The sequence below is a fragment of the Pseudomonas sp. MDT1-85 genome (genome assembly GCF_054898065.1).
In genome coordinates, this window is the sequence record NZ_CM142715.1 from 5,728,074 (window position 1) to 5,958,759 (window position 230,686).

189 protein-coding genes, 2 tRNA genes, 3 rRNA genes and 2 pseudogenes (2 of these 196 only partly in view) are annotated in these 230,686 nt (G+C 58.0%); 99 read left to right on the forward strand and 97 right to left on the reverse strand.

What is annotated here, in order from left to right:
• The 7 genes from birA to tyrS all read right to left on the reverse strand — a co-directional run.
• A protein-coding gene (gene birA / locus ACYZT2_RS25860; protein WP_461968441.1) for a bifunctional biotin--[acetyl-CoA-carboxylase] ligase/biotin operon repressor BirA crosses the window boundary here: on the reverse strand, positions 1–106 show its start. 854 nt of this gene lie to the left of the window's left edge; 106 of the gene's 960 nt are visible here — the first part of the coding sequence; its start codon is at positions 104–106; its stop codon lies beyond the left edge, outside the window.
• 136 nt (positions 107–242) lie between these two features.
• Positions 243–358, reverse strand: a 5S ribosomal RNA gene (rrf, locus tag ACYZT2_RS25865).
• Between the two features lie 173 nt (positions 359–531).
• A 23S ribosomal RNA gene (locus ACYZT2_RS25870) occupies positions 532–3,423 on the reverse strand.
• A gap of 236 nt (positions 3,424–3,659) precedes the next feature.
• Positions 3,660–3,735: transfer RNA gene (locus ACYZT2_RS25875), tRNA-Ala, on the reverse strand.
• A gap of 30 nt (positions 3,736–3,765) precedes the next feature.
• A tRNA-Ile gene (locus ACYZT2_RS25880) sits at positions 3,766–3,842 on the reverse strand.
• 82 nt (positions 3,843–3,924) lie between these two features.
• A 16S ribosomal RNA gene (locus ACYZT2_RS25885) occupies positions 3,925–5,463 on the reverse strand.
• The 16S, 23S and 5S rRNA genes sit together here with 2 tRNA genes alongside, the layout of an rRNA operon.
• 553 nt (positions 5,464–6,016) lie before the next feature.
• Positions 6,017–7,216: a tyrosine--tRNA ligase gene (tyrS, locus tag ACYZT2_RS25890; protein WP_461968443.1), complete on the reverse strand. Its 1,200-nt coding sequence runs from the start codon at positions 7,214–7,216 to the stop codon at positions 6,017–6,019.
• 209 nt (positions 7,217–7,425) lie between these two features.
• On the opposite strand from tyrS, the gene ACYZT2_RS25895 reads away from it, so the two are divergent.
• Together ACYZT2_RS25895 and ACYZT2_RS25900 are read left to right on the forward strand one after the other, a co-directional pair.
• Positions 7,426–8,856 (forward strand): peptidoglycan DD-metalloendopeptidase family protein, encoded by a 1,431-nt coding sequence (locus ACYZT2_RS25895; RefSeq protein WP_461968446.1) that lies wholly within the window; start codon positions 7,426–7,428, stop codon positions 8,854–8,856.
• A gap of 3 nt (positions 8,857–8,859) precedes the next feature.
• A complete protein-coding gene (locus tag ACYZT2_RS25900; protein WP_461968448.1) occupies positions 8,860–9,951 on the forward strand; it encodes an anhydro-N-acetylmuramic acid kinase in 1,092 nt (363 codons plus the stop codon).
• Between the two features lie 74 nt (positions 9,952–10,025).
• Here the strand turns inward: ACYZT2_RS25900 and erpA are convergent, their stop codons facing one another.
• Entirely contained in the window at positions 10,026–10,376 is a 351-nt protein-coding gene (gene erpA / locus ACYZT2_RS25905) for an iron-sulfur cluster insertion protein ErpA (RefSeq protein WP_007906865.1), read from the reverse strand.
• 167 nt (positions 10,377–10,543) lie between these two features.
• Positions 10,544–11,578, reverse strand: a complete 1,035-nt coding sequence (gene argC / locus ACYZT2_RS25910; protein ID WP_461968452.1) for an N-acetyl-gamma-glutamyl-phosphate reductase — start codon at positions 11,576–11,578, stop codon at positions 10,544–10,546.
• Between the two features lie 136 nt (positions 11,579–11,714).
• Between argC and hemJ the strand changes: the two genes are divergently transcribed.
• The 6 genes from hemJ (at position 11,715) to coq7 (ending at position 16,340) form a co-directional block, all read left to right on the forward strand.
• Complete coding sequence (gene hemJ, locus ACYZT2_RS25915) at positions 11,715–12,146, forward strand: protoporphyrinogen oxidase HemJ (protein WP_095630806.1); 432 nt, start codon at positions 11,715–11,717, stop codon at positions 12,144–12,146.
• A gap of 33 nt (positions 12,147–12,179) precedes the next feature.
• Positions 12,180–13,148: an NAD(P)H-dependent flavin oxidoreductase gene (locus tag ACYZT2_RS25920; RefSeq protein ID WP_461968455.1), complete on the forward strand. Its 969-nt coding sequence runs from the start codon at positions 12,180–12,182 to the stop codon at positions 13,146–13,148.
• 93 nt (positions 13,149–13,241) lie between these two features.
• A complete protein-coding gene (locus ACYZT2_RS25925) occupies positions 13,242–14,219 on the forward strand; it encodes a DUF805 domain-containing protein (protein ID WP_461973268.1) in 978 nt (325 codons plus the stop codon).
• 62 nt (positions 14,220–14,281) lie between these two features.
• Entirely contained in the window at positions 14,282–15,070 is a 789-nt protein-coding gene (locus ACYZT2_RS25930) for an SDR family NAD(P)-dependent oxidoreductase (RefSeq protein ID WP_461968457.1), read from the forward strand.
• Between the two features lie 82 nt (positions 15,071–15,152).
• Positions 15,153–15,491, forward strand: a complete 339-nt coding sequence (locus tag ACYZT2_RS25935) for a histidine triad nucleotide-binding protein (RefSeq protein WP_461968459.1) — start codon at positions 15,153–15,155, stop codon at positions 15,489–15,491.
• A 201-nt stretch (positions 15,492–15,692) separates the two neighbouring features.
• Positions 15,693–16,340, forward strand: a complete 648-nt coding sequence (coq7, locus tag ACYZT2_RS25940; protein ID WP_461968461.1) for a 2-polyprenyl-3-methyl-6-methoxy-1,4-benzoquinone monooxygenase — start codon at positions 15,693–15,695, stop codon at positions 16,338–16,340.
• Between the two features lie 177 nt (positions 16,341–16,517).
• Here coq7 and speD read toward each other — a convergent pair whose 3' ends face one another.
• Positions 16,518–17,312: an adenosylmethionine decarboxylase gene (speD, locus tag ACYZT2_RS25945; RefSeq protein WP_461968463.1), complete on the reverse strand. Its 795-nt coding sequence runs from the start codon at positions 17,310–17,312 to the stop codon at positions 16,518–16,520.
• 196 nt (positions 17,313–17,508) lie between these two features.
• The gene (locus ACYZT2_RS25950; RefSeq protein ID WP_030130026.1) at positions 17,509–17,931 is read right to left on the reverse strand and encodes an OsmC family protein; all 423 of its coding nucleotides are present in this window, start codon (positions 17,929–17,931) and stop codon (positions 17,509–17,511) included.
• Between the two features lie 250 nt (positions 17,932–18,181).
• On the opposite strand from ACYZT2_RS25950, the gene crp reads away from it, so the two are divergent.
• A complete protein-coding gene (crp, locus tag ACYZT2_RS25955) occupies positions 18,182–18,826 on the forward strand; it encodes a cAMP-activated global transcriptional regulator CRP (RefSeq protein WP_123497427.1) in 645 nt (214 codons plus the stop codon).
• 24 nt (positions 18,827–18,850) lie between these two features.
• On the opposite strand, the gene ACYZT2_RS25960 is transcribed toward crp, so the two are convergent.
• From ACYZT2_RS25960 to ACYZT2_RS25975, 4 genes are all read right to left on the reverse strand, one after another.
• The gene (locus tag ACYZT2_RS25960; protein ID WP_461968466.1) at positions 18,851–19,552 is read right to left on the reverse strand and encodes a lipoate--protein ligase family protein; all 702 of its coding nucleotides are present in this window, start codon (positions 19,550–19,552) and stop codon (positions 18,851–18,853) included.
• Between the two features lie 145 nt (positions 19,553–19,697).
• Complete coding sequence (gene trpC / locus ACYZT2_RS25965) at positions 19,698–20,534, reverse strand: indole-3-glycerol phosphate synthase TrpC (protein ID WP_461968468.1); 837 nt, start codon at positions 20,532–20,534, stop codon at positions 19,698–19,700.
• On the reverse strand, positions 20,531–21,580 hold the full coding sequence (gene trpD, locus ACYZT2_RS25970; RefSeq protein WP_007906883.1) for an anthranilate phosphoribosyltransferase: 1,050 nt from the start codon (positions 21,578–21,580) through the stop codon (positions 20,531–20,533). The genes trpC and trpD overlap by 4 nt, the downstream gene beginning before the upstream one ends.
• Positions 21,581–21,589: 9 nt before the next feature.
• Positions 21,590–22,183, reverse strand: coding sequence for an aminodeoxychorismate/anthranilate synthase component II (locus tag ACYZT2_RS25975; protein WP_461968470.1), 594 nt, complete (start codon positions 22,181–22,183; stop codon positions 21,590–21,592).
• 409 nt (positions 22,184–22,592) lie between these two features.
• Here ACYZT2_RS25975 and estP point away from each other — a divergent pair, with 409 nt between their 5' ends.
• Positions 22,593–24,500: an esterase EstP gene (gene estP, locus ACYZT2_RS25980; RefSeq protein WP_461968472.1), complete on the forward strand. Its 1,908-nt coding sequence runs from the start codon at positions 22,593–22,595 to the stop codon at positions 24,498–24,500.
• Positions 24,501–24,672: 172 nt separating this feature from the next.
• On the opposite strand, the gene trpE is transcribed toward estP, so the two are convergent.
• From trpE to ACYZT2_RS26030, 10 genes are all read right to left on the reverse strand, one after another.
• The gene (trpE, locus tag ACYZT2_RS25985) at positions 24,673–26,154 is read right to left on the reverse strand and encodes an anthranilate synthase component I (protein WP_461968474.1); all 1,482 of its coding nucleotides are present in this window, start codon (positions 26,152–26,154) and stop codon (positions 24,673–24,675) included.
• Between the two features lie 70 nt (positions 26,155–26,224).
• Positions 26,225–27,043: a phosphoglycolate phosphatase gene (locus ACYZT2_RS25990; protein WP_461968476.1), complete on the reverse strand. Its 819-nt coding sequence runs from the start codon at positions 27,041–27,043 to the stop codon at positions 26,225–26,227.
• Complete coding sequence (gene rpe, locus ACYZT2_RS25995) at positions 27,040–27,714, reverse strand: ribulose-phosphate 3-epimerase (RefSeq protein ID WP_052967174.1); 675 nt, start codon at positions 27,712–27,714, stop codon at positions 27,040–27,042. The genes ACYZT2_RS25990 and rpe overlap by 4 nt, the downstream gene beginning before the upstream one ends.
• A gap of 85 nt (positions 27,715–27,799) precedes the next feature.
• Complete coding sequence (locus tag ACYZT2_RS26000) at positions 27,800–28,948, reverse strand: iron-containing alcohol dehydrogenase (RefSeq protein WP_461968479.1); 1,149 nt, start codon at positions 28,946–28,948, stop codon at positions 27,800–27,802.
• Between the two features lie 223 nt (positions 28,949–29,171).
• Positions 29,172–29,996: an ABC transporter permease gene (locus tag ACYZT2_RS26005; protein ID WP_461968481.1), complete on the reverse strand. Its 825-nt coding sequence runs from the start codon at positions 29,994–29,996 to the stop codon at positions 29,172–29,174.
• A gap of 12 nt (positions 29,997–30,008) precedes the next feature.
• Positions 30,009–31,256 (reverse strand): ABC transporter permease, encoded by a 1,248-nt coding sequence (locus tag ACYZT2_RS26010; protein WP_461968483.1) that lies wholly within the window; start codon positions 31,254–31,256, stop codon positions 30,009–30,011.
• Between the two features lie 206 nt (positions 31,257–31,462).
• Positions 31,463–32,506 (reverse strand): ABC transporter substrate-binding protein, encoded by a 1,044-nt coding sequence (locus ACYZT2_RS26015; protein ID WP_461968485.1) that lies wholly within the window; start codon positions 32,504–32,506, stop codon positions 31,463–31,465.
• A 49-nt stretch (positions 32,507–32,555) separates the two neighbouring features.
• Entirely contained in the window at positions 32,556–33,680 is a 1,125-nt protein-coding gene (locus ACYZT2_RS26020; protein ID WP_461968487.1) for an ABC transporter ATP-binding protein, read from the reverse strand.
• 341 nt (positions 33,681–34,021) lie between these two features.
• On the reverse strand, positions 34,022–34,651 hold the full coding sequence (locus tag ACYZT2_RS26025) for a response regulator (protein ID WP_003210977.1): 630 nt from the start codon (positions 34,649–34,651) through the stop codon (positions 34,022–34,024).
• A gap of 155 nt (positions 34,652–34,806) precedes the next feature.
• Positions 34,807–37,203, reverse strand: coding sequence for a PAS domain-containing sensor histidine kinase (locus tag ACYZT2_RS26030; protein ID WP_461968489.1), 2,397 nt, complete (start codon positions 37,201–37,203; stop codon positions 34,807–34,809).
• Between the two features lie 73 nt (positions 37,204–37,276).
• Between ACYZT2_RS26030 and ACYZT2_RS26035 the strand changes: the two genes are divergently transcribed.
• Positions 37,277–38,269, forward strand: a complete 993-nt coding sequence (locus tag ACYZT2_RS26035; protein ID WP_461968491.1) for an alpha/beta hydrolase family protein — start codon at positions 37,277–37,279, stop codon at positions 38,267–38,269.
• Positions 38,270–38,407: 138 nt separating this feature from the next.
• On the opposite strand, the gene ACYZT2_RS26040 is transcribed toward ACYZT2_RS26035, so the two are convergent.
• Genes ACYZT2_RS26040 through ACYZT2_RS26050 form a run of 3 tightly spaced genes read right to left on the reverse strand, consistent with a single transcriptional unit; the run spans position 38,408 to position 40,864 of the window.
• Positions 38,408–39,175 carry a TerB family tellurite resistance protein gene (locus tag ACYZT2_RS26040; RefSeq protein ID WP_461968493.1) on the reverse strand — a complete coding sequence of 256 codons (768 nt, stop codon included), beginning with the start codon at positions 39,173–39,175 and terminating at the stop codon, positions 38,408–38,410.
• Position 39,176: 1 nt separating this feature from the next.
• Complete coding sequence (gene murU, locus ACYZT2_RS26045; protein WP_461968495.1) at positions 39,177–39,848, reverse strand: N-acetylmuramate alpha-1-phosphate uridylyltransferase MurU; 672 nt, start codon at positions 39,846–39,848, stop codon at positions 39,177–39,179.
• The gene (locus ACYZT2_RS26050; RefSeq protein ID WP_461968497.1) at positions 39,845–40,864 is read right to left on the reverse strand and encodes an aminoglycoside phosphotransferase family protein; all 1,020 of its coding nucleotides are present in this window, start codon (positions 40,862–40,864) and stop codon (positions 39,845–39,847) included. The genes murU and ACYZT2_RS26050 overlap by 4 nt, the downstream gene beginning before the upstream one ends.
• Before the next feature lie 130 nt (positions 40,865–40,994).
• Here ACYZT2_RS26050 and ACYZT2_RS26055 point away from each other — a divergent pair, with 130 nt between their 5' ends.
• From ACYZT2_RS26055 to ACYZT2_RS26105, 11 genes are all read left to right on the forward strand, one after another.
• Positions 40,995–43,793 (forward strand): LPS-assembly protein LptD, encoded by a 2,799-nt coding sequence (locus tag ACYZT2_RS26055; RefSeq protein WP_461968499.1) that lies wholly within the window; start codon positions 40,995–40,997, stop codon positions 43,791–43,793.
• Positions 43,774–45,090 carry a peptidylprolyl isomerase SurA gene (gene surA, locus ACYZT2_RS26060; protein WP_461968501.1) on the forward strand — a complete coding sequence of 439 codons (1,317 nt, stop codon included), beginning with the start codon at positions 43,774–43,776 and terminating at the stop codon, positions 45,088–45,090. Before ACYZT2_RS26055 ends, surA begins: the two co-directional genes overlap by 20 nt.
• Complete coding sequence (gene pdxA, locus ACYZT2_RS26065) at positions 45,087–46,076, forward strand: 4-hydroxythreonine-4-phosphate dehydrogenase PdxA (RefSeq protein WP_461968503.1); 990 nt, start codon at positions 45,087–45,089, stop codon at positions 46,074–46,076. The genes surA and pdxA overlap by 4 nt, the downstream gene beginning before the upstream one ends.
• Entirely contained in the window at positions 46,073–46,891 is an 819-nt protein-coding gene (rsmA, locus tag ACYZT2_RS26070; protein WP_038981253.1) for a 16S rRNA (adenine(1518)-N(6)/adenine(1519)-N(6))-dimethyltransferase RsmA, read from the forward strand. Before pdxA ends, rsmA begins: the two co-directional genes overlap by 4 nt.
• Before the next feature lie 115 nt (positions 46,892–47,006).
• The gene (gene apaG / locus ACYZT2_RS26075; RefSeq protein WP_461968506.1) at positions 47,007–47,387 is read left to right on the forward strand and encodes a Co2+/Mg2+ efflux protein ApaG; all 381 of its coding nucleotides are present in this window, start codon (positions 47,007–47,009) and stop codon (positions 47,385–47,387) included.
• On the forward strand, positions 47,387–48,268 hold the full coding sequence (locus ACYZT2_RS26080) for a symmetrical bis(5'-nucleosyl)-tetraphosphatase (protein ID WP_461968508.1): 882 nt from the start codon (positions 47,387–47,389) through the stop codon (positions 48,266–48,268). The genes apaG and ACYZT2_RS26080 overlap by 1 nt, the downstream gene beginning before the upstream one ends.
• Positions 48,269–48,301: 33 nt before the next feature.
• A complete protein-coding gene (gene glpE, locus ACYZT2_RS26085; RefSeq protein WP_030130002.1) occupies positions 48,302–48,631 on the forward strand; it encodes a thiosulfate sulfurtransferase GlpE in 330 nt (109 codons plus the stop codon).
• A 293-nt stretch (positions 48,632–48,924) separates the two neighbouring features.
• Entirely contained in the window at positions 48,925–50,847 is a 1,923-nt protein-coding gene (locus ACYZT2_RS26090) for a PrkA family serine protein kinase (RefSeq protein ID WP_007904259.1), read from the forward strand.
• Between the two features lie 200 nt (positions 50,848–51,047).
• Positions 51,048–52,319, forward strand: coding sequence for a YeaH/YhbH family protein (locus ACYZT2_RS26095; protein ID WP_192344792.1), 1,272 nt, complete (start codon positions 51,048–51,050; stop codon positions 52,317–52,319).
• The gene (locus tag ACYZT2_RS26100) at positions 52,316–53,878 is read left to right on the forward strand and encodes a SpoVR family protein (RefSeq protein ID WP_461968511.1); all 1,563 of its coding nucleotides are present in this window, start codon (positions 52,316–52,318) and stop codon (positions 53,876–53,878) included. Before ACYZT2_RS26095 ends, ACYZT2_RS26100 begins: the two co-directional genes overlap by 4 nt.
• Positions 53,879–53,943: 65 nt before the next feature.
• Complete coding sequence (locus ACYZT2_RS26105) at positions 53,944–55,167, forward strand: multifunctional CCA addition/repair protein (RefSeq protein ID WP_461968513.1); 1,224 nt, start codon at positions 53,944–53,946, stop codon at positions 55,165–55,167.
• Between the two features lie 115 nt (positions 55,168–55,282).
• Here the strand turns inward: ACYZT2_RS26105 and folK are convergent, their stop codons facing one another.
• Both folK and folB read right to left on the reverse strand, forming a co-directional pair.
• A complete protein-coding gene (folK, locus tag ACYZT2_RS26110) occupies positions 55,283–55,801 on the reverse strand; it encodes a 2-amino-4-hydroxy-6-hydroxymethyldihydropteridine diphosphokinase (protein WP_461968515.1) in 519 nt (172 codons plus the stop codon).
• Positions 55,792–56,145 (reverse strand): dihydroneopterin aldolase, encoded by a 354-nt coding sequence (folB, locus tag ACYZT2_RS26115; RefSeq protein ID WP_253552248.1) that lies wholly within the window; start codon positions 56,143–56,145, stop codon positions 55,792–55,794. The genes folK and folB overlap by 10 nt, the downstream gene beginning before the upstream one ends.
• A 74-nt stretch (positions 56,146–56,219) precedes the next feature.
• Between folB and plsY the strand changes: the two genes are divergently transcribed.
• Entirely contained in the window at positions 56,220–56,789 is a 570-nt protein-coding gene (gene plsY, locus ACYZT2_RS26120) for a glycerol-3-phosphate 1-O-acyltransferase PlsY (protein ID WP_461968517.1), read from the forward strand.
• A 23-nt stretch (positions 56,790–56,812) separates the two neighbouring features.
• On the opposite strand, the gene tsaD is transcribed toward plsY, so the two are convergent.
• Positions 56,813–57,838, reverse strand: a complete 1,026-nt coding sequence (gene tsaD, locus ACYZT2_RS26125) for a tRNA (adenosine(37)-N6)-threonylcarbamoyltransferase complex transferase subunit TsaD (RefSeq protein WP_461968519.1) — start codon at positions 57,836–57,838, stop codon at positions 56,813–56,815.
• 199 nt (positions 57,839–58,037) lie between these two features.
• Between tsaD and rpsU the strand changes: the two genes are divergently transcribed.
• From rpsU to ACYZT2_RS26150, 5 genes are all read left to right on the forward strand, one after another.
• A complete protein-coding gene (gene rpsU / locus ACYZT2_RS26130; RefSeq protein WP_002551877.1) occupies positions 58,038–58,253 on the forward strand; it encodes a 30S ribosomal protein S21 in 216 nt (71 codons plus the stop codon).
• A 482-nt stretch (positions 58,254–58,735) separates the two neighbouring features.
• The gene (gene dnaG / locus ACYZT2_RS26135; RefSeq protein WP_461968521.1) at positions 58,736–60,709 is read left to right on the forward strand and encodes a DNA primase; all 1,974 of its coding nucleotides are present in this window, start codon (positions 58,736–58,738) and stop codon (positions 60,707–60,709) included.
• A 67-nt stretch (positions 60,710–60,776) separates the two neighbouring features.
• Entirely contained in the window at positions 60,777–62,624 is a 1,848-nt protein-coding gene (gene rpoD, locus ACYZT2_RS26140; RefSeq protein WP_253552252.1) for an RNA polymerase sigma factor RpoD, read from the forward strand.
• 124 nt (positions 62,625–62,748) lie between these two features.
• Complete coding sequence (locus ACYZT2_RS26145; protein WP_461968524.1) at positions 62,749–66,495, forward strand: bifunctional diguanylate cyclase/phosphodiesterase; 3,747 nt, start codon at positions 62,749–62,751, stop codon at positions 66,493–66,495.
• Between the two features lie 639 nt (positions 66,496–67,134).
• Positions 67,135–68,687 (forward strand): IS3 family transposase gene (locus tag ACYZT2_RS26150; RefSeq protein WP_461966318.1). Its coding sequence is split into 2 segments (ribosomal slippage): positions 67,135–67,597 and positions 67,597–68,687, totalling 1,554 coding nucleotides; the frame shifts between segments, so codons are not numbered across the junction.
• Here ACYZT2_RS26150 and ACYZT2_RS26155 read toward each other — a convergent pair.
• Positions 68,601–69,770 (reverse strand): restriction endonuclease, SacI family, encoded by a 1,170-nt coding sequence (locus tag ACYZT2_RS26155; RefSeq protein ID WP_461968526.1) that lies wholly within the window; start codon positions 69,768–69,770, stop codon positions 68,601–68,603. The genes ACYZT2_RS26150 and ACYZT2_RS26155 overlap by 87 nt on opposite strands.
• 25 nt (positions 69,771–69,795) lie before the next feature.
• Complete coding sequence (locus ACYZT2_RS26160) at positions 69,796–70,023, reverse strand: helix-turn-helix domain-containing protein (RefSeq protein ID WP_461968528.1); 228 nt, start codon at positions 70,021–70,023, stop codon at positions 69,796–69,798.
• 95 nt (positions 70,024–70,118) lie between these two features.
• Between ACYZT2_RS26160 and ACYZT2_RS26165 the strand changes: the two genes are divergently transcribed.
• From ACYZT2_RS26165 to ACYZT2_RS26210, 10 genes are all read left to right on the forward strand, one after another.
• Positions 70,119–71,354: a DNA cytosine methyltransferase gene (locus ACYZT2_RS26165; RefSeq protein WP_461968530.1), complete on the forward strand. Its 1,236-nt coding sequence runs from the start codon at positions 70,119–70,121 to the stop codon at positions 71,352–71,354.
• A 237-nt stretch (positions 71,355–71,591) separates the two neighbouring features.
• Positions 71,592–72,539 (forward strand): hypothetical protein, encoded by a 948-nt coding sequence (locus tag ACYZT2_RS26170; protein ID WP_461968532.1) that lies wholly within the window; start codon positions 71,592–71,594, stop codon positions 72,537–72,539.
• A 403-nt stretch (positions 72,540–72,942) separates the two neighbouring features.
• Complete coding sequence (locus ACYZT2_RS26175; RefSeq protein ID WP_461968534.1) at positions 72,943–75,111, forward strand: hypothetical protein; 2,169 nt, start codon at positions 72,943–72,945, stop codon at positions 75,109–75,111.
• 149 nt (positions 75,112–75,260) lie between these two features.
• Positions 75,261–75,881 carry a HEPN domain-containing protein gene (locus tag ACYZT2_RS26180; protein WP_461968536.1) on the forward strand — a complete coding sequence of 207 codons (621 nt, stop codon included), beginning with the start codon at positions 75,261–75,263 and terminating at the stop codon, positions 75,879–75,881.
• Between the two features lies 1 nt (position 75,882).
• Positions 75,883–76,977 carry a hypothetical protein gene (locus tag ACYZT2_RS26185; protein ID WP_461968538.1) on the forward strand — a complete coding sequence of 365 codons (1,095 nt, stop codon included), beginning with the start codon at positions 75,883–75,885 and terminating at the stop codon, positions 76,975–76,977.
• 352 nt (positions 76,978–77,329) lie between these two features.
• Positions 77,330–78,742, forward strand: a complete 1,413-nt coding sequence (locus ACYZT2_RS26190) for a tyrosine-type recombinase/integrase (protein WP_461968540.1) — start codon at positions 77,330–77,332, stop codon at positions 78,740–78,742.
• On the forward strand, positions 78,739–81,978 hold the full coding sequence (locus tag ACYZT2_RS26195) for a hypothetical protein (protein ID WP_461968542.1): 3,240 nt from the start codon (positions 78,739–78,741) through the stop codon (positions 81,976–81,978). Before ACYZT2_RS26190 ends, ACYZT2_RS26195 begins: the two co-directional genes overlap by 4 nt.
• Positions 81,975–82,643, forward strand: a complete 669-nt coding sequence (locus tag ACYZT2_RS26200; protein WP_461968544.1) for a hypothetical protein — start codon at positions 81,975–81,977, stop codon at positions 82,641–82,643. The genes ACYZT2_RS26195 and ACYZT2_RS26200 overlap by 4 nt, the downstream gene beginning before the upstream one ends.
• Positions 82,630–83,103 (forward strand): hypothetical protein, encoded by a 474-nt coding sequence (locus tag ACYZT2_RS26205; RefSeq protein WP_150295716.1) that lies wholly within the window; start codon positions 82,630–82,632, stop codon positions 83,101–83,103. The genes ACYZT2_RS26200 and ACYZT2_RS26205 overlap by 14 nt, the downstream gene beginning before the upstream one ends.
• Positions 83,100–85,265 carry an AAA family ATPase gene (locus ACYZT2_RS26210; protein ID WP_461968547.1) on the forward strand — a complete coding sequence of 722 codons (2,166 nt, stop codon included), beginning with the start codon at positions 83,100–83,102 and terminating at the stop codon, positions 85,263–85,265. Before ACYZT2_RS26205 ends, ACYZT2_RS26210 begins: the two co-directional genes overlap by 4 nt.
• Positions 85,266–85,557: 292 nt before the next feature.
• Here the strand turns inward: ACYZT2_RS26210 and ACYZT2_RS26215 are convergent, their stop codons facing one another.
• Both ACYZT2_RS26215 and ACYZT2_RS26220 read right to left on the reverse strand, forming a co-directional pair.
• Positions 85,558–87,321: an SIR2 family protein gene (locus tag ACYZT2_RS26215; protein ID WP_461968549.1), complete on the reverse strand. Its 1,764-nt coding sequence runs from the start codon at positions 87,319–87,321 to the stop codon at positions 85,558–85,560.
• Between the two features lie 254 nt (positions 87,322–87,575).
• The gene (locus ACYZT2_RS26220) at positions 87,576–87,890 is read right to left on the reverse strand and encodes a helix-turn-helix domain-containing protein (protein WP_415758898.1); all 315 of its coding nucleotides are present in this window, start codon (positions 87,888–87,890) and stop codon (positions 87,576–87,578) included.
• A gap of 90 nt (positions 87,891–87,980) precedes the next feature.
• Between ACYZT2_RS26220 and ACYZT2_RS26225 the strand changes: the two genes are divergently transcribed.
• Genes ACYZT2_RS26225 through ACYZT2_RS26235 form a run of 3 tightly spaced genes read left to right on the forward strand, consistent with a single transcriptional unit; the run spans position 87,981 to position 89,485 of the window.
• Positions 87,981–88,394, forward strand: coding sequence for a hypothetical protein (locus ACYZT2_RS26225; protein ID WP_461968552.1), 414 nt, complete (start codon positions 87,981–87,983; stop codon positions 88,392–88,394).
• Positions 88,387–88,983 (forward strand): MbcA/ParS/Xre antitoxin family protein, encoded by a 597-nt coding sequence (locus ACYZT2_RS26230; RefSeq protein WP_461968554.1) that lies wholly within the window; start codon positions 88,387–88,389, stop codon positions 88,981–88,983. The genes ACYZT2_RS26225 and ACYZT2_RS26230 overlap by 8 nt, the downstream gene beginning before the upstream one ends.
• Before the next feature lie 4 nt (positions 88,984–88,987).
• Entirely contained in the window at positions 88,988–89,485 is a 498-nt protein-coding gene (locus ACYZT2_RS26235) for a hypothetical protein (protein WP_461968556.1), read from the forward strand.
• A gap of 109 nt (positions 89,486–89,594) precedes the next feature.
• Here ACYZT2_RS26235 and ACYZT2_RS26240 read toward each other — a convergent pair whose 3' ends face one another.
• The 7 genes and pseudogenes from ACYZT2_RS26240 to ACYZT2_RS26270 all read right to left on the reverse strand — a co-directional run bounded on the left by ACYZT2_RS26240 (position 89,595) and on the right by ACYZT2_RS26270 (position 95,717).
• Entirely contained in the window at positions 89,595–89,789 is a 195-nt protein-coding gene (locus ACYZT2_RS26240; protein ID WP_461968558.1) for a hypothetical protein, read from the reverse strand.
• Positions 89,790–89,955: 166 nt separating this feature from the next.
• Positions 89,956–90,095: pseudogene (locus ACYZT2_RS26245) on the reverse strand (IS66 family transposase); the annotation flags it as partial.
• A 58-nt stretch (positions 90,096–90,153) separates the two neighbouring features.
• Positions 90,154–90,696 carry a hypothetical protein gene (locus ACYZT2_RS26250; RefSeq protein ID WP_461968560.1) on the reverse strand — a complete coding sequence of 181 codons (543 nt, stop codon included), beginning with the start codon at positions 90,694–90,696 and terminating at the stop codon, positions 90,154–90,156.
• 53 nt (positions 90,697–90,749) lie between these two features.
• Positions 90,750–91,181, reverse strand: coding sequence for a hypothetical protein (locus ACYZT2_RS26255; RefSeq protein ID WP_461968562.1), 432 nt, complete (start codon positions 91,179–91,181; stop codon positions 90,750–90,752).
• A 187-nt stretch (positions 91,182–91,368) separates the two neighbouring features.
• On the reverse strand, positions 91,369–92,859 hold the full coding sequence (locus ACYZT2_RS26260; protein WP_461968564.1) for an ApeA N-terminal domain 1-containing protein: 1,491 nt from the start codon (positions 92,857–92,859) through the stop codon (positions 91,369–91,371).
• A gap of 1,108 nt (positions 92,860–93,967) precedes the next feature.
• The gene (locus ACYZT2_RS26265) at positions 93,968–94,276 is read right to left on the reverse strand and encodes a hypothetical protein (protein WP_461968566.1); all 309 of its coding nucleotides are present in this window, start codon (positions 94,274–94,276) and stop codon (positions 93,968–93,970) included.
• A 337-nt stretch (positions 94,277–94,613) separates the two neighbouring features.
• The gene (locus ACYZT2_RS26270; protein ID WP_461968568.1) at positions 94,614–95,717 is read right to left on the reverse strand and encodes a polyamine ABC transporter substrate-binding protein; all 1,104 of its coding nucleotides are present in this window, start codon (positions 95,715–95,717) and stop codon (positions 94,614–94,616) included.
• Between the two features lie 139 nt (positions 95,718–95,856).
• On the opposite strand from ACYZT2_RS26270, the gene ACYZT2_RS26275 reads away from it, so the two are divergent.
• On the forward strand, positions 95,857–96,648 hold the full coding sequence (locus ACYZT2_RS26275; protein ID WP_461968570.1) for a helix-turn-helix domain-containing protein: 792 nt from the start codon (positions 95,857–95,859) through the stop codon (positions 96,646–96,648).
• Between the two features lie 19 nt (positions 96,649–96,667).
• On the opposite strand, the gene ACYZT2_RS26280 is transcribed toward ACYZT2_RS26275, so the two are convergent.
• Complete coding sequence (locus ACYZT2_RS26280; protein ID WP_461968572.1) at positions 96,668–97,312, reverse strand: peptidase M41; 645 nt, start codon at positions 97,310–97,312, stop codon at positions 96,668–96,670.
• A gap of 139 nt (positions 97,313–97,451) precedes the next feature.
• On the opposite strand from ACYZT2_RS26280, the gene ACYZT2_RS26285 reads away from it, so the two are divergent.
• The 10 genes from ACYZT2_RS26285 (at position 97,452) to ACYZT2_RS26330 (ending at position 108,429) form a co-directional block, all read left to right on the forward strand.
• Positions 97,452–97,913, forward strand: a complete 462-nt coding sequence (locus ACYZT2_RS26285; protein WP_461968574.1) for an Lrp/AsnC family transcriptional regulator — start codon at positions 97,452–97,454, stop codon at positions 97,911–97,913.
• Positions 97,914–98,134: 221 nt separating this feature from the next.
• Positions 98,135–99,817, forward strand: a complete 1,683-nt coding sequence (locus ACYZT2_RS26290) for a flavin monoamine oxidase family protein (RefSeq protein WP_461968576.1) — start codon at positions 98,135–98,137, stop codon at positions 99,815–99,817.
• Positions 99,818–99,829: 12 nt separating this feature from the next.
• Entirely contained in the window at positions 99,830–100,624 is a 795-nt protein-coding gene (locus tag ACYZT2_RS26295) for a carbon-nitrogen hydrolase family protein (protein WP_461968578.1), read from the forward strand.
• 38 nt (positions 100,625–100,662) lie between these two features.
• Positions 100,663–103,101: a pyrroloquinoline quinone biosynthesis protein PqqF gene (gene pqqF, locus ACYZT2_RS26300; RefSeq protein WP_461968580.1), complete on the forward strand. Its 2,439-nt coding sequence runs from the start codon at positions 100,663–100,665 to the stop codon at positions 103,099–103,101.
• A 156-nt stretch (positions 103,102–103,257) separates the two neighbouring features.
• The gene (pqqA, locus tag ACYZT2_RS26305; protein WP_009045898.1) at positions 103,258–103,332 is read left to right on the forward strand and encodes a pyrroloquinoline quinone precursor peptide PqqA; all 75 of its coding nucleotides are present in this window, start codon (positions 103,258–103,260) and stop codon (positions 103,330–103,332) included.
• An 87-nt stretch (positions 103,333–103,419) separates the two neighbouring features.
• Positions 103,420–104,331, forward strand: coding sequence for a pyrroloquinoline quinone biosynthesis protein PqqB (gene pqqB / locus ACYZT2_RS26310; protein ID WP_461968582.1), 912 nt, complete (start codon positions 103,420–103,422; stop codon positions 104,329–104,331).
• Positions 104,332–104,459: 128 nt separating this feature from the next.
• On the forward strand, positions 104,460–105,212 hold the full coding sequence (pqqC, locus tag ACYZT2_RS26315; protein ID WP_461968584.1) for a pyrroloquinoline-quinone synthase PqqC: 753 nt from the start codon (positions 104,460–104,462) through the stop codon (positions 105,210–105,212).
• Entirely contained in the window at positions 105,209–105,484 is a 276-nt protein-coding gene (gene pqqD, locus ACYZT2_RS26320; protein ID WP_461968586.1) for a pyrroloquinoline quinone biosynthesis peptide chaperone PqqD, read from the forward strand. Before pqqC ends, pqqD begins: the two co-directional genes overlap by 4 nt.
• Positions 105,477–106,631: a pyrroloquinoline quinone biosynthesis protein PqqE gene (gene pqqE, locus ACYZT2_RS26325; RefSeq protein WP_461973270.1), complete on the forward strand. Its 1,155-nt coding sequence runs from the start codon at positions 105,477–105,479 to the stop codon at positions 106,629–106,631. Before pqqD ends, pqqE begins: the two co-directional genes overlap by 8 nt.
• Complete coding sequence (locus ACYZT2_RS26330) at positions 106,597–108,429, forward strand: S9 family peptidase (protein WP_461968588.1); 1,833 nt, start codon at positions 106,597–106,599, stop codon at positions 108,427–108,429. Before pqqE ends, ACYZT2_RS26330 begins: the two co-directional genes overlap by 35 nt.
• A gap of 143 nt (positions 108,430–108,572) precedes the next feature.
• Here the strand turns inward: ACYZT2_RS26330 and ACYZT2_RS26335 are convergent, their stop codons facing one another.
• The 12 genes from ACYZT2_RS26335 to bioB form a co-directional block, all read right to left on the reverse strand.
• Positions 108,573–108,731, reverse strand: a complete 159-nt coding sequence (locus tag ACYZT2_RS26335; RefSeq protein WP_007904205.1) for a YqaE/Pmp3 family membrane protein — start codon at positions 108,729–108,731, stop codon at positions 108,573–108,575.
• A gap of 226 nt (positions 108,732–108,957) precedes the next feature.
• Positions 108,958–110,379, reverse strand: coding sequence for a group II intron reverse transcriptase/maturase (gene ltrA, locus ACYZT2_RS26340; RefSeq protein ID WP_461968590.1), 1,422 nt, complete (start codon positions 110,377–110,379; stop codon positions 108,958–108,960).
• Positions 110,380–111,018: 639 nt separating this feature from the next.
• Positions 111,019–112,797, reverse strand: a complete 1,779-nt coding sequence (locus ACYZT2_RS26345) for an acyl-CoA dehydrogenase C-terminal domain-containing protein (RefSeq protein ID WP_461968592.1) — start codon at positions 112,795–112,797, stop codon at positions 111,019–111,021.
• A 269-nt stretch (positions 112,798–113,066) separates the two neighbouring features.
• Positions 113,067–114,863, reverse strand: coding sequence for an acyl-CoA dehydrogenase C-terminal domain-containing protein (locus tag ACYZT2_RS26350; RefSeq protein ID WP_461968594.1), 1,797 nt, complete (start codon positions 114,861–114,863; stop codon positions 113,067–113,069).
• Between the two features lie 90 nt (positions 114,864–114,953).
• On the reverse strand, positions 114,954–116,243 hold the full coding sequence (locus ACYZT2_RS26355; protein ID WP_201061837.1) for a GGDEF domain-containing protein: 1,290 nt from the start codon (positions 116,241–116,243) through the stop codon (positions 114,954–114,956).
• A gap of 228 nt (positions 116,244–116,471) precedes the next feature.
• Positions 116,472–118,277 (reverse strand): phenylacyl-CoA dehydrogenase, encoded by a 1,806-nt coding sequence (locus ACYZT2_RS26360; protein ID WP_461968597.1) that lies wholly within the window; start codon positions 118,275–118,277, stop codon positions 116,472–116,474.
• 277 nt (positions 118,278–118,554) lie between these two features.
• Positions 118,555–118,851, reverse strand: a complete 297-nt coding sequence (locus ACYZT2_RS26365; RefSeq protein ID WP_461968599.1) for a pyrroloquinoline quinone biosynthesis protein PqqE — start codon at positions 118,849–118,851, stop codon at positions 118,555–118,557.
• A 120-nt stretch (positions 118,852–118,971) separates the two neighbouring features.
• Positions 118,972–119,652 (reverse strand): dethiobiotin synthase, encoded by a 681-nt coding sequence (gene bioD / locus ACYZT2_RS26370; protein WP_218395209.1) that lies wholly within the window; start codon positions 119,650–119,652, stop codon positions 118,972–118,974.
• Entirely contained in the window at positions 119,649–120,461 is an 813-nt protein-coding gene (gene bioC, locus ACYZT2_RS26375; protein WP_461968602.1) for a malonyl-ACP O-methyltransferase BioC, read from the reverse strand. Before bioC ends, bioD begins: the two co-directional genes overlap by 4 nt.
• Positions 120,454–121,185, reverse strand: coding sequence for an alpha/beta fold hydrolase (locus tag ACYZT2_RS26380; RefSeq protein WP_461968604.1), 732 nt, complete (start codon positions 121,183–121,185; stop codon positions 120,454–120,456). The genes bioC and ACYZT2_RS26380 overlap by 8 nt, the downstream gene beginning before the upstream one ends.
• Positions 121,178–122,356, reverse strand: coding sequence for an 8-amino-7-oxononanoate synthase (gene bioF, locus ACYZT2_RS26385; protein ID WP_461968606.1), 1,179 nt, complete (start codon positions 122,354–122,356; stop codon positions 121,178–121,180). Before bioF ends, ACYZT2_RS26380 begins: the two co-directional genes overlap by 8 nt.
• Before the next feature lie 151 nt (positions 122,357–122,507).
• Complete coding sequence (bioB, locus tag ACYZT2_RS26390) at positions 122,508–123,563, reverse strand: biotin synthase BioB (protein ID WP_038981183.1); 1,056 nt, start codon at positions 123,561–123,563, stop codon at positions 122,508–122,510.
• 90 nt (positions 123,564–123,653) lie between these two features.
• Between bioB and ACYZT2_RS26395 the strand changes: the two genes are divergently transcribed.
• From ACYZT2_RS26395 to rarD, 5 genes are all read left to right on the forward strand, one after another.
• Positions 123,654–124,394, forward strand: a complete 741-nt coding sequence (locus ACYZT2_RS26395) for a ComF family protein (RefSeq protein ID WP_461968608.1) — start codon at positions 123,654–123,656, stop codon at positions 124,392–124,394.
• A gap of 63 nt (positions 124,395–124,457) precedes the next feature.
• Positions 124,458–125,222 carry a TOBE domain-containing protein gene (locus ACYZT2_RS26400; RefSeq protein WP_461968610.1) on the forward strand — a complete coding sequence of 255 codons (765 nt, stop codon included), beginning with the start codon at positions 124,458–124,460 and terminating at the stop codon, positions 125,220–125,222.
• Between the two features lie 98 nt (positions 125,223–125,320).
• Positions 125,321–127,222, forward strand: a complete 1,902-nt coding sequence (locus tag ACYZT2_RS26405; RefSeq protein ID WP_461968612.1) for a PhoX family protein — start codon at positions 125,321–125,323, stop codon at positions 127,220–127,222.
• 182 nt (positions 127,223–127,404) lie between these two features.
• Complete coding sequence (locus tag ACYZT2_RS26410) at positions 127,405–128,379, forward strand: serine/threonine protein kinase (protein WP_461968614.1); 975 nt, start codon at positions 127,405–127,407, stop codon at positions 128,377–128,379.
• A gap of 174 nt (positions 128,380–128,553) precedes the next feature.
• Positions 128,554–129,441: an EamA family transporter RarD gene (gene rarD / locus ACYZT2_RS26415; RefSeq protein ID WP_460144330.1), complete on the forward strand. Its 888-nt coding sequence runs from the start codon at positions 128,554–128,556 to the stop codon at positions 129,439–129,441.
• A gap of 215 nt (positions 129,442–129,656) precedes the next feature.
• Here rarD and ACYZT2_RS26420 read toward each other — a convergent pair whose 3' ends face one another.
• Positions 129,657–130,175 carry a glycine cleavage system transcriptional repressor gene (locus ACYZT2_RS26420; protein ID WP_038981174.1) on the reverse strand — a complete coding sequence of 173 codons (519 nt, stop codon included), beginning with the start codon at positions 130,173–130,175 and terminating at the stop codon, positions 129,657–129,659.
• Positions 130,176–130,498: 323 nt separating this feature from the next.
• Positions 130,499–130,765, reverse strand: a complete 267-nt coding sequence (locus ACYZT2_RS26425; RefSeq protein ID WP_131816009.1) for a hypothetical protein — start codon at positions 130,763–130,765, stop codon at positions 130,499–130,501.
• Between ACYZT2_RS26425 and ACYZT2_RS26430 the strand changes: the two genes are divergently transcribed.
• Positions 130,748–132,940: a malate synthase G gene (locus ACYZT2_RS26430; RefSeq protein WP_461968617.1), complete on the forward strand. Its 2,193-nt coding sequence runs from the start codon at positions 130,748–130,750 to the stop codon at positions 132,938–132,940. The genes ACYZT2_RS26425 and ACYZT2_RS26430 overlap by 18 nt on opposite strands.
• Before the next feature lie 154 nt (positions 132,941–133,094).
• On the opposite strand, the gene ACYZT2_RS26435 is transcribed toward ACYZT2_RS26430, so the two are convergent.
• On the reverse strand, positions 133,095–133,541 hold the full coding sequence (locus tag ACYZT2_RS26435; RefSeq protein WP_461968619.1) for a response regulator: 447 nt from the start codon (positions 133,539–133,541) through the stop codon (positions 133,095–133,097).
• 253 nt (positions 133,542–133,794) lie between these two features.
• Here ACYZT2_RS26435 and ACYZT2_RS26440 point away from each other — a divergent pair, with 253 nt between their 5' ends.
• The 8 genes from ACYZT2_RS26440 (at position 133,795) to ACYZT2_RS26475 (ending at position 143,021) form a co-directional block, all read left to right on the forward strand.
• Complete coding sequence (locus ACYZT2_RS26440) at positions 133,795–135,735, forward strand: putative nucleotidyltransferase substrate binding domain-containing protein (protein WP_461968621.1); 1,941 nt, start codon at positions 133,795–133,797, stop codon at positions 135,733–135,735.
• Positions 135,732–136,439 (forward strand): 3'-5' exonuclease, encoded by a 708-nt coding sequence (locus tag ACYZT2_RS26445; protein WP_461968623.1) that lies wholly within the window; start codon positions 135,732–135,734, stop codon positions 136,437–136,439. Before ACYZT2_RS26440 ends, ACYZT2_RS26445 begins: the two co-directional genes overlap by 4 nt.
• Before the next feature lie 251 nt (positions 136,440–136,690).
• Positions 136,691–137,209, forward strand: a complete 519-nt coding sequence (locus ACYZT2_RS26450; RefSeq protein WP_461968625.1) for an RNA polymerase sigma factor — start codon at positions 136,691–136,693, stop codon at positions 137,207–137,209.
• On the forward strand, positions 137,206–138,177 hold the full coding sequence (locus ACYZT2_RS26455) for a FecR domain-containing protein (RefSeq protein ID WP_461968627.1): 972 nt from the start codon (positions 137,206–137,208) through the stop codon (positions 138,175–138,177). The genes ACYZT2_RS26450 and ACYZT2_RS26455 overlap by 4 nt, the downstream gene beginning before the upstream one ends.
• Before the next feature lie 249 nt (positions 138,178–138,426).
• On the forward strand, positions 138,427–140,856 hold the full coding sequence (locus ACYZT2_RS26460; RefSeq protein WP_461968629.1) for a TonB-dependent siderophore receptor: 2,430 nt from the start codon (positions 138,427–138,429) through the stop codon (positions 140,854–140,856).
• A 72-nt stretch (positions 140,857–140,928) separates the two neighbouring features.
• Positions 140,929–142,059 carry a PepSY-associated TM helix domain-containing protein gene (locus ACYZT2_RS26465; protein ID WP_461968631.1) on the forward strand — a complete coding sequence of 377 codons (1,131 nt, stop codon included), beginning with the start codon at positions 140,929–140,931 and terminating at the stop codon, positions 142,057–142,059.
• Positions 142,056–142,235: a hypothetical protein gene (locus ACYZT2_RS26470; RefSeq protein ID WP_461968633.1), complete on the forward strand. Its 180-nt coding sequence runs from the start codon at positions 142,056–142,058 to the stop codon at positions 142,233–142,235. Before ACYZT2_RS26465 ends, ACYZT2_RS26470 begins: the two co-directional genes overlap by 4 nt.
• Positions 142,236–142,391: 156 nt before the next feature.
• A complete protein-coding gene (locus ACYZT2_RS26475; RefSeq protein ID WP_461968635.1) occupies positions 142,392–143,021 on the forward strand; it encodes a glutathione S-transferase in 630 nt (209 codons plus the stop codon).
• A 210-nt stretch (positions 143,022–143,231) separates the two neighbouring features.
• Here ACYZT2_RS26475 and creD read toward each other — a convergent pair whose 3' ends face one another.
• From creD to rloA2, 4 genes are all read right to left on the reverse strand, one after another.
• Positions 143,232–144,602, reverse strand: coding sequence for a cell envelope integrity protein CreD (gene creD, locus ACYZT2_RS26480; RefSeq protein WP_461968637.1), 1,371 nt, complete (start codon positions 144,600–144,602; stop codon positions 143,232–143,234).
• A 204-nt stretch (positions 144,603–144,806) separates the two neighbouring features.
• On the reverse strand, positions 144,807–146,225 hold the full coding sequence (gene creC, locus ACYZT2_RS26485) for a two-component system sensor histidine kinase CreC (protein ID WP_461968639.1): 1,419 nt from the start codon (positions 146,223–146,225) through the stop codon (positions 144,807–144,809).
• Positions 146,225–146,905, reverse strand: coding sequence for a two-component system response regulator CreB (creB, locus tag ACYZT2_RS26490; RefSeq protein WP_461968641.1), 681 nt, complete (start codon positions 146,903–146,905; stop codon positions 146,225–146,227). The genes creC and creB overlap by 1 nt, the downstream gene beginning before the upstream one ends.
• Before the next feature lie 59 nt (positions 146,906–146,964).
• Entirely contained in the window at positions 146,965–147,471 is a 507-nt protein-coding gene (rloA2, locus tag ACYZT2_RS26495; RefSeq protein WP_007904116.1) for a retropepsin-like aspartic peptidase RloA2, read from the reverse strand.
• A 281-nt stretch (positions 147,472–147,752) separates the two neighbouring features.
• Here rloA2 and ACYZT2_RS26500 point away from each other — a divergent pair, with 281 nt between their 5' ends.
• Entirely contained in the window at positions 147,753–148,637 is an 885-nt protein-coding gene (locus ACYZT2_RS26500; protein ID WP_461968644.1) for an acyltransferase, read from the forward strand.
• Between the two features lies 1 nt (position 148,638).
• On the opposite strand, the gene ACYZT2_RS26505 is transcribed toward ACYZT2_RS26500, so the two are convergent.
• The 9 genes from ACYZT2_RS26505 to ACYZT2_RS26545 all read right to left on the reverse strand — a co-directional run bounded on the left by ACYZT2_RS26505 (position 148,639) and on the right by ACYZT2_RS26545 (position 159,585).
• Complete coding sequence (locus ACYZT2_RS26505; RefSeq protein ID WP_461968646.1) at positions 148,639–149,235, reverse strand: DUF2780 domain-containing protein; 597 nt, start codon at positions 149,233–149,235, stop codon at positions 148,639–148,641.
• Between the two features lie 387 nt (positions 149,236–149,622).
• Positions 149,623–150,822 carry a formaldehyde dehydrogenase, glutathione-independent gene (gene fdhA / locus ACYZT2_RS26510; protein WP_038981147.1) on the reverse strand — a complete coding sequence of 400 codons (1,200 nt, stop codon included), beginning with the start codon at positions 150,820–150,822 and terminating at the stop codon, positions 149,623–149,625.
• A gap of 132 nt (positions 150,823–150,954) precedes the next feature.
• Entirely contained in the window at positions 150,955–151,812 is an 858-nt protein-coding gene (purU, locus tag ACYZT2_RS26515; RefSeq protein ID WP_461968648.1) for a formyltetrahydrofolate deformylase, read from the reverse strand.
• A gap of 85 nt (positions 151,813–151,897) precedes the next feature.
• The gene (locus ACYZT2_RS26520; RefSeq protein WP_461968650.1) at positions 151,898–152,530 is read right to left on the reverse strand and encodes a sarcosine oxidase subunit gamma; all 633 of its coding nucleotides are present in this window, start codon (positions 152,528–152,530) and stop codon (positions 151,898–151,900) included.
• A 165-nt stretch (positions 152,531–152,695) separates the two neighbouring features.
• A complete protein-coding gene (locus ACYZT2_RS26525; RefSeq protein WP_461968652.1) occupies positions 152,696–155,713 on the reverse strand; it encodes a sarcosine oxidase subunit alpha in 3,018 nt (1,005 codons plus the stop codon).
• Positions 155,710–156,039 carry a sarcosine oxidase subunit delta gene (locus tag ACYZT2_RS26530; RefSeq protein WP_461968654.1) on the reverse strand — a complete coding sequence of 110 codons (330 nt, stop codon included), beginning with the start codon at positions 156,037–156,039 and terminating at the stop codon, positions 155,710–155,712. Before ACYZT2_RS26530 ends, ACYZT2_RS26525 begins: the two co-directional genes overlap by 4 nt.
• Before the next feature lie 14 nt (positions 156,040–156,053).
• Complete coding sequence (locus tag ACYZT2_RS26535) at positions 156,054–157,304, reverse strand: sarcosine oxidase subunit beta (protein WP_038981138.1); 1,251 nt, start codon at positions 157,302–157,304, stop codon at positions 156,054–156,056.
• Between the two features lie 23 nt (positions 157,305–157,327).
• The gene (gene glyA / locus ACYZT2_RS26540; protein ID WP_461968657.1) at positions 157,328–158,581 is read right to left on the reverse strand and encodes a serine hydroxymethyltransferase; all 1,254 of its coding nucleotides are present in this window, start codon (positions 158,579–158,581) and stop codon (positions 157,328–157,330) included.
• Between the two features lie 284 nt (positions 158,582–158,865).
• Complete coding sequence (locus ACYZT2_RS26545) at positions 158,866–159,585, reverse strand: TraX family protein (RefSeq protein WP_461973272.1); 720 nt, start codon at positions 159,583–159,585, stop codon at positions 158,866–158,868.
• Between the two features lie 127 nt (positions 159,586–159,712).
• On the opposite strand from ACYZT2_RS26545, the gene ACYZT2_RS26550 reads away from it, so the two are divergent.
• Positions 159,713–160,753: a threonine aldolase family protein gene (locus ACYZT2_RS26550; protein ID WP_461968659.1), complete on the forward strand. Its 1,041-nt coding sequence runs from the start codon at positions 159,713–159,715 to the stop codon at positions 160,751–160,753.
• Positions 160,754–160,974: 221 nt separating this feature from the next.
• Positions 160,975–161,799, forward strand: a complete 825-nt coding sequence (locus tag ACYZT2_RS26555; protein WP_461968661.1) for an SDR family oxidoreductase — start codon at positions 160,975–160,977, stop codon at positions 161,797–161,799.
• Positions 161,800–161,919: 120 nt separating this feature from the next.
• On the opposite strand, the gene gbcB is transcribed toward ACYZT2_RS26555, so the two are convergent.
• Complete coding sequence (gbcB, locus tag ACYZT2_RS26560) at positions 161,920–163,020, reverse strand: glycine-betaine demethylase subunit GbcB (protein WP_461968663.1); 1,101 nt, start codon at positions 163,018–163,020, stop codon at positions 161,920–161,922.
• Positions 163,021–163,317: 297 nt separating this feature from the next.
• Here gbcB and gbcA point away from each other — a divergent pair, with 297 nt between their 5' ends.
• Complete coding sequence (gene gbcA / locus ACYZT2_RS26565) at positions 163,318–164,613, forward strand: glycine-betaine demethylase subunit GbcA (protein ID WP_461968665.1); 1,296 nt, start codon at positions 163,318–163,320, stop codon at positions 164,611–164,613.
• 108 nt (positions 164,614–164,721) lie between these two features.
• Here the strand turns inward: gbcA and ACYZT2_RS26570 are convergent, their stop codons facing one another.
• From ACYZT2_RS26570 to ACYZT2_RS26615, 10 genes are all read right to left on the reverse strand, one after another.
• Positions 164,722–165,972 carry a metallophosphoesterase family protein gene (locus ACYZT2_RS26570; RefSeq protein WP_461968667.1) on the reverse strand — a complete coding sequence of 417 codons (1,251 nt, stop codon included), beginning with the start codon at positions 165,970–165,972 and terminating at the stop codon, positions 164,722–164,724.
• Between the two features lie 26 nt (positions 165,973–165,998).
• Positions 165,999–166,241 carry a hypothetical protein gene (locus ACYZT2_RS26575; protein WP_461973273.1) on the reverse strand — a complete coding sequence of 81 codons (243 nt, stop codon included), beginning with the start codon at positions 166,239–166,241 and terminating at the stop codon, positions 165,999–166,001.
• 109 nt (positions 166,242–166,350) lie between these two features.
• Complete coding sequence (locus ACYZT2_RS26580) at positions 166,351–169,809, reverse strand: alpha/beta fold hydrolase (RefSeq protein ID WP_461968669.1); 3,459 nt, start codon at positions 169,807–169,809, stop codon at positions 166,351–166,353.
• A 1,206-nt stretch (positions 169,810–171,015) separates the two neighbouring features.
• Positions 171,016–171,582 (reverse strand): GNAT family N-acetyltransferase, encoded by a 567-nt coding sequence (locus tag ACYZT2_RS26585; RefSeq protein WP_461968671.1) that lies wholly within the window; start codon positions 171,580–171,582, stop codon positions 171,016–171,018.
• 194 nt (positions 171,583–171,776) lie between these two features.
• A complete protein-coding gene (etfB, locus tag ACYZT2_RS26590; RefSeq protein ID WP_030128552.1) occupies positions 171,777–172,547 on the reverse strand; it encodes an electron transfer flavoprotein subunit beta in 771 nt (256 codons plus the stop codon).
• A gap of 15 nt (positions 172,548–172,562) precedes the next feature.
• Positions 172,563–173,783 carry an electron transfer flavoprotein subunit alpha gene (gene etfA, locus ACYZT2_RS26595; RefSeq protein ID WP_461968674.1) on the reverse strand — a complete coding sequence of 407 codons (1,221 nt, stop codon included), beginning with the start codon at positions 173,781–173,783 and terminating at the stop codon, positions 172,563–172,565.
• On the reverse strand, positions 173,783–175,732 hold the full coding sequence (dgcB, locus tag ACYZT2_RS26600) for a dimethylglycine demethylation protein DgcB (RefSeq protein ID WP_461968676.1): 1,950 nt from the start codon (positions 175,730–175,732) through the stop codon (positions 173,783–173,785). Before dgcB ends, etfA begins: the two co-directional genes overlap by 1 nt.
• A 173-nt stretch (positions 175,733–175,905) precedes the next feature.
• Complete coding sequence (dgcA, locus tag ACYZT2_RS26605; protein ID WP_461966791.1) at positions 175,906–177,966, reverse strand: dimethylglycine demethylation protein DgcA; 2,061 nt, start codon at positions 177,964–177,966, stop codon at positions 175,906–175,908.
• 15 nt (positions 177,967–177,981) lie between these two features.
• The gene (locus ACYZT2_RS26610) at positions 177,982–178,512 is read right to left on the reverse strand and encodes a DUF5943 domain-containing protein (RefSeq protein WP_461968678.1); all 531 of its coding nucleotides are present in this window, start codon (positions 178,510–178,512) and stop codon (positions 177,982–177,984) included.
• A 78-nt stretch (positions 178,513–178,590) separates the two neighbouring features.
• On the reverse strand, positions 178,591–179,568 hold the full coding sequence (locus ACYZT2_RS26615) for a dipeptidase (protein ID WP_131060646.1): 978 nt from the start codon (positions 179,566–179,568) through the stop codon (positions 178,591–178,593).
• 248 nt (positions 179,569–179,816) lie between these two features.
• On the opposite strand from ACYZT2_RS26615, the gene ACYZT2_RS26620 reads away from it, so the two are divergent.
• The 3 genes and pseudogenes from ACYZT2_RS26620 (at position 179,817) to ACYZT2_RS26630 (ending at position 180,906) form a co-directional block, all read left to right on the forward strand.
• Positions 179,817–180,218, forward strand: a complete 402-nt coding sequence (locus ACYZT2_RS26620) for a lysozyme inhibitor LprI family protein (protein WP_461968681.1) — start codon at positions 179,817–179,819, stop codon at positions 180,216–180,218.
• A gap of 7 nt (positions 180,219–180,225) precedes the next feature.
• A pseudogene (locus tag ACYZT2_RS26625) lies at positions 180,226–180,457 on the forward strand (helix-turn-helix domain-containing protein); the annotation flags it as partial.
• A gap of 32 nt (positions 180,458–180,489) precedes the next feature.
• A complete protein-coding gene (locus ACYZT2_RS26630; protein WP_461968683.1) occupies positions 180,490–180,906 on the forward strand; it encodes a DUF3010 family protein in 417 nt (138 codons plus the stop codon).
• Between the two features lie 114 nt (positions 180,907–181,020).
• On the opposite strand, the gene ACYZT2_RS26635 is transcribed toward ACYZT2_RS26630, so the two are convergent.
• Complete coding sequence (locus ACYZT2_RS26635) at positions 181,021–181,968, reverse strand: GlxA family transcriptional regulator (RefSeq protein ID WP_461968685.1); 948 nt, start codon at positions 181,966–181,968, stop codon at positions 181,021–181,023.
• A 209-nt stretch (positions 181,969–182,177) separates the two neighbouring features.
• Between ACYZT2_RS26635 and choX the strand changes: the two genes are divergently transcribed.
• From choX to ACYZT2_RS26665, 6 genes are all read left to right on the forward strand, one after another.
• Complete coding sequence (gene choX / locus ACYZT2_RS26640) at positions 182,178–183,122, forward strand: choline ABC transporter substrate-binding protein (RefSeq protein WP_461968687.1); 945 nt, start codon at positions 182,178–182,180, stop codon at positions 183,120–183,122.
• Between the two features lie 99 nt (positions 183,123–183,221).
• Positions 183,222–184,109 carry a 3-dehydrocarnitine:acetyl-CoA trimethylamine transferase CdhC gene (locus ACYZT2_RS26645; protein WP_007907535.1) on the forward strand — a complete coding sequence of 296 codons (888 nt, stop codon included), beginning with the start codon at positions 183,222–183,224 and terminating at the stop codon, positions 184,107–184,109.
• 138 nt (positions 184,110–184,247) lie between these two features.
• Positions 184,248–185,213 carry an L-carnitine dehydrogenase gene (locus ACYZT2_RS26650; RefSeq protein ID WP_461968690.1) on the forward strand — a complete coding sequence of 322 codons (966 nt, stop codon included), beginning with the start codon at positions 184,248–184,250 and terminating at the stop codon, positions 185,211–185,213.
• 166 nt (positions 185,214–185,379) lie between these two features.
• Complete coding sequence (locus ACYZT2_RS26655) at positions 185,380–185,856, forward strand: thioesterase family protein (RefSeq protein ID WP_461968692.1); 477 nt, start codon at positions 185,380–185,382, stop codon at positions 185,854–185,856.
• 13 nt (positions 185,857–185,869) lie between these two features.
• Positions 185,870–187,033 carry a gamma-butyrobetaine dioxygenase gene (locus ACYZT2_RS26660; protein ID WP_461968694.1) on the forward strand — a complete coding sequence of 388 codons (1,164 nt, stop codon included), beginning with the start codon at positions 185,870–185,872 and terminating at the stop codon, positions 187,031–187,033.
• A 400-nt stretch (positions 187,034–187,433) separates the two neighbouring features.
• Positions 187,434–187,697 carry a hypothetical protein gene (locus ACYZT2_RS26665; protein WP_017341203.1) on the forward strand — a complete coding sequence of 88 codons (264 nt, stop codon included), beginning with the start codon at positions 187,434–187,436 and terminating at the stop codon, positions 187,695–187,697.
• A gap of 90 nt (positions 187,698–187,787) precedes the next feature.
• Here the strand turns inward: ACYZT2_RS26665 and gbdR are convergent, their stop codons facing one another.
• Entirely contained in the window at positions 187,788–188,891 is a 1,104-nt protein-coding gene (gene gbdR / locus ACYZT2_RS26670) for a choline metabolism transcriptional regulator GbdR (protein ID WP_461968696.1), read from the reverse strand.
• Positions 188,892–189,404: 513 nt separating this feature from the next.
• A complete protein-coding gene (locus ACYZT2_RS26675) occupies positions 189,405–190,781 on the reverse strand; it encodes an L-serine ammonia-lyase (RefSeq protein WP_461968698.1) in 1,377 nt (458 codons plus the stop codon).
• Positions 190,782–191,218: 437 nt separating this feature from the next.
• On the opposite strand from ACYZT2_RS26675, the gene ACYZT2_RS26680 reads away from it, so the two are divergent.
• From ACYZT2_RS26680 to choV, 3 genes are all read left to right on the forward strand, one after another.
• A complete protein-coding gene (locus ACYZT2_RS26680) occupies positions 191,219–192,169 on the forward strand; it encodes a choline ABC transporter substrate-binding protein (RefSeq protein WP_461968700.1) in 951 nt (316 codons plus the stop codon).
• Positions 192,170–192,246: 77 nt separating this feature from the next.
• Entirely contained in the window at positions 192,247–193,092 is an 846-nt protein-coding gene (gene choW / locus ACYZT2_RS26685) for a choline ABC transporter permease subunit (RefSeq protein WP_461968702.1), read from the forward strand.
• Positions 193,089–194,267, forward strand: a complete 1,179-nt coding sequence (choV, locus tag ACYZT2_RS26690; RefSeq protein ID WP_461968704.1) for a choline ABC transporter ATP-binding protein — start codon at positions 193,089–193,091, stop codon at positions 194,265–194,267. The genes choW and choV overlap by 4 nt, the downstream gene beginning before the upstream one ends.
• A 190-nt stretch (positions 194,268–194,457) precedes the next feature.
• Here the strand turns inward: choV and ACYZT2_RS26695 are convergent, their stop codons facing one another.
• Positions 194,458–196,407, reverse strand: coding sequence for a BCCT family transporter (locus ACYZT2_RS26695; protein WP_461973275.1), 1,950 nt, complete (start codon positions 196,405–196,407; stop codon positions 194,458–194,460).
• 380 nt (positions 196,408–196,787) lie between these two features.
• Here ACYZT2_RS26695 and betI point away from each other — a divergent pair, with 380 nt between their 5' ends.
• From betI to yccS, 9 genes are all read left to right on the forward strand, one after another.
• Positions 196,788–197,381: a transcriptional regulator BetI gene (gene betI / locus ACYZT2_RS26700; RefSeq protein WP_461968706.1), complete on the forward strand. Its 594-nt coding sequence runs from the start codon at positions 196,788–196,790 to the stop codon at positions 197,379–197,381.
• Positions 197,382–197,488: 107 nt separating this feature from the next.
• A complete protein-coding gene (gene betB / locus ACYZT2_RS26705) occupies positions 197,489–198,961 on the forward strand; it encodes a betaine-aldehyde dehydrogenase (RefSeq protein ID WP_461968708.1) in 1,473 nt (490 codons plus the stop codon).
• 155 nt (positions 198,962–199,116) lie between these two features.
• Positions 199,117–200,820 (forward strand): choline dehydrogenase, encoded by a 1,704-nt coding sequence (gene betA, locus ACYZT2_RS26710; RefSeq protein ID WP_461968710.1) that lies wholly within the window; start codon positions 199,117–199,119, stop codon positions 200,818–200,820.
• A 271-nt stretch (positions 200,821–201,091) separates the two neighbouring features.
• A complete protein-coding gene (locus ACYZT2_RS26715) occupies positions 201,092–202,534 on the forward strand; it encodes a TldD/PmbA family protein (RefSeq protein ID WP_461968712.1) in 1,443 nt (480 codons plus the stop codon).
• Positions 202,534–203,883: a TldD/PmbA family protein gene (locus ACYZT2_RS26720; protein WP_461968714.1), complete on the forward strand. Its 1,350-nt coding sequence runs from the start codon at positions 202,534–202,536 to the stop codon at positions 203,881–203,883. Before ACYZT2_RS26715 ends, ACYZT2_RS26720 begins: the two co-directional genes overlap by 1 nt.
• A gap of 112 nt (positions 203,884–203,995) precedes the next feature.
• Complete coding sequence (gene mdtD, locus ACYZT2_RS26725) at positions 203,996–205,423, forward strand: multidrug transporter subunit MdtD (RefSeq protein ID WP_461968716.1); 1,428 nt, start codon at positions 203,996–203,998, stop codon at positions 205,421–205,423.
• Positions 205,424–205,654: 231 nt separating this feature from the next.
• On the forward strand, positions 205,655–206,992 hold the full coding sequence (gene dbpA, locus ACYZT2_RS26730; RefSeq protein ID WP_229768771.1) for an ATP-dependent RNA helicase DbpA: 1,338 nt from the start codon (positions 205,655–205,657) through the stop codon (positions 206,990–206,992).
• 142 nt (positions 206,993–207,134) lie between these two features.
• Positions 207,135–208,313: a BaiN/RdsA family NAD(P)/FAD-dependent oxidoreductase gene (locus ACYZT2_RS26735; RefSeq protein WP_461968718.1), complete on the forward strand. Its 1,179-nt coding sequence runs from the start codon at positions 207,135–207,137 to the stop codon at positions 208,311–208,313.
• 223 nt (positions 208,314–208,536) lie between these two features.
• The gene (gene yccS, locus ACYZT2_RS26740; protein WP_461968720.1) at positions 208,537–210,720 is read left to right on the forward strand and encodes a YccS family putative transporter; all 2,184 of its coding nucleotides are present in this window, start codon (positions 208,537–208,539) and stop codon (positions 210,718–210,720) included.
• Between the two features lie 148 nt (positions 210,721–210,868).
• Here yccS and ACYZT2_RS26745 read toward each other — a convergent pair whose 3' ends face one another.
• Positions 210,869–211,606, reverse strand: coding sequence for a substrate-binding periplasmic protein (locus ACYZT2_RS26745; RefSeq protein WP_461968722.1), 738 nt, complete (start codon positions 211,604–211,606; stop codon positions 210,869–210,871).
• 259 nt (positions 211,607–211,865) lie between these two features.
• On the opposite strand from ACYZT2_RS26745, the gene ACYZT2_RS26750 reads away from it, so the two are divergent.
• Positions 211,866–212,318, forward strand: coding sequence for a GNAT family N-acetyltransferase (locus tag ACYZT2_RS26750; protein WP_461968724.1), 453 nt, complete (start codon positions 211,866–211,868; stop codon positions 212,316–212,318).
• Positions 212,319–212,443: 125 nt separating this feature from the next.
• On the opposite strand, the gene ACYZT2_RS26755 is transcribed toward ACYZT2_RS26750, so the two are convergent.
• From ACYZT2_RS26755 to ACYZT2_RS26765, 3 genes are all read right to left on the reverse strand, one after another.
• Positions 212,444–212,740, reverse strand: a complete 297-nt coding sequence (locus ACYZT2_RS26755; protein WP_253546559.1) for a winged helix-turn-helix domain-containing protein — start codon at positions 212,738–212,740, stop codon at positions 212,444–212,446.
• A gap of 109 nt (positions 212,741–212,849) precedes the next feature.
• Entirely contained in the window at positions 212,850–213,341 is a 492-nt protein-coding gene (locus ACYZT2_RS26760; RefSeq protein WP_461973277.1) for a M48 metallopeptidase family protein, read from the reverse strand.
• 45 nt (positions 213,342–213,386) lie between these two features.
• Complete coding sequence (locus ACYZT2_RS26765; RefSeq protein WP_461968726.1) at positions 213,387–215,510, reverse strand: putative bifunctional diguanylate cyclase/phosphodiesterase; 2,124 nt, start codon at positions 215,508–215,510, stop codon at positions 213,387–213,389.
• Positions 215,511–215,826: 316 nt separating this feature from the next.
• Here ACYZT2_RS26765 and ACYZT2_RS26770 point away from each other — a divergent pair, with 316 nt between their 5' ends.
• The 3 genes from ACYZT2_RS26770 (at position 215,827) to ACYZT2_RS26780 (ending at position 218,545) form a co-directional block, all read left to right on the forward strand.
• On the forward strand, positions 215,827–216,495 hold the full coding sequence (locus ACYZT2_RS26770) for a polysaccharide lyase family 7 protein (protein WP_461968728.1): 669 nt from the start codon (positions 215,827–215,829) through the stop codon (positions 216,493–216,495).
• A 551-nt stretch (positions 216,496–217,046) separates the two neighbouring features.
• Positions 217,047–217,409: a DUF6124 family protein gene (locus ACYZT2_RS26775; RefSeq protein ID WP_461968730.1), complete on the forward strand. Its 363-nt coding sequence runs from the start codon at positions 217,047–217,049 to the stop codon at positions 217,407–217,409.
• A gap of 785 nt (positions 217,410–218,194) precedes the next feature.
• Positions 218,195–218,545 (forward strand): hypothetical protein, encoded by a 351-nt coding sequence (locus tag ACYZT2_RS26780; protein WP_461968732.1) that lies wholly within the window; start codon positions 218,195–218,197, stop codon positions 218,543–218,545.
• Positions 218,546–218,860: 315 nt separating this feature from the next.
• On the opposite strand, the gene fba is transcribed toward ACYZT2_RS26780, so the two are convergent.
• The 6 genes from fba to tkt all read right to left on the reverse strand — a co-directional run bounded on the left by fba (position 218,861) and on the right by tkt (position 225,242).
• Entirely contained in the window at positions 218,861–219,925 is a 1,065-nt protein-coding gene (gene fba / locus ACYZT2_RS26785; protein WP_007981624.1) for a class II fructose-bisphosphate aldolase, read from the reverse strand.
• 246 nt (positions 219,926–220,171) lie between these two features.
• Positions 220,172–220,504 (reverse strand): MliC family protein, encoded by a 333-nt coding sequence (locus ACYZT2_RS26790; protein ID WP_461968735.1) that lies wholly within the window; start codon positions 220,502–220,504, stop codon positions 220,172–220,174.
• Positions 220,505–220,560: 56 nt separating this feature from the next.
• Positions 220,561–220,782, reverse strand: a complete 222-nt coding sequence (locus tag ACYZT2_RS26795; protein WP_461968737.1) for a hypothetical protein — start codon at positions 220,780–220,782, stop codon at positions 220,561–220,563.
• 34 nt (positions 220,783–220,816) lie between these two features.
• Positions 220,817–221,980 carry a phosphoglycerate kinase gene (locus ACYZT2_RS26800; protein WP_461968739.1) on the reverse strand — a complete coding sequence of 388 codons (1,164 nt, stop codon included), beginning with the start codon at positions 221,978–221,980 and terminating at the stop codon, positions 220,817–220,819.
• 25 nt (positions 221,981–222,005) lie between these two features.
• Positions 222,006–223,067, reverse strand: a complete 1,062-nt coding sequence (gene epd / locus ACYZT2_RS26805; protein WP_461973279.1) for an erythrose-4-phosphate dehydrogenase — start codon at positions 223,065–223,067, stop codon at positions 222,006–222,008.
• A gap of 177 nt (positions 223,068–223,244) precedes the next feature.
• The gene (gene tkt, locus ACYZT2_RS26810; RefSeq protein ID WP_461968741.1) at positions 223,245–225,242 is read right to left on the reverse strand and encodes a transketolase; all 1,998 of its coding nucleotides are present in this window, start codon (positions 225,240–225,242) and stop codon (positions 223,245–223,247) included.
• Positions 225,243–225,515: 273 nt separating this feature from the next.
• Between tkt and ACYZT2_RS26815 the strand changes: the two genes are divergently transcribed.
• From ACYZT2_RS26815 to ACYZT2_RS26830, 4 genes are all read left to right on the forward strand, one after another.
• A complete protein-coding gene (locus tag ACYZT2_RS26815; RefSeq protein WP_461968743.1) occupies positions 225,516–226,511 on the forward strand; it encodes an ArsR/SmtB family transcription factor in 996 nt (331 codons plus the stop codon).
• A 17-nt stretch (positions 226,512–226,528) separates the two neighbouring features.
• Entirely contained in the window at positions 226,529–227,719 is a 1,191-nt protein-coding gene (gene metK / locus ACYZT2_RS26820) for a methionine adenosyltransferase (protein WP_008010319.1), read from the forward strand.
• Positions 227,720–228,013: 294 nt separating this feature from the next.
• Positions 228,014–229,693 (forward strand): NAD-dependent DNA ligase LigB, encoded by a 1,680-nt coding sequence (ligB, locus tag ACYZT2_RS26825; RefSeq protein ID WP_461968746.1) that lies wholly within the window; start codon positions 228,014–228,016, stop codon positions 229,691–229,693.
• Between the two features lie 91 nt (positions 229,694–229,784).
• On the forward strand, positions 229,785–230,180 hold the full coding sequence (locus tag ACYZT2_RS26830; protein WP_253546534.1) for a DUF1090 domain-containing protein: 396 nt from the start codon (positions 229,785–229,787) through the stop codon (positions 230,178–230,180).
• Between the two features lie 99 nt (positions 230,181–230,279).
• Here ACYZT2_RS26830 and ACYZT2_RS26835 read toward each other — a convergent pair whose 3' ends face one another.
• Positions 230,280–230,686 carry the 3' portion of a c-type cytochrome gene (locus tag ACYZT2_RS26835; RefSeq protein WP_008074839.1) on the reverse strand. Its footprint extends 43 nt past the window's final position, so the window shows 407 of its 450 coding nt (coding positions 44–450); its start codon lies off the right edge, out of view — the gene reads right to left on this strand; it ends in the stop codon at positions 230,280–230,282.

The window sequence follows — 230,686 nt, forward strand, 5'->3', positions numbered from 1 at the left end:
GCTGAAGCTGCTTCCATACAGCGCTACGACTAACACCCAAGGCAGCGCCCAGGGCTTGGCCCGAATGGAATCGACCATCCTTAAGAAGCTTTAACAACGTCAGCATGCAAGTCTCGCCTCACAATGAGGCCCGCATGATAGCCATGCCCCGGGCTGTTGCATAGAAACCCTACGAGCGAGATTTTCCTGCAGACAAAACAAAACCCCTACCTGCATACGCAGATAGGGGTTTCGGAATTTGATCTTGACGATGACCTACTCTCACATGGGGAAACCCCACACTACCATCGGCGATGCATCGTTTCACTGCTGAGTTCGGGATGGGATCAGGTGGTTCCAATGCTCTATGGTCGTCAAGAAATTCGGTAGCCAGGTCGTTCTCTCTTGCGAGATCACGCTCCAGCGAATGGGTATGTGACAGCTTGGTGTTTCGTGAGTGTCACAAACTTTCGGTTCGTTTCGTCTTCACACACCGCAATCTGGTGCCTTTTCGCTTTTCAGCTCGAAGCCTGCAAATTGCTTGGGTGTTATATGGTCAAGCCTCACGGGCAATTAGTATTGGTTAGCTCAACGCCTCACAGCGCTTACACACCCAACCTATCAACGTCGTAGTCTTCGACGGCCCTTCAGGGGACTCAAGGTCCCAGTGAGATCTCATCTTGAGGCTAGTTTCCCGCTTAGATGCTTTCAGCGGTTATCTATTCCGAACATAGCTACCCGGCAATGCCACTGGCGTGACAACCGGAACACCAGAGGTTCGTCCACTCCGGTCCTCTCGTACTAGGAGCAGCCCCTCTCAAATCTCAAACGTCCACGGCAGATAGGGACCGAACTGTCTCACGACGTTCTAAACCCAGCTCGCGTACCACTTTAAATGGCGAACAGCCATACCCTTGGGACCGGCTTCAGCCCCAGGATGTGATGAGCCGACATCGAGGTGCCAAACACCGCCGTCGATATGAACTCTTGGGCGGTATCAGCCTGTTATCCCCGGAGTACCTTTTATCCGTTGAGCGATGGCCCTTCCATACAGAACCACCGGATCACTAAGACCTACTTTCGTACCTGCTCGACGTGTCTGTCTCGCAGTCAAGCGCGCTTTTGCCTTTATACTCTACGACCGATTTCCGACCGGTCTGAGCGCACCTTCGTACTCCTCCGTTACTCTTTAGGAGGAGACCGCCCCAGTCAAACTACCCACCATACACTGTCCTCGATCCGGATAACGGACCTGAGTTAGAACCTCAAAGTTGCCAGGGTGGTATTTCAAGGTTGGCTCCACGCGAACTGGCGTCCACGCTTCAAAGCCTCCCACCTATCCTACACAAGCAAATTCAAAGTCCAGTGCAAAGCTATAGTAAAGGTTCACGGGGTCTTTCCGTCTAGCCGCGGATACACTGCATCTTCACAGCGATTTCAATTTCACTGAGTCTCGGGTGGAGACAGCGCCGCCATCGTTACGCCATTCGTGCAGGTCGGAACTTACCCGACAAGGAATTTCGCTACCTTAGGACCGTTATAGTTACGGCCGCCGTTTACCGGGGCTTCGATCAAGAGCTTCGCGTTAGCTAACCCCATCAATTAACCTTCCGGCACCGGGCAGGCGTCACACCCTATACGTCCACTTTCGTGTTTGCAGAGTGCTGTGTTTTTAATAAACAGTCGCAGCGGCCTGGTATCTTCGACCGGCATGGGCTTACGCAGTAAATGCTTCACCCTCACCGGCGCACCTTCTCCCGAAGTTACGGTGCCATTTTGCCTAGTTCCTTCACCCGAGTTCTCTCAAGCGCCTTGGTATTCTCTACCCAACCACCTGTGTCGGTTTGGGGTACGGTTCCTGGTTACCTGAAGCTTAGAAGCTTTTCTTGGAAGCATGGCATCAACCACTTCGTCACCCAAAGGGTAACTCGTCATCAGCTCTCGGCCTTAAGATCCCGGATTTACCTAAGATCTCAGCCTACCACCTTAAACTTGGACAACCAACGCCAAGCTGGCCTAGCCTTCTCCGTCCCTCCATCGCAATAACCAGAAGTACAGGAATATTAACCTGTTTTCCATCGACTACGCTTTTCAGCCTCGCCTTAGGGACCGACTAACCCTGCGTCGATTAACGTTGCGCAGGAAACCTTGGTCTTTCGGCGTGGGTGTTTTTCACACCCATTGTCGTTACTCATGTCAGCATTCGCACTTCTGATACCTCCAGCAAGCTTCTCAACTCACCTTCACAGGCTTACAGAACGCTCCTCTACCGCATCACCTAAGTGATACCCGTAGCTTCGGTGTATGGTTTGAGCCCCGTTACATCTTCCGCGCAGGCCGACTCGACTAGTGAGCTATTACGCTTTCTTTAAAGGGTGGCTGCTTCTAAGCCAACCTCCTAGCTGTCTAAGCCTTCCCACATCGTTTCCCACTTAACCATAACTTTGGGACCTTAGCTGACGGTCTGGGTTGTTTCCCTTTTCACGACGGACGTTAGCACCCGCCGTGTGTCTCCCATGCTCGGCACTTGTAGGTATTCGGAGTTTGCATCGGTTTGGTAAGTCGGGATGACCCCCTAGCCGAAACAGTGCTCTACCCCCTACAGTGATACATGAGGCGCTACCTAAATAGCTTTCGAGGAGAACCAGCTATCTCCGAGCTTGATTAGCCTTTCACTCCGATCCACAGGTCATCCGCTAACTTTTCAACGGTAGTCGGTTCGGTCCTCCAGTTAGTGTTACCCAACCTTCAACCTGCCCATGGATAGATCGCCCGGTTTCGGGTCTATTCCCAGCGACTAGACGCCCTATTAAGACTCGCTTTCGCTACGCCTCCCCTATTCGGTTAAGCTCGCCACTGAAAATAAGTCGCTGACCCATTATACAAAAGGTACGCAGTCACCCAACAAAGTGGGCTCCCACTGCTTGTACGCATACGGTTTCAGGATCTATTTCACTCCCCTCTCCGGGGTTCTTTTCGCCTTTCCCTCACGGTACTAGTTCACTATCGGTCAGTCAGTAGTATTTAGCCTTGGAGGATGGTCCCCCCATATTCAGACAAAGTTTCTCGTGCTCCGTCCTACTCGATTTCATGACCAAGAGATTTTCGCGTACAGGGCTATCACCCACTATGGCCGCACTTTCCAGAGCGTTCCGCTAATCTCAAAGCCACTTAAGGGCTAGTCCCCGTTCGCTCGCCACTACTAAGGGAATCTCGGTTGATTTCTTTTCCTCAGGGTACTTAGATGTTTCAGTTCCCCTGGTTCGCTTCTTAAGCCTATGTATTCAGCTTAAGATACCTAACTTATGTTAGGTGGGTTCCCCCATTCAGACATCTCCGGATCAAAGTCTGTTTGCCGACTCCCCGAAGCTTTTCGCAGGCTACCACGTCTTTCATCGCCTCTGACTGCCAAGGCATCCACCGTATGCGCTTCTTCACTTGACCATATAACCCCAAGCAATCTGGTTATACTGTGAAGACGACATTCGCCGAAAATTCGCGATTAAACTCACAAATTTTACCTTAGCCTGATCCACTACCAGTGAAAGTAGTGTTCAGTCTATCTTTCTATCACATACCCAAATTTTTAAAGAACGATCTAATCAAAGACTAGAAATCAACATTCACCATCGTCACGATGGAATGCTCATTTCTAAGCTTTCAACAAACAGAAGCAGTAGTGGTGGAGCCAAACGGGATCGAACCGTTGACCTCCTGCGTGCAAGGCAGGCGCTCTCCCAGCTGAGCTATGGCCCCGTATTTCTACAGGCGTTTCCCACACAAAATTGGTGGGTCTGGGCAGATTCGAACTGCCGACCTCACCCTTATCAGGGGTGCGCTCTAACCAACTGAGCTACAGACCCAATTTCGGGCTGCTTCTTATCGTCTTCTTCAATGAATCAAGCAATTCGTGTGGGAACTTATGGAGCAGCTGATGTCGTCGATTAAGGAGGTGATCCAGCCGCAGGTTCCCCTACGGCTACCTTGTTACGACTTCACCCCAGTCATGAATCACACCGTGGTAACCGTCCTCCCGAAGGTTAGACTAGCTACTTCTGGTGCAACCCACTCCCATGGTGTGACGGGCGGTGTGTACAAGGCCCGGGAACGTATTCACCGCGACATTCTGATTCGCGATTACTAGCGATTCCGACTTCACGCAGTCGAGTTGCAGACTGCGATCCGGACTACGATCGGTTTTCTGGGATTAGCTCCACCTCGCGGCTTGGCAACCCTCTGTACCGACCATTGTAGCACGTGTGTAGCCCAGGCCGTAAGGGCCATGATGACTTGACGTCATCCCCACCTTCCTCCGGTTTGTCACCGGCAGTCTCCTTAGAGTGCCCACCTTAACGTGCTGGTAACTAAGGACAAGGGTTGCGCTCGTTACGGGACTTAACCCAACATCTCACGACACGAGCTGACGACAGCCATGCAGCACCTGTCTCAATGCTCCCGAAGGCACTCCGCTATCTCTAGCAGATTCATTGGATGTCAAGGCCTGGTAAGGTTCTTCGCGTTGCTTCGAATTAAACCACATGCTCCACCGCTTGTGCGGGCCCCCGTCAATTCATTTGAGTTTTAACCTTGCGGCCGTACTCCCCAGGCGGTCAACTTAATGCGTTAGCTGCGCCACTAAGAGCTCAAGGCTCCCAACGGCTAGTTGACATCGTTTACGGCGTGGACTACCAGGGTATCTAATCCTGTTTGCTCCCCACGCTTTCGCACCTCAGTGTCAGTATCAGTCCAGGTGGTCGCCTTCGCCACTGGTGTTCCTTCCTATATCTACGCATTTCACCGCTACACAGGAAATTCCACCACCCTCTACCATACTCTAGCTCGTCAGTTTTGAATGCAGTTCCCAGGTTGAGCCCGGGGATTTCACATCCAACTTAACGAACCACCTACGCGCGCTTTACGCCCAGTAATTCCGATTAACGCTTGCACCCTCTGTATTACCGCGGCTGCTGGCACAGAGTTAGCCGGTGCTTATTCTGTCGGTAACGTCAAAACAATTACGTATTAGGTAACTGCCCTTCCTCCCAACTTAAAGTGCTTTACAATCCGAAGACCTTCTTCACACACGCGGCATGGCTGGATCAGGCTTTCGCCCATTGTCCAATATTCCCCACTGCTGCCTCCCGTAGGAGTCTGGACCGTGTCTCAGTTCCAGTGTGACTGATCATCCTCTCAGACCAGTTACGGATCGTCGCCTTGGTGAGCCATTACCTCACCAACTAGCTAATCCGACCTAGGCTCATCTGATAGCGCAAGGCCCGAAGGTCCCCTGCTTTCTCCCGTAGGACGTATGCGGTATTAGCGTCCGTTTCCGAGCGTTATCCCCCACTACCAGGCAGATTCCTAGGCATTACTCACCCGTCCGCCGCTCGCCACCAGGTACAAGTACCCGTGCTGCCGCTCGACTTGCATGTGTTAGGCCTGCCGCCAGCGTTCAATCTGAGCCATGATCAAACTCTTCAGTTCAAACATCTTTGGGTTTTTAAGAAACCCTAAACTTGGCTCAGCAATCGTTGGTTACATCTTTGATTTCTCGCGGAGTAACTTGTGATGCTGATAATCTTGTTGACTATCAGTCTGACCCCACAAGCACCCACACGAATTGCTTGATTCTGTTGTTAAAGAGCGGTTGGTTAAGATCTTTCGTCTCAACCGAGGCGCGCATTCTACAGCAGCCTCTGTTGCTGTCAAGCGGTTATTTTCAGAAGTTTTCAAGGTTTTCCTCAACAACTTCAACCACTTGCGCTTCCGATCTCTCGTTAGCGGGAGGCGAATTCTACAGCGTTACTCGCTGCTGTCAACACCTCTTTTTCTCCGCTTTCGACCGAGAAGATCGAAGCGTCAAAAGAGCCAAACAACACCGCCCTTTCAACTCCTTCTGGCTTCGATGAACTGAAGCGTAACCGCTGTCGAAAACTGCGTAACTCTTTGTTTACCAAGGAGTTTTCCGTTTCGACTGCGCCTGAAGTGGGGCGAATTATAGGCTTTCAGAATCTGCCGTCAACCCCTGATTTCAGCTTTATTCGGATTTGAGCGTAATACGCGCAAATGCCTTCTTTCCGGCTTGGCAAACATGGGTCGCGCCCAGTACGTATATAAAGGTGCGATCGACAACCTCACCATCTATACGTACACCACCAGAACCCAGAAGGTCGCGCGCCACAGCGGAGTTCTTCACCAGGCCTGCCTTATTAAGGACGGCAGCAATCGGCATATCTTCGGCGGCGGTCAATTCGATCTCAGGCAGATCATCCGGCAGCTCACCATCTTTCATTCGGTTACCCGCCGCACGATGAGCGTTGGCCGCAGCCTCTTCACCATGGAAGCGCGCAACGATCTCTTCAGCCAGCTTGATCTTGATGTCACGCGGGTTCGCGCCCGCCTCGACGTCAGCCCGGAAAGCATTGATCTCTTCCATGGAGCGGAAACTGAGCAATTCGAAGTAACGCCACATCAGTGCATCCGGAATAGAGACCAGCTTGCCGTACATAACACCTGGCGCCTCCTGGATACCGACGTAGTTGCCCAACGACTTGGACATCTTCTTCACGCCATCCAGACCTTCGAGCAACGGCATGGTCAGAATGCACTGAGCCTCCTGACCATAGCCACGCTGCAGCTCGCGCCCCATCAGCAGATTGAACTTCTGATCGGTACCACCCAGCTCGACATCCGCGCGCAACGCGACCGAGTCATAACCCTGAACCAGCGGGTAGAGGAACTCGTGAATAGCGATGGGTTGATTGGTCGTGTAGCGCTTGTCGAAATCGTCGCGCTCAAGCATGCGAGCCACGGTGTATTGCGAAGTCAGGCGAATGAAGTCGGCCGGCCCCATCTGATCCATCCATGTGGAGTTGAACGCCACTTCGGTCTTGGCCGGATCAAGAATCTTGAAGACCTGAGTCTTGTAGGTCTCGGCATTCTCGAGAACCTGCTCACGGGTGAGCGGAGGACGCGTGGCGCTCTTGCCGCTCGGATCACCGATCATCCCGGTAAAGTCACCGATAAGGAAGATTACCTGGTGCCCCAGATCCTGGAACTGGCGCAGCTTATTAATAAGCACGGTGTGACCCAGGTGCAAATCCGGCGCGGTCGGATCGAAGCCAGCCTTAATACGCAGCGGCTGGCCACGCTTGAGTTTCTCGACCAGCTCGGACTCGACCAACAGTTCTTCTGCACCACGTTTGATCAGCGCTAGCTGCTCTTCAACCGACTTCATAACAGACCCGCAAGGCTCAGATTCAAAGGGGAACAACCATACAAGATCGCGCACCAAATACAAGTTTTGCCCGGCGCACGGACGCCAATCCACGGACAGAGTGTTCGCAGACTTGCTTCAGAGATGATTTGGTTATATTTTATACAGTTATTTCGTCTTCATCATGTCATTCATCTTTTCCAATTCATCTTTTCAAAGTCAAAATACCTATGACCACAAAACCGTCTAAAGCGCCGCCGCTTTACCCGAAGACCCACCTGCTCGCAGCAAGTGGCATCGCCGCCCTTCTCAGCCTGGCGCTTCTGGTATTCCCTTCCAGTGATGTTGAAGCCAAAAAGACGACCCTGAGTCTTGAACTGGAAAGCCCAGCAGAACAACTGACACAAGATCAAGACGCCGCCGACGTCGTCCAAGCCACAAATGAGCCGGCCGCCTCCCCCTTCGCGCAGATCGAAAACAGCGCCGAAGACACTCAGGAAACCGCCCAGGCCGCTCCTGCCCCTGCTCCCGCGCCAGTCGTCGAAGAGAAGAAGGCGCCAGGCCATAAGGAAGTGATTGTCAGCAAAGGCGACACTCTCTCGACTTTGTTCGAGAAAGTCGGCCTTCCGGCCACTTCGGTGCATGAAATACTGGCCAGCGACAAGCAGGCCAAGCAGTTCAGCCAGCTCAAACATGGCCAGAAGCTTGAGTTCGAACTGAGCCCGGATGGCCAGCTGACCAATTTGCACAGCAAAGTCAGCGACATGGAAAGCATCAGCCTGACCAGGAATGACAAGGGTTATACGTTCAACCGCATTACCGCCAAGCCCACCGTACGCTCTGCCTACGTTCATGGCGTGATCAACAGCTCGCTGTCGCAATCTGCCGCCCGAGCCGGTCTATCCCACAGCCTGACCATGGATATGGCCAGTGTGTTTGGCTATGACGTCGACTTTGCCCAGGATATTCGTCAAGGTGACGAGTTTGATGTGATTTACGAGCAGAAGGTCGTCAACGGCAAAGCTGTCGGCAACGGGCCGATCCTCTCCGCACGCTTCACCAACCGCGGCAAGACTTACACCGCGGTGCGCTACACCAACAAACAAGGCAACAGCAGCTACTACACGGCTGACGGCAACAGCATGCGCAAGGCGTTCATCCGTACTCCGGTAGACTTCGCCCGCATCAGCTCGAAATTCTCCATGGGTCGCAAGCACCCGATCCTGAACAAGATCCGCGCCCACAAGGGCGTCGATTACGCCGCCCCACGCGGTACGCCGATCAAGGCTGCCGGTGACGGCAAAGTATTGTTGGCAGGTCGTCGCGGTGGTTACGGCAACACAGTGATCATCCAGCACGGCAATACCTACCGCACGCTGTACGGCCATATGCAGGGCTTTGCCAAAGGCGTCAAGACTGGCGGCAGCGTCAAGCAAGGCCAGGTGATCGGCTACATCGGTACCACCGGTCTCTCTACCGGCCCGCACTTGCACTACGAGTTCCAGGTCAATGGCGTGCATGTCGATCCGCTGGGCCAGAAAGTAGCGATGGCCGATCCGATCTCCAAAGCTGAACGCTCACGCTTCCTCGCGCAAAGCCAACCGCTGATGGCGCGCATGGATCAAGAGAAAACCACCCAACTGGCTTCGAGTAAACGCTAAGCCATGGCGCTCTATATAGGTGTGATGTCCGGGACCAGTCTTGATGGCCTGGACATTGCGTTGATCGAGCAAACCCCGGCGATCAAGCTGATCGCCCCCCATTACATCCCTATGCCTGATTCCCTGCGCGCCGAGCTGCTTGGCTTGTGCGCCAGCGGCCCCGACGAGATTGCCCGCTCCGCCATCGCCCAGCAGAACTGGGTGAACCTGGCCGCACAGGGCATTCACACCCTCCTCGACCAGCAAAACCTGAAACCCGCCGACATTCGCGCGATTGGCAGCCACGGCCAGACCATTCGCCACGAGCCGGCGCGCGGGTTCACGGTGCAAATCGGCAACCCTGCCTTGCTCACCGAGCTGACCGGCATCACCGTGGTCAGCGATTTCCGCAGCCGCGATGTAGCCGCAGGTGGCCAAGGCGCGCCATTGGTTCCAGCCTTTCACGAAGCCCTGTTTGAAGAACGGCCTGGCAACCGCGCGGTATTGAACGTCGGCGGGTTCAGCAACCTCAGCCTGATCGAACCCGGCAAACCTGTTGCAGGGTTTGACTGCGGCCCGGGCAACGTCCTGCTGGATGCCTGGATTCACCAGCAACGCGGCGAAAACTTTGATCGTGACGGTCAATGGGCCGCCAGCGGCAAGGTTGAACCGGCTCTGTTGAACGAGCTGCTGAGTGATCCATTCTTTGTGACTCAAGGCCCGAAGAGCACCGGCCGCGAAGTGTTCAATCTGCCATGGCTGATGCAACATCTATCACAGCTACCGACCTTCGCCGCCGAAGACGTACAGGCCACACTGCTTGAGCTGACTGCGCTGACCATCGTCGAGTCATTGCAAAGCGCTCAATCAGAAACTAAGGAGCTGCTTGTCTGTGGTGGCGGCGCGCACAATGCCACGCTGATGAAGCGCTTGGCCAGTCTGTTGCCGAATGCGAAAGTCAGCAGTACCGCTGCGTATGGTGTAGACCCGGATTGGGTCGAAGCCATGGCCTTCGCCTGGCTCGCCCATTGCTGCCTGGAAGGTATCGCGGCCAATCGCCCGAGTGTCACCGGTGCCCGCGGCTTGCGCGTACTTGGCGCCATCTACCCCGCCTGAACCTGAACCCCAGACAGCAAAACGCCGCAAAGCCCTGAGACTCTGCGGCGCCTGGTAATGCGGTGAGGGTGCGATCAGATCGAGAACGAAGAGCCGCAGCCACATGTGGTGGTAGCGTTCGGGTTCTTGATCACGAAACGCGAACCTTCCAGACCTTCCTGGTAATCCACTTCGGCACCTGCCAGGTACTGGAAACTCATCGGATCGACCACCAGACTGACGCCTTCGCGCTCGACGATGGTGTCGTCATCGGCCACTTCTTCATCGAAGGTGAAACCGTACTGAAACCCTGAACAACCGCCGCCCGTAACGAATACGCGCAGCTTCAAGCGATCATTCCCCTCTTCATCGACCAGGCTCTTCACCTTGTGCGCGGCACCGTGGGTGAATTGCAAAGCCGTGGGGGTGAAGGATTCGACGCTCATGCTGACTATCTCCCGGCGTTACGCCGCCATAATGCGTGATGACGCGCATTATCCGCTTCTCCCAGAAAATCGGTCAACTATTGTTACGGTATATCAATCAACCCAATTGTCAGACCAAAATGCAAAAAGGCCCGTTCGACGGGCCTTTCTGCTGAGCGGGATAAAGCCTACGGAAGCATGCCGGCATGGGACAGGCCCAGACGCTCGTCCAGACCGAACAGAATATTCAGGTTCTGCACCGCCTGACCCGACGCGCCTTTGACCAGGTTGTCGATCACCGACAATACCACCACCAAGTCACCATCCTGCGGACGATGCACCGCGATACGGCAAACGTTGGCACCGCGCACGCTGCGGGTTTCCGGATGGCTGCCAGCGGGCATCACATCGACGAACGGTTCGTTGGCATAGCGCTTTTCGAACAACGCTTGCAGATCCACCGAGCGATCTACAACAGTCGCGTAGAGCGTCGAGTGAATACCGCGAATCATTGGCGTCAGGTGCGGAACGAAGGTCAGCCCCACGTCCTTGCCCGCTGCACGACGCAGGCCCTGGCGGATTTCCGGCAAGTGACGGTGCCCTTTGACGGCGTAAGCCTTCATGCTTTCCGACGTCTCGGAGTACAGCGAGCCTACAGAAGCGCCACGACCGGCGCCGCTGACGCCCGATTTGCAGTCTGCGATCAAACGCGTGGTATCTGCCAGACCGGCTTCAAGCAATGGCAAGAAACCCAATTGCGTGGCAGTCGGGTAGCAACCCGGCACAGCAATCAGGCGCGCTTGCTTGATTTGCTCACGATTGACTTCCGGCAAGCCGTAAACCGCTTCCTCCAACAGTTCCGGCGCGCCGTGCGGCTGACCGTACCATTTGGCCCACTCATCAGCGTCTTGCAGACGGAAGTCTGCCGACAGGTCGATGACCCTGGTCCCGGCCGCCAGCAGTTCACCCGCCAGAGCATGGGCGACGCCGTGTGGTGTGGCGAAGAACACCACATCGCAGGCCCCGAGAGTCTTGATGTCCGGAACGCTGAAAGCCAGGCCGTCGTAATGGCCTCGCAGGTTCGGGTACATGTCGGCGACGGCCAGGCCGGCCTCGGATCGGGAAGTGATCACTACCACTTCAGCTTGCGGATGCTGTGCCAACAGACGCAGCAGTTCGACACCGGTGTAACCCGTGCCGCCGACGATACCGACCTTGACCATAAACCTGCCCTCAACGAACCCACTGGAAAGCCGTCGATAATAGGGGCCGCGCGGCCCTGCGACAACCGTCAAGGTGACGTGTGGCGGCTCAAGCCTCTACTATTCCCGCTACCGTGAACCTTGGGAATAACTGAAAATGCTTTATCTGTGGCTCAAAGCGCTTCATATCGTCAGCATGGTCTGCTGGTTTGCCGGCCTGTTTTACCTGCCGCGCCTGTTCGTCTATCACGCCCAAAGCGAAGACACCGTCAGCAAGGAACGCTTCAGCATCATGGAGCGCAAGCTGTACCGGGGCATCATGGGCCCGGCGATGATCGCCACTCTGGCATTCGGCATCTGGCTGATCAGCCTCAACCCAAGCGCCTACTTCACCCAAGGTGCATGGATGCATGCCAAATTGACCCTGGTGGTGATCCTGATCGGCTACCACCATATGTGCGGCGCACAGGTAAAACGTTTTGCCCGTGGCGAAAACACCCGCAGCCATGTCTTTTATCGCTGGTTCAATGAAGTGCCGGTTCTGATATTGCTGGCTATCGTAATTCTGGTCGTCGTCCGGCCGTTCTAATTCCAATAAGCACAACTCACCGGGGTACTTCCGATGTCGCTGCCCGCTTTGCTCGAACAACGCTTGCGTCTGCCCGTGGTGGCAGCGCCGATGTTCCTGATTTCAAATCCTGAACTGGTGCTCGCCTGTTGCCGTAATGGCGTGGTGGGCAGCTTTCCCGCGCTGAACCAGCGTGAGAGCAGCGGTTTCAAGGCCTGGCTGGAAGAGATCGAAGCAGGACTGGCGATACTGGAAAATCCCGCGCCTTACGCGGTGAACCTGATCGTCCACAACAGCAACCCGCGATTGCAGGCGGACTTGGCGATCTGCATCGAGCACAAAGTACCGATCGTGATCACCAGCCTCGGCGCCGTGAAGGAACTGGTCGACGCCGTGCATGGCTATGGCGGCCTGGTATTTCATGACGTGACAACGCGTCGCCACGCGGAAAAAGCCGCCGAAGCGGGTGTGGACGGTTTGATCGCCGTGGCTGCGGGCTCCGGGGGTCACGCCGGGACCTGGAGCCCGTTTTCGCTAATCGCCGAGATTCGCCAGTTTTTCGACAAGACCCTGCTGCTGGCCGGCTGCCTGAACCATGGCCATGAGATTCTTGCCGCGCAGTTGCTCGGTGCGGATTTGGCCTACTTCGGTACGCGATTTATCGGCACCACTGAAAGTCACGCGCCTGACGCATATAAGGAGATGCTCCTGACTTCCAGAGCCGCCGACATCGTCCATACTCCAGCGGTGTCGGGAGTACCGGCAAGCTTCATGCGTCGGAGCCTGGAGGCCGCCGGTTTCGACATGGCAGCCCTGCAAGGCAAGGGCGAGGTGAACTTCGGCTCCAAGCTCAAGCCATTGAACGATGAAGCCAAAGCCTGGAAAACCGTGTGGTCCGCAGGCCAGGGCGTCGGAGAGATCAAGGACCTGCCGAGTGTCGATCAGCTGGTCGCACGTCTCGACGCCGAATACCGCAAGGCGCTGGAACTGGCGGCGGCGCTGCCCAAGCGCTGGCCGCGCTGACAGAAAAACTTGGCCAGCCCAATCCGGCTGGCCCTACACTCCATTTTTGCAACACCGTCGATTACAAACTCTCGCGACAAGGATGCCTCGGCCATGAGCGAAAACCGTTTCAAGATCGTCTTCGAAGGCGCTCTGTTGCCAGGTGTGGACGTCACCACCGCGAAGCTCAACCTCGCCGAGCTGTTCAAGAGCGACGTCGCGGCCATCGAACGCCTGTTCAGTGGCCGGCAGGTTGCGCTCAAACGCGACCTGTCACACGCCGATGCACAGACTTACCTTCAGGCGCTGACGAAAACCGGAATCGATGCCCGAATCGAAACAGAACCCTCGATTGAGCTGAACCTGTCCGACGTTCACGAGCACGCCCTTGCCAACAACCAGCCTGTCACGGCAGATCCCGATTCTCCCTATGCACCGCCCCGTGCCTCTGTCGGCGAAGCATTGCCGGAGTTTTCTGCACTCAAGGCATTCAGTTTCGTTGGCCGCATCGGTCGCTTGCGCTTTCTCGCCTGGACGATGGCGCTTACGCTGGTGACGCTTGGCGTCGGCTCCGTGTTGGCTATTTTCGGCTTCGCGCTCATCAGCACGGACTCGACTGCTGGCTTGATCCTCGCGGGTCTGCTGGCCGTTATCCTGGTCGTGGTGCTCGCCTTCATCAGCATCCAGTTCAGCGTACAGCGCCTGCACGATATCGGCTGGTCCGGCTGGCTCTGGCTGCTGAACCTTGTACCGTTCGTGGGCAGCGTTTTTCCGTTTGTAATCATGATCGTGCCGGGTAACAACACGGCCAACCGATATGGCGCACCACCACCGCCCAACAGCAACGCGGTCAGGGTACTGGCTTCGCTGTGGCTGGTGTTTATCGCGATCATGTTTGTCGGCGGGCTGACTGGAGGCCTCACCGCGATCCAGGATGAGTACGAAAGCGCCACCGAAAGCACTTATCAAAGCAGCGCGATGATCACCGACGAAATTGAAGTGGAGCCGGCCGATGAGGCCGAACAAGCGCCAAATTCATCCGATGATGCAGCCGAAGCAGCCGAGCGCCCTGTAGACTCTGCGAAAGAATGAACAGCGCTCCCCGCCCCTGACACCTGCGTCGTCGGCGCGGAGCTGTTGCGATGGAGAACTGCATGACCCGTTACGCTCTGATCACTGGCGCTTCCAGCGGCATCGGCCTGGCGATGGCCGAAGCGCTGGCCCGGCGCGGCCGCAGCCTGATTCTGGTGGCCCGACAGCGTGATCAGCTGGAAAGCATTGCGATTGAACTGACTCAACGTTTTGGTGTGGAGGTGCTGTTTCGTGCCTGTGATCTGGGCGAGCCGCTGAGGCTGTCCGGATTTTTGCTGGAGCTGGAGGAAGGCGACCGGCAGATAGATTTGCTGGTCAACTGTGCCGGCATCGGTACCTGCGGCCCGTTCCTGGCCCAGGACTGGATGACCGAGCAGGACTTGATCGAAGTGAACATCCTGGCCCTCACTCGCTTGTGCCATGCCATCGGCAACAGCATGGCCTTGCAGGGCGGCGGGCAGATTCTGAACGTTGCCTCGATGGCGGCGTTCCATCCCGGTCCATGGATGAGCACGTACTACGCCAGTAAAGCTTACGTACTGCATTTTTCCGAAGGTTTGCGCGTCGAACTGAAGAAATGCGCGGTCAAGGTGTCGGTACTTTGCCCCGGCCCGACCCGCACGGCGTTTTTGCGCACCGCGCAACTGGACACCGACAAACTGGTCGAGAGCAAACTGCTGATGAGTCCGGAAGAAGTCGCGCTCTATACCGTGCGCGCCATGGCGAAAAATCGCGCCATCATCATCCCCGGTCGTCTGAATCGCTGGTTCGCGTTCCTGCCGCGGCTCGGCTCACGTTGGCTGACCCGGACAATCGCGGGCATGGTCAACAAAGCCTATTGCCCGCGCTGATCAAATCCTCAAGGCAAAAGACTGGGCTCCAACCTAACCCATGGTTACACTCAGGCCAGCCCAAACAACGGAGAAAACAGCTGTGGATACTCTGTTCACCAAGATCATCAACCGGGAAATCCCGGCGAAGATCATTTACGAGGACGACCAGGTACTGGCCTTCCACGACATCGCGCCACAGGCCCCCGTGCACTTTCTGGTAGTCCCGAAGAAACCGGTGCGCACCCTTAACGACCTCACCGAGGAAGACAAGGCTTTGGCCGGGCATATTCTGTTCACGGCCCAGCGTCTGGCTCTGGAATTGGGCTGTGAAGAAGGTTTCCGGGTGGTCATGAACTGCAATGAATTGGGCGGGCAGACCGTCTATCACATTCATATGCACGTGCTGGGTCAGCGCCAGATGCACTGGCCACCGGGCTGATCCATCGTCCTCACCTTGTAGGAGCGAGGTTTGCCCGCGAAGGCGTCCTCAAGTGCGCCAACAGCTTCGCGGGCAAGCCTCGCTCCTACAGATCGTTTTTACCCGGGTCAGATGAGTCCATTACCAGCCATGACCCAACGCAAACCCTCCCCCCGGCCGATTGGGTTAAACTGGCCGCCGAGATTCTTTCCGGAGGTCAGCATGACTACCCAACGTCACTACTCGCCGATTGACCGTCTTCTGCTGCAAGCCGATGCCGCGATGCGTACTTTGCTGCCCTTCAGTGGCCAGCCCTACCGTCCGTCGCCGGCCATCGTGCAGCCGGATGTGCAAATGAGCGACGAGGACACCCGACACGTCGCCGGTTTGATGCGCATCAACCATACCGGCGAAGTCTGCGCCCAAGCGCTGTATCAAGGTCAGGCCCTGACCGCCAAGCTGCCGAAAGTGCGTGCCGCCATGGAGCACGCCGCCGAAGAAGAAATCGACCATCTGGTGTGGTGCGAACAGCGCATTCATCAGCTGGGCAGCCACACCAGCATTCTCAATCCGCTGTTCTACGGCATGTCGTTCGGGATTGGCGCGGTCGCCGGGTTGATCAGCGACAAAGTCAGCCTGGGTTTCGTTGCAGCCACCGAGCATCAGGTCTGCAAACACCTGAACGAACACCTTGAGCAACTGCCAGCCGAGGACGAGAAATCCCGGGCGATCCTGGAGCAGATGCGCATCGATGAAGAGCATCATGCTGAAAGTGCGCTGGATGCAGGTGGATTTCGTTTTCCGGCGCCGGTGAAGTTCGGGATGAGTTTGTTGGCCAAGGTGATGACGAAGAGTACTTATCGGATCTGACGGAAGCGTCTTCAGATCGGGCCTCTTCGCGAGCAAGCCCGCTCCCACAGTAGTTCCGTGAACACAGTTCCATGTGGGAGCGGGCTTGCTCGCGAAGGCCATAGCACGGTCTGTCTGACAGCAGCAATAAAAAAGGCGATTACCGCAAGGTAGTCGCCTTTTTTGTACTCTGAAATCTTAGTTTGGCATGTTGCGCGCGTAGAAGATTTCGAGCATTTCGTGTTTCACACGCTCAGCCACTTGGGCACGTTGCTCAGGGGACAAGTTGCTGGTGGCGTCGCCGAACAGGTAGTTATCCAGTTCGAAGTTCTTCAACAGCATTTTGGTGTGGAACAGATTTTCCTGGTACACGTTCACATCGGTCATCTGGTACGCGTCGCGGGTGTCTTCGGACAAGTAGTTCTGGATCGAATTGATCTCGTGGTCGATGAAGTGCTTCTTGCCTTCAACGTCACGGGTAAAGCCGCGCACGCGGTAATCCACAGTCACGATGTCCGAATCGAACTGGTGAATCAGGAAATTGAGCGCTTTGAGCGGTGAAATGACGCCACAGGTCGACACGTCGATGTCCACACGGAACGTCGCGATACCGTCCACCGGATGGATTTCCGGGTAGGTATGCACCGTGATGTGGCTCTTGTCGAGGTGGGCCAGAATGATCTCGGGCAACGGACCCGGAGACTCTTCGATCTGACTGTCGGTGGGGGTCACCGGCTCTTCAGAGATCAGAATCGTGACGCTGGCACCTTGGGGCTCATAGTCCTGACTGGCAATGTTCAGGATGTTGGCACCAATGATATCGACAACTTCTGTGAGGATCTGCGTCAGGCGCTTGGCGTTGTACTCTTTATTGATGTACTCGACGTAAGCCTGTTGGTCTTGCGGAGTTTCCGCGTAGCAGATGTCATAGATGTTGAAGCTCAAGGTCTTTGTCAGGTTATTGAACCCGTGGAGCTTGAGTTTGCTTTTCACCGTTAAAACTCTCTATGTATTGCGGGCTGGCCGCGTGATCAAGCATGCCCGTCAGATGCGACGACGCACCTGCGTAGGACGGTTGACACCTCTTCGCGATGGCGATTTTGGATTTCTGTTCAGGAAAGCGACCTGTGCAGACGTCAGCGATGGATCGCCAGAGTCTGCACTGCTTTTATGATAGTTGAATGTCGATTCAACCGAGTTCGATGATTTCGTAGTCGTGGGTAATCACCACGCCAGCCGCGCCGAGCATGATCGAGGCAGAGCAATACTTCTCGGCCGACAGCTCGATGGCGCGCTTGACCTGGGCTTCTTTCAGCCCACGGCCCTTGACCACGAAGTGCATGTGGATCTTGGTGAAAACCTTCGGATCTTCGGTCGCACGCTCGGCTTCGAGGAAGGCTTCGCAGCTTTCGACGGCCTGACGGGACTTCTTGAGGATGCTGACCACATCGAAATTGCTGCAGCCGCCAACACCCAGCAGGAGCATTTCCATCGGCCGGACACCCAGGTTACGACCGCCGGCATCGGGCGGACCGTCCATGACCACGACATGACCGCTGCCGGATTCACCGAGGAACATGGCTTCGCCAGCCCATTGGATGCGTGCCTTCATCGCCAAGACTCCACTGTCTAAAAAAGGGTCGCCAGCTTAGCACAGGGCCCTTGATTGGCAGCGCTTCGCCTTCCTGGGACATAACCATCTGCGTCGTAGGCAAATTCTCGAATCTTGAAGGAATGTGTCTGTTAAGCTGGCGCCAAACCAATGGCGCATAGCCAGCTTTTGCAGCGAATAAAAAGGATCGCAGGCCTCGCCAGCGCCTACAAAAAACAAACACACCGTGCAGTCTTTTCGGGATACAACCATGGTTGCTATTACCCCCACACCCAAAATCAAGAACCTCGACAAACTGCTGATGCACTGTCAGCGCCGTCGCTATGCCGCCAAGAGCAACATCATTTGTGCAGGTGACCGCTCGGACACGCTGTTTTTCATCATCAAAGGTTCGGTAACTATCCTGATTGAGGATGACGATGGCCGTGAAATGATCATTGCCTACCTCAATTCCGGCGACTTTTTCGGCGAGCTGGGTCTGTTTGAGCAAGCGGGCCTGGAACAGGAACGCAGTGCTTGGGTTCGCGCCAAGGTCGAATGCGACGTCGCGGAAATCAGCTACGCGAAATTCCGCGAGCTGTCCCAACAGGACCCAGACATTCTTTACGTGCTCAGCGGACAAATCGCACAGCGCCTGCGCAATACCACGCGCAAGGTCGGCGACCTGGCATTCTTCGACGTGACCGGTCGCGTTGCACGCTGCCTGCTGGAACTGTGCAAGCAGCCAGACGCCATGACCCACCCGGACGGTATGCAGATCAAGGTGACCCGTCAGGAAATCGGCCGGATTGTCGGTTGTTCCCGTGAGATGGTTGGCCGCGTGCTCAAGGATCTGGAAGAGCGCAATCTGGTCGACGTGAAAGGCAAGACCATGGTGGTCTTCGGCACGCGCTAAGCTCGAAAATCCAAGCTTCGAAACTTAAGCTTCGAGCATTTCCGCCAGCAACTGTCGGTATAGCGTATCGAGCCGTTCCAGCGCATCAGGAGCGGCAAACTTCTCATGCAGGGCGATGTGGCTTTCAGCGCGAACCCGCTGTTCCAGGCCACAGGCTTCATTGAAGCGATTGACCGCCGCGACCATCGACTCTCGCTCGTTGTCGATCAACATCGCCCCGTGCACCAGGCCGACCGGACGCAGACCGCCCTTGCTCTGGCGCCACCGCTGGGCGGTGCCGACCATCTTTCGACCATCGAGGTTGACGTTGAAACGGCCGTCGCAGAATGCGTCCTCAATTTCGCCCAACGACGAAGTGCCGCCCAGCTCATCGAGTAACTGACAGATCGGATCGCACAGACGCCGGTAGCCGGTTTCGATGCGGTTCAGATCGCCTTCGCTGCGCGGTGGCGCATAAACCAGTGCGATGTTGATCGTCGAGGCCGATTGCGGCACCGGCTCACCGCCGGTTTCACGCAGCAATACCGGCCAGCCGGCGGCAGCGGAGACTTCACACGCAGCCTCGAACTGTGGCAGACGATTCAAGCGACGGGGCATGACCAATGCGCGGTCAGTGGGTTGCCAGAACAGCAGGCCGAACTCCGACTCACCGGTGCATACATGGGCCAGCAGATCCTGTTCGGCGAGCAGGCCGGCTTCGATGGTCAGAGGGATTGGTGAGGTCATAAGGTATTCCGTTGGACATGAAGTCTGTGGCGCTACTTATGCCGCCATCGCGAGCAGGCTCGCTCCCACATTGGATCTCTGATGCTAGTAGATCTCTTGTGGGAGCGAGCCTGCTCGCGATGGGGTCGACTCGATCTGCGTGTAATCAGTCGAGCGTAGTACCGCTCACGGGAATGCCACGCTCGGGAAAGAACAGGCGCTGCAATTCGCTACCCGGGCTTTCGGCGCGCATGAATGCTTCGCCGACCAGGAACGCGTACACGTCGCTGATTTCCATCAGCTCGACATCGGCCCGATTGAGAATGCCACTTTCAGTAATCACCAGACGATCGCGCGGAATACGCGGCAACAGGTCGAGGGTGGTTTCCAGATTGACGTCGAAGGTGTGCAGGTTGCGGTTGTTCACGCCCACCAACGGTGTGTCGAGGGTCTTCAAGGCCCGCTCGAGTTCATCGCCGTCGTGGACTTCCACCAACACATCGAGACCGACGCTTTTGGCCACGGCTGCCAACTCGGCCATTTTCACGTCGTCCAAAGCGGAGACGATCAATAGCACGCAATCAGCACCCAGCGCGCGGGATTCAACGATCTGATACGGATCGATCATGAAGTCCTTGCGGATCACCGGCAACTTGCACGCCGCCCGGGCCTGCTGCAGATACGCATCGGCGCCCTGGAAGTAATCGATGTCGGTGAGCACCGACAGGCAAGTCGCCCCGCCCTTTTCGTAACTCCTGGCAATGTCCGCAGGCACGAAGTTCTCGCGAATCACGCCTTTGCTTGGCGAAGCCTTCTTGATTTCAGCAATGACCGCTGGCTGTTTCGTCTTGGCCTGATCGACCAATGCCTTGGCAAAACCACGGGGTGCATCGGCCGCCTTGGCCAGATTTTCCAGCTCTGCGAGACTCACACGAGCGCGACGCTCGGCGACTTCCTGAACTTTGCGGGCCAGAATATTTTCCAGAACCGTCGGTATACTCATCCCTCATTCTCCACTTTGAATACCGCGGTAAATGCACCCAACTCCTCAAGTTTTTCCCGAGCGAGGCCTGTGTGCAGCGCATCGTGCGCCAGGGCAACGCCCTCTTTCAAACTGCTGGCATGGTCGGCGGCGTACAGCGCGGCACCGGCATTAAGCACAATCATCTCGGCGGCTTTCTGACCGTTCTCGGTCTTGCGCTTGCCCAAGGCGTCGCGAATCAGCTCGAGGGAGGCCGCCGGGCTTTCCACCGCCAGACCGTGCAGGCTCTGGCTCTTCATCCCCAAGTCTTCGGGTTCGACCCAATACTCGGTGATCTGGTCATTCTTCAATTCCGCCACAAAGGTCGGAGCCGCCAGACTGAACTCGTCCAGGCCATCTTTAGAGTGCACCACGAGCACGTGCTTACTGCCCAGACGTTGCAAAACTTCGGCCAATGGCCGGCACAACGCCTGACTGAACACACCCACCACCTGATGTTTCACACCGGCCGGATTCGTAAGCGGGCCAAGCATGTTGAACAGCGTGCGCAAGCCCAGCTCGCGGCGCGGGCCGGCGGCGTGCTTCATGGCGCTGTGGTGGGTCTGGGCAAACATGAAACCGATGCCGACGTTGTCGATGCAGCGCGCCACCTGAACCGGCGTCAGGTTCAGGTAGATACCCGCCGCCTCAAGCAGATCAGCGCTGCCGCTTTTGCCCGACACTGCACGGTTACCGTGCTTGGCCACGGTGCAACCGGCTGCGGCGACCACGAACGAGGAAGCGGTGGAGACGTTGAAAATATTCGCACCGTCGCCGCCGGTGCCGACCACATCGACCACGCCGTCGAGAGTATTGAGCTCAACCTTGTCCGCCAACTCGCGCATCGCCGTCACGGCGCCGACGATCTCATCGATGCTTTCGCTCTTCATGCGCATGGCCATCATGAACGCGCCAATCTGCGCATCCGTGCATTGCCCGGTCATGATTTCGCGCATGACATCACGCATTTCATCGGTACTGAGGTCGAGGTGGCCGACGATACGGCTCAGGGCTGTCTTGATATCCATGGAAAGTCCTTAGCGCGTGCCGCCGGTTTGTTTGAGGAAGTTGGCGAACAGCTCGTGGCCCTGTTCGGTGAGGATAGACTCAGGGTGGAATTGCACACCTTCGATGTTCAGCGTCTTGTGGCGCAGGCCCATGATCTCGTCGACCGAGCCGTCTTCGAGCTGGGTCCAGGCGGTAAGCTCCAGGCAATCGGGCAGGGTTTCGCGCTTGACGATCAGCGAGTGGTAGCGGGTGACCGTCAGCGGGCGATTCAGACCTTCGAATACGCCCTTCTCCTCATGGAATACCGGGCTAGTCTTACCGTGCATGACTTGACGGGCACGGACCACATCGCCACCAAACGCCTGGCCGATGGACTGGTGACCCAGACAAACACCGAGAATCGGCAACTTGCCGGCGAAGTGCTTGATCGCTTCGATGGAAATACCGGCTTCGGTCGGGGTGCACGGACCCGGAGACACGACAATGCGCTCAGGGTTGAGAGCTTCGATTTCGGCAATGGTGAGTTCATCGTTGCGCACGACTTTAACCTCGCAACCCAGCTCGCCAAGGTACTGCACAACGTTGTAAGTAAAAGAGTCGTAGTTGTCGATCATCAGCAACATGGCGTTAAGAACCTCTTGAATTCACTGACTTTTAATACGGCCTTCGAATGATTTACCCGCAGTGCGCTGCGCTTTGTCAGGTGCTGGAGTGGCGCCAGCAAAGCGGCATTTCATACAGGTAAAGAAGGCAAAGCGGTACAGGTCCGGCCAGGCCGGCAGAAAAGATTCAGGCGCGCCAACGCCAACGGGCGTGTGCCTTGATGACTTGATCCAGGAGTTTGCTGACGATCAACACGGGAAAGGTCTCATTCATACGTCTCGGCACAGTAACTTAGCTGGGCAGAGCGTGCAATATGGTCGGGGCGACAGGTCGCGAAACAAGCGAAGGGTTCACGATAGATGGCAAAAGGCCGAAAGTTTTTGGTACTGTCGTTTCGTTCACTACAACAATAAATAAACGGACTTGCTCATGATCAAACAGACGTTGTTTGTACCGCTCGCCGGATGCTTGCTAGCTGCTGCCTGTGCCCAGGCGATCGCCGCGCCCAACCCTTATTCGAATTTCGTCGTCTTCGGCGACAGCCTCAACGATGCCGGGCAGTTTACCGACACGGGCGGCCCTGCAGGTGCGACCCAGCGTTTTACCAACCGGACCGGGCCGGTCTACCTGGATGGCAGCGGTGAATTACGCTCGCTGAACTCCACGCAACTGTTGGGTGGACGTCTCGGGTTCTCACCTGACCAGACCGCCGCCTCGACTTCGGCTGTGCGCGCGAATGAAGGACTGGTAGATGGCAACAACTGGGCCGTCGGCGGTTACCGCACCGACCAGATTCTGGATTCGATCACTACCGAATCCGCCACGGGCGAACGCACCCGGGCAGGTTATCTGCCGACGAACAACTTCCGCGCCGATCCGAATGCGCTGTATTACATCTCCGGGGGCGGCAACGACTTCCTTCAAGGCCTCGTGCTTAATACCCCCCAGGCCAACGCCGCAGCGGATCGCCTGGCCGACAGCGTGCAAACCCTGCAAACCGCCGGCGCCAAATATATTGTGGTTTGGCTACTGCCAGACCTGGGCCTGACGCCAGCCATTAACGGCAGTCCATTGCAAACAACGATTTCGCAACTGAGTACGGACTTCAACCAGCAGTTGGTCACCCGACTCGCAGGGATCAATGCCGAAATTATCCCGCTGAACATTCCACTGCTGTTGCAGGAAACCTTCGCCGACCCGGCGCGCTTCGGCCTCGCCACCGGCCAAAACCTGACGGCAACTTGTTTCAGCGGCAGCGGTTGCACGGAAAACGCCGTGTATGGCATCAACAGTGCCACCCCGGACCCGAGCAAGCTGATCTACAACGACTCGGTTCACCCCACTGAAGCCGGGCAAAAGCTGATTGCCGATTACGCCTATTCCTTGCTGGCGGCACCTTGGGAACTGACATTGCTGCCGGAAATGGCCCACGCCACCTTGCGCGCTCACCAGGATGAACTGCGCAGTCAATGGCAATCCGACTGGGAGAACTGGCAAGCCGTCGGCCAATGGCGCGCGATTGTCGCCGGCGGTGGTCAGCATCTGGATGTCGATAGCCAAAGCAGCGGCGCCAGTGCTGATGGCAGCGGCTACAACCTGAATATCGGCGGCAGCTATCGCCTCAATGAAGCCTGGCGCGTCGGTGTGGCAGCAGGCTTCTATCGTCAGAACCTGGACGCCGGTAGTAACGATTCGGACTACAAACTCAATAGCTATCTGGCGACCGCTTTCGCCCAGTTCCAGCAGAATCGCTGGTGGGCCGATGCCGCACTGACCGGTGGCAAACTGGATTACGACAATCTCGAACGCAAATTCGACCTGGGTGTCAGCGAAGGCGCGGAAAAAGGTGATACCGATGGCCATCTCTGGGCCTTCAGCACTCGCCTTGGCTATGACATTGCCCAACCGGGCAGCGAATGGCACCTGTCCCCGTTCATCAGCGCCGATTACGCCAAAGTGGAAGTCGACGGCTACTCGGAAAACAGCAACCGCGCCACGGCGCTGACCTTTGATGATCAGACCCGAGACTCGAAACGCCTGGGGGTCGGCTTGCAAGGCAAATACAACTTCACCCGTCAGACCCAGGTGTTTGGCGAATATGCCCACGAGCGTGAATACGAAGATGACGTTCAGAAGGTAAACATCGCCCTCAACAGCCTGCCAGCGAACGACTTTACGCTGGAAGGTTATACGCCGCAGAGTCACTTGAACCGCGTAAGCCTGGGGGTCAGCCATATGTTGACCGCCGACCTGGCGTTGCGTGGTGGTTACACGTTCCGCAAGGATGATGACTTTACTCAGCAGGGCATCAATGTAGGGGTGACGCTGGATTTCTGAAATGCAGGCAAATTAAAAACGCGGCGCCCTCACAGGCGCCGCGTTTTTTATGGTGTATGCAAAATCCATGTGGGAGCGAGCCTGCTCGCGATAGCGATGGGTCAGGCAACATCAATGTCGGCTGTGCTGGCCCCATCGCGAGCAGGCTCGCTCCCACAGGTATTGCGTGAACTCAGGTGTCCGGCGTCTGCTCGGCCAGGGCGACGGCACGGAACATGGCGCGGCGCTTGTTCAGGGTTTCTTCCCATTCCAGTGCCGGCACCGAGTCAGCCACGATGCCGCCACCCGCCTGAACGTGCAGTTCGCCGTTCTTGATCACCGCGGTACGGATCGCAATCGCGGTGTCCATGTTGCCGTTCCAGGCGAAGTAACCGACCGCACCACCGTAAACGCCACGCTTGACCGGTTCCAGTTCGTCGATGATTTCCATCGCGCGAATCTTCGGCGCGCCAGACAAGGTGCCCGCCGGCAGGATCGCCCGCAGTGCGTCCATCGCCGTCAGCCCGGTCTTCAGTTGACCGGTGACGTTGGACACGATGTGCATCACGTTGGAATAACGCTCGATCACCATCTTCTCGGTGAGTTTCACCGAGCCGATCTCCGAAACGCGACCGGTGTCGTTGCGGCCCAGATCGATCAGCATCAAGTGCTCGGCGATTTCCTTGTCGTCTGACAGCAGGTCTTTCTCCAGCGCCACGTCAGCCTCTTCGTTGGCACCTCGCGGACGGGTGCCGGCAATCGGGCGCACGGTGATCAGGTTGTCTTCGACCCGCACCAGCACTTCCGGCGAACTACCGACCACGTGGAAATCGCCAAAGTTGAAGAAGTACATATAAGGTGTCGGGTTGAAGCAGCGCAACGCCCGGTACAGGTCGATAGGCGCAGCCTTGAAGTCGATCGACATACGCTGGGACGGCACGACTTGCATGCAGTCACCGGCCAGGATGTATTCCTTGATGGTGTCGACGGCTTTTTCGTAATCGTTCTGGGTGAAACTCGAACGGAACACCGGATCAGCCGATTGCTGTTTGCTGAAGTCCAGGCCACGGCGCGGAGTGATCGGCTGACGGAGTTGTTCCAGCAGCGTTTGCAGACGCGCCTGTCCTTGCTCGAAGGCATCTTCCTGCGACGGATCGGCCAGGACAATCGCGTGCATTTTGCCGGCCAGGTTGTCGAACACCACCACCGCGTCGGAGACCATCAGCAAAATGTCTGGCACGCCCAATGGATCCGGGTTCGGGCATTTGCCCAGACGCTTCTCCACATAGCGCACGCAGTCATAACCGAAGTAGCCCACCAGACCGCCATTGAAGCGCGGCAGACCGGCGATGGTCGGCACGTTGTAGCGCGCCTTGAAAGCTTCGACGAAGGCCAATGGGTCTTCAACGTCGTGGCTTTCGATCTCGACGCCGTCGTGGGTCACGCTGACGTGGTGATCATGTACTCGCAGCACGGTTCGGCACGGCAGGCCGATGATCGAATAACGGCCCCATTTTTCGCCGCCCTGCACCGACTCCAGCAGGTAGGAATTGGGCTCGTCGGCCAGCTTCAAGTAGATCGACAGCGGCGTGTCGAAGTCGGCCAGGGTTTCGCAGGCAAGCGGGATGCGGTTGTAGCCGGCAGCGGCCAAACGCAGGAATTCTTCGCGGATCATGAGGTGCCTCGTGGCTTGAGGGTCTAACGGTCAGGGGTGCAAACGCGCCGGTACGCCGGCCAGGAACAAGTCAGGCGCGCCAACGCCAGCGGGCCAGGGCCTTGATGACTTTCATCCAGAGTTTGCGAGTGACCACCACGATGGCGTTTCCAGGAGGGGATTGAACAGCGTCGGGCAACGTTATCCCAGCGGCCGGATCCAGGCAACCGGGAATTAGTTTGCGCAGATCATCGATCACCAGCGCCGGCAACTCTTCGGCAATCGGTCGACCGTGGTTATAGCCATAGCTGAGGGCCACGCATTTGACCCCTGCCGCTTTCGCCGCGAGCACATCGCTGCGCGAGTCGCCGACGAACAACGATTGCGAAGCCGGAATGTTGGCCATTTTCATCACAAAAAACAGCGCGGCCGGGTCGGGTTTCTTATTCGGCAGGGTGTCGCCACCAATGATCCATTTGAAGTAACGGCCGATCTTCATCTGATCCAGCAGCGGCGCGACGAAGCGTTCCGGCTTGTTGGTGATCAGCGCCATTTCGACGCCTTGTTTGCTCAGCCACTTGAGGGTGTCACGCACGCCGGGGTAAACCACCGTCAGTTCGTGACCGTCCTCATAAAAGCCGTTAAACAATTCCAGGGCATGCTCGGCCTCGACCTCATCGACACCCTCGCCGTCGATGTGGTTGGCCAAAGCCCGGCGCACCAGCATGTGCACGCCGTTGCCAACCCATTCGCGCACCGGTTCGATACCGGCAGGTTGACGCCCGAGTTTGAGCAGCATGTTATCCACAGCCGCCGCCAGGTCGGGGACCGAATCGACCAGCGTGCCATCCAGATCGAACATCACCAGCCGCGGCAGACGCCCGGGGAACAGCTGCTCAAAACCACTCATGGACGAGCCAGCGCCAGTTCGGAGCGCATTTTCTCAATTACTTCCTGGTAGTTCGGCGCATTGAAAATCGCCGAACCGGCCACGAAGGTGTCGGCGCCAGCAGCAGCGATTTCGCGAATGTTGTTCACGTTCACCCCGCCGTCGATTTCCAGGCGAATGTCACGACCGGAGGCATCGATCAGCGCCCGCGCTTCACGCAGCTTGTCGAGGGTGCCGGGGATGAACTTCTGCCCGCCGAAGCCCGGGTTGACGCTCATCAGCAATACCATGTCGACCTTGTCCATCACGTACTTGAGCACGTCCAGCGGGGTCGCCGGGTTGAACACCAGGCCCGCTTTGCAGCCGCCTTCGCGGATCAGTTGCAGAGAACGGTCGACGTGCTGCGTGGCTTCCGGGTGGAAAGTAATGTAGGTCGCACCGGCCTCGATGAAGTCACCGACGATGCGGTCCACCGGGCTGACCATCAGGTGCGCATCGATCGGCGCGGTCACGCCGTACTTGCGCAGCGCGGCGCAGACCATCGGGCCGATGGTCAGGTTGGGCACGTAGTGATTGTCCATGACATCGAAGTGCACGAAGTCGGCGCCGGCGGCCAGGACGTTATCCACTTCCTCGCCCAGGCGGGCGAAGTCGGCGGAGAGAATCGACGGAGCAATGACGAAGGGCTGCATGACGCACCTTTTTGAGCAGAATCACGATGGCGCGCATTGTATACCTCATGCTTTGACGCGCGCACCGTGCTGCGATGATTGGGGACTAATAGGCCGCTCGGTAGATCTTCTCGATATCGACAGCGCTCAGCTTGCGCGGATTGTTGCGCATCAGGCGCTCAATGCCGGCGGCTTCCACGGCCATAGCCGGAATCGCGTCTTCGGGAACCCCGAAACTGTGCAGGCCCAACGGGATTTCCACCGCTGCACACAGCTCGGTCATCGCCTCCACGGCTTTGTCCGCCGCTTCGTTGGCGCTCAGATGAGCGGTCTTCACCCCCATGGCCTCGGCAATATCCTGCATGCGCTCCACGCAAGCCATCTTATTCCAGGTCATGACATACGGCAGCAGCAAGGCATTGCTGACGCCATGGGCAATATTGAAACGCCCACCCAACGGATACGCCAACGCATGCACCGCGCCGACCCCGGCATTGCCGAACGCCATGCCGGCCATCAGGCTGGCGGTGGCCATGTCTTCGCGGGCTTGCAGATGGGATGGATTGGCGTAGGCCTTGGGCAGTGCCTTGGTAATCAGCTTGATCGCGCCAATGGCCAGGGCATCGGTGATTGGCGAGGCATTGAGCGACAGGTAGGACTCAATAGCGTGCACCAGCGCATCGACGCCACTGGCAGCGGTGACACTGCGCGGGCAAGTCAGGGTCATTTGCGGGCTGACCAGCGCCACGTCCGGCAACAGGTAGTCGCTGACAATGCCTTTCTTCAACTGCGCGACCTTGTCGGAGAGGATGGCCACGTTGGTCACTTCCGAACCGGTGCCGGCAGTGGTCGGGATGGCAATCAGCGGCGGGCCTTTGCGCGGTACCTGATCGACACCGAACAAATCCTCCAGCGCGCCGTGGTAACCGGCATAGGCTGCAACACTCTTGGCGATGTCGATGGCACTGCCACCACCGAGGCCGATCAGTCCGTCATGCCCGCCTTCACGGTAAACCCGCATGCAGTCTTCGACGATGGCGATTTCCGGGTCCGGCAACACCCGGTCGAAAATCTCGTAACTTCGCTCGCCCAGCTGCGCCAGCGCCAGCTCCACCGTGCCCGACTTGACCAGAGCGGCGTCGGTGACGATCAGGGGGTTGTCGACATCCAGGCGTGTGAGTTCAGCCGCCAGTTGCTCGATGGCACCTGCGCCGGTGATCAGTTTGTGAGCGATTTTGAAAGAGGAAAGACTCATGTGCGCAGCCTCTTATAGATAGGGGAGCTGGGCACAATAGTAGCTGGGGATTGGGGTTTGTTCTGCTATTGAGTTCCTGAATGACCGCCGATCCCGAAAACCACACAAAACACCTGTGGGAGCGAGCCTGCTCGCGATAGCGGAGTGTCAGTCGACATCAATGTTGAATGTCGATCCGCTATCGCGAGCAGGCTCGCTCCCACAGGCTGATCGGGGTGCTGCTTTATACCTGCGCGGTACGCAGTTTTTCGCTGCGCCCACGCAGCCATTCCAGCGTCAGCAGCAGGATCACCGAGAACGCAATTAGCAGCGTCGCGGCAGCGGCAATCGTCGGGCTGAGGTTTTCGCGAATACCGCTGAACATCTGCCGAGGCAAGGTCGCTTGTTCGGGACCAGCAAGGAACAGCGTCACCACCACTTCATCGAATGAAGTGGCGAAAGCAAACAGCGCACCGGAAATCACGCCCGGCGCAATCAACGGCAAAGTCACCCGACGGAACGCCGTCAGCGGCGAAGCCCCAAGGCTTGCAGCGGCCCGCACCAAGTTCTGGTTAAACCCCTGCAACGTGGCCGACACAGTGATGATCACAAACGGCACGCCCAACACCGCATGCACCACGATCAGCGAAAAAAAGCTGTTGCCCAACCCCAGCGGTGCAAAGAACAGATAACTCGCCACACCAATGATCACCACCGGCACCACCATCGGCGAAATCACCAGCGCCATCACCAGCGGTTTGCCCGGGAAATCTCCCCGGGTCAGGCCGATCGCCGCCAGCGTGCCGAAAATCATCGCCAGCACGGTCGCTGCCGGGGCAACGATCATGCTGTTCTTCAACGAACGCATCCATTCCGCCGAAGCAAAGAAGTCCTGGTACCAGTGCAGCGAGAAGCCTTGCAGCGGATAAACCAGAAAACTCCCCGAGTTGAACGACAGCGGAATGATCACCAGCACCGGCAGGATCAGGAACAACAAAATCAAGCCGCAGAGAACCCGCAAGCTGTAGAACCACACCCGTTCGATGGGCGACATATAAGGACTCAGCATTTCATTCTCCCCTTAGCTCAGGCGCAGGCGACTGGCGCCCACCAGCCAGCTGTAAATCAGATAAAGCACCACGGTCGCCAGCAGCAACAGCCCACCGAGCGCGGTCGCCATGCCCCAGTTGATGCTGGTGTTGGTGTAGAAGGCGACGAAATAACTGACCATCTGATCGTTCGGGCTGCCCAGCAACGCCGGGGTGATGTAGTAGCCGATGGCGAGGATGAACACCAACAGGCAACCGGCGCCGACACCGGCATAGGTCTGCGGGAAATACACCCGCCAGAAACTGGCGAACGGGTGGCAGCCCAGGGAAATCGCCGCGCGCATGTACGTCGGTGAGATGCCTTTCATCACGCTGTAGATCGGCAGAATCATGAACGGCAGCAGGATGTGCACCATCGAGATGTAGACCCCGGTGCGGTTGAACACCAGCTCCAGCGGCTTATCGATAATGCCCATGGCCATCAGGCCGCTGTTGATCAAACCGCCCGATTGCAGCAACACGATCCACGCAGCGACCCGCACCAGAATCGAGGTCCAGAACGGCAACAGCACCAGAATCATCAACAGGTTGCTTTGCCGCGATGGCAGGTTCGCCAGCAGGTAGGCCAGCGGATAGGCCAGCACCAGGCAGATCACGGTGATGATCAGGCCCATCCAGAAAGTCCGGGCAAAGATATCGAGGTAGATCGCCTGATCGGGGGTGGCCGGAGCCACTTCGCCGAGGTCGTCGATGCGGTGATCGACGGAGGCCAGCAGGTAATAAGGCGTCACATTACTGGTGTTGCGGCGCACAACCTGCCAATAGGCCGGATCACCCCAGCGCTCGTCGAGACCTTCCAGCGCTTCCTTGTAAGAAGCCGGCTCCGTGGCGAACGGCAGGGCGCGTGCGGTTTTGGTCAGCAGGCTGCGGTAGCCGGCCAACTCCATGTTCAAGCGCTTGGACAAGTCGCCCAAGGTCTGATTCTTGCGGGCTTCGGCGAGGTCTTCACTGGCGGCCTTGTACACAGGCTCTGCCGGCAGGCCTCGGCCATCCCAACTGGCGATGGCTGCCACGGTGCGCGGCATGGTGCCGACCACTTCCGGGTTACCGACGCTTTTGTAGAGCAGCGCCACGATCGGCACCAGAAACACCAGCAACAGAAACAGCACCAACGGCGCGATCAAGGCTTGTGCTTTCCAGCGGTTGATCCGCTCGGCGTGCTTGAGCCGCTGCTTCAAGGTGGGGTCGGTGCCCGCGTTCAGGGGAATGGCGGTGGCCATGGCGTACTCCGGAAATCTTTGATCGTTACAGAGGTGGCATTCCGTGACCGCAAGGCCACCTCTGTTCTTGATAACTACGCATCACCCCTGTAGGAGCGAGGCTTGCCCGCGAAGGCGGTGTGTCAGTCAACATTGATGTTGAATGTGCTGACGTCTTCGCGGGCAAGCCTCGCTCCTACAAGAGTGGGTAAGCCCACGGGGTGGTCTTACTTGGCAGCCCAGGAATTGAAGCGCTGTTCCAGTTGCTCGCCGTTGTCAGCCCAGAAGCTGACGTCGATCTGCACCTGGTTGGCGATGTTTTCCGGGGTGGTCGGCATGTCTTTCAGGACATCCTTGGACAGCAATGGCACGGCTTGGGTGTTGGCCGGGCCGTAGGCGATGTTTTCCGAGTAGGTCTTCTGCTGCTGCGGAGCCACCGAGAACGCGATGAATTTCTTCGCCGCTTCAGCACGGGTTTTATCCAGGCCTTTTGGAATCGCCCATGCGTCGAAGTCGTAGATACCGCCGTTCCACACCACTTTCAGGTTGCTTTCTTTCTGTACCGCCGCGATCCGGCCGTTGTAGGCCGAACTCATGACCACGTCACCGGAGGCGAGGTATTGCGGCGGTTGTGCGCCGGCTTCCCACCACTGGATGCTTGGTTTGAGTTCATCGAGTTTCTTGAACGCACGGTCCTGACCGTCCTTGCCGGCCAGCACTTTGTAGACGTCTTTTGGTGCAACACCATCGGCCATCAAGGCGAATTCCAAGGTGTACTTGGCGCCTTTACGCAGCCCGCGCTTGCCTGGGAATTTCTTGGTGTCCCAGAAATCGACCCAACTGGTCGGAGCGGTTTTCAGCTTGTCGGCGTTGTAGGCCAACACGGTCGACCACACGAAGAAGCCCACGCCGCACGGCTGAATAGCGCCTTTGACGTAGTCTTCGGTCTTGCCGAACAGCGCAGGGTCGAGTTGCTCGAACATGTCTTCGTCGCAACCACGGGACAGTTCTGGCGATTCAACTTCCACCAGGTCCCAAGACACGCTCTTGGTGTCGACCATGGCTTTGACCTTGGCCATCTCGCCGTTGTACTCGCCAGCGACGATTTTGCCATTGCCCGCCGCTTCCCACGGTGCGTAGAAGGCTTTGACCTGCGCCGCCTTGTTCGCCCCGCCAAAGGACACCACGGTCAGGTCCGGGCCCGCCGCCATTGCGTGCGCCGCACTCATCATGCCGACGACCAGAGCGGTGAATTTCAGGGATCTCAACATTTATTGTTCTCTCCACGTGCAGGGTTGGTGTTGGTGAAGCAGGGGGCGATCAATGCGCCTCTAAAAGTGGGTCGAGCGCGCGAACGTGTTCGACCTGCCAGCCAAGCGGTACCACATCGCCGACGGCGAGCGCGGGATCGAGCTCGGCAATCGGTTGTTTCACAAAGAAGTCGGTCTTGCCGCAGACTTCCAGGCGAACCCGGACGTGGTCGCCCAGATAGATGAATTCCGCCACCCGCCCTGAGAAGCGGTTGACGCAGGACTCGCTCGAACCATTGAGGCTCACGCGCTCCGGGCGAATCGACAGCGTGACGGGTTCGCCGGTCTTGCCGACATTGACCGCCAGCGCTTCAACCTTTTCACCGCGACCGAGCTCAACCACGCAGCGGTCGCCGGTGTGGCTGTGCAAGCGGCCATTGAGACGGTTGTTCTCGCCGATGAAGTTGGCGACGAAGGTGTTTTTCGGCTCTTCATAGAGGGAGCGCGGTGGCGCGATCTGCTGGATTTCACCTTGATGGAAAACCGCTACACGGTCGGACATGGTCAGGGCTTCGCCCTGGTCGTGGGTGACGTAGACCACGGTCACACCGAGACGCTGGTGCAGGTGTTTGATTTCCATCTGCATGTGTTCGCGCAGTTGTTTGTCCAATGCGCCGAGAGGTTCGTCCATCAGCACCAGTTGCGGTTCGAACACCAACGCCCGGGCCAAGGCCACACGCTGTTGCTGACCGCCGGACAGTTGCGCCGGATAACGCTGGGCGAAGGTGTCGAGCTGAACCATGCTCAAAACACGTTTGACCCGGTCACTGACATCGCTCTTGTTCAAACCGCGCACGGTCAGCGGGAACGCCAGGTTCTCGGCAACCGTCATGTGCGGAAACAACGCGTAGTTCTGGAACACCATGCCGATGTCGCGTTTATGCGGCGGCACGTTGTTGATAGAACGCCCGGCCAGTTGAATTTCCCCGGCGGTCGGCGTTTCGAAACCGGCGAGCATCATCAGACTGGTGGTCTTGCCGGAGCCGGACGGCCCGAGCAAGGTGAGGAATTCGCCTTTGCGAATATCCAGGTTGAGGTCTTTGACGATCAGGTTCTCGCCGTCGTAGCTCTTTTGCACTCCACGAAAGCTGACCAGAATATCGCTGGCCCCTGCGTTTGAATCAACCTGGCTCATACCCACACCTTTGTTATTGATGACTGCTGTGGACTAAGCCTAGTGGACGCTGGGAGCCACGCAAATCGGGGCGCAGGAGAGAATCGCCTCAGCCGGATGGAAGGTTGGGGGTAGGGATTGCCCTACAAGGATGACGGGGATGGATATGTCGATTCGGGATCGCGACAGGCGGTGAGCTGCAAGCCGCAAGAACAGGCAAAAGCAGCGTTGGAGGCATGTCGCAAATGGACATGCCGACACGGCCCCTGTAGGAGCGAGGCTTGCCCGCGAAGGCGTTCTCACTGGCGCCAAAAGCTTCGCGGGCAAGCCTCGCTCCTACAGAATCTGCGGTGAATCGTGTGTCAGAGGAGTTTGTGTTCCATCGCGTACTTCACCAGTTCGGCCAGGGAGGTGATGTTGAGTTTTTGCATCAGCCGCGCCTTGTGGGTGCTGATGGTTTTGCTGCTCAGGGCCAGTTGCTGGGCGATGTCGTTGACGTTGGCGCCTTGGGCCAGGCGTTCGAATACCGAGAATTCACGCTCCGACAGCAACGAGTGCAACGGCCGCGAATCCGTCAGACCGACTTCAAAGACCATACGGTCGGCCAGGTCAGGGTCGATGTATCGCCCGCCCGCCGCGACTTTGCGGATTGCCGTCAGCAGCAATGCCGGATCGCTGTCCTTGGTGGCATAGCCTGCGGCGCCGACCTTCAACGCCCGAGCAGCCATTTGAGCTTCGTCGTGCATCGACAGCACCAGAATCGCCGGGGGATTGTTCAAGGCGCGAATCCGCGGAATCGCTTCCAGGCCATTGACCCCAGGCATGGAGATATCCAGCAACACCACTTCGCAGGGAACATGGCGCAAGGTCTCGAGCAACTGCTCGCCATTGCTCGCCTCCCCTACCACCAGCAAGTCCTTGGCCAGGCCGATCAATTGCTTGATGCCTTCGCGAACGATGGTGTGGTCTTCGGCTACCAGGACACGGATCACGTTCTTCTCCATTCTTCTTATGTCAGAGCCAAGATCATCGCGAGCAGGCTCGCTCCCACATTGGATTTCGGTGTGTCAAAGATCTGTGCAATTACTCACATCCCTGTGGGAGCGAGCCTGCTCGCGAAAGCGCCAGCACAGACACCACAAATTCTTCAGGCTTCATCCAGCGGCACTCGCACACTCAGGGTCGTCCCCTCCCCCGGCTCACTCTCAAGCAACAACTGCCCGCCCATGATCAACACCCGCTCACGCATGCCGACCACACCAAAGGATGTCGGCCTGCCAGTGGCGGCGACAAATCCTACGCCATCATCGCTGACAGTCAGACAGAGTTCATCGCCCTCAAGGGCCAGCGTCAGTTCAACAGTATGCGCCTGGGCGTGGCGCATGACATTGGTCAGCGCTTCCTGAAGGATCCGGAACAGCCCGATGGCCTTGGCATCGCTGAGCACCGGCAAGTTATCCGGCACTTGCACCAGGCACGGGATCTGCGTGCGTGCCTCGAACCGGCGCGCCTGCCACTCAATGGCCGAGGCGATCCCGGCATCGAGAATCGGTGGCCGTAGCGCCGTGGCCACATCACGCACCAGTTGAAACAGCTGAGCGATCAACCGCTTCATGCTGTTCAAGCGCTCATGCAGACCTGGGTCGAGCTGGGCGTAGGCCAATTCGCACATGGACGTTTCCAGCTTCAATACGGTCAACATCTGACCCAGCTCGTCATGAACTTCCCGGGCGATGCGGGCCTTTTCCTCTTCCCGCACGCTCTCCAGGTGAGCGGATAACTCGCGTAATTGCTCGCGGGAGCTGGCCAGTTCCAGCTCGATGCGCTTGCTCTCGGTGATGTCCCAGACGATCCCGTCCCAGACATAAGCGCCATCTTCAAGCCGGCGGGTGATGGCCTTGATCTCGGCCCAGCGCTGCTCGCCCTGACGGGTCAAAATCCGTCCCTGCCACGACCAGTCGCTGTCGGTGTCCAGTGCATGGTCCTGAGTCTGGTGGTAACTGGCCTTGTCTTCCGGATGCACCAGACTGCGCAGGCCTTTGTCCCGATGCGCCAGAGTAGCCGGCGAGTAGCCCACCAGGCTCTCGCTGCCTTCACTGATGTAGGCAAAGTCGATCTGCCCGGTCACCGGCGCGCGCTCCAGACGAAAGACCAGTCCGGGCACGTTGGCGGCGATCCCTTGCAGCCGCGCCTCGCTTTCCTGCAATGCCGCCAAGGCGCGACGACGCTCGGTGACGTCATTGAGATAAACCACCAGGTACTCGCCATCGCGAAAGCGCAAGAAGCTCAACGAAACATCCGCCGGCAGAATACTGCCGTCCGCTCGCACGCAATTGGTTTCGAAACTTTGCGGCCCTTCGTCACTGGCCCGAGCGCGTTTCCACAGGCTCAGCCAGCGGTCCATGTGCAAACCGGGTTCGAAGTCGATCAATGGCCGATCAATGATCCCGCCCGCCGGATAGCCGAGCATGGTTTCAGCCGCCCGGTTGGCGTAGCGCACATGGCTGTCCCAGTTGACCCAGAGGATGCCAACGGTGCTCTGATCGATGGAAAACTGCGTGAGACGCAAAGCCTCTTCGCTGGCCTCGCGCAGGGCAATATCTTCGCGCGCCGCCAGCAATCGTTGCTCCAGACTGTGCTGCTGACGACGCTGCCAGAACACAATGGCCATGCTGCTCAGCAGTAACACCACCAAGAGCAGGCTGAGGTTTTGCCAGAAACCCGGCGACTCGGACAACCGCGGATACTTGGGTTGCAGCCATTGATTGTGCAGTTGCTCCAGGTCCTTGGCCGGGATCGCCCGCAGCGCGCTTTCGACGATGCCGGCCAACTCCGGCCAGTCCCGGCGCGTGGCCACTCGCAGCAGTTGCGGGAAACCGATATCGCCCACCACGGCCAGCCCGGAGAACTCAGGCTCGGCAGACAAACGCCCGAACTGCGCTTCATCGACCACGGCGTAACCGGCCTGCTGACTCAACAACAATTGCAGCGCCTGGCGCTCCAGGGGCACGCCTTGCAGGTTCAGATGGGGATAATTGCTGCGCAGATAATCGGCCGTGACGCTGGGCATGCGCACGGCGACGCGGGTCTGGCTGTCGAGTTTTTCCAGCTCTACCGCGCCGGTGCTCTTCTGGTCGCTGACCACCAGTTGCGGCACCCGCATATAAGGATCGGAAAATTGCCAGAGCCGCAAAGCCGCGGGGGTTTGCGTCAGCCCTGGCGCGATATCGATGTCGCCTTCACGGGCGGCGGCTTCCAGTTGCGCAAGATCAGGATAATTACGCCAGCTCAGTTCGATCTTGAGCGCTTTGGCCAGCCACTTCATCAGCTCGATGTTCACCCCGGACAGGCGCTGCAAGCGGCGATCGTATTGGGCATAAGGCGTTTGCAACACCACTCCGACCCGCAACTCGCCATGCTGCGCCAGCCATTGCTGTTGCGTTGGCGACAGGTGCACGACATGCGCCGGTGGCGCGGGCGCCGCCCAGCCCATCAAGGGAAACCACAAACAGCCGATAACCCACAGGCAGCGAAAATGCATCATCGAAGTCTCACACACTGACAAATACTGACCAACCCATTAGGCTGCCGGAATAACTTCTGGCCTGGAATATCCGATGCCCCCTGTCTACCGCCTGGCACTGCCAGCATTGTGCCTGTCGTTGATCCTGCCTTGCGCGTTTTCCGTCGAGGCGGCCGATCCGGCACCTGCCGCTGCGGAAAAACCCGCAGAAGAAAAACCGGTCGAACGCCAGCCGCTGCTTGAACGTAGTCAGGAAGAAGCGACCGCACTTGAGCGAAAAATCCCTGCGCAGGAACAGCAACAACTGCAAGCCGGCACCGACAGCTTTCTCGCCTTGTGGAAACCGGCCAATACCGCCGAACCCAAAGGCGCGGTGATTATCATCCCGGGTGCTGGCGAAACAGCTGACTGGCCGCAAGCGATCAGCCCATTGCGGCGCAAATTGCCGGACGTCGAGTGGAGCAGCCTGAGTATCACCTTGCCGGACCTGCAAAGCGAAGCCATTGCGCCACGTATCGTCGAAGCGGCGCCTGCGCCCAAAACGCCTGATGCCGGCAGCAAAGACGCCACGACCGCGGCGCCCATCGAACAGGCGGCCGGCGGCGAAGCGGATGTGGCCGACAAGGCCATCGTCGAAACCACCGAGGAACAGGCTAAAGCTGACGCGGAGCGAATCTTCGCCCGCATCGATGCCGCCATCGCCTACGCCGAACAGCAAAGCGCTCGCAGCATCGTCGTATTGGGCCATGGTACCGGCGCTTACTGGGCCGCGCGTTATCTGAGCGAGAAGCAGCCATCGCAAGTCGAGAAGTTGGTGATGGTCGCCGCTCAGACGCCTGCTACAGCGACGCCGGGGCTGGCTGAACTCACACCCACCTTGAAGCTGCCTGCCGCAGATATCTTCTATATGGATAAGCCAGTGGATCGTAACGCCGCGCTGGAACGCTTGCAGGCCAGCAAGCGCTTGAAAACTACGGGGTTCAGTCAGGTGTCGCTCAAGGCTTTGCCGGGGAACGCCAAGGCCGAGCAAGAGCAGTTGGTCCGGCGGGTGCGGGGTTGGTTGAATCCTCAACCTGCGGCGGACTGATAGATCGGATTGGACCATTCGCGGGCAAGCCTCGCTCCTACGGGTTTTGTGTCCTGCCCAATATGCGGCGTTTATAAACCCTGTAGGAGCGAGGCTTGCCCGCGAAGACGGAAGAACTGGCGATACAACTCATCCCGGCTAACGAAAATCCCGCCGCTCACGAATCAACGTATAGGCAGTGTGCAATTCACGAGTCTTGTCCGTAGCCTCGCGAACCTGCAACGCCGTCGCACCGCTGCCGGCAATCTTGTCCGGATGATGACGACTGAGCAGGCGTCGATAGGCGCGCTTGATTTGCGCCGGCTCACTGGTCGTGGATACTCCCAGCAGCCGCAAGGCATCCTGATACGTGACCACGCTACTGACCTGTGGGCGTTTCTGCGGCTCATAGTCAGTCGCCAAGGCCTGCACCTGTTGTCGCGTCCACCCCAACCATTTGCCCCACTGGGCAATCAGCTCGCGCTCACTGCTACCGGCGCGGCCATCGGCCCAGACCATCCGCCAACAGGCACGCAACACCCCTTCCGCCGCATGGGGTTGAGCACTCAGGCGTCGCAGATAACCGCGCAACCGGTCATGTCCCGCCTTACCGCGATTGAACGCCGCAATCGCCCGACGTTGCGCCGATTCGGTCATTTCCAGCGAACGCATTTCCTGCCGCGCCTGCTGGATGTGGCCATCCACTACCCGCCCATCGCTCTTGGCCAATCGGCCCAGCAACACGAACAGCAGTTCATCGTTGCGCAGCACCGAGCGACCGCCGAATTTTTCCCATAAATGCGCCCAGCTCTGCAGGTGCAAGCGCCGGTCCAGCGCCTGTCCCAATAAAGCACCGAGCATGGCCCCCGGAATGTCGGCTATGACAAAGCCCGCTCCGGCTCCAATCAGAGTCCCTGGCCACAACATGTCAGCGTCTCGCTTCTATCAGAGTTTCGACTTCAGCCAGGCGCTCGTGGGTGCCGACATCCACCCACTGCCCATTCAGGCGTTCGCCGGTCACTTGCCCGTCAGCCATGGCTTTGCGCAGCAGCGGCGCAAGCTTGAAGGCACCGGTCGAGCACCCGTCGAACAGCTGCGGGTGCAGCACGGCGATGCCGCTGTAGGTCAGGGTTGATGTATCCGGCTGACCGTCCTGCACACGGCCATCGACCAAAGTGAAATCTCCACTCGGGTGATGCGCCGGATTGTCCGCCAATACCAGATGAGCGAGCCCGACGATGGGCTGATGCAACACGCTGAAGTCGTAGTCGGTCCAGATGTCGCCATTGACCACCACAAAGGCCTCGTCACCCAATAACGGCAACGCACGGAAAATACCGCCACCGGTTTCCAGCGGCTCACCTTCCGCCGAGTACTGAATGCTCACGCCATACCGCGAACCATCGCCCAGATAATCTTCGATCTGCTGACCGAGCCAGGCATGGTTGATCACGATTTCGCTAAACCCTGCAGCCGCCAATGCGCGCAGGTGATACTCGATCAGGGGCACTCCGCCGGCGCGAACCAGCGGTTTTGGTGTGGTCAGGGTCAGCGGACGCATGCGCTCGCCTTTACCCGCGGCCAGAATCATTGCCTTCATGCAGTCGCTCCAGCACGCAGACTGGCCAACAATTCACCCAACTCTGCCAGTTCAGGGCGACGGGCGATGACCGCGTCTATATAAGCAAAGAAGCGCGGCACATCGCCGAGGTAGCGAGGCTTGCCGTCGCGATGGCAGATGCGGGCGAAAATGCCGATGACTTTCAAGTGGCGCTGCACGCCCATCAGGTCGCTGGCACGCAGGAAGTCTTCAAAGTCTGGCTGAACCGGGATGTCGAGCGCGCCTGCTTGCTGCCAGTAATCCTCCAGCCAGGCACGCACGCGCTCTTCAGGCCAGCTGAGGAAGGCATCCTTGAACAGGCAGGTCACGTCGTAGGTCACTGGGCCGTAAACCGCGTCCTGGAAATCCAGTACGCCGGGATTCGGCTCGCTGAGCATCAGGTTGCGCGGCATGTAGTCGCGATGCACCAGGACTTTGGGCTGAGCCAGAGCGCTGTCGATCAGCACGTCGCTGACCTGTCGCCAGAACGTTTGCTGCGCCGAGTCGAACTCAATGCCCAGTTCGCGCTTCACGTACCACTCAGGGAACAATTCCAGCTCGCGACGCAGCAGCGCCACGTCATAACTTGGCAGCGGCGCGACCATCGGCAACTGTTGGAAAGCCAGCAGTGCTTGCAGGGCATCTTTGAACAAATCGTCGGCGTTTTCGCTGTCGATCACGTCCAGATAAGTCTTGTTGCCCAGGTCATTGAGCAACAGAAAACCACGTTCGAGGTCTTCGGCATAAATTTTCGGCACGTTTATTCCGGATTTCGCCAGCAAAAAAGCGATATCCACGAAGGGTTTGCAGTTTTCCTGGGGCGGCGGCGCGTCCATCACGACGAAACTTCTGCCTGCGCCTTCCCAGCGGAAATAGCGTCGGAAACTCGCGTCGCTACTGGCCGCAGTCAACGTGGCCGGGGGCACGGCGCCCCAATCTTGTGCTGCAAAGAGGATAGCCAACTGTTCATCGAGCCAAACTTTCAGGTGTTGCAAGCGTACATCTTGATCAGGCATTGCAAGGGTCTCCGACGGCGCTAGCCGTCAAGCGGGTCATGCTTTATTATCCAGCATCTTTTTCAGACCATCGAGAGGCGTGCGGCCCACACCGCGGGCAGATGGCACGCAGGAAGCCCGGACTAATAAGATGGCATTGAAATCCCCCGCGTTTCGTAAAAAATTTCCGTTGTTGGTTACCGGCAGTCTGCTGGCCCTGCAACCTCTAGCCACTTCGTTCGTGGTCGCCGCGGAACAGTATGACTGCTCAGTCTCTGCTTCGGGTGCCTGGGACTGTGCGCCAAAGGCGCCGGCGGCGGCATTGCCGCCACGCCCCGTCCATGACGGCAGCGCAGTTTCCGCCACTGGTGAAGCTGCGGCAGACACCGGCTCCAGCGCAGACACCGGCGCCAAACCCGTGCTGGTTACCGAGTCCAAGGGCCGCGGCCTGAAGTCGCGCAGTGAAGACTACAGTCACCTCGACTGGGTTCCGCGCGAGAAGCTCACCGCAGCGCAATTGGCCGAAACCGGTCCTTACTGCTCTGGTTCCTATATCGAACCGATTCGTCCTGGCATGAATGACAAGACGGATAAAAGTGACGCGCCAACCTTTATCGGCGCCAAAGCCTCCCGCTATAAGCAGGAAGAACAGATCGCTACCCTGGCCGGTGACGTGGTCATGCGTCAGGGCAGCATGCAGGCCGAAGCCGACGAAGCGAACCTGTACCAGGCCGAAAGCCGTGGCGAACTGAGCGGCAACGTGCGCATTCGCGACAACGGCGCACTGATCGTGGGCGACCACGCCGACGTGCAACTCGACACCGGTGAAGCCAAGGTCGACAACGCCGAATACGTGATGCACAAATCGCGTATCCGCGGTAACGCGCTGTACGCCAAGCGTGCCGAGAACGCGATCATCCGCCTCAAGGATGGTACGTACACCACGTGCGAACCGGACAGCAATGCCTGGCAGCTCAAGGGCAACAACATCACCTTGAACCCGGCGACCGGCTTCGGTACCGCGACCAACGTGACGCTGCGGGTCAAGGACATTCCGGTGCTGTACACGCCGTACATCTACTTCCCGATCGACGACCGTCGCCAGTCCGGTTTCCTGCCGCCGACTGTGGGCTCCGGCAGCGATACCGGCTTCCTGCTGGTTACACCGTACTACTTCAACCTGGCACCGAACTACGATGCCACGTTGTACCCGCGCTACATGAGCAAGCGTGGCTTGTTGATGGAAGGCGAGTTCCGCTACCTGACCGAGTCCAGCGAAGGTCAGCTCGGCGCCGCCTATCTCAACGACGACAACACCGATCGCAGCAACCAGACCGACTACGAAAAAACCCGCTACATGTACAACTGGCAGCACAAGGGTGGTCTGGACTCGCGCGTAATGACTCAGGTCGATTACACCAAGATCAGCGATCCGTATTACTTCCAGGATTTGCAGACTGATCAGATTGGTGTGAAAAGTGCCGATTTCGTGAATCAGCAAGGTTCTGTCACCTATCGTGGCGACAGCTATACCGCTCGTTTGAATGCCCAGGCTTATCAGCTGGCGACTGTTTCGAACATCACGCCTTATGATCGTTTGCCGCAGATCACGTTCAATGGTCAGCTGCCGTATCATCCGGAAGGCCTGGATTTCGACTATGAAACTGAAATCGTCCGGTTCGAGCGTGATTTGAAAAATGGCGACTTCGTAAACGAAGATGGCACCGTCGAACCGCGACTTGATAACAACGTGGCCGGACTTGCACGTGCCAATGGCAACCGATTGAACCTCAAGCCGGGTGTCAGCCTGCCGCTGAACTGGACTTATGGTTTCTTGAAACCATCCCTGAAGTACCAGTACACCCAGTACGATCTGGATCTGGATGGTACCGGCAAAAATCAGGTTGCTGCACAAAGCGCAGAAGCGGACCGGCTCAACGGTACCTACAGCCGTAACCAGAACCGTGGTGTGCCGATCGCGAGCATCGACAGCGGCCTGTACTTCGATCGCGACACGCAATGGTTCGGCAAGAACTATCGCCAGACCCTCGAGCCGCGGTTGTTCTACCTCTACGTCCCAGAGACTGATCAGGAAGACATTCCGGTTTTCGATACAGGCGAATACACCTTCAACTACGCCTCGCTGTTCCGCGACAACCGCTTCTCCGGCGCCGACCGTGTTGGTGACGAGAACAAGCTGTCGCTGGGCGTGACCAACCGCTGGATCGAAGAAAACGGCTTCGAACGTCAACGCATCAGCATCGGCCAGGCCTTGTATTTCAAGGACCGCGAAGTCCAGTTGCCAGGTATCGATGCGAAAACCCGCGCCGATGCTCAAGCCAACGTTTCCCCGTACGCGCTGGAATATGAATACCGCTGGAACCGCGATTGGCGCACCACAGCCGACTACAACTGGGACCCGGACAGCCGCAGCCCTCGCTCGGGCAGCGCGATGTTCCACTACCAGCCTGAAGACAACCCGAACAAGGTTATCAACGCCGGTTATCGCTACCGCAACGACCAGGTCCGTTATGACCAGAACACTGGTAGATGGCAGGTGGGCGGTGGTGACTACGGTACTCCGGGCACTCCTGGCTACGTGAAGGACTACTACAAGATCGAGCAGCACGACTTCTCCGTGATCTGGCCGATCGTGCCGCAGTGGAATGCCATCAGCCGCTGGCAGTATGACTACAACCGCAACCGTACTCTGGAAGCTTTCGGTGGTTTCGAATACGACAACTGCTGCTGGAAATTGCGCCTGATCAACCGTTACTGGGTCAGCTATGACGAATTCAGTCAAAACGCCCCGGAAAACGAAAAAGGCGACCACGGCATCTTCCTCCAAATTGTTCTGAAGGGACTCGGCGGCCTCACCGGCGCCAAGGTAGAGAGCTTCCTCGACAAAGGCATCCAAGGTTATCGTGAACGTGAAGACCAAGCTTTCTGATTGTCTGCGCCCGCTGATGCTGGGCGCGCTGTTCCTGGGTACCGCGGCCAACGCCGCTGTACAGTCCATCGATAAAGTGGTGGCCATCGTCGACAACGACGTGGTCATGCAGAGCCAACTGGACCAGCGTGTTCACGAAGTTCAGCAAACCATCGCCAAACGCGGTGCTGCCGTACCGCCTGCAGGCGTACTGGATCAGCAGGTGCTCGAGCGTCTGATCGTCGAAAACCTGCAACTGCAGATCGGCGAACGCTCTGGTATCCGCATCACCGACGAAGAACTGAACCAGGCAGTCGGCACCATTGCCCAGCGCAATAACATGTCGATCGAACAATTTCGCGCCGCCCTGGCTCGCGACGGTCTGTCTTATGACGACGCTCGTGACCAGATCCGCCGCGAAATGATCATCAGCCGTGTGCGTCAGCGCCGTGTCGCTGAACGCATTCAGGTGTCCGAGCAGGAAGTGAAAAACTTCCTGGCGTCCGACCTGGGCAAGATGCAGCTGTCCGAAGAGTTCCGTCTGGCCAACATCCTGATTCCTACGCCGGAAAGCGCCAACTCCGACGCGATTCAGAATGCTGCCAAACAAGCCGACACGGTTTACCAGCAGCTCAAGCAAGGCGCTGACTTCGGTCAGTTGGCGATCGCCAAATCCGCCAGCGAAACCGCGCTGGAAGGCGGCGACATGGGCTGGCGTAAAGCCGCTCAACTGCCCCCTCCGTTTGATCGCCTGCTGGGCACCATGGCCGTTGGCGATGTGACCCAGCCAATGCGCACACCGGGCGGCTTCATCATCCTGAAGATCCTCGACAAGCGTGGCGGCGAAGCCCAGGTGCGTGACGAAGTGCATGTGCGTCACATCCTGGTCAAACCAAGCCCGATCCGCGACGAAGAAAAAACCAAAGCGTTGGCTCAATCACTCTACTCGCGTATCGAAGCGGGCGAAGATTTCGGCGAGCTGGCGAAAAGCTTCTCGGAAGATCCGGGCTCCGCCCTCAACGGTGGTGATCTGAACTGGATCGACCCGAATGCACTGGTGCCTGAATTCCGCGAAGTGATGGCCAAGACCCCACAAGGTCAGCTGTCCAAGCCGTTTCAGACCCAATATGGCTGGCACGTTCTGGAAGTCCTTGGCCGCCGCGCCACTGACAGCACTACCCAGGCCCGCGAGCAGCAAGCAATGACCGTACTGCGTAACCGCAAATACGACGAAGAGCTGCAAACCTGGCTGCGTCAGATCCGTGACGAAGCGTATGTAGAAATCAAGCTCCCTGGTGCAGACCAGGCAACGCAGTGAAACCCAAGCGTTTCGCGTTGACCCCCGGCGAACCGGCCGGCATAGGTCCTGACCTGTGCCTGCTGCTCGCCTCGCAAGCCCAGCCGCATCCCCTGATTGCCATTACCAGCCGCGACCTGCTCATCGAGCGGGCCGCCCAGCTGGGCGTGGTTGTCGATCTGCTGCCGGTAACGCCGGACAGCTGGCCCGATACTCCTGCCCCGGCCAACAGCCTGTATGTGTGGGATACGCCGCTCAACGCCAAAGTCACCGCCGGGCAACTGGACAAGGCCAATGCGGCTTTCGTCCTGGAAACCCTGACGCGTGCTGGCCAGGGCTGCCTGGAAGGGCATTTCGCCGGCATGATCACCGCCCCTGTGCACAAGGGCGTGATCAATGAATCCGGAATCGCCTTTTCCGGGCACACGGAATTTCTCGCTGACCTGACTCATACCGCGCAAGTGGTGATGATGCTCGCCACCCGCGGCTTGCGTGTGGCGCTGGTCACCACCCACCTGCCCCTTCGCGAGATTGCTGATGCAATCACGCCGGAGCGTCTGGAACGGGTCACACGGATTCTGCACGCCGACCTGCAAGAAAAATTCGGCATCGCCCAGCCACGCATCCTGGTTTGCGGGCTTAATCCGCACGCCGGTGAAGGCGGTCATCTGGGCCATGAAGAAATCGACATCATTGAACCTACATTAGAGCGCCTGCGCGGCGAGGGCATGGACCTTCGCGGCCCCCTGCCCGCCGACACTCTGTTTACCCCCAAATATCTGGAGCACTGCGACGCGGTGCTGGCGATGTACCACGACCAGGGCCTGCCCGTGCTGAAATACAAAGGCTTCGGCGCGGCAGTCAACGTGACCCTCGGCTTGCCGATCATCCGCACATCGGTCGACCACGGCACCGCCCTGGATCTGGCCGGCAGCGGCAAAATCGATACCGGCAGCCTGCAAGTCGCCCTGGAAACCGCCTACCAGATGGCCGAGACCCGTTTATGACCGAGCATTACCAACACCGGGCGCGCAAGCGCTTCGGCCAGAACTTCCTGCACGATGCCGGCGTTATCGACCGTATCCTGCGCTCCATTCATGCCAAACCCGAAGACCGTCTGCTGGAAATCGGCCCGGGCCAGGGCGCACTGACCCAAGGCCTGCTCAACAGCGGCGCCCAGCTGGACGTGGTGGAGCTCGACAAAGACCTGGTTCCGATCCTCAATCAGCAGTTCGCCGGCAGGAGCAATTTCAACCTGCACCAAGGTGATGCGCTGAAGTTCGACTTCACCAGCCTGAACGCAGCACCGGGCAGTCTTCGGGTAGTCGGCAACCTGCCGTACAACATCTCTACGCCGCTGATTTTCCACCTGCTGCATAACGCCAGCCTGATCCGCGACATGCACTTCATGCTGCAAAAGGAAGTGGTCGAGCGTATGGCGGCCGGCCCTGGCGGTGGTGACTGGGGTCGGCTATCGATCATGGTTCAGTACCATTGCCGGGTCGAACATCTGTTCAACGTTGGCCCTGGCGCATTCAATCCGCCGCCGAAAGTCGACTCGGCCATCGTGCGCCTGGTGCCTCACGCGGTACTCCCGCATCCAGCCAAAGATCACAAACTGCTGGAGCGCGTCGTGCGCGAAGCCTTCAACCAGCGCCGCAAAACATTGCGCAACACTCTCAAATTGCTGCTGAGCAACGCCGAAATCGAAGCCGCCGGCGTCGATGGCAGCTTGCGCCCCGAGCAGCTCGATCTGGCTGCCTTCGTGCGCCTGGCCGACAAGCTCAGCGAACAAGTCCTACAAAAGCCTGTCACCGACTGAAAGGCGATGAGCGCTATCGGGTAGGACGCCACTCTGGTTTACTACCCGATACTTGGCCTAGACTGAGTTCTATCAGCTACGCCCCGCGTCCCGCTTCGTTTCTAAGGCCTTTTGCATGTCCGATCCTCGTTATCAGGTCGACGTCAGCGTCGTCACCCGCTATCTGGCAGAACAATCGCAACCCGAGCAAAATCGCTTTGCCTTCGCCTACACCATCACCGTGCAGAACAATGGCCTGGTGCCCGCCAAACTGCTTTCACGGCACTGGGTGATCACCGACGGTGACGGGCATGTCGAGGAGGTTCGCGGTGCAGGCGTCGTCGGCCAGCAGCCGTTGATCGACGTGGGCAAGAGCCACACTTACAGCAGCGGCACCGTCATGACCTCCAAGGTCGGTACGATGCAGGGCAGTTATGAAATGGTCGCTGACGACGGCAAACACTTCGATGCTGTCATCGCCCCCTTCCGTCTGGCAGTACCCGGAGCCCTGCACTGATGGCGACGTATGCCGTCGGCGACTTGCAAGGTTGCCTTGAACCGCTGCAATGCCTGCTCAAGCAAGTCGCCTTCGACCCCGCCCGGGACCGTCTATGGCTGGTGGGCGACCTCGTCAACCGAGGCCCACAGTCGCTGGAAACCTTGCGCTTCCTCTATAGCCTTCGCGAATCGCTGATCTGCGTGCTCGGCAACCATGACCTGCACTTGCTGGCCGTCGGGCAAAACATCGAACGCCTGAAGAAGGCCGACACGCTGCGCGAAATTCTTGAGGCACCCGATTGCGGGGAGCTGCTGGAGTGGGTTCGGCAACAAAAGCTCATGCATTACGACGAACAACGCGATATCGCCCTGGTCCATGCCGGCATCCCGCCACAATGGTCGCTTCGCAAAGCCTTGAAGTGCGCCACCGAAGTCGAAGAAGCCCTGCGCGACGACAACCGCTTCGCACCTTACCTTGACGGTATGTATGGCAACGAACCGGTGAAATGGGACAACGACCTCAAAGGCGCGGCGCGCTTGCGAGTCATCACCAACTACTTTACCCGGATGCGCTTTTGCACCAGCGACGGCAAGCTTGATCTCAAGGGCAAGGAAGGCATCGACACCGCACCGCCGGGCTATGCGCCGTGGTTCACCCACAAGGAGCGCAAGACCAAAGGCCTGAAGATCATCTTCGGCCATTGGGCGGCGCTCGAAGGCCAGTGCGACGAGCCGGGTCTGTTTGCGCTCGACACCGGTTGCGTCTGGGGTGGCGCCATGACCCTGATGAACGTCGACACCTTTGAGCGCCTGCAATGTAAATGCGACGCCCATGGCCACGCTCGGCCGGCTGTCGCGACCTCTATTCCCGAACAAACGTCAGCCAGCGCCCCGCGCTAGACTGCGCTTTCAGCCGAGCCACAGGAGCCCGCCATGAGCGAATTCAAACGTATCCCCCCAGAACAGGCCCAGGCCCTGCGCGAACAAGGCGCGGTGGTGGTCGATGTCCGCGACCCGGCAACGTTTGCCGCGCTGCACATTGCCGGCTCCAAGCATCTGGACAACCATTCTCTGCATGCTTTCATTCAAGGCGCTGACCTGGACGCGCCGACGGTAGTGGTCTGCTATCACGGCAATTCCAGCCAAGGCGCAGCCGCTTACCTGATCAGTCAGGGCTTCTCCGACGTCTACAGCATGGATGGCGGTTTTGAGCTGTGGCGTACGACCTATCCTTCGGAAACGGCGCAAGGCACTTCCGAATAATTTTTTTCAAGGCGCGCAAGGCCCAGCTCCCGCGGGCTTGCGCGCTGGCTGACGAACGGTCTGCCACAACTAATTACTTATTGCGCCTTTACCTTCAAGATTCCGAACTATCCTTAAGCGCAGGCCATCCAAAACAGGGGAGAGCCGGTACACCGGCGCGCGGGTCATCGGGAGTAGCTTTCAGGGTTGATTACCCTGGAGGTGTTCTGGGGGGTAAACAGCAACTGCATATTCAGTTGCTTGCCAGCATCGACTGACCGGCGTCGGCTCCACGTATCGAGCGAGGTGACGTCATGAGTATCTTTAGCCACTTCCAACAACGCTTCGAGTCCACGCGCCAGGAAGAACTCTCTCTGCAAGAGTACCTGGAGCTGTGCAAAAAGGACCGCAGCGCCTATGTTTCCGCAGCTGAGCGTCTTTTGCTGGCCATCGGTGAACCGGAGCTGCTCGACACCTCGACCAACTCGAGGCTGTCGCGAATCTTTTCCAACAAGGTGATCCGCCGTTATCCGGCCTTTGAAGACTTCCACGGGATGGAAGAATGCATCGACCAGATCGTGTCGTATTTCCGCCATGCCGCTCAGGGCCTGGAAGAAAAGAAACAGATCCTCTACCTGCTTGGCCCTGTCGGTGGCGGTAAGTCGTCCCTGGCCGAAAAGCTCAAACAACTGATCGAGAAAGTGCCCTTCTATGCAATCAAGGGCTCGCCGGTTTTCGAGTCGCCTCTGGGTCTGTTCAACGCCACCGAAGATGGCGCGATCCTCGAAGAAGACTTCGGCATTCCCCGGCGCTATCTCAATACCATCATGTCGCCATGGGCCACCAAGCGCCTGGCCGAATTCGGCGGCGACATCAGCCAGTTCCGCGTGGTGAAACTGTACCCGTCGATCCTCAACCAGATCGCGGTCGCGAAAACCGAGCCGGGAGATGAAAACAACCAGGACATCTCGGCACTGGTGGGCAAGGTCGATATTCGCAAACTGGAAGAGTTCCCGCAGAACGACGCCGATGCCTACAGCTACTCGGGGGCGCTGTGCCGGGCCAACCAGGGCCTGATGGAGTTCGTCGAAATGTTCAAGGCACCGATCAAGGTGCTGCACCCATTGCTGACGGCCACCCAGGAAGGCAACTACAACAGCACCGAAGGCCTGGGGGCGATTCCGTTTACCGGGATCCTGCTCGCCCACTCCAACGAATCGGAATGGCACACCTTTCGGAACAACAAAAACAACGAAGCGTTCATCGACCGGATCTATATCGTCAAAGTGCCGTATTGCCTGCGCGTCAGCGACGAGGTGAAAATCTACGACAAACTACTGTTCAATAGCTCGCTGGCCAAGGCCCATTGCGCGCCCGACACCCTGAAAATGCTCGCGCAATTTACCGTGCTCTCGCGCCTCAAGGAGCCAGAAAACTCCAACATCTACTCCAAGATGCGCGTGTATGACGGCGAAAACCTCAAGGACACCGATCCGAAGGCCAAGTCGATCCAGGAATACCGTGATGCAGCAGGTGTCGACGAAGGCATGAACGGTCTGTCGACCCGCTTCGCCTTCAAGATTCTGTCGAAGGTCTTCAACTTCGATCCGCATGAAATCGCCGCCAACCCGGTGCATCTGCTCTACGTGCTGGAACAGCAGATCGAGCAGGAACAATTCCAGGCGGAGACCCGCGAACGCTATCTGCGCTTCCTGAAAGAGTACCTGGCACCGCGTTATATCGAATTCATCGGCAAGGAGATCCAGACTGCCTATCTCGAGTCTTACAGCGAGTACGGCCAGAACATCTTCGATCGCTACGTGCTGTACGCCGACTTCTGGATTCAGGATCAGGAATACCGCGATCCGGAAACCGGCGAGATCCTCAACCGCGTAGCCCTGAACGAAGAACTGGAGAAAATCGAAAAACCGGCCGGCATCAGCAATCCGAAGGATTTCCGCAACGAAATCGTCAACTTCGTACTGCGCGCCCGAGCCAACAACAACGGCAAGAACCCAACCTGGCTCAGCTACGAAAAACTGCGGGTGGTCATCGAGAAGAAAATGTTCTCCAACACCGAGGACTTGCTGCCGGTCATCAGCTTCAACGCCAAGGCCAGCAAAGAGGACCAGCAGAAGCACAACGACTTCGTCACACGGATGGTCGAGCGGGGCTACACCGACAAACAGGTACGACTGCTGTCCGAGTGGTACCTGCGGGTCAGAAAATCACAGTAACCCGCTGCCGGTCAGACCGGTTGTCGTTAGCCCGAGGCCTGTTTACGCTTTTTCTGTTACACAGGCCTCTGGAGGTGTCCGAAATGCGGTAGCGAGGTTCAGGCAGCACAAGCGCTTGGGGGGAGCGTGTACACCCTCCGGCACCGGCCTTATGCTGCGTTAACGCTCGCCCCTTTCAGGACAGCTTCTAAGGAGCAGTCATGAGCTATGTGATCGACCGACGTCTCAATGGCAAGAACAAGAGCACGGTAAACCGCCAGCGGTTTCTGCGGCGCTACCGTGATCACATCAAAAAGGCTGTCGAAGAGGCGGTCAGCCGGCGCTCCATTACCGATATGGAACACGGCGAGCAGATCAGCATTCCCGGCCGCGACATCGACGAGCCGGTGCTTCACCACGGTCGTGGCGGCAAGCAAACCATCGTGCATCCCGGCAACAAGGAATTCACCAGCGGCGAGCACATTGCCCGTCCGCCCGGAGGTGGCGGCGGCAGAGGCCCCGGCAAGGCCGGTAACACGGGTGAAGGGATGGACGAGTTCGTCTTCCAGATTACCCAGGAGGAATTCCTCGAATTCATGTTCGAGGACCTTGAGCTGCCTAACCTGGTCAAACGCCACCTGACCGGCACCGACACCTTCAAGACCGTACGCGCAGGTATCAGCAACGAGGGCAACCCGTCACGGATCAACATTATCCGCACCCTGCGTTCGGCCCATGCCCGGCGCATTGCCTTGTCCGGTAGCAGCCGGGCGAAATTGCGCGAAGTCAAAGAGGAACTGCTGCGGCTTAAACGGGAAGAACCGGACAACTTCGGCGATATCCAGGACCTCGAAGCAGAAATCGAGAAGCTCAGCGCGCGCATTCACCGAGTGCCGTTTCTCGATACCTTCGACCTCAAGTACAACCTGCTGATCAAGCAGCCGAACCCCAGCTCCAAAGCAGTGATGTTTTGCCTGATGGACGTGTCCGGCTCCATGACCCAGGCGACCAAGGACATTGCCAAACGCTTCTTCATCCTCCTGTATCTGTTCCTCAAGCGGAACTACGACAAAATCGACGTCGTATTCATCCGCCACCACACCAGTGCCCGTGAAGTGGATGAGGAGGAGTTTTTCTACTCCCGGGAAACCGGCGGCACCATCGTCTCCAGCGCCCTGAAACTGATGCAGGAGATCATGGCTGAGCGTTATCCGAGCAATGAATGGAACATCTATGCCGCCCAAGCGTCCGACGGCGACAACTGGAACGATGATTCGCCGATCTGCCGCGACATCCTGATCAATCAGATCATGCCGTTCGTGCAGTACTACACTTATGTTGAGATTACCCCGCGCGAACACCAGGCCCTGTGGTTCGAATACGAACGCATCGCCGAAGCCTTCTCTGACACTTTTGCCCAGCAGCAACTGGTCTCGGCCGGGGATATCTATCCGGTCTTTCGTGAACTCTTCCAGCGCAGGTTAGTGACATGACCGCCAAAGAGCAGAAGCGCCACCCCATTTCTACCGGCTCCGAATGGACATTCGAGCTGATCCAGGCCTACGACCGCGAAATCAGTCGTCTCGCGGCTCGCTACGCGCTGGATACGTACCCCAACCAGATCGAAGTGATCACCGCCGAGCAGATGATGGATGCCTACGCCTCTGTCGGCATGCCCTTGGGTTATCACCATTGGTCCTATGGCAAACACTTTCTCAGCACCGAAAAATCCTACAGCCGTGGCCAGATGGGTCTGGCCTATGAGATTGTGATCAACTCGGATCCCTGCATTGCCTACCTGATGGAAGAAAACACCATCTGCATGCAGGCTCTGGTGGTGGCTCACGCCTGCTATGGCCATAACAGTTTCTTCAAAGGCAATTACCTGTTCCGCACCTGGACCGACGCCAGCTCGATCATCGATTACCTGGTGTTCGCCAAGCAGTACATCATGCAGTGCGAAGAACGCCACGGCATCGATGCGGTAGAGGACTTGCTTGACTCCTGCCATGCGCTGATGAATTACGGGGTCGACCGGTACAAGCGCCCTTATCCGATTTCCGCCGAAGAAGAACGCCGTCGGCAGAAGGATCGGGAAGAGCATCTGCAGAAGCAGATCAACGATTTGTGGCGGACCATTCCAAAAGGCGCGGACAAGTACAGCGACAAGGACAACGCACGCTTCCCCGCCGAACCTCAGGAAAACATCCTGTACTTCATCGAAAAACACGCCCCGCTGCTGGAGCCCTGGCAGCGCGAAATCGTGCGGATCGTGCGCAAGATCGCCCAGTATTTTTATCCACAGCGCCAGACCCAGGTAATGAACGAAGGCTGGGCCACGTTCTGGCATTACACCTTGATGAACGACTTGTATGACGAGGGTCTGGTCACCGAAGGCTTCATGATGGAATTCCTGACCTCTCATACCAGCGTGGTCTTTCAACCTGGCTTCGACAGCCCCTACTACAACGGCATCAACCCCTACACACTGGGTTTTGCCATGTATCGCGATATCCGCCGGATATGCGAACACCCCACCGAAGAGGACTATCGCTGGTTTCCGGAAATCGCCGGCACCGACTGGCTGTCCAGCATCAAATTCGCCATGAGCAGCTTCAAGGACGAAAGCTTCATCCTGCAGTACCTGTCACCCAAGGTGATCCGCGACCTCAAGCTGTTCAGCATCCTCGATGACGATCAGAAGGACGATCTGCTGGTTCCGGCGATACACGACGAAGACGGCTATCGAACCATTCGTGAAACCCTGGCAGCGCAATACAACCTGGGCAATCGCGAGCCCAACATCCAGATCTACAGCATCGACCGGCGTGGCGACCGCTCCCTGACCTTGCGTCACCAGCAACACGATCGCAAACCGCTGGGCGACTCCACTGACGAAGTGCTCAAACACCTGCACCGCCTCTGGGGCTTCGACATTCACCTGGAAACCCTGCAAGGGGATCAGGTGATGAAAACCCACCATGTTCCGCCCAGAAGCGAACATGGCGAGGGGGATTACGGCCGGCTGGACTTGGCAGTCATTCATCTTTGATCCTGTTTTTCTGCCTCCGTAAGTTCGACGCAAAGGTTATTCTGTCGGGCTAACGGAGGTTTTTTATGCAGATTTATAAAGTCGGCGGTGCTGTACGCGATCGCCTGCTGGGCAAGCCTGTCACCGATATCGACTGGGTCGTTGTGGGCGCCACCACCGAAGAAATGCTCGCCAAGGGCTTTCGTCCGGTGGGCGCGGACTTCCCGGTATTTCTTCACCCCAAAAGCGGTGAGGAATACGCCCTCGCCCGCACAGAACGCAAAAACGGGCGGGGCTACGGCGGCTTCATCTTCCACGCCAGCCCCGACGTCACGCTCGAAGAAGATCTGATTCGTCGCGACCTGACGATCAACGCCATGGCCGAAGATGATCAGCAGAACCTGACCGATCCTTACCATGGTCAACGGGATCTCGAGGCTCGCTTGCTGCGCCACGTTTCCCCCGCGTTCGCCGAAGATCCGCTCCGTGTTCTGCGCGTTGCCCGCTTCGCCGCACGTTATGCGGAACTGGGCTTTACCGTCGCCCCCGAGACATTGGAGCTGATGCGTCAACTCAGCGAATCAGGTGAATTGGAGGCATTGACCGCGGAACGCAGCTGGAAAGAAATAGCCCGCGCACTAATGGAAGACCAGCCCCAGGTGTTCATCGAGGTGCTGCGCGAATGCGGTGCGCTCAAGGTATTGATGCCGGAAGTCGACGCGCTGTTCGGTGTACCGCAACCCGAAGCCCATCACCCGGAAATCGACACGGGCGTGCATACCCTGAGCGTGCTGGAGCAAGCGGCGCTGCACAAACAACCGCTAACCGTACGCTGGGCCTGCTTGCTGCATGACCTGGGCAAAGGATTGACGCCCGAGGAAGAATGGCCCCGCCACATTGCCCACGAGCACAAAGGCCTGAAACTGATCAAAGCGGCCAACGAGCGCTTCAAGGCACCGAAGGACTGCCAGGAACTAGCGCTTCTGGTGGGCAAGTATCACACCCATGGCCATCGTGCTCTGGAGCTGAAAGCGTCGACCTTGCTGGAATTGCTGCAGAGTTTCGACGTCTATCGTCGACCTCAGCGCTTTGAGGAGTTTATCGCCGCGTGTGAGATGGACGCTCGAGGGCGCAAAGGCCTGGAGCAGAGAAGTTATCCACAGGCGGATTATTTACGGGGTGCGGCAACTGCGGCGCGCAGTATTGCCGTTCAGCCATTGCTGGAGAAGGGATTCAAGGGCCCGGAGCTGGGCGAGGCGATCAAGGGTGAGCGGCTCAAAGCCTTGAAAGCTTACAAAGAAAACGCCTAAGCAAAATCAAAAGATCGCAGCCTTCGGCAGCTCCTACATGTGATCGGGGTACATCCGCAATGTGACGGGTGAACCGGCTTGGTGTAGGAGCTGCCGCAGGCTGCAATCTTTTGCTTTACAGCATATCGGAGGGGGTCAACTGCTCGCCGCGCCACTCAAAAGCAACCGGCGCCAGCACCTGATCAATCTGCGCCTCATTCCACAAAGCCGCAAAGCTTTTGCCTACGCCCGGATGCACTCTGTCCGGCGCAATCAGCGACAACGGCCACAGCACAAAAGCATTTCTCAGAATTTCTGCCCTCGGCAAGACCAAGCCATCGAAGTTGCCCACCAGATCGCCGAACAGCAGCACGTCGATATCCAGCGGCAAGCCCTTGCGGTCCGGCGCGTAACGGCCGTTATCCGCCTCGATGAATTTCAACCGTCGGTCCAACTCCATCAGCGGCAAATCAGTGAAGGCCGAGACCACAAAGTTAAAAAACGGGCCGCTCTTGATCCCCACCGGCTGGCTTTCGAATACCGCCGAGCAGTGCATATCCACCAGGAAACCCGCCAGGGTGTCCAGGCCTGCCTGCAAATGGGCTTCGCGCTCGATATTGCTACCGAGCCCGAGATACACCTGAGTCAGCGACATCCGCGCTCGATCTCCACGCCCACACCCGTGGCCGCCGGGACGGCGCCTGGCTTGGTCAGCTTGAGGTGCATCCAGGTGATCTTGAATTCGCTCATCAGCACTTCAGCCAGACGCTCGGCAAAGGTCTCGACCAGCTGGAACTGCGCCTGCTCGGCGAACGCCTGAATGCGCGACGAAACGCTCGCGTAGTCGAGCGCCAGGGTCAGGTCATCACCGGCGGCGGCCGGACGATTGTCCCAGGCGAAGCTCAGATCAAGTCGCAGACACTGTCGGATGCCTCGTTCCCAGTCGTAGGCACCAATCACGGTGTCGACTTCCAGGCCCTCGATAAACACTCTGTCCAAGCACTTCTCTCCACTGCACGACAAGGGCGCAATGCGCCGTTAGAATCAGGGCGTCCTCGCCCGGAATAGTTAGCATGTTTTGGTTACTGGCGACTCTCGCCTACCTGCTCGGCTCTCTGTCCTTCGCCATTTTGCTCAGCCGCCTGACCGGGAACCCCGATCCGCGAATGGGTGGCTCGGGCAATGCCGGCGCCACCAACATGTTGCGTCTGGCGGGCAAGAAACTCGCCATCCTGACCTTGCTCGGCGACCTGAACAAAGGTCTGCTACCCGTATTGATCGCAGGTGCCGTGGGCCTTTCACTGCAGCAACAGGCCTGGATCGGCGTCTGTGCCGTTATCGGTCACCTGTTTCCGCTGTACTTCCGCTTTCGCGGTGGCAAGGGTGTCGCCACCGCGGCTGGCATGCTGCTGGGCCTCTACCCGCCGGCCGCACTGCTGGCGGTCTGCGCCTGGGTGCTGACGTTCTATCTGACCCGCACCAGCTCACTCGCCGCCCTGATTGCAACACCACTGACCCTGCCACTGCTTGCCTGGCAAGAACCGGCGGCGTTACTGCCCATGAGCGCGCTCACGGGCCTGATTGTCTGGCGTCATCGCGGCAATCTACGCGACCTGTTTGCCGGGCGCGAACGGCATTTTTAACCACCGCACGTGAGCGCCGCTCATTACAGCGCCGACAGTTGCTCCATCGGCCAGCGCGCCTGCACGCTGATCGCCAGGCTTTCATGCTGGCCGGCCTGCAAGCGTTGGCAACCGGCAAACGCAATCATCGCGCCATTATCGGTGCAGAACTCCGGACGGGCATAAAACACATCGCCCTTCATGTCGCCGAGCATTTTCTCCAGTGAAACCCGCAGTGCTTTGTTGGCGCTGACGCCCCCTGCAATCACCAGACGCTTGAGACCCGCCTGTTTCAGGGCACGCTTGCACTTGATGGTCAAAGTCTCCACCACGGCCTGCTGGAACGCCAGCGAGATGTCGCAACGGGCTTGCTCGCTGTCGTCCCCGGCGCTGACGCTCTGCTGCCAGGTGTTCAGGGCGAAGGTTTTCAGCCCGCTGAAGCTGAAAGCCAGGCCTGGACGATCACACATCGGACGCGGAAAAGTGAAACGCCCCGCAACGCCCTGCTCCGCCAGACGCGCGATCTCCGGGCCGCCCGGATAATTCAGGCCCATCATTTTCGCGGTTTTATCGAAAGCTTCGCCGGCAGCATCGTCGAGGGTCTCGCCCAAGAGCGCGTATTGACCAATCCCGTCGACCTGAACCAGCTGCGTATGCCCACCCGACACCAACAAAGCGACGAACGGGAACTGCGGTGGTTGCGGCTCCAGCATTGGTGCCAGCAAGTGTCCTTCCATGTGGTGCACGCCCAAAGCCGGAATGCCCCAGGCAAAGGCCAGCGCCTGGGCGCAGGAAGCCCCCACCAGCAAGGCTCCCACCAGGCCAGGACCCGCGGTATAAGCGATGGCGTCGATCTCGGTCGGCAAACAGTCTGCCTCGGCCAGGACCTGACGAATCAAGGGCAGCATGCGTTTGACGTGATCACGCGAAGCCAGCTCCGGCACCACGCCACCATAGGCACGATGCAGATCGATCTGACTGAACAGCGCGTCGGCCAACAGCCCGCGTTCACTGTCGTAAAGTGCGACACCGGTTTCGTCGCAAGAGGTTTCTAATCCCAGTACTAGCATGGGTTTGCGCCTTGTAGAGGCTGAATTCGAAGGCGCGCATAATAGTCGTCGCGTGATGCCCCGACCAGCGGTTTTCGATCAGAGGCTTTGCATTCCGAGCGATGAGGGGTTAACATCCGCAACCCTTAAAAACCGACGTCTTCAAGTGCTCTTTTGCCGCGAGGATGTTGACCCCGGTAATGAATGAAGGTAGCTCTGGATGCCAGCCGTCAAAGTAAAAGAGAACGAACCCTTCGACGTAGCTCTGCGTCGTTTCAAGCGCTCCTGCGAAAAAGCCGGTGTACTGGCTGAAGTTCGTAGCCGCGAATTTTACGAGAAGCCAACTTCTGAGCGTAAGCGTAAAGCAGCAGCCGCTGTTAAGCGTCACGCCAAGAAAGTTCAGCGCGAACAGCGCCGCGCCGTTCGTCTGTACTAATACACAGCCGATCGTAGCAAGCTTCTGCCAAGCCCGGCCCTCAGCCGGGCTAATGGCATTTGCGGACAACGCTTGATGCTTCACCGTCAAAGCCGCAGACGCGACCGAGACAAATCTGCTTCACAGCGTCAGACCTGGCTCTTTTGCCAGCGGTGCACGTCTTTTCTGACGAGCCTTCCAAGGCTACTGACGAGCACACCCACTGATTCCTCTCACGACGATCAGCCCAAGGCACCTTCTTGCGTGCCCGCTTATGAGCTATCCGAGGCCAATGACTGGCCGTCGCCGGATTCAGCGAAACACTTTCAAATAGTCGAATACTGATGGGTACTAACGTCAGTGGATTTTCGGCAGATACACTTCCCGACAGCGATTACGCAGACGACACCGGTCGAGCCGCACACCCTGCGCGCCTCAAACAACGACCCGCGTTTGGCCGCTCTTCGTTTTGGGTCCATTTCAGCGCAGATGACGAGAACGCCATGGCCGGGCTAATTCCCCAGAGCTTCATTGACGACCTTCTGAACCGCACCGACATCGTCGACGTGGTCAGCTCGCGCCTGCAAATGAAAAAAGCCGGCAAGAACTACACTGCCTGCTGCCCGTTTCACAAAGAGAAAACCCCCTCCTTCAGCGTCAGCCCCGACAAACAGTTCTATTACTGCTTCGGCTGTGGCGCTGGCGGTAACGCCCTCGGCTTCATGATGGACCATGACAATCTGGATTTCGTCCAGGCTGTCGAAGAACTGGCCAAAGCCGCCGGCATGGAAATTCCCCGCGAAGAAAGCGGTCGGCCGCATAAACCGCGCCAGCCTACTGATTCGCCGCTGTATCCGCTGCTCACCGCCGCCGCCGATTTTTATCGTCAGGCCCTGAAAAGCCATCCGTCGCGCAAAGCCGCCGTGGATTACTTGAAAGGTCGTGGACTAACGGGAGAAATCGCCCGGGACTTCGGCCTCGGTTTTGCCCCGCCTGGCTGGGACAATCTGTACAAGCACTTGAGTAGCGATACTCTGCAGCAAAAGGCCATGATCGATGCCGGCCTGCTGATCGAGAACGCCGAGACCGGCAAGCGCTATGACCGCTTCCGCGATCGCGTAATGTTCCCGATCCGCGACAGTCGCGGGCGCATCATCGCCTTCGGCGGCCGGGTCCTTGGCGATGACAAGCCGAAATACCTGAACTCACCGGAAACCCCGGTTTTCCATAAAGGCCAGGAACTCTACGGCCTTTATGAAGCACGCAAGAACAATCGCAACCTCGACGAAATCATCGTCGTCGAAGGCTACATGGACGTCATCGCCCTCGCTCAGCAAGGCCTGCGCAATGCCGTTGCAACCTTGGGCACCGCCACCAGCGAAGAGCACATGAAGCGTCTGTTTCGCGTGGTGCCCAGCGTGCTGTTCTGCTTTGATGGCGACCAGGCGGGCCGAAATGCGGCCTGGCGGGCGCTGGAGGCAACCCTGCCATGCTTGCAGGACGGGCGCCGGGCGCGCTTTCTGTTCCTGCCCGAGGGAGAGGACCCGGATACCCTGGTCCGCTCCGAGGGCACTGACGCCTTCCGCGCGCGAATCAATCAGCACGCCCAGCCATTGGCCGATTACTTTTTTCAACAGTTGACCGAGGAATCGGACCCGCGCTCCCTCGAAGGCAAGGCCCACATGGCCACCCTCGCCGCGCCGCTGATCGACAAAGTCCCCGGCGCCAACCTGCGCATCTTGATGCGCCAGCGCCTGAGCGAAATTACCGGGCTTAGCGGTGAAGCCGTGAGCCAACTCGTGCAAAGCACGCCTCACCCTCAGGAAGCGCCACCCGCTTACGATCCGGGCATCGATTACGACGCCATGCCGGATTACAGCGACTACCATCAGCCGCAGGCACAGGAGATGTACGCGCCGCAGCAAGAATGGACACCGAAGAAGCCTGGCGCAGGCGGCAAGAAATGGGACAAAAGGCCGTGGGACAAGAACGGCAAACGTGGCGGCGATCGCGATCAACCGCGCGCGCCACGGGTGCCGGCGGCTGTAGAGCCGCCCACCCTGGCAGCCTTGCGAACGCTACTGCATCACCCGCAACTGGCTGAGAAAGTCGAGGATGCCGGGCACTTCGCTGCCGAGGACCATACCAACACGCAACTGTTGGTCGCCCTGCTCGAAGCCGTACAGAAGAATCCCAAGCTAAACTCATTTCAACTGATTGCGCGCTGGCACGGCACCGAACAAGGCCGACTGCTCAAAGCGCTGGCAGAAAAGGAATGGCTGATTGATGGAGATAACCTTGAACAACAGTTTTTCGACACCATTACTAGCTTGTCAGCCCGCCAACGCGAGCGAAACCTGGAACAACTTCTTCGAAAAGCACGTCAAAGTGAATTGAGCACCGAAGAGAAAAATCAACTGCGCGACCTTTTAAGCCGCAATGTTTGCGCATCAAGCCCGACCTCAACTGGCGCGTGAGGTCATAGCTCAGGTATAATCCTCGGCTTGTTTTTTGCCCGCCAAGACCTTCAGTGGATAGGGTGTTATGTCCGGAAAAGCGCAACAGCAGTCTCGTATCAAAGAGTTGATCACACTGGGTCGTGAGCAGGGCTACCTGACTTACGCGGAGGTCAACGACCACCTGCCGGAGGATATTTCAGATCCGGAACAGGTGGAAGACATCATCCGCATGATTAATGACATGGGGATCAACGTATTCGAGGTTGCGCCAGATAAGGATTCCCTTATGCTGGCCGACGCCGATACCGACGAAGCCGCGGCCGAAGAGGCAGCAGCAGCGTTGGCAGCGGTCGAGACCGACATTGGTCGCACCACCGACCCAGTGCGCATGTACATGCGTGAAATGGGTACGGTAGAGCTCCTCACACGTGAAGGCGAGATCGAAATCGCCAAACGTATTGAAGAGGGCATCCGCGAAGTGATGGGCGCAATCGCGCACTTCCCTGGCACGGTTGACCATATTCTCTCCGAGTACACTCGCGTCACCACCGAAGGTGGCCGCCTGTCCGACGTCCTGAGCGGTTATATCGACCCGGACGACGGCATTGCGCCGCCTGCAGCCGAAGTGCCACCGCCTGTCGACCCGAAAGCAGCTCCAGCTGCCGACGACACCGACGACGATGACGCCGAAGCGAGCGATGACGAAGAAGAAGCCGAAAGCGGTCCGGATCCGGTCATCGCCGCACAGCGCTTTGGCGCTGTCGCCGATCAGATGGAAATCACCCGCAAGGCCCTGAAAAAGCACGGTCGTGGCAACAAGCTGGCAATTGCCGAGCTGGTAGTCCTGGCTGAGCTGTTCATGCCGATCAAACTGGTGCCGAAGCAATTCGAAGGCTTGGTCGAGCGTGTTCGCAGTGCCCTGGATCGTCTGCGTCAGCAAGAGCGCGCGATCATGCAACTGTGCGTTCGTGATGCCCGTATGCCGCGTGCCGACTTCCTGCGCCAGTTCCCGGGCCACGAAGTCGACGAAAGCTGGACCGACGCACTGGCCAAAGGCAAAAGCAAATACGCTGAAGCCATTGGTCGCCTGCAACCGGACATCATTCGTTGCCAGCAGAAGCTGACCGCGCTGGAAACCGAAACCGGTTTGACGATCGCCGAGATCAAGGACATCAACCGTCGTATGTCGATCGGTGAGGCCAAGGCCCGCCGCGCGAAGAAAGAGATGGTTGAAGCGAACTTGCGTCTGGTGATCTCCATCGCCAAGAAGTACACCAACCGTGGCCTGCAATTCCTCGATCTGATCCAGGAAGGCAACATCGGTCTGATGAAAGCGGTAGACAAGTTCGAATACCGCCGCGGCTATAAATTCTCGACTTATGCCACCTGGTGGATCCGTCAGGCGATCACTCGCTCGATCGCCGACCAGGCCCGCACCATCCGTATTCCGGTGCACATGATCGAGACGATCAACAAGCTCAACCGTATTTCCCGGCAGATGTTGCAGGAAATGGGTCGCGAACCGACCCCGGAAGAGCTGGGCGAACGCATGGAAATGCCTGAGGACAAGATCCGCAAGGTATTGAAGATCGCTAAAGAGCCGATCTCCATGGAAACCCCGATCGGTGATGACGAAGATTCTCATCTGGGTGACTTCATCGAAGACTCGACCATGCAGTCGCCAATCGATGTCGCCACTGTTGAGAGCCTTAAAGAAGCGACTCGCGAAGTTCTGTCCGGCCTCACTGCCCGTGAAGCCAAGGTTCTGCGCATGCGCTTCGGTATCGACATGAATACCGACCACACCCTCGAGGAGGTTGGTAAGCAGTTTGACGTGACCCGTGAACGGATTCGTCAGATCGAAGCCAAGGCGCTGCGCAAGCTGCGCCACCCGACGAGAAGCGAGCATTTGCGTTCCTTCCTCGACGAGTGATCCACAGAACCCCCGGCCCAGGCCGGGGGTTTTGCTTTATGCAGATTAAATGCCCCGTACATCCCCCCCGCCGCATAGCCCGTCTACACTCGAAACATTCCCCCCCAGCCATAACGAGACCGTTATGCCCAGATGGCCGACCGTGCTTTTTTTGCTGTCGCTGATGACCTGGACCGCAACGGCTGGCGCGTTGACTCTTACCGACGAAGAACGTAGCTGGCTGACAGCTCACCCGGAATTGCGACTGGGCGTAGACGCGTCCTGGCCGCCATTTGAATTTCGCGACGAACATGGGCGCTATCAGGGCCTGGCAGCGGACTACATCAACGTCATCCGTCAACGGCTGGCCATCAAACTCACGCCCATCGAACCGGTCAGCTGGACCGAGGTCCTGAAGCAGGCCAAACAAGGCAAGCTGGACATATTGCCTGGCATTATGTCGACCCCCGAGCGCCAGACGTATCTATCGTTCACCCGCCCCTATCTTGATTTTCCGATTGTCATTCTGGCGCACGTCGGAGGCGCCCAACCGCGCAAACTCGAAGACCTGTACGGGCTGAAGATTGCCGTGGTGGAAAACTATGCCCCTCATGAACTATTGCGCACCCACCATCCCGACCTGAATCTGGTGGCAATGCCTAACGTCAGCTCGGCGCTGCAGGCGCTCGCCACCGACGCCGTGGACGCCGTAGTGGGCGATCTCGCCTCCAGTGTCTGGAGCCTGCGCCAGCTCAAACTCGACGGGCTCTACGTCAGCGGTGAAACACCCTATCGCTACCAATTGGCGATGGCCGTGCCCCCGAACAACAAGCTACTGGTCAGCATCCTGGACAAAGTCCTGGCAGACATGACCCCGAGTGAAATCAGTTCCATCCAGGAACACTGGGTCGGTAACGTCCTGGATCATCGAACCTTCTGGCTCGACGTGCTGAGTTACGGCCTGCCAGGATTACTGTTTCTGATGATCGTGCTGGCAGTGGTTATCCAGATCAACCGTCGACTCAGTTCGGAAATTGCCCGTCGAGTCGCTCTGGAACAGGAGCTGCGCAGCAGCGAATACCATTACCGCGGGCTCGTGGAGAGTCTTTCGGCCATCGCCTGGGAAGCCCGTATCAGCGATTACACCTACAGCTACGTGTCACCTCACGCTCAGGACCTCCTTGGTTATCCGCTGCCCCACTGGCTGATTCCGGGCTTCTGGCGCAACATCATCCACCCCGCGGATCTGTCCCGGGCCCAGACTTTCTGCGACCGTGAAGTGGCGGCCGGGCGCGATCACAGCGTCGATTACCGGGTCATCACCGCTGACGGCCGCTGCCTGTGGGTCCGCGATATCGTCAGCCTGATCGAGCACGCCCATGAACCGGTACTGCGCGGGCTGATGATCGACATCAGCGAAGCCAAGCGCACCGAAGAGGCGCTGCGCCTGTCGGAACAGAAGTTCGCTTCAGTGTTCCAGCAATGCCCGGATATTCTGGTGATCGCGCGGCTTTCCGACGGTTGCCTGCTGGAAGTCAATGAGGCGTTCGAAGAACAGATCGGCCTCAAGGCCGAAGACGTCATAGGCCAGACCGCCACCGACCTGAACATTTGGGGCGTTCCCGGCGTGGGTCCGGGTTTGTTGCAGCGCTTGCAAGCCGGCAGCATCCGCAACCTGGAGATGCCCTTTCGCCGCAGCAATGGCCAGGTGTTTACCGGCCTGATTTCCGCCGAACCTTTCGATCTCGATACCACCCCGGCCCTGGTGGTCGTCGTGCGGGACATCAGTCAGCTCAAGGAAACCCAGCAGCAACTGCAAACCTCGGAAGAGAAATTCGCCAAAGCCTTTCATGCTTCCCCCGACGGCTTGCTGCTATCCCGGCAGAGGGACGGCTTGCTGTTGGAGGTTAACGAAGGCTTCAGCCGTATTACCGGTTTCAACAGCGCGATGTCCGTGGATCGCTCGGCCCTGGACCTGGGGATCTGGGTCAATCTCAACGAGCGCAAACAGATGCTCGAACTGTTGCACCGGGACGGTTTCGTCCGCGACTTCAGTTGCCACATCCGCCGCAAAGACGGGCAGATCCGGCTCTGTGAGGTTTCAAGCCGGCCGCTGCCCATCGGCGATGAGAACTGCATGCTGACCATCGCCCGGGACATTACCGAGCGGCACCTGATGCAGGAGAAGCTGCAGCAGGCCGCTACGGTGTTCGAGAGCACCGCCGAGGGTGTATTGATCACCGACACCCAACAGCACATCAGCGCGGTCAATCGGGCGTTCACCGAAATTACCGGTTACAGCGAGAGCGAAGCCCTGGGCCACACCCCTCGCTTGCTCGCCTCGGGCCTGCACGACAGCGCATTTTATGCGGCGATGTGGCATCAGTTGACCGCCGACGGTCATTGGCAAGGCGAGATTTCCAACCGACGCAAGAATGGCGAGCTCTACCCGAGTTGGCTGACCATCAGCGCAGTGCGCAACCGGGACAAATTCATCACCCACTTTGTTGCGGTGTTCGCGGACATTTCCAGCCTCAAGCACGCGCAGGCCAAACTCGACTACCAGGCCCACCACGACCCGCTGACTGGCCTGCCAAACCGCACGCTGTTCGAAAGTCGGCTGCTGACCGCACTGAACAGCCAGCAGGAAAACGGTGGCCAGGGCGCCGTGCTGTTCCTCGACCTGGACCGCTTCAAACACATCAACGACAGCCTCGGCCACCCGGTCGGTGACCTGCTGCTCAAAGGCATCGCCGTGCGCCTCAAGGAGCAGCTGCGTGATATCGATACCGTGGCGCGGCTGGGTGGCGACGAATTCATCATCCTGCTCCCCGGCCTGCAACAGTCCAGCGATGCCGACAACATTGCCACCAAGCTGCTCAATTGCTTCGCCGCCCCGTTCCAGGCCGGCGAGCACGAGTTTTTCATCAGCGCCAGCATCGGCACCAGCCTGTATCCCCAGGACGGCTGCGACGTCGCCACGCTGGTCAAGAACGCCGATGCCGCGATGTATCGCTCCAAGGCCAAGGGCCGTAACCGGGTTGAAAGCTACACCCGCGACCTCACCGCCCAAGCCAGCGAGCGTGTGGCGCTGGAACATGAACTGCGGCGCGCCATCGAGCGCAACGAGCTGTTTTTGTACTACCAGCCCAAAATCAGTCTGGACGATCATCGAGTGGTGGGCGCCGAAGCGTTGATTCGCTGGCGTCACCCCACCTTCGGCGATGTGCCTCCCGAGCACTTCATTCCCTTGGCCGAAGAAAACGGCATGATCCTGCAAATCGGCGACTGGGTACTTGAGACCGCCTGCCGACAGATGTACGAGTGGAACCGGGTCTATGAGTGCCTGGGCCCACTCTCAGTCAACCTCGCAGGCGCGCAACTGCGCCAGCCGAACTTGCTTGGCCGGATCGAACAACTGCTCAAGGACAACCAACTCAAACCCGGCTTCCTGCAACTGGAGATCACTGAAAACTTCATCATGAGCCAAGCCGAAGAGGCGCTGGCGGTGCTGCATCAACTCAAACGCTTGGGCGTGCAACTGGCGATCGACGATTTCGGCACCGGCTATTCGTCCCTGAGCTACCTCAAACGCCTGCCGCTGGACATTCTCAAGATCGACCAATCCTTCGTCCGAGGCCTGCCGGACGACCCACACGATGCGGCCATTGTTCGCGCAATCATCGCCCTGGGCCGCAGCATGCAATTCACCGTCATCGCCGAGGGCGTCGAAACCCAGGCACAGCAGCAATTCCTGGCTGCGGAGGGCTGTGAACAGATCCAGGGGTACATCGTCAGCCTGCCACTTCCCCCCGACGAATTCGCCGTGACGTTTCTTCGTACAGCCGTATTGGATTTTTCGGATAGCACAGCCGAGAAACCATCGCTATAATCCGCGGCCTACTGAGGGCCTATAGCTCAGTTGGTTAGAGCAGGGGACTCATAATCCCTTGGTCGTAGGTTCTTATGTGGTATGCAACTCAGGGTGGTATTTAAACCCTCGATTTGATAGCTTTGAAGATGTTTTTGGGCCTCTAGCTCATGTTGGTTAGAGCAGCGGACTTAACAGATCAGTACCTAAACCTTCAGGGCATGGTGCTGAACAAATGGGTTGCCTCGGGATAAGTTAACTCTGTCCCTTGGTAGAATCGCTCAAATTCGGGGAAGCCTCTGCGCAAGCGTGGTAATCCCGAGCCAAGCCTCGAATTGAGGAAGGTGTAGAGACTGTACGGGCGGGCCGAAAGGTAAGAGACAGTCCAGACCACGAACCCGAAAGGGGCGGTGAAAATCGAAGTGGTAAGCATAATCCGTTGGTGCCCGGTTCGACTCCGGGGAGGCCCACCATTTAAAAAAAACCGCATCCATGATGCGGTTTTTTTATTCCCCGAAATTACTCTTCTTCAGCTATGGCATCGCAGGTAGCAGCGATCCATTGCTCCACGCCAGCCGGCGAGGCCCCCCGGTGTCAGGATAGTTGTCGCCTCTCCGGTTTTTCCTGAAAAAGCATATCGGGGGCGGAAAGAGACTGTTCGTGCCGTACTATTCATCTGAACGCAAAGCCGCATTACTCAAGATGCTGCTTCCCCCGCTGAACCTATCGATGGCCGAGGTTTCCCGCCGCGAAGGAGTCAGCGAAATGTCTTTGTCCAACTGGCGCAAGAAGGTCAGTTCTGAAGGAAGCACAGTGCCTGAAGACAAGTCACTCCCGCAGACCTGGTCTGCTGAAGCCCGGTTCGCTGTAGTCCTCGAAACCGCCGGTCTGTCGCAGCTCGAACTGGGTGAGTATTGCCGACGAAAAGGTCTGTACCCCGAACACGTCAGCGCTTGGCGTCAAGCCTGTATCACGGGGCAGCAGGGCGTTCAGAACCAACAAAAGGTTGACCGCGAACAGTCTCGAAAGGACAAGAAACGTATCCAGGAACTTGAGCGAGAACTACGCCGCAAAGACAAGGCGCTGGCTGAAACCGCCGCGTTGTTGGTGCTGCGAAAAAAGCTCAACGACTACTGGGGGATCGACAACGAGGACAGCTAACCTCTTTGCCGCAACGGCAGTTACTGGTGGCCTGGTTGATCGAAGCGATCATGGCCGGGGCCCGAAAAAACAGGGCGTGTCAGGAAATCGGGCTCTCGCTCAGGACCTTGCAGCGCTGGACCGAGACTGAAGATGTTCAAGCCGATGCCCGCACGACTACCGTGCGGCCTACGCCGCGTAATGCCTTGAGCGAGATCGAACGGCAAGCCATCGTGACGCTGTGCAATAGCCCGGCATACGCCCATCTGCCGCCGAGTCAGATCGTTCCGCGTCTGGCTGACGAGGCGCGTTATCTGGCGTCGGAGTCCACGTTTTATCGCGTCCTGCGTGCGGCAGGCCAGCAGCAGCACCGTGGCCGTAGCCAGCGGCCCAGACGGCACGCGGCTCCGACGACGCATGCCGCCAACGCGCCCAACCAGGTGTGGTCCTGGGACATCACGTATATGGCGTCGCCGATACGCGGCAAGTATTACTACCTGTATTTGATCGAAGACATTTATAGCCGCAAGGCGGTGGGGTGGGAGGTTTACGAAGAAGAAAGCGGCGAAAAGGCGGCGGCCCTGCTGCAGCACAGCGTGATCAGCGAGCAGTGTTTACGCGAGCCGCTGGTACTGCACTCGGACAACGGAGCGCCGATGAAATCGGTGACGCTGTTGAGCAAGATGTACGACCTGGGCATCACGCCGTCCCGCGGTCGCCCGCGTGTGAGCAATGATAATCCCTACTCGGAGTCGCTGTTTAGAACGCTGAAATATTGCCCGCAATGGCCAGTGAATGGTTTTGCCAGTTTGGACGCCGCACGGGCCTGGGTGAGGGATTTCATGCGTTGGTACAACAACGAGCACCGGCATAGCCGCATCCGCTTCGTCACACCGGCTGAGCGGCATCGAGGACTGGACCATCAGATCCTGGCGCAGCGCCATGAGCTGTACAAACGAGCCAAGGAGAAAACCCCGGAGCGCTGGTCAGGTCGGACGCGTAACTGGGAACCGATCGGCACGGTGATGCTGAACCCGGATCGGGAGCAGCAGGCCGAGAAAAGAGCGGCATAGTAGGACGGTTGACGCGACAAGTACCTTGAAAAACGCCGAGGCTTCAATAGCTATAAGCCTTTCAGTAATCTGCCGCACAGCCTGCACTGCCGCTTCGGGCTTGGGCAAACCCGACCAGAACAATGCTTGGCCTACGATACTTTCCCAACCATAAAAAAGGGTGAGGCCAATCCCAAGCCCATGCGCCCAGTCGTCCAAATAGATTGTGTCCAGCATGGGCTGCTGAGTTGAAAGCATGACAAGCGCCACCTCTCTCACTCCCATAGATACACATTTTTGCCCGAATACCTGAACATCACCCGATGAAACAGGTTTGTCTCGGACCTCAAATGCTTTCTCCCATATCTCAGGCTGGAGTTCACTCCGAACACATACATCGCCCGGAGAGTCACGACTCGGATCATTAATGCGACCACTCTCCACACGTGCAGGACCGACCGCAGCATCCATAAGTCCCGCAACCGCTGCCTGCGCCCGACGACCGCTTTCGGAATCGCCCTGAACGAAGGTGAAGATCACTGATGCTAACGTCTCAGGCCTAACACTGATGGCCCCTGATGAGGTGAAATATCTCGGCTGGTAGCCCCTACGCACTGATATAAATGCTCGCAAGGCTGTCCTAGCTTGCTCCTCGCTATTCATTTGCTGGAGTTCGTCCACCAAAACTAGCATGTATGCAAACGCTACAGCACTCATCGAATGAACGGGGGTCTGGTCACCCAGGTGAGTCATCCTAAAGTAAGGTTGATTGTTCAAAGGCTCTCGGCCGGTCACACCGATGTGGAAACCCAAATCTGCTGATAGCGGAACCAATACACCATGACACAATGACCGAGCAGAGTAAGCCCGGTCATTGCCCACGGCATGCCTTGGCTTTATGGCATACAGATCGACATTTCGATTAACTGACTTCGCGAGAATTTGTGTACCGATGAACGCGATATGGGTCTGCGCTTGTCCTAGGCAAAGCTGTGAAAGATGCTCTATTTTCTGGACCCATACTGCATCCGCCTCTGCCCCTTGATCCAGTGCAGTAGCTTCCGCACGCACTATTTCTTGCGCGCGCGGCTTATTAATATCCATTTAATTCCCTTTTTTAGATTGTGTTTTATTCGTTTTCAGCCTTAAACCCCAGCAAGTCCCCCGGACTGCACTCAAGAATTCGACATAGTTTCTCTATCGTGCTGAGTCGGGTGTTGTAGCCAGGCCTAGCAGCGAGCGACTGCAACGTCGCCACAGAAATTCCGGTGCGCTCAGCGATAGTTTCGTAGGTCAAACGCACTCCCGTGCGTTGCCTGTAGGAATCCATGGCCTCTCTCAATTTCACGTAGATCATATGTTCTTGTATTGACAGTACAGTTTATTTGCGGTAGGCTAAAAGAATGCGGTTACAACGCCTATGGAAACTCACTTTACTCAGTTAGAGCCTCAATGTTAAAGACGATTAGCCTTTTTTCCGGTATCGGCGGACTTGATTTTGGATTCGAAGCCGCGGGCTTCGAAACCCAAGTAGCACTGGAGCTTGATCGCCATGCCTGCGCGGCAATGCGCCTGAACCGTCCTTCATGGGCAGTGATTGAAGGTGATATCAACGATGTTCCTTCCTCGCTGATTCTCGAAAAAGCAGGATTGCTCCCTGGCGAAGCTGACGTTTTGATCGGTGGCCCACCGTGCCAGCCTTTCTCGAAGGCAGGCTACTGGGCTAAAGGGGACGCGCTTCGACTCGATGACCCCCGCGCTGATACCCTAACCGGCTACCTGAGAGTATTGCGAGATACACGCCCCCGCGCGTTTCTGCTAGAGAATGTTTATGGCCTCGCTTATCAGGGAAAAGATGAGGGCCTTCGGCATATATTGGATGGCATTGAGCTGATTAACAAAGAGACAGGTACGAACTATAAGGTTACCTGGACGGTTATCAATTGTGCAGGATTTGGAGTTCCTCAAACGAGAGAGCGTGTTTTTCTCGTCGGCTCTAGAGACGGAAAAACGTTCAAATTTCCATCACCCACACATGCGAAGCCAAGTGATATTGCCCAGGATCTCTTTTCCGAGTTAGAACCCTTCCGAACCGCTTGGGATGCTATTGGCGACCTACCTGAACCGTCGCCCGATGAAGCCGGACTAAAGGTGGGTGGCAAATGGGCTGACCTGCTTCCCAGCATCCCAGAAGGAGAAAACTATCTCTGGCACACGAGCCGCAGTGGCGGACTACCTTTATTTGGATGGCGGACACGCTATTGGAGCTTTTTACTTAAACTTTCAAAGAAGCTACCGTCCTGGACTATCCAAGCGCAACCAGGCTCGTCCATCGGCCCCTTCCATTGGAATAACCGACGCCTTAGCTTTCGTGAATTGTGCAGGCTTCAAACCTTTCCGGACGATTTACGCCTTGAGTGTGGCCGTACGGAGGTGCAGAGGATGCTTGGGAATGCCGTCCCTTCCCTAGTCGCCGAGGTTCTCGCCAGGGAGATCAGAAAGCAGTTTTTCGATATGCCTATCCTAAGTCCGTTGAAACTGCTTCCACCAAAGCGAGAATACGTGCCACCAGCTGAAAAAAATGAGCCGGTTGCGTCTAAGTATCTAGAGCTGATTGGCGATCATGCAGACCACCCTGGGACTGGGAAAGGACGCTTAGCTGTAAAGCAAAGCATCGCCAGCAATTAAGGATCAGCCTATGCACCTTACTCGGTCATAGGCATTCACTTGAAACAGTCATCTGTACCGCATGCGTGGGATCAATTTCCTATCACACACTGCGGTATAGATAGCATTGCAAGCTCAACTTTTCCGCTTATAGAATCATTAATGGCTAACGCTTGCGCCCCCCGGCGTGATGCTTCCCCATGCCGATAAAGGCTATCCACACACTCGGAAAAGAGGCAAGATTGTGCGGTTTATAACTTGGTTGATTACTCATCTAAAATGACGCTAGCCTCTCATACAAAAACCGACGGCGCCGCTGCTGCACGATATGCAGCCGGCCTACTGGGAATTGCTACCTGCGCTGAAACAACAGCTACTACGATGGCTGAGGACGCAGGGAAAGTTGACGTAAAGCTTTCGTTCCGACATATCGCACTAACCAATAAGCTGATAACTGCACACGCACAAGTGAAAGCAGGCCCGTCTTATCGTAGAACCTCAGATGCAGATTCAATTACGTTAGCAATCGATAGAAAAACGCTTGAAGCACTGTCAGGGACAGGAATGCCCGGACTGGTAATCTGGGTGCCACCACCGCCAATGGATCGGCTCTATTGGTATGTAACCGACCCGCGCACCCCGCTCAAGACGCCTACCAAAATACCAAAAACACAGTACCTACGACCCTCGCTTCGTTACGACCTGACTCGACTGTACGACTACGCGTCATGGTCATATCGCACCACTTCACAAACGATTGGCCCGCTTTCCACAGATGTGCTGCCGAAAGCACGAAGCGCATACAAAGCGCTGAAATCAAAGCAGTGGAGTAACCCTTTGGTGGGCCACCTTCAAGTCACCCGCTTGGCTTGGCGACACATCACTAGACGCTCAAAGTCAGAGGCAAGACGTACATTGTCGCTTAGGGCTGTTCCCCACTTGAAAGCATTCCTCGGAAAACCGCCAGATCGTTACACATGTAACTTCGTCGGTTTAGAAGTCAACGGCTCGGTGACGAAAGAATCAAGGTATCTGATGTGCTGGTATCGGCAGGCACTTACGATTGACGGAGAGAGCCATTCGCTCCTAGTTCGTATTCGAGAAGAAATCACCTATCCAACGGAGTGGACAAAGCGCCCGCTTAGTGCAGCAGACATCACTCAAGTAGCCACGTTGGCGGCTTGGTGGTGCAAAAAAGACAAGTGACGCACCCGCCTCGGATTTCCGTACTGACGCATTGCCGAAACAACGAGTCGCTTAAACTCCGCGTCATCTAACCGGGATAGTTGAGACGGGTACGCCGGCCCGAATCGTACAGAATCCCAAGCACCAGTTTCAAGTTCATTTCCATCGGCACCTTGCCGGATAGAAACGAGCGAAATAGTACATCAATAAATCCGATGGCTATTTTACTTTTTTTGACCTTTATCCTTGGCAATTCGATTGGATCTACAAGAGATTGCGAGCGCTCATGGCACTAGGTCCACTCGTAAAATAATGTAGCGCATTGCCCAGTCAGAGCTATCCTTTCGCTCACCAGAAAGGACTGCCCCGCAACAATAATTCGTTATCTACGCATGCCCCAATTTCCATGGAGGATGGTTGAGCAATGAATAAACTGAACCTTGCGCTGGAAAACTGCTACGGAATCCGTAAGCTCGATGCGGTTCTGGACTTCAGTAACTCCTCGACCGTCGCCATTTATGCGCCAAACGGCGCCATGAAAAGCTCGCTAGCTAACACGTTCCAAGACATCGCCGACGGCAACAAATCAAAAGATCGCATTTTTCCTGATCGAGCCACTCAACGAGCAATAACCAACGAATTGGGGGAGGATCTGCCATCAAACTGCATCCTGGTTCTTCGTCCTTATGAAGAGGTCTCCAACCAGAAGGAAGAGACGGCGACTCTTCTGGTGAACTTTGATTTGCGTAAAGAGTTTGAAGCGCTCCATGCCGAAATAAATATCGCGAAATCTGCGTTTATTAAAGCACTTAAAACCCAGTCAAAAACCAAGCGGGATATCGAGCGCGAAATCTCCTCAACTTTTACTGCCGGTGCCGACCAGTTCAACGTTGCTCTGATTCGGATCAAGGATGAAATCGCAGAGCAACCAGACGCCCCGCTTGCAGCCATCCCCTACGAGACGGTCATGGACGAGAAAGTCCAAGCATTTTTGGCCGACGGTGATTCCAAGACAGCAATTGACGACTACGTAAAAAAATACAATGAACTGCTTGCAGCTTCGAAATACTTTAAGAAGGGCACGTTCACCTATTACAACGCTGCCATCGTCGCGCGCCAATTGAAGGAGAACGGATTTTTCCAAGCCAAACACACCGTCAGTCTCAATGGCGACAGCCGGGTCGAAATTACTTCTGAGGATCAGCTTGAACAGCTGATACGAGAGGAGAAGGAGAAAATCTCAACCGACGCAGAGCTTCGTTCAAAGTTTGACACGCTTGAAAAGCAGATTCAGAAAAACGTGACCTTACGCGACTTTGAGGCCTATTTGCAGGAGCACGAGGAACTGCTGCCCGAACTGGTTGACCTGCCGGCGTTCAAGGAAAAACTCTGGAAGTCATACATCAAAGCGAATTATGAGCTGTACGTTAATTTACTGGAGAAGGTTCAGGCTGCTGCAATTCGCACTAAGGAAATCCAAGAGCAAGCCGCCCGCGAAGGGACGCAATGGCAAGCCGTCATCGACATCTTTAATGATCGTTTTGTCGTGCCTTTCCGGCTGGAGGCGATCAACAAAGTTGAAGTGATGCTCGGCCAGGAAGCAGTACTGCGCCTAGGCTTCGTCTTCCAAGATGGGGAAGAGGAGGTTCAGGTCGGTCGTGAGGCCTTGCTGCAAACACTCAGTACCGGCGAGAAGAAAGCGTTCTATGTGCTCAACATGCTATTCGACATTGAAGTACGGCGTCAGTCTGGCAAAGAAACTTTGGTGGTTGTTGATGACATTGCGGATTCGTTCGACTACAAAAATAAGTATGCAATTATCCAATACCTAACCGACCTCGCCGAAGATCGCACCTTCAAACAACTGATCCTGACTCATAACTTTGACTTCTATCGCACCATCGAAAGCCGTAACCTAGTGCGGCGAAGCAATTGCTTCATGGTGTCTAAAACCAGCGCCGGGGTGAAGCTGGAAGAGGCAATCGGCATCAAAAATATCTTCATGAACTCTTGGAAACCCAACTTCTACGGGGATCGTCGCAAGAAGATCGGTTGCATTCCTTTCATGCGAAACTTAATCGAGTACACCAAAGGCGATGGCGACGCTGATTACGATCTGTTGACCGCCCTTTTGCACTGGAAGGCAAGGTCAAACCAGATCACTGTTGCAGATCTGGACGGCATCTATGACCGACTCTTTGGCGCCACGGGAAGGTCCCCAAACGGAGCAGAAACAGTTCTTGAAATCATAGACTTTGAGGCTAAGGCCTGCTTGCAGGCGCCGGATGGTATCAATTTCGAAAACAAGGTTGTACTTGCTATTGCCACGCGACTGTTGGCTGAGAAGTTCATGGGCGCCCAGATCAATGATGACGATTGGCTCGCCAGTATCAACTCGAATCAAACACCCGCCCTGCTGCGGCGATACAAGGAAACATTTTCAGATCAAGTCGAAGCGATTCAGATACTGCAACGTGTCACGCTGATGACGCCGGAAAACATCCACCTGAACTCGTTCATGTACGAGCCGATTCTGGACATGTCGGACCAGCATTTGAGGCGCCTATACCAAGATGTATCAGCGTTGAACTGATACCACTTGGGTACACGACCAAACATCATTGAGGCTATCACCGAGAAAACCGCTTTCGAGGGGTACACCCATCGCTTGATGGTTCCAAACTGCTAGCATGAAGCCCCGGCCTATTGGGGCTTTTTTTCGTCTGTCACTAGGGACTGAACGTGGAAGAAGATTTCCCAGAGTATGAGGATTACCAGCACCACCAACGGCCCACGCTGGTGGACGACAAGAGCCATCAAAATCATTGGCGGAATCGTGCTAACGACCTTCATGCCTCTGCGGGTGCCATTTGGCTTTCCATGTCAAACGGGCGTGGCCATGACGCAGCTAGGGAGCTTGGTTTAGGTGAAGGGTTCGACATGCACCTTGCCTGTTACCACGTTTACCACATGCTCTGCGGGCTCTCGCTGGAAGTAGCAATGAAGTCAGTGCTTGTAAGCCTAGGTCTTAACCCACCAGAGCATCACGACTTGAACCTATTGGCTCATTTGCTTGGAGTGAAGAGAAACCCTGCTCAGAGGAAGATCCTGAATTTCTATCAGCACAGCGTTGTATGGGCTGGACGCTATCCCGTGCCTGTGAACGCGACTGACGAAAAGCTCATCGACTACTACGAGATGGCCAACACTGTTCTGTACAAAGGCAAGACGGCGATTAAGGGCACGACCATCAACATCAAAACCTACTCACCGAGTGGGGCAACGTCATGGGAGCGGTATGACGCTCTCTACAAGAGCTACACCGCCCTCTTCGATCATCGCTACCCAGTTAAAGCCAAATAAAATGAGCGAGTGGGAAGAATTCTGTGAGTCCGGTGGCTTCTCCACGGGGGAAGAAGACTATGAAAAAATCATCGACAGTCTTGAGAAAACTCCACGTCAAAAATCTTTGAGCCAACCGCCTCCCTGTGATCTTAACCAGGAGGAAGTGAGCGCTTTGATGAAGCTTGATGCCCATGGCATCCCCAAGCATTCCGAAATCTCTCTCATGGTTTGGACGGGCCAAACGGCTGAAATCGGTCAGTGGTCATTGGATGGCTTGATCGCGGGTAAAGATGAAGGGCTAATTGTTCGCTTTCGAGAAAAGGACGGTGATTATTTCGCGCCTTTGCACATGCTCATCGAGGCACTGCGCTCAACGCGCTTACCTCTGCGATTGGATGACCAACTTGTGATCTGGGATTCCAAAAACGAGTGCTTGGATAGCTGGCGGGGTATTTTTAAAGAGTCTTTTTTGGTCCAACGTACCGATAGGGTTCCCTCGGGGCAGGACGATCTGAACATGCTGCACCTTCTGGATCGTGCAAAGGCCGCTGACCATTCTTTAAAACCACTACTGATCGCAGCCACTAACCTTGAACGAGCGCTGGCCGGTGGAGTTGTTGAGTTCATTGATGGTAGCTCGCTGTCATCAGAAACCCTGTCTGATGCATTCCTCGTTTACGTCACCAGCAAGGGCGTACCAGTCAGCAAGCCGCTTCGGTCTATAGATAACTTCGTGATGGAGCTGCACACTAGAAATGGTACTTACAAGCTCTCAGATGGCAAGGTTCGCACAGTGAACGGCCCTGCTCGATTCACTGCCGGTGCAATCCTTCTAGACAAGGTAACTAAGTACCCAACGTACTACCTGCGGGCCGACCATGGGACGATCTACCAGCCTGTGTACAGAAAGGTTTCCGAGGACGAGATCCAGGATCACGATCCAAGCAGCATTTTCGCCACTGATGGTGCCCATCCGCTTGAGCTGAATGGAACGCACAGCGCTGATCGATACGTTACGACACTGCCCTATGCAGAGCGTTACAAAGACAGTTTATTTAAAGAAATGATGGAGCAAGATGTTTTTCATATCGACCGAAAAACATGTCAGCCATAGCTAGGACTGAAAATATTTCTGTAAACTGCCCCGTTAAACAGGTGATGCCCGTAAGGAGAGGAGCCTGAATGTAAAGGCTAAATGAGAGCGGGAAAAAGGTGCGGCTAATGTGCGGCAACACGCATATTTGATATTCACGGCCGCCTGTTGAAATTCCTAAGGTTGTTTCCGCCAGTGTGCCTGTACTCCCCATTTCGGTTCGACTCCGGGGACGCCCACCAATTCCAGAGCCAGACCGACAGGTCTGGCTTTTTCATATTGTGTCTAAAAAGTCGTCACGTGCAAATTTCTTGTTGACACTGCAAACCCCACACCCAATGCTTGATGGGTGTGGTACTTGGAAGCGGTGCGTATGAAAAATTTTATCCTCGTTCAAGCCCCGGTGACAGTCGAGGCCTCGCACCTCCTTCTCCACCTTGACCCGGCGACCCCAGATGAGCAGCGCGAGTTTGAGCCATTCACCCATTACTCCCGGTGGCTAGCTCAGCGCGGCTATGCCTTCAATACCGATCTTCTCTACTCTGAACACGTAGGTCGATTCATCGACTATGTGTATGAGGTTTCCATCTCCCAGTTCGACTCGGATGTAGAACTCTCAATTTCGTCGATCATCTACAGCTACCAGTCCTTCCTGCTTTTTGGCAAAGGCTCATCAAACCCGATAGCCGCAAGAATGGCGGAACAGCTTGGAAAGGAAAAGACCACCAGCCAGTCATCACTTGCTCAAACGATAGAATCTTCTATCCGGTGGTTTCTTCAAGTCTGTGAAACCCGTAACAGCATCTCGCCCGACCCGCTTTTCAGCCGGTTGTACGTCAACCGCCCTGAATACAGACAGAATCATGAGATATCTGCAATAAAAGCAAACTCTTGGTTAGCCGGTACGATAAGAGATGCTCTCGTTGCCGCTCTCCCGAAGAGGAAGCGGGAAACCCTCTTTCCGCGTGCGAGCCGCCGGGACAGAAAAAACGATAAAGAGGCCTATAAAACGGTCGCCTTTCCTATCGAAACATCTGTGTCTCTCGTTCGCCAAGAAAGACCTAAGAGATCCAAGGTTTTTCACCGTGACATGGCCATTTATGCGCTGCTGGCTGCATCCGGGGGCCGCACGAGCGAAGCACTTCAAGTGAGGCTCATCGATGTTGACGCTGACAATTTAGCCGTATATTTGAGAGATCCCTTTTCAAGAAAAAATCCAGGCATAACTGAAGAGGAGCACCGCCTGCTCGCGTGGAAAGGTCGCGACACAGAAATTACGTTCCTAATAGAACCTTTCGGTAAGATATTTTTTGAGCATCTGGAGCAGTATTTGGCCCTGGAATATAACTCTAGTTGCGGGCATGACTTCCTATTCCAAGATATCGATGGAAGGCCATACTTCACCAGTGACAGAAGCAGCCGAGATAAAACGTTCAAGAGCTATGCTAGCAGAGCAGGTCTGGCCGACTGCAAGGGGATCAGCCTGCACTCCCTAAGGCACATGTACGGAACCTATACGCTGAATTACATGCCTGTTCCTGGCCAGGAAACACCAGGCCTCCCGCTAACATACGTCAAAATTCTGATGGGGCACTCCAACATCACTTCTACAATGAAGTACGCAAAGCACGACACCGATTTGATTGATGCATACTTCCAGCACGCCAACCAATACATAACCCTGCGCGGCGAGCAGTCGATGAACACCATACGACAAGAGTTTTACATCCGCCAGCTGGAGGTTTTGCAACAAGAAGCCATGAGAATCGAAGGTACGATCGTATGATCAACCTTACCCGTGATGTGTTGATTATCAAATCAGGACTGGAGCTTTCTGAGTCGATAAAGCTTGCCATTTCTCACTCCAAGGAGTGTGTGAAAAAAGAGCTATACAACGGAGCTTATATTTCACCAAGCAAGGTAACAAGCTCGTCAAGGAACGAGTTTTATCAGGCTTCTATCTTCCGCCTATTCGACAACCACCTTGATCCCTCTCTCTCGCCTCTCTACGATGAGAACTGGGTACAAAGCATTTATTTATGCGCTCAGAAGACTCCAACAGCTGAGTTAGCAAAACGCGTTCTTCCTCCAAACGCACATGATTGGCTTAATAAGTCCTCTTTAGAGCGACTTCAGCAAGATTCTTTACTTATCCTACATTTTCTTTGGCATGTGGGTGCGGCTCTTCTGCCTGTGACACTGAAAAAGCCAACCGTTAAAGATGCTGTCACTGGCGGAAACTTCAAAGAATTCGCAGCATCAACATATCCAGAAGTCTTAGCGCTGGTGAGCCTCCCTTTTGCAACACATGTCGAATATACGGACATACCCGATATTCGCACAGTGATGCAGGCATCCGCTCTAGACAATTTCGGATGGTATGCGTGGAGGCTGATACGAGCAACCAACTGGTACAAAATAGAAGATATTGATCCGGTGGATGTTGCAGCATGTGCCGATGCCCTGCTCTCAGCCAGAAAGGGTGAAAGCGACTGGGTAAGACACCCAATCGCTCCCAAGGCATTCTTTTCTTATATCCAGAAGCTTTACCCGAACCGATGCCAACGCGAAGATTCGGAGCACGGGATAAAAAATGATGTCCAAGCATCGACCAGTGCTATTAACAGAGGGGATTTCCACATCCCCGAAGAACACTCTGATTGTGTTTTGGTATGGTTGAAATACCAAGACAAGTTTATTGAAAGCCTAAAAGCTCGCGGAATAAAAACCTATGAATCTTACAGGCGACCACTTGCCGTCCTGAACACCTTCTTGTTCAGCACTCTACTGGCTGCTGGTATTCTCCCGCCCTTGCCAAACCAGTTCAATCGTAAACATGTAGAGGGCGATGGATTCGATGGCCTATTGAAGCAACTTCGATCCGGGAGATCGTCCAATACAGTGCAGCAACTCCTGTACCAGATCGACGCGTACTTTGATTATATGGCTGCTCATTCAAGTTCCGACGAAGGCTTATTGGGTTTCGTCAACCCAATCGTTGACATCGATTATCCGATAGTAAAAAGAAAATCCGGCACGAATAAAGCAGCATTCGAATCCGAGCATTTTCCTTACTTAATTCAATACTGCTATGCCATCGAGTCGTTTTCCACATACCTGTCGGAGAAGGTGCATTTTGAGCAAATCAGCTTGTACGCAGAAGAATACAGGGCTGATATAGAATCGAAAAACTGGAATGATGCGCAGAAGGTAATCCAGACAACGAAGTTCGGTTACGTTCCGTTAGTATTCTACAAAAACCCATTATTCGACCCTTCATCTCCAAAAAGCAGTTCGAACCAGCCGATGAAGTATGAACCACTGCATCTGATTTCTAGATCAGTGGTTCCAATCATTGACCGCGCTCTGGAAAACAATGGCTCCTGGATATTCTATCCACAGCTTAACTACATTCGCCACAATATCGTTGCATTGGAGACTGGAGTCCGAAGCATCCATATCCGATGGCTTGACAGAAGAACCTACGATCAGAACATCGACCGCTCTCGAAAGCTTCCGCCAATTTGCAAGCTCCACATCAATACAGACAAGGTGAATGGAGCTTGGGACGCATCGGTTTCTAAAGACGTAATTCAATTGCTGGATCGGCAGTATGCCATGTTGGAATGGTTTAGTGATTCGCCAATGTCAGAGGAAGTGTGGTATGACGACCATGAGGACAGCGTATTTGGAAAGATCGTAACCATCTTCCCCAAATGGATGACACCCGGAACCCTTCAGCCCAATTCTTATATGAAGTATTTCAAAAGGCTAATTTATTCATTTGACTTGTTCTGCCGATATCAATTGAAAGTTGAAGCATCGAATCAGATGCCTGAGGCCTTGGCTGAGATGGAATCAATTGAAGACCCGGTGGACTTTTTAGCGGCGGTTAAGCTAGAAGCTGAGGCTAGCAAGCTAATTGAGCACACCCCGCACTCTTGTCGTGTCTCCGTAGTATCAGAGTACATCCGAATTCTTCCTCCGCACATCATCGGCAGCCACCTTACAGGACACGCCACTGATGCCCATGTGATGTATTACGCCAAGGTTGATCCAGCGTATTTGAGAACGGTAGCCCAGCATCAAAAAATGAGCGTTGAGCAGGGCTGGTTGCTGGATCGACCAACAATGTCCTCCATCAAGGCCGAAGACGTTACATCCAAGTTGCAACAAGCATTCCGCCAAGACAAAGACAAGTCGCTGGTTGATTTCGGTGCAATTTCCTTCGACCGCGAAACCAATGATGACGTGCTGTCAGGAATCAAAGCTGCAAAACAGCGACCCATTGATTCACTTGCTTTTATGCCAACGCACATTTGTCCCTTTGGTAACCAGTGTCCGCCGGATGTCATGAAAGACTTGGGCGCCGTACCAGGGTCAAGGACGCCCTGCGGCGGTTGCTACTATTCGATCAAAACCGTCGACCACCTGCCCAGAATTCATGGGCTGATTCGGGTGCTTACGGATGAGTGCAGCGAGCTAGAAAGCCACATAGCCGAGGCTAGAAAAAATGGGGCATCGCCCCAAAGCCTGTTGCAGAAAGCCAACCACCGCAAATTCTTGGCCTCAGAGGTCATTTCATGGAGCGTCACCGCTCACTGCCTTGAGCAAATGCATAGTGAGATCAAGACACGGTCTAGTTTTCTGCTGGAAAGACCTGAGATCATTTCTGAGCGCCTTGAGAAACTCGAATTCGGTAATCACAGCTTATCCAATTTGATTGCTCGCACTGCGGAAGCCAAGTCACAGGCGGAGTATTTCACCCCCCAGCTGAAGCAACAGATCATGGTTGCGCGTAACAAGCTCCTGGCTTTCACTGGAGACTTCAATCGCATGCTACAGGAGGCCCCGACTGGATTCACATTGATCGATGAGTTCAGGGGGCTGATTCGATCTACGTGTGAAGTCCTTAACCTTTCCCTGCATGACCTGAGCAGTGCGATGGACAAGCCCCTAGCGCTTGACCGCCCCAACGTGATTCTGAAGCTGGTTTCCAACCCTGGGAGTATTCCAGCATGAGCAAGGGAGCTAAACCAGGGCAGAACCGTTTTGCAGGCGCCCAACAGCGCCGTCGCGATTACAGGGTCACTCGAATTAAAGATGAGGTCATTCCAAAGCTGAAAGCTTTCGTGGGGAAAACGTCATTCGACGGAATCACGCCGTTCTCCAGATTTTGTGCCGAACTCTACAATGATGGCCTTCCCGTAAATGAAAAGAAGATTGGCTACAGAACCCTTGTCCAGAGCACTGAATACTGGTCGCTGATCGGGCCGCTTTTCTACAGGCACTGGGATTCGTCTGGCAGCATGGAATCCAAGAAAGAAAAGCTTGTAGGGAAGCTGGCATCACAACGCGCAGACGGACTTCAAGCAGAGACAGAAAGGCTGAAGAAGGAGGTAGAGGCTCTTAGGGCAGCCCTTCGTAATCATGGCGCTTCGCCTACGACCCTGCCGGACTCAAAACATACTGATCAAGATTTCATGACGAAATTTGACAAAACCTGCCGCGCCCTCAAATTGGTACTTGATGCGAGCGATAGTATGTTTGCTGTTGATTTAGACGCCATCAAGATTAGCTGTGCATACAATGACCTTGAGCCGATTGAGGGACTTGTCCCAAAAGAGCTAGCTGCACCCTTTGTCCAATGGATGAAAGCAAAAGGGAAAAATCATGGCGATCAGTGAAGAAAAACGGTCGCCATTCGAACGTTACAGGGACTATGTTTTAGAGCTGGAGCAAGCTGGCAAAAAATTTCCGGTCAACCAGTTCGGAGATGTCAACTTCAGCAAAATTGCTGACGAGTGCGGAAATCGTCGGCAGTGGTTTTCCGAAAGCGCAAAGAAGGTCTTTTGCCCCAATGGAGATACCCTGGAGCAGGTCATCGCCAAAGATATTCGTCGCATTGGCAGCGAATTTGTTTTGGCTAAAGATCCCGAGGCAGTTCTGGTTGATATCGCCGATTCAAAAAGCCGAGAAGCTAACCGACTACGCTCGATGCTGGAACAGAAGTCCAAGGAAAACGAGATACTACGAGAACAGGTCGAACGCCTATCCGCTGAGGTGCGCCTGCTTCGTGCTAGTGCCGCCGAAATCACTACCCAGCAGGAACTGATGATCGATTCAGGGCGGTCATTTATTTTATGAGTAGCCTGTCCAATGTAATTCAAGTCAGTTCAGTGAAGCCAGGTGGCTTTGGCGGTGCCATTTTTTCTGGCCGAATCCTTGGCGAAAACAAAATCTACACCTGTAAAGCTAGCTATAAAATCATCACTCGCGTGCCACAACCCGGCGAGTGCTGGCAATTCAAGGGTTCAATCGTAGGCCACGATCAATTCAGGGACTTTGTTCTAGTCGAAAGCTGCCACATTGTGAGCCTGCCTATTGCTGCGTATGTGGAGCGTTTGCTCATAAAACACCCAGCATTTAGGGGGCTTTCATTCGGCAAGGCAAAAGTTTCGAAACTTATCAGAGAGTTTGGAGCAGAGAACCTTGCTCAGACTCTAACTGCCGGAAAGGTCAGTCACTTAGCAGACGTGATCAATCCAGAACTTGCTCAAAAACTCGTAGATGCTTGGACGACATTGCAGAACGAGATTTCAACTATTGAATTTCTCATGGAGCACCATTTCGACCCAGCCCTCGCTAAAAGCATCCTCAGAGTCTGCCAAACGGACACAGTGGAGCGCCTGAAGCGCAACCCGTACAGCTTGATTGCGTTTCAAGGCATTCACCCTAACATGTGGAAAATTGTGGAGGCCGCTGCATCCAAGTTAGGTATCGCTCCCAATGATCCTCGCAGGTTGGCCGGCATCGTTGAAAATCTGTTGTACCTCCGTTTGGATCAAGGACATACAGCCTGCCCGGTTGGCGAACTCAGAAATGAGCTGAGTCAGAAACTGTCGTCTTCTGCGCTGGCTGATCTCGCTATCACTTGTGCCCTTGATCGTCGTGCCGTGTGTGTGAAAAAGCTGCACGGCGTAACGTTGCTACAGCCACTGGGGGCCGCCCTCGTTGAGAGTCAACTTGAGCAGTGCGTAGGAAATCTACTTACCGCTCAGAGTTCGCTACTCCATGGCTCGCCACAGGAACTAGAGCACGCGATTGAGAACTACTGCCTACGCAGCGAAATTTCCTCTGGACATTCCTTCACCCCAGAGCAAAAAGGTGCGGTGCTCATGGCCCTCACTAACCGGTTCAGCACGCTCACCGGATTCGGGGGCACGGGAAAAACAACAGTACTGAAGGCTATCGTCGATGTTGCTTCCGGCTATCGTCCCGTACATATCCTGGCGCTGAGCGGTAAGGCTAAAGAGCGGGCTAAGGAAGCAATTGGTCGAGACACTTTTACCATTCACAACTTCTTGATAAAGATCGGCAGCAAGGACTCGGGCATCACCAATGGAGGCGATCCGCTTGTGATAGTCGATGAGGCCAGCATGGTTGATATTGCACTCATGCTGAAGCTTCTGAATGCTTTCGCCAAGAAAGAACTCTCCCTCCTGCTTGTAGGGGATACCGGTCAGCTATCCCCTGTGGGCTATGGAGTCTTCTTTCACGTCCTGGCGAAATCGACGGCGATGCCATCGACGCATCTGACTAAAATTCACAGGACTATCGGCGATAGTGACCTTCAGAAAACCGCCATGCAGGTTCGATCAGGGCAGCTAAACACCCTCCCAGCCTGGAGAGGCGAGCGAGACGGAGTGTTTTTGATCCACTGCACCAACACTAAGGATTTGCTCGCCCATCTGGCGTCAATCAAACAAATCATCCCAGACGCCCAAATCCTTACGCCCCACATGTCTGACCGGATGCCTGATTCCGGCCACAAAATAAACAACTACCTACAAAGCGCTTTTCAGCAAACTGATGAGGCGCAAGGTATATGGATGGGCAAGTATTGGCTGCGGATTAACGACCCTGTAATCGTCACTCAGAACAGCTATGAGCACAATCTGTTCAACGGCAATACCGGCGTCATGTCTGGTCTTATCTCAATTGATGACCAGATTTCCGGCATATTCATTTTCAATGGGGTCGAAATAACCCTCTCCAGGATGGACTTGTTCGTGCTCGGGATGAAGCTTGCCTACGCAATATCGATCCATAAATCGCAGGGAAGCGAGTACCAGACATCCATCATTTGCTCTCTGAGCCAAAGTGAATTTGTGGAGCGGAGCATGCTGTATACCGGCATCTCACGATCAAAACGACTTGCGCTGATACTAAGCACCCAAGAGATTTTGCAGCAGGGCGTAGCTCGGCCGAACCGCAGTGACACCCTATGTGTTGGCTTCTCGATTTGAGTTCGCTGTTCATTTCTCACCCCCCGATTTCGCTTTGTCAAAAAAATCACGGAGTGTCTGCCTGTGCGAAGCACAGGTAGAAACCGTTATTTTTATTGACAACACCTCATCCAGCGAAGCGATCAGCCTTGGCTCTGGAAGTGATGAGGCTCCGCCTCACCGCTTCCCGAGCCCCTCGGGCGGCGTAGAGCGAGGTCTGAGGCAGCGCCCCAGGGTTTTGCCTCTCTAGTTGGGTAACTGCACGGACTTACCCACCCATTGCCCCGGAACCACAATGGTCAAATCTAGGTATTTAAAACCAAGACGTTTTCTTCATGCACTGCATAAAGAGTTCGAGGAACCGAGTGCTCGGAACGAGGTTCGCACCCACGACAAGTCCCTCGATGTCTCCAGCATCAAACTCTTGTTCAATGATATTTTTAGAGTCGTAGTCATATTTCAGCCTCCCGATGACCAGTTGGCTTGAGCGCCCATTAGCCAAGCTCTCCTCTAAGGATTCCTCAGATGAGCGCCTGCTATAGAAAAACAGGGCGGAGTAAAATTCATAGCGAGCAAAGAGAAGTTGGGGACTACTGACGCCGGCGAAGTTTGGAGCCCAAACTGGCAGAAGCCGTTCAACGATACGGTTGCTTACGGGGGTTTCACGTTTCGTTGCTCCTTCTTCGTCCCAAAGCTCAGAGCCAGTCCTGGATTGAAAGTATGAAGGATTGAAAAATTCTCCTAGAGTCGAGGTGATTCGCTCATCTACTAAAACGTTCAGAGCCATTAGGCTTTGCAGGGTGCTCAGCCTGCCTGCTCGGGTCAGTCCTAAGCTGTATGCCGTGAATAGGAGAAACGCTGGGTAGAACTTCATTTTTTTCCAGTCGACCCTGTGGGCACCACTACGAGTTCTTGCTGCGTCAGCCACCAATTCCTTTATTGTGGAAATCACCAGCGCATGTTCCGATTCGCCACCCCACCTGCCTATGACCGCCCCTAAATGAGCAAGAGGAGTTGTCGCGTGCTCATATATTTCTTTCCACTTTTCAGTTTCTCTTCCAAGTTTGTTTTGGTCTGAAAATATGGGGGTAAGAGTTTTCATGAGTCGACTGTGCTCAGAGGTAAGCAGGTCGTCCAGCTGGATCTTGTAATCAGGTTTTGAAAGAAACCGCTTGGTCATCGCGACCATCAGGTCAAGGCTTGCGGGATTGCGCTGCTCGCCGTCAGCGAGCGTTTGAAGCTTTAATTTCAGCGCCTCGAAAAACGAATCGGCGTCTGGGATACTGACGTTTATCGCTTTTCGCTGCGTTACGAGATCCTGCGCGCGTGCGCCGAGTTTTCCTCGCGAGAGCCAGAAGGTTGGATACCGCCTGCTTGGAGCCCGCATGAAAGCGGCACGCAGAGCGTTATCCCACTCTCCAGACCAGCCAGCGATGATCAATCCAAACTCATCAAGGATTCTGTCTAACAGAGAGTTAAATTCTGGTGGATACGAATCAAGCTCTACATCTGTATTGAGGATTCTGGCGTCTTTGTAATCGCCATGAATTTTTAAGACGTAGCACTTGGCATGAGTAATTGGTTCAGCCCCGGATAGGCCATCAAGTGAGCTGACAACGGTCGGCTCAATTCCAACATCCCTCAGTGCATTCTCCATCAACCGGTCAAAATTGGTGGTGACTATGACACGGATATGCCCTGATCTGACCATCTCTGCAATAGCCCTATGGGCTGGTGTCGGTAGCTTTAAGCCATCTGAAAATTCTTGTTCTGTGGGCTCCAAAAAACCTTGAATAATGGCCCTGCGCTCCGTTGGTGTCTGTGCGAGTTCCTCCAGCAGGGCAGAGTAGTTAGGCTGTTTTCCTGTTGTGGTCACGTACCACTGTGCCCAGTCTTCCTGTTCCGAAACTCCTGCCGCTAAGCCTGCCCGTCTAATCAGTTCTACAGTGATCTCCCAGCCAGTAGGTATCCGGGCAGATCGTGAGAGCCCTGATCCTATGAGTACTGCATATACACCTTGGTTTTCGTGCATTGAAAACGCGAGGCGGGTCGTAGGATCGTTGGAGATTATGCTCATGGAGTAAATCCTTGTGTCCTTTATTGTCGCCATCTTGGCAATTGGTATTGCTGGTGCTCGATTACGATGCAAGGTTAGATAGCGCACTGCTGGGTCGTTTTCAACAGTTCACTTCTAGGGCAGTCGACACAATGCAAAAAGGGCCCTGTCGGGCCCTTTTTTAGTCACAGGAAAAAACTACTCGGAGAGCCAAGATTCGACATTGGCTGCATGCCCCAAAACAAGGAACGGCGCCATTAGCAACTGAGTCTGGTTTAGCCAGCATCCTCATTATTTGGTGTGCACGAAATCATTTCCGGCCTGACGTCGCCAATTGCTGTCGCCAGCAACGCTCCAAGGCTGGTGGACGGATCGCGATGCAGGTAGCACTGAAGCACTAGTGCTAATGGAGAGATGCCGATCACCTCAGAGATGTTATCAATCGCCTCCAAGCTAGGCGAGCGTAGCCCGCGCTCAAGCAAACTGATGTATTCCCGGCTGACTGTCGGTGGAAAGTCAGCCTGTGCCAGACTGGCCCCGAGCCGCATATCCCTTAGGGCCTGCGCAAATGCGTCATTCAGCTCCCGCATGGCAACTCCTTAAAAGGGAGTATATGGCCACATTGTGAGATTCTTAGCAGCGTACTATAGTACTCATTAGAATTTCCAAGGAGATATAATATGTTCGAAACCCACGATCAGGCACGATTGCCGTCCCCATTCTTCGTGCTTGAAGAAGGCGCACGCCGCTGGAAGTACATCTCGCAAACGGCGAATGACGAGTGGTTTTTTGTCACCTATGAAACAGCGGGGGCGGAGGGTTCTTCGCAGCAGCAGTTCATGATTTCGAAAGTACAATTCCTCTTGGATTTGGCCTCAAGAGATACGCCCGGGCAGTTCATTCATGAGGTTCAGCTCGTATCGCCCCCTTGGCTGAACCAAAAGGGTAAATGGCTGATGGAGCCAATTCGGGAGATTCAGGAAGTGGACGAGCGGGTCTGCTACGAGCTGATGGACGGACAAGTGTATCCATCAAAATTGCTAGGTCAGACCCGCGTCCCGTTGTGGTCAAAGCGGGCAATGGGTAATGAATAATTTCATCGAAAGGCTTCTCGCAGATCAGTACCGCACTCTGCTCTTTTCGAAAGACTTTTCCGAGGGTGCAATCTTTGGTTTTGAATGCAATGACGGGTGGGCGAATCTCATCGAAGCGACTCTTCGGCTAACCCAGCAACATGCTGATCTGAAGGCGCTTGACGTAAAGGTCACGCAGGTGAAAGAGAAGTTTGGTCAGCTCAGGATCTACCATCGCGGAGGGGACGAGACCATCGGTGCCGCTTTCGAGATCGCGGAGTCGGTATCAGGTAGTGTTTGTGAGATGTGCGGGATGCCAGGTGGGGCGATATGTATTGATGGTTGGCTCCAAGCGCGATGTGGCCACCATTCGAGGCCGCATCAGATAGCTCGGGATGAAAACCTTAAGAGCGACGAAAACTACATCGCCAGCTACGTCGAGGCCGTGAACTTGATTTTGTCATTTTTCGGAGAAGGCGCAGTGCTTTGGGTACAGCAAGAACGCACCGCTTTTGCTGGTCGGCGACCTTGCGAAATGCTGGCGACGGAAGAGGGGTGTCAGACGATTTTCACTTTTCTGAATCGGTTGGAACATGGGGTTGGCGTGTGACTTTATGGAACTGATTACTGCTCCAACTGTGGTGATGGCGGATCATCCAAATCTACAGGATCATTTGCGCCGAGAACTGGAATGGGATTTCAGCCAAGGTCCTGTAGATTTGCGGTATGTGCGAAGTCTCGTATCCTCGCCGAGGTTGAGGTCGTTGTACGTCCGTGCTTTCAGCCATTCCGCATTAGCCGAAGCTGGCGACACGTTTTTGGATTCGCGCACGCTGTTGGCGGACTACCCTCAAAAAACCATGGCTATATCGCTCACGAATTATCTGCTTTGGGAGGGCACGATAGAGGTTGTCGATAAATACAGTCCCAATGACGCGTCGGTGATGAAACTTCAAGTCTGGCCATTCGAGCCAGGAGAGCTGAATGAGTTTGCTATGGCGGTCGCGGTGGCGTTGAGTTATACGCCTGCGGAGCTGATGGCGGAGTCGAGGATTTCGCTCGCGATAGATGAGTTGGTCGGTAAGTGGGGCTTTTTTACCGATGAGTTCTGAGTCCGAATCTTCAGAAACAATATGGTCTAGTGACAGGGCGCGCTCGCGCATCGGACAGGTCGGGCGAATCAGATACCTAGGGCTCTACTGGGCTGGCAATCCTTCTGAATTAGAATTCCTTTTCGACTGATGCCATTTTTTCCCAGGCTTCGTCTCGACTGTTCTCAGGTGTTTCCGCTAACAGGTTCTCCAGGGAAAGCTTCATCCGCTTGAGGGCTGCTTCAGAAGGGATCTTTTCCGATGAGCCCACGGACCGCTCCACCTGCGGGTCTTCGGGTCGGGCCTGTTGTCTTTTTCGTTTCATGTGTTTCCTCCGGCTTTGGTCGTATGAGTTCCCATCGGGTGGTCAAGTCATTGAGACTATCTAGAGTCAATGGATCTGGAGAAATGGCTCCAGCCAAAGGCGAGTTCAGTTAGCCATTCCGTACCAGTTACTCAAGGACGAAAACCATGCCAGATTACTCTGAAGCCACCCACTGCGCCAAGGTTGAGCGAGCAATCGACAGGCCGGCACGGCCGAAGATTTTCTCCTGCCGATACAGCGGAGATGGTCGGCAAACTTGGCCACCATGATGTGGGCTAGCAGACCAGCCGTCGGTATGCCTTTGTCGCTACGCAATTCCTTAAAAACGCTACATGCCCCGCATCGGCGGGACCACTGACGTTAATTAATAACCATCTACCCCTAGTGAGCGCAAAATGGGGCGACGAGGGTCGCCAAGCATTCTGGATATCCCAGTAAAATACGCTGCAACTTCTAAATCTCTGTCGTCAATTCCCCGCCAAAAAAACGGGACATTTTTGTTTTCTAGACTCTCTATAAAAGTTATATGGGTCAGACAGATAAATATCCTTGCGAAATTCGCAGGATTATTAAAGTCGTTCTTTAATAGATGCATTATGATGTGGCGATTAAAACCATTCACGTCCCCATAGCTAGGTTTGTAAAGAATATTCTTGAAGTATATTCTGAATGCGTTAATTACGTCGGACTGAGGGCAAATATGCGTTAAAAAATCAATCTCTACTGGCTGATTATAATCTTTCCCTGGGTGCCAAACATATGCCTCAAGCCTTCTCCGCCCCCACTGTATTATGATGTCTCTAAGGTAGCGTTCAAATTTTTCACCGCTGACGTTACCAGGATCTACGCAAAGCCTTAAATTTTGAATATTCCTCAATCCTGCCTCAAATACCGGTATTAGAGACATGATCGCCACATGATCCATTCCAAGATAATAGGCTTCAATCGCTTCAAATACGATTAGTCGATAATCTTTGAACGAATCGCTGACGGAAAAAATTTATTGAAATAGGTTGCTGCGATTTCAGGTGCAAAAAATTCATTAAGCCAAGAATCCGCAGCATCTTTTGGGTTTTCGGCGTTACTCATTTTGAATATTGCCTCGTTCAACTGACCCTCACCTATAATATGAAGCGGTACTGGCAAAAACAACGGCAATGCTCTTTCCTGCGCCCCAGTAACCCGCCCCCATCTTTCATTATAATAGCTTATCGGTCGCTCTGTGATGAAGCACAAACCAGCATCGGTAGCGATCTCAAATCCAGGTTTTTCGATAGTCTTAGCGCAGACATCTACATCTTTGTTTTCATACTTATTAAACGCTGCGACTATTAGTTCTTCTGTCAGCTTGGGATTCCCAGACAACTTCCTGAGTATTTTTTCATACTTCATTTCGTGATCCCTGCTTGATGAAGTGATCGACTTGCCGATAGTGTTTGTAAAAGTTAGCCTTCGCAACACCATCATGCCTGCGCGTAGGCGCATTCATCAATGTTCTCGATAACACTCAGAACAAAACCTGTTATTGCCATCCCTGCCAGCGTGGCATCAAGCAGCGACGGTAAAGGGCACATACCCTTCAGGAGGCAGTAGCGAACTGTAGCTCTGCCAATGTGGCGGCGTATTCAGCTCGGTATCTTGTAAAACTGTGCCCCCATCCGTGATGCTCAGACGCCCAATGTTGAGCATTCCAACCTGACTCAATTAGGTCTGAACTTGCGAATATGAACTCAAGGGTGTCGGTGAGAAAAGGCATAAATGGTTCCACTTTTGAGTAATCTATATCTCCAGCACTACCATGCACAAAAAAATTTCGACATTTAACTGCAATGCTAGCAATAAGAGACAGGTCTGGAAAAAAGCTTCCTAATTCCGCAGTGACGACAGAGGCTCGATAAGCTACTTTTTTCGGTAGAGATGGTTTTCCCATTCTACCCAATGCATTCAGTGCGCTATTTCGGTCTATTCCGACAGGTAAGTTCTTGAGTAATGCTTTGCAGGCATCTCGTGTGGTAATTAATTCTTCGGATAATTCATTGGGTAACGGGGTTGCGTGTTGCGGTAATATATCGAACATGTTAGCAGCTGCAACTAGTCTGTCAGCATCATATTTGTTTCCTTTCTGCATGCATCCTAGATGTCGAACGCGTGCTATTCGCCAGTCTTTATCTCTCTTAACCCAGTTTGACAGAGCAGTGTCAAATTCGCTTGGTCGACGTACAGCATCTAATGGAATGTCTCCAGGGTGCGGTTTAAGATTGGAGGCATTGTTGCTTTTCCAGGGTAGGGTTGGAGTAATGGACAGCGGAGTTAAGTGAGCTTCCGAGGAGTTTTCCGTGTTGACTGTGATATGGCTAACGCTCTGGGCGCGGCCCGCTGCTACCGATAAGAAATTCGCCACACGATGTAACCTGTCGATTGACTCATCGAATGTAATAGAGGACTCTGGCTCTATCGATACGAATATTCGATTATCTAGGTATACTCCCGATGGCCCGCCCATGTTATAGGAGGGGCGGTGATGAACTGAAATCTTACCAAGTTCTGTAGAGACTTCGATGATACGATTTTTACCGGTGAAATATGCAACCAATGGTCGTTCACCCGACTCTACGGGACGAATTTTACGGCGTTCTTCAAGGACAGAATTAATGACAGTTTTTGAATCGATTACATGACCAAAGGCATCGAAGTCGTAAAAAATTTGACTAAGATCATTTGTTGAAAATTCTATGGTAGTGATATTAGAGCTGTCCGGACTTAAATGCCTGTCGCCTATTGCAACAAAATGTGGGAAAACGTCGGTGTGATACTTAACTAGCTGTCCTCTGATGAATGTATGTCCGGAACCAGGGCTATAGCAATCAATGAGTGTAATGCACTCCCCCGTGTATGCGGTACCTTTGAGAAATGAGGATGTCATTGCGCCCAAAGGTTTATCGGAGTGAAGTTTAAGTAAAGTGTTAGAACTTTTTAATTTCAAGTCGCCTACAGCAGACTCACCAGTCTCTTGAGGGAATACACCGATATACTGAATTGGTGTCTTCTTTTTTTTTCGTTCTTTTCCCATCAAATATTGTCCTTATTTCTGATTATCTTGAATTCGCCTATCACAATCTCGCGCTCTTGGACATTTTCTCCAGTTGACCAAGAATCCTGATCGACGAAGCATAGCAGCGACAGTGCCCCTAATTGGAACCGAAAGCGATTGCTCAACATTCGCTACAGAGGATGTTCAATCTGGCGAAAAACAAGGTGAGGCGTTTCAGCGGGAGGGGATACGTGCGTTTCCATATTTTTTAACGGGTTGTGAAATTTTGCGCTCTAACTCAACTTCCTGGGGTAGGATTGAATTAGGGCGGTCCTCGCTAAGCCAGGACGTCTTAGGGGGGTGACTCCTCTGACTGCGACCCCGTCAGGCCGCTTAAGGTGATTGTGTACGAGCCCGTTCCCGGCGGTGCCGATCGGATACCTCAAACACTGGAGCCGATGCTTGCGGCCATTCGCGGTAAGCCAAAAGCAAGCGCCCGGCAAGGCGCTTAATAAATAACCAACCCTTAAAAGTTGGCAGCGCTGTCAGCACTTCGCAGGGCTTTTGCCATGTTCAAGTTGCAGACAAAGGTGGTACAGGTGGAAGTCAGTCTTTGGGCGCTAGCATTTATTGCTAACGGTCTTTTAGACAGATTTGTTTCCTAGGCTGATGGGGGGAGGGATACCTCCCCCCTGATCCTGGCCATTCTTTTCCGAATTCTCACTAGCTCCACCCTCCCCTAGGGATGTCATTAATGTTGGGCGTAAGCTATCAGGCTGACTCTGCTTGTCGTGACTGAGTGCTTATGGCCATTCGCTGCCGTCGTGGTGCCAAAGCGCGCTGGTCAAATCTAATGCAATCGTGGTCAGACCAGGGTGCAAGTGGAGTGCCATTTCGCATCTGGTAGCCATGACAAAATATGCGTCACACCAAATACCACACCCAGGTTATATTTATAAAACCGCAGCGTCATGATCATCGAATTGGCATAAAGTCCATAAATAGCTGGATATTTTCGGTCGCAAGACCGGACGGACAGTGTCTGTCCGGACAATTTGAGTACCACATAAGGGTTCGAGTCCTACTGGGCCCACCATACTCAAAGCCGCGCACTGCGCGGCTTTCGTGTTTTCTGGGCAGCAACCGCCTATGGACACCATCGCGATCCAGGACCAGTGACTCCTTCGTTGCAAAGGCTTGCGTGATCCGCCTTAGCTCGATTCGTGAACTCCCTTTCAGCCGGTGCAAGTTCGGGGAACTCAACCAGCAGTGCCTTGTTACCTCTGGCGATGTGTTCCATCACCGCCAAGGCGATGTTTTCACGCACCATCCCGACCGAGACGTAATACATGGCCCAGGCTTGTTCGGGCGTACAGTGGCCGATCTGCTCCTCAATCTCCTTGTAGGCTTTGTATTCGTCCGACTCCAAGTAGCTTTGACAATCACCTTGGTACATGATTTTTCTCCTTCCCTGGAACCTCTGTGACAACCCAAAGTCAGTCGGCTGATAAGGGCTGCTCCCTGCTCCCTACGTGATTACCAGTGCTCAAAAAAACGCGGGCTATCGCAGGAAACGCACCCGTTTCGCAACACAGAACTTTCCTGTCAGGCGCCCTTCAGGAGTCCCAAACCGTCAGGCGCAGGGGATATTGGCTGGCTTGAAAGAGTCCGTTTTATCTATCTCCGAGCTCTGAAGATCGAATTGCTCCGCCAAATCCTGACAGAAAAACACTTCAAATTGACAAGCCGAAAAGTCCAGAAAGCCAGTTTAGCAAGACAACAACCCAGTCAGATCACGTACCACTCTTCACTTTGGTCCAAACCCGGGTGCGGATTCGCTCCAATTTCAATGGCAGTGGCTCAAGTGGAACAAGTGTAGCAACAGTCTTTTTGTCTGGATAAATCCAGGTATTGTCGCGTAGCTTCCGCTCAACAAACTCATTGGCATCTTTATTAGCGTTAGGATACAGCGTGTGATTTGAAGTCTTGGCAATAACTTCTGGTCGCAACATATAATTAATAAACGCCATGCCTTCCTTTGGATGGGGAGCATCTTTTAACAAAACCAGATTTTCCGACCAAACCAGCGCTCCCTCGCGAGGAAGGCTGTAGGCAATCTTGCGTCCCGTATTGGCCTTCTCATTGATGGCCTGCGCAGCAAGGGCACCATTAGCCCATCCCACAACTGCACAAATATTGCCATCAGCCAGGTCAGAGTCGATTTTGGATGAGTCGAAATAGAGGACGTAGGGACGGATTTTTAACAGTAGGGCTTGAGCCTTCTGGTAATCATCCGGATTCTTACTGTTGCTAGGAAGCCCAAGGTAATGCAAAGCAATCGAAATGATCTCGCTTGGAGAGTCGAGCATTGCCACACCACACGACTTGAGTTTGCTGATGTTTTCTTCTTTGAAGATCAAATCCCAGCTATTCACCGGAGCATCATCACCCAATGCCGCTTTGACTTTATCAACGTCATAACCAATGCCGGTGGTGCCCCATAAATAGGGCACAGCGTAGCGGTTACCAGGATCATTGACCGCAAGCTGGGACAAGATATCAGGATCGATGTGTGACAAATTACTCAGTTGATTACGATCCAATGGCTGAAGTACTCCCGCCTGGATCAGGCTTGGCAACACATTGGAGGTAGCCACAACCACGTCATACCCCGTGCGCCCAGCCATTACCTTACTCTGCATGATTTCGGCACTGTCGAATGCATCCATATGAATTCTGGTGCCGGTTTCCTGCTCAAACTCTCTTGGGGTATCCGGTGCTAAAAGCCCGAACCAGTTATACAGATACACCCCAGGCTCTACAGCCCCCACTGACGTGCTTATCCCTGCACAGAGAAGCGAGACTGCAAAAATGGTTCGCAAAGGTGATTTGCTCATACAACTATCCTTGTCAAGACGACATGCCCTCATGGCCATCGTGAATCCCGATCGTGAATATACCGGGCATTGACGAATAGTAAATACCTACGAATACTTACCTGCGACCTACGAATCCCTAACCCTAAAGGGGTAGAAAATGCCACTCGACCTTCATAGCCTGGCTTGGCATCGATCGATTGGAAAGCTGATCATGCAGTTGAACCGCCCAGAATTCTGGAGCTCACTTATTCGTACGCTAAATGAATATGTGCAAATCGATAACTGGGTGGTATTAATATTTAGCCATCAACAAGTGAAAGTTGTCAGCCTTCCTGATATAGCAGATACAGAAGAGATAGATGCGTTCCTTCATCGCTACGTGAAGGGACTTTACATGCTGGATCCATTCTATATAGCTAATCGAGAAAACCCACAGAGCGGTTTCTTTCATATGCTGGATATTGCACCGGAGCACTTCCTTGAAACTGAGTACTATCATCAATACTTCGCACAGTACATTTCTGTAGATGAAGCGCAGTACAATGTCCAGCTCGACTCCGATAGAACGCTATGCATTTCCTTTGGTAGTAACATCCGCTTCAACCAAGAGCAAATAACAATACTTGACATTATCAAACCATGGGTAACCGCACTCATGCATCAACGCATGGGTTTTGAGATTGACGTAGAAAAAGACCTCCCTGAACCAACTTTATGGCCAGAAACGATTCTTCAGCTTGGCACACAAATAACAACGCGCGAAAAGGACGTCCTCAAATTATTACTTAGTGGCTTCTCTAACAAGGAGATAGCAGGAAAACTTTCACTGTCGGCAGAAACGATAAAAGTTCACCGCCGAAATATTTACGCCAAATTAAACATCAAATCACAACCCGAATTATTTGCTCGATTTTTTATGCCAAAACAGGATAGCCTCCCTGCAAACTGAAGTAAGCGTTTGGCACTTTTCAGGCCCAAACACTCAACAGTGGAATGGCCTGCACTGATCGCAGCCGTTCAAGCATTTCCCCCGTCAACACGACCTCATACGTATCCGCCGGCCTACCCCATTGCTCCACAATGACCATGCGGTCTACCAAAAGCCCTGCCAATCCAGTAATCGTATCCGCCAACTCCTCTACCATTTGTTGAGTGCGCAACCACAAGCGATCATTAATTTCTGTTAGCTCAGCAATGATGCGATCAGACGACGCTGGATCCGTATCGGGATAGGCGATATTTCGAAGCAAGTACCGCAACTCTCTTATTTTTGCGTGATCCTGTTCCGCACCAAACTCTCCTTTCAGGATGGCTGCCGCTTTCGACTTATCGACGCGCTTCTCGGGCGAATGCTTTGCAGGCAATGTCTGCGCCATGGCTCCGGCGAAGAGGACCATTATCCGAGCCTCCAAATGTTCCTTCATGGCTTCGATCGACGAAATTGACCGCGTCAAGGTAATGGAGGCCCCTCCATGGTGGGTCAGGCCCATGGTAACTTTCAGGGTCACACCACCCGTTTCAAAACCCAGAGCTCGGGCTACGACGTAATGTCCCATTTCGTGATTGGCAATCTGCAGTGCATAGTCGCGCAGAGCCGCAGGCATGCTCTTCATTTCGATCCCCTCGCTTCACAGCCCCTAGTTGCGCATTCGACTACGAGTGACAATTTGTGTCCATCCAATTAACCCATTTGAGGGCATGAAGTGCCTGTAACATGCCTGCCCATTGCTCTGTGCCGCTGGAGATGCCCCTTTGCCTGACACCCGCCCGCCCTCTCTTGATGAAATCGACCGCCTATTGATCGCGGCCTTGCAGATCAATGCCCGCGAAAGCGTGGCCATGCTCGCCCGGCAACTGGGCATCGCCCGCACCACGGTGACGTCGCGTCTGGCGCGGCTGGAAAAGGCCAAAGTGATCACCGGTTACGGTGTGCGCCTGGGCCAGCGCGTGATAGATGGCGGATTGCAGGCGTACGTCGGGATTACGGTGCAACCGCGGTCCGGCAAGGAAGTGCTGCGTCGTCTCAGTGCCATGGCGCAGGTTCAGCAGTTGTGTGCGGTGAGTGGCGAATTTGATTATGTGGCGTGGTTGCGCACCGACTCGCCGGAGCAGCTGGATCAGTTGCTGGATCAGATTGGCAGTGTGGATGGCGTGGAGAAGACGACGACTTCGATCATCTTGAGTAGCAAGATTGATCGGGGGCAGCCGGTTTGAGTTTCAACCGATAACTCTTCATTGTCTGATCAGGCCTCCTCGCGAGCAGGCTCGCTCTCACATTGAACAGTGTGCAGCAATACATCGTCATATTGATCAGACTATTAGCAAAATGACGACACATTGCGTCTTATTAACGTGTTCTACGCTCTCTAGAATGGCTGCCATCTTTTCCTATACTCAGACGCGCACTCTGCGTCAGGTCGCCAGCAAGGTCAGCCATGAACAAGAACAATCGCCATCCTGCAGACGGTAAAAAACCGGTCACCGTTTTCGGCCCGGACTTTCCTTTCGCCTTCGACGACTGGATCGAGCACCCGGCCGGGCTGGGCAGTATTCCGGCGCACAATCACGGCGCCGAAGTGGCGATTGTCGGGGCTGGCATTGCAGGCTTGGTCGCCGCCTACGAATTGATGAAACTGGGCCTCAAACCCGTCGTCTACGAAGCCTCGAAGATGGGCGGTCGTCTGCGCTCCCAAGCCTTCAACGGTGCTGAAGGCATCATCGCCGAGCTCGGCGGTATGCGTTTCCCGGTGTCGTCGACCGCGTTTTATCACTACGTCGACAAGCTCGGCCTCCAGACCAAACCCTTCCCGAACCCGCTGACGCCTGCGTCGGGCAGCACGGTAATCGATCTGGAAGGCAAAACTCATTACGCACAAAAACTGTCGGATCTTCCTGCACTGTTCCAGGAAGTCGCTGACGCCTGGGCCGATGCTCTGGAAGCCGGCTCGCAGTTCTCCGATATCCAGCAAGCGATTCGTGACCGCGACGTACCGCGCCTCAAGGAACTGTGGAACACCCTGGTGCCGCTGTGGGACGACCGCACGTTCTACGATTTCGTCGCCACCTCCAAAGCCTTCGCCAAGCTCTCGTTCCATCACCGCGAAGTGTTCGGCCAGGTCGGTTTCGGCACCGGCGGCTGGGACTCGGACTTCCCCAACTCGATGCTGGAAATCTTCCGCGTGGTGATGACCAACTGCGACGATCACCAGCATCTGGTGGTCGGCGGCGTGGAACAAGTGCCGCTGGGCATCTGGCGTCATGTGCCGGAACGTTGCGTGCATTGGCCTGAAGGCACCAGCCTCAGTTCGCTGCACAGCGGCGCGCCACGTTCCGGCGTGAAAAAAATTGCCCATGCGCCCGACGGGCGTTTTACGGTCACCGATAACTACGGCGACACACGCGAATACGCGGCCGTACTGACCACCTGCCAGAGCTGGCTGCTGACCACCCAGATCGAATGCGACGAAAGCCTGTTCTCGCAAAAGATGTGGATGGCCCTGGACCGCACCCGCTACATGCAATCGTCGAAGACGTTCGTGATGGTCGATCGCCCATTCTGGAAGGACAAGGACCCTGAAACCGGTCGCGACTTGATGAGCATGACCCTCACCGATCGCCTGACCCGCGGCACCTATCTTTTCGACAACGGCGACAACAAGCCCGGTGTCATCTGCCTGTCGTACTCGTGGATGAGCGACGCGCTGAAAATGCTCCCGCACCCGGTGGAGAAACGCGTGAAGCTGGCGCTGGACGCGTTGAAGAAGATCTACCCGAAAGTCGACATCGCCGCGCGGATCATCGGCGATCCGATCACCGTGTCGTGGGAAGCCGACCCGCATTTCCTCGGGGCCTTCAAAGGCGCCCTGCCCGGCCATTACCGCTACAACCAGCGCATGTACGCGCACTTCATGCAGGACGACATGCCGCCCGAGCAGCGTGGGATTTTCATCGCCGGCGACGACGTTTCATGGACGCCGGCCTGGGTCGAAGGCGCGGTGCAGACGTCGCTTAACGCGGTGTGGGGGATCATGAAACACTTCGGCGGTGAAACTCACGCTGAAAACCCGGGTCCAGGAGATGTGTTCAACGAGATCGGTCCGATCGCCCTGCCCGAGTAAGAGGAATCCGAAATGCGCGTAGCCCTTTACCAATGTCCACCGCTGCCCCTGGATGTCGCAGGTAATCTGCAACGCCTGCATCAACTGGCGCTAGAGGCCAAGGGCGCGGACTTGCTGGTGCTGCCGGAGATGTTCCTGACCGGCTACAACATTGGCATCGATGCGGTCAGCGTGCTGGCGGAGGTGCACAACGGTGAATCGGCGCAGCAAATCGCGCGCATTGCCAAAGCGACGGGGATCGCCATTTTGTATGGCTACCCGGAGCGCACCGAAGACGGGCAGATCTACAACGCCGTGCAGTTGATCGACGCCAATGGCGAACGGTTGTGCAACTACCGCAAGACTCACTTGTTTGGCGACCTCGATCACTCGATGTTCAGCGCCGGGCCGGATGAGTTTCCGCTGGTTGAACTCAACGGCTGGAAGCTTGGCTTTTTGATCTGCTACGACCTCGAGTTCCCGGAAAACGCCCGGCGCCTGGCATTGGCCGGTGCCGAGCTGATTCTGGTGCCGACGGCGAACATGATTCCCTACGATTTCATCGCCGACGTCACCGTCCGCGCACGGGCCTTCGAAAACCAGTGTTATGTGGCCTACGCCAACTATTCCGGGCACGAAGGCGAGATCAAGTATTGCGGCCAAAGCAGCATCGCCGCGCCGGATGGCAGCCGCATCGCCCAGGCCGGACTTGATGAAGCGCTGATTGTCGGTGAGCTGGATCGTCAGCTGATGATCGATTCCCGCGCCGCCAATCGCTACTTCCTCGACCGCCGTCCCGAGCTATACGGCGAGCTGAACAAGCCCTAATCCGCTAGCATTAGCGCTTCTCTGTTCTGGAAGTGCTCATGCCTGCGCTGAATCACCCTCGCCTCCACACTGAAACCCTCGCCAACGGCCTGCGGGTGACGTTGCGTCATGCTCCCGATTTGAAGCGTTGCGCCACCGCGTTGCGGGTCGCTGCCGGCAGTCACGACGTGCCACTGGCCTGGCCGGGGCTGGCGCACTTTCTTGAGCACTTGCTGTTCCTGGGTACAGAGCGCTTTCCCGCAGAGCAGGGGTTGATGGCCTACGTGCAAGGTCATGGCGGGCAGGTGAATGCACGAACCTGCGAACGTACGACGGACTTCTTTTTCGAGCTGCCACCTCAGGCGTTTAGGGATGGACTGGAGCGTCTGTCAGACATGCTCGCTCATCCGCGTATGAATCCGGACGATCAGCGGCGGGAACGGGAAGTGCTGCACGCCGAATTTGTCGCCTGGTCGCGGGATGCGACAGCCCAGCAGCAGTTCGCGCTGTTCGATGGACTCTCGGCGGCTCATCCGTTGCGGGCGTTTCATGCCGGAAACCGTTACAGCCTGCCGGTGCCACAGTCCGAATTTCAGCAAGCGTTGAAGGACTTCTATCAGCGGTTTTATCAGACCAGACAGATGACGCTGAGCCTGGCCGGCCCACAAAGTCTCGATGAATTGAAGAGGATGGCGCAGGAATTTGCCGCTGCCATTACCGCCGGGAAGAAAGTCCCTCAGACAAAGCCCACCCTGTTGATGGATTCTTCAGACAATAGTTATCAACAGGCTGGAGAGCGTCGGCTTGATCTGCTGTTCACCTTCGAAGCACTGCCCGACTCATCGCCCGAAGCGCTGGCTTTCCTGTGCCACTGGCTGAACGCCGAAAAAACCGGCGGCCTATTGGCGCAGCTGCGAGAGCATGGGCTGGCGGACAACCTGAAAGCCGCGCCGCTCTATCACTACGCTGGCCAAGCCTTGCTGCACATCGAATTCACACGGCCCGCCCACGGCACGCAACCGGACAACGTGATCCGCGAACGGCTTCTGGATTGGCTGGGCTTTTTTGCCTCTCATCAGGATTGGGCCGAGCTGCGCGAAGAGTATGCCGCCCTGCTGCAGCGCCAACAGCAAGTCAGCAGCGCCCTGCAACTGGCCCAACGAGCCAGCGAACAGCTTGAAGCCGGGCTATCGGAACAGGGCGTTGTCGCCCTCAAGGCAATCCTCAAACAAATTGGCGCTGTGGATAACTTCACCGGCCAGTGGCAACTGCCAACCCCCAACCCGTTTTTGCGCGCCGAGACTCCCGCCTCGAATGCCGGATTGATTCGCGGCCAGACCAGCGCCCATCGCGGCCTGCGGACTTTTGCCCAGGATCGCTCACGCAGTCGCCGCGAACGATCGCCGATGCAGTTCAGTCAGGCGTTGCCGGATAATACCGATGAAGGTGCGGTTTATCTGCGCTGGCGCCTGGGATTCGCACCCCACAGCCACCTTCAGTCGAATCTGGAAAACAACCTGCGGATGCTGTGCGAAGATGCGCGTCAGGCCGGTGTCGACTTTTCCTTCAGTGCATCGGGCAATGAATGGCTGCTGAAGATGACGGGACTGCAGGAACCGATGCCGACAGTCCTCGAACATGCGCTGAGAGAACTGACAAAACCTGATGCCCGCCTCTCACAGGAAGAGCCGGCGCCCATTGCGTTGATGCCGATTCGACAGCTTCTCAAGGCATTGCCTGATCTATGCCTTGAGCGCGCTGTAGCCTCAGATGACCTGGAGCAACTCTGGTCGAGCGCGCGTTGGGATGGAATGGCGGCAGGCCTGTCTGCCCAAACACAAGCGGCGATGGGGCTTGCCTTGAGTCGTATTCCCGGCACTGCGGACAGTCAATTGACGCCGACTCCGTCGATTCGCTCACAGCATCTGTGGAACGCCGTCGATACCGGCTCCAGCGAACACGCGCTGTTACTTTTTTGTCCGACGGCAACCCATGACATCGCCGATGAAGCCGCTTGGCGTGTGCTCGCACACGTGTGCCAGACGCCGTTCTACCAGCGCCTGCGGGTAGAGCTGCAACTCGGTTACGCCGTGTTCAGCGGACTACGCCAGATAAACGGTCAGGTCGGACTGCTGTTCGGTGTGCAATCGCCGAGCGTCGCACCCATGGATTTATTGGAGCACATCGAACAGTTCCTCAGCGAATTGGCAGAGATGATCGAACGCATCGATGACACGACCTTCATCGCTCCACGCCAAGCTCTGGCCGATCAATTCGACAACACCGCCCTGCCCAACGCCCAGGCCGCCGAGCTACTCTGGCAAGGCAAACTGGCGGGCCATTCGTCTGATTACCTGCAGCGTCTGCCTCAGGCAATTCTGATGATCGACCGTGAAGCCTTGCTGGCGGCGGCACTACGACTGAATCGGGCCGACGGCGGATGGCGCTGTCTGGCCAGCGGGCCTTGTTCCGGGGCGCTTTGGCAAGTGGCAAAATGATCATTACCGGTGCTGCAATTACCTTTCTCAAAGATTCGTGGCCAATGGCTCTGTAATTTTGAGTAACATAGCCACCTAACTATCTGAACATCTCCGGCTGGAGGTGGACTATATGTATAGGTCTCAACTGTCCCATCCACCTGAAGGAGCGCTTTTATGTCCTGGTCCAAACCTGCTTACACCGACCTGCGTATCGGCTTCGAAGTCACTATGTACTTCGCAAGCCGCTAAGCTCTGCCGTCTGCTGGTAGAGAATGCAATGCTACGCCTCGGCTCGCCGGGGCGTTTTTATTTTCAGCTTTCAATGATGGAGCGGCCATGTTTGTCCAGATTCTAGGTTCCGCCGCCGGCGGCGGTTTCCCCCAGTGGAACTGCAACTGCGTGAATTGCGCAGGTTTTCGCGACGGCAGCCTGCGGGCCGAGGCGCGTACCCAGTCGTCCATCGCGATTTCCGATGACGGTGTGAACTGGGTGCTGTGCAATGCTTCGCCGGACATCCGCGCCCAGCTCCAGAGTTTCGCGCCAATGCAGCCCGGGCGCGCGCTGCGTGATACCGGCATCAGTGCAATCATCCTGATGGACAGCCAGATCGACCACACCACCGGCCTGCTCAGCCTGCGCGAAGGTTGCCCGCATCAAGTGTGGTGCACCGACATGGTCCACGAAGACCTGAGCACCGGTTTTCCGCTATTCACCATGCTGACTCACTGGAATGGCGGGTTGAACTGGAACCGCATCGAACTCGACCAGAGCTTCACCGTCCCGGCCTGCCCGAACCTGCGCTTCACCCCACTGCCACTGCGTAGTGCCGCCCCACCGTACTCGCCGCATCGGTTCGACCCGCATCCAGGCGATAACATCGGCCTGATCGTCGAAGACCTGAGCACCGGCGGTAAACTGTTCTATGCACCGGGCCTGGGCAAGGTCGACGTATCGCTGCTGAAGGTCATGGCCAGCAGCGATTGCCTGTTGGTGGATGGCACGATATGGGACGACGACGAAATGCAGCGCCGTGGTGTCGGCACACGCACTGGCCGGGAAATGGGCCACTTGGCGCAGAACGGCCCCGGCGGCATGCTCGAAGTGCTGGAGCAGTTGCCCAAGCAGCGCAAAGTGCTTATCCACATCAACAACACCAACCCGATTCTCGATGAAGATTCGCCGGAGCGCGCGGAGCTGGTTCGGCGCGAAGTTGAAGTGGCGTATGACGGCATGAGTATTGTGCTGTAGCGAATGACCCCTTCGCGGGCAAGCCTCGCTCCTACAGGGATAGCGCTATCTCTGTAGGAGCGAGGCTTGCCCGCGAAGGCGTCAGACCCGACACCAAAGAATCCACCGGTCGTTCCCGGAGAACCGCAATGACTGACACCGCAATGTCCCCCGCCGAATTCGAAGCGGCCCTGCGCGCCAAGGGCGCCTACTACCATATCTATCACCCGTATCACGTGGCGATGTATGAAGGCCGGGCGACGCGCGAGCAGATCCAGGGCTGGGTCGCCAACCGTTTCTATTATCAGGTGAACATTCCACTCAAGGACGCCGCGATTCTGGCCAATTGCCCGGACCGCGAGATTCGTCGTGAATGGATTCAGCGCCTGCTGGACCACGACGGCGCCCCCGGCGAAGAGGGCGGCATCGAAGCCTGGCTGCGTCTTGGGCAAGCGGTCGGCCTCGACCCGGATCAGTTGCGCTCTCAGGAACTGGTGTTGCCCGGCGTGCGTTTCGCCGTGGATGCCTACGTCAACTTCGCCCGCCGGGCCCGTTGGCAAGAAGCCGCCAGCAGTTCGCTGACCGAACTGTTCGCGCCGCAAATCCACCAATCACGTCTCGACAGTTGGCCGCAGCATTACCCGTGGATCGACCCGACCGGTTACGAATATTTCCGCACACGTCTGGGCCAGGCGCGCCGGGATGTGGAGCACGGTCTGGCGATCACTTTGCAGCATTACACTACGCGGGAAGGCCAGGAGCGCATGCTGGAAATTCTCCAGTTCAAACTGGACATTCTTTGGAGCATGCTCGATGCCATGAGCATGGCCTACGAACTGAAACGCCCGCCGTACCACAGCGTGACCGAACAGCGGGTCTGGCATAAAGGAATCATCGTATGAGTTTCGATCGCAGCAAAACCCCGACATGGCGCACCGGCTACCGTTTCCAGTACGAACCGGCACAAAAAGGCCATGTGCTGCTCTACCCGGAAGGCATGATCAAACTCAACGACAGCGCTGCGCTGATTGGCGGCTTGATTGATGGTCAGCGGGATGTCGTGGCGATCATCGCCGAATTGAACACGCAGTTCCCCGACGTGCCCGAGCTCGGTGAAGACATCGAGCAGTTCATGGAGGTCGCCCGTGCTCAGCACTGGATCGAACTTGCCTGACTCCGCGTCAGACAAGTTACCGCCCAAGCCCGAAATCGGCCTGCCACTGTGGTTGCTGGCCGAGCTGACCTATCGCTGCCCGCTGCAATGCCCGTACTGCTCCAATCCGCTGGATTTCGCCGAGCAGGGCAAAGAGCTGACCACCGAGCAGTGGATCAAAGTCTTTCGCGAAGCCCGGGAGATGGGCGCGGCGCAGCTGGGTTTTTCCGGCGGTGAGCCGCTGGTGCGTCAGGACCTCGCCGAGCTGATCGCTGAGGCGCGCAAGCTGGGTTTCTACACCAACCTGATCACTTCCGGTATCGGCCTCACCCAGCAGAAAATCAGCGACTTCAAGAAGGCCGGCCTGGACCACATCCAGATCAGTTTTCAGGCCAGCGACGAGCAAGTGAATAACCTGCTGGCCGGCTCAAAAAAGGCCTTCGCGCAAAAGCTCGAAATGGCTCGCGCGGTGAAGGCTCACGGCTATCCAATGGTGCTGAACTTCGTCACCCATCGGCACAACATCGACAAGATCGACCGGATCATCGAGCTGTGCATCGCCCTTGAAGCCGACTTCGTCGAACTCGCCACCTGCCAGTTTTACGGTTGGGCACAGCTCAATCGGGTTGGCCTGTTGCCTACCAAAGAACAATTGGTTCGCGCCGAACGCATCACCAACGAATACCGCGCAAAACTTGCAGCCGAAGGGCATCCGTGCAAGCTGATTTTCGTTACGCCGGACTATTACGAAGAACGTCCGAAAGCCTGCATGAACGGCTGGGGCAGTATTTTTCTGACGGTCACACCGGACGGAACCGCCCTGCCCTGTCATGGTGCCCGACAGATGCCGGTGCAGTTCCCCAACGTGCGCGACCACAGCATGCAGCACATCTGGTACGACTCGTTCGGCTTCAACCGCTTTCGCGGTTACGACTGGATGCCCGAGCCGTGCCGTTCCTGCGACGAGAAAGAAAAAGACTTCGGCGGCTGCCGCTGCCAGGCATTCATGCTCACGGGTGACGCGAGCAACGCCGACCCGGTGTGCAGCAAGTCGGAACATCACGGCGTGATTCTCAAGGCCCGCGAAGAAGCCGAACACGCGACCCAGACCATCGACCAACTGGCCTTTCGCAATGAACGAAACTCACGCCTCATCGCCAAAAACTGAACCCTTAAGCGCCGCCAGGGCTGTCGCAGCCGGCATCGACTTCGCCGAGTTGCAGGTCGGGCAACATGGCCTGTTCTGGAACGAATATCGGCCCGAGGATGCCGCCTGCCGAATCTGGCAGTGGCGCGACGGCCAGGTTCGTTGCCTTACGCCGTCCACCTTCAGTGTGCGCAGCCGGGTGTACGAATATGGCGGTGGCGCGTTTTGTCTGACCGATGACGGGCTTGTTTTCGTCAATGAGGCCGATCAGCAGTTATATCGGCAATCGCTGACGGGGGAGGCGCCTGAGGTGCTGACTTCAAGTGAATGCCGCTACGGCGATTTGCACTTCGCTAACGGGCAAGTGCTGGCGGTGGAAGAGAACCGCGATCGACATCGCCTGGTGGCTATTGATCTGGCTGACGGCCAACGTCATCTGCTGGTCGAAGGCGCCGATTTCTACGCGGCTCCGACCCTTAGCCCTGATGGTCAGCGCCTGGCCTGGATCGAGTGGAATCGTCCGGATCAGCCTTGGACCGCCACTCGCCTGATGGTTGCCGAACGCCAGAGCGATCACACCTTTACGCAAGCACGCTGTGTGGCGGGTGACGGTGCCCAGGAGTCGCTGCAGCAACCTCGATTCGATGACAGCGGCCGTCTGTTTTGTCTGACGGATCGCGGCGGTTTCTGGCAGCCATGGGTGGAGTCGAGCAACGGTCTGAGCCCACTCCCAAGCGCTGCCGCCGACCATGGACCGGCGCCTTGGCAACTGGGTAGTTGCACCTGGTTGCCTTTGGGCGAAGACAGTTATCTGGCGAGTTGGACCGAGGGCGGTTTTGGTCGACTGGGGCTTTGTCATAGCGATGGTTCCTGTGACGATCTCACGGGCGACTACAGCCGCTTCCGCCATCTCGCACAGGATGAACAGTTCATCTACTGCATCGCCGCTTCGCCGATCAGTTCGTCGGCGGTGATTGCCATTGACCGCCAGAACCGGCAGGTGAAGACACTCGTCGGCGGTGTTGCACCGCTGCCCGTCGAACAGATCAGCCGCCCGCACACCCTGCGCTATCCAAGCGGTTCGGGCGAGGCCCACGGTTTCTTCTACCCAGCGATGACCGGCGACACGAAACCGCCGTTGGTGGTGTTCATTCACGGCGGCCCGACTTCGGCTTGCTACCCGATGTTCGACCCGCGTATCCAGTACTGGGCACAACGCGGCTTCGCCGTGGCCGACCTCAACTACCGCGGCAGCAGCGGCTATGGCCGCGCGTATCGCCAAGCATTGCATTTGAGCTGGGGCGACGTGGATGTGGAAGATGCCTGTGCGGTGGTGGCCTACCTCGCCGATCGGGGACTGATCGACGGCGACAAGGCGTTTATCCGTGGAGGCAGCGCCGGTGGCTACACCACGTTGTGCGCACTGGCCTTTCACGAGGTCTTTCGTGCAGGTGCCAGCCTGTATGGCGTCAGCGATCCCGTTGCGCTAGGCCGCGCCACGCACAAGTTTGAAGGTGATTATCTGGACTGGTTGATCGGCGACCCGGTGCAGGACGCCGAACGCTACGTCGCACGCACGCCATTGCTGCACGCGAACAATATCAGCGTTCCGGTGATTTTCTTTCAGGGTGAGCTGGACGCCGTGGTGGTGCCGCAACAGACTCGCGACATGGTCACTGCGCTACAGGACAACGGCATTATGGTCGAAGCGCATTACTACGCTGACGAACGCCATGGCTTTCGCAAGGCCGGCAATCAGGCCCACGCGCTGGAGCAGGAGTGGTTGTTTTATCGGCGGGTGATAGCGCTCGCGGACTGAAGTCTGCGTTCGGCACAAAAATGTAGCGCCCCATTCGCGAGCAGGCTCGCTCCCACATTATTTGACCGAGTTGCCTCAGAGGAACGCGATTGAATGTGGGAGCGAGCCTGCTCGCGATGGCGATCTATCTAACGCAGCGAATCTCAGCGCTTGGCGATGATGTACACCGCATGCACGATCCCCGGAATGTAACCGCACAACGTCAGCAGAATATTCAGCCAGAACGCCCCAGCGAAACCGACTTGCAGAAACACACCCAGTGGCGGCAACAGAATGGCGATGATGATTCGAATAAAGTCCATGGGGTAGCTCCTGATTTGAAGTTGGCTCGTGTGTGAGCCATATAGCTAATCGACCTGTACCGTTCGTCAGGGTTCAGTGCGAATTCAGCTCATACCCTACACGCTAAACCTGCTACATGCCTTCAGCCTCAATGAGCTGAGTACTTTTCTGCGGGATCGAGTAGGAGGCGGATTTACATCCGCCGTCCTCTCACACCACCGTACATACGGTTCCGTATACGGCGGTTCAGGTTACACGGCTAAGCCGGTTTATCGTATCCAGTATCGAGATCAGCCCGAGTCGGTCCCACAGCTTCTTCGGCAGCGCCTGATTCATATGAGGCGCTCCCGAGTTCCACCATGGGCCTCGGCCATTGACTGCCGATTTACACGCCCGCGCCTCATTAAGTCCCAAGCGTATCAAGTTGCGCGCCCTCGTAGAGGGCCGCTTCCATTGACGCCAGACGACGCAGCGAAGCTTGTGACGCACCCAGCCGTCCAGTTCCTCAAGTGGCCGTTTGCTTTGGCTCAGTTTGAAGTAGCCCGCCCAACCACGCAGCACGGGGTTTATCCGCTCGATGATATTCGCCATCTTGTGGCCCCGCGCTTTACGTAGCAGCTCTCTGAGTCGGTCGCGCAAGCGACCTAGACTCATCGTCGCCACTCTCAGCTTCGGTTGCTGATGCCAGCTCATCCCGTAACCCAAGTAATCACACTTCCAAGACCTCGCAACTCGGCTCTTGTCCCGGTTCAGCGTCAGTTTCAGGCGCTGATTCAGGAAGCGCTCAACACTCCTCATCACTCGTTCGCCAGCACGAGGGCTGCGCACATAGATGTTCGCATCGTCGGCATAACGCACAAAGCGATGACCCCGTCGTTCCAGCTCGCGGTCGAGTTCGTTGAGCAGGATGTTCGACAGCAACGGCGAGAGCGGGCCGCCTTGCGGCGTCCCTTCCTGCCGTCGGCTGGCGATACCGCCTGACATCGTTCCCGCTTCGAGGTAACGATGGATCAGCTTGAGCACCCGCTTGTCTTCGATTTGGCGCGCCAGATAAGCCATCAGGATGTCGTGATTAACCCGATCAAAGAACTTCTCAAGATCGAGTTCCACGCACCAGCGATGCCCTGCCGCCACATGGGCGCGGGCTTTCTCGATGGCTTGGTGGGCGCTTCTGCCCGGTCGGAAGCCGTAGCTATAGTCCGAGAATAGCGGGTCGAAGATCGGCGTGAGCTGTTGCAGCAATGCCTGTTGGATCAGGCGATCCACAACGCTGGGAATACCCAGCTGCCGGGTGCCGCCTTTGGGTTTGGGGATGTCGACGGCGCGTACACCTTGCGGGTGGTACTCGCCGGCCAGCAACCTCTTCTGGAGGGTCGGCCAATACTGTTTCACATAGTCCGCCAACTGGTCGACCGTCATGCCATCGGCACCCGGCGCGCCCTTGTTGCTGACTACGCGATGATACGCACGTCTGAGGTTGGCGGGTGCAAGCACCCGCGCCATCAGCGTGTCCGGCTCCGCGTTCGTCCACGTCACAGACGCCGTCGATACCTTTGCGCTATCAGCCGTCATCCTCGGATTCTGTCCGGGACTCGGAGTAACAGTCTTCTCTGGGAGAAATTTCTGCATCTCGGTATTCAACGAGACTCTGACGCCTACTGGCGGCATAACCTGTTCGGCCCTTGGTGGCAGGGTTATTTGCCACTTACTACGGCCTCGGCTGACTTCTGCACGCTCATCCCGTCGCCTCTCGACGCGCGGTAGCACAGTGGCAAACGTGCAGATCTCCCAGGGTAATTCGCGCGACCTTCCTGCTTATGCCTGTCGGATCTACGTCACAGCGTTCCGTGCAAGTACTGGGCTTTGAAGATTTTGGCCTTCTTACCCCGCTGCGCCGCCTCTATCCGCTTCCTGTTCGTCAGGCCAGCATTTTGCCTCGGGCTTCCTTCAGATTCGCAGTCACCCGCGACACCCTTGCCTCTGGCTAACACTTCCCCTTGCCGGGTGTGTAGAGGACTTTCACCTCCAAGTCACCAGCGTGGCCACCACAGCCCAGCTGGTTGCGCTTGCGCGCAACGCGCCATGCCTGGCGCACCAAAAGAAAACCCCGCCGAAGCGGGGCTTTGCAGACTGTTTCCCTGACATCCATTTCACTCCGCCATCCTGGCAGAATCCTACGTGTCCGTGTTGTTGCTTTGCGCTTCCTGCGCGACGTCCATGTGAAGTAGATTAGCTCTGGATCCAATCTTCGCCTATGGGAAAACAGCAGCACGTCATGTAAGAGAATGCTTACATAACGTTAAAGGGTCAGAATTGTCCTGCGTCCAGCAGGAACAGCGATTCGCTGCCCGCCTTTACCGACGCGCTCAACGAGTGAATACGCGGCAGCAGACGTGCGAAATAGAACCGCGCCGTACCGAGTTTGCTCGCGTAGAAATCGTCCTGCGCTTCTTTACCGAAGGCTGCCTTGGCCATCAGTGCCCACATGTAGGCGTAGGCCATGTAGCCGAATGCTTGCAGATACTCGACGGACGCCGCGCCAATCTCGTTCGGGTTGTTTTTCGCCCGATCCAGCAACCACGCAGTCAGTTCGTCGAGGGTGTCCACCGCCTCATTCAGCGGTTGGGTGAACTCCGCCAGTTCAGCATGGGCGGTCGCAATGAAATGACGAATCTCGTCAGCGAACAGGTTATAGAACGCCCCGCCACTGCCGACGATCTTGCGCCCGACCAGGTCCAGTGCCTGAATACCGTTGGTGCCTTCGTAGATTTGCGTAATGCGCACATCGCGCACCAGTTGCTCCTGGCCCCACTCACGGATGTAGCCGTGACCGCCAAAAACCTGCTGGCCGTGAACCGTGGTTTCCAGACCCAAATCGGTCAGGAATGCCTTGGCCACCGGCGTCAGCAGTGCAACCAGATCTTCTGCGCGCTTGCGGGTGGTGGCGTCTTCGCTGAACTTGGCGGTGTCCAACTGCATCGCGACGTAGGTGGAAAACGCACGGCCGCCTTCGTTCGAGGCTTTCATGGTCAGCAGCATGCGACGCACGTCCGGGTGGACGATGATCGGGTCAGCCACTTTGTCCTTGTTCTGCGCACCAGTCGGCGAGCGGCTTTGCAGGCGGTCGCGAGCGTATTCGACGGCGTTCTGGTAGGAACGTTCGCCAGTGGCAAGGCCTTGGATACCGACGCCCAGACGCTCGTAATTCATCATGGTGAACATCGCCGCCAGGCCCTTGTTCGGCTCGCCGACCAAGTAACCCACGGCTTCGTCGAAGTTCATCACGCAGGTCGCGGATGCCTGAATGCCCATCTTGTGTTCGATCGAACCACAGCTCAAAGGGTTGCGCGCGCCCAGGCTGCCATCGGCATTGACCATGAACTTCGGCACCAGGAACAGCGAAATGCCTTTCGGCCCCGCTGGCGCGTCGGGCAGTTTGGCCAATACCAGATGGATGATGTTCTCGGTCAGGTCGTGTTCACCGCCGGTAATGAAGATTTTGGTGCCGCTGACTTTGTAGGAACCGTCGGCCTGAGGCTCGGCCTTGGTGCGGATGATCCCCAGGTCAGTACCGGCATGCGGCTCGGTCAGGCACATGGAACCGGCCCAGACACCGGCGTACATGTTCGGCAGGTACGCCGCTTTCAGCTCTTCGCTGGCGTGGGCGTTGATCGACAGGCATGCGCCGGCGGTCAGCATCGGGTACAGACCGAACGACAGGCTCGCGGAGTTGACCATTTCTTCGACCTGCGCCGAAACCGCCTTGGGCATGCCCATGCCGCCGTAGGTCGGATCACCCCCGACACCGACCCAACCGCCTTCAGCGTAAGTCTGATAAGCCTGTGGGAAACCGGCCGGGGTGGTGACGGCACCGTCGGCCCAATGGCAACCTTCTTCGTCAGCTGCACGGCTCAGGGGCGCGATGCTTTTGCTGGTGACCTTGCCAGCTTCTTCGAGAATGGCTTCGACCGTTTCCGCATCGACAGTCTCGGCCAGCGCAGGCAGTTCGGCCCAGAGTTTGGCGACCTCGAAAACTTCATTGAGGACGAAGCGCATATCGCGCAGGGGCGCTTTGTAGTCAGCCATGGCAAACCTCGCAAGATCTAAACAGGTGGTTCGTAGAATAGTGATTTCGTTGTGTCCGAGTGTACCTCAACAACTTTTACGACACATAGGGTCAACTCATGACTGTTTTGTTATTTTTAGTCACCAGCATTGCAGCTGAGATAGTTCTCGCCTGCCAGAACGCATTCGCGGGCAAGCCTCGCTCCTACAGGTCTTCGCCGTGTGCACATTGCGCGAACGACAATAATCTGTAGGAGCGAGGCTTGCCCGCGAAGCTTTTCAAATATTCCTCAGAGCGCAAACAACTCCGCCGGCAGCTTCATCAGACAATCGCTGCCCGCCTCAATGGCCGCCCGATGAGCGGCCGTACGTGGCAGCAACCGCTTGAAGTAAAACTCGCTGGTCGCCAATTTGCCTTGGCAGTAATCGACCTCGCCGCCGCCCGCCTCCAACTGCGTCTGAGCCACCAACGCCATGCGTAGCCACAAGTAGCCGAGGATGATGTAGCCGCTGTACATCAGGTAATCCATCGAGGCGGCGCCGACTTCATCCGGATTTTTCATCGCGGCCATGCCGACCTTGGTGGTCAACTCGCCCCACTGCTGATTCAGACCATTGAGCTGCGCCACATAGCTGGCGAGTTGTGGATGTTCAGCGTTTTCCGCGCAGAACTTATGGACGATTTTGGTGAAGCCGCGCAGCAGTTTTCCCTGACTGCCAAGGACTTTGCGCCCGAGCAGATCCAGCGCCTGAATGCCATTGGTGCCTTCGTAGATCGGCGCGATCCGGCAATCGCGAACCAACTGTTCCATGCCCCACTCACGAATGAAACCGTGACCGCCAAACACCTGCATGCCGAGGTTGGTCACCTCCAGCCCGGTGTCGGTCATGAAGGCTTTGCAGATCGGCGTCAGGAATGCCAACAGGTCTTCGGCATCCTCACGCGCCGTTTCATCCCGGCTCAGATGAGCGACATCCAGCAACTGCGCGGTGAAATAAGTCAGCGCCCGGTTGCCTTCGTTGAAGGCCTTCATGGTCAGCAACATCCTGCGCACATCGGGATGAACGATGATCGGATCGGCGACTTTTTCCGGTGCTTTCGCGCCGGTCAGCGAGCGCATTTGCAGGCGGTCATTGGCGTATTTGATTGCGCCCTGGAAACTTGCCTCACCCAGACACAGACCTTGCATGCCGGTGCCGAGCCGCGCGTGGTTCATCATGGTGAACATGCAGTTCAGGCCCTTGTTCGGCTCACCGATCAAGAACCCCTTCGCGTCGTCGAAATTCAGCACGCAGGTGGCCGAGGCCTTGATACCCATTTTGTGCTCGATCGAGCCGCAGGAAACGCCATTGCGCTCGCCCGCCTCGCCCTCGGCATTGGGTAGGAATTTGGGAACGATAAACAGCGAAATGCCCTTGGTACCGGACGGCGCGTCCGGCAGTTTGGCCAACACCAGGTGAATGATGTTGTCACTCATGTCGTGCTCGCCGGCGGAGATAAAGATCTTACTGCCGGAGATCGCATAACTGCCATCGGGCTGCGGGACGGCGCGGGTCTTGATGATGCCCAGATCGGTGCCGCAATGGGCTTCGGTCAGGCACATGGTGCCGGTCCATTGGCCGGCAGTGAGCTTGCTCAGGTAGGTTTGTTTCTGCTCTTCGGTGCCATGGGCTTGAATCGCCGACATCGCACCGTGAGTCAGGCCGGGGTACATGCCCCAAGAGGTGTTACTGGAGCCGACCATTTCACTGATGACCAAACCCAAAGAACTGGGCAAACCCTGGCCGCCATAAGCCGGATCCGCCGCCAGGCCATGCCAGCCGCCTTCAACGTATTGCGCGAATGCTTGCTTGAAGCCTGTAGGCGTTGTGACCACGCCGTTGTCGAAATGGCAGCCTTCTTCGTCGCCGCTGCGGTTCAGCGGTGCGAGAACGTTCTCACAGAATTTCGCGCCTTCTTCAAGGATCGCATTGATCATGTCCGGGCTGGCATCGGTGGCGCCCAGCGCGGCGTAGTTGCTGTGAAAGTCGAAGACGTGGTCGATCAGAAAGCGCATATCGCGCAGGGGAGCTTTGTACTCGGGCATGGTCATTTCTCCGGCAGCAGATTGCTCAAACCTACTGCCGCGCACCACGCCTCAAAATCACAGTCCAGACGCTGAATGCGCCATCATCACTCAACCCGCAGCGGTGTCCATGCGCACCGCGCCACGACGGTTCTGACCGAACGCCATCACACAGTTTCGCCCTGCGCCCTTGGCGCTGTAGAGCGCCTGGTCAGCGGATTTGAGCACTTCTTCCGGCGTGCGCTGTTCCAGCCGTTCGGCGACGCCGATACTGACCGTGACCGATACACTCGAGGCGCCTGAACCCGCGCGGCGCTGGCGTCCCTGCTGGTCATCCTGAGGACGGTTGTCCTGGTTGCGCAGCTGGATGTTGTAGGTGGCGATGGATTCGCGAATGACTTCCAGGTGCGGCATGCACTCTTCGAGGGTTTTGCCTGCGAACACCAGAGCAAATTCTTCACCGCCGTAGCGATATGCCCTACCGCCCCCGCTGATTTTCGACAGCTTGCTGGCGACCAGCCGCAACACTTGGTCGCCGACATCGTGTCCGTGAGTGTCGTTGAATTTCTTGAAGTGATCGACGTCGCCCATGGCCAGCACGTAATTGCGCCCCAGCCGTTGCATGCGCTCGTTCAGGGCGCGGCGACCCGGCAGGCCGGTAAGCTCATCGCGGAACGCCATCTGATAGGCCTCATGGGCAACCGCCGCGGCAATCATCAACATCACCTGGCTGCACATGATGTTCAGGGTGAACGGCAGGATGAAGGTTTTCGGCAACATCCAGAACAATCCCAACAACCCCACCAATTGCGCAGCATGCAAGGGTCTTGGGTTGCGCCAGTATTGCCAGGCCAGTAAGAGGAACGAGGCAATGAATACCGGGTAGGACAACTGAATCAGGCTCATCCAGGCACCATGCAAAGCTGGCCAGCGGATCTCCGACAGCCACATCAACAGCGCGTGTGGGTAACTTTGTTCCAGCCCCAGCGCCACGCTGCCGAACGCCAGCAACACGGCGAAGCGCGCCACCATGTCCTGGAACAGGTGAGTACGCTCCTGCCAGGCGGCGAACAAGCCAAAGAGCAATGGCAGCAACAGACAGCACAGATGGAAGACCACGGCGGCGTCTTCGCGAACTTTGCCGTTATCGCGGTAATAATCGGTCTGGGTGTCGAGCAGGAAGTAGGCGATGTACACCGTGACCATCAGAAACAGTTCACGCTGACGTCGGTAAACCGCGCAATACGCCCCGCCGAGCAACAGCACCAGAGTAGGTAGCACGTTGAACAGCGAAGTGAAGAAGACGTTGAGATCCTTGACGTAGGCAGCCGCAAGCCCCGCAAGCAACAACAGCAGCGATGGCAAAAAATGACTGAAACGTACAGCGGAAGAACGCGGCAAGGGTAAAAGCTCCGACCCGGCAAACAAAGATGGCATTGTGCCTGCATCTGAAGCAGCTAAGCACGTGCAATGTGACGTGTGTCACATCGCCATCCTCTTTAACGGCAGCAAGGGCGTTCTTCTTAACGTTTTAGTCAGGAATATTTACAGGCGCAGCCCGTTTGCGTCAGATACAAAAAAGCCGCTGCTCCCGAGGAAGCAGCGGCTTTGTGAAGGACTGCGTAGGACTTAGTAACCCAGTGCGAAGTCTTCTTCTTTCATGTCCATCAGGTTGTTGGCGCCCGACAGCATGGTTACAACGTGAGTGCGGGTACGCGGCAGGATACGCTGGAAGTAGAAGCGCGCAGTCTGCAGCTTGGCGGTGTAGAACGCCTCTTCGGTGGTGCCGGCAGCCAGTTTCTCGACAGCCAGACGCGCCATGTCAGCCCAGAAGTAGGCCAGGCAGGCGTAACCGGAGTACATCAGGTAGTCCACCGACGCAGCGCCGACTTCTTCGCGGTCTTTCATGGCGGCCATACCGACCTTCATGGTCAGCTCGCCCCACTCTTTGTTCAGCGCAGCCAAAGGCTCGACGAACTCTTTGACCGCGTCGTTGCCTTCGTTGGTCTGGCAGAACTTGTGGACGATCTTGGTGAAGCTTTTGAGCGCTTCGCCTTGAGTCATCAGCACTTTACGGCCCAGCAGGTCGAGTGCCTGGATACCGGTGGTGCCTTCGTACAGCATCGAAATGCGGCTGTCGCGAACGTTCTGCTCCATGCCCCACTCGGCGATGAAGCCGTGGCCGCCGTAGATTTGTACGCCGTGGTTAGCGGATTCAAAACCGACTTCAGTCATGAAGGCTTTGGCGATCGGCGTCATGAAGGCCAGCAGTGCGTCGGCTTTCTTCTTCTCTTCTTCATCGACGCCGTACTTGACGATGTCGACTTGTTTGGCGGTGAAGTAAACCATCGCACGGTTGCCTTCGGCGAAAGCTTTCATGGTCAACAGCATGCGACGTACGTCAGGGTGCACGATGATCGGGTCAGCGGCTTTGTCCGGCGCTTTCGGGCCAGTCAGGGAACGCATTTGCAGACGATCGCGAGCGTATTTCAGGCCGCCCTGGAAGCCGATCTCGGCGTGCGCCAGACCTTGCAGCGCGGTACCCAGGCGGGCGGTGTTCATAAAGGTGAACATGCAGTTCAGGCCTTTGTTCGCCGGGCCGATCAGGTAACCGGTGGCCGCGTCGAAGTTCATCACGCAGGTGGCGTTACCGTGGATGCCCATTTTGTGTTCCAGGGAACCGCAGGTCACAGCGTTGCGTTCTCCGATCGAACCGTCTGCGTTTGGCAGGAATTTCGGAACGATGAACAGGGAAATGCCTTTGGTGCCGGCCGGTGCATCCGGCAGACGTGCCAGAACGATGTGGACGATGTTGTCGGCCATGTCGTGTTCACCGGCCGAGATGAAGATCTTGGTGCCGGAAACTTTGTAGGAACCGTCGGCCTGAGGCTCGGCCTTGGTGCGCAGCATGCCCAAGTCGGTGCCGCAGTGCGGTTCGGTCAGGCACATGGTGCCGGTCCATTCGCCGGAGACCAGTTTGGTCAGGTAAGCGTCTTGCTGCTCAGGCGTACCGTGTTCGGAAATGGTGTTCATCGCGCCATGGGACAAGCCTGGGTACATGCCCCACGACCAGTTGGCTTCGCCAACCATTTCGCTGACAGCCAGCCCCAGAGACTCTGGCAGACCTTGGCCGCCGTGCTCTACGTCGTGAGCCAGGCTTGGCCAGCCGCCTTCAACGAATTGCTTGTAGGCTTCTTTGAAACCGGTCGGGGTTTTAACGCCGGACTCGCTCCAGGTGCAGCCTTCGGTGTCACCCACGCGGTTCAGCGGAGCCAGCACCTGCTCACAAAACTTGGCGCCTTCTTCGAGAATGGCGTCAACCATGTCCGGAGTTGCGTCTGCACAAGCCGGAAGGCTCTGATAGTGCGCTTCGTAGCCGAGCAGTTCGTCACGAACGAAGCGAATATCACGCAAGGGGGCCTTGTAGTCAGGCATAGCGATAAACCTCTGCTGATGTAACCGGGAATGAACGACCGCGTTGATTTGTTGTGGCGGTCAAACAGTTGTTTGAAACATACGTTTACGCCCAATTCTTGTCAAGCGCCGATCTTTTGCCGTTCGTCATCGCGCCATGAAAACCTCGGCCACGCAGCTGCGCACCGCCGTTGACTGAGCAACACGCCATGTAGGAGAGATTAGTTGAGGCAGAAGGACTTACGCAGAAAAACGCCGCGAACTGTCGCGGCGTCGGAGTAGCGGATTCAGCGAGGGATCAGGCGAACGTATCGATCAGCGTGCCCAGCATTTCATCGGATGCCTTGGCGACTTTGACGCCCAGTTCCACCTGGAACTTGCCTTGGGACATCTCAACCATGTTGCTGGCCAGATCCGATTGCTGGCTGCGGTCTACCGAACGCAGACGATCGACCTGAACCTCGGAGGACTGACTGATGACCGAGCGCTCGATGGTGCTGTTGGCGATCTGCCCCGAAGCCTGATCGACACGGTTCTGCCCTGTCTGAATAGTGCTCAGACCGGCATAAAAAGCGGTGTTTCCTGAGATTTCCATGGGGGAACTCGTCCTACAAAGGATCAACAGCGGCCATTGAACCAGACACGCCAACAAAAGGCCCGACAAAAACACTAATGGCACAGTGCCTTGTCATAGCTAAAACCCCAGTCAACAAATTCAGTCCAGCAGGTCCAGCTGCAGATGTGCGGCAACCGCGTCGGCTGTCACCGATTTAAGTTTTGGCACCCGCCCCAGACACGGCGCGGGAATGCGCTCGGCCAATGTCGCGAGGTTCTCTTCCAGGCGCGAAGTCTTCGGATCGATGATGTTGGCCACCCACCCTGCCAACTGCAAACCATCCCGTGCGATCGCCTCGGCTGTCAGCAGCGCATGATTGATGCAACCCAGCCGTACGCCGACCACCAGGATCACCGGCAGACCCAGTGCCATGGCCAGGTCCGACAGATTGTCCTGATCCGCCAACGGCACTCGCCAGCCGCCAGCGCCTTCGATCAAGGTGAAGTCCGCCTGCATATCGAGAATCTGCCGCATCGGTGTCAACAGGGATTGCACGGTCAACGCCACGCCAGCCTCCCGCGCTGCCAGATGCGGTGCAATCGCCGGTTCAAATGCGACCGGATTGACCTGATCGTAAGTCAACGGTATCGAACACTCGGCCAACAGGGCCAGCGCATCAGCGTTGCGCAAACCCTTGGGCGTCAGGTCGCAACCGGAGGCCACCGGCTTGCCTGCCGCAGTGCTCAAACCCGCTAATCGCGCGGCATGCAGCAACCCTGCGGCGACGGTAGTCTTGCCGACATCGGTGTCAGTACCGGTGATGAAATAGGCTGCGCTCATAAGGGTTTCTCCAACACGGCGTAAACCACTTGATAAGTCGCCGGCAATCCCTGTGCCTGACGAAACTGCTCGTAAGCCTCGATCAGGCCGAGGATCCGCGCCCTGCCGGTCAAACCGCCCGGTCGACCGGGGTTCAGGTTATGCGCCCCAAGTGCTTTCAGCTCGTGGGTCAGGCTGCGGACATCGGGGTAATGCAACACATGCGGCTGCGTTTCGAGGCTGACGACCTTCAAGCCGCTGCCCGCGCAAAGCTGTTGGTAAACACCAAACTCGCGGAAGCGGTTGACGTGCACCATGCCATCCACCTGACGCCAGCTGTCGCGTAATTCGTACAGAGTGCCTACACACAGACTAGCAAACGCGAAAATCCCGCGCGGTTTCAGTACCCGATACGCTTCATTGAGCACCGAGGCGAAATCCGCGCACCATTGCACCGCCAGGCTGGAGAAGACCAGATCGCAGGTCGAGTCCTGCAATGGCAAGCGCTCGGCATCACCGGCAATGAAATGGGTCGCGCCACCCAAGGGACGGGCGTGATTGAGCATGCCTTCTGCGATGTCCAGCGCCACTCCGGCGCTCCCAGGAAACTTCTCCGCCAAGGCTCGGCTGAAATACCCGGTGCCGCAGCCCATATCCAGCCAACGAGCAGGGACAAAATCTCCCGGCAACCGACGTAACAACTCGCTGCCCACGTCGCGCTGCAATTCGGCCACGCTGTCGTAGCTCGCCGCCGCACGGGAGAAGGACGCCGCCACCTGGCGTTTGTCGGGCAAGCCGCCGGGCAGGTTGGGAAGGGATAAATCAGTCATCACTGAACTCATGCAAAAAGGCCTGAATCGCCCCCGCCACACCGTGAGGGTCTTCCAGAAGAAACGCGTGACTGGCCTGTTCAATCAGGCCGATTTCGGCATCTGGCAACAGTGCCAGTAACGCCCCGGCAGCTTCTGCCGGGACCAGCCCGTCGAGGCCAGCAAACAAGTGCAATTGGGGGCCGCGAAACGCTTGCAACGCTTGCCGGGTATCCAGCTGGGCAAGCAACTCCAGGCCACTCATTAGCACCGGCGAAGACGTATGCGGTGCGCCAGCGAGCAACAGTCGCGACATCCCGCGCGGGTCTTCGGCACCTTGGGCGCACAACAGCGAAAAACGTTTCAACGTCATGCGCGAGTCAGCCTTGCAACCGGCCAGAAACGCATCGAAGGTTTCGCCGGGCATCGCACTCGACCATTGTTCATGGGCGACAAAAGAAGGGTTACTCGCCAGCGTCACCAAGCCGCAGCAGCGGTCACCCCGTCGCGCTGCCAATTCCGACGCCAGCATGCCGCCCAATGACCAGCCGCCGAGCCAGGCATCCTGTGGCAACGTCGAGTCCAACTCATCGAGCCATTCTTCAAGGTCGCTCGATTCCAGTTCCGGCAACGGCTCGATCTCGACGCGCAGGTGCTCATCCAAACCCTGCAAGGCAGTTGCCAAGGGTTCCAGCGGCGAAATCCCGAGCCCCCAGCCTGGCAGCAGAATCAGACGATCACGCATGGCTTGGCTCCGGTCCCAGTTGTTGAAAACAATCGGCCAGTCCATTTAACAATAGCTGTACCTGCGCCTCGCTGTGAGCGGCGGTCAGGGTGACGCGCAAACGTGCGCTGCCCGCGGGAACAGTCGGTGGACGAATCGCAGTCACCATCAGCCCGCGCTCGCGCAGCATCTGCGACAGTCGCACTGCGCGGCCGGCATCGCCAATCATGATCGGCCGGATCGGCGTGAAGCTGTCCATCAACTCCAGGCCAATCTGTTCGGCGCCTTGGCGGAACTGGCGAATCAGCGTCTGCAGATGCTCACGTCGCCAATGCTCGCTGCGCAACAGCTCCAGGCTTTTCAGCGTCGCGCAAGCCAGCGCTGGCGGTTGGCTGGTGGTGTAGATGTAAGGGCGAGCGAACTGGATCAGGCTTTCGATCAAATCTTCACTGCCCGCCACAAAAGCACCAGCCGTACCGAAAGCCTTGCCGAGGGTGCCGACGAGCACTGGCACGTCTTCCTGACTCAGACCGAAATGCTCGACGATCCCGCCGCCATTGGCACCCAGCGGACCAAAACCGTGAGCGTCATCGACCATCAGCCAGGCGCCTTTGGCTTTGGCTTCCCGCGCCAGCGCCGGCAGGTCGGCGATGTCGCCGTCCATGCTGAACACGCCATCGGTGACCACCAGCGTATTGCCGGTGGCCTTCTCAAGGCGCTTGGCCAGACTGGCCGCGTCGTTATGCAGATAGCGATTGAAACGCGCTCCGGACAACAGTCCCGCATCCAGCAATGATGCGTGATTGAGTCGGTCTTCCAGCACCGTGTCGCCCTGCCCGACCAGTGCGGTGACCGCACCGAGGTTGGCCATGTAACCGGTGGTGAACAGCAACGCTCGCGGGCGGCCGGTGAATTCGGCGAGGGCTTCTTCCAGTGCGTGATGCGGGCCGCTGTGGCCGATCACCAGATGCGAAGCGCCACCGCCCACGCCCCAACGCGAGGCGCCGGCGCGCCAGGCTTCGATCACTTGCGGGTGATTGGCCAGGCCCAGGTAATCGTTGTTACAGAACGCCAACAACGGCTGACCATCGACCACCACTTCCGGGCCCTGAGGGCTTTCGAGTAGCGGGCGCTGGCGATAAAGGTTTTCGGCACGACGGGCAGCAAGGCGCGCGCTGAGATCGAAAGACATGCAGACCTCGCGAGTAGGCAAAAGGTATAGCTTCTGTAGGAGCGAGGCTTGCCCGCGAACCAGGCACCTCGGTCAATCTGAATGACCGAGGCGCTTCATTCGCGGGCAAGTCGGATCGCCGCACCGCTCGCTCCTACAGGTTTGGCGTCGATCAGACAGCAGCGTTATAGAACTGCTCGCTGCTCTTCTGCTCTACCAGGGCCTGTTCGATGGCGGCCTGATGCACTTCGTCGGCGTGCTCTTCGCGGGCTTCCGGCAGGATGCCCAGGCGCGAGAACAGTTGCATGTCCTTATCCGCCTGCGGGTTGGCGGTGGTCAGCAGTTTTTCGCCGTAGAAAATCGAGTTGGCGCCGGCAAAGAACGCCAGGGCCTGCATCTGTTCGTTCATGGCTTCACGGCCGGCGGACAGGCGCACGTGGGATTTCGGCATCAGGATGCGTGCGACCGCGAGCATGCGGATGAAGTCGAACGGGTCGATGTCGTCGGCATTTTCCAGCGGCGTACCGGCGACTTTTACCAGCATGTTGATCGGCACAGACTCTGGATGCTCCGGCAGGTTAGCCAGCTGGATCAATAGGTTGGCGCGGTCGTCGAGGGACTCGCCCATGCCAAGAATGCCACCGGAACAGATCTTCATCCCCGAATCACGCACGTAAGCCAGGGTTTGAAGGCGCTCGCTGTACGTACGGGTGGTAATGATGCTGCCGTAGAACTCAGGCGAGGTGTCGAGGTTGTGGTTGTAGTAATCCAGGCCGGCTTCGGCCAGGGCGACGGTCTGGTCCTGATCGAGACGACCGAGGGTCATGCAGGTTTCCAGGCCCATGGCTTTCACGCCTTTGACCATCTCCAGCACGTATGGCATGTCTTTGGCCGACGGGTGTTTCCACGCCGCGCCCATGCAGAAACGGGTCGAACCGATGGCCTTGGCGCGAGCGGCCTCTTCGAGGACCTTCTGCACTTCCATCAGCTTTTCTTTTTCCAGGCCAGTGTTGTAGTGGCCGGACTGCGGACAATATTTGCAATCTTCCGGGCAAGCACCGGTTTTGATCGAGAGCAGCGTCGAGACCTGGACGCGGTTGGCGTCGAAATGCGCGCGGTGCACCGTCTGCGCCTGGAACAACAGGTCGTTGAATGGCTGAACGAAGAGTGCTTTGACTTCGGCCAAAGACCAGTCATGACGCAGGGTTGCAGTGGTGCTGGCGCTCATGGGCGTTTCCTTGTTTATGCTTGGCAAGCGGCTGGGGAATGGAATACCCACAGACGCGACACGGATGTTCGGCATATTTAAGGAAGAGCGATGCGCTGTCAACCACGATACGAAGGACCGGTTTACATCTGGTTAAAAAACAAACAAACCTGTTTGCTCTGTTCAGAAGTCGCGGACGACACCACGCCAATCTGCATGGCCTGCGAAACCGAGTTGCCTTGGCTGGGCGAGCACTGCCAAACCTGCGCCCTGCCGTTGCCCGCCGCGGGCCTGACGTGCGGCCAATGCCTGAAACAACCGCCGGCCTTCGAGCGAGTCGCAGCGCCCTGGACTTACGGCTTTCCCGTCGACAGTTTGATCACCCGCTTCAAGCACAGCGCCAAGTGGCCATTTGGCCGCCTGCTCGCCGAACTTCTCGCTCAATTCCTGCAACATCGCTTCGATGAGGATCTAGACCGGCCCGATGCGCTGATACCGGTACCGCTGGCCTCCAAACGGCTGCGTCAGCGCGGTTTCAACCAAACGGCGATGCTCGCCCGTTGGCTCAGCGTCAGCCTCGACATACCTTGTGATGAAACGCTGTTGCTCAGAATCCAGGACACCAGCGCGCAACAAGAGCTGAATGCCGACGCCCGTAAAAAGAACCTGCGCCACGCCTTTGCCCTGGCGCCCATGGCCTCGATCAAGGGTCGCCACTTCGCATTGGTCGACGACGTGCTGACCACCGGCGCCACCGCCCAGGCCCTGGCTCGCTTGTTGATGGATGCGGGCGCCGCGCAGGTCGACGTCTACTGCCTGGCCCGTACCCCCAAACCTGGCGATGGGGCCTGACTTGACTCCCGCGCGCCGAGCAGCCAACGTCCTCCCCATCGTCACAGCCCAAAGCGTCTCGCCATGTCCTTGCCTACGTTGTTGTCCCAACATATTGTCCGTCGTCCGCAGCGCATCGCGTTGCTGCAACACATCGCCGAACAAGGCTCAATTACCCGCGCCGCAAAAAGCGCGGGCCTGAGTTACAAAGCGGCGTGGGATGCCATCGACGAGCTGAACAACCTCGCGCAAAAACCGCTGGTGGAGCGCAGCGTCGGCGGCAAGGGCGGTGGCGGCGCCAAACTATCCAGCGAGGGCGAACGCGTGTTGCGCCTGTATCAAAAGCTCCAAGCCTTGCAGGCTCAGGTGCTGGAAGCCGCCGAAGAGGCCAGTGACCTGGACCTGCTCGGTCGCCTGATGCTCAGAACCAGCGCGCGCAACCAACTGCACGGCAAGGTCGTGGCGATCGACGCACAAGGGCGCAATGACCGCATCCGTCTTGAACTGGCCGAAGGCTTGCGTATCGATGCGCAGATCACCCACGACAGCACTCTGCGCCTGGAACTGCAAACCGGCACCGAGGTGGTCGCTCTGATCAAGGCCGGCTGGCTGGAGCTGCTTGGCGTCGATCAAGCAGCGGCACCCGGCAACAATTGCCTGAAGGGCACGGTTGAAGAAATCCTCGACGCCGAAGACGGCCCCAGCGAAGTGCGCATCGGCCTGCCCAATGGCCAGACACTCTGCGCCCTCGCTGAGCAGTTGCACCTGAAAACCCTCGAGCTTGCCGTTGATAAACCGGTGCTGGTGCAATTCGCACCGTCCAACATCCTGCTGGGCACTCCGCTCTAGACCAGACGCTACGCAACCCTGCAAAAAATCAATCGGCTGCAACATAACCTTCATCGACCACCATTAAGGTGACTGCAAAAACCCGCAGGGAGCCTGATGTGAGCCTATTAGAAGACAACCAACCCACCGACCTCGAAAAGATGGTCGGCCTCAGCCGTCGTGGCTTCATCAGCGCTGGCGCCCTCTGCGGTGCAGCGATGTTTCTCGGTGGCAACCTGCTGAGTCGCAGCGTGCTGGCCGCCAGCGTCAGCGCTGGCTCCAGCAAACTGTTGGGTTTCGACAGCATCGCCGCCGCCACAACCGACGCCATCACCCTGCCGCCGGGCTACAGATCCTCGGTGCTGATCAGCTGGGGTCAGCCATTGCAAAAGAATGGTCCGGCGTTCGACCCGAGCGGCAACGGCACGTCCCAGGCGCAGGAAGTCCAGTTCGGCGACAACAACGACGGAATGAGCCTGTTCGAATTTCCCGGTGACAAAGACCGGGCGCTGATGGCGATCAACAACGAATACACCAACTACCGCTACCTCTACCCCCACGGCGGCATGCCGCAATCGGCGGAAGATGTGCGCAAGGCCTTGGCCTGCGAAGGCGTGTCGGTGATCGAGGTGCAGCGCAAGAACGGTCAGTGGCAATTCATCCAGGGCTCGCGCTACAACCGCCGCATTCACGGTAACGCGCCGATTCGCCTGAGCGGTCCGGCGGCCGGTCACGAGCTGATGAAAACCAGCGCCGACAAACACGGCAAGAAAGTCCTCGGCACCTTCCAGAACTGCGCCAACGGCAAAACACCGTGGGGCACTTATCTGACCTGCGAAGAGAATTTCACCGACTGCTTCGGCAGCAGCAATGCCGAGCAGAAGTTCGACGCCGCGCAGAAACGCTACGGCGCGGTGGTGGCCAGTAAAGACATCAACTGGCATCAACACGATCCGCGCTTCGACCTGGCGAAAAACCCCAACGAACTCAATCGTCATGGCTGGGTGGTGGAAATCGACCCGTTCGATCCGCAGTCGACGCCGGTCAAACGCACTGCGCTGGGCCGTTTCAAACATGAAAACGCCGCCCTGGCCGAAACCAACGACGGTCGCGCCGTGGTGTACATGGGCGACGACGAACGTGGCGAGTTCATCTATAAATTCGTTAGCCGCGACAAGATCAACCACAGAAATCCCAAAGCTAACCGCGACCTGCTGGATCACGGCACCTTGTACGTGGCGCGTTTCGACGCGGGCGACGGCAACGCCGATCACCCGAAAGGCCAGGGCCAGTGGATCGAACTGACCCATGGCAAGAATGGCATCGACGCCAGCAGCGGTTTTGCCGATCAGGCCGAAGTACTGATTCATGCACGCCTCGCCGCCAGCGTTGTGAGCGCCACGCGCATGGACCGTCCGGAATGGATCGTCGTCAGCCCCAAGGATGGCCAGGTTTATTGCACCCTGACCAACAACGCCAAACGCGGCGAAGAAGGCCAACCGGTGGGCGGCCCGAACCCGCGCGAGAAAAACGTCTACGGGCAGATCCTGCGCTGGCGCACCGACCGCGACGATCACGGCTCGAAAAGCTTTGCCTGGGACCTGTTTGTGGTTGCTGGCAACCCGGGCGTCCACGCCGGTACGCCGAAGGGCGGTTCATCGAACATCACCCCGCAGAACATGTTCAACAGCCCGGACGGTCTGGGCTTCGACAAGGCCGGGCGCCTGTGGATTCTCACGGATGGCGATTCAAGCAACGCAGGCGACTTCGCGGGCATGGGCAACAACCAGATGCTCTGCGCCGACCCGGTGACGGGCGAGATCCGCCGCTTCATGGTCGGCCCGGTGGGCAGCGAGGTGACGGGGATCAGCTTCTCGCCGGATCAGAAAACCTTGTTTGTCGGCATTCAGCATCCGGGGGAGAACGGTGGGTCAACGTTCCCTGAACATCTGCCCAACGGCAAGCCGCGGTCTTCGGTAATGGCGATTTCCCGGGAAGATGGCGGGATCGTCGGCGCCTGACAGGGCCTCTTCGCGGGCAAGCCTCGCTCCTACAGGTGCAGTGTGATCCCTTGTAGGAGCGAGGCTTGCCCGCGAAGGCGTCATCCCAAACACCACCGATCTCAACCCCACGCCCTAAAGAAGCCCCGTCTGCGCTACCATGTTTGGCCCGACGCGGCAGCCTGCTGCGCGCAGGAGTCAGCATGGCCCACCCGTTTGCAACGCTCACCCCAGATCTCGTGCTCGATGCCGTCGAAAGCATCGGCTTTCTCAGCGACGCCCGCATTTTGGCGCTCAACAGCTACGAGAACCGTGTCTATCAGGTCGGTATCGAAGACTCCGAGCCGCTGATCGCCAAGTTCTACCGCCCGCAGCGCTGGACCAACGAAGCGATTCTCGAAGAACACCAATTCACCTTCGAACTCGCCGAGTGCGACGTGCCGGTGGTCGCGCCGATGATTCACAACGGTGCCAGCCTGCACGAACACAACGGCTTCCGCTTCACCCTATTCCCCCGCCGTGGTGGCCGTGCGCCGGAGCCGGGCAATCTCGATCAGCTGTATCGTCTGGGCCAACTGCTGGGTCGTCTGCATGCGGTCGGCACTACAAAACCGTTCGAGCACCGTGAAGCGCTGGGTGTGAAGAACTTCGGTCATGACTCGCTGACGACATTGCTCGAAGGCAATTTCGTACCCAAAAGTTTGCTGCCGGCCTACGAGTCCGTTGCCCGCGACCTGCTCAAGCGCGTCGAAGAGGTCTACAAGGCCACGCCGCATCAGAACATCCGCATGCACGGCGATTGCCACCCCGGCAACATGATGTGCCGCGACGAGATGTTCCACATCGTCGACCTCGACGACTGCCGCATGGGCCCGGCGGTGCAGGATATCTGGATGATGCTGGCGGGTGATCGTCAGGAATGTCTGGGGCAGTTGTCGGAATTGATGGACGGCTACAACGAATTCCACGACTTCGACCCGCGGGAACTGGCGCTGATCGAGCCGCTGCGCGCCTTGCGCCTGATGCACTACAGCGCCTGGCTCGCCCGTCGCTGGGACGACCCGGCCTTCCCTCGCAGCTTTCCGTGGTTCGGCACCGAGCGCTATTGGGGCGATCAAGTGCTGGCGCTGCGTGAGCAATTGGCTGCGCTTAATGAAGAACCGTTGAAGCTCTTCTAACAAACACAAATCCAATGTGGGAGCGAGCCTGCTCGCGATGACGGAGACAGATTCAGCACATCAGTGGCTGACAAACCGCTATCGCGAGCAGGCTCGCTCCCACAAGGTTCACAGCACATACCGCAAAATCTCCTTACAATCCCCTCTTTGTTAGCTGCCTAAGCAAGGATTCTCATGCAAGCCGCCAACCCGCGTCGCGGGTACATCCTGGGCCTGAGTGCCTACATCATCTGGGGACTGTTCCCGCTCTACTTCAAAGCCATCGCCAACGTGCCCGCCGTGGAGATCATCATCCACCGAGTGCTGTGGTCCGCGCTGTTTGGTGCTTTGCTGCTGCTCGTCTGGAAGCATCCCGGCTGGTGGCGCGAGTTGCGTGAGAACCCGCGACGGCTGGCAATCCTGGCCCTGAGCGGCACGTTGATCGCCGCCAACTGGCTGACCTACGTCTGGTCGGTGAACAACGGGCGCATGCTTGAAGCCAGCCTCGGTTACTACATCAACCCGCTGGTAAACGTGCTGTTGGGGATGCTGATCCTCGGCGAACGGCTGCGGCGCATGCAATGGCTGGCGGTTGGCCTGGCGGCGGTCGGTGTTGCGCAGCAAGTGTGGCAAGTCGGCAGTCTGCCGTGGGTGTCGCTGGTACTGGCATTGACCTTCGGCTTCTACGGCCTGATCCGCAAGCAGGCACCGGTCAAGGCGCTGCCAGGGCTGGTGGTGGAAACCTGGATGCTGGTGCCGATTGCCGTCGCCTGGCTGCTGTTCAATCCAACGGCGAGCAGCGCGCAAGCTGAATTCTGGACCACCTCCGAAGCCTGGTGGCTGGTGGCTGCAGGTCCGGTGACGCTGGTGCCGCTGGTATGTTTCAACGCCGCCGCCCGGCATTTGCCCTACACCACCCTCGGATTTCTCCAGTACCTGGCGCCGACGCTGGTGTTGTTGCAAGCCGTGCTGCTGTTTGGCGAGCACTTGTCGTCCAGCACGCTGGTGGCGTTCATCTTTATCTGGGCGGGTCTGGCGGTTTACAGCGTCGACGCGTGGATAAGTCTGCGTCGCCGCCGCTGATCAGAAAATATACAAATCTCTACAGGCCACGTCTCCCGTGGCCTGCATCCATCCTTCCCAAGGTTATCCACAGCGTGATCCCCGGCGTTTGTGCGCAAGTCACTGAAACTGCTGGTTTTTTGATCAGTTCCTGAAGCGCCCCGGTCGACGTGGGCTGGCGGGGTGTCTCTACAGGTTATCCACAGGCAGGTGCACGTATAACTTGGATAACCTTTTCAAGGTTCGCTGCGCAGCACCAATTCAACCATCAGATCGTCCGCCAGGGTTTCCAGGCGCGATTGCAGCACCTCCAGCGACAAGGTCAGTGGCACCGCGAGAATCGCCTCGGCGTGGAACAGCGGCTCGCTGCTCATCGGCGCTGGTCGAACTTCGGTCACCAATTGCTCCAGGTTCACGCCCTGCTCACTCAGCAGACGCGTAATGTCTCGCACAATGCCCGGACGATCATTGCCCACCAGCTCCATGGCAATCGGCTTCCAGGTGCAGGATTGTTCGATGCCGCTTTCGGCGATCAGCACGCGAATCCCTTGGGTCGACAATCCCTGTAGGGCGTCTACCAGTTCATCGTAGGCCTCGGCCGGCACACCCACCCGAAGAATCCCTGCGAACTGTCCGGCCATGCGCGACATGCGGCTCTCCAGCCAGTTACCGCCATGCTCGGCAATGCATTGGGCAATGCGCTCGACCTGCCCGGGCTTGTCTGGAGCAATTACAGTGAGTACGAGATGGTCCATGGCGCAGCCCTCTGGTCATGACTTTTGTTATAGAAAAACAAGTATAGGCAAGGGTTGATCTTGCGCTGAATCGGCTGACGTCTTCGCGGGCAAGCCTCGCTCCTACAGGGTCGGCGTATACCTCTTTGGCATGAACGACGCGGACCTGTAGGAGCGAGGCTTGCCCGCGAATGGGGCACCACCAACAATCCTGCCAAACCACAAATCGTGTACAAGTTTTTATATTTAACTGGAACAATCCAACAGTTTTTTGAGAACATCCCGTTCCCCGTCATGACTGCAATGCGTCATAGGGTCGCAGAACGACGTAATTAGTCTAATTTTCACAACCGCAATTCATCATGTAGTATGCCGCAGCGCGCACTACATAACGCTGGATCGATGTCTGCCGCAGGTGCCGTCGCAACCCCTGAAAGCCCTGTCAGCAAGGCCGCAAAGCCGTTGATCGGATCGAACCCAGCCGCCAGCAATGGCATGTACTGGTAGATGGGTTTGTGGTTTAAATGGCCAGAGGCTTCATTGTTAAATTGAAGAGCTGAAAAGCGAAATAGCTGAGCAGAGTGAGGCAAGCAATGACTGAACACGTTCAAGTCGGTGGCCTGCAGGTCGCCAAAGTCCTGTTCGACTTCGTGAACAACGAAGCCATTCCCGGTACCGGCCTCACCGCCGACAAGTTCTGGGCCGGTGCCGACAAGGTCATCCATGACCTGGCACCGAAGAACAAAGCCCTACTCGCCAAACGCGATGATTTCCAGGCACGTATCGATGCCTGGCACCAGGCTCGTGCAGGTGTTGCGCACGATGCGGTGGCCTACAAAGCCTTCCTGCAAGACATCGGTTATCTGCTGCCAGAAGCGGCTGATTTCCAGGCAAAGACACAAAACGTCGATGACGAAATCGCCCGTATGGCCGGTCCACAACTGGTGGTGCCGGTGATGAACGCGCGCTTCGCGCTCAACGCCTCTAACGCCCGCTGGGGTTCGCTGTATGACGCACTCTATGGCACCGACGCCATCAGCGAAGCGGACGGCGCGGAAAAAGGCAAAGGCTACAACAAGGTTCGCGGCGACAAGGTCATCGCCTTCGCCCGTGCGTTCCTCGACGAAGCCGCGCCACTGGCAGCCGGCTCCCACGTCGACTCCACCGGCTACAAAATCGTTGACGGCAAACTGGTGATCACCCTCAAAGGTGGCAGCAACTCGGTTTTGAAGAGCTCTGGCCTGCGCGACGATGCCCAGCTGATCGGTTTCCACGGCGATGCGGCGGCTCCGACCGCGATCCTGCTGAAGAACAACGGCCTGCACTTCGAAATCCAGATCGACGCCAGCACCCCGGTCGGCCAGACCGACGCGGCTGGTGTCAAAGACATCCTGATGGAAGCGGCGCTGACCACCATCATGGACTGCGAAGACTCGGTCGCCGCGGTTGATGCCGATGACAAAGTGGTGATCTACCGCAACTGGCTCGGCCTGATGAAGGGCGATCTGTCGGAAGAAGTCTCCAAGGGCGGTCAGACCTTTACCCGCACCATGAACACCGATCGTACCTACACCGCCCTCGATGGCAGCGAACTGAGCCTGCACGGTCGCTCGCTGTTGTTCGTGCGCAACGTCGGTCACCTGATGACCATCGACGCGATCCTCGATAAAGACGGCAACGAAGTACCGGAAGGTATCCTCGATGGCCTGGTGACTTGCCTTGCGGCGATTCACAGCCTCAACGGCAACAGCTCGCGCAAGAACAGCCGCACCGGCTCGGTGTATATCGTGAAGCCGAAGATGCACGGTCCGGAAGAAGCTGCGTTCACCAACGAGCTGTTCGGTCGCATCGAAGACGTCCTCGACTTGCCGCGCAACACCCTCAAAGTCGGGATCATGGACGAGGAGCGCCGTACCACGGTCAACCTCAAGGCCTGCATCAAGGCTGCCGCCGAGCGCGTGGTGTTCATCAATACTGGCTTCCTCGACCGCACGGGCGACGAAATCCATACCTCCATGGAAGCCGGCCCTATGGTACGCAAGGCCGACATGAAGGCTGAGAAGTGGATCAGTGCCTACGAGAACTGGAACGTCGACATTGGCCTGAGCACCGGCCTGCAAGGTCGCGCCCAGATCGGTAAAGGCATGTGGGCCATGCCGGACCTGATGGCAGCGATGCTCGAACAGAAAATCGCTCACCCGATGGCCGGTGCCAATACCGCTTGGGTTCCATCGCCGACTGCCGCCGCACTACACGCGTTGCACTATCACAAGGTCGACGTGTTCGCCCGTCAGGCCGAACTGGCCAAACGTGCTCGCGCTTCGGTGGACGACATCCTGACCATCCCGTTGGCCGTCAATCCAGACTGGACCACGGAGCAGATCAAGAACGAACTGGACAACAACGCCCAGGGTATTCTTGGCTACGTGGTGCGCTGGATCGACCAGGGCGTGGGTTGCTCGAAAGTGCCGGACATCAATGACGTCGGCCTGATGGAAGACCGTGCGACGCTGCGTATTTCCAGCCAGCACATCGCCAACTGGCTGCGCCACGGCATCGTCACTGAAGATCAGGTGATGGAAAGCCTCAAGCGCATGGCGCCGGTGGTTGACCGTCAGAACGCCAACGACCCGCTGTACCGTCCGCTGGCACCGAATTTCGACAGCAACATCGCCTTCCAGGCGGCGGTGGAGCTGGTGATTGAAGGGACCAAGCAGCCGAATGGTTACACCGAGCCGGTTCTGCACCGTCGTCGTCGCGAGTTCAAGGCTGCCAATGGCCTTTGAGTAAACGCTGACGCCGGACATGAAAAAGCCCTGATCGAAAGATCAGGGCTTTTTTATTTGAAGCAGAATCAAAAGATCGCAGCCTTCGGCAGCTCCTACATGGGTATGCGATTCACCTGTAGGAGCTGGCGAAGCCTGCGATCTTTTTAGTGGTTCACACATCCATCCCCAGCTCATGCTTGACCAATTCAAGCAATTTACCGCTATCGATGGGCTTGAGCAGAAAGTCCACTACGTGCAAGTGCATGGCTTCGATCGCATCTTTCACGTCAGCATCGCCGGAGACGATGATGATCGGCAACGCCGCACGAGCAGATTCCCGCACCTGGCGGATCAGTTCCAGACCATCGACATGCCCCATCCGCAGGTCGGTAATCACCAGCCCGATCGATGGCTTCGTTTCCAGCAATTTGAGCGCCGCTTCGCCACTGGCCGCCGTCATGCAGTGAATGCCGTCCAGCCCCAGAATTTCCGACAGCAATTCCCGGGAGTCCTTATCGTCATCGACGATCAGCACCCGCTGCGGCGGCAAGTCTGGTTCCAACATGACGGCACTGAGCGCTTCGCGCTCGGCATCACTCAAAATATCGTGGTCGGACATGGCTTTCTCAACGTTTTCGATTCGATCCCTGACACAGTGGTCAGACATCGCTCAGCAGACCTTCAATGTGCACTTCGTCGGAAATTTTTCCAATAGACAATGCAGGAGGTTTTTCCTGCAATGGTGTCAGACCTTTCCCATATTCCGGCCGCTGCACTGTGCCTACCTAGACTTACGTCCAATGGGCACCCTGTCTTCAGGAGCCGACCATGGCTGGAATGATCCGACACAACAATGCGAAAAAGACTGCGGTATGGTTATGAGTAAAGCGGACGCCTTCACCCAGGCAGGGAAAACCGCGGTGTTGCAGAACATCCAGGGCACTTTGCAATTCCTACAGCGCTTCCCGCCGTTCAATCAGATGGAAAACGCCCACCTGGCCTATATGGTCGAGCAATGTCAGCTGCGTTTTTATGCCCCTGGCGAAAGCATCATCAAACCTGCCGATGGCCCGGTTGAGCATTTCTACATCGTCAAACAGGGCCGGGTCGTGGGCGAACGTCCGCACACGGCCAAGGGCGGGACCGAAACCACCTTCGAAATCACCACAGGCGAGTGTTTCCCCCTCGCTGCGCTGCTGGGTGAACGGGCGACTCGCACCGAACATCTGGCGGCCGAAGATACCTTTTGCCTACAGCTGAATAAGCTGGCGTTCATCAAACTGTTCGCACTTTCCAGCCCGTTTCGCGACTTTGCCCTACGCGGCGTCAGCAGTTTGCTGGATCAGGTCAACCAGCAAGTCCAGCAAAAAGCCGTGGAAACCCTCGGCACCCAGTACTCGCTCAATACCCGACTGGGCGAATTGGCCATGCGTCACCCGGTGACCTGCAGCCCGATCACCCCTCTGCGTGAAGCCGTAACGCTGATGCACGATCAGCAAGTCGGCAGCATTGTGGTGGTCGATGAGCAAAAGGCACCGCTGGGCATTTTCACCCTGCGCGACTTGCGACATGTGGTGGCCAACGGCACCAGCGACTTCAATGAAGCCATTGAAAGGCACATGACCCGGTCGCCGTTTTACCTGACGCCAGACCACAGCGCCTTCGACGCCGCGATTGCCATGACCGAGCGGCACATCGCCCACGTCTGCCTGGTCAAGGACCAGCGCCTGTGCGGCGTGGTCTCGGAACGCGACCTGTTTTCCCTGCAACGGGTCGATCTGGTGCATCTGGCGCGGACTATTCGCAGCGCCCAGAAGCTGGAAAACCTGGTGGCGATGCGCGGCGAGATCGGCCAATTGGTGGAGCGGATGCTGGCGCACGGAGCATCCTCGACCCAGATCACCCACATCATCACCCTGCTCAACGACCACACCGTGTGCCGGGTGATCGAACTGGTGCTCGCCGAGAAAGGTGAGCCTTGCGTGCCGTTCAGTTGGCTGTGTTTCGGCAGCGAAGGCCGCCGCGAGCAGACGCTGCACACCGATCAGGACAACGGCATCCTGTTCGAAGCCCGTGACGCGGCCCACGCCGCCGAGATTCGCGGCAAGTTGCTGCCCATCGCCCAGCAGATCAATCAGAACCTGGCGCTGTGCGGCTTCACCCTGTGCAAAGGCAACATCATGGCCGGCAACCCCGAGCTGTGTTTGTCCCGGGCCGAATGGGCGCGACGTTTTGCGGCGTTTATCCGTGAGGCGACCCCGGAAAATCTGCTGGGGTCGAGCATCTATTTCGACCTGCGCGTGGTCTGGGGCGACGAGCGAGGCTGCGAGCAGCTGCGCCAAGGCATTCTCGATCAGGTCAGCGACAACCGCTTGTTCCAGCGGATGATGGCCGAGAACGCCCTGCGCAACCGACCGCCCGTAGGCCGTTTCCGCGAATTCGTGCTGGCTCGCAAGAATGGCGAGAAAGCCACGCTCGACCTGAAACTTCAGGGTTTGACCCCTTTCGTCGATGGCGCTCGAGTGCTGGCCCTGGCCCACGGCATCGACACCAACAATACCTTGGAGCGCTTTCGCCAATTGGTGGCCAAAGAGGTCATTGAACGGCTGGACGGCGCGGCGTACGAAGAGGCGTATCACTTCATCCAGCAAACCCGCATGCAGCAACATCAGCTACAGACCCGAGAGAATTTGCCCTACTCCAACCGAGTCGATCCTGACAGCCTCAATCATCTGGACCGACGCATCCTGCGTGAATCCCTGCGCCAGGCACAACGCCTGCAAAGCAGCCTGACCCTGCGGTATCAGCTATGAGCCTGTTTTCATGGCTGCGTCCGGTCAGCCCCATTTTGCCCGGCGAACTGCAACATCGTCTGGAACGCTTGCCTGCCCTGGCCGAGTTGGGTGATTGCAGCCTGCGCGAGCAACGCTGGGTGGTACTCGACCTGGAAACCACCGGGCTGAACCTGAACAAGGATCGGCTGCTGTCCATCGGCGCGGTGGTGATCGAAGACGGAGCGATCGATTTCAGCCAGCAATTCGAACGCACGTTGCAATGCAGCGAACTCAAACTCGGCCCCAGCGTGTTGATTCATGGTCTGGGCCCGAGCGCCATTGCCGCCGGCAGCGACCCCGCGCAGGCCTTGCTCGAATTAATGGAGTTCGTCGGCGACAGTCCGGTGTTGGCGTTTCATGCGCCGTTCGATCAGCACATGCTGGGGCGCGCACTGAAAGAACATCTGGGCTACAAGTTGCAGCATCCGTTTCTGGATGTGGCAGACATCGCGCCGCTGCTGTGCCCGCAGGCACACTTTCGCGAGGCCGGGCTGGACGAGTGGATCGACTGGTTCAAGCTGGAGGTCTTCGAACGGCACAACGCCAGTGCCGATGCCTTGGCGACGGCCGAACTGGTGCTGATTTTGTTCAGCCGGGCGCGACAGCAGCAGATTCATAGCCCGTTGAATTTGCAGCAGCGGCTGAGTCAGTGGAAGCGGCGGCGGCAAGCTCCTTCGTTCTAGATCTTCGGTGACTATTCGGGCCCCATCGCGGGCAAGCCACGCTCCCACAGGTTTTGTGTCGTTTGCGAAATCGGCGGACGACGCAATACCTGTGGGAGCGTGGCTTGCCCGCGATGAACGATAACTCGGTCTGACTGGATATTCCCCCCCGCCAAAATCACCCCGACCAGCGCCAATTGCTTACCTCCCCCGCCTCTGCCACAATCGCGAACAATTCTCGTTACTTAACACTTCCCATTCGGTGATGTTGCGTGTCGTCAGTCCAAAGCCCCCACAGTGAGCTCGTTGGTGCGTTGTATCGCGACCATCGCGGTTGGCTATTGGCCTGGCTGCGGCGCAACGTAGCCTGCCCGCAACGGGCCGAAGACCTGAGCCAGGACACCTTCGTGCGCTTGCTGGGCCGTGATGAATTCAAGGAGCCTCGCGAACCCCGGGCGTTTCTGGTGGCGATCGCCAAAGGTCTGCTGTTCGACTATTTCCGCCGCGCCGCGCTGGAACAGGCCTACCTCACCGAGTTGATGCTGATCCCCGAAAGCGAACACCCGTCGGTGGAAGAACAGCAACTGATCCTCGAAGACCTCAAAGCCATCGACCGCCTGCTGGGCAAGCTCTCGAGCAAGGCCCGGGCGGCGTTTCTCTATAACCGTCTCGATGGCCTCGGCCACGCCGAAATCGCCGTGCGATTGGGTGTGTCGGTGCCACGTGTTCGTCAGTACCTGGCCCAAGGCATTCGTCAGTGCTACATCGCGTTGTACGGTGAGCCGGTATGAGCCCCGTCAGCTCCAAACCCGTGTCGGCGCAAGTGCTGGATACCGCGATTGCCTGGCAACTGTCGCTGGATTCCGGCAACGCGGTCGAGCGCGAAGAATTCGCCAAGTGGCACGCCGCCCACGAAGAACATGCTCGGGCCTGGCGTCAGTTGGGCATGCTCGACCAGCGTTTCAGCGTCGCCAACGGCCCGGCCCGCATCGCCTTGTTGCAATCGCGCGAAAGCATCCGGCGCCGGGTGCGCAAGCTTGGCAGCGGCCTGGCCAGCGTCGTCGCGGTGATCGGCCTGGCGCTGTTCGCCGGTGATCGTTATCTGCCCATCGACTATTGGCTGGCCGACCAGCGCACCGCCACCGGTGAGCAGCGCACCCTGCGGCTGACCGACGGCACACTGATCAACCTCAACACCCACAGTGCAGTGGATGTGCGCTTCGATGAGAAGCAGCGCCTGATCGTCCTTCAGGAAGGGGAAATCCTCGTCGAAACCGGCCATGGCGATGCCCGGCCGTTTATTGTCGAGACCCGCGAAGGCAGCATGCGCGCATTGGGGACGCGGTTCCTGGTCAAGCGCGAAGACGAAGGCACGCGCCTGAGCGTATTGAAGTCAGCGGTAGCCGCCCATCCCGAATCGAGCCCCGAGGAACAGATCCTGCGCGAAGGCCAGCAAGTGCTGATGCGCAGCAATGGCCTGGGCCCGATCATCGCCCTCAACCTCGGCGCCGATGCCTGGACCCGCGGCATGCTGGTAGTGGACAACGCGCGGCTGGAGGATCTGGTCCAGGAGCTCGGCCGCTATCGTCGCGGGCATCTTGGCGTCACACCGGAAGTCGCCGACCTGCGCATCACCGGCAGCTTCCCCCTGAACGATACCGACAAGGCGCTGAGCGCACTTTTACCGACCCTGCCGGTACAGATCGAACGGCACACGCCATGGTGGGTGACAGTCGCAAAGGCTGACGCCAAGCCCTGAGATTTTCTGCGCTGACCCGACGCCTTCGCGGGCAAGCCTCGCTCCTACAGGATGCGAGCATTATTGGCCACACCCGATAACCGTAGGAGCGAGGCTTGCCCGCGAAGAGGCCCGTATAAACACCCCAAATCCAGAATCCGGGCTCAGACCAATCACTGAATCAAAATTATTTTCATCTCGCCCTATCACTTTTGGATTCTCGTCCGGCACCTAGGCAATTGAGAAATATTTCCATTCAGGAGCCGCTGTATGTCCCGTTCACTAGACACCGTGTTGCGCCCCCGTTTGCTGGCGGTCGCCATTGCCCTTTGCGCCCCTTTGGCCAGCGGTCCACTGATTGCCGCCGAACAGGCGTCCAGCGTTCGCGCCTACAACCTGCCGGCTGCGCCATTGGCCAGCACCCTGAACCAGATTGCCAGTCAGGCGGGTTTGGCGCTGTCGTTGAATCCGTCGCTGGCAGCGGGCAAGACCTCGGCCCCGGTGAAGGGCCAGTTCGATGCCACCGGCGCTCTGCGTGAAGCCTTGCGCGGCACCGGTCTGCAACTGGAACAGAGCAGCGCCGGCACCTACAGCCTGGTGGCCGTGCCCGAGGGCGTGATGGCCTTGCCGGAAACCGCCGTCATTGGCCTGGAAAATACGGAAACTGCCTGGAGCCCGGTCGCAGGTTACGTCGCCACGCGCACCGCCGCTGGCACCAAGACCGACACCGCGCTGGTCGAAGCGCCACGTTCGATTTCCGTCGCCACCCGCCAGCAAATGGAAGATCGCGGTGTGCATAACCTCGATGATGCCGTGCGCTACATGCCTGGCATCGTCGCCAGCAGCTACGGCAGTGACACTCGAGACGACTGGCTGCGCGTACGCGGTTTCGAGCCGACCCAGTTTCTGGATGGCCTACCCTTGCCGAGAGGCGTTTACGCCAACCCGAAACAGGAAACCTGGAACCTTGATCGCCTGGCCCTGCTGCGCGGCCCGGCCTCATCGGTTTACGGCCAGACCCCGCCAGGCGGCTTGCTGGACATGGTCAGCCGTCGCCCCAGCGCCGAGTCGAGCAACGAAATCCAGGTGCAATATGGCAGCGACAATCATCGCCAGATTAACTTCGCCAGCACCGGCAAGATCGACGACGAAGGCCAGTTCCTCTACGGTTTGAGCGGTGTGGTACGCGACAGCGGCACGCAGATCGACCACGTCGACAACAAGCGCTACAACATCGCACCGAGCCTGACCTGGAACATCGACGAAGACACCAAATTCACCCTGCTGACGCAATTCACCCGCGATGACACGGGCATCACCAGCCAGTTCCTGCCGGTGCAAGGCACCAGGATCCATTCGCCACTCGGCAAGATTTCCCATCACAAGAACCTCGGCGACCCGGACTGGGAATACTACGACCGCACCTACTACGCACTGGGCTACGCCTTTGAACATCGTTTGAATGATGTCTGGCAGTTCAAGCAGAACCTGCGTTACACCAAGTCGGACCTGTCCTTCCAAGCCCTCACGCCGGGCGCCTACCCGTACACCCAGGTCGACGCCCAGGGCAACGTGGGTCGTTCGAGCACCAGCGTCGAGGAGGACATCAGCCAGTTCGCCGTGGACAACAACTTCCAGGGCGACTTCGCGACCGGCGATATCCGTCACACCCTGTTGATCGGCCTCGATCACCAGCGCGCCAATACCAACTACACCTCGATCTTCGGTGACGGTCTGACCACCAACGTCAACAACCCGATCTATGGCCAGCCAATCGTTCGCCCGCCACGCTCGACGGCGTTCTATGACTATGACCAGAAGACCTACCAGACCGGTTTGTACGTCCAGGACCAAATGGCCCTCGACCAATGGCGTCTGACCCTCGGTGGTCGTGAGGACTGGATCCACACGGGCACCAAATTCTTCAACAAGGGTGATGCCACCAACACCGAACGGGACAAGAAATTCAGCGGCAACGCAGCGATCAGCTATGTGTTCGACTCGGGCTTCGTGCCCTACCTGTCCTACGCCGAGTCGTTCCAGCCGACCAGCAAAGCCACGGCATCGCCGACCGAGTCGTTCAAACCGACTGAAGGCAAGCAGTGGGAACTGGGTATCAAGTACCAACCGCCGGGCAGCAACACCCTGCTGACGGCTGCGGTCTATGACCTGACCCAGAAAAACGTCTCCGTCACCACGACCAACTCAGACAACGTCTCGATTACCAGCCAGACCGGCGAAGTGAAGGTCAAAGGCCTGGAGCTGGAAGCCGTTTCCGACGTCACCGACAACCTGAAAGTCATCGCCGCCTACACCCTGGCCAAGTCCGAAGTGCAAAAGGGGGACTTCAAGGGCAATCGCCTGCAACTGATGCCTAACCAACAAGCGTCGCTGTGGGCCGATTACACTTGGCACAACGGTGTGCTGGATGGTTTCGGCATCGGTGCCGGCGCACGCTACACCGGCAATACTTATGGCGACCAGGGCAACACCTGGCTGGGCAAGGCGGATGCCTACACGGTGTTCGACGCGGCGCTCCATTACGACTTGGGCCGTCTGGATAACAGTCTGAAAGGTGCATCACTGGCACTGAATGCCACCAACGTGTTCGACAAGGACTACATCTCCACGTGCGACAGCTTCTACTGCTACTACGGCGACCAACGCAGCGTCGTCGCCAGCGCTACGTACAAGTGGTAATCGCCTGAACTGACACGCGCCACGACCAGGCCGTCCTTCGAGGACGGCTTTGGTCTTTCTGAAGGCCATGAAATGAAGAGCAAAACCATCCGCCGCTGGTCCTGCATCCACACCTGGACCAGCCTGATCTGCACGGTCTTCCTGCTGATGCTAGCCCTCACCGGCCTGCCGTTGATCTTCCACCACGAGATCGACCATCTGCTGGGCGATGCCGCCGAGTTGAAATCGATGCCGGCCGATACCCCGCAGCTGAATTTGCAGCAGCTGGTGCAAGCGGCTGAAAAGCATCGTCCCGGCGAGGTCATGCAGTATTTCGGCTACGACGAAGAAGACCCCAACGGCGTGATCGCCATCATGGCGCCCACCGCCGGCACCGAGCCGAACTCCTCCCACACCTTCATGCTCGACGCTCGCACCGGCGAAGCATTGGAAATGCCCTCGGCCAATGGCGGGCTGATGATGGTCATGCTGCGCCTGCACGTGGACATGTTCGCCGGCCTGCCGGGCAAGTTGCTGCTGGCGTTCATGGGGATTCTGTTTGTGTTGGCGATTGTCTCCGGAACGGTGCTGTACCTGCCGTTCATGCGGCGTTTGAAGTTCGCCACCGTGCGCCACGACAAATCCACCCGCCTGCGCTGGCTCGACCTGCATAACCTGATCGGCGTGGTGACGCTGACCTGGGCGCTGGTGGTCGGCGTGACCGGCGTGATCAGTGCCTGCGCCGACTTGCTGATCGCCGCGTGGCGCAACGACAGCCTGAGCGCGATGATCGCGCCTTATCGCGATGCGCCGCCGCTGACTCAATTGGCGCCTGCGACCCGTCTGCTCGACATCGCCAAAGACGTCGCGCCGGGCATGCAGCCCGATTTCATCGCCTTCCCCGGCACGCGGTTTTCCAGCGAACACCATTACGCCGTGTTCATGAAAGGCAGCACCCACCTGACTTCGCATTTACTGACGCCGGTGTTGATCGACGCCAGCACCCTGCAAGTCACGGCGGTGGCTGAGCGGCCGTGGTACATGGACGCCATGGGCATGTCGCAGCCGCTGCACTTCGGTGATTACGGCGGCATGCCGATGAAAATCCTCTGGTCGATCCTCGATGTGCTGACCATCATCGTGCTCGGCAGTGGGGTTTATTTGTGGGTGGTGCGGCGCAAGGTCGCGAAACCGGTGCTTGAAAACGCGGAGTGCCCGATATGAGGCCGAGACAGTCGAGTTTCTGGAAGGTCTTCGCCACGCCCACCGTCATTGCACTGCTCAGCGCCGCGGGTCTGTTTGCCGCGTTGCTGGGCGATGGCGTGTGGGATGCATTGAGTTGGCTCGGGCTGGGCATCCCCGCCATCCTCGCCTTGCGCGGGCTGTTGCAACGCCACTGAACGGCACAAAACCTGTGGGAGCGAGCCTGCTCGCGAATGCGGTGCATCAGTTGGCATTTATGTCGCCTGACACACTGCTTCGCGAGCAGGCTCGCTCCCACACTTAAGCACTAAAGCGCTATCCTGCCGACACTGCCCACGATCGAGATCGTCGCCATGTCCGTCCCCAGCATGACCTTGTTCCACAACCCCGCATCACCCTTCGTTCGCAAAGTCATGGTGCTGCTGCACGAAACCGGTCAAACGAACCGCGTGGCGCTGCAAGCCAGCCAACTCACGCCAGTCAGCCCGGATCTGGCCCTCAACGAAGACAACCCGCTAGGCAAGATTCCGGCTCTGCGCCTGGCCGATGGCAATGTGTTGTACGACAGCCGGGTGATCCTCGACTATCTCGACCATCAGCACGTCGGCAATCCGCTGATCCCTCGCGACGGTTCGGCGCGCTGGCGGCGTCTGACCCTGGCTTCCCTGGCCGACGGGATCATGGATGCCGCGGTGATGATTCGCTATGAAGTGGCCCTGCGCGTTCCGGAAAAGCACTGGGCCGAGTGGCTCGACGGTCAGCGCGACAAGATTCGTCGCGCTCTGGCACTGCTGGAGGCCGACGCGATTGCCGAGCTGACCAGCCATTTCGATGTGGCGGCGATCAGTGTGGCCTGTGCCTTGGGTTATCTGGATCTGCGCCATCCGGATCTGGAATGGCGCAAAGAGAATCCGAAGTTGGCGGAGTGGTATTTTGAAGTGAGTCAGCGGCCTTCGATGATTGCTACGATGCCGAAGGCTTAGATTCTCGCTAACTGTGCCGACCTCATCGCGAGCAGGCTCGCTCCCATATTTAATCTTTGGTCTGCACAACCTTTGTGTTCACTGGAGATCTTTTGTGGGAGCGAGCCTGCTCGCGATGGCACCACACCGGATCCAACGGAAACAACCCGGCAATCCGCGTCGCCAACACCTCGCCCACCTGCTGATCCTCGCGCAACCCTAACGACCGGCTCATTCCACGGCTCCAATATCAAAGGCCAAAGGCTTCGCGGCTTTCTGCCCGATCCCGTACCAGTCCAGCTTGCGGGTCAGCACCATGAACACGCCCAGCAGCCCGAACAACAGCAGCGAGCCCATCAACAGCGCGTAATCCTCGGCACTCAACAAGCCATAGAGCAGGCCATACAACGCCGCCAATCCTGCCGAAAAACTCAAGCCGTGATGCACGCTGCGCAGCACATGACAGACATAGAAGCCGATCAACAACACACAGCCACTCGCAGACAGCAGGTACGCCAGGGCAAAGCCGATGTGCTCGGACAGCGACAACAGCAACAGGTAGAAGAACGCCAGCGCCACGCCCACCAGCGCGTATTGCACCGGGTGTACCGCCAGGCTTTTCAGCACTTCGAAGAGGAAGAAACCGGCGAAGGTCAGGACGATGAACAGCAGCGCGTATTTGATTGCCCGGTCGCTTTTCAGGTACTGGTCCACCGGGTCGATGAAACTCACGCCGAAGCTGCGACCGCTGAACGCCTCGCACTGGCCGCCAGACACGCAACTGTTCAGTGCCTCTTGCAGGTTGGTGGAGAAAAACGAGGTCTGCCAATTGGCGGTGAAACCCTGATCGGTGATTTCGCGCTGGGCCGGCAGGTAGTTGCCGATGAAGCTGGGATGAGGCCAGTTGGCGGCCAGTGAAACCTTGCTGGTCTTGCCCACCGGGAGAATCTGCAACTGGCCGGTGCCTTGCAGGCGCAAGTCGAAGCCGAACGCCAATTCCGTAGCCTGTTGGGTGTCCAGCGCTGGCAGCGTCACGTGCACACCCTCGCCCAGCCAGCCCACTTGGCTACCCGGTACAAAGTCCAGACTCTGGCCATTGAGTTCGAGTTTCAGGGCGTTTTCGATGCCGCGAATGTCGCTGATGCCAACGGCCAGGAACGGTTGGTCGAACCGGTAGTCGGCGAAGTCCTCCTTGATGCCCAGTTGCGCCGGGACCGAGAAATGCCCGCTGATGCGGTTGTCGGCATGAAACAGCCGTGCCTCGTAGATACCCCGGGCGCGCAGTTCGGTCTGGACCTGGCCGTCCAGTTCGAAACGCTCCGGCAGGAAATACAAACGCCCGCGCTCCTCGCCGACAACCTGGTAACGCTGGTTGGTTTTTTCGTTGGTTTTCCAGGTGCGCACTGTTTTGCGATAGGGCACCACCATCAGCGGGCCACTCAGTTGCTGGCTGTAGCTGGAGCTGCGGGCGATGTCTTCGAGCACACCATCACGCAGTTGTTGCCGCTCCTGGATAACACCGCTGATCATCAACAGCGGGATCAGCAGCAACAGAATCAAAAGGGCAATCGCCCCGAGTTTTAGGGTCAGGCTACGGTTCATGGGACTCTCCCTGTTTGGATGGGGAGAGTCTGGGATGGGTGTGTGGGGATTTTATGGGGGGAATGTGGAGAGTATGTGGAGACTGGGGTGACCCCATCGCGAGCAGGCTCGCTCCCACATTTGATCTTCTGTTCGCATATATTTTGTGTTCGCTGGAGATCCCTTGTGGGAGCGAGCCTGCTCGCGATGGCCGCGACGCGCGTCCTAAGGCAGGCTCAATTTGACTTCAACCCCGCCGTCGACATTACCGATACTCATCACCCCGCCATGCAACTTGACCACCTCTTCAAGGAAGTTAAGCCCCAACCCGGTACTTTTACGCCCACTGTCCGGACGCGGCAGTGAGTAGAAGCGCTCGCTCAAGCGCGGCAATGCATAGTCGGGAATCGCCTCGGCCTGGTTGAACAGCCTGAACTCAATCTGCTCACCGACTCGTTCGGCACTGAATCGCAGCAAGCCCTGAGCCGGGGTGAAGTCCAAGGCATTCTCCAGCAGATTGCCCAGCGCCTGGCGCAACAGAAACGGCTCGCCGAGCAGATTCAGATCCGCTGCAATTTGCAGCTCCACACGCAACTGCTTGCCTTCGATTCGCGCAGCCTGCGCGCTCAACAGTTCGTCCACCAAAGCCGCCAACGGCACGGCCACTCGCTCTTCCAGCCCTTGGCGCTGTTCGACCTGCGCCAGGTTCAACAGTCGTTCGATCAACTGCTGCATGCGCGCACTTTCGCTGTCGATGTTGCTGACGAAACGCTGCTGCTGAGCCAGCGGCATCTCACCTTGCAGTAACTCCGCCGCGCCACGAATCGCCGCCAGCGGGCTTTTCAATTCATGGGTCAGGGTATGCACATAACGCTCGACGTAGGCTTTGCCTTCGAGCTGGGTGCGCATCTGCTCCACCGCCGTGGCCAGTTGTTCCAGTTCGCCGCCCCGATAATGCGGCACCTCCACCCGACGGCCTTCGCTGACTGCCTGGGCATACGCCGTCAACCGTCGCAGCGCCGCGCTCAGCCACCACGACAACAGCGCACCGAACAGCAAACCGAGGCCAATCAGCCCGGCGCCATAAACCAGCAATCGCCGTTCGGTGCGATCAACATAAGGTTGCAGCGAGCTGTTGGGCTTGGCCACCGTCACCACACCGATGATCTGGCCGTTGTCGCGAATCGGTGCACCGACGTGCATCACCGACGAGTTCGAGTCATCCAGGTTGCTGCGCGTCGAACGAGCGCCGTACTCGCCGCGCAAAGTCAGGTAGACGTCGTTCCAGCGCGAGTAGTCCTGGCCCACCGCGATGCCGCTGGAATCCAGCACCACGATGCCCTTGGCATCGGTGACGTAAATGCGGTGGTTGACCTGATTCTTCGGCATTCCCCAGATTTTCGCCTTCGGTTGCCGTTCACCGTAAGCCTTGAGCAACTCGGGCCAGCGGTTCTGGCTGAGGGTGCCGGCCTTGAAGTCGTCGCGCAGGATCTCGGCCATCAAGTTCGCGGTGTCCACCAGGGTTTCTTCAGTGGACTGGCGCACGCCGGGGCGGATTTCTTCCATCACGGTGTTGAGCACGAAGTAGCCGGTCAGGCCGATGAACAGCACGTAGACCAGAAAAATCCGGATCCCCAGGGGCATCAGCTATGCCCCGGGCTATAGCTGTAACCGAGGCCGCGGTGAGTCTGGATCGGCTCGGCGTCGGCCTTCACCTGGCGCAATTTGGCGCGCACGCTCTTGATGTGGCTATCGATGCTGCGCTCGTAACCGGCATCGGCGGCCACGCCCAGTGCATCGAGCAACTGCTCGCGGCTGAAGACTCGCTCGGGTTGCTCCAGCAGGCATTGCAGCAAACGAAACTCATGGCGAGTCAGGCTTAGCGGCTGATTACGATAGCTGATCTGCACCCGTTCGCTGTCGATGCGAAACAGCGCCGATGCAGCCTCTGCCACCGGTCGTGGCGCCATGCGCTTGAGAATCGCCCGGACACGCGCTACCACTTCCCGGGGGCTGAATGGTTTGACCACGTAGTCGTCGGCGCCAATCTCCAGGCCCACCACGCGGTCGATCTCTGCGTCACGGGCGCTGAGAAAAATCACCGGCACCTCGCTGAAACGCCGCAATTGCTTGCAGGTCTCGAAGCCGCTGATGTCTGGCAGGCCGATATCGAGGATGATCAGGTCGGCCGGCGTGGCGCGCTGATGTGCGAGCGCCGCCGCGCCAAGGCTCAACCAGGTGGTGGTGAAGCCCTCGCCCTGCAAGGCGAAAATCAGGGTGTCGGCAATCGCCGCTTCGTCTTCGACAATCAGGATATGAGGCATGGCGTCCGAGCCCGCTAGTTAAGTGGGCGAACGGTGCCCCAAGGCTGATTCGCCGTCAATCAGCAGTCGGGTTTGTCTGCCGTGAAACGCCGTGCCGGGTTCACCGCCGCACCGAATTCACGCAGCGCTTTGGCGCCGATCAGCAGCGGGTAATTGAAACTGCTGCGGTCGGTGAGATTGACCTCGACGGTGCGCTTGACGTTGCCCAGGCACAATTCCAGATCGACCACCGGACGCTTGGTGGGTTCGATCGCTTCTTTGTCATCGTCGTCTTCTTCGGAGCGGGTCTTGATCTTACTGATCCGCGCGACCTTGTGTTCGTAGACCTTGTTGCTGGCGCCTTTGGTGGCGAGGCGGAAACGCACCCACTCGTCGCCATCACGGGTGAAGGTTTCGATGTCTTTGGCCGACAGCGACGCGGTCAGGGCGCCGGTGTCCATTTTGGCCTTGAGGACTTCGCCGCCGATTTCCGGCAGCGCGATGTATTCGTAACGCCCGTACAGGGTCGGCTCGGCGGCAAGGACCGGCAGGGCCACGAGGGAAAGCAGTGCAAGGAGAGATTTCACGTAGGGGGCTTCCTTGAAGAGTGGGCAGCGGGATTTTAGACCGTTGCCTGTGAATTCGTTCGATATCGTTGTAGGAGCTGCCGAAGGCTGCGATCTTTTGATCTTGATCTCGGCGAGCGGCTGAAATGGCCAAGATCAAAAGATCGCAGCCTGCGGCAGCTCCTACAGGTGCGATCTTTCCCAGCATAGCGCTGCCAAGGTGAAACATTCGTCACCACCCATTTGGCCTGTCGCCTGAAGCTGCTTATCATGGCGCGCCCAAACGCTTTCATGAGTTACTTATGCGCCGCCTGCTCACCGGCTGTTTCGTTACCCTGCTGCTGTTGCTCAACACCTTGGTGCTGTTCGGGCCTTTGATGGTGTTCGCCCTGCTGAAACTGCTCCTGCCCGGGCGCTTTCGCGATTACGCCTCCTGGACAGTGATGTGGATTGCCGAAACCTGGGCCGAAATCGACAAGCTGATCTTCCGGCTGTGCATTCCCACTCAATGGGACATTCGCGGCGGCGATGATCTGCGCCGCGACACCTCGTATCTGGTGATCGGCAACCATCAATCCTGGGTCGATATTCCGGCGCTGATCCAGGCGCTTAACCGGCGCACACCGTTCTTCAAATTCTTCCTCAAGAAAGAACTGATCTGGGTGCCGTTCCTGGGCCTGGCCTGGTGGGCACTGGACTATCCGTTCATGAAGCGCTACACCAAGGCGTTTCTGGCGAAAAACCCGGAGCTGGCCGGCAAGGACCTGGAAATCACCAAAGAGGCCTGCGAGCTGTACAAGCGTCAGCCAGTGACGGTGGTCAATTATCTGGAAGGCACTCGATACACCTCAGCGAAAAGCGCCCAGCAGCAGTCACCGTTCACCCACCTGCTCAAGCCCAAGGCTGGCGGCGTGGCTTTTGTGCTGGCGGCGATGGGTGAACAGCTGGATGCCGTTCTCGACGTGACAGTGGTGTATCCACAGCAGAAGATTCCGGGGTTCTGGGATTTGATCAGCGGCAACGTGCCGAGGGTGATCATCGACATCCAGACCCGCGAACTGGACCCGGCGCTGTGGCAAGGCGATTACGAAAACAATCCGGCGTTTCGCGAACAGGTCCAGAACTGGGTCAACCAGCTCTGGATCGAGAAGGACCGGCGCATCAAAGAGCTACGCGCCGAAGGCTGACTCAGTTGCCAATGCCGGTGCCCCAGATTCCGCCAAGATTCTGCAGCAACGAACCGGCGACGCCTTGCTGACCGAGATATTGCAGGATCACCGGGGCAAACATACCGATCATCCCGGTGTCCATGCCCAGGGCACTGAAGGCGTTATTCAGGTCGTTGGTGTCCTTGACGTTACCCAGCAAGCCATCGAGCAACGCATTCTTGTCCGAACCGGCGCCGAGCAGCCCACCCAATCCGTTCAAGCCACCGATGGCACTGTTGCCAGCAATTTGACTGAGGCCCGGCACGTTTTTACTCAGCTCGGAGAAGTCTTCGCCGCTGAGTTGATTCCTGGCCAACCCCAACATCGCACCAGCACCGCCAATGGCCTGTTCCGGGGTGATGTCGAGCTGCGAGCCCAGGGTATTGAGCAAACCGGCGGCCTTGGGCGCTGCCGCCACGACGCCATCGCCCTCGTTGCTTTGGTCGCCCTGCATCGCGGATACCACATTGGCCGCATCACTGAGACTGAACTGTGCAAAGGCCGGGCTGGCGACCAGCGTCGTCAACGAAGCGACAGCCATGAGCGATGCCAGTGCTAAACCGCGTGAAACTTTCATCCAGACATCCTCTAGTGGCATGAAAACCGCCCGGTAACGAGGCGGCAAACTGCCGATTTGACCGGACATCCGTCGGCATGTTCCCCCGTCACGTCTATGAAACGTGAAACCCCGGACTCACGCGATGAATGGCATACAGGCACCCGGATCTGGAGGAAGAAGTGAGGCGACTTTTGTGGCGAGGGGGCTTGCCCCCGTTCGGCGGCGCAGCCGTCGTTAATCCAGACACCACATTTTGTCTGACACACCATGGGGAATGGTTTGAGGGTTGCTTCGCAGCCCAACGGGGGCAAGCCCCCTCGCCACAAAGGCCCCTCACCACAGGGTTAGTGTGACGCATATAAAAACGGCGACCCGAGGGTCGCCGTTTTGCTGTTGCCTAAAGCCTTACGCCGCGCTGAACAACTTGTGCGGATCGATCACAAACTTCTTCGGCACGCCCGCATCGAACTCGCCATAACCCCGTGGCGCGTCATCCAGGCTGATGACTTCAACACCCACGATGTCGGCAATCTTGATGCGGTCCCACATGATCGCCTGCATCAGTTGGCGGTTGTACTTCATCACTGGCGTCTGGCCGGTGTGGAAGCTGTGGGATTTTGCCCAGCCCAGACCGAAGCGAATGCTCAGGCTGCCCATTTTCGCGGCCGCATCCACAGCACCCGGGTCTTCAGTCACGTACAGGCCAGGGATACCGATTTTGCCGGCAACGCGAACCACGCCCATCAGCGAGTTGAGCACGGTCGCCGGTGCTTCGTGTTTGACGCCGTCATGGCCGTGACCACGGGCTTCGAAGCCCACCGCATCGACGGCGCAATCCACTTCTGGCTCGCCCAACAGCGCGGCAATCTGTTCGTGTAGCGGGGTGTCTGTCGACAAGTCGGCAATTTCAAAACCCTGGGCCTTGGCGTGAGCCAGGCGGATCGGGTTGACGTCACCGATGATCACCACCGCAGCGCCCAGCAGGCGAGCGGAAGCGGCAGCGGCCAGACCGACCGGACCGGCACCGGCAATGTATACGGTGCTACCAGGGCCAACGCCGGCGGTCACTGCGCCGTGGTAACCGGTCGGCAGAATGTCGGAGAGGCAGGTCAGGTCGCGGATTTTTTCCATCGCGCGATCACGATCAGGCAGTTTCAGCAGGTTGAAGTCGGCGTACGGCACCATCGCGTATTCAGCCTGGCCACCGGTCCAGTCGCCCATGTCGACATAACCGTAAGCACCGCCCGGACGCGCCGGGTTGACGCTCAGGCAGACACCGGTGTGCATCTCTTTGCAGGAACGGCAGCGCCCGCAAGCCACGTTGAACGGCACCGACACCAGGTCGCCGATTTGCAGGTTTTCGACGTCGCTGCCCTTCTCGATCACTTCACCGGTGATCTCGTGGCCCAGCACCAGACCGGTCTGAGCGGTGGTACGACCGCGCACCATGTGCTGATCGGAACCACAGATGTTGGTGGAAACCACACGCAGGATGACAGCGTGGTTAATCTTCCTGCCGCGCGGGTCCTGCATTTTCGGATAGTCGATTTTCTGTATTTCGACTTTGCCATTGCCGAGATACACCACACCACGATTGCCAGACATGCTTTCACCTCGCTGTTGTTTTTATGTAGCGGTCGCGTCGCCATGGATCGGCGGCGCGTTGATTGCTCGGGTTATTGCCTGTGTGTCTTGTGTGTCTTGTGTTGTCTGTAAGGGCCTGCTCGCGATGGCGATCTAAAGAACGACCGTGCGATTGGCGTTCAAAAACACTCGTCGCTCGATGTGATAACCAACGGCCCGCGCCAGAGTCAGCCCCTCGATATCCCGCCCTTTGGCGATCAAATCTTCGGGGTAATGACTGTGGTCCACAGCCTCCACGCCCTGGGCGATGATCGGGCCTTCGTCCAGGTCGTTGTTGATGTAGTGCGCCGTGGCGCCGACCAGCTTCACGCCCTTGTTGTAGGCCTGGTGATACGGCTTGGCGCCCTTGAAACCCGGCAGCAGGGAGTGATGAATGTTGATCGCCTTGCCGTCGAGCTTGCGGCACAGCTCTGGCGACAGGACTTGCATGTAGCGCGCAAGGATCACCAGTTCAGCGCCGGAGTCTTCGACCACCTGCCAGACCTGACGCTCCTGCGACGGTTTGTCGTTCGGGTCCAGCGGGAAATGGTAGTACGGAATCTGGTGCCAGTCGGCCAACGGCTTGAGGTCGGGGTGATTGGAGACCACGGCGACCACGTCCATCGACAATTGGCCGATGCGCTGGCGGTAGAGCAAGTCGTTGAGGCAGTGATCGGCCTTGGAGACCATGATCACCACTTTTGGCCGGTGGTGCGGCGGGGTCAGCTCGAAGATCATGCCGAAGGCGTCACCCCGTTCCGCCAAACCTGCGCGGAAAGCTTGTTCGTCAAAGCCGTCGGGCTGACGGAATTCCACGCGAATGAAAAAACGGCCCGAGAGCCGGTCATCGAAGGAATGGTGCTCGGTGACGTAGCAGCCCTGCTCGAACAGAAAGCGGGTCACCGCATCCACGGTGCCGAGGACGCTAGGGCAATCGGCGGTCAGAATCCATGTGTCTGGGGCGCGGCTCATAGTGCGGTGACTCCTGTTCGAAAGTAGCAGCAACGTCGCTTGCGTAGCAGCTGCCGAAGGCTGCTACAGGGATCTCAACGGATCATCAAGCCTGAACGCTAAGCCCGTACTCGGCGGCAGCATCCTGCAACCACAACCACCAGTAATCCGAGAAGCTGCGGCGGATCAGCAGTTCCCAGGTCTCTTCGGCGGTATGGCGGATCACCAGTTGCGACTTGGCGAACACCGTGCCAACAGCCTTGCCCACCGGGAAGTTGTTGGGGTGCACGTCATAGCTGGTGGATTTCATCAGCACCTGACGCACGTTCGGGCCGCTGAGTTCGAGGATCTGCTGGCCACCGCTGACGTTGACGATCTGGATGTGCAGGTCGCCCAGTGCTTCACGCAGCTTTTTCTCGGCGGCGAATTCTTCGCCGGTCGGCACGATCAGCAGCCATTCATCCGGCCCCATCCATTGCAGGCTGGTTTCGCCTTTGATCACCACGGTCAGCGCGGCGGGCAGTTCCAGGCCGAGGGCCTTGTGCACGCCAGCGGCGAACGCTGGATCGTGGCCATCGCCACGGATGGTGAGGTGACCGAGGAGTTTTTTCTCACGCACGATCACGCCGGCGTTTTTGCGGCCCTTGCCCACCAGGCTGGCGAGGTCGGCGTGATGCAGCGACGACTCGGCCTTGGCCCCGGTGGTTGGGCGTTGTTGGTAAACATTGGCTGCGGTCATAAAGCACCTGTCTTGAATTCTGTTGGTTCCGGCCCTTGTGGTGGCTGTGCCGCCGCCTTCGCGAGCAAGCTCGCTCCCACAAGGGTTACGCGATCTCCTGTGGGAGCGAGCCTGCTCGCGATGCAGACAACGCGGTGCAACGGCCGCCCACAGGACCCGAGGCCATTAAACGTTCTGGCGATCGCCTTTCGGATCGAAGAACACCGAAGAAACGATTTCCGCCTCGATCACGCTGCCATCGGCCAGCGGTGCGAACACACGCTCACCCATGCGCTTCAAGCCGCCCTTGACCACACCCATGGCAAACGAATAGCCGAGGGAGTTGTGCAAGTAGCTGGAGGTGACGTGACCGACCATGGTCATCGGGATCGCCTGCTTGGTGTTGAACACCAGTTGCGCACCTTCCGGCAGCCATTTGGTCGGATCGATCGGCTTCAGACCAACCAGCTGTTTGCGCTGATCACGCACGCAGTCTTCACGGTTCATGCCACGCTGGCCGATCCACGAGAAAGGTTTAGTGCGACCGACACACCAGCCCATGTTCAGGTCGTCCGGGGTCATCGAGCTGTCAGTGTCCTGGCCAACGATGATGAAGCCCTTCTCCGCCCGCAGTACGTGCATGGTTTCAGTGCCGTACGGGGTCAGGTTGTACTTCTTGCCGGCCTCGACGATTTTCTCGAGCACGCCCATTGCGTAGTCGGCCTGCACGTTGACTTCGTACGACAGTTCACCGGTAAACGAAATCCGGAACACCCGCGCCGGTACGCCACCGACCAGAGCTTCTTTCCAGGTCATGAAAGGGAAGGCTTCGTTGCTCAAGTCGATGTCGGTGACTTCGCTGAGCAGCTTGCGGCTGTTCGGCCCGGACAGGGTCATGGTTGCCCAGTGATCTGTCACGGAAGTGAAGTACACCTTCAGGTCTGGCCATTCGGTCTGATGGTAGATTTCCAGCCATTGCAGCACGCGTGCAGCGCCGCCGGTGGTGGTGGTCATCACGAAATGGTTATCGGCCAGGCAGGCAGTCACGCCGTCGTCGAACACCATGCCGTCTTCTTTACACATCAAGCCATAACGCGCCTTGCCCACGTCGAGCTTAGTCCAGGCATTGGTGTAGATGCGGTTCAGGAACTCACGCGTGTCCGGACCCTGGATGTCGATCTTGCCCAGGGTCGAAGCGTCCAGCAGGCCGACGCTATCACGCACGGCTTTGCATTCGCGCTTCACAGCGGCATGCAGGTCTTCACCGTTTTTCGGGAAGTACCAAGGACGTTTCCACTGACCGACGTCTTCGAACTCGGCGCCGTTCTTCACGTGCCAGTGATGCAGCGCGGTGAAACGAACCGGTTCGAAGATGTGCCCACAGTGACGACCGGCTATGGCGCCGAAGGTCACCGGCGTGTAGTTCGGGCGGAACATGGTGGTGCCCATCTGCGGGATGGTCACGTTCAGCGAGCGGGCGGCGATGGCCAGACCGTTGACGTTGCCGAGCTTGCCCTGATCGGTGCCGAAGCCCAGCGCGGTGTAGCGTTTGACGTGCTCGACCGACTCGAAGCCTTCGCGGGTCGCCAGTTCGATGGCGGCCGCGGTGACGTCGTTTTGCAGGTCGACGAATTGCTTCGGCCCGCGGGCGGTGCCTTTTTCGTGCGGCACCTGGAACAGCGCCAATGTCGGTTCTTCCAGTCGGCTCAGGGCTTTCGGCAAGGTGCCTTCGACCCCGCTGAAACCGGCTTCGCTGGCGGCGCGAGCGCCCCCTTCAAAACCGTCGGCCAGCGAATCGCCGAGGCCATAGACGCCGTTGATGCCACCGACGCACACGCGTTTTTGCGGTGCTTCGCCCGGTACGAAACCGAGGATGTCTTCACGCCAGATCGGCTTGCCGCCCAAATGAGACGCCAGGTGAACCACCGGGCTGTAACCGCCGGAACTGGCGACCAGGTCGCAATCGAGCCACTCGCCCGGGCTGGTCACGGTGTGTGCTTTTACGTCAATCGCGGCAACGCGAGCGGCGGTGACGTGCTTGCTGCCACGAGCCTCGATCACGGCACTGCCGGTCAGGATGCGGATGCCTTTGGCGCGCGCTTCTTCCACCAGCGCACCGCGAGGGTTGCTGCGGGCATCGGCGATCGCCACCACTTGCAGACTGGCGTCGAGCCAGTCCAGCGCTACGCGGTAGGCGTGATCGTTGTTGGTCGACAGCACCAGTTTCTTGCCCGGTGCCACGCCGTAACGACGCACATAAGTCGACACAGCGCCGGCAAGCATGTTGCCCGGCACGTCGTTGTTGCCGTAAACCAGTGGCCGCTCGTGAGTACCGGTCGCCAGCACTACACGCGTGGCACGAACCCGGTGGATGCGCTGACGCACCTGGCCAATCGGGGCGCGGTCGCCGAGGTGATCGGTGAGGCGCTCGTGAATGGTCAGGAAGTTATGGTCGTGGTAACCGTTGACCGTGGCGCGCGGCAACAGCAGCACGTCCGGAGTGTTTTTCAGCTCGGCGATGACGCTGGCGACCCATTCGGTAGCGGGTTTGCCGTCGAGGCTTTCGCGGGAATCGAGCAGGCTGCCGCCGAACTCTTCCTGCTCATCGGCCAGGATCACACGCGCACCGCTACGGGCAGCCGCCAGTGCAGCTGCCAGACCCGCAGGGCCAGCGCCGACGATCAGCACGTCGCAGTGCTGGTTCATGTAGTCGTAGGTGTCCGGATCGTTCTCGGTCGGCGAGCGGCCAAGGCCGGCTGCCTTACGAATGTACTTCTCGTAGGTCATCCAGAACGATTGCGGGTACATGAAGGTTTTGTAGTAGAAGCCCGGTGGCATCAGCTTGCCGCCGACCTTGCCGAGAATCCCCATCATGTCGTTGTTCACGCTCGGCCAGCCGTTAGTGCTGGTGGCGACCAAACCTTGGTACAGCGCTTGTTGAGTGGCGCGTACGTTCGGGATCTGCGTGGCTTCGGTCGCACCGATCTGCAGCACAGCGTTCGGCTCTTCGGCACCGGCGGCGAAGATGCCGCGCGGGCGCGAATACTTGAAGCTGCGGCCGATGATGTCGACACCGTTGGCCAACAAGGCGGCGGCGAGGGTATCGCCTTCAAAGCCTTTGTAGACCTGGCCGTTGAAGGTGAAGCTCAGCACTTTGTTGCGGTCGATGCGTCCGCCGTTGGACAGGCGATTGATCTGGCTCATACCTTCTCTCCCAGAGCCGTGGCGGCCGCTTTCGGGCTGTCGGTCTTGTCGATGAACTGCGGCTTGGTGCCGATCTTGTAGGTTTCGAGAATCTCGTAGGTCACGGTGTTACGGGTGACGTTGAAGTACTGACGGCAACCGGCAACGTGATCCCACAGTTCGTGGTGCAGACCGCGAGGGTTATCGCGGAAGAACATGTAGTCGCCCCACTCCTCGTCGGTGCAGCTGTTCGGATCCAGTGGGCGCGGGATGTGCGCCTGGCCGGATGCGTGGAATTCCTCTTCGGAGCGCAACTCGCCGCAGTGAGGACAGAAGATATGCAACATGGGGATTTCTCCTGTTAGTGGGCAACCGCAGCAGCGCCGTGTTCGTCGATCAACGCACCGTTGTGGAAACGGTCGATGGAGAAAGGTGCGGCCAATGGGTGCATTTCACCCTTGGCCAGGCTTGCGGCAAACACGTTGCCCGAGCCGGGTGTTGCCTTGAAGCCACCGGTGCCCCAACCGCAGTTGAAGAACATGTTCGGTACCGGGGTTTTCGAGATGATCGGGCACGCATCCGGTGTGGTGTCGACGATGCCGCCCCACTGGCGGTTCATGCGCACGCGGGACAACACCGGGAACATTTCGACGATGGCCTGAACGGTGTGCTCGATCACCGGGTACGAACCACGCTGGCCGTAGCCGTTGTAGCCGTCGATACCGGCGCCGATCACCAGGTCGCCTTTGTCGGACTGGCTGATGTAACCGTGTACGGCGTTGGACATGATCACGCTGTCGATAATCGGTTTGATCGGCTCGGACACCAGCGCTTGCAGCGGGTGCGATTCGATCGGCAGACGGAAACCGGCCAGTTTGGCCATGTGCCCGGAGTTACCGGCGGTGACCACACCAACGCGCTTGGCGCCGATGAAGCCCTTGTTGGTTTCAACACCGATGCACACACCGTTTTCCTTGCGGAAGCCGATCACTTCGGTCTGTTGAATCAGGTCCACACCCAAAGCGTCTGCGGCACGGGCAAAGCCCCACGCCACGGCATCGTGACGGGCCACGCCGCCGCGACGCTGGACGGTTGCGCCCATCACCGGGTAGCGAGTGTTTTTCGAGCAGTCGAGGTACGGAATCTCGTCAGCCACTTGTTTGGCATCGAGCAGTTCACCGTCCACGCCGTTGAGGCGGTTGGCGCTGACCCGACGCTCGGAATCACGAATGTCTTGAAGCGTATGACACAGGTTGTAGACGCCACGCTGGGAGAACATCACGTTGTAGTTCAGGTCCTGGGACAGGCCTTCCCACAATTTCATCGCGTGTTCGTACAGGTGCGCCGACTCGTCCCACAGGTAGTTGGAGCGAACGATCGTGGTGTTGCGCGCGGTGTTACCGCCGCCCAGCCAGCCTTTCTCGACCACGGCCACGTTGGTGATGCCGTGTTCCTTGGCCAGGTAATAAGCGGTCGCCAGACCATGCCCGCCACCGCCGACGATGACCACGTCATAGACCTTTTTAGGGGTCGGCGTGCGCCACATCTTCTGCCAGTTTTCGTGATGGCTGAGGGAGTGTTTGAAGAGGCCGAAGCCCGAATAGCGTTGCATAGTCATTTACTCCAAAACCGCGCTCAGCGATAAACCGGGAAGTCCGCGCACAGAGCTGCCACTTGCTGCGCGACATTGGCCTCGACATCGGCGTCGCCGAGGTTGTCGAGGATGTCGCAGATCCAGCCGGCCAGCGTGATGCACTGGGTAACCTTGAAGCCGCGAGTGGTCACCGCCGGGGTGCCGATACGCAGGCCGGAGGTCACGAACGGCGACTGTGGATCGTTCGGGACAGCGTTCTTGTTTACGGTGATGTGAGCGCGACCGAGTGCTGCGTCCGCCTCTTTGCCGGTGAGGCCCTGACGGATCAGGCTGACCAGGAACAGGTGGTTATCAGTGCCGCCGGACACTACATCGTAGCCGCGTTTGATAAAGATGCTGGCCATGGCCTGGGCGTTGTCGATCACTTGTTGCTGGTAGGCCTTGAAACCTGGCTCAAGCGCTTCCTTGAAGCACACGGCTTTACCGGCGATCACGTGCATCAGCGGGCCGCCCTGGCCACCAGGGAATACGGCAGCGTTGAATTTCTTTTCCAGCTCTTCGTTGGCACGGGCCAAAATCAGACCGCCACGTGGACCGCGCAGGGTTTTGTGGGTGGTGGTGGTGACCACGTCAGCGTACGGCAGCGGGTTCGGGTACAGACCAGCAGCGACCAGACCGGCCACGTGAGCCATGTCGACAAACAGGTAAGCGCCGACTTTGTCAGCGATCTGACGGAAGCGCGGGAAGTCCAGGGTCTTGGAGTAAGCGGAGAACCCGGCGATGATCATTTTCGGCTTGTGCTCGACCGCCAGGCGCTCGACTTCGTCGTAGTTGATCAGGCCGGTATCGGTGTCGATGCCGTACTGCACGGCGTTGTAGAGCTTGCCGGAGAAGCTGACTTTGGCGCCGTGGGTCAAGTGACCGCCGTGGGCCAGGCTCATGCCCAGCACGGTGTCGCCAGCCTGCAGCAACGCGAGGAATACCGCGGCGTTGGCCTGGCTGCCGGAGTGCGGCTGGACGTTGGCGTAATCGGCGCCGAACAGTTGCTTGGCGCGTTCGATGGCCAGGGCTTCAACCTTGTCGACGTGCTCGCAGCCACCGTAGTAGCGCTTGCCCGGATAACCTTCGGCGTATTTGTTGGTCAGGCCGCTGCCTTGCGCTTGCATGACGCGCTTGCTGGTGTAGTTCTCTGACGCGATCAGCTCGATGTGATCTTCCTGGCGTTGCTCCTCGGCATTCATCGCCGCCAGCAGTGCATCGTCGTAACCCTGGATCTGGTCTTGCTTGCTGAACATCGCGTCTCTCCCAGCGGCATCTATGCGCCATTCGTCTCGGTAAGGCACTGGCGTTACGGCAGTGCCCTTTGGATGCGATGGTATGACCGGCTTCGAGTGGTCAAATGCCTATGGACGCCACGCAAAGGTGCGTTTACGACATGGGCCGAAAAGCCTGACCGGACACAATCTTCAAACCAGCAGAGATCCCCTGTGGGAGCGAGCCTGCTCGCGATGACGGTGACTCAGCAACATTGATGTCGCCTGACACTCCCTCATCGCGAGCAGGCTCGCTCCCACAGGGGTTAGGCGATGATCTGTCGCACTGCGAGCAGAAGTAGAAAATGCAGCGGATATAGGGCATACGCCCAGCGGCGCATTGGAGGCGGCGGTTGAAGTCGGCCGGCATGTCGCAGTAAAAGCAGGCCGGCCAGTGGCGCAATCAGACAAGTGGCGATGCCGAGGAGGGCTGCACGGTTGCCGAACCGGGCGGAGTGATACAGCACTTCCCATTGATTGGCCGCCAGGCAGACCAGCCCCGGCAGCAGGCTGAAATACCAGGGACGCTTGATCACCAGCAACATCGCCAGCGGCAACAACACGCCGAAGAAGCCGAACATCAGTCGCTCCGGGAACAGTGCTGCCAGCAACAAGGCACCCGCCGCCAATAGTCGCGATTGAAGCATGGGGCTCTGCCAGCCCACCGCGACCAACAGGCCCAGAACCAACGTGGGCAACACGTTTAAGGTATTGGGATCAGGAATGTACATCCGGTAGGGGATTTCGCTGACAGCGCTAAACAGCAACAACCAACCGAGGTAACGCCACCGGCCGTCGGTCGCAACTGCACGGACTCGCGACAGGTTCACCGCCATCGCCAGACAGAACCACGGGAACGCCAATCTGCCCGGCACGTACAGCAGATCGACGGAATAACCGACATATCGCAGGTGATCGAACACCATGCTCAGAAGCGCCAACCACTTGAGCAGGTCCAGCGCCCCATCCCGTTGAGTCATGTGCATAATTGCCCAAGGCGTTTGTATTTTTCTGATAGACACATCCCGTGTGCTCCCCGGACGATCTTCGGTAAAGTGCGCACCATCATTGACCAACGAAGCGCCACAAGCGCCTCGATCACGGAAGCAGGCCATGACCGATAAGAGCCAACAATTCGCCAGCGACAACTATTCCGGTATCTGCCCTGAAGCCTGGGCCGCCATGGAACAGGCCAACCACGGCCACCAGCGCGCTTATGGCGACGATGAGTGGACCGCACGCGCATCGGATCAATTCCGCAAACTGTTCGAAACCGACTGCGAAGTGTTCTTCGCCTTCAACGGCACCGCAGCCAACTCATTGGCCCTGTCGTCACTGTGCCAGAGTTACCACAGCGTGATCTGCTCGGAAACCGCCCACGTCGAAACCGACGAATGCGGTGCACCGGAATTCTTCTCCAACGGTTCCAAACTGCTCATCGCCCGCACCGAGAACGGCAAGCTGACGCCGGAATCGATCCGCGAAATCGCCCTCAAGCGCCAGGACATCCACTATCCCAAGCCCCGCGTTGTGACCCTGACCCAGGCCACCGAAGTCGGCAGCGTGTACACCCCGGAAGAAATCCGCGCCATCAGCGTCACCTGCAAAGAACTGGGCCTGAACCTGCACATGGACGGCGCACGCTTCTCCAATGCTTGCGCATTTCTTGGCTGCTCACCAGCAGACCTGACCTGGAAGGCCGGCGTTGACGTGCTGTGCTTCGGCGGCACGAAAAACGGCATGGCGGTGGGCGAAGCGATTCTGTTCTTCAACCACAAACTCGCCGAAGACTTCGATTACCGCTGCAAACAGGCCGGGCAACTGGCATCGAAGATGCGCTTCCTCTCGGCGCCATGGGTCGGGATCCTGGAAAACGACGCCTGGCTCAAATACGCCCGCCACGCCAACCACTGCGCGCAGCTGCTGGCCGAACTGGTGAGCGATATTCCGGGCGTCGAGCTGATGTTCCCGGTACAGGCCAACGGCGTATTCCTGCAACTGTCGGAACCGGCCATTGCCGCACTGACCGCCAAGGGCTGGCGCTTCTACACCTTCATCGGCAACGGCGGCGCACGGTTCATGTGCTCGTGGGACACCGAAGAAGAACGCGTGCTGGAACTGGCGGCGGATATTCGGGAAGTGATGCGCACCTGAAACAAACCCAAGGAGCTGTCGAGTGAAACGAGGCTGCGATCTTTTGATTTTCAGAATCAAGATCAAAAGATCGCAGCCTGCGGCAGCTCCTACAAAAACCTGCCCTGCCTCGCTTCAAAATCCCTTTCCTCGCCCCTGATCGCCCGCCTTGAAAGACTTCGTCTACATTGACTGGCGAGCCGTTTCGATCCGCATCGATAACAACAATCAGGAGCGTACGCATGTCACTACAAGGCAAAACCCTGTTCATCACCGGTGCCAGCCGTGGCATCGGGCGTGAGATTGCGCTGCGGGCAGCAAAGGATGGGGCCAACATCGTGATTGCCGCTAAAAGCGCCACCCCACACCCCAAACTGCCTGGCACCATCTTCAGCGTGGCGGCGGAAGTTGAAGCCGCGGGCGGCAAGGCGCTGGCCTTGCAGGTGGATGTGCGTGATGAAATTGCCGTGCGCCAAGCCATGGCCGACGCCTCTGAGCATTTCGGCGGCATTGATGCGCTGATCAACAATGCCGGAGCGATCAAGCTGACCGGGGTGCAACACATCGAACTCAAGCGCTTCGACCTGATGCATCAGATCAACACCCGCGCCGTGCTGCTGTGCAGTCAGGCTGCCCTGCCCTATTTGAAAAAATCCGCCGGGCACATTCTCAACCTGTCACCACCGCTGAACCTGGCCACCCAATGGTTCGCTCAGTACAGCCCCTACACGGTGACCAAATACGGCATGAGCATGCTGACCCTGGGCATGAGCGAGGAATTTGCCTCCTACGGCATCAGCGTCAATTCCCTGTGGCCGCAAACCATGATCGCCACTGCCGCCATCGAGTTTCAGCTGGGATCACGCGAGTCATTCAAGCATGCGCGCACGCCCGCGATTATGGCGGATGCCGCTTACGCGATTCTGAGCAGCAGTGGCCGCAGCATTACCGGGCGCTTGCTGATTGATGAGGAGATTCTGCGGGAGCATGGGGTGACCGAATTCGATCATTATCGCTTTGAGCCCGGCACCAAGGACAAGCTGATGCCAGATTTATTTGTGGACTGAAATACCAACTATTGTGGGAGCGAGCCTGCTCGCGATGAGGCCGGAACATTCAACATTGATGTTGACTGATCCACCGCTATCGCGAGCAGGCTCGCTCCCACATTAGATCTGCGGTGAGAATCAAAACTCGATCCGCACATCCCCCTTCGGCACGCTGCAGCACGACAGGATGAACCCTTCTGCCTCGTCTTCCTCGGTAATCCCGCCGTTGTGTTCCATTTCGACCTCGCCCCCCAGTTTCATCACCTTGCAGGTCCCGCAGATCCCCATCCCGCAAGCCTTCGGAATCAGCAGGCCAAGCTTGGCCGCCGCCGCATGCACGGTTTCGCCCGGCGCCACACGAATGCTCTTGCCGGACGCGGTGAATTCCACCTGATGCAGGTCGGCAACGTCGACCTCTGGTGCGTCTGCTGCGATTTCGGCTTGTTCCACCGCATCGGCACGGGCTTCCGGCGGCGTCGCGCCGAAGGATTCCTCGTGATAACGCGTCATGTCGAAGCCTGCGGCCTCGAGCATGCGCTTGACCGCGTTCATGTATGGGGTCGGGCCGCAGCAGAAGACTTCACGTTCAAGGAAGTCCGGCGCCATCAGTTCGAGCATCTTATGGTTCAGGTAACCGCGATATCCGGCCCACGGCTCGCCCAGACCATGCTTCTCGCAAATCAGGTGCAAGCTGAAGTTGTCGATCCGCGACGCCATGTGTTCCAGCTCGCGGTGATAAATGATGTCCTTGGGCGAACGGGCGCTGTGGATAAACACCATGTCGACGTTGCCGTTGGTGTCATAGAACCAGCGAGCCATCGACATAACGGGCGTGATGCCGACGCCACCGCTGAGGTACAGCACTTTCGGCGCGGTGAAATCCATGGCGTTGAACAGCCCGACCGGCCCGTGCACCGCCAGCTCCTGGCCTTCATGCAGGGTGTCGTGCAGCCAGTTGGACACCTTGCCCCCCGGCACGCGCTTAATGGTCACCGAAAAGCTGTACGGCACCGACGGCGAACTGGAAATAGTGTAGGAACGCATGATCGGCACGCCGTCGATTTCCAGCTCCAGGGTGACGAACTGCCCGGGCTTGAAAAAGAACAGGATTGGCTGGTCGGCCATAAAGCAGAAGGTGCGCACATCCCAGGTTTCCTGGATGACTTTGACGCAACGGACAATGTGTCGACCATTGGCCCAGGTCTGGGTGGTTACCGGGTTCAGGAAGCTGTTGGACATGCTGATCTCCACGGCCGACTGTCGGCCTTCATGTTGGCGATTCTGCGTATAGCGCAGCCCCTCCATTTACCTATCTGCGACATTCACATACTTATCGCGACCAGCCCCCAATTACCGGGGGTTGCGCGTCGGGAACAGATTGGGCCATGTCGCCCATGGATAAGGTTCTGGCGAGCGCCGGCCCCACACTCGCCCCATACCAAGACACATTCTTTACACCTTGCGTAGCAACCCTGAGCAGCACACCTGATTAGCCACTTTCGCCGGCCACACAGAATGGCCATGAGGATCAAATCGATGGACGTCACCGCAAAAATCAGCCTGGGCGATCCGCTGGAACCCGCACGCAAGGCCACCGCGCAGATGCTGCAAGAGCGCGAGCGCACTTTCTCGCTGCCGCAGCCGTTTTACTCTGACGAGCGGCTGTTTGATATCGACATGCAGGAAATCTTTCAGAAAGAGTGGTTGATCGCTGGCATGACCTGCGAAATCCCGACCAAGGGCAACTACCTGACCCTGCAAGTCGGCAAAAATCCGATCATCGTGATTCGTGGTGCCGACGGCGTGGTCCATGCGTTCCACAACGTCTGCCGTCACCGCGGTTCACGTCTGTGCACCAGTGAAAAAGGCAAAGTCGCCAAACTGGTCTGCCACTACCACCAGTGGACGTATGAGCTGGACGGTCGCCTGCTGTTCGCCGGCACCGAAATGGGCGCCGACTTCGACATGAAGCAGTACGGCTTGAAGCCGGTGAACGTGAAAACCGCTGGCGGTTACATCTTCATCAGCCTGTCGGAAAACCCACCGGCCATTGATGACTTCCTGTCGACGCTGAACCATTACATGGAACCGTACGACATGGAGAACACCAAGGTGGCGATCCAGACCACTTTGTTCGAAAAAGCCAACTGGAAACTGGTGCTGGAAAACAACCGCGAGTGCTACCACTGCAACGCATCGCACCCGGAACTGTTGAAAACTCTGCTGGAATGGGACGACGTCACCGACCCGCGTGCCGACCAGGCCTTCAAGGACCACGTCGCTGCTTCCGCCGCTGCCTGGGAAGCCGAGAAGATCCCTTACGCCCACGCCAGTTTCGGCCTGCGTAACCGCATCGTGCGCATGCCGCTGCTCAAAGGCACCGTATCGATGACGATCGACGGCAAGCAAGGCTGCAAAAAACTCATGGGCCGGATCCAGAACCCGGACCTGGGCTCGATGCGCATCCTGCACCTGCCGCACTCGTGGAACCACTGCATGGGCGACCACATCATCGTGTTCACCGTGTGGCCGATCAGCGCTCAGGAAACCATGGTCACCACCAAGTGGATCGTCCACAAGGACGCGGTCGAAGGCGTGGACTACGACGTGGAGCGCATGCGCCAGGTCTGGGATGCGACCAACGACCAGGACCGTCGCCTGGCCGAAGAAAACCAGCGCGGGATCAACTCCACCGCGTACCAGCCAGGGCCTTACTCCAAGACCTATGAATTTGGCGTGGTGAACTTTGTGGACTGGTACAGCGAGCGATTGCTGAACAACCTCGGGGCCGAGCCTGCGCCGTACCTCAAAGGCGTTCCGGTTCAAGGCTAAGAGCAAAAGCATCGCGAGCAGGCTCGCTCCCACACTGGATCTATATGCACTGAAGATCCCTTGTGGGAGCGAGCCTGCTCGCGATGACGGCCTACCCGTCACCACAAATCAATGGGCTGACGAAGACCACCGCACCGACCCATCCTCCCCAATAAACGTCTCTTCGATGTTCTCCCCCACCAGCCGCACTTTCACATAACCGTTCAACACCCGATCCGGGTACGCCTCATCCCGCGCATTTTGCGTTTCCGACCACAGCACCCGCGCATGCCCGTTCAGCTCGCTGGCATTGCCGTAGGGAATCGCCCCATGCCCCGCGCAACGCGCATGCAACCCGCCTTGCGCGGCGTAGCAGATGCCGTTGTGCAAATGCCCCCAGTACCAGTAATCCGGCTCGCGCCCCAGGGCATCGCACACCGGTTGATACAGCGCCGTCTTGTCATGCCCGGAAATGTCGAAGCCCTGGTGATGACTGAGCACCATGATTTTTTTGCGCTGAGGCAGCCCTTTCATCCAGTCGATCTGCTCCTTGTTCAGCGCACCGTCCATGTACAGGTTGATCGGATCCGAGGCATAAGCCGTGTCGAGGCCGATCACCAGCCAGTCATCGTTGTACAACGCGAAATAACTGGTGCCCTGCTGCGCCGGAAAACGCTTGGCCAATTCCTTGAAATAGCCATGGGCGCCGCTGTACATCTCGTGGTTGGAGTTGAGGGTGAACGAACCGTGCTTGCCCATGGGCCAGCCGACCATGTCGACGTCTTCCTGGGAGTGGGTGCCGGCGTAATACACGTCCCCCAGGTGAACGGTGAAATCGGCCTGGGCCAGTTGCATCTGATTGGCCACCGACACCGCCGGCGCATGGCTGTCGAACGGCCCGGTGCCCCAGTCGCCGGCGATGGCCAGGGTCACGTCACTGTCCATGCGCATCAGCGCCGGGTTGGTGGCGAACGGTGCGTGATGCCGCAGGTTCTCGATCCACTTGAGCAGCGCCTCGCTCCACAGCAGATCCAGCAGTTCCCATTTGCGACAACCGAGCAAGCTGCCGTCCTTCAGCACTCGGGTTTGCAGCTCATCTACCGATTGCGGCAAGGGGCTGGCATTGCCGATGTGCAGGATCGACAAGCCGTGGGACAACTCCCACGGCACACTCGGTTGATCGTCCGGCACATCGCCGTGCTTGAGCACGTATTGCGCCTGATCGTGACCCCGTTGCAACAGCGCGACGATGGCCTGGTACTCCTCGGGCTCAAGCTCGCTGACGAGCTTTTTCCAGGCCATTTCCAGGCGGGTGAACAAGCCGTGAAAGCGCAGCTTGACCTTGTCGTACTCGTGTTCCCAATGACTGACCAATGACATGTCGCGTTCCTCCATCCGTAGTGGAATCACAGGGTTTTCATGAACTCGATGAGCGCCCGCTTATCGAGTTCCGACAGTTGGGTCCCGTACAGGTGGCCGCCGTTGTGGTTGCCCTCCAGACGAGTGTCGTATTTGAAATCCGCCGAGGCCCCCACCAGCAGCATACCGGCGTTTTCCAGCCAAGGATCGGAGAGTTGTGGCGGCATCCCGAGCATCGAGGTCAGCAATGCCGGCGCGAACAGCGCCGGAATCGCGAAGACCATGTTCATCACAAGGAGCTGCCGCAAGCTGCGATCTTTTGATCTTGTTTTTTAAAAGCAAAGTCAAAAGATCGTCCGAACGCGGCCCGAGCCTTCGGCAGCTCCTACAGGGGTTGCGTCAACCCTGAGCGGTTTTCTCCAGGTGTTGCAGGATGATCGGGTACACATCGAGCACCGCATTCTTGCCGAACATGCAGTCGATATGCCCGTAACCCGGCACCACATGCCGGCTATAGCGCTCCGGCCCATGGGCTTTGCACACGCGTTCATAAGTCTTGAGCGTGCTTTCCGGCAGGTAGCACTGGTTGTCTTCGCCGCTGATGAAGCAGATCGGCATGGTCAGCCGGTCGAAGTGCGGCATGTAGACGTCCTGGCCCTTGAAGTCCACCAGATGGCCCTTGCGCAGGATCAGCGCCAAGTGCTCGAAGGTCTGCATGTTCGATTCGCCGAACAGCTCATGCAGGTTGTCATGCAGGGTCTCGTTGAGCGTGTCGTGGCGGTACAGCGACGCGTACATGAAGGTGATGCGATGGCACACTGGATTGGTGCAGTAACCTTGGGCCTCGATGCGGGCATACCCGTTTAGAGCCTTGTCGTAGAGCTTGTTGAACCAGCTCTCCTTGTTGTCGGCATACGCGGTGAGGGATTTGATGCCGATGGCGTCAAGCATCCCCGGAAGGTGCAGACCGGCCTTGAGCCCGGTTGCCGTGGCGACCACCGTATCCGCCGCGATCTGCGAACAGACCACCGAACGCACGCCCTGCAACCCGGCCAGCAACGACATGAAGAAAGTCGTCGCGCCGTAGCAATGCACCACGCATTGCACGTCCGCGGCCTTGGTTGCCTGCTGGATCTGCTCGATGGCAGCCTTGAAGTCGTACTGCGCAATCTGGTCGCCGTTCCATTCCTTCTTGCTCGCGGGCAACAGAATGCTCACCCGCAAATCCAGCAGCCAGACGTCGTACTCGTGCTTGCACAGGTACTCCAGCAGGTTGGTCGGGATGGTGTCGGTGGAGAAAATATTCGAGCCCACGCCCAAGCCATGCACCAGCATCACCGGCCCTTTGCTGCCGCCCTGATAGCGGGTCAAGCGTAGCTGCACGTTGTCTTCGGTCTGGAAGAACTGCACGCTCGGGATCGGCGCATCCAATGGGCGTTTCTGCCGCGGCGGTGCATCAGGATTGAAGTAGATGTCACCCGCGAATACGCCGCCGTAGCTCTCCCACAAAATGCCGGCGAAAAACTTGCCGAACCGCGCCAGCCCGTCGATGCGCTCGCGTTCGTTGCGCGCGTTCAGCACTTTCATGGTGGTCATCTGCTTGGCGAAATCGGCCGGCTGAATGTGCATCACCCCCGAACCAACCACCTCGCCGGTCTTGTCCGCCCCGCGATACAGCGTCACGTAGAGTGTGCTGGTGTCGTGCCAGACGTTCAGCACGCCGTTGTCTTCGGGCACCGTTTTGAACGCGCTGAAGTAATAGTCGCTGCCGTCCTCGGCGGTCAGTTTCATGTCGTAATTCATGTGCCGCACGCCGACTTGTTCCTGATACTCCTCGAACAGGTTGAACACGCCATTGCTGGCGGTCAGCGGTTCCGGCGACAGGCCCGGCGCATCGAGCGTGCCGACCAGCCTCGCGGCGTGTTGCGGCTCCTTGATCATGCGGTTGAGGTCATTGGCGGTGATGGTCAGGGTGAACTCGATCGGCGAGTTCTCCGACTCGCCGCGTGTGGCCGCCGCCTCGTAGAGTTTGAGATCGGTGCCTTGAGGCTGAGTGAAGTCTTTGGAGAAATAGCCCTTCATGGTTTCGGTGAACTGCACGCCGAGGGTCGGCGGCGCCACCTGTTTGCGCGGCGCCGAAGGCAGCGTGTAGTCGATGTGCCAACCGCGATCGGCCGCTAGCAGGCCCATGTTGCGCTCGCTCACGGCGGAGATGGTCAGCAGCGGATTGACCGCCAGGGAAGTCGGAATCACCGCGCCGTCGGTCACGTACAACCCGGCATAGACATTGGTGCCACTGGCGCTGCTGAATACCTGCCCTTTGTGGTTGACCACCCCCTGCTCCGCGTCCTCGCCCATCACGCAGCCACCCAACGGGTGGACGGAAACGATGCTGTGTTTGAGCAGCTCGGTCCAGATCGGGTTCTCGACCCAGATCCCGCCCAACGCCTTGGTGCTCTGGTGCAGACGCTCGTTACCGAGTTTGACGTTTTCCTGTTCGCCAACACCTGGCCAGTCGATGCGCAGCTGATCCTTGCTGTCGAGCACCATGCGCCCCTTGCCGTCATCGTGGCTCATGATCAGGTAGGTCTGCATGTTGTGCAGGGCGCCATGATACGGGCCGCGCAGGAAGCTTTCGGATTCGCGCGCCGCATACTTGAGCTTGCCACTGAAACTGTCATCGGTGGGTTTACCGATCAACCCGGCAAACGCGGCCATGCTTGGCACCATGGGCCGGCCGAGCGCGCCGGGAATCGAGCCTTCTTCGATGACCATGCGGCTGCGCCAGTCACCTTCGGTGCGCATGTCGATGATCGAGGTGATGCACGGGCCGACCGGTTTCATTTCATTGGCCGGATGCGCGCCGAAACCGATGCCGTTGATCGCTTGGTCGCAGTTGTGGCCGAAACCGAGAATGTCGCCATTGCCGCTCATGTTTTCACCGAGCTGACTGGACGTCGACAGACCTTTGTCTCGAGATCGCAGGAGGATTTCGGTGGAACCCAGAGTGCCGGCCGAAACCACGACGACATCAGCCTTGACGAATAGCGTCGGTGCCGAGAACTTCTCGCGGCCGCTGTCCAGGTATTGGAAATGCACTATCCAGCCGTCGCCGTCGGCGTCTCGCTCCAGGTGCCGCACCTCGGCCTGGCAGAAAATTTCCGCGCCGTGGTTCCAGGCATCCGGCAGGTAATTCATCAGCGTGGTGTTCTTGGCCTTGTTGTTACAGCCCGACACGCAGTCGCCACAGTGGTTGCACGGCAGTTGCTCGACGCCGACATGGTTGAGGTTGTTAGGCAGCTTGTCGAAGGTCACGTTGATCGGCGGCTTGTAGAAATGCGCCCCTTGCTTGAGGTAGTCCGCCGATTTCTTGTTGGCCTCCAGTTTCGACAGCGCCGGTGAAGTGCTTGGGTAGGGATTGGGCTTGAGCATCTCGCGGGCCCGTGCATAGCCTTCCTTGAGCAGCGTGTCGCGATGTTCACGCACCGCCAGCGGCCAGCGCGGGTCGTCGAACACGCCGGGCTCCGGCTCCAGGGCAACGTTGGCGTTGATCAGTGACGTGCCGCCCAAGCCGCAACCGACCACCACGTTCTGCTGGGCATTGACGTGCAGGTCGAACAGCCCGGTGCGCGAACCGATGTGCCCGTCCGGGTCATGGACTTGCAGCTCTTCGGTGGCCGCCAGCATCGTATTGGGGTATTCGCCGGGCTGGATTTCCCGGCCTCGCTCCAGCAGGCACACCCGTTTGCCGGCCCGGGACAGGCGCGACGCCGCGATCCCGCCGCCGTAGCCGGAGCCGATGACGATCACGTCGTAATGTTCCTTGATGTCACTGATGGGCGTGGCAATCCGTGTCATGGGTCATTTCCTCTCAGGCAGATGGGCAACTCTGTGGTTGCCTGCAATCGATAGACGAACAAACGCCTGGTCACCGGGCACGGTCGGGCCTCAATGGCAGCGGCGTCAGGGGATGGGGAAAGGCTTCAGGCGCTATAGACGAGCGCGCTGATTGGTGGCGCGACGGTGAATCCGTCTACGCAGCAAGGTGGCGGGTGTCGGTACACAGGTTATGCAGGGGCTGGGGTGCGAATGTGGCTGCGAGCGATGTGGCTGGCTATCCATCACGCGTTCTCCCTGAACCAGATGTGGATAAGTGACGGCTGTCCTTTGTGCCTGTGAGTGAAGACAGGCGACAGATCGAAGTCAAGGAAGTGCCTTAGAACTGTATGAAATCTGATCTATCGCGTTGCGGCCTATATGGGCCGTGGCTTGCAGGGTTCAACGAACAAGTTATCCACATCTTCACCCACAGCTAATGGGGACAACTGTGGATGAATGCCTAAATTTATTAACAAAAAGCGAAGAAAAACCGTGACTTATCGGGAAGCAGGGTTTTAGGCAGGCATTGATCGTTTTTTGATCAGAACTCTGTAGGGCACGGTTTATATGACGTGTAGAGGATGGCGAACACCTTATCCACAGAAGCGCCAACAGACTTTGGGGGCAACTTTGCAGGCTCTGTGGAAAACCGCTGAAAGCCGCGAGAATTCAGGGTTTGCGGAAGGATCAGGGGGAGAAAAGGGTCAATTGAGCATTATTTGATCAACTCACTGAAAGCCACGGTTTATATGGGCTGTAGCGGACAGCGAACATCTTATCCACAGAAGCGCCAACAGAGATTGGGGGCAAGTATCGGCTGGCGAGCAGAGTAGTTCTGTGGAAAAAGCTTGAAAAAACCGTGGCTTAGGCTGGTTGTTTTTTGTACGGAGGGCTGAAGGGCTTGATGGGCATGGGGTGTAGCGAGGCGCGAACATGTTATCCACAGAAGCGCTAACAGGGATTGTGGGTAACCACGGGGATTGTTGGCGTGCACACAATCTGTGATCGAAACTGAACCCGTGTGGGAGCGAGCCTGCTCGCGATGACGGCAGTACATTCAGAATCAATGTTGACTGACCCGACGCTATCGCGAGCAGGCTCGCTCCCACAAGGATTGCAGTGTTCAGATACTTAACTGACTGGCATTGGGGCAAGCCCGCTCCCACAGGGGATTGGGTCATGGCCTTAAGGCCGATACATCAAATAGGCCTCCCCCGTGACCCGAATCATTGGGTGGGGCGTGATCTGGCAGGTATCGACGATCCGGAAACCATGGCGCTCATAAAACCGCCGGGCGCCGGTGTTCGCCGCGTAGTCGATCAGGCTCAAGCCGTTGAGCCCCAACCGGTTCGCACGGTCATAGGCATAGGCGAGGAATTGCTTGCCCAACCCCTGATTGCGCCAGCCCTCATGCAGGGCCAGGCTCGAAATATACAGGGTGTCGGGGATTTCCATCGTGGCATACGGCGCCAGGACCGGATCGGTCACGGGAGCGGCCTGAGGATCGTGGCGCATCGCGTAGCTGTGCAGCATGCCGATAACCTTTCCCTCGGCCTGCGCGATCAGGCAGTTCTGATAGGAGAAATCGACGTCTTCACGAGCGTAACGACTGGCACCGACCTCCAGCAGGTCCTGGCCGGGCTGCGCCAGTTGGCTCCAGATGTAATCCGCCGCACCTTCTGATGAAACCTGAAACAAGCGAGCAATCTCCCGCGCATCAGTGCGCAAGGCTGGACGGAATTCAACTTCCATTATTTCCCCATAAACTTCGGTGAGATGATTTTCACGTTCTGCGTTTCCGGCATTTCACTTATTCGGGGCACGAACACGAGCCCCCTGTGGGAGCGAGCCTGCTCGCGAATGCGGTGGGTCAGCCAGCCTATATGCTGAATGTCATGACCCTTCGCGAGCAGGCTCGCTCCCACATGGATCGAGGTGATTATGAGTCAGCGGACCACGCCTTCTTCAATCAGCAATTTGAGAATCGCTTCGGCGCCCGCCTGCGCGGTAACGCCCTTGAGCACTTGCCCGCCTCCACCACTGGCCTTGGCCGTCGCGGCCTTCATGCGGTCTGCACCGCTCTTGGCCTTGATCACTTTCAAGCGTTTGGGCCGTGGCTTGGCCGGTTGCAGCGTGGCCACCGCCAGCAGTTCATCGTCGATCACCTCGACTTCATCCGCCTGCAATACCCCGCGACGTGCCGGACCGTAGGCGCTCTGCCTAGGCTTGGGCGCTGCGTTATCCACAGTCGCCAGAAACGGCAGGCGTACTTTCAAGCGCCGACGCTGACCGCGCGGCAAGGCCTGCAGCACCAGCGCCGAACCACCGTCGATGGATTCAACCTGCGCCAACCCCACCACCAGCGGCCAGCCAAGGCTTTCCGCCAACAGGAACGGCAACATGCCCGAGCCTTCACCGGTTTCCGCCTGGCTGCCGGTCAGCACCACTTGCGCCCCGGCATCACGCAAATACGCGGTCAACGCCGGCAGCGCGTCAGCACCTTCCGGTTGCTCCAGCACATGCAGCTGTTCCAGGCCCATGCCCAGATAAGCGCGCAGTGCCGGTTCCGCGACGTCGCCGGCATGCAGCACTTGCAGGTTATCCCCAGCCAGTTGCAAACCCAGTTCAACCGCCCGCGCATCCTGCTCGGCGCGGCGTGGCCGGCCGGAGGTCGGGTGGGCGCCGATGGACACCAGGCTGATGATTTTCGTGCTCATAACCCTTTCCTTTCCTTAAGCCGCATCGCGCTTGGCTTCATTGCGGTAAGCCTCTACCGCATCGATCAAGGCTTGAAGAATCTCGGCGCTCTCACCGATCACCGACAGGTCGGCCCGTTTGATCATGTCGCAGCCAGGGTCGAGGTTGATCGCCACCACCTTGTCGCAGGCCCCGATGCCTTGCAGGTGCTGGATCGCCCCGGAAATGCCCACCGCCACGTAAACCCGTGCCGTGACCCAAGTACCGGACGCACCGACCTGACGGTCGCGGGCCATGAAACCATCGTCCACCGCCACTCGCGACGCACCTTCGGTCGCGCCCAACGCTTCGGCCGTCCTGTGGAAAAGTCCCCAGTCCTTGACCCCGTTGCCGCCGGAGAAGATGAATTCGGCTTCGGCCATCGGAATCGCCGCCGGGTCCACCGCCACCGCGCCCAAATCCTCGATGCGCGAGAGACTGCGGGCAACCGCTGTGGATAACTCCACCGGCAACGCTTCATGACGGGTTTCGCTGACCGGTTCGGCGCATTCGGCCGCAGCCAGAATCAAGCGTGCGACCGGACGCGCAAGGTCTTGCAAACCAGCACCGGCGCGGCCGATGCACTCCTGATCCTTGACCTGCCAGACCCGCGTGGCCGGGCGTTCGCCCAGTGCGGCGGCAAAGCGTCGACCCAGTTCGCCGCCACCGCTGCGGCTGTCCGGCAGCAACCAGTGACGGGGGTTGAACTGGTTATCCACAGCCCGCAGGCCCTGGACGCGTTGCTCCGGTGCATAACCGCTGAATTCGTCGCCTTCAAGCACCAGCAAGCGATCCACGCCAGCCGTAGCGAAAGCGTTTTCCTTGTGCTCACCGAAGACCACGGCCAATACCGCGCCGTCCTTGCCGGCCAACTGATGGGCCAGACCGAGCAAGTCGCGGTCGTGGCTGCTCAAGCGGCCGCCGACCATGTCCGGCACCACGCTGATGTAGAACGTCGGTGCAGGCACTTGATGCAGCGGCAATTGCACTTCAACCGCGGCCGAGCGTTTGGTCGCCCCGCCCTGCTGAGCGCCGCTGCGGTCAATCCGTTTGATGCCGTTGGGGCCGATAAAACCGATCCCGTGAGGATTCTTGCGGATGAGACCGTTAGGCCCCATCCAGCTGTGCTGCGCCGGTTGCATGGCCGCGTGCAGCGGGTGCAAGCGGTTGCGGGCTATCCATTCGGCGCGAGGGTCGCGGCGGATAATGTCGCTCATCAATGCACCTCCGCAGGTTCACGTTTGGCCGGTGCCGATGGCTTTCCCGGCGTTGCGTCTTCGAGCAACGCATCGGCGACCAGCTCGGCGATGTCCTTGATCATTGGACGCGGTTCGACCACGCCTTCGAGCATGGCGGTGCACTGTGGACAACCCACGGCCACCAGTTCGGCGCCGGTTTCGCGGATGTCTTCCATGCGCATGTCGGGGATTCGCTGCTTGCCCGGAATGTCAGTGATTGGCGCACCGCCACCGCCGCCGCAGCAGCGCGAACGGAAACCGGAGCGTTGCATCTCTTTCACTTCAATCCCGAGTGCGCGCAGTACTTCACGCGGCGCCTCGTATTCGCCGTTGTAACGGCCGAGGTAGCACGGGTCGTGATAGGTCACGCTGCTGCCTTTGTGCTGGCCGAGGTTCAGGGCGCCAGCGCCGATGATTTCGGCCATGTAGGTGCTGTGGTGCTGCACAAGGTAGTTGCCGTCGAAGTCGCCGTACTCGTTTTTCAACACGTGGAAGCTGTGCGGATCGCAGGTGACGATGCGGTTGAAGCTGTACTTGGCCAGGGTCTGGATGTTGCGTTTGGCCAACAACTGGAAAGTCGCTTCGTCGCCCAGACGTCGGGCCACGTCGCCACTATCACGCTCTTCAAGCCCCAGCACTGCGAAGTCGACCTTGGCCGCTTTCAGCACTTTGACGAAGGCGCGCAGGGTGCGCTGGTTGCGCATGTCGAAGGCACCGTCGCCGACCCAGAACAGCACGTCGGTGGATTTCTTCTCGCTGAGCAGGTTCAGGTTCAAATCCGCCGCCCAGTTCATCCGCCCGCCCGGCGCGAAACCGCCTGGGTTGTCGGTGGCGATCAGGTTTTCGAGGACTTCGGCGCCCTTGTTCGGGGTTGCGCCTTTTTCCAGGGTCAGGTGGCGGCGCATGTCGACGATGGCGTCGACGTGCTCGATCATCATCGGGCACTCCTCGACGCAAGCACGGCAGGTGGTGCAGGACCACAAGGTTTCAGCGTCCACCAGACCGTTGACGATCGGTTGATGCGGGTTGCCGGCGTGCTCGCCGATTGGCTTCCCAGGATATGGGCTGCCAGCGAACTTGGCATCAGTGCCACCGGCAAGGCCGACCACCATGTCTTGAATCAGTTTTTTCGGGTTCAGCGGCTGGCCAGCGGCGAACGCCGGGCACGCGGCTTCGCACTTACCGCACTGCACGCAGGCGTCGAAGCCGAGCAGTTGGTTCCAAGTGAAATCCTTGGGTTTCTCCACGCCCAGTGGCGCGGTCGGATCGTTCAGGTCCAGCGGTTTCAAACCAGTGGAACGACCACCACCAAAACGTTCGGCGCGACGGTGCCAAGCCAAGTGCAGGGCACCGGCGAAGGCGTGCTTCATCGGCCCGCCCCAAGTCATGCCGAAGAACAGTTCGCTAACGCCCCACAGCACACCGACGCCGAGGATCGCAGCCACCACCCAACCACCGAAGTTTTCCGGAAGGATGCCGGCGACCGGCAGGGTCAGCAGGAAGAACGATGCCGAGAACGCCATCAGGCTTTTCGGCAAGCGCATCCACGGGCCTTTGGACAAACGGGCCGGTGGATTGCGACGGCGCAGGAACATAAAGATCGCGCCGACAAACATCACCGCCGACATCAGCAGCAGTGCATAACCGAGGATGCGGTTATGCAGACCAAAACCATGAACCAGAATCGCCAGCACAATGGACGCCACTGCACCGCCGGCCGTGGCAACGTGAGTGTTGGCGATGTATTTGTCCCGCGCGACGACATGGTGCAAATCGACCATGTAACGCTTGGGCATGGCGAACAGGCCGCCGATCAGGTCGACTTTCGAAGCCCGGCCTCGACGCCACATAGCCACCCGCCGCAACGCGCCCAGGACAGCCAGGCCCAGGGCAGCGAACAACAGAATTGGAAGAAGGGTGTTCAACATGTGGAGCTCCCAAAGACCTCGGGGTCTTGCAGGCCAAACTACCTGGATGCCTTGCTCGAATCCCTGTAGGAGCGAGGCTTGCCCGCGAAGGCGATGGATCAGCAGACATCAATGTTGAATGTCAGTCAGCCTTCGCGGGCAAGCCTCGCTCCTACAGGGTTATCCACAAGCTCTTAGAAATCCTTGCACAACCGCAGGGCGTCGTAGATCGCCGCGTGGGTGTTGCGCTGCGCCACGCAGTCGCCGATGCGGAACAGCAAGTAGCCATCACCCGCCTGGCTCAAAGAAGGTTGCGGTTTGATCGCGAACAAAGCTTCGATGTCCATCTGGCCTTTGTTGCGCGAGCCTTCCTTCAGGGCGTAGTAGATTTCTTCGTCCGGACGCACGCCGTTTTCGACGACCACCTGGTCCACCACCCGCTCCTCTTTGGCGCCGGTGTATTCGTTTTCCAGCACCGCCACCAGCTTGTCGCCTTCGCGGTAGACCTTCTCCAGCATCATGTCGCCGGTCATGATCACTTCTTTCGGGTACATGCTGCGGTAGTAGGTCGGGAACGACGTACCGCCGATGGCCACGCCCGGTTTGATGTCGTCGGTGACGATCTCGACCTGGCTGCCCTTGTCGGCGAGGAAGTCGGCCGTCGACATCCCGGTGAACTCACAAATGGTGTCGTAGACCAGCACGTTCTTGCCCGGTGCAACCTTGCCGTCGAGGATGTCCCAGCTGCTGACCACCAGGCCTTCAGCCGCGCCCCAGTGCTCGTTCTGCTCCAGGAATGGATGGCCGCCGACGGCGAGTACCACCACGTCAGGACGCAGGTCGAGAATGGTTGCCGCATCCGCCGCCACGCCCAGGCGCAGGTCGACTTTCAAACGCGCCAGTTCCAGTTGGAACCAGCGGGTGATACCGGCGATCTGGTCCCGTTGCGGGGCTTTCGATGCGGTCGTGATCTGGCCACCGATGAATTCTTTCTTCTCGAACAGGGTCACGTCGTGGCCACGTTCGGCCGACACGCGAGCCGCTTCCATCCCGGCAGGACCGGCACCGACCACCACAACTTTGCGCTTCACACCAGTCGACTTCTCGATGATGTGCGGCACGCCCATGTATTCACGGGAAGTCGCGGCGTTCTGGATGCACAAAACGTCCAGGCCCTGGTACTGACGGTCGATGCAGTAGTTGGCGCCGACGCATTGCCTGATCTGGTCGACCTGGCCCATTTTGATCTTGGCGATCAGGTGCGGGTCGGCGATGTGGGCGCGGGTCATGCCGACCATGTCGACGTAACCGCCCTCCAGAATACGGGTCGCCTGGTTCGGGTCCTTGATGTTCTGCGCGTGCAGCACCGGAGCCTTCACCACTTCCTTGATTCCGGCGGCCAAATGCAGGAACGGCTCCGGTGGATAACTCATGTTCGGAATAACGTTGGCCAGGGTGTTGTGGGTGTCGCAACCCGAGCCCACAACGCCAATGAAGTCGATCATGCCGGTGTCGTCGTAGTACTTGGCGATCTGTTTCATGTCCTCGTGGGACAAGCCGTCCGGGTGGAATTCATCACCGCACAGACGGATACCGACGCAGAAGTCCGGGCCGACTTCAGCCCGTACAGCCTTGATCACTTCCAGGCCGAAACGCATGCGGTTTTCGAAGCTGCCGCCCCATTCGTCGGTACGTTTGTTAACGCGTGGGCTCCAGAACTGGTCGATCATGTGCTGGTGTACAGCGGACAGCTCGACGCCATCCAGGCCACCGGCCTTGGCGCGGCCAGCCGCAGTGGCGTAGTTGCCGATTACCCGCCAGATTTCTTCCGGCTCGATGGTTTTACAGGTCGCACGGTGCACCGGTTCACGAATGCCCGACGGCGACAGCAGGGTTGGCCAATGCTCGCCGTCCCAACGCGAGCGTCGCCCCATGTGAGTAATCTGGATCATGATCTTGGCGCCATGCTTGTGCATGGCGTCGGCCAGGTTCTGGAAGTGCGGAATGATCCGGTCGTCGGCCAGGTTGACCGACTTCCACCAGCCTTGCGGGCTGTCGATGGCCACGCTGGAGGAACCGCCGCAAATCGCCAGGCCGATCCCACCCTTGGCTTTCTCTTCGTAATACTTGACGTACCGGTCGGTGGTCATGCCGCCGTCGGTGGCGTAGACCTCGGCGTGCGCGGTGCTGAGCACGCGGTTGCGGATGGTCAGTTTGCCGATCTGGATCGGCTGGAACATTGCTTCGAAAGCCATGGCGGGTTCCTCGACTTACAACGGCTTGACGGTGAACAGGCCGTCGTCGTGGCCTTCTTCTGAGCCACCGTAAACCTGTTCGGCAACGGTGCGGATCTTGCTGCCACGGGCTTGCAGAATCTGGTCCATGGCACCGGCAAACCAGCCCGTGAACATGTAGTCGACCTTGCGCCCGACCTTGCCGTACACGTAGACGAACGCCGAGTGTTCGAGCTTGACGCTGGCAGTGCCTTTTTCGAGGTCGATGTCCTGGATCTTGAACAGGCCCCAGCCGCGCTGCGACAGGCGCTTCATGTAGTGTTCGAACACCGCAACGCCTTCCAGGCCGTGGCATTCGGCTTCTTTTTCACACCAGTGCCAGGCGGATTTGTAGCCGGCCTTGTAGAGAATTTCGGCGTAGGCGTCGGCGCCCAGCACTTCCTCGATGCCCATGTGGTTGTTGACGAAGAAGTGACGCGGTACGTACAGCATTGGCAGGGCGTCGGAGGTCCAGACACCGGTTTCGCTGTCGACTTCGATTGGCAATTGCGGGGCGATCTTGGCCATGGAAACTTAACTCCAGAAAATTTTTGGTGTTGCCCCCGGCGCGGACGGCCGGGGGAAAGGATTCAGAGGTGCTGTGGCTTACTCGCCCCAGACGTCCTTGAGGACGTTGACCCAGTTCTCGCCCATGATCTTGCGGACCACGCGCTCGGGATGGCCGCGCTTGAGCAGGGTTTCGGTCAGGTTCGGGAACTCGCCCACGGTGCGGATGCCCAGCGGGTTGATGATCTTGCCGAAGCTGGTCAGGCGGCGGGCGTAGCCCTTGTCATGGGTCAGGTATTCGAAGAAGTCCTGGCCATGGCCCTGGGTGAAGTCCGTGCCGATGCCGATCGCGTCTTCGCCGACGATGTTCATGGTGTATTCAATGGCTTCGGCGTAATCGTCGATGGTCGAATCGATGCCCTTGGCCAGGAACGGCGCGAACATGGTCACACCGACGAAGCCGCCGTGATCGGCGATGAACTTCAGTTCTTCATCGGATTTGTTGCGCGGGTGAATTTTCAGACCCGACGGCAGACAGTGGGAGTAGCAGACCGGCTTCTTCGATTCGAGGATGACTTCTTCGGATGTTTTCGAGCCGACGTGGGACAGGTCGCACATAACGCCGACACGGTTCATCTCGGCGACGATTTCACGACCGAAACCCGACAGGCCGCCATCGCGCTCGTAGCAACCGGTACCGACCAGGTTTTGGGTGTTGTAGCACATCTGCACGATACCGACGCCCAGCTGCTTGAACACCTCGACGTAGCCGATCTGGTCTTCAAAGGCATGAGCATTCTGGAAGCCAAAGAGGATGCCGGTCTTGCCCTGCTCCTTGGCCTTGCGGATATCGGCGGTGGTGCGCACCGGAATTACCAGGTCGCTGTTCTCGCGGATCAGCTTCTGGCTGGCGGCGATGTTGTTGACAGTGGCCTGGAAGCCCTCCCACACCGACACGGTGCAGTTGGCCGCGGTCAGACCGCCCTTGCGCATGTCTTCAAACAGCTCGCGGTTCCACTTGGCAATAATCAGCCCGTCGATAACGATGCTGTCGGCGTGCAATTCGGCTGGGCTCATCAGGCTGTCCCCTATTAGCGATTCATGCGCCGAATCGTGTGTCGGCGCTTTGGGGCCAGCATATGCCTCGGTGCCTGTGCAGCCGGGTGCAAAAACGACAGGGGAATTGCCGAAAGCGTCAATCCGCGACAAAGGGTCGTCAACAGGCGCCATTGCCTACCTATCCAACGCCGCCCGCTTGGGCCAGAATTCGCCGCATCACTGGATGTTTTACTGAATGCATGACTGGATCAAGGGGCGGCGGCGCAATGAAATCGATCTTCCTGGCTTTGGCACTGATAGCGACTGGCGTACAAGCAGCTGAAGAGGCCGACGACAATCCCTGCGACGCCGTCGAAAACGAAATTCAGACCCTGGAATGCTCGGCCTACAGCAGAACCACCGCCGAACAGCTGCTGAGCGACAACTATCAGAGCCTCACCGAGCGCATGCAAACGCTTTACGGCAACAACAAGGCGCAACTGACCGACATCAACGCCAAAATCAAAACCGCGCAACAGCAATGGCTGAAAACCCGGGACGCAGATTGCGCAGTGGAGGCCTTTCCGGCGACCAGCGGTAGCAAAGCGTTCACCATTGCGCAAAATGATTGCGTGGCGCGCATGAGTGACGAGCGGTCAGAGTTTTTGGAGTCGATTGGGCAGGAATAAAGGCATAAGAATGGAGAATTATTTGATCCCCCACGAAGTGGTCAGTCACATCGTCGATGGCGCGACGCCCATTCGCGCCTGGCGAACACCTGAACCTTACGCAGGATGAAGTTGCCAAACGCATGGGCATTTCCCAACCGGCTTTCGCCCAGCAGGAGACGGTCGCCAAGCCCCGCAAGGCAACCCGTGAAAAAATTGCCGCAGCTTTTGGCATCACCGCCAACCAACTAGAGTTGTAAGCTGAACGCCAGCATCAGGAAAAGGGATTGAAATGAAAATCTGCGGCATCGAAATCAAAGGCAGCGAAGCGATCATCGCCGTGGCCTCGCTCGACGGCCAGGCCCTGAGCCATGTCGAACTGAGCACTAAGAAAATCGCCCTCGACGAGGACGACGAAGCCGCCAACGTCAAAGTCTTTGCCGCTCAGGTGGCGTCGTTTGTTCGTGCGAACTCCATCGACCGGATCGCGATCAAGAAACGCAGCAAGAAAGGCGAGTTCGCCGGTGGGCCGACTACGTTCAAGATCGAGGGGATTTTCCAGCTGCTGGAAAATTGCGAGGTGACGCTGCTGTCGCCGCAGACCATCAATGCGCAGAACAAAAAGTTCGATTTTGCATTGCCGGACACGTTGAACAAGTATCAGCATGAGGCTTACAAGGCGGCGTGCTCGGTGTTGATGAAGAATTAACGACACAAATCCTGTAGGAGCGAGGCTTGCCCGCGAAGAGGCCGGCACATTCAAAATCATTGTTGCCTGACACGACGCCTTCGCGGGTAAGCCTCGCCCCTACAGGGGTCGGTTTCAGGCCTTCTGGCTTTGCCGGCGGTCTTCACGCGGGCACCGCTCAAATCTCGCCCGATAACTGCGGGTGAAATACGACGGCGATTCAAACCCGCACGCGATGCTCACTTCCAACACACTCATGTTCGTCTGCCGCAACAGCTGCCGGGCTTTCTCCAGCCTTAACCGCAGATAGAAATTGCTTGGCGTGTCGTTCAGATGCAGGCGAAACAGGCGTTCCATCTGACGCCGGGTCACTTTGATCGATTCCGCCAGCTCCAGGGTACTCAGCGGCGGTTCGCTGTGCTGTTCCATCTCCCCGATCACCTGCACCAGTTTCTTGTTGCTGATGCCATAACGCGAGGCGACTTCCATGCGCTGGTGGTCTTTGCGCGGGCGGATGCGCCCGAGTACGAATTGTTCGCTGACCTGAATCGCCAGTTCCGGGCCGTGGGCCTGGCCGATGAGGTCGAGCATCAGGTCAATGGAAGCCGTGCCGCCGGCGGAGGTGATGCGCCGACGGTCGATCTCGAACAGCTCCTGAGTGACGCTGAGCTGTGGATAAGACTCCTTGAAGGCATCGATAGCTTCCCAGTGCAGGGTCAGGCGGTGGCCGTCGAGCAGGCCAGCTTCGGCGAGGACGAAGCTGCCAGTATCGATGGCGCCGAGCGTCACGCCTTCGCTGTCCAAGCGGCGCAGCCAGTGCTCCAGTGCCGGAGTGGCGAATTTCAGCGGTTCGAAACCGGCGACCACCAGCAAGGCCGCGCCTTTCTTCAGGGGTTCCAGCGCTGCATCGGCGTTGACCGACATGCCGTTACTGGCCAACACCGCCCCGCCATCGACGCTCAACACATGCCAGCGGTATAGCTCACCGCGAAAGCGATTGGCGACCCGCAGCGGCTCGATTGCCGAGATAAAACCGATCGCCGAAAAACCCGGCATCAACAAGAAATAGAAATCCTGGGACATGGAGCGCACTCGATGGCAGGTAGCGAGAGGGCGGGAAGCGTGTGGACGTTGATACGCCACTTGCCGACGGCATTCAAGCGCGCAGGTCGCTGCAGTGCAAAAGCTGGTCGCCGCAGTGCGTTTTAGCGGGCTTCAAGCTGCGTACCTTGGGCATCACCGGCGCACGAAGATGCCGGAACCCACAATAACGACCTGCCGAGGAACCCGACATGAAACGACTGATCAGCAGCTGTGTTCTTGCACTCAGCGGTACCGCTTTCTTGAGCGCCAGCGTCATGGCGGCCGAACCCACGTCGTGCCAGAACGTGCGCATGGGTGTAGTGAACTGGACCGACGTGATCGCCACCAGCGCCATGACCCAGGTCCTGCTCGATGGCCTCGGCTACAACACCAAACAGACCAGCGCCTCCCAGCAAATCATCTTCGCCGGGATTCGCGACCAGCGCCTGGACGTGTTCCTCGGTTACTGGAACCCGCTGATGACCCAGACCATCACGCCCTTCGTCGAGGCCAATCAGGTCAAGGTCCTTGAAGCACCCAGCCTGAAAGACGCCCGAGCCACCCTCGCCGTTCCGACTTACCTCGCCGACAAGGGCCTGAAAACTTTCGCTGACATCGCCAAATTCGAAAAAGAACTGGGCGGCAAAATTTATGGCATCGAGCCTGGCTCGGGCGCCAACACCCAGATCAAGGCGATGATCGCCAAGAACCAGTTTGGCCTGGGCAAATTCCAGCTGGTCGAGTCCAGCGAGGCGGGCATGCTCGCCGCCGTGGATCGCGCCGTGCGGCGCAAGGAAGCCGTGGTGTTTTTCGGCTGGGCGCCGCACCCGATGAACGTCAACGTGCAAATGACTTATCTCACCGGCAGTGAAGACGCCCTCGGCCCGAACGAAGGCATGGCTACTGTGTGGACGGTCACCGCGCCGAAATACGCTGAGCAATGCCCGAACATTGGTCGTTTGCTGAGCAACCTGACCTACACCGCCGAAGACGAGAGCCGGATGATGCAGCCGCTGCTGGATCACAAGGACGCCTTCGAATCGGCGAAGCAATGGCTCAAGGATCACCCGCAAGACAAGCAACGCTGGCTCGAAGGCGTGACCACCTTCGATGGCAAACCGGCTGCTGAAAACCTGAAACTGACCAGTAAATAGAAACGAAATGAACCACCGATTCGCAGCCCAATGCGGGCTGCGAACGGAATCGTCACGCCCTGAGCCACACCAAAAATCACGCCTGTAAGGAACCGCCTCATGAACCACGACGTCATCATCACCTGCGCACTCACCGGTGCTGGCGACACGACCGCCAGAAGCCCACACGTGCCGGTCACCCCGAAACAAATCGCCGCGGCCGCCGTGGAAGCCGCCAAGGCTGGCGCCACCGTGGTCCACTGCCACGTTCGCGACCCGCAAACCGGCAAGTTCAGCCGTGACGTGGCGCTGTACCGCGAAGTGATGGAGCGCATCCGCGAGGCCGACGTCGACATCATCGTCAACCTCACCGCCGGCATGGGCGGCGACTTGGAAATCGGCGCGGGCGAGAACCCGATGGAGTTCGGCCCGAATACCGACCTGGTCGGCCCGCTGACCCGTCTGGCCCACGTCGAAGAACTGCTGCCGGAAATCTGCACCCTGGATTGCGGCACCCTGAACTTCGGCGATGGCGACACCATTTACGTGTCCACCCCGGCGCAACTGCGCGCTGGCGCCAAACGCATTCAAGAGCTGGGCGTTAAGCCTGAGCTGGAAATCTTCGACACCGGTCACCTGTGGTTCGCCAAGCAGATGATCAAGGAAGGCCTGCTCGATAACCCGTTGTTCCAGTTGTGCCTGGGCATCCCGTGGGGCGCACCGGCCGACACCACCACCATGAAAGCCATGGTCGACAACCTGCCGGCCGACGCGGTCTGGGCCGGGTTCGGCATCGGTCGCATGCAGATGCCAATGGCGGCGCAAGCGGTGCTGCTCGGCGGCAACGTGCGGGTCGGCCTGGAAGACAACCTGTGGCTGGACAAGGGTGTTCTGGCGACCAACGGCCAACTGGTAGAACGCGCCTCGGAAATCCTCAGCCGCCTCGGCGCCCGCGTTCTGACGCCTGCTGAAGGCCGGGCAAAAATGGGCCTGACCAAGCGCGGTTAACCCCCACACCCCCCCTGTAGGAGCGAGGCTTGCCCGCGAAGAGGCCAGTACATCCGCCACATACTCCGTGGCTGGACCACCGTCTTCGCGGGCAAGCCTCGCTCCTACAGGGATAACCAAACTTTTTAGGACGTCGCCATGAGCTTTATCACTGATATCAAAACCTTCGCCGCTCTGGGCAGCGGTGTCATCGGCAGCGGCTGGGTGTCTCGCGCCCTCGCCCACGGCCTCGACGTGGTGGCTTGGGATCCGGCCCCCGGTGCCGAAGCGGCGCTACGCAAACGCGTCGCCAATGCCTGGAGCGCACTGGAGAAACAAGGTCTGGCGCCGGGTGCTTCGCAGGATCGTCTGCGCTTTGTCGCCACCATCGAAGAATGCGTTCGCGATGCGGATTTCATCCAGGAAAGTGCTCCAGAGCGACTGGACCTGAAACTGGAACTGCACAGCAAAATCAGCGCGGCGGCCAAGCCCAATGCCTTGATCGGTTCCAGTACGTCGGGGCTGTTGCCGAGCGAGTTCTACGAGAGTTCGACCCATCCGGAACGCTGTGTGGTCGGGCACCCGTTCAACCCGGTTTACCTGCTGCCATTGGTGGAAGTGGTCGGTGGCAAAAATACCGCGCCGGAAGCGGTGCAAGCGGCAATGAAAGTCTACGAATCCTTAGGCATGCGCCCGCTGCATGTGCGCAAGGAAGTACCTGGTTTTATCGCCGACCGTTTGCTCGAAGCGTTGTGGCGTGAGGCGCTTCATCTGGTCAACGACGGCGTGGCGACCACCGGTGAAATCGACGATGCGATTCGTTTTGGCGCAGGCCTGCGCTGGTCGTTCATGGGTACTTTCCTGACTTACACCCTGGCGGGTGGCGATGCGGGTATGCGGCACTTCATGGCGCAGTTCGGGCCGGCGTTGCAGTTGCCCTGGACCTATCTGCCGGCACCAGAGCTGACCGACAAATTGATCGATGATGTGGTGGATGGCACCAGCGAGCAGCTGGGCAAGCACAGCATCTCGGCGCTGGAGCGCTATCGTGATGATTGCTTGCTGGCGGTGCTGGAGGCGGTGAAGACCACCAAAGAGAAGCATGGGATGGCGTTCAGCGAGTAACCCTATGTTTATGGGGCCAGCGGGTCTGGCCCTATCGCGAGCAGGCTCGCTCCCACAGTTGATTTGCGGTGTGAATACAATCCATGTCACCCAGAATATCCCCTGTGGGAGCGAGCCTGCTCGCGATTGCGGTAGTCCAGTCACCCTTTATTTTGGATCACTCACCATGCCCACCCTCACCACCTACCAAACCAAAATCATCCCCGACTGGGTCGACTACAACGGCCACTTGCGCGATGCCTTCTATCTGCTGATTTTCAGCTACGCCACCGACGCGCTGATGGATCGGTTGGGCATGGACAGCAACAACCGCGAAGCCAGCGGCAACTCGTTGTTCACCCTCGAACTGCACCTCAATTATCTGCATGAAGTGAAGCTCGATGCCGATGTCGAGGTGCACACCCAGATCATCGGCCATGACCGCAAGCGTTTGCACCTCTACCACAGCCTGCATCTGGTGGGCGGTGACAAGGAGCTTGCGGGCAACGAACAAATGCTGCTGCACGTCGACCTCGCCGGGCCGCGATCCGCACCGTTCAGCGAAGAAACCTTGAACAAGCTGCAGGCCATTGTCGCCGAGCAAGCCGACCTGCCCACACCCGCCTTTATCGGCCGAGTGATCGCTTTACCGCCCGAAAAATAACAAGGAGCTCGTCATGAACACCGCCGCCGCTTTTGCCGATTTCCGCACCTACCCGTTGATCAGCGCGTTGACCGCCGTGCATACCCTGGCGGACCGCATTCAAGTGCAGTGGGCGGACGGTCGGGGCAGCCCTTTTCATCATCAATGGCTACGGGACAACTGCTCATGCCCGCAGTGCGTCTACACAGTGACCCGCGAGCAAGTGCTGGAAATCGTCGACGTCGCGGAAAATCTGATCGCCGACAGTGCTCGAATCGATGCCGAAGGTTGCCTGTGTGTCGATTGGCAGGACGGCCACCTCAGCCGCTTCGATCCAGGCTGGCTGCGAGCCCACGCCTATGACGACGAGTCCCGCGCCGAACGTCGGGCCGCCAAACCGAAAAGCAAGCTGTGGGACAGCCAGCTGAAGTTGCCGGTGTTCGACTATCAGGCGTTGATGGACGACAACGATGCCTTGCTGCAATGGCTCTTGGCCGTGCGCGACATCGGCCTGACCCAGGTTCGCGGCGTATCCACCGAGCCGGGCTCGCTGAAGCTGATCGCCCAACGGATTTCCTTCATCCGCGAGAGCAATTTCGGTGTGCTGTTCAACGTACAGTCCAAAGCCGACGCCGACAGCAATGCCTACACCGCCTTCAACCTGCCGCTGCACAGCGACCTGCCGACCCGAGAGTTGCAACCGGGGCTGCAATTTCTGCATTGCCTGGTCAATGACGCCGACGGTGGCGAGAGCATTTTCGTCGACGGTTTTGCCATCGCCGAAGCTTTGCGTCGGGAAGATCCCGAGGCGTTTCAGGCCTTGTGTGAAATACCCGTGGAGTTCCGCAACAAGGACCGCCATAGCGACTATCGCTGTCTGGCGCCGATCATCGCTCTGGACTCTTTCGGGCAAGTGTCGGAAATCCGCATGGCGAACTTCCTGCGTGGGCCGTTCGATGCTTCAGTCGAGCAAATGCCCAGGCTGTATCGCGCTTACCGTCGCTTCATTGCGATGACCCGTGAGGCGCGCTTCCGGGTGATGACCCGGCTCAACCCCGGCGAGCTGTGGTGCTTCGACAACCGCCGCACCCTCCACGCCCGCAACGCTTTCGACCCCGCTACCGGCGCCCGGCATTTCCAGGGGTGTTATGTCGACCGGGATGAGTTGTTGTCGCGGATTTTGGTGTTGCAAAGATAAACCGCGTCATCGTTCATCGCGAGCAGGCTCGCTCCCACATTAGATTTGTGTCGTACACAAATATTGAGGCCGCTGCTGGCCACCTGTGGGAGCGAGCCTGCTCGCGATGGCGCCCGCCCAGACACCAAGTTTCCTGCTGATTCACAAGCCAAAAAAAACCCCGATCAAGCCGTGACAGGATCGGGGCAGAGGTGGGTACTGTTGAGGAGCTGTTGCGCGAGGGTGACCAAACCTTCGTGAAGCCAGCTGAGTCCAGTGTGCCCACTCCCATCGTTCGCAAGTTAGCCGAAAGCGACCTGTTCATAGGTATTGCGGCCATTGCGACAAATCGTCCTTGCCGACGTCCATCGCCCCTACCAGAATCGAGCCACGACACCGTTCCCTGAAGAAGGATTGCGTCATGATGCATGCCGATTTGATTGACCAGGAAGACCTGTTGGGCCAGCTGAAATCGTTGGGTTTTCAAGTGCCTAATGGCTCTACAGCCGAGCAGGCTTGCGAGTGTGCGGTGCGAGGCTTGAACGATGAGCGGGCGATGACGCTGCGGACCATGGTCAAGCAGATGTACACCAGCAGCGCGACCATCCTGCCGGCCGTGCGCCAGGCGATCGACAAGCAGTTGCTGCCTGCGCTGGCGGAATATCAGCAAAGCCGTAGCGCCTGACAGGACGCCTTCGCGGGCAAGCCTCGCTCCTACAGAAAATCACACCACCCTGTAGGAGCGAGGCTTGCCCGCGAATGAAACCGCCTCGGTTTAGAGCCTTACGCTAGCAAACGTCGACTCATTGCGCGCCTGGCTCAACGCCGACAGCGGCCCGGACAACGGCGACAGCACCAAGGCTTGCGGCAGCGGCATCATCGCCACTTGTTGCGTGGTGTTGGAACCTACGCGCTCGTCACGCGGCGGAATGCCGAAGTATTCGCGGTAGCACTTGGAGAAGTGCGGCGTGGACACGAAGCCACACACCGACGCCACTTCGATGATCGACATCGGCGTTTGCTTGAGCAACTGCCGGGCGCGAATCAAGCGCAATTTCAGGTAATAACGCGACGGCGAGCAGTGCAGGTACTTCTGGAACAGCCGCTCCAGCTGACGACGCGACACAGCGACGTACACCGCCAGCTCGTCGAGGTCGATCGGCTCTTCGAGGTTGGCTTCCATCAACGCCACGATTTCCTGGAGCTTCGGCTGGTTGGTGCCAAGCATGTGCTTGAGCGGCACGCGCTGGTGATCCTGCTCGTTGCGGATGCGCTCGTAGACGAACATTTCCGAGATCGCGGCCGACAGTTCACGACCGTGATCGCGGCTGATCAGGTGCAGCATCATGTCCAGGGGCGCGGTGCCGCCGGAGCTGGTGAAACGGTTACGGTCGAGGGTGAACAGCCGGGTGCTCATGGCCACCCGCGGGAAAGCTTCCTGCATCGACGCCAGGCATTCCCAGTGCACGCTGCAATCGAAACCGTCCAGCAGACCGGCGCAAGCCAGGGCCCAGCTGCCGGTGCAGACCGCACCGAGACGACGGGATTGACGCGCCTGGCTTTGCAGCCACGACACGTGCTCGCGGGTTACGGTGCGCTGAATGCCGATACCGCCGCAGACGATGATGGTGTCCAGGGGAGGCGCTTTGTGCATGGAGGCGTCGGGGGTGATCTGCAGACCGTCACTGGCCCAGACCTGACCGCCATCGACGGTGAGGGTGCTCCAGCGATACAGCTCGCGGCCGGACAATTGGTTGGCCATGCGCAGAGGTTCTACTGCGGAGGCCAGAGAAATAAGCGTGAAATTGTCCAGCAGCAAAAAGCCGATGGATTGAGGCGCACGGTTCTGGGGTTGGGCCCCGGAGTTGAACGTCGTCATCGCGGTATCTCCTCACACAAAGCGGGTGATGGCCTCAGGCGGAGGCTCTTTTTATTGCCATCGTTCTCGCGTGGGAGACGGGCTTTGTAATGACAGAGCAAATGCCATGCCTAAAATTGAATGCGCGTTCAATAACTCCTGAAAACGACGTCGCGATGCGTCTAAATATGACGCGCAGGGATAGGCGGTAATAAGTGCCATCAAGGACCGCAAACCCTCTGCCCCGTTGCGCGTGAGCAAATCGGTAGCACTTGTGGGAACAGGGCTGCGACGCTCTGGGGGGAGTGTCACCGCAAGCACGGGTGACGGACGGTCAGGCTTGAATTGGATCCCTGACCGGGGCAGACAGGCTTACCTGTTTGCGACGCGCTAAAAGGTGGCGCGTTTTAAATCGGGTGTTCACTTAGCGCGCAGTTTTGACTGGTCTGACGCTATCGCGAGCAGGCTCGCTCCCACAGTTGATCGCATTCCCCTGTGGGAGCGAGCCTGCTCGCGATTGGGGTCGACGCGGTCTCAGCACTCAACCGCGCTAACCGCCAACCCACCGCGCGATGTTTCTTTATATTTGTCGTGCATGTCGGCACCGGTATCACGCATGGTGCGGATCACCCGGTCGAGCGAAATAAAGTGCTGACCATCGCCCCGCAGCGCCATCTGCGCCGCGTTGATCGCTTTCACCGCGGCAATGGCGTTGCGCTCGATGCACGGCACTTGCACCAGCCCGCCCACGGGATCGCAGGTCAGGCCGAGGTTGTGTTCCAGGCCGATTTCCGCCGCGTTGCACATCTGCTCCGGTGTGGCCCCGAGAATCTCCGCCAACCCGGCCGCCGCCATGGCGCAGGCCGAACCCACTTCGCCCTGGCAACCGACTTCAGCACCGGAAATCGACGCGTTCTTCTTGCACAGAATCCCCACCGCCGCGGCACTGAGGAAGTAATCGACCACATTGGCGTCGGTCACTGCCTCGCTGAACTTCATGAAGTAGTGCAACACCGCCGGAATGATCCCCGCCGCGCCGTTGGTCGGTGCCGTAACCATGCGCCCGCCGGCAGCGTTTTCTTCGTTGACCGCCAAGGCGAACAAGTTCACCCACTCCATGGCGCTCAAGGTCGAGCCAATCACGTTGGGCTTGTTCAGTTCTTGCAGACTACGGTGCAGTTTGGCTGCGCGACGACGCACATTCAGGCCACCGGGCAGGATCCCCTCGTGCTTGAGGCCTTGCTCCACGCAATCTTGCATCGCGCGCCAGAGTTTCATCAGGCCGGCGCGAATTTCCTCTTCGCTGCGCCAGACTTTCTCGTTGGCCATCATCAGCTCTGCAACGCGCAGGTTGTGCTGCTTGCAGAGACTGAGCAGCTCGACGGCACTGCAGAAGTCGTAAGGCAGCACGGTGCGATCCAGATCCACCACGCCGCTGGAAGCCTGTGCCTCATCGACGACAAAACCACCGCCGATGGAATAGTAGGTGTCGCGATGCAGCTCGCCGTGATCGCCTTCGGCAACCAGGGTCATGGCGTTGGGATGGAACGGCAGGTTCTCGTCGATCAAACGCATGTCCCTGGCCCAGATGAACGGGACCGACAAGCGACCGTCGAGCAGTAGCGTGTGGGTTTCACGCAGGGCCTCGATGCGGATGCCGATTTGCGACGGATCGATCGCGTCCGGCCACTCGCCCATCAGCCCCATGATCACCGCGTTGTCGCTGCCGTGACCGATGCCGGTGGCCGAAAGCGATCCATAAAGCTGAACTTCGACGCGCCGCACCTGCTCCAAAAGTCCCTGTTCACGCAAACCTTGCACGAACAGCGCCGCGGCGCGCATAGGCCCCACGGTGTGCGAACTGGAAGGGCCGATGCCGATTTTGAACAAGTCGAAAACGCTGATAGCCATTACTGCTGAACTCCTGGATTTGCCTGCTCCGGGCGCAAAAGCGCCCAGTGACGGAGCTGCTACGCTCAAGCTGCAATCCGCCGAGATGGCCGCATCATCAGGCTTTTGTCATGTCGTTCAACGTCTCACACCGACGCAGTCATGCTCACCAGCGCCGCACGCCGCTCACGCCGTGTTTTCGCCGTTTTTTTGCGAATCAGAGGGGCAAAACGGGCTGAAAAAAGCTGTAAACGACGTTACCGACACTGGATGCGACCATCCCTGTACTGGTTACGACGCACCCTGTAGGCGTCAGATTTTCACTGGTACATGATCGTATCGACTCGATTGCACGGCGCCGTGGTAAAGCTGTCTCCAAAACGCCATCCAACCGCAACAAATAAGTGCGGTGGTCCCAGTCGGAACACTGCCAAAAAAAACACCAAGGAGTCGCCCCTATGAAAGGTTCCCCGTCGTTGTTGTTGGCCGCCATGCTGAGTCTGCCGTTTCTGGCTCAAGCCGCAGAACCGGCCCAATGCAGCACCGTAAACTTCTCCGATGTCGGCTGGACGGACATTACCGTCACTACCGCCACCACCAGCGTCGTTCTCGATGCCCTGGGCTACAAGACCAAGACCACGATGATTTCTGTGCCGGTGACCTACAAGTCCCTGGCCGACGGCAAGAACATGGACGTATTCCTCGGTAACTGGATGCCGACCATGGAAAACGACATCAAGGCCTACCGAGATGCCGGCACCGTGGACACCCTGCGCGCTAATCTGGAAAACGCAAAATACACACTCGCCGTCCCCGAAGAGTTGTATAACAAAGGTCTGAAAGATTTCGCCGACATCGCCAAGTTCAAGAAAGAACTCGACGGCAAGATCTATGGCATCGAACCGGGTAACGACGGCAACCGCCTGATCCAGAGCATGATCGACAAGAACGCCTTCGGCCTGAAAGACGCCGGCTTCAAGGTGGTCGAGTCCAGCGAGGCAGGCATGCTCTCGCAAGTCGATCGCGCCCAGCGCCGCAACACCGCCGTGGTGTTCCTGGGCTGGGAGCCGCACCCGATGAACACTCGATTCAAGATGAAGTACCTGACCGGCGGCGACGAATTTTTCGGCCCGAACTTTGGCCAGGCGACCATCTACACCAACACCCGCAAGGGCTACGCACAGGAATGCAGCAACGTCGGTCAGTTGCTGAAAAACCTGGCGTTTACCCTCGACATGGAAAGCACGCTGATGGGCAACGTCCTGGACGACAAAATGAAGCCTGACGCGGCCGCCAAGGCCTGGCTGAAAAAGAATCCACAGGTGCTCGATACCTGGCTCGCTGGCGTAACCACCATTGACGGTAAACCAGGCCTGGAGGCCGTGAAAGCCAACCTCGCGCAGCCTTGATTTAAGAAGCATCGCTTACGCCGGGCGAGTTCGCTCGCCCGGGCTGTTTATTTCCTTGCATGCGGACGTTCACTACCATGCTGATTGATCAGAAAATACCTTTAGGCCAGTACATCGCGGGCTTCGTTGAATGGTTGACGCAACACGGCGCCAACACCTTCGACGCAATCGCCGTGTCACTGGAAACGATGATCCACGGCGTGACTTTTGCGCTGACCTGGTTCAACCCGCTGGCATTGATCGGCCTCATCGCGCTACTGGCACACTTCATTCAACGCAAATGGGGCCTGACGGTTTTCGTCATCGCCTCCTTTCTGCTGATCCTCAATCTGGGGTATTGGCAGGAAACCATGGAAACCCTCGCCCAGGTGTTGTTCGCCACCCTGGTGTGCGTGCTGATCGGCGTGCCATTGGGCATCGTCGCCGCGCACAAACCTATGTTCTACACAGTGATGCGGCCGGTGCTCGATCTGATGCAGACCGTGCCGACCTTCGTGTACCTCATTCCTACCCTGACCCTCTTCGGTCTGGGTGTGGTCCCGGGTCTGATCTCGACGGTGGTGTTCGCGATTGCCGCACCTATCCGCCTGACCTACCTGGGCATCCGTGATGTTCCCGCAGAATTGATGGACGCCGGCAAAGCCTTCGGCTGCTCGCGCCGTCAACTGCTCGCACGCATCGAACTGCCCTACGCCATGCCAAGCATCGCGGCCGGTATCACCCAGTGCATCATGCTGTCGTTGTCGATGGTGGTGATTGCGGCACTGGTGGGCGCCGATGGCCTGGGCAAACCCGTGGTCAACGCACTGAACACTGCTGATATTGCCCTGGGCTTCGAAGCAGGCCTGGCGATCGTACTGCTGGCGATCATGCTCGACCGTATTTGCAAACAACCCGACGCTAAAGTAGGGGGTGACGCATGAGCATTATTCGCTTCGAAGACGTGGACGTGATCTTCTCCAAAGACCCGCGCGAGGCGCTCAAACTCCTCGACCAGGGCATGACCCGCGACCAGATCCTGAAAAAGACCGGGCAGATTGTCGGCGTAGAAAAAGCCAGCCTGGACGTCGAGAAAGGTGAAATCTGCGTGCTGATGGGCCTGTCCGGCTCCGGCAAATCCAGCCTGTTGCGCTGCATCAACGGTCTCAACACCGTTAGCCGTGGCAAGTTGTTCGTCGAGCACGAAGGCAAGCAGATCGACATCGCTTCCTGTACCCCGGTGGAACTGAAAATGATGCGCACCAAGCGCATCGCGATGGTGTTCCAGAAGTTTGCGCTGATGCCCTGGCTGACAGTGCGCGAGAACATCAGCTTCGGTCTGGAGATGCAGGGCCGGCCGGAGAAAGAACGAAAAAAACTGGTCGATGAAAAACTCGAACTGGTGGGCCTGACCCAATGGCGCAACAAGAAACCCGATGAGCTCTCCGGTGGTATGCAACAGCGTGTAGGCCTGGCCCGAGCGCTGGCGATGGACGCCGACATTCTGCTGATGGACGAACCGTTCTCGGCCCTCGACCCGCTGATCCGTCAAGGCCTGCAGGACGAACTGCTGGAACTGCAACGCAAGCTCAGCAAAACCATCGTCTTCGTGAGTCACGACCTTGATGAAGCCCTGAAGCTCGGCAGCCGTATCGCCATCATGAAAGACGGCCGGATCATCCAGTACAGCAAGCCGGAAGAAATCGTCCTGAACCCTGCGGACGATTACGTGCGCACCTTCGTCGCCCACACCAACCCGCTGAACGTATTGTGCGGTCGCAGCTTGATGCGCACCCTGGACAAGTGCAAACGCATCAACGGTTCGGTATGCCTGGATCCGGGCGGCGATTCGTGGCTGGACCTGGCCGAAGGCAACACCATCAAAGGCGCACGCCAGAACGGCTCGAGCCTGGACCTGCAGAACTGGATACCGGGGCAAGCGGTTGAAGGTTTGGGGCGTCGGCCAACGCTGGTGGACTCCAACATCGGCATGCGCGATGCGCTGCAGATTCGTTACCAGACCGGCAACAAACTGGTGCTGCACGACAACAACAAAGTAGTCGGGATTCTGGGCGACAGCGAGCTGTATCACGCGCTGCTCGGCAAGAACCTGGGGTAAGCAGCAGACACAAAAACGCCGCGAGATGATCGCGGCGTTTTTGTTTGTGCGCTGTACCTGTGGGAGCGAGCCTGCTCGCGATGGCGGAGGGTCAGTCAACATGGATGCTGACTGTTATGCCCTCATCGCGAGCAGGCTCGCTCCCACAGGGATTTGCGGTGCAGCTATTTGCACCGCATCACCTCAAACCTCAGCTATAAACCCGACCAAGGAGCTGCCGATGGCTTTCAAACTGATCGAGCACGTCACGGGTGATCTGATCCTGAGTGAATCCCATCAAGTCGTAATCCTGGCTGCCGTTGTGCAGGTACACCTCGGCGCGGTAGTAACGTGCACGCGGTTCATCGGCACTTTCGGCCGACACCGTGTCACTCGCCGCCGCCAGATAACCGTCCAGGCTCACTTCGTAGACAAAAGGGTTGCCCTCTTCCATCTCGATCCGCACGCCCATGCAGCGTTTCGATTTGCCCAGCAACGTCTGCACATCCAGGCCCTGAGCACGCAGTTGCACAGCCGCATCTTCCAGCGCCGGGCTGACGCGTTTGTCCATGAAACGCTGAACGATCGACTGGTTCGGTTGCAGATCCAGTTGGGTCAGACGCTCGCTGAAACCACGACGACCACGCGCGGCCAGTTCCGCTTGCTCCTGTTCGATCTGCACGTCCTGGCGCATGGCCTTGTGCAAGCCGAACATGAAGAACACCAGCACTACCGAGAACGGCAGCCCCGCCAGCACTACCATGGTCTGCATGGCTTCGAAGTTACCGGCGAACAGCAGACCGATGGTCACCAGGGTGATCACCGCCGACCAGAAAATCCGCAGCCAGTGCGGCGCATCTTCGTCAACGTTACCGCCCTTGCACGAAAGGTTGGCCATCATCACCGCACCGGAATCCGCCGGGGTCAGGAACAGCACGAAGCCGACAAAAATCGACACGCCGATCACGATCTTCGACGCTGGATAATGCTCAAGCAACTGGTAGATCGCCATCGACGGCTGTTCCAGCGCCGTCTTCCCGAGCTCCACCGCTCCATGGTTCATCACCAGGTCCAGGGCCGAGTTGCCGAAGATCGACAGCCATGCCAGGGTGAAGCCCAGCGGAATCAGCAGCACGCCGGCCACCAGTTCACGCACCGTGCGACCACGGGAAATACGCGCGATGAACATACCTACGAATGGTGCCCAGGAAATCCACCAGGCCCAGTAGAACAGAGTCCACAGGCCCAACCAGCGCTCGGATTTGGCGTTGTCGGCTTCGTACACATAGAGGTCGAAAGTCTTCAGCACCACGCCGTTCAGGTAGTCACCGATGTTCTGCACAAAGCCGTTGAGCAGGTGCAGAGTCGGGCCGAACAACAGCACGAAAATCAGCAGACCGCTGAACAGCACGATGTTCAGGTTGGACAGACGGCGAATGCCGTTTTCCACGCCAGACACAGCGGCGATGGTCGCCACGGTGCTCATCACGATGATCACAATCAGCAGGTTGGTGTTGCTGTGTTCCATGCCGAACAGATTTTCCAGCCCCGACGACACTTGCAACGAACCAATCCCCAGGTTTGTCACCAGCCCCAGCAAGGTCACGAACATACCGAAAACGTCCACCGCATGACCGGCCGCGCCTTTGACCCAACGCTCGCCGACCAGCGGATACAGCGCCGACCGCAACGCCAGCGGCTGGTTATGACGGTAAGCAAAGTACGCCACGGCCAGGCCGACCAGTGCGTAGATCGCCCAGCCATGCAGGCCCCAATGCAGGAATGTCAGTTGCACAGCCTGACGGGCCGCAAGGTTGCTGCCGGCCACGCCTTCCGGCGGATTGAAATAGTGGTCCAGCGGCTCGGAAGCACCGAAGTACAACAACGAGATGCCGATACCCGACGAGAACAGCATCCCCGCCCAGGCGCCGTAGCTGAAATCCGGGGTGTCGTCCTTGCTGCCCAGTTTGAGTTTGCCGTAGGACGAAAACGCCAGGCCAACCACAAAAACCAGATAAGCGGCGATCACCACCATGTAGTACCAGCCGAAGCTGCGGGACAACCAGGCCTGGGCAATGCCGAGCATTCTGCCGGCCTCTTGCGGGGCGATGATCAGAATGGCGGTCAACAGCAGGATCAGCGCGGTAGAGGTGTAGAACACCCAACCGTTGACCGTCACCTTCTCGGGCGGGGTCTTTATTAGAGAGGCAGAACTCATGGCACAGATGCTCCAGGCAGTGCGAGAGAAGAACACAAGGCAACGCGTTACCCGACCAATCGGTTAGTTGGCAGCCGACCGGCGGGTGATATAAAGACACCCCGAAAAAAGCCCGAAACCCTTGGAACGCCTGTGCGTATAGGTTTCGAGCATTTTTGGATGTCGTTTTTCCGCCAACTACACGTAGGAAAAACCTGTAGGCAGCGACGAATTGTCGCAGATCTTATTCTTTGTTGATTGAACGTTCAATCAAAACAAAATAGACTGGCCCTCAATCCGGTAGCCGTTTTGCGTCCACCGGAAGGCCTAAGGAGATGTGCAAGATGCCCAAGGTCGGTATGCAACCCATCCGCCGCCAGCAATTGATCGAAGCCACGTTACAGGCCGTCGATCAGGTCGGCATGGGGGACGCCAGCATTGCGCTGATCGCCCGTTTGGCCGGTGTCTCGAATGGCATCATCAGTCACTACTTTCAGGACAAGAACGGCTTGATCGCCGCCACGGCGCAGTATCTGATGAGTGTCCTCAGCGAGAACGTCACCGCGCGCCGTCAGGCACTGGAGAACACCAGCCCACGGGCTCACCTTCAGGTGATTATCGAAGGCAACTTCGACGCCAGCCAGGTCAATGGCCCGGCAATGAAAACCTGGCTGGCCTTCTGGGCCACCAGCATGCACCACCCGTCTTTGCACAGGTTGCAGCGGATTAACGATCACCGTCTGTATTCCAACCTGTGCTGCCAGTTCCGCCGTGTGTTGCCGCTTGATCAAGCGCGCAGCGCCGCCCGCGGCCTGGCAGCCCTCATTGACGGTTTGTGGTTGCGCGGCGCGCTGTCGGGAGATGCTTTCGACACCGGGCAGGCGCACCGGATCGCTTACGAATACATGGATTTCCAACTGGCCAAGCAGGTGAGTTAGAGCACACATAATCGCTCAACCCCTGAACCGCTACCGACCGCGATGCCAATGCTATACGGCACGCCCGGTGGTTTAACGCCAACCCACTTATGCTCTGCGAGGACTTTATGGCCCGTTTCGAACTGCAAAAACTCTACATCGATGGCGGCTACAGTGACGCCAGCAGCGACGCCACTTTCGAAGCCATCAACCCGGCTAACGGTGAAGTCCTCGCAACCGTACAACGTGCGACCCAGTCAGACGTTGAGCGCGCTGTGGTCAGCGCCGAAAAGGGCCAGAAAATCTGGGCTGCGATGACTGCCATGGAGCGTTCGCGCATCCTGCGTCGTGCCGTCGACATCCTGCGCGAGCGCAACGATGAACTGGCCGCCCTGGAAACCCTGGACACCGGCAAGGCGTACTCCGAAACCCGTTACGTCGACATCGTCACCGGTGCTGACGTGCTGGAGTACTACGCAGGCCTGGTGCCGGCCATCGAAGGCGAGCAGATTCCGCTGCGCACCACGTCTTTCGTTTACACCCGTCGCGAGCCGCTGGGCGTCGTGGCCGGTATCGGCGCGTGGAACTACCCGATCCAGATCGCTTTGTGGAAATCCGCACCTGCCCTGGCGGCCGGTAACGCGATGATCTTCAAGCCAAGCGAAGTCACCTCCCTGACCACCCTGAAACTGGCCGAGATCTACACCGAAGCCGGCGTTCCGGCTGGCGTGTTCAACGTGTTGACCGGCAGCGGCCGTGAAGTCGGCACCTGGTTGACCGAGCACCCACGCATCGAAAAAATCTCCTTCACCGGCGGCACCGACACCGGCAAGAAGGTCATGGCCAGCGCTTCCGCCTCGTCGCTGAAAGACGTGACCATGGAACTGGGCGGCAAGTCCCCGCTGATCATCTTCGACGACGCCGACCTGGATCGCGCCGCCGACACCGCGATGATGGCCAACTTCTACAGCTCCGGTCAGGTCTGCACCAACGGCACTCGCGTGTTCGTACCGAGCCACCTTAAAGCCGCGTTCGAAGCCAAGATCGTTGAGCGCGTTGCACGCATTCGCGTCGGCAACCCGGAAGACGAAAACACCAACTTCGGCCCGCTGGTCAGCTTCGCCCACATGGAAAGCGTGCTGGGTTACATCGCCAAAGGTAAGGAAGAAGGCGCACGTTTGCTGTGCGGCGGCGATCGTTTGACCGACGGCGAATTCGCCAAAGGCGCGTTCGTGGCTCCGACCGTGTTCACCGATTGCACCGATGAGATGACCATCGTTCGCGAAGAAATCTTCGGCCCGGTGATGAGCATCCTGGCTTACGAAACCGAAGAAGAAGTGATCCGTCGCGCCAACGACACCGAGTTCGGTTTGGCTGCCGGTGTTGTCACCAAAGACCTGAACCGCGCTCACCGTGTGATCCATCAACTGGAAGCCGGTATCTGCTGGATCAACGCCTGGGGTGAGTCCGACGCCAAGATGCCGGTCGGCGGCTACAAGCAGTCGGGTGTGGGTCGTGAGAACGGCATCAGCTCGCTGAACAACTTCACACGCATCAAATCGGTACAGGTCGAACTGGGCGATTACGCCTCGGTGTTCTAAGGCGATATTTGTTTCGCCTGCGAGGCCGCCTTCGCGGGCAAGCCTCGCTCCTACAAGGACCACACAGGACCTGTAGGAGCGAGGCTTGCCCGCGATCGAGTGCGCAGCACTCGCCATGGCCTGACCTGACCCAACACCAAAGAGGGTGCATTTCAATGTCCCAAGAATTCGATTACATCATCATCGGTGCCGGCTCGGCCGGTAACACCCTGGCGACCCGTCTGACTGAAGACGAAGGCGTCACCGTCCTGCTGCTCGAAGCGGGCGGCCCGGATTACCGTCTCGACTTCCGCACGCAAATGCCGGCCGCCCTGGCGTTCCCGCTGCAAGGTCGTCGCTACAACTGGGCCTATGAAACCGATCCAGAGCCACACATGGACGGCCGCCGGATGGAATGCGGTCGCGGCAAGGGCCTCGGCGGCTCTTCGCTGATCAACGGCATGTGCTACATCCGCGGCAACGCCATGGACTACGACAACTGGTCGAAACTGCCCGGTCTGGAAGACTGGAGCTACCTCGACTGCCTGCCGTATTTCCGCAAGGCGGAAACCCGTGACATCGGCCCGAACGATTACCACGGTGGCGACGGTCCGGTCAGCGTGACCACGCCGAAAGCCGGCAACAATCCGCTATTCCACGCGATGGTTGAAGCGGGCGTGCAGGCCGGTTACCCGCGTACCGAAGACCTCAACGGCTACCAGCAGGAAGGTTTCGGCCCGATGGACCGCACCGTGACGCCGAACGGCCGTCGCGCCAGTACCGCTCGCGGTTACCTGGATATCGCCAAGAAGCGTTCGACCTTGACCATTGTCACCCACGCCCTGACCGACAAGATCCTGTTCGAAGGCAAGCGTGCGGTCGGCGTGCGTTACCTGATCGGCGCCGCTGAAGAGCGCGTTGAAGCCCGCGCCCGCAAGGAAGTGCTGCTGTGCTCCGGCGCCATCGCTTCGCCGCAGATTCTGCAACGCTCCGGCGTCGGCCCGGCCGAACTGCTGAACAAGCTCGACATTCCGGTGGTCCACGATCTGCCGGGCGTCGGCGAAAACCTGCAGGATCACCTTGAGCTGTACCTGCAATACGCCTGCACTCAACCGGTCTCGCTGTACCCGTCGCTGCTCTTGCACAACCAGCCGGCCATCGGTGCCGAATGGCTGTTCAACGGCACCGGCATCGGCGCCAGCAACCAGTTCGAAGCCGGCGGTTTCATCCGCACCCGTCCGGAATTCGATTGGCCGAACATTCAGTACCACTTCCTGCCGGTGGCGATTAACTACAACGGCAGCAACGGTGTGAAAGAACACGGCTTCCAGGCGCACATGGGTTCCATGCGTTCGCCAAGCCGTGGTCGCATCCAGGCCAAGTCCAAGGATCCGCGCGAGTACCCGAGCATCCTGTTCAACTACATGGCCACCGAGCAGGACTGGCAGGAATTCCGCGACGGCATCCGCCTGACCCGTGAAATCATGCAACAGCCTGCACTGGACGCCTTCCGTGGTCGCGAAATCAGCCCCGGCATCGACGTGCAAACCGACGAGCAGCTGGACAAGTTCATCCGCGAGCACGCCGAAACCGCGTTCCACCCGTCCTGCTCGTGCAAGATGGGCACCGACCAAATGGCGGTGGTTGACGCTGAAGGTCGTGTGCATGGCATGCAAAGCCTGCGTGTGGTCGATGCCTCGATCATGCCGATCATCACCACCGGCAACCTGAACGCGCCGACGATCATGATCGCCGAGAAAATCGCCGACAAGATCCGTGATCGCAAGCCATTGCCGCGTAGCAAGGCCGATTACTACGTGGCCGGTGATGCACCGGTGCGTGGCAAGCCGTTGCGGGATGTGAGCCTGACTGCTCAGTAAGACCGTTACACCGGGGCGCGGCCCATCGCGAGCAGGCTCGCTCCCACAGGTTTCAGGTTGAATTGCAGATTTGTGATCAACCTGGATCCCTGTGGGAGCGAGCCTGCTCGCGATGGGGCCCTGACAAATACCACACATCTCTCGGCATTCCTTTCCCCACACCGCTCCGCCCTTGATCTACCCCCCGCCCAGGCCTAATCTAGCGCCACGCAAACGCTTCACCCCCTCGCAATACCGATACATCGCAACTCCATACCAAGGAGGTTCCCGAATGTTCGATTTCCACCCCCAGCTCAAGCAGCGCTTCGCTGCCTTGCGCACGGGCGCTGAATTCTTTTCGCTGCGTTATGTGCGCGAGTCCGGCCAGTACCTGTCGGTACGCAAGAACGTCGCCGAACCGCCGAGCCTGAGCCGTGACGAAGGCGCGATGCTGACCGTTCGGGTCAACGGCGTCGAAGCCTATGCCGCGACCAACGACCTGTCCCAATCCGGCCTGCAAGCCGCGCTGGAAAAAGCCGAGCAACAAGCCCGTCGACTCAAGCCTCACGCCCTGCTCGACCTGCGTGAGCAAGCCGTCTCCAGCGACCGCGCCGACTATTTCTCACCCAACTTCGACCAGCCCTTTCCGTCCCTGAGCGATTGCTACCAACTGCTCGGCGCCGAATCCGCCGCCGTGCCCAAGGACGAGCGACTGGTGAATTGGCAGGCGAGCATCGGCATTACTAACGTCGAGCAAATCTACCTCAACAGCGCCGGTGCCGAATTGCGTCAGGCACAGCGATTCGTCTACCCGAGCGTGGACGTCACCGCCTACGACGGCAGCGACAGCCAGACCCGCAGCCTGGGCCGCGAGAACTTCGGCCAACAGGGCGGCTTTGATGTGATCAGCCGTTGCGGCCTGGTCGGTGCTGGCCCGAAAGTCGCTGATCAGGCGCTGCAATTGCTGCTGGCACCCAACACCCCGCAAGGCCCGCGCGATCTGTTGCTGATGCCCGACCAGATGATGCTGCAGATCCACGAGTCCATCGGTCACCCGCTGGAACTGGATCGCATCCTGGGCGATGAGCGCAATTACGCCGGCACCAGTTTCGTCAAGGCAGAAGACTTCGGCAGCCTGCAATACGGCTCCGAACTGCTCAACGTAACGTTCGACCCGGACATCCCCGAACAGCTCGCCAGCTACGGCCATGACGACGACGGCAGCGCCGCCAGCAAGCAATTTCTGATCAAGGAAGGCTTGCTGCTGCGGCCATTGGGCGGCGCACTCTCGCAATTTCGCGCCGGCATGGATGGCGTTGCCAGCAGCCGCGCCTGCGGCTGGAACCGTCCGCCGATCGACCGCATGGCCAACCTCAACATCGAGCCCGGCGATCAGCCGCTGGAACAACTGATCGGCAATATCGAGCACGGCATTTTGATGAGCACCAACCGTTCGTGGTCCATCGACGATGCGCGCAACAAGTTCCAGTTCGGTTGCGAATGGGGCCAGTTGATCGAAAACGGCGAACTCAAGGGCGTGGTGAAGAACCCGAACTACCGGGCGATTTCCGCACAATTCTGGAAAAGCCTCAGCGCTGTCGGCGATGCCAACACCGTCAAAGTGCTGGGCACGCCGAACTGCGGCAAGGGCGAACCGAACCAGGTGATCCGCGTCGGCCATGCGTCGCCTGCCTGTGTGTTCAGCAATGTGGATGTGTTTGGAGGAGACGCCTGATGAGTACTTCCACGAGCACTTCAAATAGCCAGGCCGAGTCATTCAAGGACCTGGTCAATTGGCTGCGTGATGCACTGCGCACGCCGGAGCAATTCACCCTCAGCTACGCCGCCGAGTCGTCGGCTTTCGTGCGTTTCAACCACGCCAAGGTCCGTCAGGCCGGGCAGGTGCAGCAGGCGAGTGTCGGGCTCAAACTGATCAACGATGGTCGTCATGCCGATCTGAATATCACGCTGTCGGGCGACCCCGAAGTCGATCTTCAGCGTCTGGCCGAAGGCCTGCAACAGTTGCGCGAAACCCTGCCTCTGTTGCCTCAGGATCCGTACCTGCTGCTTAACCAGAATGACTGGCAGAGCAACAACGTGCAGGAGCATCCGCTGCCGGACACCGAGCAAGTGGTTGCTGAAATCACTCAAGCTGCCGAGGGTCTGGACCTGGTTGGTTTCTATGCCGCAGGCCCCATCAGTCGCGGTTTCGCCAGCTCCTCGGGCGCGTTCGGCTGGCATCAGGCCAATAGTTTCAACTTCGATTTCAGCCTGTTTCATGAAAACGGTCAGGCAGTGAAAGCCAGTTATGCCGGGCATGACTGGAACAGCGAAGGGTTTGCCAGGCGCTTCCAGCAGGCCCGCGAGCAGCTGGCGTTTCTGGGTCGGCCGTTGCGCACGCTGCCGCCCGGCGAATACCGCGCCTATCTGGCGCCGGCAGCGCTGGAAGAAATCATGGGCATGCTCAGCTGGGGCGGGTTTTCGGCCCAGGCGATTGCCAGCAAGCAGAGCCCATTGCAGAAGTTCTACGCCAGCGAAACCTGCTTCAGCCCCAACGTATGGTTGAGTGAGCAGGTCAGCGGCTCCTTGAGCCCGGCGTTTTCCGACGAGGGTTATCCTCGCGATGATCTCGGGTTGATCGCCAAAGGCATGGCCAATGCCCGACTGATCAGTTCCCGCAGCGCCGCTGAATACGACCTCACTGCCAACGGCGCCAGCAGCCATGAATACCCGACGGCACTGGTCATGCAAGGCGGCAATCTGGAGCAGGCAGACATCCTAAAGCGCCTCGGCACCGGGCTCTATATCAGCAACCTGTGGTACCTGAACTACTCGGACCAACCGGCGGCGCGCCTGACCGGCATGACCCGGTTTGCGACCTTCTGGGTCGAGAACGGCGAGATTCAGGCACCGGTCAGCACCATGCGTTTCGATGACAGCGTCTACAGCCTGCTCGGTTCGCAGCTGGAAGCGTTGACCGAGGAACGCGAGCTGATGTTGTCGGCCAGCACCTACAGTCAGCGGGCGACTGCTTCGGCGTTATTGCCGGGTGCGCTCGTCAGCCGATTGACCCTGACGCTGTAAAAAACATCGCGGGCAAGCCCGCTCCCACATGGACGGTGAGCATCCTGTGGGAGCGGGCTTGCCCGCGATGAAGCCACCACGGACTACCTGATTCACACAACCAAGAGGTCCCATGCCCAACCGCCCACCTCTCGACGCTGTCACCGCCCGCTGGGTACCGTGGGTTGTGGCCATTGCCTTCTTCATGCAATCCCTCGACGGGACGATCCTCAACACCGCCCTCCCCGCCATGGCCCGGGACCTGGCCGAAGACCCGTTGCGCATGCAGGGCGTCATCATCGCCTACATGCTCACTGTCGCACTGCTGATCCCCGCTTCCGGCTGGATCGCCGACCGCTTCGGCACCCGGAAAATCTTCTTCGGCGCGATCCTCCTGTTCAGCTTCGGCTCATTGCTCTGCGCCTTGTCCAACACCCTGAGCATGCTCATCGGCGCCCGGGTGATTCAGGGCCTCGGTGGCGCGTTGATGCTGCCGGTCGGGCGATTGGTGGTGCTGCGCGCGTATCCACGCTCGGAGCTGGTGCGGATCATGGGGTTCATTACCATCCCTGGCCTGCTCGGCCCGCTGATCGGCCCGACCATGGGCGGCTGGATGGTGCAATACCTGACCTGGCACTGGATCTTTCTGATCAACCTGCCGGTGGGTGTCCTCGGTTGCTACGCGGTATGGAAATTCATTCCCGACCTGCGTGGCAGTGAGCGCACCCGCTTCGATAGCCTGGGCTTTTTGCTGTTCGGCGCGGCGATGGTGCTGATCACCGTCGCCATGGAAGGCCTCGGCGAACTGCACCTGCCGCACTTGCGAGTGATGTTGCTGCTGTTTGGCGGCATGGCGTGTCTGGCGGCGTATTGGCTGCGGGCCGGGCACATCGACAATCCGTTGTTTGCGCCATCGCTGTTCAAGACCCGGACCTTCGCCGTGGGCATCCTCGGCAACCTGTTCGCCCGTTTGGGCAGCGGCGCGTTGCCGTTTCTTGTGCCGTTGCTGCTGCAAGTGGCGCTGGGTTATTCGCCATCACAGGCCGGGATGAGCATGCTGCCCCTGGCGGCGGCCGCGATGGTCGCCAAGTCGGTGGCGCGGCCGCTGATCGAACGTTTCGGCTACCGCAGCGTGCTGACCGGCAACACACTGGCGCTGGGGATCATGCTGGCAAGCATGGGTCTGGTCAGCGAACAGACGCCGTATTGGCTGCTGCTGGCTCAGTTGGCGGTTCTGGGGGCGATCAACTCCTTGCAGTTCACCGCAATGAACACCGTCACGCTGATTGATCTCGACGATGCCAGCGCCAGCAGCGGCAACAGTTTGCTGTCAGTGGTCGCGCAATTGTCCCTGAGCCTCGGTGTGGCCTGCGCGGGCGCCCTGCTCGGCGGCTTCACGGCAGAGATCGGCAATGACGGCGTGAGCACGGTCCTGGGCGCGTTCCAGCTGACGTTCGTGACGGTCGGAATCATGGCGATGCTGGCTGCAACGATCTTCTCGCAGCTTTCGCCCAAGGATGGCCGACGGATGGTCAGCCGCGAACACGACATAGAACACTGACTTGTAGCAGCTGCCGAGGCACGAGGCTGCGTTGGGCAGCGAAGCGGCCCCCGAGGGCGGTCCTTCGGACACGCAACGCAGCCTCGTGCCTCGACAGCTGCTACACGCTATTCGTCCAGAACTTGCAGGTGCAGAGCGCGAGACTGATACACTGCGCGACATTTTGTTTTGCAGGCCAGTCCCGTGACCACCATCGCCACCGCTTTTAATACTTTGCCGCTGTCCGCCGCCATGCTGGCTAACCTCGACTCCCTCGGTTATGCCCAGATGACGCCGATCCAGGCGCAAAGCTTGCCGGTGATCCTCAAGGGGATGGACCTGATCGCCCAGGCCAAGACCGGCAGCGGCAAGACCGCCGCCTTCGGTATCGGCCTGCTGAACCCGATCAATCCGCGCTTCTTCGGTTGCCAGGCGCTGGTCATTTGCCCGACTCGCGAGTTGGCTGACCAGGTCGCCAAGGAAATCCGTCGTCTGGCCCGTGCCGAAGACAACATCAAGGTACTGACCCTGTGTGGCGGCGTGTCCTTCGGCCCGCAGATCGGTTCGCTGGAGCACGGCGCACACATCATCGTCGGCACCCCGGGGCGTATCCAGCAGCACCTGCGCAAGGGTTCGCTGGTGCTTCATGGCCTGAACACGCTGATCCTCGACGAAGCCGACCGCATGCTCGACATGGGTTTCTACGATTCCATCGAAGAAATCATCGCCCAGACCCCGGAGCGCCGCCAGACCCTGCTGTTCTCCGCCACGTACCCAGTGGGCATCAAGCAACTGGCGTCGAAATTCATGCGCACTCCTCAGATCGTGAAGGCCGAGGCGTTCCACGACGATACGCAGATCGAGCAGCGCTTCTACGAGATCTCTCCGGAAGAGCGTATGGACGCGGTGGTCAAAGTCCTCGCGCATTTCCGTCCGGCGTCCTGCGTTGCCTTCTGCTTCACCAAGCAGCAGGTTCAGGAAACCGTTGATCACCTGACCTCCAAAGGCATCTCCGCCGTCGGTCTGCAGGGTGATCTGGAACAGCGTGACCGCGATCAGGTATTGGCCATGTTCGCCAACCGCAGCACCTCGGTGCTGGTTGCCACTGACGTCGCCGCGCGCGGTCTGGACATCGATATGCTGGACATGGTGATCAACGTCGAACTGGCCCGTGACTCGGAAATCCACATTCACCGTGTTGGCCGTACCGGTCGTGCGGGCGAGAAAGGCATCGCGATCAGTCTGGTCGCCCCGTCCGAAGCGCACCGCGCCCAAGCCATCGAACAATTGCAGAAGTCGCCGTTGAGCTGGGATCAGTTGGACAACCTCAAATCCCAGGGCGGCGCGCCGCTGTTGCCGGTGATGAGCACGCTGTGCATTGGTGCGGGCCGTAAAGACAAAGTGCGCCCGGGCGACATTCTCGGTGCACTGACCGGCGACGCCGGCATCCCGGGCGCCCAGGTCGGCAAGATCGCGATTTTCGACTTCCAGGCCTATGTGGCCGTGGAACGCGGGATCGCCAAGCAAGCCTTGCAGCGCCTGAACGACGGTAAAATCAAAGGCCGCTCGTTGCGCGTTCGCATCCTTTAAGAACACTGTATTTCCCTGTGGGAGCGAGCCTGCTCGCGATGGCGGACTGTCAAACAACATCTATGTTGAATGTGCAGGCCTCATCGCGAGCAGGCTCGCTCCCACAGTTTGTTTTGTGGCGACACATCAAGAGGACACCGTTTTGCGCTCTACCGAAGTCGTGATCATTGGCGCTGGCGCCGCAGGGTTGATGTGTGCGCTGACCGCCGCCGGGCGCGGGCGCAAGGTGATGTTGCTTGACCACGCGAACAAGGCCGGCAAGAAAATCCTGATGTCGGGCGGTGGACGCTGCAATTTCACCAACATGTACACCGAACCAGGCAATTTTCTCTCGCAGAACGAGCACTTCTGCAAATCCGCCCTGGCGCGCTACACCCAGTGGGATTTCATCGGTCTGGTGGCCAAACACGGCGTGCCGTACCACGAGAAGAAACTCGGCCAGTTGTTCTGCGATAACAAATCCAGCGACATCCTCGAAATGCTGCTCGACGAGTGCGATCAGGTCGGCGTCAGCCTGCACCTGGACACCTCGATCCAGACGATCGAGAAGCTTGAAAGCGGTTACCTGCTGGACACCACGCTGGGGCAAATTTCCTGTGAGTCTCTGGTGATCGCCACCGGTGGCCTGTCGATTCCCACCCTCGGCGCCACAGGTTTCGGTTATCAGGTCGCCAAGCAATTCGGCCACGACTTGCTACCAACCCGCGCCGGCCTCGTGCCGTTCACCATCACCGATCAGCTCAAAGAGCTTTGCACCGAGCTGTCCGGTACGTCGGTGGATTGTCTGGTGAGCTGCAACGACCAGAATTTCCGCGAGAACATCCTGTTCACTCACCGCGGCCTCAGCGGGCCGGCGATTTTGCAGATTTCGTCGTTCTGGGAATCCGGCGACACGGTGGAAATCAACCTGATGCCAGATCACGACGTACCGACCTGGCTGCAACAGCAGCAGGCCGAACGCCCGAATAGCGAGTTGAAAACCTTGCTCGGTGAAATCTTCACCAAGAAGATGGCTAATCTGCTGGCGGATAACTGGTTCGTCTCCAAACCGATGAAGCAGTACACCCACGCCGAACTGGCGGACATCGCCGAAAAACTGGCGAGCTGGAAAGTGGTGCCGGCCGGCACTGAAGGCTACCGCACTGCCGAAGTGACCCTCGGCGGCGTCGACACGCGCGAAGTGTCATCCAAGACCATGGAATCGCTGAAAAGCCCTGGTTTGTATTTCATTGGTGAAGTGCTCGACGTTACCGGGCATCTGGGGGGGTTCAATTTCCAGTGGGCCTGGGCCTCCGGTTACGCCGCCGCGCAATTTGTCTGATTGAACCGATAACCTGTGGGAGCGAGCCTGCTCGCGATAGCGGTCTGACAGACGACATAAATGTTGAATGTACCGGCCTCATCGCGAGCAGGCTCGCTCCCACATTCGTTATGCGTTGATCTTTAAAGGAACAGATTTTGCTGTCCGATGTGATCGGCGCCATTGCGTCGACGTCATTAGTGGCTCAATTTAGCGTCATTGCCTCGGAAGGCCTTCGCACTTCATGTCATCGACCACATTTCGGCAGTCTCTGCGTCGCCTCTGGGCGCTGGATAAATTCAGCTACAGCGTGCGGGTATTCATCGCCCTGACCGGCACCATGGCGCTGTGTTGGTATCAGGATGAAATGGGGCTGCTGATCCCGTTGTTCCTGGGGATCATCGCCAGCGCCCTGGCCGAAACCGACGACAGTTGGCAGGGCCGCCTCAACGCGCTAGCCGTGACGCTGGTGTGTTTCATGGTCGCTGCTCTGTCCGTCGAACTGCTCTTCCCCTACCCCGTCCTCTTTATCATCGCTTTTGCGCTGGCCAGCTTCTGCCTGACCATGCTCGGCGCGCTGGGCGAACGTTATGGCGCGATTGCTTCGGCAACACTGATTCTGTCGGTCTACACCATGATCGGCGTGGACCAGCGCGGCGGCGCCGTCACTGATTTCTGGCACGAACCGGTGCTGCTGGTGGCCGGTGCAGCCTGGTACGGCTTGCTCTCGGTGCTATGGCAGGCGCTGTTTTCCAACCAGCCGGTGCAGCAAAGCCTGGCGCGGTTGTTCCGTGAACTGGGTTATTACCTGAAGCTGAAATCGTCGCTGTTCGAACCGATCCGGCAGATGGACGTGGAAGCGCAGCGGCTGGAGTTGGCCCAGCAGAACGGTCGGGTGGTGGCGGCCCTGAACGCCGCCAAGGAAATCATTCTGCATCGGGTCGGCGACGGTCGACCGGGCGTGAAAGTCAGCCGTTATCTGAAGCTGTACTTCCTCGCCCAGGACATCCACGAGCGCGCCAGTTCCTCGCACTACCCCTACAACGCGCTGGCCGAAGCGTTCTTCCACAGCGACGTGCTGTTCCGCTGTCAGCGCCTGCTGCGCCAGCAAGGCAAGGCTTGCCGCGCGCTGGCCGAATCGATCCAGATGCGCCAGCCGTTCACTTATGACGCAAGCTTCGCCGAGGCCCTGAGCGATCTGCATGCATCCCTGGAACACCTGCGTATCCAAAGCAATCCGGCCTGGCGCGGTCTGCTGCGTTCGTTGCGAGCATTGGCGGCCAACCTCGGCACCCTCGACCGTTTGCTCAGCGACGCCAGCAACCCCGATGCGCTAGCGGATGCCACCGACAGCAGCCTGCTCGACCGTTCGCCACGCAGCCTCAAGGATGTCTGGATACGCTTGCGCACGCAGCTGACGCCGACCTCGTTACTGTTCCGCCATGCCCTGCGCCTGCCCCTGGCGTTGAGCATCGGCTACGGCATGGTGCATTTGATCCACCCGTCGCAAGGTTACTGGATCATCCTCACCACGCTGTTTGTCTGTCAGCCGAATTACGGCGCCACCCGCCGCAAACTCGGGCAGCGGATTATCGGCACCGCCATCGGCCTGACCGTGGCCTGGGCGTTGTTCGATCTGTTTCCGAATCCGTTGGTGCAGTCGTGCTTCGCCATCGTTGCCGGGGTCGTGTTCTTTACCAATCGCACCACTCGCTACACCCTGGCGACTGCCGCGATCACGCTCATGGTGCTGTTCTGCTTCAACCAGGTGGGCGATGGTTATGGCCTGCTTCTGCCGCGACTGTTCGATACCTTGCTCGGCAGTCTGATCGCCGGGCTGGCGGTATTCCTGTTCCTGCCGGACTGGCAGGGTCGACGCCTGAACAAAGTGCTGGCCAACACCCTGACCTGCAACAGCATTTACCTGCGCCAGATCATGCAGCAATACGCTGCCGGCAAAAGCGACGACCTGGCTTATCGCCTGGCCCGACGCAACGCCCACAACGCCGATGCCGCGTTGTCGACGACGCTGGCCAACATGCTGATGGAGCCGGGGCACTTTCGTAAGGAGGCGGATGTCGGGTTCCGTTTCCTGGTGCTGTCGCACACCTTGCTCAGCTATTTGTCGGGGCTGGGGGCACACCGCGAAACCCAACTACCGTCGGAAGTGCGCGAGCATTTGATCGACGGCGCTGGTGTAAACCTGGCTGCCAGCCTCGACGAAATCGCTCAGGGACTGGCGAGCAAACAGCCGATTGCGATTCAGAGTGATGAGGAAGAAGCGCTGGCCAATGGGCTTGAGCAGATGCCGGATGAAATCGATGAAGGGCAGCGGTTGGTGCAGACGCAACTGGCGTTGATCTGCCGGCAATTGGGGCCGTTGCGGACGTTGGCGGCGCATCTCATCAAGGACACCAGCGAAAGCTGAGTATTGTGGTGACTGGGTGGGCCTCTTCGCGGGCAAGCCTCGCTCCTACAGATCCAGTGTCGGCCACGGGATTTGTGCCCGACACTGGATCTGTAGGAGCGAGGCTTGCCCGCGAAGGCGTCAGCTCAGACACTGCAGGCCTTTCAGATCACATCCCATGCTGCTTGAGCAACTTCTCATAACTGCCATCAGCCTTCATCGCCGCAATCTCACGGTCGAAACCGGCGACAATCTGTTCATGCTGCGGGTTCTTCAGGCTCACCAGAATATGCAGGCTGTTCTCGCTCAACGACTTGGGCAAAAACTCCACGGCATCGCGAACCGTGGATGATTCCCGAGCCAGGTAATACCGGGCGACGAACTCGTCTTCCAGGGTCAGCTTGACCCGGTCGGCCGCGACCATGCGCACCGCCATGGCAAAGCTGTGCACGGGGACTTTCTGCAGCGACACATCGTCGTCGAATGCTTGCGAATAGGCATAACCGCGTACTACCGCTATCGGGTAAGTGTGCAGTTGTTGCAGGTTTTTGAATTCGATCGGCGTGTCTTTGCGCTTGAGAAAGCGCACGCGGTTGAGCAGGTACTCGCCGGAAAACTGCCCCAGCTTCGTGCGCTCGTCGGTGTACCAGGCGTTGACCAGCACGTCGTAACGCCCCTCGCCTACCCCAAACAAGGCTCGCGCCCAAGGCACCTGTTCGAAATCACTGGCATAACCGGCCCGGGCCAGCGCAGTGCTGACGATGTCCGTGGCCAATCCACCATTGATCAGCGTGGCGTCGGTAAAGGGTGGCCAGGCATCGGCTACCAGGCGCAGCTTTTGCGCTGCCGCACTCTGTGTCAGCAACAGCAATCCAATCAAAGCAAACGCTCGATGCAATCGTGGCATGCCAGAAAATCCTTAGCGGGCGGGCTGCCCGACGTGTTTTTCAGCCAAAACTCCAAGGCCCCTTTACCGGCGAAACCCAGGTCCTAACATTAGCTCATCGAGGACATTGCACAGCGCTACATCGCAGATTACACAAAGAAGACAATCTCGCGAGAAATGAATGGTGGCATTTTGGCCTTTGTCACAGATTTCTCTGCCATAAAGACATCCTGCGTCAGGACGCCTAGTATCGGAGCAACGTTGTTCAAGGAATCTGAAGATGACAATTGATTGGATCTGCAAGCACCACAGCGATCTGGGTAAAGAGCAGCTTTATGCCATTTTGCAGTTGCGCACCGAGGTGTTCATCGTCGAGCAGAAATGCCTTTATCAGGACATCGACGGCCAGGATCTGGAAGGTGACACCTGCCATTTGATGGGCTGGGACGGAGACCGTCTGGTGGCTTATCTGCGATTGCTCGACCCGGAGCTACAGGGCGGCGACGTGGTGATTGGCCGGGTGATCATTGCTCCCGCTGCACGCGGCACCGGGCTTGGGCATGAAATGATGAGCCAGGCGTTGAAACAGGCCGAAAAGCACTGGCCTGAGGTGCCGATCTACCTCTCGGCCCAGGCGCATTTGCAGGGGTACTACGGGCGGTACGGGTTTGTGGTGGTGGGTGAGGAATATCTGGAGGATGACATTCCGCATATCGGGATGCGTCGTTCCTGAGGGCCTCTTCGCGGGCAAGCCTCGCTCCTACGGAGGTTGTGTTGGTTCACGCGATTGCGGCAGGACACAAATCCTGTAGGAGCGAGGCTTGCCCGCGAAGGCGTCAGCCCTGTCACCGCAGGAATTCAGGGATATTCCAACACCGCTTTGATCTGCCGCAGATTACGCTCGATCCACCCCCGATCAATCGCCCCCCACTCGCGAATCCGATAGCTTCCTGCATGGTTGCGCGCGCCTTCTTCCTGCTCGAACTCACAAACGATATCCAGATCCGCCAATGCCGCAATAGTGTCCTGAGCCGTGCGCCGGGGCATGCCGGTGACTTCGGTCAACGCCGGGACGCTGCTGGCCAATCCGCTATCGATCAGGTACGCCACGTATAACCGGCGGTAGAAGCTGCTTTTGGTCTTGCTCACGTCCATCCATGCGCTCCTTATTATTAGAAGATCAAAAGATCGCAGACTTCGGCGGCGCCCACAGGCGCGTAGGAGCTGCCGAAGGCTGCGATCTTTTGATCTTGATCTTGATCTTCTATTGCATATCCCGCCACGTCAGGTACACCCGCAAATCGAACTCCACCTGGTGATACCCCGGCAACATGTGTTCGCAAAGCTTGTAGAACGCCTTGTTGTGATCCGACTCTTTGAAGTGCGCCAACTCATGCACCACGATCATTTTCAGAAACTGCGGCGCAGCGTCCTTGAAAAACGCGGCGATGCGAATTTCTTTCTTGGCCTTGAGCTTGCCGCCCTGCACCCGGGAAATCGCAGTGTGCAGGCCGAGCGCGCGATGGGTCAGGTCCAGACGGTTGTCGAATAACACCTTGTCGAGCGCCGGGGCGTTACGCAGGTATTCCTGCTTGAGGTCCAGGGCATAGGCGTACAGCGCCTTGTCGCTCTGCACCCCGTGTTTTTCCGGATATCGCTGGCTCAGGTAATCGCCCAGCCGACCTTCGGCGATCAGCTGACGCACCTGGTCCTGCAACGCAGCGGGATAGGCCTGGAGGTATTTCAACGCGGTCATTGGGGCGGCAACACGAGTCACGAAAAGGTCGCCAGTGTAACGAATTCAACTCGTCAGCGCGCTCCAGTCGAACGGCTCGACAAAGTGACGAGTATCCTCGGCCATCAACGGCCGCGCGACCAGAAACCCCTGCACATACTGGCAACCGTTGGCTTGCAGCCATTCATATTGCGCCACGGTCTCCACCCCTTCAGCGATGACCAACAGGCCGAACTGTTTGCACAAATCGATGACACTGCGTGCCAGCGCCGCATCCCGTTCGGACCCCGGCAACCGAGCGATCAAATGCCGGTCGAGTTTGAGCGTGTCCAGTTCCAGATCGCGCAAGTGTGCCAGCGAACAAGCCCCGGAGCCGAAATCATCCAGCGCCACCCGCACCCCCAGATTGCGCAACAAACGAAGTTGCTTGCGGGTTTCGTCGGGGTTAAGCATCAAGGCCTCTTCCGTGACCTCGACCTCCAGCTGTCGCGCCTTCAAACCATGGCGCTCCAGCACCTGACGCAGCTCGGTGACCAGATTAGGCAAACCGAATTGCGTGCTGCTCAAACTGACGCCCAGCACCAAGTCTTCGGCAAACAAGGTTTCCCAGGCTTTTCGCTGTTTGGCCCCGCGATGGTAAATCCAGCTGCCCAGACGACTAATCAACCGCGCCTCTTCCAGCAACGGCAAAAACAGCCCCGGCGGTACATCGCCGACACTCGGATGCTGCCAGCGCAGCAACGCCTCAAACCCGCGAATCCTCCCATCGGCAATGGCCACCTGAGGCTGGTACACCAGGTTGAAATCACGGTTCTCAATGGCCGTGCGCACGCTTTCTTCGAGCATCAGCCGCGAGCGCGCCCGGCCGTTCATTTCGTGATCGTAGAAGCGATATTGCTGGCGCCCGGCGCGCTTGGCTTCGTACATGGCGATGTCGGACGCGCGCATCAACCCGTCGAGATTAGCGCCGCAATCGGGGTAAGTGGCAATGCCGATGCTGGCGCCCAAGGCGATGTCCATGCCTTCGATTTGCTGACAGATCGACACTCGCTCGATGAGCTTTTCGGCAATCTTCGCCGCTTGCTCCGGGAGCTCAAGATCCAGCAGCGCGGTGAACTCATCGCCGCCCATCCGCGCCAGAATATCGAAGGGCCGCAGACACGCCCTCATCTGCTCGGACACCCAACGCAGCACCCGGTCGCCAGCATCGTGGCCAAGGGAATCATTGACCCGCTTGAAGCCGTCGAGGTCCAGGTACAACAGCACCCAGGTGCTGTCGGAGCGTTCGCCACGCAGCAGCAGGTTTTCAACGGTCTGGTAGAAACCCCGGCGATTGAGCAGGCCGGTCAGCGGATCTGTCACCGCCTGGAACTCCAGTTGCTGATGCAGATGGCGCACCACCGACATATCCAGCACCGTCACCACCATGGCGTGTTGTTCGGTGGGCAAAGGCGCGCAGGACAACGCCACCGGCACTTGCTGGCCGGGCGCGGTACGTAGCAACGCATCGTGCAGACGCAGGGTTTCACCGCGTTTGTAGCCGGCAAACAATTCGGAGTCGGCCCAGATCGGGATGTGCGGTTTTTGCAGGAAATCCAGAAACTCTTTGCCTTGCAGCTCATGCACCATGGCATTGAGCAGGCGGGACATCGCCGGGTTGGCAAAGCGAATCAGCCCATCCTCGCCAACCACCAGAATGCCTTCGGCGGCGTTATCCAGCACCGAGGCATTGAAGGCTCGAGCGACTTCAAGGTCATGGCTCAACCGCTGCAGGTCACGGCGATTACGCTGGTGTTCGAGCAACGCCTGAACTTTGGGCTTGAGAATTTGCGGGTCGAACGGTTTGAACAGGTAATCCACCGCGCCACTGGCGTAGCCCTTGATCACGGCGTCCTGGGATTGTTCGTTGGCGGTAAGGAAAATGATCGGCGTGAGGCGGGTTCGCTGGCTGCCACGCATCAAGCGCGCCACTTCGAAACCGTCCATACCTGGCATCTGCACATCCAGCAGCACCAGGTCGACATCGTGTTCGAGTAACAGGCTGAGCGCTTCAAAACCGGAAGCCGCGGTGATGACCTGCCAGTCCTGGCGTTGTAACAACGCGCGCATGCTGATCAGGTTTTCGGGGTAATCATCAACAATTAAAAGGATTGAGCTGCCTTCAACTGGCATAGGTTGTGCGCATTCCATGCTGCATCTCTTGTTCGGGACCTCAGGCCGGCCTCTTGTGAAAACCGGACACATAGTGCGACTTCACTCTAGACCCGGATCCGCGAAAGCAGAAGCTGCCGGTGTGCCATCACTTCAGTAAAGTTTCACATAGCCGACTAACGGTCAGTCCTGGAGGCCCCGGAAACCGGGCACGGTGGCATTTCGACAGGATGTTGACGTCAACCATCTGCCAAACGGGCATTAACAAACCACCGTTCTACGCTTATAAAGATGGCTCGAAAGCGCGGGCTAGAGCTTCTGGCACGTTCGTACAGAAAAAAGTGGAAGCTTGAATATGATCGATCTCGCAACCTGGAACCTCAGCGTTCCTGTCGGCAGTCCGCCGTACACCGTTGAAACAACCAAACTGGTGGACGGCTTCAAGGATCAATACTTCCACTCCGACACCGGCACCTTGTTTTTCTGGTCCCCGGTAACCGGCACCCGCACTGAAAACGCGGTTTACCCTCGCACCGAACTCCGCGAAACCTACAGCAATGGCACGTTGAAAAACTGGTACTACCCCGACGCGGATAACTTTCTGCGTGCGACCCTTACGGTCAGCAAGGTACCCAGCACGGGCAAGATCGTCATTGGTCAGATCCATGCCTACAAAAGCCAGAAGCCCATGGTGAAGCTCGAATATCAATACAAGGACTACAGCGAAACCGGAAACATCGTCGCCAAAGTCCGCATGCACCCCGACGACGACACCGCCCGGGTCATCACCATCGCCACTGGCATAAAACTCGATCGGGAATTTTCCTACCTCATCCACCTTAGCCCCGGCGGTGCATTGGGCATCAGTGCGGCGGGGTACCAATGGGACACCGACATCAGCGCGATGTGGCGTGATAAACCGCTGTACTTCAAGGCCGGCGTCTACGTGCAGGACAATACCGGGTATACAAGCGAAGGTGGGGAAGTGACGTTCAGCAAGCTGGATATCGATCACGATACGTAACCCCTAAAAGATCGCAGCCTGCGGCAGCTCCTACGGATTACGAGTCCCCTGTAGGAGCTGCCGAAGGCTGCGATCTTTTGATCTTCAGCTCCGAAAACCTCGTAGGAATCCACCCATTGTGGCGAGGGGGCTTGCTCCCTCGCCACAGGTTCTTTATTTCCAACTCCATCTCTTCACTGATCGGCATCAGGCCCCATTTAAACGCCCACGTTTAAAGACACTCAGCGTTACTTCATGAGGCCTACAACAGCTTGCGTCACCGCCTACGGTTACGCCAGAATCCGCCGACTTGTGCGCCTTGAAGCCCATCGGTAACTTGATTCGCATCACTGATTCCCAGTGATCGGGTTTAGTAGCCCGTGGTGTTTTTTCAGTTAGGTGCAAAGCTCTGTCCGTCAGATGTTCCTGTCTGAACGTGATGGCGGCTGTGTTCAGGGCGCTTCGGCGCGCCGGTTAATGCTGATAACTCCCCGGTCTACTAACCTGCGCACAGCTGCCACCCTTCTTTTAGTAGAGAAGGCTAAGCAGCTCCATTCAGGAGTTTTCAGCTTATGTTCAAGGTAACGCCAAATCCGCCGGTCACAGATCCGGCATCCCCCTACGAATCCCTCGATTCAAAAAAATTCCACGAAGCCGCCGAGCGCGCCCTCGACCATTACCTCAACCCGGCCGCCCAAATCATGGCTTCCACCAATGAACCCGAGCCCATGTACTTCGCCAATCCGAAGTACAACACCGAATCCCTCCTGGCCAATGCCAGCGAAACACTCGGCTCGGCCACCATCATGCTCAACAATTTCGCGGCGCTGCTGGAGACCTCACATCGCAAGACCCTGCTGGGCATCGCGCAAGTGGTCATGCTCGGCGAACTGGCGGTGAACCAGGCACTGGATCACGTCGAACCGAAGGAGTAATCGCGGCGCGACTGAAGTGATGCGGGCAAACTTGACCACAATAACAAACCCGCCTCTCGGCGGGTTTCCTATAAATGCTGGCTATCGCCAAGGTTTCGTTAACCCCTGCCTAGCAGGTCGCATGACGCGTTATCGCAACAAGCGGCGCGACATATCCCGAACGACTCGCTCGTTATAACGCTTTTGTGGACCACGCCACCCAATCCTCAGAACTACAATTAATAAGGGATGCGCTTCAGAGAGGCCAATTGACGGGAAATTCTCGATTCACGGACGAGATTGAACACATCACAGGTGTGCGAGTATCGCAACGGGCGCGAGGCAAACCAGCCAAGTATGTCGAAGAGATTAAATAAATCCGTCCCCTTTTCCGGGCGCATACGGCTCTTCCGCCGATAAGTTGGCCGCGCGACACGTCGAATTCCCGCATACAGCCCCCACCTCCTTGTAGAAAAATACGAAAGCCTGGGCGGAGGATCTAGGTTCTCGAAATTGAACAACGAGAAACTTTCTCTTCCAACGCTAAAGCACTTCCCTTGAGTCTTACAAAATCTAACGTTAACTCCCCCTTCGCTATTTTTCGATAAATCCGTCTCAGGCACTGCATAGATCTACTTATATTAATTTTCTCACACACATATCGCAAACCATTATAAAAACCTGTCATTTATAACAGGTTGCTGAAAACCAATTACCACTTAATCTGTTTAAAGCGATACGAAACGAATAATTACGATTTTGTATTTACTTCAAATCGTAGACACATGACTAAAAGGGTGAACATCATGCAAAGTACTTACAGCGGCGCTGTCTTTAATTCAAGTGAACGCCATGACGCCACACTGACATTTGATCAGCCAGGCTCACTGAATGGCAATATAAATAACGGCAAAATGCAATATTATGGACTTAACTTCATTGTCACCGGCACCTATACAAAGCCCACAAGGTCTTTTACTCTTCAAGCAAAAGCGAATGCGGAAGATGGAGATGAATATGGGCATGGAGACAGCTCACTAAGCATCACCTTGAAATCGTCTGACAACAACGATAACAAGCTGAATGGCAAAGTTACCGTTAAAGCAGGCGGGCCGAATGTAGGCAAAACATACGACATCGAATTCACAAAAAACTGACACAACCCCATGAGTGCGTAGAAGATTAAATTAAACACTGCTTGAGAATTCATTAAACCCCAACAAAGCCCGTCTAACGACGGGTTTTCACATAACTTAGTCTCAAAGGAAAAGTTGTGCAGGACGTCTGCGCGTGCGTCCCGGGTACTCTGGATCGTGAACTCGCATAATTCCCGCTGTTATGCCGATTCTTGCAGAGCGTCGGATTTACTCGTCTGATCTTTAACGAGCGCTTCGTTTAGTAACGCAAAAATCGCGACCACAAAAAACCCGCCTATCGGCGGGTTTCTTGAGTCGACAAGTTAACGCTCAGGCTCAGTTAACCTTAGCGTTCAACTCACCCTTCAAATAACGCTGGTACATTCCTTCCAACGAAATCGCCTTGATTTTCGAAGCATTACCGGCAGTGCCGAAAGCTTCGTAGCGAGCAATACACACATCACGCATCGCCGTCACAGTCGCGCCAAAGAACTTACGCGGATCGAACTCGCTAGGGTTGGTGGCCATCAAGCGACGCATCGCACCGGTAGACGCCAAACGCAGGTCAGTATCAATGTTGACCTTGCGTACGCCGTGCTTGATGCCTTCGACGATTTCTTCAACCGGTACGCCGTAGGTTTCTTTGATGTCGCCGCCGTACTGGTTGATGATCGCCAGCCATTCTTGTGGCACGGAGGACGAACCGTGCATCACCAGGTGGGTGTTCGGGATGCGTTTGTGGATTTCTTTGATGCGGTCGATAGCCAGCACGTCGCCGGTAGGTGGCTTGGTGAACTTGTAGGCGCCGTGGCTGGTGCCGATGGCGATGGCCAGGGCATCGACCTGGGTGCGCTTGACGAAGTCAGCGGCTTCTTCCGGGTCGGTCAGCATCTGGCTGTGATCCAGAACGCCTTCGGCGCCGATGCCGTCTTCTTCACCGGCCATGCCGGTTTCCAGCGAACCCAGGCAGCCCAACTCGCCTTCTACCGAAACGCCGCAGGCGTGAGCCATGGCTACGGTTTGTTGGGTAACGCGGACGTTGTAGTCGTAGTCGGTCGGGGTCTTGCCGTCTTCACCCAGGGAGCCGTCCATCATCACCGAGCTGAAGCCCAGCTGGATGGAGCGCTGGCAGACGTCAGGGCTGGTGCCGTGGTCCTGGTGCATGCACACCGGGATGTGCGGGAACTCTTCGATTGCCGCCAGGATCAGGTGACGCAGGAACGGGGCGCCTGCGTATTTGCGAGCACCGGCCGAAGCCTGGACGATCACCGGGGAGTCAGTCTTGTCAGCGGCTTCCATGATGGCGCGCATCTGCTCAAGGTTGTTGACGTTGAAGGCTGGAACGCCGTAGCCGAACTCGGCTGCGTGGTCCAGCATCTGGCGCATGCTGATAAGTGCCATTGTGTGTGTCTCTCCCGGTTGAGGGTCGTTAATCGTGCCAGCCTGCCGTAGCGGCGGCGGCTATTCAAGTTATTGCAGATCGGGGGTTGGCCCGGCCTGCGAATTCGGTGAAGCCTAAATCTCAAATACTTCACACAGACCCTGTGGGAGCGAGCCTGCTCGCGATAGCGGTCTTGCAGTCAACAGTGCAGCGACTGTCAGATCGCTATCGCGAGCAGGCTCGCTCCCACATTAGGTCCGTGGCAATTACTGCGCTTTACAACCGCGGCCGATCAAATCATTGGTGGCGACCCAGTACACCAGGCCTTCCTCACCTTTTACGTGAAACGCCAGCATGTCATTGCTGTACAGCGAACCTTCGGCGCCCGGTTCAAGCTTCAAGCGGTAAACCTGATCGGCACCGCCCAGGCGAACGTCGACTTCCTTGCGGCTGACGTCAGTGTAGCGCCAGAGCACTTTGGCCTGGCTGTCGCAGGTCCAGGTGGTCCAGCTGTCCGCTGGCTCGGCAGCGTTGAACAGGTTCAAATTGGCGCAACCTGCCAGCAATGCCAGTGCCGCAACGGCAATAAAGCGTTTCATCCGTGTTCCTCGACTGACGGCACACGCCGCCAGCCTTGAGTAAAGAGTCTGACCCCTCAAGGGCAACCATGTTCCTTGGCCGGGGCCTGTGTCTCGTATTTGTCCAGGCCATCCGGCCCGGAACGCTTGTTGATCACCGGATTGGTTTCCGCTTGCCAGTCGGCCTGGTAGCAGCCTTTTCCCTGTGTTTGCGGCGCGGGTTCCGGTGTGGCTTTCGGGTTACTCCCGCAAGCCGCCAGCATACCCGCGGCGGTCAACAGCACTAAGGTCCTGACCATGTGAACACTCCTTTGCCTGGTCAAATGCACGGCCTCAGGCCTTGGCCCGGCTTTCCAGGACTTCAACGGCCGGCAGCACTTTGCCTTCGACGAATTCGAGGAACGCGCCGCCGCCGGTAGAAATGTAGGAGATCTGCCCAGCAACGCCATATTTATCGATGGCCGCCAACGTGTCACCGCCGCCAGCGATGGAGAACGCTGAGCTTTCGGCGATGGCCTGGGCCAGCACTTTGGTGCCGTTTCCGAACTGGTCGAATTCAAACACGCCCACCGGGCCGTTCCACAGAATGGTCTTGGACGACTTCAGCAGCTCGGCGAAATTCGCCGCAGTCTGTGGGCCGATGTCCAGGATCATGTCGTCTGCGGCCACGTCGGCGATCAGTTTGACGGTCGCTGTCGCGCTTTCAGCGAATTCCTTGGCAACCACCACGTCGACCGGCAGCGGAACGCTGACCTTGGCAGCGATTTCACGGGCGGTGTCTAGCAGGTCCGGCTCGTACAAGGATTTGCCGACCGGGTGACCGGCGGCGGCCAGGAAGGTGTTGGCGATGCCGCCACCGACGATCAGCTGGTTGCAGATCTGGCTCAGGCTGTTGAGCACGTCGAGTTTGGTCGACACTTTGGAGCCGGCAACGATAGCGGCCATTGGCTGAGCCGGGGCGCCCAGGGCTTTGCCCAGTGCATCCAGTTCAGCGGCCAGCAACGGGCCAGCAGCAGCGACTTTGGCAAACTTGGCCACGCCATGAGTCGAACCCTCGGCGCGGTGAGCGGTGCCGAAGGCGTCCATCACGAACACGTCGCACAGGGCTGCATATTGCTTGGCCAGTTCGTCAGCGTTCTTTTTCTCGCCCTTGTTGAAGCGCACGTTTTCGAACAGCACGATGTCGCCGGCTTTCACGTCGACGCCGCCCAGGTAATCGGACACCAGCGGCACTTCACGGCCCAGGGCCTTGCTCAGGTAGTCAGCGACTGGCTTGAGGCTGTTCTCGGCCGAGAACTCGCCTTCGGTCGGACGGCCAAGGTGCGAGCAGACCATCACGGCCGCGCCTTTTTCCAGGGCCAGCTTGATGGTCGGCAGCGAAGCCAGGATTCGCGCATCGCTGGTGACAACACCGTCCTTGACTGGGACGTTGAGGTCTTCGCGGATCAGTACGCGCTTACCTTGCAGATCGAGGTCGGTCATCTTCAACACGGTCATGGGTCGCATTTCCTGGATAGCTGTTTTAGAGAGCAGGTTTTGGTTGTGGTGCAGCTGTTTGCAAATAGTGTTCTGCAACGTCCAGCATTCGATTGGCAAAACCCCATTCGTTGTCGAACCAGGCCAGGATGTTCACCAGCCGTGGGCCGGAAACGCGGGTCTGACTGGCATCGACGATGGCCGAATGTGGGTCATGATTAAAATCACAACTGGCGTGAGGCAACTCGGTGTAGGCCAGAAGGCCCTTGAGCGGGCCATGGGTGGCGGCCTCGCGCAGAATCCGGTTGACCTCGGGGGCGTCGGTATCGCTTACGGTCTGCATCGTAATGTCGAGGCAGGACACGTTAACCGTCGGCACCCGCACGGCTTTGGCCTGAATTCGCCCGGCAAGTTCCGGCAGCAGGCGTTCAATGCCTCGCGCCAGACCAGTGGACACCGGAATCACCGACTGGAACGCCGAACGGGTGCGGCGCAGGTCTTCGTGGTGATAGGCATCGATCACCGGCTGATCGTTCATCGCCGAATGGATGGTGGTGATCGACACGTATTCCAGACCAATGGCTTGATCCAGCAGACGCAATAGCGGCACGCCGCAGTTGGTGGTGCAGGAGGCGTTGGACACCAGCAGCTCGTCGCCGGTCAGGCAATCCTGGTTCACACCGTAGACGATGGTGGCGTCGACATCCGCCTCGCTGGCCATCGGCTGGGAGAACAGTACCCGTGGCGCTCCGGCGTCGAGGAAACGTTGGCCATCCTGACGGGTGTGGTAAGCGCCGGAGCACTCCAGCACCAGATCGACGCCCAGTGACGCCCAATCGATGCCTTCGGGGGTGGCACTGCGCAGGACCTTCACGCAGTCGCCATTAATATGCAGACAATCGCCCTCGACCCTCACTTCGCCGGGAAAGCGCCCGTGAGTGGAGTCGAAACGTGTCAGGTATTCGATGCTGGCCATGTCGGCCAGATCGTTGATCGCGACAATTTCAAACCCGGCCGTCGAGCCTCGCTCAAACAACGCACGCAAGACGCAACGACCAATCCGGCCGTAGCCGTTGAGTGCAACTTTGTAAGGACGCGGTTGAGGCATGGGGTTCTCGATTACCGTGGTGAATCCGTCAGTGTTGCGTTGCATGTTCAATTGCCTTCGCGGGCAAGCCTCGCTCCTACAGGGTCAGGTGTTGTCTGTCGGATTGCACAGACAAGTGATCTGTAGGAGCGAGGCTTGCCCGCGAAGACGTCAGCACAGACAACGCAACTGTCGGACTTAGTCTTCCAGCAGCTCTTCAGCCTGACCCAGGATGTTTTCCAGGGTGAAGCCGAACTCTTCGAACAAGGCAGGCGCAGGCGCCGACTCGCCGTAGGTGGTCATGCCGATCACGCGACCTTCCAGGCCCACGTACTTGTACCAGTAGTCCGCGTGGGCGGCCTCGATGGCGATACGCGCGCTGACCTGCAATGGTAGAACCGCTTGCTTGTAGCCGGCGTCCTGGGCTTCGAAGACGCTGGTGCACGGCATCGAAACAACACGTACCTTGCGGCCTTGCTCGGTCAGTTTGTCGAAGGCTTGAACGGCCAGGCCGACTTCCGAACCGGTGGCAATCAGGATCAGCTCAGGCTCGCCTGCGCAGTCTTTCAGCACGTAGCCGCCGCGATTGATGCACTCGATCTGCACAGCATCACGGGTTTGGTGCTGCAGGTTCTGGCGGGAGAAGATCAGTGCCGACGGACCATCGTCACGCTCCAGAGCGCATTTCCAGGCCACTGCCGATTCAACGGCATCGGCTGGACGCCAGGTGTCGAGGTTCGGCGTGCAGCGCAGGCTGGCCAGTTGCTCGATCGGCTGGTGAGTCGGGCCGTCTTCGCCCAGACCGATGGAGTCGTGGGTGAACACATAGATGATGCGTTTCTTCATCAGCGCCGACATGCGCACTGCGTTGCGGGCGTATTCCATGAACATCAGGAAGGTCGCGCCGTAAGGTACCAGGCCGCCGTGCAGGGCCACGCCGTTCATGATCGCGCTCATGCCGAACTCGCGAACGCCGTAATACATGTAGTTGCCGCTGGCATCTTCAGCAGTGACGCCTTTGCAACCTTTCCACAGGGTCAGGTTGGAACCGGCCAGGTCAGCCGAACCGCCGAGCAGTTCCGGCAGCAGCGGGCCGAACGCGTTCAGGGCGTTCTGGCTGGCTTTACGGCTGGCGATGGTTTCGCCCTTGGCCGCGACTTCAGCGATATACGCCGAGGCTTTTTCAGCGAAGTCAGTCGGCAGATCACCGCTCAGACGACGAATCAGTTCGTTTGCCAGCTCCGGGAAGGCAGCGGAGTACTCAGCAAAACGCTGATCCCACTCGGCTTCGGCAGCGCGACCGGCTTCCTTGGCATCCCACTCGGCATAGATATTGGCCGGGATTTCGAACGGGCCGTGGTTCCACTTCAGCGCTTCGCGGGTCAAGGCGATTTCCGCGTCACCCAACGGGGCGCCGTGGCAGTCTTCCTTGCCTTGCTTGTTCGGCGAACCGAAGCCGATGGTGGTCTTGCAGCAGATCAGCGTCGGCTGAGCGCTCTTGCGCGCTGTTTCGATGGCGATCTTGATTTCTTCCGGGTCGTGACCGTCGACGTTGCGGATCACTTGCCAGTTGTAGGACTCAAAACGCTTCGGTGTGTCGTCGGTGAACCAGCCTTCAACTTCGCCGTCGATGGAGATGCCGTTGTCATCGTAGAAGGCGATCAGTTTGCCCAGGCCCAGCGTACCGGCCAGGGAGCTGACTTCATGGGAAATACCTTCCATCATGCAGCCATCACCCAGGAACACGTAGGTGTGGTGATCGACGACGTTATGGCCCGGACGGTTGAACTGCGCCGCCAGGACTTTTTCCGCCAGGGCGAAACCCACGGCGTTGGCCAGGCCTTGGCCCAGTGGACCGGTGGTGGTTTCAACACCCGGGGTGTAGCCGAGTTCCGGGTGGCCCGGGGTGCGGCTGTGCAGCTGACGGAACTGTTTCAGGTCATCGATCGACAGGTCGTAGCCGGTCAGGTGCAGCAGCGAGTAGATCAGCATCGAACCGTGACCGTTGGACAGCACGAAGCGGTCACGGTCGGCGAACGATGGATTGCTCGGATTGTGCTTCAGGTAGTCACCCCAAAGTACTTCGGCAATATCCGCCATACCCATGGGGGCACCGGGATGGCCGCTGTTGGCTTTTTGCACGGCATCCATGCTGAGGGCACGAATGGCGTTGGCACGCTCACGACGGCTGGGCATCGCTGTTCTCCTGCGGGTACTGAATCGAGAATGAATAAAACGAAACGGAAAAAAGGCGAGCATTTTCCCTCACCCACCCGCCTCGGGGCAATGACAGATAGTCATCCGAAGGCGTTTTTCCAATCGATAACGACGTATTCGACTGGTGAAACCTTTCCGCCGTTCGTTTGCTGACTGAACCTAACGCTGAGAAGTGCCATCCATCGAGCAATATCAAAACTTTTTGATATTGCTCTTGCGGTGATTTCTGACCGTCACTAGACTGCTGGCCTTATGAATTTACGCGCGCCTTCCATTCGACATGACGATTGCGATGAGCTGGCAGCCCTGTGCAAGGCCGGCGGCGATCCTCTGCGGCTGAATGTATTGCGCGCGCTGGCCAACGACTCGTTCGGCGTACTGGAACTGGCGCAGATCTTCGGCATCGGTCAGTCCGGCATGAGTCATCACCTCAAGGTTTTGGCCCAGGCCGATCTGGTGGCGACCCGCCGTGAAGGCAATGCGATTTTCTACCGTCGCGCCCTGCCCCACCCCGATCTGCTGGGCGGCAAACTGCATACCGCGCTGCTGGAAGAAGTGGACAACCTGACCCTGCCGACTGACGTTCAGTCGCGGATCGGTCAGGTCCATGGGCAACGGGCGGCGGCCAGTCAGGACTTTTTCTCACGGGTCGCGGAGAAGTTTCGCGCCCAGCAAGACTTGATCGCTGGCCTGCCGCAATACCGCGAAAGCGTGGTGGCATTGCTCGACAAGCTGAGTTTCGGCCCCGACGCCACAGCCATCGAAGTGGGCCCTGGCGATGGCGGTTTTCTGCCGGAGCTGGCGCGTCGTTTCGCTCAAGTCACGGCGCTGGACAACAGCCCGGCGATGCTCGATCTGGCTCGTCAGGTCTGTGAACGTGAAATGCTGGCTAACGTCAGCCTGCAATTGGCCGATGCATTGAACGGTGTAAGCCTCAAGGCTGATTGCGTTGTACTGAACATGGTACTGCACCATTTCGCCGCGCCGGCCGAAGCACTCAAGCGCATGGCCGACTTGCTGCAACCGGGCGGTAGCCTGCTCGTGACAGAGTTATGTAGCCACAACCAGAGTTGGGCCAGGGAGGCCTGCGGTGATCTGTGGTTGGGGTTTGAACAGGACGATCTGGCCCGTTGGGCCACCGCTGCGGGACTCGTTCCCGGGGAAAGCCTCTATGTAGGCTTACGCAATGGTTTCCAGATTCAGGTCCGCCATTTTCAGCGACCGGCTGGCGACACTCACCATCGGTAATTCAGGAAAAAATCGAGATGAGCGAATACTCCCTCTTCACCTCCGAGTCCGTGTCCGAAGGGCATCCGGACAAAATCGCCGACCAGATTTCCGATGCGGTGCTGGACGCCATCATTGCTGAAGACAAGTTCGCCCGCGTGGCGTGCGAAACTCTGGTGAAAACCGGCGTGGCAATCATCGCAGGTGAAGTCACCACGTCGGCCTGGGTCGATCTGGAAGACATCGTCCGTAACGTGATTCTCGACATCGGCTACAACAGCTCCAATGTCGGCTTCGACGGTGCGACCTGCGGCGTGATGAACATCATCGGCAAGCAGTCCCCTGACATCAACCAAGGTGTTGATCGTGCCAAGCCTGAAGATCAGGGCGCCGGCGACCAGGGCTTGATGTTCGGCTACGCCAGCAACGAAACCGACGTGCTGATGCCAGCACCGATCACCTTCTCGCACCAGTTGGTTCAACGTCAGGCTGAAGCCCGTAAATCCGGCCTGCTGCCTTGGCTGCGCCCGGACGCCAAGTCGCAAGTGACTTGCCGTTACGAAGGCGGCAAGGTTGTCGGTATCGACGCCGTTGTACTGTCGACTCAGCACAACCCTGACGTATCGTACAAAGACCTGCGCGAAGGCGTGATGGAACTGATCGTCAAGCACGTATTGCCTGCCGAGCTGCTGTCCAAGGACACCCAGTTCCACATCAACCCGACCGGCCAATTCATCATCGGCGGCCCGGTTGGCGACTGCGGCCTGACCGGTCGCAAGATCATCGTCGACAGCTACGGCGGCATGGCCCGTCACGGCGGCGGCGCGTTCTCCGGCAAGGATCCATCGAAGGTTGACCGTTCGGCGGCCTACGCCGGTCGTTACGTGGCCAAGAACATCGTCGCCGCCGGCCTGGCCGAGCGTTGCGAGATTCAGGTTTCCTACGCGATTGGTGTAGCTCAGCCTACGTCGATTTCGTTGAATACCTTCGGCACCGGCAAAATCAGCGACGACAAGATCGTCAAACTGGTTCGCGAAGTGTTCGACCTGCGCCCATACGCAATCACCACCATGCTCGACCTGCTGCACCCGATGTACCAGGAAACCGCTGCGTACGGCCACTTCGGTCGCACCCCGGCAACCAAGACTGTGGGCGACGATACGTTCACCACTTTCACCTGGGAAAAAACCGACCGCGCCGACGACCTGCGTGTCGCGGCTGGCCTGTAAGACTTTCCTCGCAATACCAAAAGCCCCGCACGGTTCGCCGTGCGGGGCTTTTTATTGCCTTGCTGCTTGAGACCGTGTCGCAGCCTTCGCGAGCAAGCCCGCTCCCACATTTGAACTCGGTCGTTCACCGCATCTATGTACACAGGAGATCCCATGTGGGAGCGGGCTTGCTCGCGAAGAGGCCAGCGCAGTCGCCTCTGTCTCTTGCCAGAAACACTCAGCAAAAAAACCACCCTTCGCGCCTACCAGTACTGATCTAGCCTTCAAGCATCCCAACGAGCAAGGACGCTCTCGATGCTACCCAACCTGCGCCTGTTTTTCTGTTTCCTGCTGACCTTCACCTGCCTGACCACCAATGCCGCCGAATGCCCCGACTGGCCGCCCACCCGCGCGCAGGAAGAAATCACCACCCTGCAACTGCAAATCGATCGCTGGGACGACAGCTACCACCGTGAAGGCCAATCGCTGATCGCCGATGAACTCTATGATCAGTCCCGTGCGCGACTGACCGAATGGCGCGAGTGTTTTGATTCAGGCCCCTCCGCCGAACCGTTGCGTACGGCCGGCGGCACGGTTGTCCACCCCATCGCCCATACCGGCCTGGAAAAACTGCGCGATGGGCGTGCCGTCGAAGCCTGGTTAAAAGATCGGGGAGAGGTCTGGATTCAGCCCAAGGTCGACGGCGTGGCGGTGACGTTGATCTATCGCAACGGCTGGCTGCACCGAGCGATCAGTCGGGGGGACGGGGTAAACGGCCAGGACTGGACCGCCTCGGCACGCCAGATCGCCGCCATCCCTCAAAAACTTTCGCAGTCGCGGGACTTGCTGCTGCAAGGCGAACTCTATTGGCGCCTGACCGAGCACGTACAAGCCGAGGCCGGCAGCTTCAATGCCCGCGCTACGGTGGCCGGGTTGATGGCGCGCAAGGCGCTGAGCACCGAGCAAGCCGCCGGTATCGGGTTGTTTGTCTGGGACTGGCCGCAAGGCCCGAAAAGCCTGCCGGCCCGCGTGGCTGCTCTGGATGAATTGGGGTTCCCGAGCACGGCGCCCTACAGTCAGCCGATCGAGGCATTTGCCGATGCCGAGCGCTGGCGCGCTCACTGGTATCGCTCGTCCCTGCCCTTTGCCAGTGATGGGGTCGTGCTGCGCCAGGACCAGCGCCCACCGGCCGAGCGCTGGCAGGCGAAAGCGCCTTACTGGAGCGTCGCCTGGAAATACCCTTTTGCACAGGCGCTGGCCGAAGTGCGCAAGGTCCACTTCAAGATTGGACGAACCGGCCGGATCACACCGGTGCTGGATCTGGTACCGGTGATGCTCGATGACCGGCAGATCAAGCGCGTGAGCGCCAGCTCCCTGCAACGCTGGGAAGCGCTGGATATTCGCCCGGGCGATCAGGTCGCCATCAGCCTGGCGGGGCTGACCATCCCCAGGCTCGATGGTGTCGTATTGCGCAGCACCGAACGCCCGGAATTGAATGTACCGCGCGCAGCAGACTTTCACTCTTTAAGCTGCTGGCAGCCGACACCCGGATGCGAAAACCAATTCCTCGCACGCCTGAGCTGGCTCAGCGGCAAGCAGGGGCTGGCCTTGCCTCATGTCGGACCAGGCACCTGGGAGAAATTGCTCAAGGCCGAACGCCTCACCAGCTTGGTCGATTGGTTGACCCTTGATGAGCAAGAGCTTGCTAAGATTGACGGCTTCGGCGAGCGCAGCAGTGCTCGTCTTTTGAATAGTTTTAACAGCGCCCGGCAACGTCCGTTCGCTCGCTGGCTCAAAGCCTTGGGTTTGCCGCCAACCGGCCAGGCACGCCTCGCCGACTCATGGCAGGCGCTGGCACAACGAAACACCGAACAATGGCAGGCCGAAGACGGCATCGGCCCGGGGCGCGCTGCGCAATTGAGCGCATTTTTCCGCGACCCGCAGGTCCTGGCCTTGAGTGAGACATTACGTGTTGCCGGGATTGACGGTTTCTAAACGCCAGCCCCGCCTGAGAACCGGGAACCCAAAGGTGCCGATGCGCTCAAACAGCCCATCGCCATATCGAATTTTTTCACCTGGAGCTTTTATGAAACTTCTTTCACCGCTCGCCTTGTTGACCCTGTGCAGCGTGATGGCCGCTCCATTGATGGCCGCCGAAGACGCCCCCGGCCTGACCGGTTGCGCCGCCAAAAAACAAGGCATCATCAACCAGATCGAACTGGCCAAGTCCCGGGGCAACGCCGACCAACAGGCTGGCCTGGAAACCGCCCTGAGTGAAGTCACTGCCCATTGCACCGACGCCTCCTTGAAGAAGGAACGGGAAAACAAGGTGCTCGACGCCAAGCACGAAGTCAGCACGCGTCAGGCCGATCTCGACAAGGCGATGAAAAAAGGCGACGCCGAGAAGATCAACAAGCGCAAAGACAAACTGGCTCAATCGCGCAAGGAATTGCAGGAAGCGCTGGATGAGCTGGATAAATAAGAAATCTTTTTGAGCTCAAAAGATCGCAGCCTGCGGCAACTCCTACAGGAGTACACCAAACCCTGTAGGAGTTGCCGAAGGCTACGATCTTTTCTGCAATCAATGATCCCGAAACTCTTTATGGCAGGCACTGCAGGCATCCTCTACTTTCTGCACCGCCGGCCCCAGGTTGCTGACCTTGTAGGGCTGAACCTTGCTGGCAATCACCAGTTCACCGGTGGCGCCTTCAAGGGTGCGGGCCAGCTCCTGGAAGCGTGCCTGCTTCTGCCAGACATCGTCCTTGGCGCTGGTGTGATCCTCTTCGCGCACCTGCGGGAAATGTTTCCACGGCTCATGAGACAAAGCATCGAGCTTCACGGCACCGTCGACGAATTTCGGGCCATCGAACGGAATACGCCCACGCAACATGCCGCCCAGGTCTTCGCCGGTCTTGAGCATCTGCTTGAAGATCGCCTTGCGCTGACCCAGCGGCGAGTTCGGGTCGACACCACCGCAGGCGGACAAAG

Bases quoted from the DNA above. Each gene is read 5' to 3' on its own strand.
- rpe (WP_052967174.1), bottom strand. From the start codon at position 27,714: ATGCAGCCCTTCGTCATTGCTCCGTCGATTCTCTCCGCCGACTTCGCC.
- ACYZT2_RS26230 (WP_461968554.1), top strand. From the start codon at position 88,387: ATGAATAATTTCATCGAAAGGCTTCTCGCAGATCAGTACCGCACTCTG.
- ACYZT2_RS26190 (WP_461968540.1), top strand. From the start codon at position 77,330: ATGAAAAATTTTATCCTCGTTCAAGCCCCGGTGACAGTCGAGGCCTCG.
- ACYZT2_RS26260 (WP_461968564.1), bottom strand. From the start codon at position 92,859: ATGGGAAAAGAACGAAAAAAAAAGAAGACACCAATTCAGTATATCGGT.
- choW (WP_461968702.1), top strand. From the start codon at position 192,247: ATGCTGATTGATCAGAAAATACCTTTAGGCCAGTACATCGCGGGCTTC.
- ACYZT2_RS26005 (WP_461968481.1), bottom strand. From the start codon at position 29,996: ATGCTGAGTCCTTATATGTCGCCCATCGAACGGGTGTGGTTCTACAGC.
- trpE (WP_461968474.1), bottom strand. From the start codon at position 26,154: ATGATCCGCGAAGAATTCCTGCGTTTGGCCGCTGCCGGCTACAACCGC.
- ACYZT2_RS26745 (WP_461968722.1), bottom strand. From the start codon at position 211,606: ATGCCACGATTGCATCGAGCGTTTGCTTTGATTGGATTGCTGTTGCTG.
- ACYZT2_RS26570 (WP_461968667.1), bottom strand. From the start codon at position 165,972: ATGTCATTGGTCAGTCATTGGGAACACGAGTACGACAAGGTCAAGCTG.
- bioC (WP_461968602.1), bottom strand. From the start codon at position 120,461: ATGACTGATTTATCCCTTCCCAACCTGCCCGGCGGCTTGCCCGACAAA.
- creD (WP_461968637.1), bottom strand. From the start codon at position 144,602: ATGAACCGTAGCCTGACCCTAAAACTCGGGGCGATTGCCCTTTTGATT.
- ACYZT2_RS26275 (WP_461968570.1), top strand. From the start codon at position 95,857: ATGCCACTCGACCTTCATAGCCTGGCTTGGCATCGATCGATTGGAAAG.
- ACYZT2_RS26030 (WP_461968489.1), bottom strand. From the start codon at position 37,203: ATGATGCATTTTCGCTGCCTGTGGGTTATCGGCTGTTTGTGGTTTCCC.
- ACYZT2_RS26335 (WP_007904205.1), bottom strand. From the start codon at position 108,731: ATGGACTTTATTCGAATCATCATCGCCATTCTGTTGCCGCCACTGGGT.
- ACYZT2_RS26715 (WP_461968712.1), top strand. From the start codon at position 201,092: ATGTTCGATTTCCACCCCCAGCTCAAGCAGCGCTTCGCTGCCTTGCGC.
- ACYZT2_RS26615 (WP_131060646.1), bottom strand. From the start codon at position 179,568: ATGAGCCCAGCCGAATTGCACGCCGACAGCATCGTTATCGACGGGCTG.
- ltrA (WP_461968590.1), bottom strand. From the start codon at position 110,379: ATGCCGCCAGTAGGCGTCAGAGTCTCGTTGAATACCGAGATGCAGAAA.
- ACYZT2_RS26200 (WP_461968544.1), top strand. From the start codon at position 81,975: ATGAGCAAGGGAGCTAAACCAGGGCAGAACCGTTTTGCAGGCGCCCAA.
- ACYZT2_RS26755 (WP_253546559.1), bottom strand. From the start codon at position 212,740: ATGGACGTGAGCAAGACCAAAAGCAGCTTCTACCGCCGGTTATACGTG.
- ACYZT2_RS26400 (WP_461968610.1), top strand. From the start codon at position 124,458: ATGTCCTTGCCTACGTTGTTGTCCCAACATATTGTCCGTCGTCCGCAG.
- ACYZT2_RS25920 (WP_461968455.1), top strand. From the start codon at position 12,180: ATGTCGCTGCCCGCTTTGCTCGAACAACGCTTGCGTCTGCCCGTGGTG.
- ACYZT2_RS26760 (WP_461973277.1), bottom strand. From the start codon at position 213,341: ATGACCGCGTTGAAATACCTCCAGGCCTATCCCGCTGCGTTGCAGGAC.
- murU (WP_461968495.1), bottom strand. From the start codon at position 39,848: ATGAAGGCAATGATTCTGGCCGCGGGTAAAGGCGAGCGCATGCGTCCG.
- ACYZT2_RS26000 (WP_461968479.1), bottom strand. From the start codon at position 28,948: ATGAGTCTTTCCTCTTTCAAAATCGCTCACAAACTGATCACCGGCGCA.
- dgcB (WP_461968676.1), bottom strand. From the start codon at position 175,732: ATGTTGAACACCCTTCTTCCAATTCTGTTGTTCGCTGCCCTGGGCCTG.
- ACYZT2_RS26525 (WP_461968652.1), bottom strand. From the start codon at position 155,713: ATGAGCCAGATCAATCGCCTGTCCAACGGCGGACGCATCGACCGCAAC.
- rpsU (WP_002551877.1), top strand. From the start codon at position 58,038: ATGCCAGCCGTCAAAGTAAAAGAGAACGAACCCTTCGACGTAGCTCTG.
- betB (WP_461968708.1), top strand. From the start codon at position 197,489: ATGGCCCGTTTCGAACTGCAAAAACTCTACATCGATGGCGGCTACAGT.
- hemJ (WP_095630806.1), top strand. From the start codon at position 11,715: ATGCTTTATCTGTGGCTCAAAGCGCTTCATATCGTCAGCATGGTCTGC.
- ACYZT2_RS26770 (WP_461968728.1), top strand. From the start codon at position 215,827: ATGATCGATCTCGCAACCTGGAACCTCAGCGTTCCTGTCGGCAGTCCG.
- ligB (WP_461968746.1), top strand. From the start codon at position 228,014: ATGCTACCCAACCTGCGCCTGTTTTTCTGTTTCCTGCTGACCTTCACC.
- ACYZT2_RS26295 (WP_461968578.1), top strand. From the start codon at position 99,830: ATGCGCGTAGCCCTTTACCAATGTCCACCGCTGCCCCTGGATGTCGCA.
- ACYZT2_RS26365 (WP_461968599.1), bottom strand. From the start codon at position 118,851: ATGGAAATCTCAGGAAACACCGCTTTTTATGCCGGTCTGAGCACTATT.
- ACYZT2_RS26530 (WP_461968654.1), bottom strand. From the start codon at position 156,039: ATGTTGCATATCTTCTGTCCTCACTGCGGCGAGTTGCGCTCCGAAGAG.
- tsaD (WP_461968519.1), bottom strand. From the start codon at position 57,838: ATGCTAGTACTGGGATTAGAAACCTCTTGCGACGAAACCGGTGTCGCA.
- ACYZT2_RS26220 (WP_415758898.1), bottom strand. From the start codon at position 87,890: ATGCGGGAGCTGAATGACGCATTTGCGCAGGCCCTAAGGGATATGCGG.
- ACYZT2_RS26185 (WP_461968538.1), top strand. From the start codon at position 75,883: ATGAGCGAGTGGGAAGAATTCTGTGAGTCCGGTGGCTTCTCCACGGGG.
- betI (WP_461968706.1), top strand. From the start codon at position 196,788: ATGCCCAAGGTCGGTATGCAACCCATCCGCCGCCAGCAATTGATCGAA.
- ACYZT2_RS26205 (WP_150295716.1), top strand. From the start codon at position 82,630: ATGGCGATCAGTGAAGAAAAACGGTCGCCATTCGAACGTTACAGGGAC.
- ACYZT2_RS26465 (WP_461968631.1), top strand. From the start codon at position 140,929: ATGAAGAGCAAAACCATCCGCCGCTGGTCCTGCATCCACACCTGGACC.
- ACYZT2_RS26475 (WP_461968635.1), top strand. From the start codon at position 142,392: ATGTCCGTCCCCAGCATGACCTTGTTCCACAACCCCGCATCACCCTTC.
- choV (WP_461968704.1), top strand. From the start codon at position 193,089: ATGAGCATTATTCGCTTCGAAGACGTGGACGTGATCTTCTCCAAAGAC.
- ACYZT2_RS26160 (WP_461968528.1), bottom strand. From the start codon at position 70,023: ATGATCTACGTGAAATTGAGAGAGGCCATGGATTCCTACAGGCAACGC.
- ACYZT2_RS26250 (WP_461968560.1), bottom strand. From the start codon at position 90,696: ATGTCTCTAATACCGGTATTTGAGGCAGGATTGAGGAATATTCAAAAT.
- ACYZT2_RS26470 (WP_461968633.1), top strand. From the start codon at position 142,056: ATGAGGCCGAGACAGTCGAGTTTCTGGAAGGTCTTCGCCACGCCCACC.
- ACYZT2_RS25975 (WP_461968470.1), bottom strand. From the start codon at position 22,183: ATGTTGCTGATGATCGACAACTACGACTCTTTTACTTACAACGTTGTG.
- ACYZT2_RS26240 (WP_461968558.1), bottom strand. From the start codon at position 89,789: ATGAAACGAAAAAGACAACAGGCCCGACCCGAAGACCCGCAGGTGGAG.
- argC (WP_461968452.1), bottom strand. From the start codon at position 11,578: ATGGTCAAGGTCGGTATCGTCGGCGGCACGGGTTACACCGGTGTCGAA.
- fdhA (WP_038981147.1), bottom strand. From the start codon at position 150,822: ATGTCTGGCAATCGTGGTGTGGTGTATCTCGGCAATGGCAAAGTCGAA.
- ACYZT2_RS26575 (WP_461973273.1), bottom strand. From the start codon at position 166,241: ATGAACATGGTCTTCGCGATTCCGGCGCTGTTCGCGCCGGCATTGCTG.
- tyrS (WP_461968443.1), bottom strand. From the start codon at position 7,216: ATGAAGTCGGTTGAAGAGCAGCTAGCGCTGATCAAACGTGGTGCAGAA.
- ACYZT2_RS26035 (WP_461968491.1), top strand. From the start codon at position 37,277: ATGCCCCCTGTCTACCGCCTGGCACTGCCAGCATTGTGCCTGTCGTTG.
- ACYZT2_RS26440 (WP_461968621.1), top strand. From the start codon at position 133,795: ATGGTTATGAGTAAAGCGGACGCCTTCACCCAGGCAGGGAAAACCGCG.
- epd (WP_461973279.1), bottom strand. From the start codon at position 223,067: ATGCCTCAACCGCGTCCTTACAAAGTTGCACTCAACGGCTACGGCCGG.
- rpoD (WP_253552252.1), top strand. From the start codon at position 60,777: ATGTCCGGAAAAGCGCAACAGCAGTCTCGTATCAAAGAGTTGATCACA.
- ACYZT2_RS26680 (WP_461968700.1), top strand. From the start codon at position 191,219: ATGAAAGGTTCCCCGTCGTTGTTGTTGGCCGCCATGCTGAGTCTGCCG.
- apaG (WP_461968506.1), top strand. From the start codon at position 47,007: ATGTCCGATCCTCGTTATCAGGTCGACGTCAGCGTCGTCACCCGCTAT.
- ACYZT2_RS26020 (WP_461968487.1), bottom strand. From the start codon at position 33,680: ATGAGCCAGGTTGATTCAAACGCAGGGGCCAGCGATATTCTGGTCAGC.
- ACYZT2_RS26095 (WP_192344792.1), top strand. From the start codon at position 51,048: ATGAGCTATGTGATCGACCGACGTCTCAATGGCAAGAACAAGAGCACG.
- ACYZT2_RS26550 (WP_461968659.1), top strand. From the start codon at position 159,713: ATGACCGATAAGAGCCAACAATTCGCCAGCGACAACTATTCCGGTATC.
- gbcB (WP_461968663.1), bottom strand. From the start codon at position 163,020: ATGTCCAACAGCTTCCTGAACCCGGTAACCACCCAGACCTGGGCCAAT.
- fba (WP_007981624.1), bottom strand. From the start codon at position 219,925: ATGGCACTTATCAGCATGCGCCAGATGCTGGACCACGCAGCCGAGTTC.
- tkt (WP_461968741.1), bottom strand. From the start codon at position 225,242: ATGCCCAGCCGTCGTGAGCGTGCCAACGCCATTCGTGCCCTCAGCATG.
- ACYZT2_RS26280 (WP_461968572.1), bottom strand. From the start codon at position 97,312: ATGAAGAGCATGCCTGCGGCTCTGCGCGACTATGCACTGCAGATTGCC.
- ACYZT2_RS26545 (WP_461973272.1), bottom strand. From the start codon at position 159,585: ATGCACATGACTCAACGGGATGGGGCGCTGGACCTGCTCAAGTGGTTG.
- metK (WP_008010319.1), top strand. From the start codon at position 226,529: ATGAGCGAATACTCCCTCTTCACCTCCGAGTCCGTGTCCGAAGGGCAT.
- ACYZT2_RS26420 (WP_038981174.1), bottom strand. From the start codon at position 130,175: ATGGACCATCTCGTACTCACTGTAATTGCTCCAGACAAGCCCGGGCAG.
- coq7 (WP_461968461.1), top strand. From the start codon at position 15,693: ATGACTACCCAACGTCACTACTCGCCGATTGACCGTCTTCTGCTGCAA.
- ACYZT2_RS26195 (WP_461968542.1), top strand. From the start codon at position 78,739: ATGATCAACCTTACCCGTGATGTGTTGATTATCAAATCAGGACTGGAG.
- ACYZT2_RS26155 (WP_461968526.1), bottom strand. From the start codon at position 69,770: ATGGATATTAATAAGCCGCGCGCGCAAGAAATAGTGCGTGCGGAAGCT.
- pqqB (WP_461968582.1), top strand. From the start codon at position 103,420: ATGTTTGTCCAGATTCTAGGTTCCGCCGCCGGCGGCGGTTTCCCCCAG.
- ACYZT2_RS26505 (WP_461968646.1), bottom strand. From the start codon at position 149,235: ATGAAAGTTTCACGCGGTTTAGCACTGGCATCGCTCATGGCTGTCGCT.
- ACYZT2_RS26080 (WP_461968508.1), top strand. From the start codon at position 47,387: ATGGCGACGTATGCCGTCGGCGACTTGCAAGGTTGCCTTGAACCGCTG.
- ACYZT2_RS26790 (WP_461968735.1), bottom strand. From the start codon at position 220,504: ATGAAACGCTTTATTGCCGTTGCGGCACTGGCATTGCTGGCAGGTTGC.
- ACYZT2_RS26165 (WP_461968530.1), top strand. From the start codon at position 70,119: ATGTTAAAGACGATTAGCCTTTTTTCCGGTATCGGCGGACTTGATTTT.
- dgcA (WP_461966791.1), bottom strand. From the start codon at position 177,966: ATGGCTTTCGAAGCAATGTTCCAGCCGATCCAGATCGGCAAACTGACC.
- ACYZT2_RS26235 (WP_461968556.1), top strand. From the start codon at position 88,988: ATGGAACTGATTACTGCTCCAACTGTGGTGATGGCGGATCATCCAAAT.
- choX (WP_461968687.1), top strand. From the start codon at position 182,178: ATGAAACGACTGATCAGCAGCTGTGTTCTTGCACTCAGCGGTACCGCT.
- ACYZT2_RS26775 (WP_461968730.1), top strand. From the start codon at position 217,047: ATGTTCAAGGTAACGCCAAATCCGCCGGTCACAGATCCGGCATCCCCC.
- ACYZT2_RS26010 (WP_461968483.1), bottom strand. From the start codon at position 31,256: ATGGCCACCGCCATTCCCCTGAACGCGGGCACCGACCCCACCTTGAAG.
- estP (WP_461968472.1), top strand. From the start codon at position 22,593: ATGATCAAACAGACGTTGTTTGTACCGCTCGCCGGATGCTTGCTAGCT.
- ACYZT2_RS26635 (WP_461968685.1), bottom strand. From the start codon at position 181,968: ATGTCCCAGGATTTCTATTTCTTGTTGATGCCGGGTTTTTCGGCGATC.
- bioB (WP_038981183.1), bottom strand. From the start codon at position 123,563: ATGAGCGCCAGCACCACTGCAACCCTGCGTCATGACTGGTCTTTGGCC.
- ACYZT2_RS26100 (WP_461968511.1), top strand. From the start codon at position 52,316: ATGACCGCCAAAGAGCAGAAGCGCCACCCCATTTCTACCGGCTCCGAA.
- ACYZT2_RS26780 (WP_461968732.1), top strand. From the start codon at position 218,195: ATGCAAAGTACTTACAGCGGCGCTGTCTTTAATTCAAGTGAACGCCAT.
- glyA (WP_461968657.1), bottom strand. From the start codon at position 158,581: ATGTTCAGCAAGCAAGACCAGATCCAGGGTTACGACGATGCACTGCTG.
- dbpA (WP_229768771.1), top strand. From the start codon at position 205,655: ATGCTGGCTAACCTCGACTCCCTCGGTTATGCCCAGATGACGCCGATC.
- ACYZT2_RS26055 (WP_461968499.1), top strand. From the start codon at position 40,995: ATGGCATTGAAATCCCCCGCGTTTCGTAAAAAATTTCCGTTGTTGGTT.
- trpC (WP_461968468.1), bottom strand. From the start codon at position 20,534: ATGAGTATACCGACGGTTCTGGAAAATATTCTGGCCCGCAAAGTTCAG.
- ACYZT2_RS26145 (WP_461968524.1), top strand. From the start codon at position 62,749: ATGCCCAGATGGCCGACCGTGCTTTTTTTGCTGTCGCTGATGACCTGG.
- ACYZT2_RS26630 (WP_461968683.1), top strand. From the start codon at position 180,490: ATGAAAATCTGCGGCATCGAAATCAAAGGCAGCGAAGCGATCATCGCC.
- erpA (WP_007906865.1), bottom strand. From the start codon at position 10,376: ATGAGCGTCGAATCCTTCACCCCCACGGCTTTGCAATTCACCCACGGT.
- ACYZT2_RS26090 (WP_007904259.1), top strand. From the start codon at position 48,925: ATGAGTATCTTTAGCCACTTCCAACAACGCTTCGAGTCCACGCGCCAG.
- mdtD (WP_461968716.1), top strand. From the start codon at position 203,996: ATGCCCAACCGCCCACCTCTCGACGCTGTCACCGCCCGCTGGGTACCG.
- ACYZT2_RS26795 (WP_461968737.1), bottom strand. From the start codon at position 220,782: ATGGTCAGGACCTTAGTGCTGTTGACCGCCGCGGGTATGCTGGCGGCT.
- rsmA (WP_038981253.1), top strand. From the start codon at position 46,073: ATGACCGAGCATTACCAACACCGGGCGCGCAAGCGCTTCGGCCAGAAC.
- ACYZT2_RS26430 (WP_461968617.1), top strand. From the start codon at position 130,748: ATGACTGAACACGTTCAAGTCGGTGGCCTGCAGGTCGCCAAAGTCCTG.
- ACYZT2_RS26720 (WP_461968714.1), top strand. From the start codon at position 202,534: ATGAGTACTTCCACGAGCACTTCAAATAGCCAGGCCGAGTCATTCAAG.
- ACYZT2_RS25930 (WP_461968457.1), top strand. From the start codon at position 14,282: ATGACCCGTTACGCTCTGATCACTGGCGCTTCCAGCGGCATCGGCCTG.
- ACYZT2_RS26585 (WP_461968671.1), bottom strand. From the start codon at position 171,582: ATGGAAGTTGAATTCCGTCCAGCCTTGCGCACTGATGCGCGGGAGATT.
- trpD (WP_007906883.1), bottom strand. From the start codon at position 21,580: ATGGATATCAAGACAGCCCTGAGCCGTATCGTCGGCCACCTCGACCTC.
- etfA (WP_461968674.1), bottom strand. From the start codon at position 173,783: ATGAGCGACATTATCCGCCGCGACCCTCGCGCCGAATGGATAGCCCGC.
- rarD (WP_460144330.1), top strand. From the start codon at position 128,554: ATGCAAGCCGCCAACCCGCGTCGCGGGTACATCCTGGGCCTGAGTGCC.
- gbdR (WP_461968696.1), bottom strand. From the start codon at position 188,891: ATGACGACGTTCAACTCCGGGGCCCAACCCCAGAACCGTGCGCCTCAA.
- ACYZT2_RS26445 (WP_461968623.1), top strand. From the start codon at position 135,732: ATGAGCCTGTTTTCATGGCTGCGTCCGGTCAGCCCCATTTTGCCCGGC.
- ACYZT2_RS25960 (WP_461968466.1), bottom strand. From the start codon at position 19,552: ATGACCTCACCAATCCCTCTGACCATCGAAGCCGGCCTGCTCGCCGAA.
- ACYZT2_RS26830 (WP_253546534.1), top strand. From the start codon at position 229,785: ATGAAACTTCTTTCACCGCTCGCCTTGTTGACCCTGTGCAGCGTGATG.
- ACYZT2_RS26610 (WP_461968678.1), bottom strand. From the start codon at position 178,512: ATGGCCAAGATCGCCCCGCAATTGCCAATCGAAGTCGACAGCGAAACC.
- ACYZT2_RS26410 (WP_461968614.1), top strand. From the start codon at position 127,405: ATGGCCCACCCGTTTGCAACGCTCACCCCAGATCTCGTGCTCGATGCC.
- ACYZT2_RS26815 (WP_461968743.1), top strand. From the start codon at position 225,516: ATGAATTTACGCGCGCCTTCCATTCGACATGACGATTGCGATGAGCTG.
- ACYZT2_RS26330 (WP_461968588.1), top strand. From the start codon at position 106,597: ATGAACGAAACTCACGCCTCATCGCCAAAAACTGAACCCTTAAGCGCC.
- ACYZT2_RS26380 (WP_461968604.1), bottom strand. From the start codon at position 121,185: ATGCGTGATCGTCTGATTCTGCTGCCAGGCTGGGGGCTCGGGATTTCG.
- ACYZT2_RS26800 (WP_461968739.1), bottom strand. From the start codon at position 221,980: ATGACCGTGTTGAAGATGACCGACCTCGATCTGCAAGGTAAGCGCGTA.
- creB (WP_461968641.1), bottom strand. From the start codon at position 146,905: ATGCCTCATATCCTGATTGTCGAAGACGAAGCGGCGATTGCCGACACC.
- ACYZT2_RS26650 (WP_461968690.1), top strand. From the start codon at position 184,248: ATGAGCTTTATCACTGATATCAAAACCTTCGCCGCTCTGGGCAGCGGT.
- glpE (WP_030130002.1), top strand. From the start codon at position 48,302: ATGAGCGAATTCAAACGTATCCCCCCAGAACAGGCCCAGGCCCTGCGC.
- betA (WP_461968710.1), top strand. From the start codon at position 199,117: ATGTCCCAAGAATTCGATTACATCATCATCGGTGCCGGCTCGGCCGGT.
- pqqC (WP_461968584.1), top strand. From the start codon at position 104,460: ATGACTGACACCGCAATGTCCCCCGCCGAATTCGAAGCGGCCCTGCGC.
- folK (WP_461968515.1), bottom strand. From the start codon at position 55,801: ATGTCGCTGACTCAGGTGTATCTCGGGCTCGGTAGCAATATCGAGCGC.
- ACYZT2_RS26350 (WP_461968594.1), bottom strand. From the start codon at position 114,863: ATGCCCGAGTACAAAGCTCCCCTGCGCGATATGCGCTTTCTGATCGAC.
- ACYZT2_RS26750 (WP_461968724.1), top strand. From the start codon at position 211,866: ATGACAATTGATTGGATCTGCAAGCACCACAGCGATCTGGGTAAAGAG.
- ACYZT2_RS26345 (WP_461968592.1), bottom strand. From the start codon at position 112,797: ATGGCTGACTACAAAGCGCCCCTGCGCGATATGCGCTTCGTCCTCAAT.
- ACYZT2_RS26460 (WP_461968629.1), top strand. From the start codon at position 138,427: ATGTCCCGTTCACTAGACACCGTGTTGCGCCCCCGTTTGCTGGCGGTC.
- ACYZT2_RS25950 (WP_030130026.1), bottom strand. From the start codon at position 17,931: ATGAAGGCACGCATCCAATGGGCTGGCGAAGCCATGTTCCTCGGTGAA.
- ACYZT2_RS26535 (WP_038981138.1), bottom strand. From the start codon at position 157,304: ATGCAACGCTATTCGGGCTTCGGCCTCTTCAAACACTCCCTCAGCCAT.
- ACYZT2_RS26765 (WP_461968726.1), bottom strand. From the start codon at position 215,510: ATGGAATGCGCACAACCTATGCCAGTTGAAGGCAGCTCAATCCTTTTA.
- yccS (WP_461968720.1), top strand. From the start codon at position 208,537: ATGTCATCGACCACATTTCGGCAGTCTCTGCGTCGCCTCTGGGCGCTG.
- ACYZT2_RS26645 (WP_007907535.1), top strand. From the start codon at position 183,222: ATGAACCACGACGTCATCATCACCTGCGCACTCACCGGTGCTGGCGAC.
- pqqF (WP_461968580.1), top strand. From the start codon at position 100,663: ATGCCTGCGCTGAATCACCCTCGCCTCCACACTGAAACCCTCGCCAAC.
- ACYZT2_RS26265 (WP_461968566.1), bottom strand. From the start codon at position 94,276: ATGTACCAAGGTGATTGTCAAAGCTACTTGGAGTCGGACGAATACAAA.
- ACYZT2_RS26435 (WP_461968619.1), bottom strand. From the start codon at position 133,541: ATGTCCGACCACGATATTTTGAGTGATGCCGAGCGCGAAGCGCTCAGT.
- ACYZT2_RS26520 (WP_461968650.1), bottom strand. From the start codon at position 152,530: ATGACCGCAGCCAATGTTTACCAACAACGCCCAACCACCGGGGCCAAG.
- ACYZT2_RS26660 (WP_461968694.1), top strand. From the start codon at position 185,870: ATGAACACCGCCGCCGCTTTTGCCGATTTCCGCACCTACCCGTTGATC.
- ACYZT2_RS26175 (WP_461968534.1), top strand. From the start codon at position 72,943: ATGAATAAACTGAACCTTGCGCTGGAAAACTGCTACGGAATCCGTAAG.
- ACYZT2_RS26455 (WP_461968627.1), top strand. From the start codon at position 137,206: ATGAGCCCCGTCAGCTCCAAACCCGTGTCGGCGCAAGTGCTGGATACC.
- etfB (WP_030128552.1), bottom strand. From the start codon at position 172,547: ATGAGCACGAAAATCATCAGCCTGGTGTCCATCGGCGCCCACCCGACC.
- ACYZT2_RS25990 (WP_461968476.1), bottom strand. From the start codon at position 27,043: ATGAGTGGTTTTGAGCAGCTGTTCCCCGGGCGTCTGCCGCGGCTGGTG.
- bioF (WP_461968606.1), bottom strand. From the start codon at position 122,356: ATGTCTTTCGATCTCAGCGCGCGCCTTGCTGCCCGTCGTGCCGAAAAC.
- ACYZT2_RS26290 (WP_461968576.1), top strand. From the start codon at position 98,135: ATGAACAAGAACAATCGCCATCCTGCAGACGGTAAAAAACCGGTCACC.
- ACYZT2_RS26665 (WP_017341203.1), top strand. From the start codon at position 187,434: ATGATGCATGCCGATTTGATTGACCAGGAAGACCTGTTGGGCCAGCTG.
- ACYZT2_RS26270 (WP_461968568.1), bottom strand. From the start codon at position 95,717: ATGAGCAAATCACCTTTGCGAACCATTTTTGCAGTCTCGCTTCTCTGT.
- ACYZT2_RS26015 (WP_461968485.1), bottom strand. From the start codon at position 32,506: ATGTTGAGATCCCTGAAATTCACCGCTCTGGTCGTCGGCATGATGAGT.
- ACYZT2_RS26040 (WP_461968493.1), bottom strand. From the start codon at position 39,175: ATGTTGTGGCCAGGGACTCTGATTGGAGCCGGAGCGGGCTTTGTCATA.
- crp (WP_123497427.1), top strand. From the start codon at position 18,182: ATGGTTGCTATTACCCCCACACCCAAAATCAAGAACCTCGACAAACTG.
- ACYZT2_RS26655 (WP_461968692.1), top strand. From the start codon at position 185,380: ATGCCCACCCTCACCACCTACCAAACCAAAATCATCCCCGACTGGGTC.
- ACYZT2_RS25895 (WP_461968446.1), top strand. From the start codon at position 7,426: ATGACCACAAAACCGTCTAAAGCGCCGCCGCTTTACCCGAAGACCCAC.
- ACYZT2_RS26105 (WP_461968513.1), top strand. From the start codon at position 53,944: ATGCAGATTTATAAAGTCGGCGGTGCTGTACGCGATCGCCTGCTGGGC.
- ACYZT2_RS26360 (WP_461968597.1), bottom strand. From the start codon at position 118,277: ATGCCTGACTACAAGGCCCCCTTGCGTGATATTCGCTTCGTTCGTGAC.
- gbcA (WP_461968665.1), top strand. From the start codon at position 163,318: ATGGACGTCACCGCAAAAATCAGCCTGGGCGATCCGCTGGAACCCGCA.
- ACYZT2_RS26555 (WP_461968661.1), top strand. From the start codon at position 160,975: ATGTCACTACAAGGCAAAACCCTGTTCATCACCGGTGCCAGCCGTGGC.
- ACYZT2_RS26580 (WP_461968669.1), bottom strand. From the start codon at position 169,809: ATGACACGGATTGCCACGCCCATCAGTGACATCAAGGAACATTACGAC.
- ACYZT2_RS26210 (WP_461968547.1), top strand. From the start codon at position 83,100: ATGAGTAGCCTGTCCAATGTAATTCAAGTCAGTTCAGTGAAGCCAGGT.
- ACYZT2_RS25900 (WP_461968448.1), top strand. From the start codon at position 8,860: ATGGCGCTCTATATAGGTGTGATGTCCGGGACCAGTCTTGATGGCCTG.
- pqqD (WP_461968586.1), top strand. From the start codon at position 105,209: ATGAGTTTCGATCGCAGCAAAACCCCGACATGGCGCACCGGCTACCGT.
- ACYZT2_RS26395 (WP_461968608.1), top strand. From the start codon at position 123,654: ATGCGCTGTCAACCACGATACGAAGGACCGGTTTACATCTGGTTAAAA.
- purU (WP_461968648.1), bottom strand. From the start codon at position 151,812: ATGAGCCGCGCCCCAGACACATGGATTCTGACCGCCGATTGCCCTAGC.
- creC (WP_461968639.1), bottom strand. From the start codon at position 146,225: ATGCCCCTGGGGATCCGGATTTTTCTGGTCTACGTGCTGTTCATCGGC.
- ACYZT2_RS26620 (WP_461968681.1), top strand. From the start codon at position 179,817: ATGAAATCGATCTTCCTGGCTTTGGCACTGATAGCGACTGGCGTACAA.
- ACYZT2_RS26500 (WP_461968644.1), top strand. From the start codon at position 147,753: ATGCGCCGCCTGCTCACCGGCTGTTTCGTTACCCTGCTGCTGTTGCTC.
- ACYZT2_RS25925 (WP_461973268.1), top strand. From the start codon at position 13,242: ATGAGCGAAAACCGTTTCAAGATCGTCTTCGAAGGCGCTCTGTTGCCA.
- ACYZT2_RS26050 (WP_461968497.1), bottom strand. From the start codon at position 40,864: ATGCCTGATCAAGATGTACGCTTGCAACACCTGAAAGTTTGGCTCGAT.
- ACYZT2_RS26675 (WP_461968698.1), bottom strand. From the start codon at position 190,781: ATGGCTATCAGCGTTTTCGACTTGTTCAAAATCGGCATCGGCCCTTCC.
- ACYZT2_RS26255 (WP_461968562.1), bottom strand. From the start codon at position 91,181: ATGAAGTATGAAAAAATACTCAGGAAGTTGTCTGGGAATCCCAAGCTG.
- ACYZT2_RS26225 (WP_461968552.1), top strand. From the start codon at position 87,981: ATGTTCGAAACCCACGATCAGGCACGATTGCCGTCCCCATTCTTCGTG.
- dnaG (WP_461968521.1), top strand. From the start codon at position 58,736: ATGGCCGGGCTAATTCCCCAGAGCTTCATTGACGACCTTCTGAACCGC.
- plsY (WP_461968517.1), top strand. From the start codon at position 56,220: ATGTTTTGGTTACTGGCGACTCTCGCCTACCTGCTCGGCTCTCTGTCC.
- bioD (WP_218395209.1), bottom strand. From the start codon at position 119,652: ATGAGCGCAGCCTATTTCATCACCGGTACTGACACCGATGTCGGCAAG.
- ACYZT2_RS26215 (WP_461968549.1), bottom strand. From the start codon at position 87,321: ATGAGCATAATCTCCAACGATCCTACGACCCGCCTCGCGTTTTCAATG.